This window comes from Peribacillus sp. NPDC046944 (assembly GCF_050272735.1).
Lineage (GTDB): Bacteria > Bacillota > Bacilli > Bacillales > DSM-1321 > Peribacillus.
In genome coordinates this window covers 57,672-288,357 of sequence record NZ_JBNNML010000006.1, presented here as the reverse complement: position 1 = coordinate 288,357, position 230,686 = coordinate 57,672, and the positions used below count along the sequence as shown (strand labels likewise).

Here is a 230,686-nt window from a genome sequence, read left to right as displayed (position 1 = left end):
CATTCGCCGGCTTGTCAATAAGCAACCGATTTCGGCCGCTGACAAATCGCATTTACATCATTGCTTATTGAACTTAGGTTTCACTCATAAGCAGACGGTTATACTCATTTATGCATTAGCAGCATGCTTTGGACTCGCTGCGATCATCTTCTCCTTTGCGACATTATGGGGAGCGTTGATTCTTGTAGCCGGTATCCTCGTACTCATTGAGATATTGGTCGAGAAAATCGGGCTGGTCGGTTCCGATTACCAGCCACTGTTGAAAATGCTTAATGCACGTAATATGAAAAAATAAACAAAGGCTGTTCCTGATTATTCAGGACAGCCTTTTCTTTATTTTTACGCTTTTTATAAGCTTGTGATATATGGAAGTTTAAAGGGCAGATGGGGGAGGGTGCTCTAGCTCAGCCAAATGAAAAAGGGACTCGAGGTCGAGTCCCTTTTTCATTATTCAATCTGTGATTCTGCGGCATCTGCTTGACTGCTAGTCTTTGTCGGTCCCAGGTTCATGTGGGATTTTAAAAGCAGCTTAATGTTTTCAACGGAGGTTTCATTTAATTGATAATAGTACGTTCCGTTAATGTTCGAATCGGTACCCTCAAGCTTGACCGTTTCGAGGTTAAGGCCATTATCCGTCGTCACATATTTGATGAAGCCTCTAATTTGTGAAAATTGAAGGTTCGTTGTCATGTTGTCGCCTACAGCCTCCATTACATCGGTATACTTTGATATGGCGCCAACCGTAGTTGCTTTGGAGATGATGGCTTTCAAGACTTCCTGTTGACGTTCACCACGTTGGATATCACTGTCCTGCTTACGTGTCCGGGCAAAGGCCAATGCTTCTTCACCATCGACTGTCTGTAATCCTTCTTTTAAATGAATGGCGTTCTTTTTGTCATGAGAATCCATTTCATGCATTTCATAAGGCACATCGACTTCGATGCCATCTAAAGAATCGACAACATCAATGAAGGCGTTAAAGTTCATTCTGACATAATAATCAACCGGGATATCAAACAATTCTTCCACTGTGTCCATCGTAGCTTTTGGCCCACCTGCTGCATGTGCCGCATTGATTTTCGTGGTCACGCCTTTTTCTGGGACGTACACATATGAATCACGTGGGATGCTCAAAAGCTTAATAGATTTTTGATCTTTATTGAATGTAGCCAAAATCAGGGCATCCGATCGTGAATTTCCTTGGTAGTCCCGTTCATCACTATCGTCGATTCCAATAAATAGGATAGAAAAGTTGTCTTCGAGCGGGTCTATTGCTTCATCCCGCTTCGCTGAAGCTTCAACAGGGTCGTAGGAACCATCGAAAACGTTCTGTGCTTTCGCATATAAACTAGCGGCATACGTTGTGGCGCCTAATACGAGAACCAACAGGGGGACTAGAACTAGCCAAAGTCTTTTACGTCTTTTTCTCTTTGTTTTTTTAATTTTATAAACACGTCTAGTAGTAGACATCTTTTCTTCTCCTTTTAAATAGCAGATTTAACCCGCTATTCTTCGAATCCTTCAATATATATCGTCAAGTATTACAGTTAATTTTACATGGATATCATGAATTCGTAAAATAAATATTTCTTTTTCAAGTGAAAAATAGTAAAAAAAGGAAATGACACGTCCTACAGGAGTTCCTCTTCCAGATATAGAATCTCGCCTTCTGCTATACTTCCTTGGCCATTCGTCAGCTCAGTCATCCAATTTACATACGCCTGCTTCTGTCCTTCCTCCACATAAACAAGGAGAATGACTTGATCAAGATATTGGATATCTTTCATTTGATAAATAGAGGAGCGTAGTGCATTTTCCACTTTTCCGAGCCACGTATACTCGATGCTTGTGGACATCACACGCATTAGTTTCCGAACGACCACACCTGTTGTATTGATTCCTTCTGAAGTGGCTTTGCTATAAGCGCGGATGAGGCCGCCTGCACCGAGCTTGATGCCTCCGAAATAACGGGTAACCACAACGGCCGTATCTTTGAGGTCTTTCTTCTTAAGGACTTCAAGGATGGGTACACCTGCTGTTCCGCTTGGTTCGCCGTCATCAAGTGCTTTTTGGATTTGATTTTGTTCGCCAATCATATAAGCTGAACAATTATGAGTTGCATCTTTGTGTCTTTTCTTTACTTCCTGAATAAAGGCCTGTGCTGCTTCTTCTGTTTCGACTCGGGCGACATGGGAAATGAACCGGGATTTTTCAATGACGATTTCGTGTTCCCCTCGTCCTTTTACCGTTAAATAATGAGGGAGCATGACTTTTCCACCTTCGTTCTTTCTATATAATCGATTAATTATAAATCTTAGCTTGAATTGTGGCAACGAAGTTTGACGTAAATTAAACATGTGTAAAGAAACTTTAATATAAGAAAAATTTGTACGTGTTATAATTAATTTTATTGACTGTAAATCTTTCGTAGTTGTATTTTTATGCTTAAAAGAATATCTTTATGGCTAAATCAATGCGTTTTGGACTATATTCTCGACTCTTCCTGATAGAGTTCATGCATATAAGGAATTATGCCATTTTAGTAATTTTCTGTTTCGTATAATAATTAAGGTTGTAGAATATTCAATTTTGTTTGATTAGGATAAGTTGTATGGGATAATGAGATTTCTTATCTTTACAAGTGGGCCGTTCATCCTCAATTCTGTATCAGCCCAGTGAGCTCGAAGTATGCTAAATATGTATATTTTGTGTAAATCCATTATTGAAAGTAACGTATTTTTCTTCTTTTTTTGGTACAATATGTTCATGAAGGTTTCTTCTTAAATGTTACCTGCTGTAATATAAACATTCATGAATTAGGAAAAAGAATATTTTTCCGTATACATAGTCTAAATGACAACAACATGGTTAAAGTGTGTTGATTTAAGTGGAGGGATCTTGATGTCCATACACAAGGTTGATGCTAAAGCATTGGACAAGATCTTAGAAACAATGGTAAGCACGGTTAGTGAAAGCAGGAATGAAGTCTTTGATATTGAAGAGCAATGCCGCAAAGATTTCGAATCACTGACAAAAGAGCTTGAAGATGTGAAAGTAAGAGTTGCGATAATGATAAATGACAGCGATTCACTGGATTCTAAAGCAAGATTTGCTCGAAAGAGGCTTTCTGAAGTCAGTATGCACTTCAACCATTTTTCTGAGGAACAGGTGCGCGATGCGTATGAAAGGGCTCATAAGTTGCAAGTCGATTTACAAATGAACAGGCAGCTTGAAAAAGAGCTTCGTAATAGACGGGATGAACTTGAACTCAGAATAAAAGGATTGCAACACACGATTGATAAAGCCGCACATCTTGTCTCGCAAATCTCTGTTGTACAGAATTATTTAACCCAGGACTTGAAATTTGTAGGGGAAGCCCTTCAAGAAGCTAAGCGTAAGCAAGACTTCGGCTTGAAGATCATCGAAGCCCAGGAGCAGGAGCGGAAAAAGCTTTCACGGGAAATTCATGACGGTCCGGCACAAATGCTCGCCAACGTCATGATGCGTTCGGATTTAATTGAACGTGTCCAACGGGAGAGAGGTCCTGATGAAGCACTTGTGGAAATCCGCAGCTTAAAAGTCATGGTTCGTAATGCATTATATGAGGTGCGCAGAATCATTTATGATCTTCGTCCTATGGCGCTTGATGATTTAGGACTAGTTCCTACCCTCAGAAAATATCTACAAACAACCGAAGACTATAATATCAATAGCGGCGTGCGTCTGAATTTTGTCAATATGGGCCAAGTCATAAGGCTTCCCTCCGATATGGAAGTCGCTTTGTTCCGTCTGGTTCAAGAGGCCGTGCAGAATTCATTAAAACATGCTCAGCCAAAACATATTAGTGTCAAACTATCCATTTCCAAAGAGCTAGTGACCGTCGTCATTAAAGATGATGGAAAAGGGTTCGATGCGGCCATCCAAAAAGAGGGTTCTTTCGGCTTAGTAGGAATGAGGGAAAGAGTCGAGCTTCTCGAAGGAAGCATGACGATAGACTCGCAGCCGGGGGCAGGAACGTTGGTATTGATCCAAGTCCCTTATCAATTAAAATAAACATCCAAATGCAGAGGCATTTAAATAGAAATTAGGAGGAAGAAGCCGTTGAAGACAAGTATCATCATTATCGATGACCATCAGCTTTTCCGCGAAGGCGTTAAGCGTATTTTAGATTTTGAATCATCCTTTGACGTTGTCGCCGAGGGCGATGACGGAAGCGAGGCTATGGACCTCGTAGAAGAGCACAAGCCAGATGTTGTTATCATGGATATCAACATGCCGAATATGAACGGGGTAGAAGCAACGAAGATGCTTGTACAACGTTATCCTGATACAAAGGTCATCATTTTATCGATTCATGATGATGAAAACTATGTACAGCATGCATTGAAAACAGGAGCACAAGGCTATCTGTTAAAAGAAATGGACGCAGATGCATTGATCGATGCAGTTCGTGTTGTTGCTGAAGGCGGTTCATACCTTCACCCGAAAGTGACGCACAATCTGGTCAAGGAATATCGCCGTTTGGCCGCTGAAGAAGGGGCCGATCGCGATTCCCTATATGCTGTGGAAATCAGAAGACCTCTTCACTTGTTGACTCGACGCGAGTGTGAAGTCCTTCAACTTCTAGCTGACGGAAAAAGTAACCGTGCCATCGGTGAAACTCTTTATATCAGTGAGAAAACCGTCAAGAACCATGTAAGTAACATTCTTCAGAAAATGAATGTAAATGACCGTACGCAGGCTGTTGTCATGGCTATCAAAAACGGCTGGGTCGAAGTGAAATAAATGAATTCATGATCTTGTCCGGTTCTTCCGTTACGCATCGCGTAGGGAGGACCGGATTTTTTTGTTTGACTCATCATGATAATCATAGGAAGAGAAGCTATTTAATGCAAATAAAGGCTTTTTCCTATAGAATGTTGAATAAGTATAGAGAGTAAATATGGTTAAGGATGGTACTAAACTATGAAAACGGCAGTCGTAACAGACAGCACTGCATATATACCTAAGGAAATGCGTGAACGATTACATATACATATGATGCCACTAAATGTGATTTTCTCGAATGAGGCATACCGAGAAGAAGTGGATATTACCGCAGATGAATTTTATGAAGAAGTTAAAAAGCAAGAAAAGTTGCCGACCACTTCACAGCCTCCGATTGGTTTGTTTGTCGAGAAGTTTGAAGAACTGAAGCAGAATTACGATGATGTCATTTCGATTCATCTATCGAGTGGGATAAGCGGGACGTACCAAGGGGCCATTGCAGCCGGTGACATGGTTGAAGGGATTCGGGTCCATGCCTTTGACTCCGAAATCAGCTGCATGGTCCAAGGGCTTTATGTTCTTGAAGCAGCACAGATGGCCCTTGATGACAAATCTGCAGACGAAATCATGGCGAGGCTCCGGGAAATGAAGCAGTCCGTCCGGGCCTATTTCATGGCAGATGATTTATCCCATCTGCAACGTGGCGGACGACTTAGTAGTGCTCAAGCGTTGATCGGAAGTCTCCTTCAAGTGAAGCCTCTTCTTCACTTTGTCGACAAGGTCATCGTACCGTTTGAAAAAATCCGCACGAGAAAGAAAGCGATGAAACGGATTGCGGATTTACTTGGGGAAGACGCGGCAAGCGGGCTACCGTATAGAGCGGTCATCATCCATGCCAAGCGGGAAGCGGAAGCGACAGAATGGAAAACGGAACTTGAAGCGCGGTTCCCGAATGTGGAGTTCAGCCTTGGCTATTTCGGCCCTGTCATCGGGACGCATCTGGGTGAAGGCGCAATGGGAATGGGCTGGTATAAAATCTAAAGGATGAACGTCTTTCCAGAGGAGAGGCGTTTTTTTTTGTGATTAAAAAAGGATTCACTTATAGAATGCGAGAATTCTAATCAAGAGCCATCAGTTTACAAGAAAGAAGGTAGGAATGTGAATACTCTCCCCTTTTCAAAAGAACTTCAAAAACACCTCGCTGGACGGCTGCTGTTGGCAGCGGAAATCCCCTTCCCCAAAGAACTCCTTACTGAACATCTTACAAAAGGTCATGTTTCAGAAATAAATGGTGTAAGGAGTGAGAATGGGCGCTTCGCATGCATACGCTGTGGGAACAAGGATCCTTCCTTGTTTTATACGTTTCCATGTAACGTGTGCCATCAAGATTGTACGTACTGCCGGTCCTGCATCATGATGGGGCGGGTCAGCGAATGTAGCAAATTATACAGCTGGAGTGGTCCTCCACTCACTTTCCCTATTCCGGATCAGGTTATGGGCTGGGAGGGAACACTTTCGGCAGGCCAGCAAACGGCCTCGGACTGTGTCGTTCAAACCATCCAAAAGAACGGGGAGTTCCTCGTATGGGCTGTGTGCGGTGCCGGGAAGACGGAAGTCCTGTTTGCAGGAATCAAGGCAGGCTTGCTAGCTGGGAAGTGGATTTGCATCGCGACACCCCGTACCGATGTCGTCCTTGAACTAGCGCCCCGGTTAAAAAGGGCTTTCCCGGCAATCGAGGTATCCGCCCTCTATGGCGGTAGCGAAGATCGACATAAACCATCCCCCCTTACCGTTTCCACCACCCATCAGCTTTTTCGCTTTTTCGAAGCCTTCGATGTCATCATCATTGATGAAGTTGATGCATTTCCCTACTCCATGGATAAATCGCTGCATGATGCGGTCCAGAAATCCAAAAAACCTACTTCTACCACCATCTACTTAACGGCGACACCCTCCAAACCAATGCAACTAGCTTACCAAAACGGAAAACTGCAAGCGGTGACGATTCCAGCACGTTATCACCGGCAGCCCATACCTGTACCTGAAATGAAGTGGGCTGGCAATTGGCAAAAGCAATTTCTCCAAAAAAAGATTCCTTCTGTGATCAAGAAGTGGGTAAGCGACCGCCTACAGAAAAAGACGCCTCTATTATTATTTTTTCCGAGCATACAAGTGATGGAGCAGGTGCTTCCTCTGTTTCAAGAGCTGGACCCGAAAGTGGAAGCCGTTCATTCAAAGCATCCGGAGCGAAAGGAAAGGGTGCAGGCTCTGAGAAATGGTGAGGTGCCAGGGTTGTTGACGACGACCATCTTGGAGCGTGGCGTCACGATCGAACGTCTGGAGGTGGCGGTGATTGGTGCCGAACACGAGGTGTTTTCCGAGAGTGCCCTCGTCCAGATTGCCGGACGTGTGGGCAGAAGCTCTGCTTATCCGAGGGGCAAGGTCACATTTTTTCATTATGGAAAAAGCCGGGCGATGCTAGAGAGCATTCACCATATTGAAAGGATGAATCTGGAGGCCAAGAAATGGGGGTTGCTGGATGCGTAGATGTTTATTCTGTGATGAAGAGATGAAGGACGTCCTGACATGGAGAAGTTTATTGCTGAAGGTTGAAGCGAAAGTGATCTGCGAGGTATGTGAATCAAGGCTTGAGGTGATAAGTGGCGAGACCTGTTCGATTTGCTCTCGGGAGTTGGATGAGAAGTTTCGGGTGGGGGATCGATGTTTAGATTGTGTGAGATGGGAAAAAGATGAAAAGTGGAAAGGGCATTTAACGCAGAATATCTCGCTATTTCATTATAATGAACACCTGAAAGATATCATTGCGAAGTATAAGTACCGAGGAGATTACGCATTGGCTGAAGCCTTCGTCCCTTTTTTAAGAGAAAGAATGAAGGAACTGAAATTTGATATTGTGACGGTGATTCCGCTTAGCGAGGAGCGGTTGAGGGAGCGCGGGTTCAATCAGGCACAAGCCTTAACAGATCTATTGGGTCTTGAAACAATGGAGCTCCTTACACGCCTTCATACCGAAAAGCAATCGAAAAAGTCACGTGAAGAGCGGATATCATTGCCGCAGGTCTTTCGAGTTATCGAGCTGGACGCGATACAGAACAAATCGATTGTAATCGTGGATGACATTTACACGACGGGATCTACGCTAAGGCACGCAGCCAAAGCCTTGAAACTTGCTGGCGCGGGAGATATTTTCTCCATCACGCTAGGTAGGTAAAAGTGAGTATTTTTACAAACTTCCTAAAGTATCGCTTTTTCTATTCGATATATACAGTATAAGAGTATAGTCGAGGGGGACACCCGAAATGGATTTATTCAACTGTCCAAACTGTAATTCGTTATTTGTTAAAACGAAATTCCGCGATGTTTGCGATGCTTGCTATAAAGAAGAAGAAGCGCAATTTGATAAGGTGTATGATTACATCCGGAAGAAAAGCAATCGTACGGCCTCTATGGTACAGGTGGTGGATGCCACAGGTGTCGAGGAAGAACTAATCATTAAGTTTGTGAAAACGGGAAAGTTGAGAATCGCTCAATTTCCGAACTTGAGTATTCCTTGTGAAAAATGTGGAACGCTTATTCGTAACGGGAGATTATGTGAAACATGCAGCGATTCCATTCGTTCTGGTCTAGAGACGTACGAAAGTGAAGAAAAGCGCCGCCTAGAGATTCAAGAACGCGATCAAAAGAATACATACTTTATGAAAAATCGATAAAGTGTAAATCTTAGCTTCTCTGCTGAAATTTTGTTAGAATATTCTGTATTGAGAACGGAATTCGACAAAGGATGTCGAAGGAAAGATTCCTTGAAATCATCAAATAAATCTATTCCTTGTCGATAATACTAGTATGGATAATAAACACAGCCGTGAGTCTTACTCATCGTCTGTTAAAGGAATCACAAATATGTGGATGTTGATAAGAATAGATAAAAAAAATCGACCGAAGGAGAGGATCTGGAATATGAAAATCAATAACGTCGGTGTAACGGGTATGAACCCCTATAATAATAAAATCAATAAAATGGGGAATGTCAAAGATTCCAAGGTCAACCTCTCAGACAAAGTGGAAATATCTTCAGCCGCAAAAGAGATGCAGCAATTATCACCCATTCCAGCTGCTAGACAGGCGAAGGTGGATGAACTGAAAATCCAAGTGGAAAATGGAACATATAAAATGAATGCAGAGGCAACAGCCAAGGGATTAATCGATTTCTACCGAAAATAACCCTTAATCAAACGTTTGATTAAAATGGACGGAACCGCATTCCGTCCATCATCTATGAGCAGAGGAGGCAGCGAACATGTCTGCACGACAGATCATCGACTCGCTTGAAAAATTGGTTGCCCTTCATAACAGCTTCAACCAATTAGCGCAAAGAAAAACAAACATCTTGAAAGCCGGCGACACGGAGGCTATCTCCGCCCTGCTGATTGATGAACAAAAGCATATTAAAGCGATCAGCCAAACGGATCAAGAAAGAGAAGCCGCTGTGGAAAGGTTTCTTACGGCAAATGGCGCAGCGAATCAGGAGGCTTCCATTTCCACTGTAACGAAATTCACAGATCCGATAGAAACGGTTGCGCTTGAACACTTAAAAACGGAACTGATTGAAGAGGTAGCTCAGTTGAAAGAGCAAAACAGCTTAAATCAGCAGTTAATCTATCAATCTCTTCAATTCATAAATGTCTCCCTGAATATGCTACGGCCGCAAAACCAGAATATGAACTATGGCAAGACTGCCAAAAAGGATGCGAAAAGCGGCTTGGGCATGTTTGACTCGAAAGCGTAAGATAGAGAAAATAATGGAGGTTTGAACTTATGATTTCAAGCTTTATGGGGCTCGAAACAGCAAAGCGTGGATTATCCACCTCGCAAGGTGCCTTGTATACGACAGGAAATAACGTGTCCAATGCTAACACGGTAGGCTATTCAAGGCAGCGGGTAAACTTGGAGCAAACATCCGGTTTCCCTACCGTCGGGATGAACAGCCCCCGTGTAGCGGGTCAAATTGGAACGGGTGTAGCGGCAGAAACGGTGCAACGAATCCGCGACAGCTTTTTGGATGCACAATACAGAACCCAAAGTAATAAAATCGGTTATTATGGCGCCATGAGCGAATCGCTATCGAAGATGGAAGGCATCATGAACGAACCAACCGACAGCGGCTTGGCTGCCACGATGGAGAAGTTCTGGAATTCAATCCAAGGATTAACGGCCAACGCCGAAAATTCTGGTGCCCGTGAAGTCGTGGCATCCACAGGCGTGATGGTCGCTGATACATTAAACTACTACTACAACTCGTTAACAAGCGTGAAAACGGACATTGGCAACCAAATCAATGTCAAAGCGAACGAAATCAACACAATCATTGACAGCATCGATCAACTGAACCAGCAAATCAGTAAAGTCGAGCCGCATGGCTATATTCCGAATGACCTTTACGATAAACGGGACGTGCTCGTCGACAATCTATCGCAGCTTGTCAGCATCAACGTAAAAAACGTCATTCCAAGTGATTATGGCAAAGCAAGCGACGTTGCGACAGGTTTATACAACATCGAGTTAATGAATGAAGATGGCTCAGCGTATGTACCGCCTATCAATCTAGTCAGCGTGAACAAAACGGGCATGCTTGGGACAGCCAAAGTTGCAGTGAGCTATGATGATACGTCAGGTGCAATAGATGGAGTGAAGTTTGGTTCGAAAACGATTACGGACTTCAATTTTTCTGGAGAACTGGCTGGGTTGATTGAAAGCTTCGGATATAAGAAGAGTGATGGCACAACTGGGGGCTCTTATCCTGATATGTTGCAAAAGCTCGATAACATGACGAAGGCCTTTGTGAATGAGTTTAATGCGATTCATCAAGAAGGGTTTGCTTTAGGTGCGAATGCAAAATCAGGGCTCAACTTTTTTGAAATCAGCGTTAATGGGAGTGCTGCTCAAAGTATCAAGATGAATAGTGATATTTTAAAAGATTCTTCATTAATTGCCGCTGGGAAAACAAGTGGGGCATCTGGCGATAATGAAAATGCGAAGCTATTGGCTGATTTGAAAAAGAAAGCTTTTAGTGACTATTCGACAAAGGATTTAAATTCTAAGGATTTAACAGGGAGCTTTGACACCTATTATTCCGGAATTATTGGAAACTTGGGTGTTGATTCTCAAAGTGCCCAAAAGAACCTTTCTAACTCATCAGTGCTTGCAGCGTCAGTGGATCAAAATAGAGCATCTGTTAGTTCTGTATCTTTGGATGAAGAAATGACTGACATGATCAAATTCCAGCAGGCCTATAATGCATCAGCAAGAATGGTGACGATGGTCGACGAGATGCTCGATAAAATCATTAACGGAATGGGAACTGTAGGCCGATAATAGGAGTGAATATAGATGCGTGTAACGCAATCGATGCTAACCAATAATATGTTAACCAACCTTAGCAGTAGCTATGAGAAATTGGGCAAGCTGCAGGAACAAGTCTCATCGCAAAAGAAATTCTCGAAGCCTTCTGATGATCCGGTCGCAGCGATGATGGGGATGGGATACCGGACCAACCTCAATCAAATCCAGCAGTATAAGAGTAATATCTCCGAAGCGGAAAATTGGATTGATAGTACGGATGATGCGATTACTGAAGCTGTTTCAGCTTTACAAAGGATTCGGGAGCTAACGGTACAAGGTAGTAATGGAACGTATGAAGAAAATCAGAAGAGTAATATTGCAGAAGAAGTCAAGCAATTGAAAGAACATCTTGTGAGTATCGGTGATACACAAATTGGTGGTAAGTATATTTTTAATGGACAGAATACGAATGTGAAGCCTTCTGATAGTTTAGATGCTACAACAGGGAAAATCACATACGGTTCGGAACCTATTAACCTTGAAGTGTTTTCTGGAATTTCTATTCAAATCAATACAGATGGATCCAAGGTTTTTGGAGATGCTCTTGCCAAGGATGGTAGTATTCAAAAAACAATTGATGCGCTCGAAAATAACGGTGATGTTGGTGCGATGTTGGCAGAACTTGATAAAACCATTGACAGCTTCTTAGCTACCCAGGCCCAAGTGGGTGCGAGACAGAATCGGATTGACTTAATGACCGACCGCTTAGGCCAGCAGGAGGTCTTTGCTACGGAAATCCTTTCGAAAAACGAGGATGTCGATATTGAAAAAGCCATCATGAATTTAACGACACAAGAAAGTGTTCATAGTGCTTCATTAAGTATCGGTGCAAAAATCATGCAACCGAGTTTAATGGATTTCCTTCGCTAAGCTATTCGTAACCGGATAGCTTTTTTCTATAAAGAGAGAGGAGTGTTGAAGATGCAAATGCCGCAAATTCGCATGCAGTCTACATCGATGCAAATTGGATTGAATATTGAACAACCGGTACAGCAACTGGAACAGAAGGCAGCGGATTTATCTATTGAACAGCCAAAAGCTATTTTAGAGATTCAGACAACTCCTGGGAAGCTAACGATTGATCAATCAAAGGCTAGAGAAGACATGGATTTAAAAAGCCTCTCCAAGCGAGTGGAGGAATTTGCCCAGCAGGGTTACCAAGATTGGCTGGCTGGTATGGCAAGAAGATCACAACAGGGAACGGAATTGAGGCATATTGAAAACGGAGGTAACGCAATTGCTTCTCAGGCGAAACAGAACGGCAAAGGCCCAGAGAAGCAATTCAATCTTGGTTGGATTCCTTCGAATTTCAGTGTGAAGCTAGATTATCAACCGGCCCAAGTCGACATTGATGTAAGCCCACAGAAACCAAATATTAATGTGCAAATTAATAGACCGACTCATGAATATACGCCAGGTAACACGGAAGTGGAAGTTCTACAAAAAAATTCACTGGATATAGATTTCATTAATTTATTTCCAGATGTGATAGGTGAGTGAAGACATATATGATCAGACAAACAAAATTTCATGGTGAAGTAGAAATAGCAGAGGAAGATATTTATAGATTTGACAGCGGGATTCCGGGGTTTCTGGAGGAAAAGAAGTTTTGTTTATTACCATTAGAAGAAACACCATTTTTTGTTCTCCAATCTATTGAAACAAAAGAAGTGGCATTCATCGTTACGAACCCTTTTGATACTTTTCGTGATTATGAAGTGAAGCTGCCGGATGAAGTACTTTCTACTTTAGAAATAGAAACAGAAAAAGAAGTCATAACGCTTGTTATTTTAACCATTCATGACCCTTTCAATCAAACAACTGCCAATCTTCAGGCTCCTATCATTTTAAATACTCATAAAAGAACTGGAAAGCAGTTTATCATGAATGGTAGCGGCTATATGAATAAGCATTTGCTAATTGAACCTCTAGAAGTAGAACAGGGGGAAGACTAATGCTTGTATTAACGAGGAAACCAAATGAATCGATCGTAATAGGAAATGATATTGAAATTACAGTGCTAGCAATAGAAGGAGAACAGATCAAACTTGGTATCAATGCACCAAAAAATGTGGATATTCACCGAAAAGAAGTCTACCTGTCCATTCAGCAAGAAAATAATGAAGCCACTAAAACAGAAAACAATATTCTGGAAAAAATAAACGAATATTTTAAGAAAAAACCTTAAAAGTGCTTAATATGTTTCTAAGCCTGACGATATTATATATACAACGATAGATAGTGAAATAGGCGGCCGACTTATTCACTGCTTATCGTAAAAAACCACATGGATGTGGGACCTTAAAACTCAAGGAGGAAACAAAAATGATTATCAATCACAATATCGCAGCTCTTAACACACATCGTCAGTTATCAAGTGCTTCAGGTGCTCAATCTAAATCAATGGAGAAACTTGCTTCAGGTCTTCGTATCAACCGTGCAGGTGACGATGCAGCTGGACTAGCAATCTCTGAAAAAATGCGTGGACAAATTCGCGGATTAGATCAAGCGTCTAAAAACTCACAAGATGGGATTTCTATGATTCAAACTGCTGAAGGTGCGTTAAATGAAACGCATGACATTCTTCAACGTATGCGTGAACTAGCTACTCAAGCATCCAATGATACAAATGTTGGTGTTGACCGTAATGAAATTCAAAAAGAAATAAACCAATTATCTTCTGAAATTAATCGTATTGGTAATACTACAGAGTTCAATACACAAGGTCTTTTAAAAGGTGATGGAAAATCGAATCTTAATAATACTGGTTTAACAGGTGTTACAGGAAAGTTAACAAATGGTACTGAAGCTACTAAAACCCAAGCGACTCAAACCGTAACATTATCAGCTGCGGGTGTAGCAAATGATACTGCTAGTTTCACATTAAATGGTGTAACGTTAACTGCTACTTTTAAAGCATCTGCTTCTAACGGTAGTGTTGCAGGAGATAATAAAGGTTATAATGTTACAGCAACTTCTGCAGACGTTGCATTAGACGGTACAGCAACAGCTGCCAATGGTGCAGCAGGTTTAAGAGATGCATTCCAAAAAATGATTGATGAGAATGATACTTTAAAAGGGAACTATGAAGTCACTGGAACTGGAGCAGGAATAACTATAGCAGCAGTTGCAGGTGGTCAATTCGATGGTACATCAGGTGTTATGGGTGCTTTCGCTAAAACTGGAACTGGAATGGGGACTGCGGCTGCAACCGCTGCAACTGGTACTCAAACAGCTGCAATAAAGGCAACTAAAGAAATCGATTTTACTAGCTTGGTAGGAGTAGATGCAGCAACTACTGATGCAAATATCAATTCATTAGTAGAAAAAGGTATGACTATTAATGGCAAGCAAATAGAGTTTTATAATGCTAACGATGGTGCTTATACTGGCAACGGAGTTGGAGTAAATATTAGTACTGCATTATCAGCTAGTACACCTAGTGATAAGGTTAATGAACTTGTTAAAAATATCTCTCAACAAGTTGGGGAAAATATTGATGGAGTTGAGCTTACTCAGAAAGATTCAACTACAAATGCTAAAAAATTAGTAATTAGTGCAGCTCAAGGTGGAAAAGCCGGTGAAAGTATTGAGGTAAAAGACGGTGGAGTACAAAAAGATTTCGAAGCTAACTTCCAAGTAGGAGCAAATAAAGGACAAAGTATGTCAATCTCAATCGCTGATATGCGTTCTGATGCTCTGGGAATTACAGGGAAAGCTGGTGAAGCTGGTTTTACAGCTACAAACGTCGTTACGGATGGTACAAATAACACTGCAAAAGAATCTGCACTTGATGTATCTTCACATTCTAGTGCTTCAGCAGCAATCGAAAAGATTAATAAAGCAATCGAAACAGTATCAAGCGAACGTTCTAAATTAGGTGCATTCCAAAACCGTTTAGAACACACAATCAATAACTTGAACACATCTTCTGAAAACCTAACTGCTGCGGAATCTCGTATCCGTGACGTAGATATGGCGAAAGAAATGATGAATCAAACTAAGAATTCTATTCTTTCTCAAGCTGCTCAAGCAATGCTGGCTCAAGCTAACCAACAACCTCAAGGAGTTCTACAACTTCTTCGTTAATATTAGATTTTATTTAGGAGACTCTAGTTTTGCTAGAGTCTCTTTTTAATATGAGTAATAAAGGCCGTTCTAAAGGAGGAGACAGGATGGGGCAAGAACAACAAGAACATAAAAGGTTCCTTGAACAACAGCTACGGTGGACTGAGGAGCAGGTTCATATCTTGGATGAAATGAACGTCAAACTTCATGAAATGAAAAGGATAGCTGAATATACTTTAGAACATGAGCTTACACCAATTGAAACTGAGAATTTGAATGCTAAACTGAATGTATTAAAGAATGAATTCCATTCCCTAGAAAAGCAACTGTATCCTGTTCTCCAATAGTGGAGGACTTTTCTTTTGTAGGTAATCCGAATTACATAGAAAAATAAGTATATATTATCTTATTGATATAATAATCATAAGCCCTAATTCCTTTTGTGGAATTAGGGCTATTTATATTTTTAGGAGGAGAAAAGATGATGTATTTAGACTGGTTTGTTGGAACAATGAAAAGGACATTCAATATTGAAGTCAAAAGAGAGGATATAGGCTACGAAGCCCATGATTTCTATCATGAAGAAATAGATGATTTGCTTATTCCAGCGGAAAACTTAGAAAAGCTACAGGACCCATTGCTCATTGAAACACTTTCTTCGTGGAGTTAGGGCTATTAATTAATATGAACCAATACAAAGCATCAGAAACAAAGCAATTAGAGCTACTTGAAGGGGGAGTAATTGAAGAAAAAGCCTGTAAAAAGGGTCAGTATCAATAGCTTAAGAATGGTGAAAGAGTCAATCATGCTTTATAAAAACAGACAAATATAACACCAGAAGATGGATAGCAATTGATGAGTGAATTTCTAGGTGAATCGGATCGTGAATGTCTTGTCGTTTGTTTAAATATGAAGAATCAGCAAACATAAACATCTGCTACATTGGAAGCCAAACGTAAGGGGGTGCTTCAATCCTACGATTTAGAGCAATACAGTATCTAGTCTTGTAGATTTAATTATTCAAGAGTAAAATCATATTTCCTTGTATTAGGACTGTAAAGTTCTATTGTGAAACCGATATAAAAAGTAAAGATATCTTATTGGGGGCAAAAAAAGATGTTGGAGAGTCTATCGACGAATATTCTTTCCTCGCAACTTAGAACAGCAATCTCAGAAGGAATCAGTACGTATTATCAGAGAGAAATCAATACAGTAGCATATTCAGAACAAAGTGTAGAGTCAAATGACAAGCCAACGAAAGAAAAGGTTCAGGAGGTAACTGAAAGTTTAAAAACCTTTCTAAATCCAACACATACAGCGGTACGCTTTGAATATCATGAAAAACTGAATGAGTATTATGTTAAGGTCGTTGATGACATAACGAATGAAACAATTAGAGAAATTCCTCCAAAAAAGCTTCTAGACTTTTATGCGGCAATGACAGAGTTTGTCGGGATAATGGTGGATGAAAAAATATAAGTAGGTGATGAATATGGTACGTGTCAGTGGATTAGCGAGCGGAATGGATATTGATGAAATAGTGAAAAGTATGATGCAGGCAGAACGAGTGCCTTTGGATAAATTAACGCAGAAGAAGCAATATTCTGAGTGGCAACGAGATGATTATCGGTCGGTTAATACAGCATTATCTGAGTTAGATACGCTGATTAAGGATGGAATAGGGAAACAATCTTCGTTTATTAAAAAGACAGTGACAGTTTCGAATCCTAATGCAATTAGCATTAAAAACATAAACTCAACTACAGATTTTGCCGGAACGATAGAGGTGAAAAATTTAGCCGTTGCGGCTACTATGAAAAATCACACTTCACTTTCCCTAAATTCTACAGATAAACTTATAGCTGAAGGAACAGCCGAAAAAGAAATTTATATCCAGGCAATTGATAAAAATGGGGAACTAGGCGAGAGAAAAAAGCTGACCATTACTGCTGAGGATACTCTAGATAGCCTAATATCTAAAATAAATTCTAACACTGATGTTACTGCTTTCTATGATAAGCAATCCGGTCAAATGTCATTCACGGCAAAGAATACTGGAGAAATTGCGGATAAAGCTGAAATCATATTCGCTGGAGACTTTTTCACTGAAACTTTAATGATGGATGCAGATAATAAAATTGCTAAGGACAATGAAAGAGGGACTAGTGGCATAAACGCGACCCTTACCTATAACGGGCTAGAAATCAAAAGAAGTTCAAATGTGATTAATCTTAATGGCGCTGAATTTACGTTAAAAGAAAAGACTGAAGGACCGGTCACATTCTCATCCAAAGCTGATGTGGACACCATTTTAGACACGGTAACTCAGTTCGTGAACAAATACAATGAAATCATTAAAAAAATCCAAGATAAAACTACTGAAACTAAATACCGTGATTACGCTCCTCTTACAACGGAACAAAAAAAGGAATTGTCCGAAGATGAAGTAAAGCTTTGGGAAGAGAAGGCGAAGAGTGGAACGTTGAAAAATGACTCAACATTAAAAAGTTTGCTTACAACCATGAGGTCCTCTCTTTATACTTCAGTCAGTGGTATTACAGGGAATAACACGCTTAGTAAGTTAGGGATTACTACCACAAGTAATTACTTAGAAGGTGGTAAACTAACGATTGATGAGGATAAACTGCGTGCAGCCATTTCTCAAGATCCAAATGCGATTTATAAGTTATTCATGTCTGAAGGTAACGGTACCGAGAAAAGTTCGCAAGGACTGGCACGCCGTTTACGTGCTGATATCCAATCATCCATGAAGGTGATTACAGAAAAAGCAGGTAAGGCTGGGTATGTAAATAATAATTTCACCATCGGGAAAGCAGTCAATGGATTGGATACAAGAATTTCCACATTCGAGGCAAAGTTAGTAAAACTCGAGACACGTTACTACAATCAGTTCACAGCCATGGAGAAAGCGATATCGAAAGCCAATAGTCAAAGCTCTAGTTTATCGCAATATTTTAGCTAAGTAAGAAAGGAAGAATAAAAAGAAATGGCCATAAATAATCCATACCAATCTTATCAACAAAATTCAGTGAATACAGCGTCCCCGGGAGAGCTTACACTCATGCTTTATAACGGATGTCTGAAGTTCATTCTACTTGGTAAAAAAGCCATTGAAGCGGGTAAGATCGAAGAAAAGAATACGAATATCTTAAAGGCCCAAAACATCGTTCATGAACTGATGGTGACCTTGAATATGGATGTTGCCGTATCGAAAGACTTGATGAGCCTCTATGATTATATGAATCGTCGTCTGATTGAAGCTAATTTGAAGAATGACATTGCTGCTCTAGAAGAGGTGGAGGGACTTGTTACCGAGTTCCGTAACACATGGAAGGAAGCCATTCAATTGAACCGCCAAAAACAATTCGTTCAAAGTGGTCAAGTTTGATGATGCTTCAAGATTTTCATGATGTCACCATTGAATTACTAACCGTCTTGCAGGACCAGACGATTGTCGAACGCGATGAAAGAATTGATAGAATTATGCAGTTGCTTGATCAGCGTGAAGAGCTTCTTTCGCAAATCCAGCCGCCTTTTTCTGCTGAAGAGCTACAATTGGGACGTCAATCCATGCGTCTGAATCAGCAGGTCGATCAATTGTTGTTGCTCCAAAAGCAAGAGATTCAGCGCGATATCAAGGAATTGAACCAGAAAAAGAAAACTTCAAATAAGTACACCAATCCTTATGAGAATCTTTCCACGGATGGTATGTTTTACGACAAAAAGAAATAAACCCTTACCCAAACCGTTTGAATTTCAAACGGTTTTTGTGTAAATTTTTTCTAAAATTTCTGTGAATTACGATGGCTAATTTTTTCTTTATTGGGCAGTGTTTGGTATAATAGAGCTAAGGTAGACATCAACCTTTTTCAAACCTTCCGACAATTGTTTCATAATTTCGACATATTTCAAGATGTGTTTCTAAAGGAAACCGGAGGGGTATTGTAGAATCTAACTGTATAGTCTTAATTTAAGGAGGACTCACTTTATGAATTACAACGTACGCGGTGAAAACATTGAGGTAACTCCAGCAATTCGAGAATACGTCGAAAAGAAAATTGGCAAGTTAGAAAGATATTTTAACAATACGCCAGATGCAAATGTGCAAGTGAATTTGAAAGTGAACAATAATACGTCCAAGGTCGAAGTGACGATTCCGATGCAGAATTTGGTTCTTCGCGCTGAAGAAGAGAATGCGGATATGTATGCCGCGATTGATTTGATCAATGACAAGCTAGAACGCCAAATTCGTAAACATAAAACGAAGGTCAACCGAAAATTCCGCAACAATTTATCCAATACACCAGAAGCATTCGCTTTTGCTACGGAAGTCGATGAAGTGGCGGATGAATTCGAAGATGACAGCGATATAGAAGTGGTCCGTAACAAACGCTTCGATTTGAAGCCGATGGACAGTGAAGAAGCGATTCTGCAAATGAATATGCTTGGTCACAGTTTCTTCGTTTACACGAATGCGGATACGAATACAACCAACGTCGTGTATCGCCGTAAAGATGGACGATACGGATTAATAGAACCAAGTTAAGTTAATCATGAAATGCATGGAAGCACCGTCCAGACTCTGGGCGGTGCTTTTTAGGTATTCTCCTTTTCTATTTATTTAACATCTGGTTAGGTATAAAGTATTAGTTTTGTTTTCTGAAATTCGAAATACGTTAAAGATTTAATAGGTACATTCCTTTCATAATAAGTGCTCTCAAATGAAGTAGAGTGAATTTGAATTTTCTTTAAAACGAACAAAAAGTGTTCTTTTTCGAGAAAGATAGGTTTTTATACCCATTTCTATATTACCTTAATTTGGCATATAATTGACTTAACCGTTCTTTAAAACGAACAAGTGGTTAATAAGGTGCAGAGGGGATGGGATGTTGTTTCGGAAAAATTGCCATACATGCAATAGGGCTTCGTTTAGTAGTTCGGAAATGGGGAATTGGTTTTGTCCTACCTGCGGCGAGGATTTGACCGTGCAAAAGGCCTTTGATGCACTGTCGGTGGAGCGAATTAATATGTCTCATCGCCTGAATGAAAAGAACAAGGTTTTTTATTATCTGAAAAAGCGAATGTGATTTTCATTTCATGTAAATCTATCCTTGATTTTCTCCCTATTGTTGTAATTTGTCGATAAATATTTCCTTATATTGGTTAATTGGCGACATAAACTAGCAACATATGTAGGGTGTATTCCCTATAATAAGATTGTAAACTATGTATTTAGTAATATTTATCGTGAAAAAGGCAAACTTATCGAAAGGTGAGGGCGCAAAGGCACAGGTCTAAGGCTGTAAGGAGCTACGATGGCTGGTCTGCCTGAAATACAAGGTAGTATTTTAGGAGGTTGATAAAATGATTACGACGGAAATGGATCAAGAGTGGATGACGTTGATTTTGGAGGCAAAAAGCTTAGGGTTGACGAAAGAAGAGATCCGTGATTATCTTGCACGGGAGTCATCGAAGGGGAATTGCGAAAAATGAGAAAGATGTGGAAAGCATCCCTATAAACAGTATGGAGCATGGCTGTTTATAGGGATGCTTTCGTTTGCGTAAATAGATTGATAGAGTGCTATGCTTCCTATCTATTTTTCTATTCGTTGTTCTTTTTCCATTTGTTAAACTCAATAAATTCTCGGAATTGTTGTTTTGAAACACCTGAATGCATGGCATCTTCAACGATTTTTATCCAGTCGTTATCCAGGATTTCCTTATTGGGAGCATCGTAAAGAAGGGCATCAACAGGAACATGAAGCACTGCAGAGATTTTTTCCAAAAATTGAATGGAAGGATTCGTTTGTAAGTTCCGTTCGAGCGAACTTAAGTAGGACTTGGCTACCCCGGCTTTCTCGGCTAGTTCAGTCATCGACATTTTCTTTTCTTCCCGCAGCTTTTTAACACGCTCACCGATCATCATTACCACCTCGAACTAGTTCTATTTATCCCACAGAATAAGCTTTGCTAACCCACTTACAGTGTCTTCTACTATCCAGGTTTACAAGCGAATGGCGTCAACTATCTATTAAACCCATTTATAGTAGTTGAGAGATATAGCCTTTTTTAAAGACCATCTGTGCAAACGTGGGCCTACCCATATGTATTTTAAATCTTCCCTCTATTTTAACAGTTTTTGTCCTGTTTTATCCATTGTTTTTCTCAAGAAGTGATATCTGGCCCATAGTCCTGAAAGTGACATGAAGTTGTACCTCATGAATAGAAGTGGTAAAATTAAGACTAGATTATTATCGGCAGAAGGTGTGTTCCTTCTTACTTATATGAATGAACGATATTGAATGATCATTTTCCCAATAGAGGAGCGTTAATGAATGCTTAATATATTAAATAAAGTTTTTGATCCGAATAAGCGAGAACTTAAGCGGTTAGAAAAAGTGGCTGATCAGGTCGAAGCGCTGGCGGATGAGATGGCTTCGTTATCGGACGAGCAGCTGACTGCCAAAACGGAAGAATTCAAGAAACGTTATCAAAACGGGGAAACTGTGGATGATTTGCTCGTTGAGGCATTTGCTGTCGTACGTGAAGGAGCAAAGCGGGCGCTTGGCATGTATCCTTTCCGTGTTCAGATCATGGGTGGGGCGTCCCTTCATGATGGGAATATTTCCGAAATGAAAACAGGTGAAGGGAAAACGTTGACTTCAACCATGCCCGTTTATTTAAATGCGATTACTGGAAAAGGCGTGCATGTCGTGACCGTCAATGAATACCTCGCACAACGTGATGCGACTGATATGGGTGTGTTATATAATTTCCTCGGACTGTCTGTCGGGTTGAATCTGAACAGTCATTCTAAAGAAGAAAAACAAGAAGCATACAATGCGGATATCACGTATAGCACGAATAATGAGTTAGGTTTCGATTACTTGCGTGACAATATGGTGCTATATAAAGAACAAATGGTACAGCGGCCATTGCATTATGCGGTCATCGATGAAGTCGATTCCATCTTGATTGATGAAGCGAGGACGCCATTGATCATTTCCGGTGCGGCGCAAAAATCAGCCCAGCTTTATATCCAGGCGAATGCTTTTGTGCGTACCCTGAAAAAAGATACGGATTACACGTATGATGAGAAAACCAAAGGCGTGCAATTGACTGAAGAAGGTATGAATAGGGCTGAAAGAGCGTTCAATATTGATAATTTATTCGATATCACTCATGTGACATTGAACCATCATATCAATCAGGCATTGAAAGCGCATGTTGCCATGCACTTGGATGTAGATTATGTGGTCCAAGACGGCGAGATTGTCATCGTTGACCAATTTACGGGCCGTTTAATGAAAGGTCGCCGTTACAGTGAAGGACTTCATCAGGCCATTGAAGCAAAAGAGGGACTGGAAATTCAAAATGAAAGCATGACCCTTGCTACGATTACTTTCCAGAACTATTTCAGGATGTATGAAAAACTTTCTGGTATGACGGGTACGGCCAAGACGGAAGAAGAGGAATTCCGTAACATCTATAATATGAATGTTATTGCGATTCCTACGAACCGGGATATCGTCCGGGATGACCGCCCAGATCTCATTTATGCGTCAATGGACGGGAAATTCAGAGCGGTCGTGGAAGATATTGCAGAGCGTCATGTAAAAGGACAGCCCGTGCTGGTTGGTACGGTCGCCATTGAGACTTCGGAGATCATTTCCAATTACTTGACGAAAAAAGGCATTCCTCATAACGTGTTGAATGCGAAGAACCATGAGCGTGAAGCGGAAATCATCTTGAATGCAGGGAATAAGGGAGCGGTTACAATCGCCACAAACATGGCTGGCCGTGGTACGGATATCAAGCTAGGCGAAGGTGTCAAAGACGTGGGCGGGCTTGCCGTCATCGGGACGGAACGTCATGAAAGTCGCCGGATTGATAACCAGCTGCGTGGTCGTTCTGGTCGTCAGGGAGATCCAGGGGTCACTCAGTTCTATCTATCCATGGAAGATGAATTGATGCGTCGCTTTGGTTCGGATAATATGAAGAGTATGATGGCGCGCCTTGGCATGGATGATTCCCAACCCATTCAAAGCAAAATGGTGTCAAGAGCCGTTGAATCCGCTCAGAAACGGGTTGAAGGAAATAACTTCGATTCTCGTAAACAATTGCTGCAGTATGATGATGTTCTTCGTCAGCAACGTGAAATCATATACAAACAGCGTTTCGATGTAATGGAAAGCGAAAACTTGCGTGAAATCGTTGAAACGATGATCACGGCGTCCATTCAACGTAATGTTGCAGCTTTTGCGCCGATGGGCGATGAAGAAGGCTGGAACTTGCAAGGACTTGTCGATTACTTGAACGGCAATCTATTCCAAGAGGGTGAGATTACAATCGCCGATTTGGATGGGAAAGATGAATCGGAACTGGTTGAGTTCATTCTAGGAAAAGTAAAAGAAAGTTATGATCAAAAAGAAGCCGAGCTTTCAGAAGAGCAAATGCGCGAGTTCGAAAAAGTGATCGTGCTTCGGGCGGTGGACAGCAAGTGGATGGATCATATCGACGCGATGGAACAATTGCGTCAAGGGATTCACCTACGTGCATATGGTCAAATCGATCCGCTTCGTGAATACCAATCAGAAGGCTTCGCGATGTTTGAAAGCATGATTGCTTCGATGGAAGATGAGGTCACTAAGTACATTATGAAAGCTGAAATCCGCAATAACTTGGAGCGGAAGGAAGTCATAAAAGGACAAGCGGTCAATCCGAAAGAAGACGAAGGCGGCAAAGTGAAGAAGGCGCCGGCTCGTAAGTCGGAAGATGTCGGGCGAAATGCTTTATGTCCATGTGGCAGCGGAAAAAAATATAAGAATTGTCATGGCAACTTAGCCTGAAAATAGGTGTATAATGGAGAAGAGACGGATAAGTTAAATGAACTTACCGCCTCTTTTCATGTTTCGTTTATGAAAGCGGACTGGATGCATATCGTTTTGAAGAGGTATATTTGCATGAAGCAAATCCCGATACGGGATTTTTTTTAACATACTAATGAGGTGAATAGAAATGGAAATGGCAGAAATCAGAAACGAATTAGAAAGAACAGCGCAACGATTAACGGACTTTAGGGGGTCTCTTTGACTTAGATGAAAAAGAGGCACGCATTGCACAACTAGAAAATGAGATGACGCATCCTGACTTTTGGAATGATCAACAAAAGGCTCAAGGTGTCATCAATGAAACAAACGCATTGAAAGAACAAGTCGACCAATTGGCCGAGTTGAATGATTCATATGAAAATCTCGATTTGACGTATGAACTGGTCAAAGAAGAGAATGATGAAGATCTTATGACGGAGTTAGTGGAAGAAATCACGATTCTTTCCCAAAAGATGAATGACTTTGAACTACAGCTTCTACTAAGTGAAGAGTATGATTCGAAAAATGCCATTCTGGAACTGCATCCTGGTGCAGGCGGAACAGAGTCCCAAGATTGGGGTTCCATGTTGCTACGCATGTACACTAGATGGGGCGAAAAAAGAGGATTCAAGGTGGAAACCCTTGATTACCTTCCAGGTGATGAAGCGGGAATCAAGAGTGTAACGCTCCTATTCAAAGGCCATAACGCTTATGGCTATTTGAAAGCGGAAAAAGGCGTGCACCGTCTTGTCCGGATTTCTCCTTTCGATTCATCAGGCCGCCGTCATACTTCTTTCGTATCATGCGAAGTCATGCCGGAATTCGATGAAACGATTCATATAGATATCCGTACGGAAGATTTGAAAATCGATACGTACCGGGCAAGTGGCGCCGGCGGTCAGCATATTAACACGACTGACTCAGCTGTCCGGATTACCCATTTACCAACGAATACGGTCGTAACGTGTCAAAATGAGAGATCGCAAATCAAAAACAAGGCCCAAGCGATGAATATGCTGAAAGCCAAATTATATCAACTTGAGATCGAACAGCAACAAGCCGATTTGGATGAAATCCGCGGTGAACAGAAGGAAATTGGCTGGGGAAGCCAAATCCGCTCTTACGTCTTCCACCCTTATTCCATGGTAAAGGATCACCGTACAAGTGCGGAGACCGGGAACCTTGGAGCAGTGATGGATGGGGATATCGATATGTTCATCGATGCTTATTTACGTTCTAAATTATAAGAGGTATGAATCGAACCGGATCTTATTCGGTTCGATTTTTTTTGTACAACATTTCAATTCATTAGTCCTTTACCACGTCATCTGGCTGTTATTTACAGGAAATGAACAGGGATGCTATACTACTTTCGGTTAAGACTAATTAAATAAGAAGGATTATGAGGAGACAACCAGAATGAGAAAGAGATATCGGGAGCCAAAGCACCCTTTGATACAAATTTTGATGGAATATGGTCTAGTGTTGATAGGGTCAGGCATCATCGCGATTGGGTTCAATGTATTTCTTCTACCGAACCAGGTCGCTTCAGGCGGGGTCAGCGGAATCAGCACGATTCTATATACCACGCTAGGTTGGGAACCAGCGTATGTTCAGTGGGCATTTAATATTCCTTTATTCATTGCCGGACTTATTGTACTTGGAAGGAATTTTGGTGCAAAAACGTTCATCGGAACGTTATTTTTACCGTTTGTCGTCTTCCTGACAAAGGATTGGGAACCATGGACGAACGATGCATTACTCGGGTCACTTTGTGGCGGTATCCTGGTCGGATTAGGATTGGGCATAGTCTTTCGCGGGAAGGCTTCTACCGGGGGAACGGATTTAGCGGCCCAAATCATTCATAAGTATACCAATTTGTCATTGGGGACATGTGTGGCAATCATTGACGGCCTCATCGTATTGAGCGCGGCCATTGTTTTTGATATTGAAAAAGGGCTGTATGCCTTGATCAGCTTATATGTCACAAGTAAGACCATCGACCTTATCCAAGTTGGATTCAACCGTTCCAAGATGGCATTAATTATCACGAATAATGAACCTGAAGTTAGGGATGCTATTATACATGAGCTAGACCGCGGTGTTACACGGATTTCCGGGCATGGCGGCTATACGGACGATTCCCGTCCGATTTTAATGTGTGTCATCGATCAATCTGAATTCACCAAATTGAAACAATTGGTCAAAGTCGTTGACCCTAAAGCATTCGTGATCGTCATGGATGCCTCAGAAGTACTTGGAGAGGGTTTTAAACTCGATTGAGATTGGTATAATGTTTCTGTACTGGTAGACTTAAGAAGAAGGGGGCTTGTCCAATGAAAAAGAAATGGTTAGCTTTACTATTAGGTACATCTCTTGCGCTTACTGCTTGCGGGGGGAATGACGATAATAACGCAGATAAAGAACCGGCAACGGATACTAATGAAACGACCACTGCTGGTGCCGGTGATGCAGCCAAGATTTATGAAAATAAATGTTCAAGTTGTCATGCTGTGAATCTTGAAGGCGGCGTAGGCCCAAATTTGACGGAAGTCGGTTCGCGTTTGTCGAAAGATGAAATTGAGCAAATCATCTTGAAAGGCCAAGGTGGAATGCCAAAAGGTGTCATCATTGGTGATGATGCATCAAAAGTAGCCGATTGGCTTTCCGAACATAAGTAACATTTCTACCGAAACGTCCTCCTTTAGGCTGGACGTTTCATCCATCCTCTTCATAAAATCTCCTATTATTTCCATTCATTTTTCCGTATACTAGATAGATAGTCTTACCTCACTCTTTGAAATGAAACTGTAATATTTTTATGCTTAATTTGACAAACTTTGATGTTATAATGTTCCTGTGCTTAAAACGAAATGATTCCTGTCGTTATTTAAAAAATGCTGTCGAAAAAAACGCTTTTAATAGATAAGTTAACAAGCAAATTAGGTGGTTTTAGAATGATAGAGATGATAGATGTCAAAAAGACCTATTCCAATGGCGTCATAGCCATTAATGGGTTAAATGTTAAAATACAACCAGGCGAGTTTGTTTATGTAGTGGGTCCAAGTGGTGCCGGAAAATCGACCTTCATCAAAATGATGTATCGGGAAGAAAAGCCGACAAGTGGAAATATCTTGGTTAATGGTGTCAGCCTACCAAAAATCCGCAATTCGAAAGTTCCTCTATTTCGCCGTAATATCGGGATGGTCTTCCAGGATTTTAAACTCCTTCAAACTTTCACAGTCTATGAAAATGTTGCCTTTGCAATGGAAGTCATCGAAAAAGAACCTGAAGTCATTAAAAAGAGAGTCATGGAAGTTCTCGATCTAGTTGGGATTAAGCATAAAGCCAGAATGCGTCCTGCAGAGTTATCAGGTGGAGAACAACAAAGGGTTGCGATTGCCCGTTCGATCGTCAATGACCCCAAGGTGGTTATTGCCGATGAACCTACAGGGAATCTGGATCCTGAAACATCATGGGAAATCATGAGCATATTTGAAGAAATAAACAAGCGCGGAACGACACTTATCATGGCTACGCACAATAAAGATATTGTTAATAACTTTAAACGTCGTGTAATTGCCATTGAAGGTGGAAAAATCGTTCGCGATGAACATAGAGGTGAATACGGATATGAAATTTAGAACACTCGTCCGTCACTTCCGTGAAAGCTTTAAAAACATTGGTCGTAATGGTTGGATGACGTTTGCATCAGTAAGTGCTGTAACAGTTACTCTAACATTGGTTGGCGTTTTTTTAGTGATTATGATGAATTTGAATCATATCGCGGGTAATGTCGAAAACGATGTCGAAATTCGTGCGCATATTGATAATGCAGCGAGTAAAGAGGATATACAAGCAATCAGCAAGCAGATAACGAGTATAGGTGGAATTGATAGTGTTGTCTTCTCCCCTAAGGATGAAGAGCTCACCAATTTAATTGATGATCTAGGCGATAATGGAGATGCCTTTAAACCATTTGAACAAGACAACCCTTTACGGGATGTTTATATCATTAAAACGAAAACACCTCAAGATGTGATCAAGGTAGCTAAAGAAATCGAAAGCATCAATTATATTCAAAGCGTTAAATATGGACAAGGTTATGTTGAAAACCTATTCAGTTTTGTCGAAATTGCTAGAAATATCGGGATTGTACTTATCGTAGGGTTGCTTTTCACAGCCATGTTCCTCATCTCGAATACGATTAAAATTACGATTGTGGCTAGGAAAAAAGAAATCGAGATCATGAGATTGGTAGGGGCAACAAACAACTTCATTCGTTGGCCATTCTTCTTAGAGGGACTCTGGTTAGGAATCCTTGGTTCTGTCGTGCCTATCGCCCTGATTTCAGTACTCTACTACAATCTGTTCAATTATATATCACCACAGATTACGTTTAAATTCGTAGACTTTTTACCAGCAAGTCCATTCATTTACCAAGTGTCGGCGATTCTTATCATCATGGGCGCCGTGATTGGAATATGGGGAAGCTTAATGTCCGTTAGAAAATTCTTAAAAGCATAAGCGAACAAACTTTACAATTCTTTTACACTCGAAATACGAAGAAGAAATTCATTCAAAATAGAGAGACGTTGCATGGCACGAGTTGTAACGAGATTGAAAGGGGAAATGGAACATTGAAAAAGAATATTATCGCGGTGAACGCGACAATCATGATTGGCTTGGGGAGCATTTTGGCTGCTCCTTCAGCTTTTGCTGAATCCATTTCAGACTTAGAGCAAAAGAAGGCATCTATACAGGAAAAACGTTCGGGTGTTGAAGCGGACATTTCCACTACCTCAGAAAAAATCAATAACCTCCAGAATAAACAACTGACGGCTGAGGAGCAAATCGCTGCCATTGATGCGAAAATTGCAGAATCAGCAAAGAAAATTGATGCGAAAAATGCTGAAATCACTCAAACAAAAGAAGAAATTGAAGTATTGAAAGCAGAAATTATAGTGTTGCAAGAACGTATCGCTAAGCGTAACGACGTTCTGAAGGAACGTGCCCTTTCCTTCCAGGAGTCCGGTGGAGATTTGAATTATGTGGAAGTATTGTTCGGATCATCTAGTTTTAGCGATTTAATTGACCGTGTAGGAGCTGTTGCAGCCATTGCAGAAGCCGATCGCGAGATTTTGAAACAACATGAGCTGGATAAAAAAGAGCTTGAAGAAAAACAAAAGGCCGTAGAAACGAAGCTTGCTAGTTTAGAAGTGGCTAAAGCTCAACTTTTACAAATCCAAAATCAACAAAAACAGCAGAAAGAACAAAAAGCTGCGTTAGTTAAGAAATTAAAGAAACAAACGAAAAAAGAAGAAGAAAATAAAATGGGCTTAGAGGAAGAAAAGGCGAACCTTGCTGCTCAAGAAACAGCCATCAAGTCAGCCATCGACTTAGAGAAGAATCGTCTAGCTGAATTAGAAGCAGCTCGTAAAAAAGCAGCAGCTGAAGCGAAAAAACGTGCAGAACAAGAAGCAGCAGCACAAGCAGCGCAAGCAGCTCAAGCGAAAAAACAAGCTCCTTCCCATTCTAACTCTAGTTCTAATAGCAGTTCATCCTCTTCATCATCACAAGCTCCGGCTAGTGTAAGTTCTGCACCGGCTGTATCGTCAGGAACATTTACAAGACCAAGTGCAGGTTATGTATCTTCGACAATGGGCGAGCGTTGGAACAAACAGCATGCCGGCATTGATATTGCTGCAAGCGGAACCGTGCCTGTTGTAGCGGCAGCAGACGGAGTCGTTAGCCGATCATATTTCTCCTCTTCATATGGTAATGTTGTTTTTGTTTCTCATAGAATTAATGGACAAACGTGGACAACGGTTTATGCACATTTAAGTTCAAGACAAGCTAGTGATGGTGCAGTCGTTGCCAAAGGTCAACAAATTGGGATCATGGGGAATACCGGACATTCCTATGGACAGCATTTACACTTTGAGCTTCACAAAGGGGAATGGAATTACAGCAAGTCCAATGCAGTCAATCCATTAAGCTACATACCTAACTAATACCCAATATATGAATCATAAAACAGACCAGGATCACATCCTGGTCTGTTTTTTTGCTCTGTTCAAAAGCATATTTACCTGAAACTACTCATATAGTGAAAAACATATCGAGGTAGAAAAGGGGATAAATATGGTCAAAAAATGGGTAATTCCTCTGGCAATCATGATGTCATTAGTTATTGGGGCAGCGGGGGGCATGTATTGGACAAGCACCCAGGATAAACACGAGATGAAACAGGAAAGCCAAGAGGGCATAAAAGATCAGGAGTGGGCAAAAGTGGAACAAGCTTATGGGTTGATCGTGAGCCAGTATGTTGAACAGGTAGACGGCTCAAAGCTCATCGAAGGTGCCATTCAAGGCATGCTGACAACATTGAAGGATCCATACTCGGTATATATGGACAAGGAGACAGCAAAGCAGTTCAATGAGACCTTGGATTCCTCATTTGAGGGGATTGGTACGGAAATCGGGATGGAGGACGGTAAGGTCATCATTGTCTCTCCCTACAAGGACTCCCCGGCTGAAAAGGCAGGATTAAAGCCGAAGGACCAAATCCTAAAGGTGAATGGGGAAAGTGTCGAAGGGTTGGACCTCTATGAAACTCGGTTGAAGATCCGTGGGAAAAAGGGTTCTCCAGTCAAAATGGAAATAAAACGTGCCGGTGTATCCAATCCGATCGAATTCAATATGGTTCGTGCTGAAATTCCATTGGACACGGTTTTTTCTTCGACCAAGGAAGTAGCGGGTGAGGAAATCGGGTATGTGGAGCTGACCACATTCTCGGAAAATACCGCATCGGATTTTAAAAAGCAGTTGAAGGAACTTGAGAAGAAGGGAATCGAAGGGCTGGTGATCGATGTCCGGGGGAACCCGGGCGGTCTCCTTTCAAGTGTGGAAACGATTTTAGGCGAGTTTATTACGAAAGATAAACCATATTTGAAAATAGCTGAAAGAACGGGTGAGACGCAATCCTTTTTCACCGAGCTGAAGAAAAAGAAGGACTACCCCATTGCCGTCCTGACGGATAAAGGCAGTGCCTCGGCCTCGGAGATCCTTGCCGGTGCCATGGAGGAGGCCGGGGGATACCCGCTGATTGGCGAGAAGACGTTCGGTAAAGGGACGGTTCAACAGGCAGTCCCAATGGGAGATGGTAGCAATATCAAGCTTACGCTGTACAAGTGGCTGACACCATCTGGTAACTGGATTCACAAAAAGGGAATCGAACCGACGATTGAAGTCAAGCAACCAGTGTACTTCAACGCCCATCAGTTAACCATCGAAAAGGTATTGAAGCGGGATATGACAGACGACCAAATTCAGTATGCGCAAACGATCCTAAAAGGGATCGGTTTTGAAACAGGGCGTGAGGATGGGTACTACGATTGGAATACAGAGATTGCGGTCAAGGCTTTTCAGAAGCAGTATGGGATGAAAGCGACTGGTAAGTTGGATGCTAAGACCGCAGCTAAGCTAGAAACCGTCATCTTGGAAAAAATTCAGGATGAAGATAATGATATTCAGCTACGGACGGCTTTGAATTATTTGGCGAAATAGAAGAAGGAGGCAACGCCCATAGGGGTGTTGCCTTTTTACTTGGCAGGAAAGGGGATAATTTCATTTCATCTATTAGAGCGGATACAGTTTTTTCTACATCTTAATAGGCAGAAAGCTGACATATTTGATAGAATAGGAAGTAACTGACTAGAACGATTGATACATACTTTTAATCACTTATAGGGATGGTGGAGAGAAATTGACAACGGATTGGCTTATTGATTGCTTAATAGGATTGGGAAAACTCTTCCTTCATCCATTGCTTTACGTTTCCATTGCTTATTGTTTATTCATCGGCTATCTTCGGGTTAAACGGGAGCGCCGTGATTTCAATACGAAGATTTATAGGAAAACCATGGAGCTTCGGGCTTTGCTTCTACAGGGAATCGTCACTGGGGTGATTCTGTCACTCCTCGCGCTGGTGTCTGGCCTTGTCATACCGATGGCGGCGGTGGTCATCATGGCGGCAGTCTCGGTCCTAGCCGTCTTGACCATGAAAAGGAGACTGGTATCATCTGTTTATACGTTGGGTGTCACGTTCTTTATCCTTTTCTTTCTAAATGGTAAGGATATGCCACTTCCTATTTTCACGGATGCATTTGACCAACTGAATCAATCGGTTTATCCGACACTTGTGATATTGATTGGGCTTTTGTTGATTGCGGAAGGTTTTCTTATCGTTAAGAAAGGCAGTAAAAAGGCATCACCGCAGTTAGAGGTTTCAAAGCGCGGGCAGCCGATTGGCGTTTATGTTTCGCAACGTATTTGGCTGATTCCGATGTTCGTATTGATTCCTGGAGGAGAACTGCCCGTTCTTTTTGACTGGTATCCCGTATTCTCCATTGGTGAAGTGTTCGTTTCTCCAATTGTTCTGCCATTTTTGATTGGATTTAGGCAGAAGGTTCATGGATCGCTTCCGGAACAGGCAATTAAGGCCCTAGGTAAGCAGGTAGGGACACTTGGCATATTGATTACAGTCTTGGCGGTCGTGAGCTACTGGTATCCACTATTGGCAATCATAACAGCTGTTTTAGCGATCCTTGGACGGGAATTCATCCATTATGCGCAAAAGAATTTGGACGAAAAGCAACCGTTTTACTTTTCGAAAAGCAAGCTTGGCGTCCAGATTCTAGGCGTTATCCCTGAATCGCCAGCTGACAAGATGGGATTGGTCAAGGGTGAAATCATCTCAAAGATCAATGGCGTTGTCGTCAGGGAAGAGGAAGAGCTGTACCGGGCGCTGCAAAAGAACCGGGCCTATTGTAAGCTAGAGGTAATCGGCATCAATCAGCAAATGCGCTTTGTGCAACGGGCCTTATTTGAAGGGGAGCATTATGAATTGGGCATCCTTTTTGTGGATGATCAATTGAAAGAGAGTGGCCAAGCAGGATAGAAACGGCCGGATCTTTCTGAATAGTAACTGAAACCACTTAGATGATAGATCTAGGTGGTTTCTTATATGGGTAGACGAAATGAAAAGTGAAGGTGCGAATAGGATATGACGATGAAGATGAAGAGTATTTTGACAGTATTATTATGCTTGTTCTTATATGGATGTCAACCAGGTGGGAAAGACGGGAGAAAGGAAAGTTCTGCCCCCGTTGACCTTATAGGGGAGTGGCATGGGGAAGAAATGAGTTTAGATGGAAATCGTTATACAGGATTTTACGCGTTTGACATCGAGAAAAATGGGAGATTTTCTTTGTATGATGCTGAAGCGGGGAACCCGGGCATCCAAGGAGAGATTACACAATATGATGGGGAATCTCTGAAATTGAAGACAGGGGATGAAGCAGATTTTGATGTACCTGCAGAATGGGCAGGATTAAAGCATTCCGATACTCTGTTGTATGAAATAAAAGGGGAAAAATTATATATGAGTTACAAAGATAAACAGGATAAGCATACGCTGGTTTTTTCTAAATTCAGTTATTGAACGATTTTTCACAGGAAACCCCCAAAAGGCAGGTTGCTCTGCTCATTGGGGGGGTTATTAATGAAACATTTTACGCTTCTCTTGCGGCTTCGATATCAATGGAAATGGTGATTTGATCTCCAATCAGTACCCCGCCCGTTTCCAGGGCAGCATTATAGGTTAAACCATAGTCGCTGCGTTTCACCTTGCCTTTGCCACTGAATCCTGCTTTTTCCGTACCCCATGGATCTTTTCCTTGCCCTTCGAATGTCATAACGAATGTTTCTTCTTTTGTCACTCCATGAAGTGTGACATCACCGGTTACGGCATACTCATCGTCATCCGTTTTTTTGATGTCTGTAGCTTTAAATATCAGTTCCGGGTTCTTTTCAACGTCAAAGAAGTCAGCAGAACGCAGGTGGTTATCACGGTCTGTATTACGAGTGTCAATGCTGGACAAATCGACGGTGAAATCAATTTCCGCTGTTGTTAGGTCGGTTGGGTCTGCAGAAATGTTGGCGTCAAATTTATTGAAACTTCCTTTTACTTTTGCAATCATCATGTGTTTTACAGAAAACTCTATGGCGCTGTGTGTAGGGTCGACTATCCATTTTGTTTTAGCCATTTTGTATATTCCTCCACTTCATATATCTTTAATTTGAGATAATTTAACATATTGTAATTATATGAGCTGGGGGTTCCAGAGTCAAACGTTTTTTCCTTTATTTAGAAAATGCAAAAAAACCTGTGCCGCATGTGTGCGGACACAGGTTTAAGAAAGAAACTCTTAGTTAGAACGTTCTTTTTCTTCGTGAATCGGGGCTTTACTTGGCCAGAAAGCATAGCGACCAAGCAGAGCGGTAATCGCCGGCACTAGGAATGGGCGAACGATGAATGTGTCCATCAGTACACCGAGTGCGGTAATGAGTCCGAATTGGACAAGCACTTGAATCGGCAACGTAGCGAGCACAGAGAATGTAGCTGCCAAGATGATACCGGCTGAAGTGATGACGCCACTTGTTTCGGTTACACCTTCTCTTATGGCTTGCTTGATTGGCATCGTCTTCTTCTTGCGCCATATGCTGGATACCATAAAGATGTTGTAGTCTTCTCCTAGGGCGACAAGGAATACGAATGAATACAACGGAATCGTGCCTTCAATTGCATCCACACCCATGAAGTGGTGAAGGATGATCCAGCCTAAGCCCATAGCGGCAAAGAAGGAAAGGATAACCGTTCCCATTAAGTAAGCCATGGCTGTTACGGAACGAAGGTAGGCTAACAGTAGCAATGAAATCAAGACGATGATGATTGGGAAAACCAAGAATTCATCCGCCTTAACCGTTTCGCGTTTATCGTGTTGCTCGGCTGTCTGGCCGCCAATCCATACTTTTTCATCAACGGATGAGATCTTCGCATCTTTCAGTTCTTTTTCTACGGAGCTGCGTATATCTGGAATGGCGTCGATTGCTTTTGTATCGTATGGGTTGATATTGAATTTGACTTCATAGGATTGTAAATCCTTATTGGTCTCACTCCTTACCGGTTCTGAGACACTTCCAATCAGGCTCATATCCTTCAGGGAATCCGTTAAATCGATATCCTTACCATCCGTATCGACGACGACTGTTGCCGGTGCAAGTTCACCAGGAGAGTAGGCATCGGAAATGACGGTATATCCTTCACGAGAGTTGATGTCTTCTGGGAATGAAGAGAGGATATCATAGGAATATTTTATTTGTGATGAATAGCTAGCTAATAGGCCGAAAAGAATCAGACAAGTAAGGATGACGGTCCACGGCTTGGCTGTAACGATATTCCCAATCCATTTTCCAATGCGTCCGCCTTCTTTGTGTATCTTGACGGGTTTGCCCTTTTTCTTCGCGCGTGCTTCTTCCATTTCGGGTGTACGTGGAACGATCGGGAAGAAAGAGGCCCGGCCGAAAACGGAAAGTAGTGCAGGAACGAGAGTTAAGGCAGCGATCATCATGATTAATATGGATAAGCTGAATGGTACGGCGAAACGATGATAAGCACCATATTGAGCCACGAGCAATGTTAATAGGGAGACGACGATCGTCAGACCGCTCATCGCAATGGCGCCTGAAGAATCTTTAAAGGCAGCCATCATGGCTTCTCGTTTGCTTTCGTGTCTTCTCAATTCACTACGGTAGTGGGATATCAAGAATAAACAATAATCGGTTCCCGCCCCGAATAGCAATACGGTCATAATCGAAATGGCCTGCGCATCGACTGTAATCCAGCCGTGGTCTGCCATGAATCCTAGGATAGGACTTGTGACAAGGTAAGCGAAACCGACCCCGATTAATGGAATGATCGCTAAAAGTGGTGAGCGATAAATAAGTAATAAGACGACAAGAACGAGTATAACCGTCGCCAGAAGTAATTGAATATCGGCACCGGCAAATAATCCAGTCGCATCGACGGAGATCCCGACAGGACCCGTTACACGAAGGGACAGATCTTCAGAGTCGATTTTAACCTTTGAAGGGTCCGTACCGACGCGTTCGGTTACTAACTTATTGATGCGTTCAATATTTTTTTCCAAAACGGCTGTCCCGGCACTTTCCTCAAAGAAGAGGGGCTGTACGAAAGTCGTACCATCTTCAGAAACAGAGCCCTTTAGTGCGGGCAGTGGAGCATTATGAAGAGGAGGTAAGAAGGATTGCTGTTTTAAGGGACTTTCTGTAAGCTCTTTGGAAAGGTTTTGAATCTCAGCTAAATCTGCATCAGTCAGTCCACCCTCCCGATGCCATGTAAGCAAGGCAGGTATCCCTGAGGAATTAGGGAATTCTTTTTTTATCAGTTCATCCGCTACGACAGAATCTGAGTCTGCAGGTAAATCAGTAGGAACATTTTCCGTTTTATCGTTCACTGCCGGTAACGTGAAGGTTAACAGCACTGTCGCAATAATCCAGATGGCGATGACAACCCAACGGCTGATTGTTCCGGTCATCATTTTGCTTAATCTTCCTAATATGTTCAATGAAGGCACCTCACTTTTAAAATTTTTATCATAATCCACTCTTAATTATAAAGGGGAAACATTCCTATTTGCAAAACTGGGTATGCGGTTTCTTGAATTTCTAAAAAAGCTTTGGAAGGTAAATCCCTCCAAAGCTTTTTTGATTTATTAAAATAAATTGAAGTATTTCTTCAACCCATTAAAGATACCAGTGACAGCCGTGTCTTGATAGGCGCTCGTGGCAATGAGCTTTTCTTCTTCCAAATTGGAGATGAACCCTAATTCAAGTAATATCGCAGCTTGCTTGTTATCCCGGATGACCTGGAAGTTCCCCGTTTTGGCACCACGGTCCCTCAATTTTGTTTCTTTAATGATTTCAGCTTGTACGGTTTGTGCGAGCTCTTTTTCATTGACATTCGATGCTAGATAAAATGTTTCAATGCCGTTGGCTGAGCTGGGACCAGCATTATAGTGAATGCTGATAAAGACATCGGGTTTGTTGGCCTGGCTGATTTCCACTCGCTTACTTAAAGAGGGATACGTATCGCCTGTTCGTGTCATGACGACTTTTGCACCGGCCTCCTCCAATTTGGCTTTCAACTTTTTAGCCGTGGAAAGAGTTAAATCCTTTTCCCGATTATTTTTCCCGGATGCCCCAGGGTCAGACCCGCCATGCCCCGGATCAAGGACGATCACTTTGCCTTTAAATCCATCACTCGGTTTGGTCTTCGATAGATACGTGAGGGAGGCCCACCCTACCAAACCGGATTGTGTTTCGACCTTGCCCCAATCTCCTTGTGTTTCCGTCACTATGACACTATCACTTCTATCGATGGCCCCTAGTATTTTATACGTTGCCGAAGGTCCATTGCGAATGTTCAACGAGTCGGAAATGACATAGTATTTGGTTGGCTTGGTTTTGACCAGTTCTTCTTTCATAGGTGCTTCTACTTTAGGTGGTGTGGTTGTTACTGGTTTTGTTTCTTTCGGCTTGGTTTTTGCTAGATAGGTAAGGGAAGCCCAACCTGTTTTCCCGGAAGCCGTTTTGATTCTTCCCCATTTGTCTTTCTCTTCATAAAGCGTGACAGCCTCCCCTTTTTTTAGAGTGGTGACCTTGTCAGCCTTTGAGTTACCCGATTTCCTTACGTATAGCTCGGCAGCTGTTACATAGTAAGTCGTTTCCTTAACGGCTGAAGGAGATGCAGTAGGTTTTTTCTTAGATAGATAGGTTAAGGAAGCCCATCCGGTCACGCCGGAAGCCGTCTTCACGTTTGCCCAGTTACCCGATTTTTTAATATAGGTAACGGCAGCGCCCTTATTGATCGTCGCCAGCTTCTTTGACGTGGTATTGGCAGACTTACGGACATACAATGAACTGGCTGTAACATAGTACTTGGTTGTGCTGACAGCTGCCGGTTTAGCGGTGGCTGTAGGCTTGGAACTAGATATGTATGTTTTAGAAACCCAACCGGTTTTCTTTTTGGAAGATACATAGATTTGTAGCCAATTGCCTTTGGTCGATTTAATTTCTACAACGGTTTCTTTAGGTAAGGTTGCGAGAGCCTTGCTGCTTGTATTATTTGATTTTCTTAATACTAACGAGGAAGCTGTCACATACCCTAACTCGTCCAAATACGTGGTGGAAACCCAGCCCGTTAGTTTTCCATATTTGATTTTCGACCATCCGGATTTTTGTGAAGAGATGGTCACTTCTTTTCCTTTTTTAATTAGGCCCAGAGATTTTGCCGTGGTCTTAGGCTGTTCTCTTATATGGAGGGAACTAGCTGTAACTTTGGCCGTTTTGGAAGCGGCCTGAACTTGATCGGTGGCGTGTGGATACGAGAAAATCGTCAAAAAAACCAAGGTTGCTGCAAATAAGGTGATTATTCTTCTTTTCATTAAAGCTCGCTCCTTTAAATTATGCTGAAATAATCGAATGGCTATGGTTCATCCAGAGGTTGGGTCAGAATAACCCTTGGTAAGTGAATATAAGTGCATATATACTGCGGAGATGCCTTCATTGGAGTAATCTCCATGATTTTTATCGGTATCATTGGCGATAGTGTGAAGGAGATTTATTAATAATAGTACAATATACTCACATCAATTAGTAGGTGTTTTTTGGAACTTTTTGTAGGTAATTAGAACGTAATTTACATTAATTGAAGAATTTTGAATTAATATGAGTGAAGTTTGAGGAATTGGGGATGTTAGTTGGAGTGATGGATGATATTTACAAAGGAGGAAATTTAGTGTCTGATCAACCGAAAGAGACGAATAATGAATCGGAAGAAACCTTGACCAACCGACAAGGGCACCCCATAACGAATAATCAAAGCATCCGGACTGTTGGAAACAGGGGACCAAGTACATTAGAGAACTACGACTTCCTGGAAAAGATGAGTCACTTCGATAGAGAGCGGATTCCGGAGCGGGTGGTACATGCACGAGGTGCAGGTGCACATGGATATTTTGTTCCTACAGGCAAGGCGGGAGACGAGCCGGTTTCTAAATATACGAGAGCAAAGGTCTTTCAAGAAGCGGGTAAAAAAACACCGGTCTTCGTCAGGTTTTCTTCGGTCATTCATGGGGGAACCTCCCCTGAAACATTACGTGACCCTCGTGGATTTGCCGTTAAGTTTTATACGGAAGATGGAAACTGGGATTTAGTAGGGAACAACCTCAAAATATTCTTTATCCGCGACGCCATGAAATTTCCCGATTTGATCCATGCCTTCAAACCCGACCCTGTTACAAACATTCAGGATGGCAGAAGGATTTTCGATTTCTGCTCAAGTTCTCCGGAAACCTTCCATATGATCACCTTCTTATTTTCGCCTTGGGGCATTCCGGCTAGCTACCGCATGATGCAAGGTTCCGGGGTCAATACGTATAAGTGGGTGAATCAAGAGGGGGAAGCAGTCCTGGTCAAGTACCATTGGGAACCAAAGCAAGGGATCAAAAACTTGACGCAGAAAGAAGCGAATGAGATTCAGTCGACGAATTTCAATCATGCTACACAGGATTTATATGAAGCAATCGAAAGTCGGGATTACCCAGAATGGGATTTAAATGTACAAATCATGAGTGATGATGCCCATCCTGAACTGGATTTCGATCCATTGGATGATACGAAGATTTGGCCAAAGGACCAATTCCCATGGCTACATGTCGGCACGATGGTTTTGAATAAGAACCCGGAAGATTATTTCACTGAAGTCGAGCAGGTTGCTTTTGGAACGGGAGTCCTTGTAGACGGGTTGGATTTCTCGGATGATAAGATGCTCCAAGGCCGCACATTCTCGTATTCGGATACACAACGTCATCGCGTAGGGGCAAATTATCTGCAACTGCCGATCAATGCACCGAAAAAACGGACGGCGACTAATCAAACGGGCGGCCAAATGCAGTATGAAGTGGGGAGAGGAAACCAAAGTCCTCATATCAACTACGAACCATCGACTGTAGGCGGATTGAAAGAGGCTGAGCAGACGGGTAAAGAGTATACCCCTTTTGTGGAGGGCAAACTGGTCCGTGAAACGATAGATCGCCAAAGCAACACGAAACAAGCAGGTGAAACGTATCGTGAATTCGAGGATTGGGAAAGGGACGAATTGATCTCCAATCTAGTGGATGCACTCGCACCTGCCGATCCACGCATTCAAGAGAAGATGATTGCCCTTGCTGAAGAGGCCGATAAAGATTATGGCCGTCGTTTGAAAGAAGGATTTGCGGCAGCTTCCCAACATACCGAGTCTTCCAAACCAATGGGTGGTACGGACAATCCAGAGGAAGCGGTCGAAAAAGGTCATGACGCCGATCCATATTAATAGGATGCAAAAAGTGAACTCCCTTCCTTGAAGGGGGTTTCCCTTTTGTATACCGCTTGTTCGTTTTGCAGGAAATAGATTGGCAAAAAACCAAGGAATCATTTAAACTGTAACTACTCTATTTTTCTCTTACAAAGGAGATGAAAAAATGATTAAATTTCTTTCAGCCCTTCTATTACCCGGTCTTCTAGTCATGCTATTTTCAAGGGTCACCTATAACTATATTGTAGGTCTTATACTAACGGTTGCATTGATCGCCGCTTCCGCATATAAAGGTTATACACATACGAACTTATTAATAATCATTGATGCACTATCACTGACGGTGGGTTTCTGGTTATCAAAAAGAATGATGAAACGAACAGCCAAGAGCGCCTAATTTATAGAGGTGCTTTTTTTGTCTCGATTTCTATGAAAAGGACTCTTTGACCTGCTAGGTTATAAAACGCGAAACAGAATGTTTGTTCGCTTTTCGGTGGTTTGTTTTGAGGATATTGTGGTAGAATGTGTATATATAGTTCTTTAAACGGAATAAATAGAAGGAATAAATCATATCCCTTTTTTCATATAAAACTAATTCAGTAGGAGGCCATGCTTGGTGAAGGAAACGTTTGAGTTAGTCTCAAAATATTCTCCACAGGGAGATCAGCCAGCGGCGATAGAAAAGCTTGTTGCTGGCATAAAAGAAGGAAAGAGTATGCAGACGCTGCTTGGTGCGACAGGGACAGGGAAAACATTCACTGTCTCCAATGTCATCCAACAAATCAATAAGCCTACCCTTGTCATTGCCCATAACAAAACGTTGGCAGGGCAGCTTTACAGTGAGTTCAAAGAGTTTTTCCCCAATAATGCGGTTGAGTACTTTGTCAGCTATTACGATTACTATCAGCCAGAAGCCTATGTGCCTTCCACTGATACTTTCATAGAGAAAGATGCCAGTATCAATGATGAAATCGATAAACTCCGCCACTCGGCGACATCCTCTTTGTTCGAACGGGAAGATGTCATCATCATCGCCAGTGTATCCTGTATTTATGGGTTAGGTTCCCCGGAAGAATACAGGGAGATGGTGGTATCGCTGCGTACTGGTATGGAGATAGACAGAAATGCACTGCTGCATAAACTTGTAGATATTCAATATGAGAGAAATGATATTGCCTTTCAACGTGGAACGTTCAGGGTCCGCGGAGACGTAGTTGAAATCTTCCCGGCCTCAAAAGATGAACACTGCGTTCGGGTCGAGTTTTTCGGGGACGAGATTGACCGAATTCGGGAAGTCGATGCCCTGACCGGCGAGATCACTGGTGAACGGGAACATATCGCCATCTTTCCGGCATCCCATTTCGTCACACGTGAAGAGAAACTGAATGTGGCGATTCAAAATATTGAAACGGAACTTGAAGAACGATTGGCAGAACTTCGTGAAGATGAAAAGCTTCTTGAAGCACAGCGATTGGAGCAACGGACCCGTTACGATTTGGAAATGATGCGGGAGATGGGTTTCTGTTCGGGTATCGAGAACTATTCCCGTCATTTAACCCTACGCCCCGCAGGAGCCACACCTTACACCTTGATTGACTATTTTCCGGAAGACTTCCTATTGATTGTCGACGAGTCACATGTGACCCTTTCACAGATCCGCGGCATGTTCAATGGCGATCAGGCTCGTAAGCAGGTATTGGTGGACCATGGATTCCGCCTGCCCTCTGCGAAAGATAACCGGCCACTCAGATTCGAGGAGTTTGAAAAGAAAGTCCATCAATCCATATTCGTTTCGGCAACTCCAGGACCATATGAATTGGAACATACACCGGAAATGGTCGAGCAAATTATCCGACCTACTGGATTGCTTGATCCCACCATTGAAGTGCGACCGATTGAAGGGCAGATTGATGACCTGATAGGTGAAATCCAGGAACGGGCTAAACGGGATGAACGGGTTTTAATTACGACATTGACGAAAAAGATGTCCGAGGATTTAACGGATTACCTGAAGGATATAGGAATCAAGGTTCAGTACCTTCATTCTGAGATAAAAACGTTGGAAAGAATTGAAATCATCCGGGAATTGAGGATGGGGAAATATGATGTCCTTGTCGGGATCAATCTTTTGCGGGAAGGACTGGATATCCCCGAAGTGTCCTTGGTGACCATTCTTGATGCTGATAAAGAAGGGTTCCTCCGCTCGGAACGTTCACTCATCCAAACGATGGGCCGTGCCGCCAGGAATGCAAACGGGCACGTCATCATGTATGCCGACCGGATAACGAATTCGATGGAACTGGCCATCAGTGAAACGACGCGCCGACGGGAAATTCAGGAAAAATTCAACAAAAAGCATGGAATCACACCACAGACCATCCAAAAGGATATCAGGGATTCCATCCGGGCTACACAAGTTGCTGAAGATGGGGAAGCGTATCAGGAAGATCCGGCTATCAAACTGTCTAAGCTTCCGAAAAAAGAGCGCGAAAAAGTGGTGGCAAGCATGGAAAAAGAAATGAAAGAAGCGGCAAAGGCACTGGATTTCGAACGGGCTGCCGAACTGCGTGATTTAATATTAGAGTTAAAAGCGGAAGGGTGACGAAACATGGCAATGGATAAAATTGTGATTAAGGGTGCAAGGACCAACAACCTCAAGAATATCGACGTCACGATACCGAGGGATAAGCTTGTAGTGCTAACAGGATTATCCGGTTCCGGGAAGTCGTCCTTGGCTTTTGATACGATATATGCGGAAGGACAAAGACGTTATGTCGAATCACTCTCGGCTTATGCCCGCCAATTCTTAGGGCAGGTGGATAAACCAGACGTGGATATGATTGAAGGGTTATCTCCTGCGATATCGATCGATCAGAAAACGACGAGCAAGAACCCTCGTTCCACTGTGGGAACCGTAACGGAAATTTATGATTATTTAAGATTGCTATATGCGAGGGTCGGCCGGCCGACTTGTCCGATCCATCATATCGAAATCAGTTCCCAGACGATTGAACAAATGGTTGACCGTATACTTGACTATCCGGAACGGACAAAGCTTCAAGTATTGGCACCACTCGTTTCAGGAAGAAAGGGAACACATGTGAAAGTGCTGGAAGAAGTGAAGAAACAAGGGTATGTCCGTGTGCGGATTGATGGGGAGATGTATGACCTCAGTGATGATATCACCCTTGAAAAGAATAAAAAGCATTCAATAGAAGTCATCATTGACCGGATCGTCATCAAAGAAGGAATCAGGGCAAGACTTGCAGATTCCTTGGAAAGCGCTTTGAAGCTTGGGGATGGCAAGGTCATTATAGATGTGATGGGCGAAGAAGAATTACTCTTCAGTGAGGATCATGCTTGCCCAATCTGTGGTTTTTCTGTTGGGGAGTTAGAGCCGAGGATGTTTTCTTTCAATAGTCCATTCGGGGCCTGTCCGGATTGTGATGGTTTGGGTGCAAGGCTTGAAGTGGACCGTGATCTGGTCATCCCGAATAAAGAGTTAAGTCTTCGCCAGCATGCCATAGCGCCATGGGAGCCGACGAGTTCTCAATATTACCCGCAGCTCCTTGAAGCTGTAGCGACTCATTATGACATCGATATGGATATCCCGGTCAAAGACCTTCCGGAAGAGAAACTGGAGAAAATCTTACTGGGATCTGGTAAGGATAAGATCTATTTCCGCTATAAAAATGATTTTGGAAGAGTGCAGGAAGGCCATATTCCGTTTGAAGGGGTTTTACGAAATATCGAACGGCGCTATAAGGATACGAACTCCGATTATATACGGGAGCAAATGCAGAAATACATGTCGGAGAATCCGTGTCCCACATGTAAGGGGCATCGATTGAAAAAAGAAAGCCTCGCTGTCCTCATTCAAGGTGTCCATATAAGCGAAACAACGGCTTTATCGGTTTCAGACTCCTTGCAGTTTTTCGATAACCTGGAGTTGACCGAAAAAGAAGCCGCGATTGCGAAGTTGATCTTACGGGAAATCCGCGAACGCCTTGGTTTCCTTGATAACGTCGGGTTGGATTATTTGACGTTAAGCCGGGCAGCAGGAACATTATCGGGTGGGGAAGCTCAGCGTATCCGGTTGGCTACCCAGATAGGTTCACGTCTGACGGGGGTGCTGTATATTTTAGATGAACCTTCCATCGGTCTGCATCAGCGTGATAATGACCGATTGATTGACACGCTAAAAAACATGCGTGAAATCGGCAATACGCTCATCGTGGTCGAGCATGATGAAGATACGATGCTTGCGGCAGATTATCTGATTGATGTGGGCCCGGGAGCAGGTGAACATGGTGGAGAAATCGTAGCTGCCGGCACCCCGGAAGAAGTCATGAATCATCCCCAATCATTAACGGGCCAATACCTTTCCGGAAAGAAGTTCATCCCTCTTCCGTTAGAACGCCGAAAAAACGACGGACGGTTCATTGAAATCAAAGGGGCTAAGCAAAATAACCTGAAAAACGTCAATGTTAAATTCCCACTTGGGGTGTTTACATCGGTCACTGGGGTTTCCGGTTCTGGTAAAAGTACGTTAGTGAATGAAATCCTTCATAAGTCTCTAGCGCAAAAACTGAACCGTGCCAAGGCTAGACCTGGGGAGTACCGTGAAATTAAAGGGATTGAACATTTAGATAAAGTGATTGATATTGATCAATCGCCAATTGGTAGGACACCTCGTTCTAATCCGGCCACCTATACAGGCGTGTTCGATGATATTCGTGACGTTTTTGCATCAACGAATGAAGCGAAAATCCGTGGGTATAAAAAAGGACGTTTCAGCTTTAATGTGAAGGGCGGCCGTTGTGAAGCCTGCCGTGGTGACGGAATTATTAGGATTGAAATGCATTTCCTTCCTGATGTCTATGTTCCATGTGAAGTCTGCCATGGAAAAAGGTATAACCGTGAAACACTGGAAGTGAAATATAAAGGGAAAAACATTTCTGATATCCTTGATATGACCGTCGAGGAAGGTGTCAGCTTCTTCGAAAATATCCCGAAAATCAAACGGAAAATACAAACGCTATTTGATGTGGGTCTAGGGTATATCAAGCTTGGGCAACCGGCAACCACACTTTCAGGCGGTGAAGCCCAGCGGGTGAAGCTCGCTTCCGAATTGCATCGCCGCTCCACTGGCCGTTCATTTTATATCTTGGATGAACCGACTACCGGTCTGCACGTCCATGATATCGCCAGGTTGCTTGAAGTCTTACAGCGACTTGTGGACAATGGGGATACCGTTCTCGTTATCGAGCATAATCTTGATGTCATCAAGGCATCGGACCATATCATTGATTTGGGTCCTGAAGGCGGAGATAAAGGCGGGACCATCGTAACCTACGGAACACCAGAGGACATTTGCGAAGTGCCTGAATCTTATACAGGGAAATACTTAAAGCCTGTGTTGACCCGTGATAAAATCCGGATGGAAAAATGGATCGAAGAAAAAGAACAAGAGCATGAACATGTTTAATAGCAAGCCAATTCGGCTTGCTTTTTGTAGAAATATGGCAGGTTCCTTTTAATTAATCAGTTGATTAAAATCAATTGAACTCCATTATTTCCGGGGAAATGTGTTCTTTCCCCTTTCAGAAATTGTCGCCACTCTTTGTCGATAAATGGAATTGGGATAATTATGAAACTTTTCACCTGTCTGGGCGTATGTATGTGTAAGGTACTCTAAGAAAGTGGGGATGTCTATGCAAGCGGAAAAACAGAGAATATTAGAGATGGTACAAGAAGGAAAGCTGACAGCTGTAGAAGCATTGAATCTGTTGGAGGAATTAGAAAAGGCTAGTTTGGAAAGTGATGCAAAAGAGCAGAAGTTGCAAAATGAGCTATCCACCGTTGTTGTCAATCAGAAAAGTGATGACAGTGCCCAGGATAGCTTCAAGAAGAATGTACAATCCTCTAAGGAAAAAATCTTAGGCTTCGTTGAAAGTGCATATAAAAAGATTAAAGAAACGGATTTGGATTTTAACTTTGGGAAATCAGTCGAGGTCAGTCATATTTTTCAACATGATTATGAGTACCTGGATGAAATCGATATCGATATCGCAAATGGGAAAGTGAAAATTGCAACATGGGACCAACAGGATGTACGAGTGGAATGTCTTGCTAAAGTGTATCGGGTGGAAGATATAGAAAAGGCGAGGGAGTCCTTCCTAGAGGAAGTTCACTTCGCAATCGACGCTGGGAAAATGAAGTTCAAGGTCCGTGAAAAGACGATGAAGGTCGATACGGTGTTGTATATACCGAGCAAGGCCTATGAAGACATTCAGGTTAGGCTGTTTAACGGTGCAATCACTACAGAATCCCTGACAGCAGAGAAACTTAAGGCCAAGACGGCAAATGGTGTCATCCATATCCAACAAGGGAAAGGTGAAACGTGCGAACTTGAAACGGGTAACGGAACCATCACCATTTCAGATACGAATTATGATGAGCTCGAGGCAGAAACATTAAATGGGGCAATTAATGCCGATGGGCACTTCAAGAAAATGGATGTTCAGTCCTTTAACGGGGAAATCGTCTGCAAGAATCAAGCGCAGGATTGTGAAGCAATCCATGCCAAATCGATTACTGGGAAGGTCCAGCTGATTTTGCCTCCAGGAAAGGCGATTGAAGGAGAGTTGAAGTCTAACTTAGGAAGTTTTAACGTAAGCTTAGAGGGAATGACCATCGTCGAAGAAAAAAGTGATGTGGTTCAAAAAGTGCTTAAGTTTAAAACGACTAGTTTTGATGATTCGGTCCTCCATGTATTCGCCGACACGAAAACGGCAGCCATCACGGTTTCTTAAAAGTAAAAAAAAGCGTAAGCCCGCCAGTTAGACTGACGGGCTTTGTTTATGTTTGCTTGGTAATGAAGGCATCATAACCATCTTTGGCCAACTTTTTGACAAGGGTTTCAGCTTTTTTCTTATCCGTGAAGGCTCCGATTTGGACTTTATACAGAATGGTGGAGGAGCCCTCGTTTTTAAGCTTATAATGGGCAAGGACACTTTTGGCGATGGACTCTCCGCATGTTTTCCGAAAGGCTTCCGTTTTTAAAAGGTAGGCCTCCTGTTGATTGGTCATGAACCCACATTCGATTAATAGTGCAGGGCATTTTGTTTCACGAAGAACCTGGAAGTTTGCCGTCTTCACTCCTCTGTTCTTCAATTGTGTGGCTTTTACCAAATCATGTTGGACCTTTTCGGCGAGGGAGAGCGATTCCTTCGGTTTAGAGGTATGAACATAAGTTTCAATCCCGTTTGCCTCATGCCATTTCCCTGATCCAGCGGCATTCGCATGGATGGAGAGGTATAGGTCAGCTCCGAGGGCATGGGATTTCCGGGTTCGTTCGCCAAGAGGGACGTCCCTTTCATCTTCGTGGGCGTAATAAACCGTGATGCCTTTTGATTTTTCTAGATAGTGTTTGATGAAGGCAGCCGTCTCGCGATTGAACTCATATTCCTTCATGCCATCGGGAGATCGCTTGCCGGGGGTCGTATAACCATGGCCGGCATCAAGTACGATTTTCATGTGTTATCCCTTCCTTTCGAAATCCTGTATTCTTCATTATAATCAAATGGGAAAGGGGTAAAGTAGCTTCCGGATAGGAAAAAAGAATAAATTGATCATGCGTGGTTTGGTTATTTACAGAATAATGCTAAAATGAAAAAGTATCGCTAAAAATAAACATCGCTCCAAAAAAGGAGGAAAGATATATGGCAAAAGTCCGTACAAAGGATGTAGTTGAAGCATTCGATCTTGAACTTATCAGTGGTGAAGAAGGCATCAACCGTCCAATCGTTACAAGTGACCTTTCTCGACCAGGATTAGAAATAGCTGGTTTCTTCGACTACTATCCTGCAGATCGCGTACAACTCCTGGGAATGACGGAGATGTCGTTCTTCAACCGTCTGAATGAGGCCGATCGAATTCAAAGGATGGAAGAACTATGTAGAGACTATACACCGGGAATCATCATCACTCGTGGGCAGGAAGTGCCTATCGAGTTGATTGAAGCATCGGAACGCGAGTCCGTTCCTGTCATGCGGTCCTCCATGAAGACAACGAGGTTATTCAGCCGTCTGACGAACTTTCTCGAAAGTAAATTAGCTCCCACTACAGCGATTCATGGCGTGTTAGTGGATATCTATGGATTGGGTGTACTGATTACCGGAAAAAGCGGGGTCGGTAAAAGTGAGACGGCGCTCGAACTGGTTAAACGTGGACATCGTCTTGTAGCCGATGATTGCGTCGAAATCCGCCAGGAAGATCAGGATATGCTTGTCGGGAATGCTCCGGATTTAATTGAGCACCTTCTTGAAATCCGGGGACTGGGCATCATCAATGTCATGACGTTATTTGGGGCCGGAGCTGTTCGGAGCCACAAGAAAATTTCCATCGTCATCAATCTGGAACTTTGGGAAAAGAATAAGCAATATGACCGGGTCGGTCTGGATGAAGAGACAATGAAAATCATTGATACAGAGATTACGAAAATCACCGTTCCGGTTCGTCCAGGACGAAATTTAGCTGTCATCATTGAAGTGGCCGCCATGAATTACCGGTTAAAACGCATGGGTGTTAATGCGGCGGAACAATTTTCGGATCGTTTAAATAATGCTATTGCCGATTCGGACAACGATGAATTTTAAGTAAAGTTATCAGAAAAGAGGGGAAAAAATGGAGCAAGGAATTCAACCACTAAATCCGATTGCGATTGAACTTGGTTCCATCCAGATACATTGGTATGGGCTGATTATCGGGTTTGGGGTACTACTGGGCCTTATCATTGCCTTAAGGGAATCAGAACGCCGAGGTCTGGACAAGGAACTATTTACGGATATGATCCTGTTTGCAGTGCCCATTGCGATTATATGTGCACGCATTTATTATGTTATCTTCCAATGGGATTATTATTCACAAAACCCCGGGGACATCATTAAAATATGGAATGGCGGAATTGCCATCCATGGGGCATTAATCGGTTCGGTCCTAACCGCCATCATCTTCGCAAAGGTAAAGAACGTATCATTTTGGAAGTTGGCGGATATCGCTGCTCCAAGTTTGTTGCTAGGTCAGGCCATTGGCCGTTGGGGCAATTTCATGAACCAAGAAGCGCACGGTGGGGAAGTAACCAGGGCCTTCTTGGAAAACTTACATCTTCCAGAGTTCATTATTAATCAAATGTACATAAATGGAACGTATTATCACCCGACCTTTTTATACGAATCGGTCTGGAACATAGTCGGCGTGGTCATCCTCCTATTATTGCGTAAAGTGAACTTGCGTAGGGGAGAGTTATTTTTAACATACGTTCTATGGTATTCAGTTGGTCGCTTTTTCATTGAAGGGCTGCGGACCGATAGTTTGATGCTGACGGATTCACTTCGGATTGCCCAAGTGATTTCCATTGTCTTGATCATTATTGCTGTTGCTTTCATTCTTTATAGAAGGTTCCGTGGTCATGCGGATAAACGATATTTAGATGCATAGAGAATATGTGTAAAGGGAGAGGGCATAGTGATAGTAGATTCCGTTAAGAGGGGAATTCTTTCTGGTTTAAATACTACTTGGACATTGGGGAAAATCATTTTTCCGGTTACATTGATTGTGACGGTGCTTCAGTATACACCTGTATTACCATGGATGATTGACTTAATTGCGCCACTGATGAATTTAATCGGTCTCCCTGGTGATGCGGCCATCCCGCTTGTACTAGGGAACTTCTTGAATTTATATGCGGCAATTGCAGGAATCTTGACGCTCGATCTCACGGTAAAGGAAGTCTTCATCATTGCCGTGATGTTATCCTTTTCACACAATTTATTTATCGAATCGGGGGTAGCCATGAAAACGGGCGTCAAGCTGTGGGTCATTTTGCTGGTCCGGTTTGGTCTCGCCCTAGTGTCTGCCGTCATCATCAATCTCGTTTGGCAGGGTGGAACGGAAATGGCCCAAGGTTTTGCGGTTCCGGAGACAGTCGAGATTACCGGGACGGGTGCGATTCTATTACATGGGGTCATTCAGGCTCTATACGGAATTGGACAGCTGGCGCTCATCGTGATGCCCCTTATGGTCGTTGTTCAGATTATGAAAGACTTAAAATGGCTGGAGGCCTTCTCCAAGGCACTTGCTCCTTTTATGAAAATCCTGGGGATGAAGCCAAATACATCAATGCCATTTGTGGCAGGGCTGACGCTTGGCCTTGCTTATGGAGCGGGTGTGATGATTCAGGCTGCCAAGGAAGACAATGTCTCGAAGAAGGATATGACCCTCGCGTTCATCTTTTTAGTAGCCTGCCATGCCGTTATAGAAGATACATTGATTTTTATACCACTGGGGATTCCCGTTTTGCCTTTATTACTAATCAGGCTGGTCACCGCCATTGTCCTGACGATGGTAGTCGCTTATATATGGAATCGATACAGCAGTGTACAGAGGAAGGATGCCGCATATGAACAGTAAAATAACTACACTATTATTTGACCTGGATGGAACGTTGATCAATACGAATGAATTAATCATCGCCTCCTTTACGGAAACGTTGAACCATTATTATCCCGGACAATTCAAGCGGGAGGACATTATCCCATTCATAGGCCCGACATTGGTCGATACGTTTACTTCGATAGACCCGGAACGCGCGGATGAAATGATCGCCCGCTATCGCGAACATAATTGGAAAAACCATGATATGCTGGTAACCCAATTTGATGGGGTTTTCGAGACGGTCCAAACATTGAAGCAAAGTGGCTATAAGCTAGCTGTCGTGACGACGAAAAAAAGGGATATTGTCGAAAGAGGCTTACGCTTAAGCAAACTTGACCAATTCTTTGATGTCGTAGTCACTTTGGATGAAGTGAAACACGCAAAACCAGATCCGGAGCCGCTGTTAAAAGCATTAAAGCAGCTTGACTCAATTCCAGAAGAAGCGGTGATGATTGGCGACAGCCATCATGATATTCTTGGTGGAAAAAACACCGGAACGAGAACGGCCGGTGTTGCGTGGTCCATAAAGGGCCGGGAGTTCCTGGAAAGCTTTCATCCAGATTTCATGCTGGAGAACATGTATGATTTATTGGATATAGTAGAGGCTGAGAAGTTTGAAGAGGTTAAGGGATGAGACGGACGACCCGCTTTCCAGTGAAAGGGGCCAATTCACTTTGGCATGTGTATAAAACCGTCCCGTTCTGGAAAGTCGTGAAGAATTTTATTGTGATTCAACTAGCAAGATATACACCGTTTTTAGGCATGAAAAATTGGTTGTACCGGACCTTTCTGCGAATGGAAGTGGGAAAGCATACCTCGTTCGCCTTGATGGTCATGCCGGATGTCATGTTTCCTGAAAAGATTTCAGTGGGGCGGAATACAGTCATCGGCTATAATACGACGATTCTTGCTCATGAATATTTGATCGACGAGTACCGGTTGGGAGAGGTGGTCATTGGGGACGAAGTACTGATTGGAGCTAATTCCACCATTCTTCCGGGACTGACAATCGGAAATGGGGCAATTGTTTCAGCTGGGACGCTTGTTCATAAGGATGTTCCAGAGGGAGCTTTCGTTGGTGGGAATCCGATGCAGCTGATTTATACCAAAGAAGAAATGCTGAAGCGTGAACAGCAAACTTCTTTATAAGAAAAAGGACTTGCTCAATGAGTAAGTCCTTTTAGCTGGGACAAATCCTTTTTTAGCTGATCCATAACCTCTGCCAATGATATATTCTCTTCACTAGACGTGATTTCATATGTGTTTCTTACGATTTGAAAGAACTTTTCCTGCGCCCTTTTATCGGTCACGCGCCCGTCCTCCTACTCTCTTATAATGGAGAGAGGGCTGCAAAAAGGATGCAGCCCTCTCTTTTAATTGTCCACTTCCGATTTCAGTAAATCAGCAATCAATACATATCGCTCTGGTGCACTACCAATATATGAAAAAGGATAGCAGGTTGTTACCGTTAGCGTGGCTTTGGGCTTGGGTACGATCACGGTCCGGTCATCGGCATCAACAATACGGACCTTTCTTACCTTATACGTGAACGTGCCTGCTTCTGTCTTCGTGATTAGCAAGTCCCCCTTACCAACCTCACCTAGCTTCCGGAATACAGTGTCCCGATGGCCAGATAAAACGGAATTATCCTTTTCCCCAGGCAGGACAGAACCTGCATAATGGCCGACTCCCTTTTCAAGCTCATCCTCATCTGTTCCATGAAAAATCGGTAAGGTTGCTTCGAGCTTGGGGATATACAGTTCACCCACCAGGTCGCCCATTTCTGGCCTTTTTTCATATAGTTGATCAGGAACAGGGTCCTTTTTTTCTTGGTGTAGGGTCGCCGTCGACTCCACACTATCCGGCTTGTTCCATTTATAGAGGGCATAGCCTTTTAACAGCGTATAGGCATTCGTCGTCGTAAAATAAAACCCTACAATTATGAGGCAGGAAGCTACAAGGAGCAGCCACTTTTTCTTTTCCTTGGGATTCATCTTATTTTACGAGTGTCGCTTTTCTGATCAGCCTGTAGGCAAGGGCAATCATCACTAAGCCGATTAACGCACCAAAAAGATAGTTACCGGAAGTTTTGGGCATCAAAGCACCTTTTTCCGTTTTATGTGTAGGCTTTTCTTGTTTTACATCAGCCACTTTGGTTATGACCTTCGTTGTTTGCTTAAGGTCATTTCCTGTTTCTTTCACTAAATTGGAACCAATCATTTCCCCAGTCAATTTAAAATCAAGCAAGAGGTTGCCACTTAAGTCATAGATGGAGACTAGCAAGCTAGCATTCGTTAAATCCTCTAGCTGGAATAATGATTCAAGAGAAAGAGTGGAGGTAACGCCTTCATGAGTTAAGGAAAACTTGAATTGAATCTGCAACAAGTTTTGCAATTCATCATAAATTGAAAGCATTTCAGCCACTTGTTCAGCGGAAAGTTCATCGATTGTATCAAAGTATTCCAATTGTTCCATCTTATCGGCAATCGCCATTAAGCGTGATTCGAAGGAAGGGTCCTCGACGATGGGCAACAAATGGTTCATCAGGCGGTCGAGTTCTTCTTCTGTGAGATCGACTTCGGTAAATAGACCATCCATCAAATCAAGAAGATCCTCGTCGGCATAATCCATGTCCGATTCTAACTCCATATCAATGATATCTTGAATATCGTAAATGAAGTGGAACGAATCGAGAATGGTTTCCCCTTTTTCCATTTCGCCATATTCCACTAATAAGCTCGTAACCTCTTCTTCGGTCATTTCATATTCATCCAGGAGCTCCTGTAAAGATTCTGGAGTAACGATGGGACCACAAGTATCGCGTAGCTCTTCCAATGAATCGAAATCTTTCAAAGTTAAATCATAGTAGTCCAAGTACTCTTTTAACTCGTCTTCCGTCATTCTTATTTCAGCAAGATAGGCATTCAGCTCATCTTGATTGATTTTCATTGCGGCAAACCCCTTATCCCCGCCAAACCCGAACGTAAAAATGATGACACTTGCAACAATAAACGACAAAAATCTCTTCAAAATCATTTCCCCCTAAGAAGTTAAAATACACCTAAACCACTAAAAATTATAAATCCTCCATACCAAAAGATATATAACAATAATGAAAATCGAACAAAGATAGTAGAAAAGGACCGGGAAATAGGGTCTGACCCTTCCTGTTTTTTTCCAAAACCACGCCGCTGTAAGTCTCGGGTGCTTATAAGGAGTTTGGGAAATAGGGTCTGACCCCCTTTTTTCATTGACGGGAGGTGGGGGCAGGAGTACACTAGTAATAACTTCATCTTGTTACCATATTAGCGAACTAAAGCGATTTGATAGATAATTGCGATTATTTATAGGATTATGTTAGTTTTTTTGATAGTATTTTACATGTGACCCATAGTGGGGTTTTAAGATTGGCATATAGGAAAGATATAAGTATACACATATTTAATTTATCAAGGCCCTGCATTTTAAAAGAGGGGGGTCGAATGGAAATACATACAGTACCCATTATTCCAAAAGGATGTGCAGTCGTGACTAAGCCATTTATGTTTGAGAAACCGTTAGGGATGAGAGATACATTACCGATGCTATACGAAACCAAAGTATCGGTTCGAAATAAGATGAGTGATGAGATCAAGAAGTGGGGGTATCAATTTATTGAAACACCTGCTTTGGAATATTACGAAACGATCGGGGAAGCTTCTGCCATTTTGGATCAGCAATTATTTAAACTGCTTGATGCCCAGGGACATACGCTTGTGCTTCGACCGGATATGACGGCTCCAATCGCCCGGGTGGCGGCATCGAAACTGCTTAAACAACAAATCCCACTACGTCTAGCTTATTCAGCCAATGTGTATCGCGCCCAGCAACGTGAAGGCGGGAGACCGGCTGAGTTCGAGCAAATCGGCATTGAATGTATTGGAAACAAATCAATCAGTGCGGATGCGGAAATGATCGCGTTACTTACCGATGTCCTGAAGGCTGCCGGCCTCGAGGATTTCAAAATATCCATCGGGCATATCGGATTTTTACAGGAATTTTTCTTGAGCATATTAGGGACGGAAGAAAGAGCCTCGGTTTTAAGAAAGTTGTTATATGAGAAGAACTATGTTGGTTTTCGTGAACATGTAAAATCGCTTCCGCTTTCTTCTATTGATAAACAAAGGCTCATCGAATTCATTTCCTTAAGAGGAAGTGAGGGCACTTTGTCAAAAGCAATGGCGCTGCTTGAGAATGGAAAAGGACGGGATTCACTCGATGAACTGAGGGAACTGGCTGTACAGCTGAAGGAATTCGGTGTCGATCAGTATGTGAACCTTGATTTAACGCTAGTCAGTCATATGAGTTATTACACCGGAACGCTGTTCGAAGTGTATGCAGGTCAAGTCGGGTCGCCGATCGGGAATGGTGGACGTTATGACAACTTACTTGAAAAATTCGGATGGGATGCCTCTGCCACTGGTTTTGCAATTCGTGTCGACCGCCTTGCCGAAGCACTAGGCGAACCTAGTCAGCTAATTGCGCCGGAATGCATTTTGTTCAGTCCAGAGCGCCGAGCGGAAGCCCTTGCTTTTGCGAAATCGAAACGACTGGAAGGCAAGAGAATCACGATTCAAGATATTACGGTTGTACAAAATGTCGATGCGTTTACAAGAACTTTTTCTGATGTGCATATGTTTGTAGGGAATGGGGGGAATGGACAAGATGAGTAATAGCTTTTTAACAATCGCGATGCCTAAAGGCAGAATTTTTGAAGAAGCGGCAGAGCTATTAAGGAAGGCCGGCTTTCGTCTACCTCCTGAGTTTGATGATTCCCGTAAGTTGATCATCGAAGTGGAAGAGGAAAATCTTCGGTTCATTTTAGCGAAGCCGATGGATGTCGTAACCTATGTGGAGCATGGAGTTGCGGACATGGGGATTGCGGGCAAGGATGTAATGTTAGAGGAAGAACGCGATGTTTATGAGTTGCTAGATTTGAAAATCAGTGCTTGCTACTTAGCAGTGGCCGGTCTACCAGGAACGAAAATCAGCTCGTTTGCCCCTAAAATTGCGAGTAAATACCCGAATGTGGCCTCGAGTTATTTTCGCCAACAAGGTGAGCAGGTCGAAATCATCAAATTGAATGGTTCGATTGAGTTAGCTCCATTAATTGGCTTGGCAGAGAGAATCGTGGATATCGTCTCAACAGGTCAAACATTGAAGGAAAATGGTTTGGTCGAATATGCGAAAATTGCCAATGTGACTTCAAGGTTGGTGGCGAATCCTGTCAGTTACCGAATTAAAGAAGCGAGAATTACAGAAATTGTCGATCGTTTAGCGGAAATCATAGAACAATAATACGTACGTTTATGAGGTGGAAACATGAAAATTACACGGTTTGCAGAAGGGATTTCCTTGAAGCGTTCAGTTGATGCTGGTACTGCCGATCAACGAAAAGCGGTACAGGATATCATTTATGCTGTGAGAAAAAATGGGGATGAAGCATTACATAATTTTACGGAACGTTTCGACGGCGTTCGTCTTGATGAGTTTCTAGTTACCGAACAGGAAATCGAACAGGCAACAGCGGATTTAACTGAGGAGCAGGTAGCGATCATTCAGGAAGCGGCCGATAATATCAGAATGTTTCACGAGAAACAAATTAGGAACTCCTGGATCACAACCGATGAGAATGGAACGATGCTGGGCCAGAAAATGACGCCCCTTGATGCGGTTGGGGTTTATGTTCCCGGTGGAACGGCTGCCTATCCATCATCCGTTCTGATGAATGTGATGCCTGCCAAAGCTGCGGGTGTGAAGCGAATCGTCATGGTATCTCCACCTGGGAAAGACGGGAAATTGACACCGGCCGTTTTAGCCGCTGCGAAAATTGCCGGTGTGACGGAGATTTACAAGGTCGGTGGGGCTCAAGCGATTGCGGCACTTGCTTATGGAACAGAAACGATTGTGCATGTCGATAAAATCGTCGGTCCCGGCAATATATATGTAGCATTGGCGAAACGGGAAGTATTCGGGGACGTGGCAATCGACATGATTGCAGGCCCTAGTGAAATTGCCGTCCTTGCAGATGATACGGCTGTTGCTTCGGAAGTGGCCGCGGATCTGTTATCACAGGCAGAACATGATGCTCGTGCCTGTAGTGTCCTTGTGACGACTTCAATGGTTCTTGCAACGGAAGTGGCTAAAGAAGTGGAGAAGCAGGTTGCATTACTTCCACGGCGGGAAATTGCAGAAGCTGCGATTAAGGATTACGGGCGGATTGTTGTCTGTGAGAATATGGACGAGGCCATTGGTGCCGTAAATGAGCTGGCACCAGAGCATTTGGAAATTGTGACTCGTGATGCTCTTGAAGTGATGGCGAAAATCCGCCACGCCGGGGCCATCTTTATCGGCCGTTTCAGTTCGGAACCGGTGGGGGATTATTTCGCAGGACCGAATCATGTCTTACCTACGAACGGGACGGCCCGTTTCTCTAGTCCATTAAATGTTGACGATTTCCAAAAGAAATCGAGCATCATCATGTACAGTGAAACGGCATTCCGACAAAACGCGGCGAAAATTGCAGCATTTGCCCGAATGGAAGGACTCGAAGCCCACGCACGCGCCATCGAATCCCGTGGTGTGCAGGAACTTGGGAAATAGGGTCTGACCCCTAAATAAATCATTGAAAGTATTGATATATAAGTCTTGTCAAAGAGTTTGCGAACTTGGGAAATGGGGTCTGACCCCCGATTTGAGGAGGATTAGTTATGGAGCGTTTTGCTAGTGTGGAGCGGAAGACGAATGAGACGGATATTAGTTTGAGGTTTGGTGTCGATGGGGAAGGGAATTCGTCGATTGAGACGGGTGTTCCGTTTATGACGCATATGCTTGATTTGTTCACGAAGCATGGGAAGTTCGATCTTACTGTGGATGCGAAGGGGGATACGGAGGTTGATGATCATCATACAACTGAAGATATCGGCATTTGCTTAGGGCAGACGTTATTGGAAGCCCTTGGGGACAAGCGTGGCATCAAACGTTATGGAAATGCCTTCGTACCGATGGACGAGGCTCTTGCTCAAGTGGTCATCGATTTAAGTAATCGGCCGCATCTTGAGTTCCGTGCAGAGTTCCCTTCGCAAAAGGTCGGGACATTCGATACGGAATTGGTGCATGAATTTCTTTGGAAGTTTGCGCTTGAAGCACGAATGAACCTACATGTCGTCGTTCATTATGGCCATAACACGCATCATATGATCGAGGCAATCTTTAAAGCGCTTGGGCGTGCATTGGATGAAGCTACGTCCATCGATCCGCGAGAAAAAGGGATTCCATCGACGAAAGGAATGTTGTAAATGATCGGGATCGTCGATTACGGAATGGGGAATTTATTTTCCGTCAGTAAGGGGCTCGAACGTTTGGAAGCTGATTCATTCATTTCCGACGACCCAGCCGAGCTGGCCAAAGCTACAGGCATCATCCTACCAGGCGTCGGTTCATTCAGAGATGCGATGAGTCTTTTGGAAAAACAGAAGCTTGATGAGTTCCTGAAACAATACGTCGCCGATGGTGGATTTTTACTCGGGATTTGCCTTGGCATGCAACTTCTATTTGATGAAAGTGAAGAGAATGGACCAGCAAAAGGACTTTCTCTAATTCCAGGGAAAGTCGTTCGTTTTACCGGTGTTGATGCTAACGAACAAACATATAAAGTACCACATATGGGCTGGAACCACCTTGAATTTAAACAATCTTCGCCATTAATCGACGGTCTTGCAGAAGAGCATGTGTACTTCGTCCATTCCTATTATGCGGATACCGATGAATCTTATATGATCGCTTCAGCAACCTATGATGTGGAGGTACCGGCGATCGTGGGGAAAGGCAATGTGTTCGGCATGCAGTTTCATCCGGAGAAAAGCGGGCAGATGGGCATGTCTCTCTTGAAAAATTATTTGTCGTTAGTGGAAGGGGAGGAAAAAGCATGAGCAACTTTACGATTTACCCGGCGATTGATATGCGGGGCGGCAAATGCGTCCGCTTAATCCAGGGAGACTATAATCAGGAAACGGTCTATGGAGATTCTCCCTTTGATATGGCCAAAAGCTTTGCGGACCAAGGAGCAGAGTGGATACATATGGTTGATTTGGATGGGGCCAAAGAAGGCGTGCGCATCAATGACTCATACGTGATTAAAGCGGCAAAAGAGTTGGGGGCGCGTGTCCAAATCGGCGGCGGGATTCGGACGGAGGAGGATATTGCCCATTATCTCGATAACGGTGTAGAGCGTGTCATTCTTGGCAGCACAGCCGTTTCCAATCCTGAATTCACAAAAGAAATGATTAGAAAATACGGGAAACACATCGCGATTGGAATAGATGCGAAGGATGGTAAAGTGGCCACGCATGGTTGGCTACAAACCTCTGAAACACTGGCCATCGATCTTGGGAAAATTCTTGCTGATGCCGGTGCGGAAACGTTTATCGTGACAGATATCGCGACGGACGGGATGCTTTCGGGTCCTAATGTGAAGGGGATTGTCGCGATGGCGGAAGCAACCGGTAAGAATGTGATCGCATCAGGAGGCATCAGTTCGCTTGCTGACCTTATCAAACTCCAAGAATATGAAGCCCAAGGTGTGGCAGGGGCAATTATCGGCAAGGCCATTTATACGAACCGCTTCACGGTAAAAGAAGCGCTGGAAAAGGTGCGTGGTTAAATGCTGACAAAACGGATTATCCCCTGTTTGGATGTAAAGGATGGACGCGTAGTTAAGGGGATTCAGTTTGTTTCCTTAAGAGATGCGGGGGACCCTGTCGAACTTGCGGCCTTTTACGATCAAGAAGGAGCCGATGAACTGGTCTTCCTTGATATTTCTGCTTCGCATGAAGGACGGGAAACCATTGTCGACGTCGTTCAAAGTGTGGCAGGTAGCCTTGCCATCCCCTTTACGGTTGGCGGTGGGATTAACTCACTAGCGGACATGAAGAAGATTCTACGAGCAGGCGCTGATAAAGTGTCTTTAAATACAGCCGCCGTCCTACGACCTGACTTAATCAATGAAGGTTCCGATTACTTTGGAGCGCAATGCATCGTCATTGCCATTGATGCACGATATGATGAAGCACTTGGTTCTTGGCGTGTGTATACCCATGGGGGCAGAAAACCGACAGAATGGGAAGTCATAGAGTGGGCAAAGGAAGCGGTCAGCCGTGGTGCCGGTGAAATCTTATTAACTAGCATGGATTGTGATGGCGAGAAGCAAGGGTTTAACATTGCATTAACGAAAGCGGTATCTGAAGCTGTTTCCGTTCCGGTCATTGCCTCGGGTGGTGCCGGGAATGCGGAGCATTTCCAGACTGCATTTGAAGAAGGAAAAGCGGACGCGGCATTGGCGGCTTCAATTTTCCATTATAAAGAAACATCAGTTAAAGAAGTCAAAACGTTTCTCAAACAACAAGGAGTGGTTGTACGATGAATTTCGATACTATTAAATATGATGAAAAAGGCCTTATTCCAGCGATTATCCAGGATGCTGGTACAGGAGAAGTGCTTACACTTGCTTACATGAACAAAGAATCCTTGAATCTGTCCATTGCAAAAGGGGAGACGGTATTCTATAGCCGTTCTCGCAATGAGTTATGGCATAAAGGGGAAACGAGCGGAAATACACAAAAAATAGTCGAAATGAAATATGACTGCGACCAGGATGCATTAGTCGTGAAAGTTGTACCTGCAGGGCCCGCATGCCACACTGGTGCAACTAGTTGCTTTGGCACAACGATTTATAAAGATGAAGAAGTGCAACAATCTGGACCAACGAACGTGAATTTCCTAACGGAATTGGAAGGGTTGATTGCAGAGCGAAAAGCAGAAATGCCTGAAGGATCTTATACGACCTACTTATTCGAAAAAGGCGTTGATAAAATCCTGAAAAAAGTGGGGGAAGAATCGGCTGAAGTCATCATAGCTGCCAAAAACCGTGATGCCGAAGAACTTTCGATGGAAAGTGCCGATCTCCTTTATCACTTATTCGTCCTGCTACAAGAACAGGAATTACCTTTCCAGGCCGTTCTTGATGTATTAAAAGCTAGGCATTCCGTAAAAGACGAGCCAAAATCAAAGGCCTAAGCAGGTCTATTGCCCTCCTTCTTCGGAGGGTATTTTTTTTACAAAGGCCACCCGTCAAATCGAGAAAAAGGAAGTCAAATTTCAATTTCCAGTTTCTTGAATCGTTCGGCAAAAATCCTTCCATATGGTATAATACTATAGTTAATCAACTTGTAGATGGAGGATTACATGAGTAAAGACTCTAATTATGGCCAACAGGCAAAAATTCTAACCTTTCACCCAACTGGTGAGTATTACTTCACCAAGGGTTTAAAAGCATATCATAGACATGAATTACCAAAGTCAAAAAAATACCTGGAACGTGCCTTGGAACTTGAACCCGCTGAACCGATGATTGCATGCCAATTGGCAATTACTTGTTCGGAAATCGGAGAATACAATTATTCCAATAACCTTCTAGAAAATATCTTGGATGTAATGGATCCCTTTATGTCGGAATGCCATTACTTCCTAGCCAATAATTATGCCCATTTAGGCATGTTCAAGGAAGCATACCGCCATGCGAGTGCTTACCTGGATAAAGAGGAAGACGGGGAATTCAGTGACGACGCTGAGGATCTTCTTGAACTGATCACCTTTGAGTCAGATGGTTCGGAGGAAAATCCCTTCAAGCATGATGGCCTGATTGCCAAACAGGAGAAAGCGCGTGAATATTTGGAAGCGGGCGACTTCCCTAGAGCGATTGAAGTGTTAAAAGAAACGATTGCCGAATATAAGGATTACTGGTCCGCTTACAATAACCTTGCGTTAGCCTACTTTTACCTTGGGCAGGAAGATGAGGCGTTCGCCACATTGGATGAGGTCCTGGAAAAAAGCCCAGGAAACCTGCATGCGCTATGCAATTTAGTCGTCTTTTATCATTATCAACAGGAAGATGAGAAGGTGGATGAACTTGTTTCGATGCTCGAAAAGATCCGGCCGATGCTATCGGAACATCGCTTCAAGCTCGGTGCCACTTTTGCATTAATCGGAAACTATGCATCTGCATATAAATGGTTAAATGTGCTACAAAAGCAAGGATTTGAAGGCGACGGAACGTTCTACTATTGGCTGACGATATCGGCTCATCATTTAGGACATGAACAGGCCGCCAGAAAAGCATGGAAAAAGGTCATTGAAATGAATCCAGAAAAAGAAGGTATGGAGCCATGGGGGGATATGAACGCTACCTCTGATGGGTTTGAAAATCACCTTCCTTCTATTATAAAACGGCTTGATAGTGAATTTATCGAAGAAAGATTGTTTGCTATTTTCCTATTAAAGCACTCCGTTCATAAACCGAAGCTTTTGAAAAACCAGGTTTTCGGCATGAAGCAGAATTTCACCGAATGGGAAAAGGATTATGCTGACATGGTGCAGGAACCTAATAAAGACCGCCAACTGACAGCGATTGGTTTTGCCGATCGGACGGCAGAATTGTTATATCAGCATTTTCACCCTATCCAATTAAATGAAGCAGGCCTTTATTTAATGTGGTTTTCTGTCTTCGTCGAGGCTACCCATGCGAATCAGAAGCTGAACAATCCAGCAGGTTGGGCGTCAGCTGTCGAATATGTATGGAATAAGCTGAAAAACGAAAAGATGAGTAAACAGGTCATCGCGGATAAATATTTCATATCGGTGTCCACTTTGTCGAAGTATGTAAAGCTTGTTCAAAACCTGTTAGGTTGAGCAAATATTTGGACGAAAAATTATTTGTTATATAGGATAATAGGTAGGGAACACTAACCGTAGTGAAAGTTCCATTTGTAATGGAATATGAAGGAGTGAGAATTATGTCTGAAAAAATTTATGACGTTGTGATTATCGGAGCGGGTCCTGCTGGGATGACTGCTGCTGTATATACATCACGTGCGAACCTTTCAACATTGATGCTAGAACGCGGAGTGCCAGGAGGCCAGATGGCCAATACGGAAGAAGTCGAAAACTACCCAGGATTCGACACCATTCTTGGACCTGAGCTATCCACAAAAATGTTTGACCATGCTAAAAAATTCGGTGCGGAATACGCTTATGGAGATGTTAAGGAAATCATTGATGGGGAAGAGTACAAAACCATCAAAGCAGGCTCCAAGGAATTCAAAGCACGATCTATCATCGTTTCTTCAGGTGCGGAATATAAGAAAATCGGCGTCCCGGGTGAAAAAGAGTTGGGTGGCCGCGGTGTTTCTTATTGTGCTGTCTGTGATGGGGCTTTCTTTAAAGAGAAAGAACTGTTCGTCATCGGTGGAGGAGACTCTGCTGTTGAAGAGGGCGTCTACTTGACTCGCTTCGCTTCTAAGGTGACGATCGTTCATAGACGTGACGAACTTCGTGCACAGAAAATCCTTCAAGATCGTGCGTTCGCTAATGAAAAAATCGACTTCATCTGGAATCATACATTGAAACAAATCAATGAAGAGGGCGGAAAAGTCGGTAGTGTCACACTTGTTTCAACGGCTAACGGAGAAGAAAAAGAGCTAAAGGCAGACGGAGTATTCATCTATATCGGCATGCTTCCTTTAACCAAGCCTTTTGAAAATCTGGGCATCTTGAATGCTACGGGCTACATCGAGACGAATGATGTAATGGAAACACGGGTTCCAGGCATCTTTGCAGCTGGAGACGTTCGTGAAAAAACATTGCGTCAAATCGTAACGGCTACTGGGGACGGTAGTATCGCTGCACAATCGGTTCAGCACTATGTGGAAGAATTAAAAGAAAAGTTGCAAATTAAAGCGTAACGGCTTATACAAAAATTTACACTTCGTCATTGCGTTTTAACGAGGTTGTAACATCCATGCAATAAAGATTGGGTATAGTTAGGGTAGTATTGACCCCCTTTATTATATAACGTGTTGGGCACAGAGGAATCTGTGTCTTTTTTTTTGTATGGGGGACATGGGTTATGGGTACAAAGTGATTGTGTGGTCATGAATAATCAACCAAACCAGGAAGTTTCCTTTATTGTTAGCTTATTTCAAAAATAGTATAATGATAAGATATACTACACATAGTTTAATCATAGAGGTAAGATGTAAAATACAGCTTGTTTGTACTATAAGCATTTGTAAATCGCCAGATGGATGTCTAGCGGTGATTTAAGAATTGAACGGATACTCTAAGGAAGTCAGAGGAGAAGTTTCTATAGTCGAGCATAGGCCAATTTGAGGTGAAGAACGTGCAACGTGTCACAAACTGTGTATTAGTTAAGGACAATAAGATCCTTTTATTAAAGAAACCAAGACGTGGATGGTGGGTAGCCCCAGGCGGCAAGATGGAGCCTGGTGAATCAATCCGGGATGCCTGTATTAGGGAATACCGTGAAGAGACGGGCGTTTACTTGAAAAACCCCACCATTAAAGGAATCTTCACCTTCATTATGAAGGATGGAGACAAAGTATTATCCGAATGGATGATGTTTACTTTCTTTGCTACTGATTCCGATGGCATCAATGTGGATGTGTGTGAAGAAGGCGAGCTATTTTGGCACCCTATTGAAGATGTTAAAAAACTGGACATGGCTGAAGGGGATTATCATATTCTAGATTATATGGTTCAGGGAAGCGGAGTAATCTACGGTACCTTTACCTATACACCCGAGTTTAAGTTACTTTCCTATCGACTTGATCCAGGTTAATGATTATTTATAAAAGCAATTACTACTCCAGGGGGCGAAAAGAATGAGTGATGGGCAGATGAATGATACGCAGTTGGTCGTCATAACAGGAATGTCAGGAGCAGGAAAGACGGTGGCCATTCAAAGTTTTGAAGACCTCGGTTTTTTTTGCGTCGATAATTTGCCGCCCGCTTTATTGCCAAAGTTTTTGGAGTTGATGAAAGACTCTGGAAATAAGATGAATAAAGTAGCCCTTGTCATGGATTTACGGGGGAGGGAATTTTTCGATTCCTTGTTCCTTGCCTTGGATCAATTGACGGAAACATCATGGGTCTCCCCTAGGATCCTCTTTCTTGAGGCGGATGATGAAGCTTTGGTCCGTCGATATAAAGAAACGAGAAGGACTCATCCATTAGCTCCGATGGACCGGCCGTTAGAGGGCATTAAATTGGAACGGGACCTTTTGGATGAATTAAAAGGTCGGGCGCAGTTAATTTTCAATACGTCCCAGCTGAAGCCACGCGAATTAAGGGAAAAGATTGCATCTGAGTTTTCAAAGGATAAACAGGTTGGATTTTCTGTTAATGTCATGTCTTTCGGTTTCAAACATGGCTTGCCAATTGATGCGGACCTTGTGTTTGACGTGCGTTTTCTGCCTAACCCATACTATATCGATCAAATGAGACCAAAGACTGGCCTTGATAAGGAAGTGTCCAGTTACGTTTTAAAATGGGGCGAGACTCAAAAGTTTCTAGAAAAGCTGACGGATTTGCTTGCGTTCATGCTTCCGTATTATAAACGTGAAGGAAAAGCCCAGCTTGTTATTGCGATTGGATGTACAGGTGGTCAGCACCGTTCTGTAGCTTTGACCGAATACATTTCTAATTTTTTTAAAAAGAGCTATACGGTTCATGTGTCCCATCGTGATATCGAAAAGAGTAAGGGGAAAGTAGATGCCAGATAAAGAGAAACAGCCTAGAGTAGTGATCATTGGAGGGGGAACGGGCCTTCCAGTCCTACTTAGGGGGTTGAAGAAATACCCAGTAGATATAACGGCAATCGTGACGGTTGCTGACGATGGTGGAAGCTCCGGTCGTATCCGCGAAGATATGCACATCCCCGCTCCAGGTGATATCCGTAATGTCTTGGCGGCACTCTCGGATGTAGAGCCACTTGTCGAGCAGATGTTTCAACACCGTTTTCAAAGTAAAAATGAATTGTCCGGTCATTCATTAGGGAATCTAATCCTTGCTGCCATGACTTCATTGACGGGGGACTTTGTCCATGCAATCCAGGAAATGAGTAAGTTCCTGAATGTCCGTGGCAAAGTCCTTCCTGCTGCTAACCAAAGTGTGGTCCTTCATGCTGAAATGGAAGATGGAACGATTGTAACGGGAGAGTCGAAAATCCCCTTATCAGGCAAGAAGATAAAAAGAGTATTTCTATCTCCTCAACACATAAAGCCACTCAGTGAAACGATTCAGGCAATCAAGCAGGCCGACCTGATTGTGATTGGTCCAGGTAGTTTATACACGAGCATCCTTCCTAATTTACTTGTTCCAGGTATCGGAGAAGAAATAGCCCGCTCCAAAGCTAAGAAAGTGTACATCTGCAATCTAATGACCCAAGCAGGGGAGACACTGGATTATAGCGCGAGCGACCATATAAAAGCGATATATGATCACATGGGAAATGCCTACATAGATCGCATTCTTGTCAATGCTGAAGAAATACCATCTGAAATTCAGCAACGGTATCATGCGGAGTATGCAAAACCGGTTGTGTATGATGTCGAGAGTTTAAAAAGAATGGGCCTTGAAATCATACAGGGGCACATTTTCAGCTTTGAGGGGGACGTCATTCGCCATGACACCAAAAAGGTGGCGGATTTACTATATAATATGCTGATACATGAAAGTCATATAGCTCCTTAAATATAGGTGGAGACTGTCTTTTGACTAAAAAATAGATGACCTATGTTCAATTGGGGGTGAAATGAATGTCTTTTGCTTCGGAAACAAAAAAAGAACTGACTACATTGGAAAGTAAGGATTGTTGCGTGAAAGCCGAGTTGTGTGCGCTCATCCGGATGAACGGATCCCTTTCCTTTTCGAATCGTAAGCTTGTCGTGGATATACAAACGGAAAATGCGGCGATTGCCAGAAGGATCTATACACTTTTGAAAAAGAGTTATGAGGTCCAGGTCGAACTGCTCGTTCGTAAGAAGATGAAACTCAAAAAGAATAATGTGTATATTGTCAGGATGTCAGCGGGAGGACAGCGGATCTTGACCGATTTAGAAATATTAGGAGAAGGATTTGAAATTCTCCATGACATATCCGATAATATAGTTGGGAAGAAATGCTGTAAGCGTTCGTATATAAGAGGTGCTTTCCTTGCTGGAGGTTCGGTCAATAATCCAGAGACGTCATCTTATCACCTGGAAATTTTCTCTCTTTATAAAGAACATAATGATGCCTTATGTGAATTAATGAATAAGTTTGATTTAAAGGCAAAGACGCTTGAACGAAAAAAGGGATATATCATTTATTTAAAAGAAGCCGAGAAAATTGCCGAGTTCTTAAGCATTGTTGGGGCGCACTCAGCGTTATTAAGATTTGAGGATGTACGAATTGTCCGTGATATGCGTAATTCCGTCAATAGGCTCGTAAATTGTGAAACTGCTAATTTGAATAAGACGATTGGGGCTTCACTGCGGCAAGTTGAAAATATCCATTATATCGAAGACACGGTGGGACTAAGCATTTTGCCGGATAAGTTACGGGAAATCGCGGAGCTACGGATCGCCTTTCAGGATATTACCCTAAAGGAACTGGGTGAAATGGTTTCTGGTGGGTCGATCAGCAAATCCGGCATTAATCACAGACTGCGAAAAATTGATGAAATAGCTGATAGACTCCGTGGGGGAGAAGCTTTTTCTGCGAAAAAATAATAAGGTGTAAATGGAGAGATCAAGATGGTGGAAAAACAAATAGAAGTAAAACTGAAGACAGGTTTACAAGCCCGCCCGGCGGCTCTTTTCGTTCAAGAGGCTAACCGCTTTCATTCAGATGTTTTCCTTGAAAAAGAAGGAAAAAAGGTGAATGCCAAAAGCATCATGGGTTTAATGAGCCTTGCCATTAGTTCTGGTGTATCCATCAAGCTTATTGTAGACGGTCGCGACGAACAGGATGCGATGGAAGCGTTGGTAGAATTCGTACAGCAAGAAGGATAAGAAAAATGGGATGCTCACACGGCATCCCTTTTTTTATAGAAAAAACGGACTCGAATGGAGTCCGTTCAGTTTCGTATTAAGATTCTTTCTTTTCATCAAGGTGGCTACGAGTGATGACTTTGTCAATCAAGCCATATTCAAGAGCTCTCTCAGAAGTCATGAAGTTATCACGTTCTGTATCTCTTTGAAGAACTTCAAGAGGTTGACCAGTGCGGTCGGCTAAGATTTGGTTCAATTTATCTTTCAAGTGAAGGATTCGGCGGGCAGCAATCTCGATTTCCGTTGCTTGTCCTTGTGCGCCTCCAAGTGGTTGGTGAATCATGACTTCACTGTTAGGAAGGGCAAAACGTTTTCCTTTTTCCCCAGCAGCCAATAGGAATGCACCCATTGAAGCCGCCATACCGATACATACAGTAGAGACATTAGGCTTGATATATTGCATCGTATCATAGATAGCCATACCGGAAGTGATGCTTCCACCTGGGCTGTTGATGTATAATGTGATATCTTTTTCAGGATTTTCAGCTTCTAAGAATAGTAATTGAGCGACTATTGAATTGGATACATTGTCGTCGATAGCACTTCCAAGCATGATGATCCGGTCTTTTAATAAACGGGAATAAATATCGTAGGCACGCTCCCCACGACTTGTTTGTTCGATTACTGTAGGAATTAAATTCATGTTCATTTCCTCCTTCGATTAAGAGAATCATTTAAATTCTTTATGTATGTATGATACACTTTTTGGTCAATTAAGGTCAAACAAAACAAACCCGATATTTGATTATTCGTTCGACAATTTCCTATGAATGCTCCTTTCAAATTATATTTAATTTGAATTATGCCGTTCAGGGATGAATTTCCACTTTATCCATACTACCCATATATTAAGGTTTTAAACCTGAATGCCTCTTGCAAACAAACGGTTTATATCATATAATTAAGTCTGTTGTTAACCAACTTCCCATTCTGCCCTCGTAGTGCAACGGATAGAACGCAAGCCTCCGAAGCTTGAAATGCAGGTTCGATTCCTGCCGAGGGCATTACTAAATCTTCTGCTTATGTATTAAGCAGGGGATTTTTTTATGGAAAAAAGACTCGATTCTTGTTTGAAATCCTCGATTTTTTATCTGTTCCAAGGAAACTTTGTCATTTCCAGGAAAGTAGTCGTGATGGGCTTTGCCTCAGCATAAGCTATATAAAATACGACTATACCATTCCAGAAAAAAGTAAGCGTTTCCAAATTTTTGTGTAGAATTATCTCCTAATCATGTAAAATGGAATGGGGGAGGGATGAATCGATGAGTATGAACATGAAGGCAGGTCTTTTTCAACAGCAAACATTAAAAATGGCTATGACCCAGGAATTAATGCAATCTATTACATTGTTGCAGTATTCCACACAAGAGCTTACATCCTTTTTAGAAAACAAAGTGGAGGAAAATCCTCTAATATCCCTGGAACAACCAGTTTCCGCTTTATTTCAACCTACCTATGATCGTAAAAAAGGAAAACAACATATAAAAAACACGTATGACTCGAACTATTGGATTGAACAATTGAGTGAAGACACATTTTCACTTGAACAGCATGTCATGTCACAATTAAATCACCAAAAGCTAACCGGTGAACACCAAAAGGCTATATTGTTCTTGATCCGTAACCTTGATGAAAATGGTTATTTGCGGATTCATTTGGATGATATATGTGAACCCGGTATGTCTTCTGCCGTTTTGGAAGAAAGCTTAGGAATGTTACAAGAGCTTGAGCCACATGGTCTAGGGGCAAGGAATCTGCAGGAGTGCCTCCTTCTTCAGGCAAAAGCAGAAGGGGTGAATCCACTGGCGGAGTCCATCCTTGAAAACTATTTCCTTGAGTTCGTGGAAAAGCGCTGGAAAGACTTAAGTAAGAAGATTTGTGTCTCTTTGAAGGAAATACAACAAGTGCTTGATTATGTCCAGACATTGAACCCAAGGCCCGGGTCACTCTTTTTTCAGGAAAAGCCCTCCTATATTGTACCGGATGTAGTCGTGGAAGCGATCGATGGTATCCTGCTAGTCGGAAATTCAGATGGGAATTCGCCGAATCTACATGTAGATAAAGGGTATCTGAACCAAATGAAGAGTTACAAAGATCAAGGTGTACAGCGTTTCATTCAGGACAAGTGGCAGGAGTTTCAATGGATTTCAAAAGGAATCCAACAGCGTAAGGAAACCATTCTAAAGGTCATGCAAACGATCGTCGAAAAGCAGCCTGCCTGCTTTCTTCATGGGCTGAATTATTTAAAGCCAATGACGATGAAGGAGATCGCGGACGAAATCGGTATTCATGAGTCCACCGTAAGTCGGGCTGTCAAAGGGAAATATGTTCAAACACCTTTTGGTACATTAGAAATGAGGATATTTTTCACTACGTCCTTGCAGTCGGTCGGCCATGTGGAAGATATGTCAGGCATGCAGGCGAAAAAGTATCTGCAGGCAGCCATCCAAAACGAAAATAAGCAAAAGCCGCTTTCCGATCAAGATTTGGTGACTTGGTTAAAAGAAGAGAAGGGAATCATCCTGGCACGGCGAACCGTAGCGAAGTACCGAGAGCAACTGGGCATTCCCTCTTCGTCTAAACGAAAAAGATATGATTGAAAAGGATGAGTAACGGTGGAAAAGAAGACATTCATTTTGTATAGCAGGGAACAATGCCCGCTATGTGTAAAGGCAAAACGGGTCCTGGATGAATTAAAACGGGAATCCGACCTGCATTATTCAGAAATCGATATTCATTCTGATGATGCGCTACTAGAAAAGTACGGGTTAATGATTCCAGTCATTGAGAAGGATGGAAGAATCATTCAGTACGGAAATGTTGATATATCAACGATTCGCAGCTTTTTGGAAAAATAAACTATCAAATGATTTGAAGAAACATTCCGTTCCTGCTAGAATAAAGTATGTAGCAGGAATATTTTTTTATTTTAAGTGGGACAAAAAATGACTATGTGGGACATAATATGTCCATAAAGATTTATTAGGAGTTTTAACATGCATACATTACTCGAAGTACAAAGAAAATTATTGCCCGATTTCCTTTCGGTTATGCAAAAAAGGTATGATATCCTGCGTTATATCAAAATGTTGCAACCAGTGGGAAGGCGAAGTCTGGCTGTTAGCCTTAATTTGACGGAGCGGACCCTTCGAAGTGAAATTGATTTTCTAAAAGGTCAGAACCTCATAAATATATTTAGTTCTGGCATGTTGCTTTCTGAAGAAGGGATTGAAATCCTGGAAAAATTGGAAGGAATAATGCGAGAAGTAATGGGTATAGACATTATGGAGAGGCAATTGCAGGAAATGCTACAGGTTGACGAGGTCATTATCGTCTCAGGAAACTGTGATGAATCGCCTTGGGTAAAAAAAGATTTGGGTAAAGCCTGTGCAAACCGTATGAAGCGGGAATGGAGCATGAAAAACACCATAGCGGTTACTGGCGGGTCGACAATGGCCGAAGTAGCCAATTCTTTATCACCAGATGAAGCATCGATGCAACTGACATTTGTTCCAGCCCGAGGGGGTCTTGGTGAAGCAACGCAGAACCAAGCAAACACGATTGTAGAAAAAATGGCACATAAAGCTCGCGCATCATACCGGGTATTGTATGTACCCGATCAACTGAGCGATGAGTCGTATGCTTCCTTCATGAAGGAGCCTGCCATGAAAGAGGTCATCACCAAAATTAAATCTGCAGATATGATTATCCATGGTATCGGTGATGCTTTAGCGATGGCTAAGCGAAGAAATACTACACCTGATATGTTAAAAAAGCTACATGATGGAAATGCTGTAGGTGAAGCGTTTGGTTATTATTACGATGAAGATGGAACTGTTGTCCACAAAGTCTTGACCGTCGGCATTCAATTAGAGGATCTTAGCCCAGAAAAGCGAGTGATAACTGTCGCTGGTGGAAAGACTAAAGCGAAGGCAATCCGTTCCTATATGAAAGGCGCTCCTTCATCCACGGTTTTGATTACGGATGAGGCGGCAGCAATGGAGTTAATTCAGGGATATCATACCCTTTAATAAAATATTTTCGAACTTAAGAGGAGGAATTTTTCATGACAGTAAAAGTTGGTATTAATGGTTTTGGACGTATTGGACGTAACGTATTCCGCGCAGCATTAAAAAATCCAGAGGTGGACATCGTCGCTATTAACGACTTAACGGATGCTAATATGTTGGCACACCTTCTACAATATGACTCCATTCATGGTTCTCTACAAGAGAAAGTAACAGTGGACGGGGATTACCTGGTAGTTGATGGACATAAAGTCAAAGTATTGGCGGAACGTGATCCAGCACAATTAGGTTGGGGCGAACTTGGCGTAGAAGTTGTTGTTGAATCAACAGGACGTTTTACAAAACGTGCCGATGCAGCTAAACATTTAGAAGCTGGTGCGAAGAAAGTCATCATCTCTGCTCCTGCCTCTGATGAAGATATTACAATTGTCATGGGTGTAAATGAAGAAAAATATGACGCAGCAAACCATCACGTTATTTCAAATGCATCTTGTACGACAAACTGCTTAGCTCCTTTTGCTAAAGTCCTTCAAGAACAATTTGGTATTAAACGTGGAATGATGACAACTGTTCACTCATATACAAATGACCAACAAATTCTAGATTTACCTCATAAAGATTATCGCCGTGCACGTGCAGCTGCTGAAAATATCATTCCGACAACAACAGGTGCAGCTAAAGCTGTAGCACTTGTCCTTCCTGAGTTAAAAGGGAAATTAAATGGTATGGCGATGCGTGTACCTACACCAAACGTGTCTGTAGTGGACTTAGTGGCTGAGCTTGAAAAAGACGTGACAGCTGAAGAAGTAAACGCAGCGTTCAAAAAGGCGTCAGAAGGCGAACTAAAAGGCATTCTTGAATACAGTGAACTTCCACTAGTATCTGGTGACTATAACGGAAACCCATCTTCTTCTACAATTGATGCGCTTTCTACAATGGTCATGGAAGGTAACATGGTAAAAGTATTATCTTGGTATGATAATGAAACAGGATACTCTAACCGTGTTGTAGACTTAATTGGATATCTTGCTAAAAAAGGTCTGTAATTCGCTTAAATTATGAATAGAAAAAAACCTCACGAAGGTGAGGTTTTTTTTATAACAGCATAAAAAACGCTTGTTTTTGGATAATTATCCGTTTACAGATTATAATGGAAAAGAGAAAAAGGGAGTTGGAAAGTCGTTGACTCCCTTTTTACTAATAGAGTGGAAAATATAGTAACCATATCTAAGGAGGTTCTTGGATTATGAATAAAAAGTCGATTAAAGATATTGAATTAAAAGGAAAACGCGTATTTTGCCGAGTGGACTTCAACGTTCCGATGCAGGATGGTAAGATTTCGGATGATACGAGAATCAAGGCTGCATTACCGACTATCACGTACTTAATCGAACAAGGGGCAAAAGTTATATTAGCCAGTCACCTTGGTCGTCCTAAGGGACAAGTTGTAGAAGAATTACGCTTAGCTCCCGTTGCAGAAAGATTGAGCCAGCTGATCGGCAAAGACGTACAGAGAGCTGATGAAGCATATGGAGAGGCCGTACAATCAATCATCGAAGGGTTAAAGGATGGCGAGCTTCTATTGCTGGAAAACGTACGCTTTTATCCTGGGGAAGAGAAGAATGATCCTGAATTGGCGAAGGAATTTGCTAAACTTGCGGATGTCTATGTCAATGATGCTTTCGGGGCAGCTCACCGTGCCCATGCGTCAACAGAAGGAATTGCCCACCATCTTCCAGCCGTTGCCGGATTGTTGATGGAAAAGGAACTTTCCGTTTTAGGAAAAGCATTATCCGAACCTGATCGTCCATTTACCGCAATCATCGGTGGAGCTAAAGTGAAAGATAAAATCGGCGTCATCGAAAATCTTTTAGAAAAAGTGGATCACTTGATAATTGGCGGTGGATTGGGTTATACCTTTATTAAAGCCCAAGGCCATGAAGTTGGCACGTCGTTATTGGAAGAAGATAAAATCGAACTGGCCAAGTCATTCATTGAAAGTGCGAAGGAAAAAGGCGTCAAAATGCACTTGCCGATCGATGCGGTCGTTACAGCGGAATTTTCTCCTGATGCGGAAACGGAAATTGTCGATATCGATTCAATCCCAAGTGATAAAATGAGTCTTGATATTGGACCTAAAACAAGTGAACTTTTTGCAGATGTCATTAAAGGATCTAAGCTGGTCATTTGGAACGGACCGATGGGAGTCTTTGAATTTGATAAATATGCGAATGGGACGAGAGCGGTTGCTGAAGCCTTAGCGGATGCAAAAGATACATACAGCATCGTGGGCGGCGGCGATTCAGCGGCAGCAGCGGAGAAGTTCGGTCTTGCCGAGAAGATGTCCCATATTTCAACGGGTGGCGGTGCCTCTCTAGAGTTCATGGAAGGTAAGGAATTACCAGGCGTCGTGGCTTTGAACGATAAGTAAGAATGACAATCCGAGAAAATAACAACTCTAGAAGGGATGGAGAACGAATGAGAAAACCGATTATTGCAGGTAACTGGAAAATGAATAAAACATTATCAGAAGCGACCGGGTTTTTAGAAGAAGTCAATACACTAATTCCAAAAGCGGATAAGATTGATTCGGTAGTCTGTGCTCCGGCATTATTTTTGAATCAACTTGTTCAATCAGCACAAGGAACAGATGTGAAGATTGGTGCACAAAATATGCACTATGAAGAAAATGGCGCATTCACTGGAGAAATCAGCCCGATTTCCCTTGCTGATATCGGCGTTTCCTATGTCATCCTTGGTCATTCTGAACGCCGTGAAATGTTTAATGAAACGGATGAAGCCGTGAATAAGAAAGTGCATGCCGCTTTTAAACATAACCTGACACCTATCGTTTGCTGTGGGGAAACACTTGAGCAAAGGGAAGCTGGCGAAACCAATGATTTCGTTGGAGGGCAGATTGAAAAAGGCCTTGCCGGTCTAACTGAAGATCAATTGAAACAAACGGTCATCGCCTATGAACCAATTTGGGCCATCGGAACTGGCAAGTCATCATCTGCTGAGGATGCCAATGAAGTGTGTGCCCATATCCGTTCAGTTGTGGCTGACAAGTTTTCTAAAGAAGCGGCAGAAGCGGTCCGCATTCAATATGGTGGTAGTGTGAAACCTGAAAACATCAAGGAATATATGGCTCAACCAGATATCGATGGTGCTTTGGTTGGTGGCGCAAGCTTGAAACCCGATTCATTTTTACAATTGTTGGAGGCTGGTCAATATGAGTAAATCGCCTGTCGCTCTTATCATCTTAGACGGCTTTGGATGCCGGAAAGAAGAAGAGGGAAATGCAGTTTATCATGCAAAAAAGCCTAATTTCGATCGATTTTGGGAACAATATCCTCACTCGCATTTAACTGCAAGTGGGGAAGCGGTTGGTCTACCTGCGGGTCAAATGGGGAATTCTGAAGTAGGACACTTGAATATCGGGGCAGGGCGGATCGTCTATCAAAGCTTGACGCGTGTAAATCTTGCCATTCGTGAAGGCGAATTCGCGGAAAACCCAACATTACTTGATGCCATGACCCATGCCAAGGAAAAGGGTACGGCCCTTCACTTGTTCGGTTTACTTTCAGATGGTGGCGTACACAGTCATATTGAGCATTTATATGCCCTTCTGAAGCTGGCAGCGAAAGAAGGCGTCAAAGATGTATTTGTTCATGCATTTTTGGATGGCCGAGATGTCGGACCGAAAACGGCAAAAGGGTATATTAAAGATGCCGAAGCCAAAATGAAGGAAATTGGTGTAGGACAATTCGCTACCATTTCCGGACGTTATTACTCGATGGACCGAGATAAACGATGGGAGCGCGTGGAGAAATCATACCGTTCCATGGTATACGGAGATGGACCAGCATACGGTTCGGCAATGGAGTGTGTGGATGATTCGTATGAACATGGTATTTTCGATGAGTTCGTGATTCCTTCTGTCATTACCGCTGAAGATGGTAAGCCTGTAGCGACAATACAGGACGAAGACGCCGTTATTTTCTATAACTTCCGTCCAGACCGTGCCATTCAAATATCCAATACGTTCACGAACAAGGACTTCCGTTCATTCGATCGTGGTCCGGGACATCCTGAGCACCTTCATTTTGTCTGTTTGACACATTTCTCGGAAACTGTTGACGGATATGTTGCTTTTAAGCCGACAAATCTTGATAATACAATAGGAGAAGTACTTTCTCAAAACAATCTTACACAGCTTCGTATCGCAGAAACGGAAAAATATCCACACGTGACATTTTTCATGAGCGGTGGCCGTGAAGAGAAGTTTCCTGGTGAAGAGAGGATTCTAATTAATTCTCCAAAGGTTGCTACATACGATCTACAACCTGAAATGAGTGCCTATGAAGTGACGGATGCTTTGCTGGAGCAAATTGAGGCGGACCGCTTTGATGCGATTCTCTTAAATTTTGCCAATCCGGATATGGTTGGTCACTCAGGGATGCTGGAGCCTACTATTAAAGCGATTGAAACCGTCGATGAATGCCTTGGTAAGATTGTCGACCTAATCGTCGCAAAGGGCGGTACAGCCATCATCACGGCCGATCACGGAAATGCCGATGAAGTCGTGACGCTTGAAGGGAACCCAATGACAGCACATACAACCAATCCTGTACCTGTCATTGTCACAAAAAATCAGGTAACATTAAGAACAGGTGGAATTCTAGGTGATTTGGCTCCAACGATGCTTGATTTGCTTGGAGTTGAAAAACCTGTCGAAATGACGGGTAAATCCCTATTATCTAAATAAAACAGCAATAAAAAAGGAGAGATTTAAATGCCGTATATCGAACATGTATATGCACGCGAAGTACTAGATTCACGTGGTAATCCAACAGTAGAAGTAGAAATTCAAACAGAGTCAGGATACTTTGGCCGTGCGATCGTGCCATCTGGTGCATCAACAGGAGAACACGAAGCGGTTGAACTTCGTGACGGAGATAAATCTCGTTACCTTGGCAAAGGGGTACAAAAAGCAGTTGATAACGTAAATAATATCATTGCTGAAGCAGTCATCGGCTTGGATGTAACCAATCAAGCTGGTCTTGATTTAACGATGATTGAATTAGATGGAACAGAAAATAAAGGGAACCTGGGCGCTAATGCGATTCTTGGTGTTTCCATGGCCGCTGCCCATGCTGCAGCAGAATTCTCAGGACTACCATTGTATCGCTACCTTGGAGGATTCAATGCTAAACAACTTCCGACTCCAATGATGAACATCATTAACGGTGGATCACATGCGGACAACAATGTGGACTTCCAAGAATTCATGATTCTTCCTGTCGGTGCTCCTAGCTTTAAAGAAGCCGTCCGTATGGGTGCAGAAGTATTCCATGCATTGAAATCGGTTCTTTCATCTAAAGGCTTAAATACAGCTGTTGGTGATGAAGGTGGATTTGCTCCAAACCTTGGTTCAAACCGTGAAGCCCTTCAAGTCATCATCGAAGCAATCGATAAAGCTGGTTACAAAGCTGGCGAAGACATCTATCTTGGTATGGACGTTGCTTCTTCTGAGTTCTATAACAAAGAAACAGGCAAATACGACCTTGCTGGCGAAGGACGCAATGGCGTGACTTCTGAAGAAATGGTCGCTTTCTATGAAGAGCTAGTGAATGAGTTCCCAATCCTTTCTATTGAAGATGGCTTGGACGAAAATGACTGGGATGGTCACAAGCTTCTGACGGAACGCCTTGGAACAAAGGTTCAATTGGTTGGTGACGATTTATTCGTTACGAACACGAAAAAATTGGCTGAAGGTATCGAAAAAGGTATCGGCAACTCCATCTTAATCAAAGTAAACCAAATCGGTACATTGACTGAAACGTTCGATGCCATCGAAATGGCTAAACGCGCTGGTTATACAGCAGTCGTTTCTCACCGTTCCGGTGAAACAGAGGATGCAACGATCGCTGACATCGCTGTTGCGACAAATGCAGGGCAAATCAAAACAGGTTCCATGTCCCGTACGGATCGTATTGCTAAGTACAACCAACTTCTTCGCATCGAAGACCAACTTGGTGACTTGGCTGTCTATGGTGGCTTGAAATCTTTCTATAACTTGAAGAAATAATGAAAAAAAGGCGCCGCTTCTGACGAGAAGCGGTGCCTTTTTTTTTGCTGTCACAGAATCTACATGCCTTTCCCCTTTTTCATGGTTTTCCTTATCGAGTATGGTTCCTTTTTTGACCCATTAAGAAGGAAATACAAGCAAATAGTATGAGAAAAAAGGAAAGTAAACCATATGCGGCCCCTTCAAATCCTCTGATGTGAACGAAACCAATATAAAATAGAATAAGTGCCGAAATGATGCCTAAGCCTCCTGGTAACATCTTGAGTAGACGGGGATAGTCCTTTTTACTGAACCACCACGCAAGCGATACTATGAGTATGCCAGGTATAAGGGCAACCCCTAAAGGTCCAACAATCATCATCAAACCCACTCCTCATATATTTTATAATGATTTTAGCGTAAATTTCCAATATACTACAATTTAGAAAGGATAAATACGACCGGTGCGATTAGAAAGGACTGAGTGACGATGAAAAAGCTAACTAGGAAGCTTTTCTTTAGTGGGGCTTCAATGTTGTTATCCGGAATGCTTGTAGGATGTGCTGGCAAAGAATCCGCAGTTGATTCTTCAGGAAAAGATGAAATGACAGATTCAGAAGAAGTATCCGGCATAGATGAGAGTAGAGCAACAGATGAGCTAGGGGGGGCAGATGACGAAGCGGCGAATGACATCGCTCCCTCACCGGAAAGTGATGGGAAACAAACAGGTGATAAGAAAGGGAAAGAAACACTATCCATGTACTCTACTGAACAGATTGAGTATGCTAGAATTTGGTTGCAGCTTGGCGCGAATCAGGATGTTGATGAATTGAATGTGAGGCATTTTCCGGCAGGCACTCCGCTCAATCCTAATGATGACACAAGTGCTGCCTATCCAAAAGATGTTGTTCAGTTAGCAGGTTCTCGCTTGGTGGATGGATCCGTTACGTATTCTAGCAATGGGGACGGTACGATTCATGTATATAATGTCCCTTTACGCTGGGAAGGCAGGTATCCCGCTGGTGAAAAGTTCTATACAGACCTGATTACCCAAACAAAGCGCGTGTACGTTGACCCGAGTGAGGATGAAAGAATCATAGAATTAATCCAATTGTTACGGGTTCATTAATATCCCCGTGTTGATCAAGGGAGAGCAGTGAATTACCATTGAAACTAGAGGCACTTTCTTTTGTTCCATAAACGTCTAAAGCTAGAGATGCCAGCAAGTAATGGGTTTAATCAAACGTTTGATTAAACTCAAAAAAAGGGGCGTCCACCCTCGGACACCCCCATTTGTTATTTCTTAGTACTGGCTTCTACCGGTACAGCGTTATAATATTCTTCCAATGTACTGTTGGCCTCAAATATCTCTGTAGCGACATCGACACCGACGTAGCGGATGTGCCATGGTTCATACTTGTAGCCCGTGATATCCTCTTTCCCCTCAGGATACCGGATGATGAATCCATACTCGTGGGCGTTCTTTGCAAGCCATGCAGATTCTTCTGAGTCACCAAAGCAGTCTTGGGCAGCACAGGCCCCGTCATGTGTTGTGACATCAATGGATAACCCTGTCTCATGCTCGCTTGTTCCAGGCAGGGCACTATATGTTTTAGCCTTTTCTTCGCCGTCCTGTGCGACATAGTTGCTGAAGATGGCGATCTGAGTTTGGTGCGAGCGGTAAGCGGAAACGCCGGCTAGATGCATATTGTCTTTTTCAGCCGCTTGGAACATTTTCTCTAGCGCTTTACCGGCTTCTTTTCTCATCATCCGTTTCTCGATTTTATCCTCGAAGATGAAATCGACTTTTGGATAGATTAGGTCAGTCGGTTTGTAACTTTCGGGAAGGCTGTATTGTTTATTGACCAAGACTGGTATACTTTCAGGCTCGGCTAATGTCTGAAGGCCTTCCTGGGCAGGTTTTGCCGTTGTATCGACGGCAACTTGATGTTTGACTTGCCCTGCAGAATCATCCTTCTGCGTTTCTTCTGAGGCATTCTGGGATGATTGTTCTTCTTTTTGTTCTTTCTTCTCATCCGATGAAAAATCGAACGAACATCCAGCTAGTAAGATGAAGGAAGAAAGAGCGGTTGCGGTGAATATAGGTTTTAACATACGAAAAGCTCCTTGGTATAAATAAGATTTCCAAAAAATAAGGTTCTAAGAATATTATCGGGATAAATAGTCCCTTGTTAACTCCCGCTGGTATTTATCTAGAAACAAGCCAATCCAGATGATCATCAATAAAAAAGGAAAATCATTACGGATGGCGGCTTCGACCACGGGGGTTGTCCAAAAGTGGGAAAGGAACCCGGAAGCACTGTTCATCGTAACTGTTTCAAAGCTGACAAGCGCATGTAAGGCGAGCCAGAGAATGGTAAGCGTATTCGTACCAAACCCTATGACGGCGGCTATGATACTCAATAAAAAGGCCGCTAATCCTAGTAATAAGACGCTGATGCCCGATTGGAAAAAGTCGATGCTGCTATCTGAAAGTCCATTATAAATAATAGCAGTAAAATAAATGGTTGTCGTGATATATGCAGTAAATAATAAATATCGGTTTCCATGATACTTGGCTAGAAGCAGTAGAAGTGGTGAGAGAATGATTAACAGGACACTTATTAAATTACTGCCGTTTGCCCAAAGGGAGTAACCGGCTACCGCGGAGAATAGGATGGTCAGTATATCAAGAATCCGGAGTATGGGCTTAAACATAGGAACACCTCTTTCTTCTCTTTTAAGTGAATTATCTCAAATTTTGATTCAAAAAGAAAACAATGACTATGAAGTCTAGGAATTCTTTCCATTATTCCATAACAATGATTGTGGATACCTTATGGGTGTGGTAAAGTTAAGGTAATTGTTTATTGGTTCTTCAGGAGGTGTAATTGCATGCATGCATTACTCATAACGCTTTTGGTGATTGTCAGTATCGCGCTTATCGTGACGGTATTGCTTCAATCAGGAAAAAGTGCAGGTTTATCAGGTGCGATTGCTGGCGGTGCTGAGCAGTTATTCGGAAAGCAAAAAGCACGCGGCTTAGACCTTGTTCTTCATCGGGCAACTATCGTATTAGCTGTTTTATTCTTTGCTTTAACTTTACTTGTTGCGTACTTTGATGTGTAATGGATCAAAAAATGAGTCTAGCTAAATAGCTAGGCTTTTTTCTTTGCACAATAGTTGCAGGAATAGCTATAGTTAATTTAGAAATTATAAAACAAGTAGATATGACAGTTACAGTTAAAGGAGCCTATTACATATGAAAATGAAGCTGCAAAAGCCCTTTACCTTTGAAGGTGGAAAAAGGGCGGTCTTACTTTTACATGGATTTACGGGTAATTCCGCCGATGTACGAATGCTTGGACGATATCTCGAAAAGAGAGGATATACCTGCCATGCGCCGCACTATAAAGGACATGGTGTCCCACCTGAAGAATTGGTGGAAACGGGTCCTTCTGACTGGTGGAAAGATGTGATGATGGCCTATGATTTTCTAAAAGAAAAAGGCCATACGGAAATTGCTGTTGCCGGACTGTCATTAGGAGGCGTATTTTCTCTCAAATTAGGTTACACTGTACCTATAAAGGGTATCGTATCAATGTGTGCGCCTATGTATATCAAAAGTGAAGAAGCGATGTATAAAGGAGTATTGGACTACGCTAGAGAATTTAAAAAGTACGAGGGAAAAGAACAAGATCAAATCGAAGAGGAAATGGGCCGCTTTGGTGATAAGCCCATGCGTACATTAAAAGCTCTTCAAGAATTGATAACGGATGTACGTGAGCACGTAGATCATATCTACGCACCGACTTTTGTCGTGCAGGGTCGACATGATGATGTTATCAATTCAAAAAGTGCCGATATTATTTATGAAGCTGTCGAGTCGCCCGTTAAGCAAATCAAATGGTATGAAGAGTCCGGACATGTCATCACCCTTGATAAAGAGCGTGAACAGCTGCATGAAGATGTATTAGAATTTTTAGAAAGCCTGGATTGGTCCGAATAATAAATTAATCATACCCTGAATAGGAGGGTTTTCATGGAAGATAATATTCAAGAACATATAAATAAGCTTCTGACATACATGAAAGATGAAGCATATAAGCCACTTACGGTACAAGAATTAGAAGAGGCCCTTAAAATCGAAGACTCGGCGGACTTCAAGAATTTCGTGAAGGCACTAGTTAAGATGGAAGAAAAGGGGTTGGTGGTCAGGACTAGAAGCAATCGTTATGGCCTGCCTCAAAAAATGAATCTATTCCGAGGTAAGTTAACCGGACATGCAAAGGGATTTGCCTTTGTGACGCCGGAGGATAATCCGGGAATGGATGATATTTTCATCCCGCCGAATGAAACAGGAACAGCAATGCATGGAGATATTGTCATGGTCCGGGTTTCTTCGGAAACATCTGGTTCAAGACAGGAAGGTACAGTCATCAGGATCCTTGAACGTGGGATCAAACAAGTGGTTGGTACATATTCTGAAAGCAAAAGTTTCGGATTTGTCATTCCAGATGATAAGAAAATCGCTAATGATATCTTCATCCCCCAGCATGCTTCCCATGGAGCGGTGGAAGGGCATAAAGTTGTCGTCAAGCTTACCTCTTATCCGGAAGGACGCGTCAGTGCGGAGGGGGAAGTCATTGAAATCCTCGGTCATAAAAATGATCCAGGTGTAGACATTCTATCCGTCATCCATAAATATGGCCTTCCGATGGAATTCCCTGAAGATGTGATGGAGCAGGCTAATGCCGTTTCAGATACCATCAAAGAATCCGAAATTGGAAACCGCCGGGATCTACGCAATGAAGTATTGGTTACGATTGATGGAGCAGACGCGAAGGACTTGGATGATGCTGTTGGAGTGACTAAACTTGAAAACGGCAACTATAAGCTTGGCGTACATATTGCCGATGTCAGCCATTATGTGACAGAAGGTTCACCGATTGATAAGGAAGCTCTTGAAAGAGGGACGAGCGTGTATTTGGTTGACCGGGTCATTCCTATGATCCCGCATCGTTTATCGAATGGGATTTGTTCATTGAATCCGCAGGTCGATCGCTTCACGTTATCGTGTGAAATGGAAATCACACCGGATGGGGAAGTCGTTTCACATGATATTTTCGATAGTGTCATTAAAACCACGGAACGGATGACATATGGAAATGTGAACAAGATTCTTGTCGAAAAAGACGAAGAACAAATGGAACGCTATGAATCCCTTGTTCCAATGTTTCAGAATATGGAACAATTGGCTGCCATCCTTCGTAAAAAACGGATGAATCGCGGGGCCATCGACTTTGATTTCAATGAGGCCAGAGTGATCGTTGATGAAGAAGGCCACCCGACGGATGTAGTTTTACGTGAAAGATCAGTTGCAGAGAAATTGATTGAAGAATTCATGCTTGCTGCTAATGAAACTGTTGCTGAACATTTCAACCGTCTTGATGTGCCATTCATTTACCGTATTCATGAAGATCCGAAACCGGAAAAGTTACAACGTTTCTTTGAATTCATCACGAACTTCGGATATATCGTCCGTGGATCTGCCAATGATGTACATCCAAAGGCCTTGCAGGACATCATCGAAGCCGTTGCTGGTAAGCCTGAAGAAACGGTCATCTCGACCGTCATGCTCCGTTCCATGCAACAAGCGAAATATGATCCGGAAAGCTTGGGTCACTTTGGTCTATCGGCCGAGTTTTACACTCATTTCACATCACCGATCCGCCGTTACCCAGATTTGATCGTCCACCGTTTAATTCGGACGTATTTGATTGAAGGGAAACTCGATGAAGCGACTAAAGAGAAGTGGAATGCCATTTTACCGGATATCGCAGACCATACATCGAAACGCGAACGTCGATCCGTTGACGCGGAACGCGAAACGGATGATTTAAAGAAAGCAGAATATATGCTTGATAAAATCGGAGAAGAATATACAGGGATCATCGGCTCCGTTACGAACTTCGGAATGTTTGTTGAGTTGCCGAACACCATCGAAGGGCTTGTCCATGTCAGCTTCATGACAGACGATTACTACCGCTTTGATGAGCGTCAGCTTGCAATGATCGGGGAACGGACAGGAAAAGTGTTCCGGATTGGTGATGAAATCGACATTCGGGTTTCCAACGTCAATAAAGAAGAACGGGCGATTGATTTTGAAATCATCGGCATGAAAGTAAGCCGTCCGCGTCCTTCAGGCGAGAAGAAAATCTTCAAAGCCAATTCAGGTTCTGGCGGTCGAAAGCGCAAAGGCGGAGATTCAAGAGGATCGGAACGCAAAGGCGGCCGTAGTGGTGACACTCGAAACGGTGGAACTTCCTCTGACAAAAAGCCGAAAAAGAAGAAAAAGTTCTTTGAAAATGCGCCGGCAGCGAAGCGTAAAAGAAAACCTAAAAAGAGATAAAACGGAAGAGAGGATGATCCAGTCATCCTCTCTCCGATTGGATAAAAGGGGAGAGTTAGATGCCAAAAGGCTCAGGAAAGCAATTAGCGCAAAATAAAAAAGCGTACCATGATTTTTTTATCGAACAAACATTTGAAGCGGGTATCGTATTGAAAGGGACCGAAATCAAAGCCATCCGTGCAGCACGGCTGAACTTGAAGGATGCCTTTGCCAAGATAGAAAACGGCGAAATCTACCTTTACAATATGCATATCAGCCCTTATGAACAGGGGAACCAGTTTAACCATGATCCTTTGCGGACAAGGAAGCTTCTTTTACACAAGAAGGAAATCAATAAACTGATCGGTGAAACGAAGGAAACGGGTTACACCATCGTTCCATTGAAAATGTATTTGAAAAATGGCTTCGCCAAGGTTTTAATCGGGTTGGGTAAAGGGAAGAAACAATATGACAAGCGTGATGACCTGAAGAAGAAAGAAGCAAAACGTGATATCGAACGTGCTTTCCGCGATCGTCAAAAGATGTAGGGTTACCAAGACCTTACAATTGATTTTTTGATTCAATCTGTTATAATTAAACCTGTACCGATGACAACTGAATATCAGCCAACTTGCTGACTATTCTTTTCTCGTACGCTCCATTCTTATCATGGGGACGTTACGGATTCGACAGGGATAGTTCGAGCTTAAGTTGCGAGTCGAGGGGATCGGCCTCGTTAAAACGTCAACGCCTATAACTGGCAAACAAAACAACAACCTAGCTTTCGCTGCGTAACAACAGACGTTAAGCTGTTCCTCCCTCCATGGCCCACGTGGTAGGGTAAGGGACTCACTCTAAGTGGGATACGCCGGAATCCACCGTCTGAGGATGAAGGAAGAGACCAATCAGACTAGCTGCTCTGCCGCCTGTCGATAGGCTAATGAGTTCGCGAAACGCGAATATATCGACTACACTCGTAGAAGCTTAAGTGCCGTTATGTCTGGACGTGGGTTCGACTCCCACCGTCTCCACCAATACATATATTGGTGGTTTTTTATTTTGTACTACTTAATATGATCCTTAAAATAAATTGGTTAGTAAAAAGCCCAAGCGCCATTGAGTGCTTGGGCTTTTTCGACTGCAGTATATTCAACGGTAAGCAAATAAGCATTAAATAAGTGCTGAGGATATCCATCTTCCTCAGCACTTATCAGTAGAATATACTGTTTCACTCTTTAATCCGAGGTTTAGTAGGGTCACAGTTTGGTGTATCAAGATTTGCCGATTCACTTAACTTCATTAGATAATAACATTCTTCACGTAACATATGGTCCGCCATTAACGGGGCAAATGTCCCTAATGCTTGATTACTTAGCTCCAGTTCTTCGATTTCTTGTAAAAACCCCTGAAATAATTTTATTTCTAACTGGGTGTCTGAATTGAATTTTACCAAGGCGGGAAACTCAGTTATATTCATTCTTAAATAGCCTGCCATTTCAACGGCTTTTAAGTAAAATTCCTCAAAATGCTTCGTGAATGAATCACTTTTCTCTCTTAATCTCTTTTCAACACTGTCTAAATTGGATGAAATCGTATCTGAATGACCAGCAGCATCTAATAACCATACAAGATGGTGATGTAGTTCATGATAAATAGGGGGAACTTGCCCTTCTTTTAAGTATTTTAAAATTCGTAGATATTCTTCTAATTCATTTATCATATGATTAATAAAGGTGGGGGCAAGGTGAATTTTGATTTTCCCAATAAGATGTTTTCTTAATAAATCCAATTTAAATTCCCGAAGTTTGATTGCCTCTACTTCAGCTTTTTCCGTTAATTGCATGAGATCATTGGATTTGGCATCATCCAGAAGTGTATCAAATCTCCCAATGAATATGGAAGCTTTTTCAATTTGTTCTTTTTGAACAGGTGCTAAAGCTTCATAAATAAATCTAGAATGATCACCTAAGATTTGAAGCCAAAAAGAATGTTCAAATCGCGCTGTCTTCTCAAAACCATCATTCATACTGATGTCCCCCCCTTATTAAAAAATACCCATTCAATTTTGATATATATTCATTTATGAGGGGAAGATTCTTAAATCATGTATATCCAGTTTAGGGAATGGGAAGAAACCTAGTGCTTCATTGTCATAGACAGTTAGGTGCTTTTTTGTGTGTAAGAAGGAAATTGAGACTTTAGCAGGGAATATAGGGACTTAAGTAATAATTTTGTATACGGATTCATAGTCATTGATTTAAATCGGGGGAATATAAATGGAAATTGACGTGATCGTTGTCGGAGCTGGTCTTGCAGGGTTAGTGGCCACGGCTGAGCTAGCTGATGCAGGGAAGCGGGTTCTACTTTTGGATCAAGAGCCTGAAGCGTCTATGGGTGGGCAGGCATGGTGGTCTTTTGGCGGTTTATTTCTTGTGGATTCACCTGAGCAGCGTAGGCTGGGAATCAGGGACTCCAAGGAACTTGCTTGGCAGGACTGGCTGGGGACCGCTGGTTTTGATAGGGAAGAGGACGAAGATTATTGGGGCAAGAAATGGGCGGAGGCGTATGTCGACTTCGCTGCCGGGGAAAAAAGGGAATGGTTATCTGCCCAGGGCATACGCTTTTTTCCGGTAGTCGGCTGGGCTGAGCGTGGCGGCTATCTGGCTGAAGGCCATGGCAATTCGGTTCCGCGGTTTCATATCGTATGGGGGACAGGGCCTGGTATCGTTAAACCGTTTGAAGAGAGAGTTCGCAGGGGAATGGAAAAGGGGCTTGTCGACTATCGACCCCGTCATCGGGTCAATGAATTAATGACGGAAAAGGACGCGGTAATTGGGGTGGAAGGATCGATACTCGTTCCAAGCTCGGCAGGCCGAGGTGAGGCGAGTTCCCGGGAAGTGGTCGGGAATTTTACATTTCATTCGAAGGCTGTTCTTGTCACAAGCGGTGGAATTGGTGCCAATCATGATTTGATTCGAACAAACTGGCCTGTGCGACTTGGAAAAGCACCGAAGACGATGATTTCCGGTGTACCGGAGCATGTGGACGGTAGGATGCTGGCCATTACGGAAAAAGCGGGTGGGAGGATCGTCAACCGTGACCGGATGTGGCACTATACGGAAGGAATCAAAAACTGGGACCCGGTTTGGGACAAGCATGGAATTCGCATTCTTCCAGGTCCGTCGTCGCTTTGGTTGGATGCAAAGGGACAACGATTTCCAGCACCGAATTTTCCTGGGTTCGATGCGTTGGGGACCCTTGAGGCGATCCAGAAGACCGGATACGATTATTCCTGGTTCATCTTGACGCAGAAAATCATTGAAAAGGAGTTTGCATTGTCAGGTTCTGAACAGAATCCTGATCTGACGGGGAAGAGCATTCGGAAGGTTCTATCTCGTGTACTGCCTGGAGCCCCAGCTCCCGTACAAGCTTTTATGGATAAGGGGGAGGACTTTGTCATTGCAAGTACAGTATCGGAACTGGTAGACGGGATGAATAAGATTGCAGGTGATAATTTACTGAGTGCTGAAGAGATTGAAAGGCAAATTTTAGCGAGGGACCGGGAGATGGACAACACATTTACGAAAGACCTGCAGATCACGGCCATGCGTGGGGCGCGAAGTTATATCGGTGATCGATTTGTGAGGGTGGCTTCTCCCCATAAAATTCTGGACCCCAAAAAGGGCCCGCTGATTGCTGTACGGTTACATATAGTCAGTAGAAAGACGCTGGGAGGATTGCAGACGGATTTATCTGGTCGAGTCCTTAACGCAATAGGAGAGCCAGTGCCAGGACTTTATGCAGCGGGGGAGGTATCCGGATTCGGAGGGGGCGGTGTCCATGGTTATCGCTCCATGGAAGGGACATTTCTGGGTGGATGCTTATTCTCGGGGAGACAGGCTGGACGTGCGATTGCAGAGAATATAGATTGATGGACTTGCCTGGGCGCAGGTCCTTTTTTTGTCGAAAAATCGATATATTACGCAATTGCGAAGATAAAATCCCGTTTGTGAAGATAAATATTCGAAAAGCGAAGATAAAACTCATTCGTAGGATATAAATCGAGAGTTTAAAGGAATATCACGTTCTGCCATAGAATTTATGGAGAGAATAACAAGATTGGAGTGATCAAATGATTATAAAGGAACGTAAAATCCCGCTTTCTATCCTGAAATTACAGGCTTTGTTGCGCAGGCTTCCACCAGCCCATCCGAAAATCCCCTTTATTATGAGTGAACTTAGTAAAAAGGAAGCAGGCTATAGGGGAGAGTGCGCTATCGATTTTCCTTTGAGTTTTCTTGAAACGAAGGAGTATTTCATATTCCATGATATCAGGTTACAGGATCAAACTCGTTTTTTCCAAATTGATACGTTATTACTATCCAGAAAATTCATCCTCATCATCGAAGTGAAGAATATAGCAGGTTCCCTCTATTTCGATTCCACTTTTAATCAGCTCATACGGACGAAAGACGGAAAAGAGATGGGGTTTCCAGATCCCCTGATTCAAATTGAGCGTCATGAATCACAATTGAAGAGTTGGCTTATGAAACATGGGCTGACAGAACCCCCAATTTACTCTCTGGTCGTAATTAGTAATCCTCAAACAATTATCCGCGCGAATCCTGAAAACCGAAATCTTCATTACAAAGTCATCCATCGTGATACCCTACCTTTTAAAATCCACCAAATCGAAAAATCCATCAACCAACCAAGTCTCAGTGATAAAAAATTGAAAAAAATCATCAAAATCATCAATAAGCATCATATTGAAGCGGATGCTTCCGTTCTCGAACGGGTTCAATCTTTCCATGGAGGACCTTATAAAAGGAGTCATCTGCGAGAAGTGTTTGATGTCTCCATTATTGAGGCAGCGTAGGGAATGGAGATGCTCCAGGTGTGAGCACGAGAGTAAAGACGGACATATTCGAGCGTTAAAAGATTATTATTTCCTACTTGGTCCCACGATAACGAATCGACAATTAAGGGAGTTTTTACGTATTTCATCTTCTGCTAGTGCGACGAGAATTTTGCGTTCCATGAATCTTGTCAGTGAGGGGATGAATAAGGGGAAAGTGTATAGGTTGCCTTTCGAATAGGAAAAAGAGGCTGACTCCAATTGAGCCAGCCTCTACCTATTAGGATTGATTAACTAAGTCTTCCGCTAATGATGCGAAAGTTTCACCAATGTAGGATTCTTCATCAAAAACGTTGGCGTCGTTGTTTTCTTTACGGTTCGAGAATGGGATGGTCGCGATCACTTCTGTTCCAAGACGTTTCGCAAGCATTTCTCCGCCGCCTTTTCCAAACAAGTAGTTCTTCGATCCATCTTGTTCTTCAAAGTAAGCCATGTTTTCGATTATACCGACGATTTCGTGTTTCGTATGCTTGGCCATTGCACCTGCTCTTGACGCAACAAAAGAGGCGACATTATGTGGTGTAGTTACGATGATTTCTTTACCTTGTGGAATCATGGCAGCAACATCGATCGCTACGTCACCTGTACCAGGAGGTAAGTCAAGCAACATGTAATCTAATTCTCCCCAGTGCGTGTTCACAAGGAAGTTTTTGATCCACTTGTTCAGCATTGGTCCGCGCCACATTACAGGGTTATCATCGGCTGCAAAGAAGCCCATCGACATGACTTTCACACCATGGCTCTCAACCGGGATGACAGTTTGGTCAATCATCGTCGGCTTTTGGGTGATGCCCATCATTGCAGGAACGCTGAATCCGTAAATGTCAGCATCCAGAATACCGACGCGCTTGCCTAGACGTGCTAGTGCAACCGCAAGATTGATTGTCACGGTAGATTTACCGACGCCGCCTTTACCACTTGTGATGGCAATGAACTTCACGCCTGAATCAGGAGCAAGCATCTTTGGCATACCGGTTTCGGTCGTCGCATTGCCTTTTAATACTTTCGTCAATGTTTCCCGTTCTTCTTTGGTCATTGAACCAAATTTCAAGGATACACTTAAAGCACCGATTTTTCTTAAAGAGCTCTCGATATCTTCTTGAATCTTAGCTTTTAGTGGGCATCCTTGAATGGTTAGGACTACTTCTAGTGAAACATGTCCCTCCATGATGTTAATGTTTCGAACCATATTCAGTTCAACGATACTTCTATTCAATTCCGGATCTTGAACGTGTTTTAAGGCATCTATGACGTTTTCTTTTGTTAGCATTTCATCCGTCCTTTATAGTTATTATTTTAAAAAAGACTCAAAAGAGGCTGATGCCTCTTCTAAGCCTTCATTCTATTTATTGTTTACATTCGACTTGGGGATAGTCTGTTTAAATTATTGTTACTATTTTAGTTCTTTACCCATTCCTTTTAAGAAATGGACGCCGAAACCAATTGCTCGATTAATGTCGGGGTCGTTCAATACTTTTACTAAACTCATCACACCGATTTTTTTATCGGTCTCAATGAATTTGCTACCTTCATCGATGCCGGCAAGTGCGCTGCTAAGAAGCTTTGTCACTTGGTCGGTATCAGCCTTCATCAAGGCTCCAGTTGCACCCATAAGCGTATTGATTAAGTTGGTTACGGGTTCTCTGGTTACTTGTCCAAGAGCGACTTTTGCTATTTGTTCTTTTCCTCTAAGCATAGAAGTGGCGGCATCAAGCACGCCAGAGTCGTTCAGCTCACCGAGGATGTTAAACAGACTGTTTAACACCTCTTCATTATCGGTGACTAGCATTTTTAGTTCTTCGATTTTCTGTAACTTGATATCTTCCTCTGTTATAGGATTATGGATTTCCGTGATAGGAGCTGCCATGATCTTTACCCTCCTTATTATTTATCAGTTAAGTGTACATAACCCGGACGTGCCCACTTACGTTGAACCTCAACACCATTTTGAGGATGACGTTTTTTATTACGTGGGTTAGATCCCGGCAATGGAATTTCTCCGCTTTCTTTAAGCACTTCCATACGTACCTTTGTTTGTTTATAAGCAGGTGTACTTGTACGTTGATCATATATAGGACCAGTCAGGAAGTTGATGGCTGAATCCTTGTCGACTGAATTCATCGGAAGGAATAGTTCATTTTTCTTCACTCGGTCTGTAATAAGCACTCTTAATTTGACGGCACCATATGGTGATACCAATCGAACTAATCCGCCATCACTCACTTGACGTTCCTTGGCTAACTCCGGAGAAACTTCAACGAAAATGTCAGGAACTTTAGATTGAATTCCGTTTGATTTATTCGTCATGTTTCCTTCATGGAAATGTTCAAGCATACGTCCATTATTGATATGAAGATCGAATTCTTCAGGGAATTTATGTGGTTCTACCCAGTCAGCTATAGCAAAGCGAGCTTTTTTATCAGGGAAGTTGAAGCCATCCGTATAAAGAAGCGGTGTGCTTGATCCATCATGACTTCCCCATAGGAAGCTGTTCCAGCCTTCAAGTACTTCGTAATTGGCTTGGCTGAAAATAGGTGACAGGCTTGCCATTTCATCATAGATGTCACTAGGATGAGTGTAATTCCAATTTGCACCTAAGCGGTTAGCGATTTCTTGGGTGATTTCCCAGTCCGCTCTAGAATCTCCCAAAGTAGGAAGTGCTTTATATAGACGTTGGACACGGCGCTCTGTATTCGTGAATGTTCCATCCTTTTCAAGAGAAGGAGCTCCCGGTAATACTACGTCTGCATATTGGGCTGTTCTAGAAAGGAAGATATCTTGAACAACAAAGAAGTCTAGGCTTGATAATACTTTATCCACATGGTTTGCATCAGAATCAACAAGTGCCATATCTTCACCGACAAGGTACATCGCTTTCATGTCGCCTTTTTCAATGGCTTCCAGCATTTCAATATTGTGCATACCTGGTTTGTTGTCAATTTTGACACCATATGCTTCTTCGAATTTAGCACGGGCAACATCATCCGTAACACGTTGGTATCCTGGTAGGAAGTTCGGTAGAGTTCCCATATCACAAGCACCTTGAACGTTATTATGGCCACGAAGCGGATAAGCTCCAGCCCCTGGACGACGGTAGTTACCTGTAGCCAATAGAAGGTTAGAGATGGCAGCCGACGTATCGGAAGCACCAGTGTTTTGTGTAACACCCATTCCCCAAAGAATACAAGTACCATCTGCATCGCGAATCGCTTCTGCAATTTGGATCAATGTTTCTTTTGAAATTCCTGTGTTTAACTCTGCATAATCAAGGGTATATTTTTCTAGTATCTCTTTATAATCGTCAAAGAAGTGAACATTTTCATCGATGAATTCTTGATCATGCCAGCCTTGGTCGATCATATATTTAGTAACGGCCATCAACCAAACTTGGTCAGTACCTTGTTTTGGACTGATATGGATGTCAGAACGCTCAGCCATTTCGTTTTTACGTACATCGGCAACGATCAGTTTTTGTCCGTGTAGCTTATGTGCACGTTTTACGCGTGTGGCTAGAACAGGATGTCCTTCGGCTGGATTTGCACCGACGATGATGACAAGTCCTGCTGCAGCGATATCTTTAATCGTACCAGCATCTCCACCCATACCGACTGTGCGGAATAATCCGTCTGTCGCAGGAGATTGACAATAACGAGAACAGTTGTCGACGTTATTCGTTTCGAACATTTGACGTGCTAATTTCTGAATCACATAGTTTTCTTCATTCGTGATTTTAGATGAAGAAATGAATCCTACGGAATTGCCACCGTATTGTTGTTTGATTGAACCAAGTCTTGATGCAACCAAGTCAAGGGCTTCATCCCAGCTTGATTCAACGAATCTACCATTTTTACGGATCAATGGTTTAGTGATACGTTTTTCAGAGTTTACGAAATCCCAACCAAATTTCCCTTTAACGCAAGTGGAAATCGCATTAACTGGTCCTTCATGCGTAGGTTGAACTTTAAGGATTTTGCGCCCTTTTGTCCAAACTTCGAATGAACAGCCGACACCACAGAACGTACAAACCGTTTTCGTTTTCTTCGTACGTGTATCACGCATAGCTGCTTCTATATCAGAAACAGGGAAAATTACGCTGAAATCAGGCTCGACATCTTTAACTAGGTCGATCATTGGTTCCATAATATCTTCTTTCATGGCTGTCATGAAGCCAGCCTCTCCAAGCATGGATTTCTCCATTAACGCATTACATGGACAGATAGTTACACATTGTCCGCAACCCACACATGATGAATTATTGATTTCAGTTCCTTCATCCCAAATAACACGTGGACGTTCTGCTTCCCAATCGATGGATAGCGTTTCATTAACCTGTAGATTTTGACAAACCTCTACGCATTGTCCGCAAGCGATACATTGGTTCGCATCATAGCGGTAGAATGGATGGGACATGTCCACAGCCAAATCCGGTGTAGTTTTAGGCGTAAAGTCTTGGTGCGGGATTTCCATTAATTCTACAGTGTTGTGCAGTTTACAGTTGCCGTTATTATTGTCACAAACTGTGCAATATAATAGGTGATTCTCAAGAAGACGATCCATCGCTTCATTTTGTGCTGCTTTTGCACTTGTTGAATCCAATGAGATATCCATGCTGCTATCGACTTTTGTCGAGCATGATCTAACAAGTTTCCCATTCACTTCCACGATACACGTATCGCATGTTTGAATCGGGTCTACTTCAGGAACATAACAAACCTGCGGATGGGCTATCTTATTTTCATTGATAACTTCCAAGATTGTCGATCCAGTTTTTGCTTTATAATCCAAGCCATTGATTTTAATAGTAATTGAATCGCTCATAATTTTTCCCCCTCTTATTACCAAAAAACACGAAAAAAACCACCATGATTACACCTCTGTCTCTGAACAGTGATGTAAGTCATGGTGGAAAAGTTTAAAAGCAAATCTTGCCAATATACCAATCCAAACCATTATATAAATGATGGATAAAAGATAGAAACATAACAAATCTTATTATGTGACCAACTTTCACAAAGGTATTATACCTTTAATTATAAAAAGAAACAATCAGTATGAGAAAAGTAGTTATTTTCAATAAACTTTTTTTTTTAATCTTATTGCTTTATGATAAGGAAATACTAGATGAAATATCATATGTTAGGAGCGAAATCAAGATGTCAAAAGTAATCCATGAATTCAATGATATGATTCGAAAGCTCCGAAAAGAACTATTCGGAAAAGGGCCAGAGCGTATTCATACGGTTTTTGTAGATAATATGGCTGTTTCCACGCTATATGGGAATTTGACTCCGACGGAAATATTCATTTCGAGTACGGAAGAGGGCAAAGACATGGTTCATTCAGCTAGGACAAAAATGATTCAGGATCTTTATTCAGTTGCTCCTCCAGAGGGAATGGAAGAGTTGGTCGGTGCGAACCTGGTTCATTTGTTTTCTGATATTAAAGTGAAGGAAAATATAGCCATTTCTGTGTTTGTATTTGACCAGGACATAGCAGGAAAACTAAAATCGAACTGATATCATTCTACTGTTTTATATAAAAGGCAGAAAGTTCGCGTAGATAATAAGGAGTGAAGGCATGAAGGAGATAGAGAAAAAACGGGAGATCATCCGCATTAGCAAAGGGGAAGTCCAGCAAACGGAAGACACGGTTGTGACGGAATTTCCCGTCACGGTGAAGATCAATGGGCAAGAATTCGTGACGATGGTGTGTACACCCGAGTACATCGAAGATATGGTCATCGGTTATTTAGCCTCGGAAGGGATTATCCGGAAATATGAGGAAATCAAGGAAATTTGGTTTCAGGAAAAAGAAGGATATGTTCACGTCAAAACGGATAAGCTAAATCCTTATTACCAAGAGTTTCAAAATAAACGCTATATTACTTCATGCTGTGGAGGAAGTAGACAAGGTTTCGTCTTTGTAAACGATGCCCTGACTGCCAAGAAGATGGAGAATATGACAGTAAGGCTAACGCCGGAAGATTGCTTCCGCTTAATGAAAGACCTGCAACAGTCCGCGGTGACGTTCCAGCAAACCGGCGGTGTCCATAATGCGGCATTGTGTGATGTGAATGGGCTTGTATTAAGCCGAATGGATATCGGGCGTCATAATGCATTGGATAAGATCTATGGGTATTGCTTGAAGAATGGGATATCTTTAGAAGGAAAAGCGATTGTATTCAGTGGACGCATCTCATCGGAGATACTGTTGAAGGTGGCGAAGATTGGTTGCGAATTGATTCTTTCAAAATCCGCGCCAACTGAATTGGCATTGGAGCTGGCAGAGGGATTGGGCATTACAACAGTCGGGTTTATCCGTAATGATTCCATGAATATTTATACCTGCCCTGATCGGATTCAACTAAATGAATAGAAGTTATTAGACCCGAGTGGATGGCTGATCCCTCGGGTTTTATTTTGACGTCTTTTAGCTGCAAATGAAAAATCAGTTGATAATAAAATGAAACTTGAAAGTTGTCATACCTGTTTGTAATGAATAACTAAGGGGTATATCAATTATCGTTAATACAACAAAATATGCATGATTAATGCGAGAGTTTCATTTAAAAAATACACATTATAAGTAGGGACTATTATTAAAGTGGTGATAATCGCTTTAAAATATCTCTGCTTTTTCACCTTTTTAGAGGAAATCGTACAAAATATTAGAAGATAGGAGGATTCTATGTCATTTTTAATCACTTTGCTCGGCTTATTAGTTTCCACAATAGTCGCTACAATCTTAAATGCTAAATGGCCTCGTATTCCGCTCCCGATATATCAGATAGCCATGGGGGCAGTCATTTCATTTTTACCGCTCCACTTATCATTAGACTTTCATTCTGAATTATTTATGATTTGTATTATTGCTCCCCTCCTATTTACAGAAGGAAAAAACACATCTCGGAAAGAAATGCTTGAGTTGCGTAAGCCGATTCTGTTATTGGCATTTGGGTTAGTATTCGTGACTGTTTTTGCCGGTGGCTTTTTTATCCACTGGTTAATTCCAGATATGCCTTTGGCTGTGGCTTTTGCCTTAGCAGCGACCATTACCCCAACGGATGCGGTAGCGGTACAATCCATTACAAAAGGCTTGAAATTGCCCGGAAACATGATGCCCATCCTTGAAGGAGAATCGCTTTTCAATGATGCAGCCGGAATCGTTGCTTTTAAAGTGGCTTTGGCAGCTGCATTGACGGGCGTCTTTTCTATAAAAGATGCTTCGCTTAATTTTTTATTTGTGTCTTTAGGTGGGATTATTATAGGTCTCCTTCTGGGCTATTTAATCGTTAAATTACGATTGTTCCTACGGGTTCATGGACTAGAGGAAATTCCTATGTCCATTGTTATTGAGCTGATTACACCATTTGTGATTTATATGGTTGCTGAAGAGTTCCATGTTTCTGGAATCTTAGCAGTGGTTACCGCAGGAGTCATACATGGCATTGAGCGGGATCGCCTTCAGAGTTCCACAACCAAGTTGCAAATTATATCTACGAATACATGGTCTGTATTAGGTTATCTTTTGAATGGTCTTGTATTTACTTTATTAGGATTCATGATACCGAGTGTTTATCACGAAATTGAGTCCAACTTAAATAGGGGAACTCTTTTTGGAATCAGCGTCTTGATTGTACTTTTATTATTGGTGATCCGTTTTATTTGGGTATACATTCTTCATGATACTTTCACGAAAAACAGAGTGAATCCATTGGAACAATTTATTATGTCCAGGGTTCATCCTGAAGATAATAACGTTGTGGATGTTAAGAATGTGTCAAAATCACGATATGCCCTTTTGGCATCAGTTTGTGGCATACATGGTACCATAACTTTAGCTACCGCTTTATCCATACCAACTTTAATGCCGGATGACACGACGTTCCCGATGCGTAATACAGTCTTATTTATCGCGGCCTGTGTAATTTTGCTAAGCGTCTTTTTGGCTACATTTCTTTTACCGATATTAATAAGGAAACCGACTGAATCTGAGGATGAACGTCTTACTACTGAAGAAGCTTATAAAATAGTGTTAAATAAGACAATCCAACTGCTGAGTAAAGAGGCAACCATGGATAATCAGAAAGCGATTCATCAAGTAATGGAAGATTTAAATGAACAATTGATAGATTTGGAGCGTGGAATAACGAAAAGGCCGGATAATCGGACCATACAGGATTTGATGAAGCTAGGGACCAGCAAGGAAATGGAAGTCGTTTCTAGGTTAGTTCAAAAAGGGGCTATCTCTGAAACAACTTTTGAGCTTTATAAGGTGTATGTTTCAAGAACGTTAAACTATATGCAAAAATCACCTCTGAAAAGAGCGTGGATTAATTGGAAGACCCTCTTTATCAAAAACAAGATCAATGTCAAATGGGATAAAAAGTGGGAAAACAAATTAGAGAACTCTATTAATGAAAATGCGGACCTGATTCGGGAGTTCCGTAAAGCACAAAAAGAGGCACAGAAAGAAGCGATGATGGTAATCAAACAACAAACTACTCCAGAAAACCGTCATGAAGTCATGCTGGTCATTCAAAGATATAATCATTATTTGTATCCATTCGGAACACTAAGTGAAAAAGAAGTTAATCGTTTCGAAGAGATGGTCAGTCGTTTTCAATTGAATGCGATGCAGATCGAACGTGATATCATTCAGCAAATGGTTGAAGAGGATCAAATATCCACTAGAACAGCAACGGAGCTTAGACAAAACTTGGTTTATGATGAAATGCTCATGATCCAAAGTAAGTAAAATGATGATTCCCAGTATGCGTTTCGGCCGTTCGAGGTGAATCTGCTTTTTTTCTGGATTATCAGGTAGGTTCTTGGCATTCCCTCCATTTCATGCGTAAAACAAGAAAAAAAGGAAATAATAGGGTGGTTAAATGCGACTGTAAGACGGGTATATGACAGATGTCATATGAGTTCATTGACGTTTATGACTACAGTAGGTTGAAGAATGTAACTATAATTGAAATATAGAAAAGAAAACATTCATCACTACTATATAGAAGTTGATTCATGCCATTGAATAGACGTTATTGAAACACTCCATATTTTTTACATTTTAAGGAGGAAACTATGAGTAAACACGATCAAAAGCAGTTAAGAAAAGAAGTTGCGCCTTTTGAAAAGTCGAATACGAAATCAAGCGTGAAGCAGATCATCAATACATTTCCACCATTTTTTCTACTCTGGTTCTTGGCTTACCAGAGTTTGAGCATTTCCTATTGGCTGACACTGGCATTCGCCATTCTTTCTTCAGGGTTCGTCATCAGGATTTTCATCATTTTCCATGATTGCTGTCATTCCTCTTTTTTCAAAAGCAAGAAAGCGAATAATATCCTAGGTACGATTAGTGGGATTGTCACTTTATTTCCTTATGAACAATGGAAGCACAGTCACTCGATTCACCATGCAACAAGTAGTAATCTGAACAAACGTGGCACAGGCGACATTTGGGTCATGACGGTTGATGAGTATGTTGCGGCTTCATTCTGGGGACGTCTTGCTTACCGTTTATACCGGAATCCGATTGTCATGTTTGGATTAGGACCTTTTTATCTATTCCTCGTGACCAATCGTTTGAATGTTAAGGGCGCAAGAAAAAAAGAACGGATGAATACGTATCTTACAAACGCGGCTATCGTGTTGATATACGGCCTATTATGTTTGGCAATCGGTTGGCAGGCATTCCTTATGATTCAATTACCGATCCTTTTTGTATCGGGTTCACTGGGCATCTGGTTGTTCTATGTTCAACATCAGTTCGAAGATTCTTATTTTGAAGAAGAATCTGATTGGGATTATGTGAAGGCAGCTATAGATGGAAGCTCTTATTATAAGCTTCCAAAGGTTTTACAATGGGTAACGGGTAACATCGGTTTCCACCATGTGCATCATTTAAGCCCTAGAGTGCCGAACTATAATCTGGAGAAAGTCCATGATTCGACGCTGCCCTTACAACAGGCTACGACGATCACGCTCGGCTCAAGTTTGAAATCTCTCCGTTTCCGCTTATATGATGGAGAAAATAAAACGTTTGTAAGCTTTAAAGAAATTAAGGAACGTTTGAATGCAACGAAAACTAAAGTTGAAATGACTTCTAAACGACCAAGTTTACAAGAAAAATAAATATCCCGTCAAAAAACCATTCAGTTTCGATTGAATGGTTTTTTGACAAAACTTCGTAGTATATACTAGAAGGAAAAGGAACAGAGGGACGCTATGCAAAGTTGGTATCATATTTTTCCGAAGAATACTGGATTAAGCCCGTATGTCTGGATCATTTTCTGTATTCTTCCTTTTTACTTCATTTTTAGATCATCCTCGATGTCCGAAATCATTTTCGGTATAATTATGATCATTTTATTTTTCATCTCCTACGGATTTTCGTTCGCCTCCAAGGGATGGGCCGTATATGTTTGGACAGGGATACAAATTGCCATTTCCATATCGATGACCATCTTTTTCGGTTTTATTTACTTTTCTCTTTTTCTAGCGTTCTTCGTAGGCAATGTTCAAAATAAGGTAGGCTTTTTTGTCTTATATTCGGTTCAACTATTGGCTACCATCGTGTCCGTCAATATTGGGTTCATCATGAAAGACCCCATATTCTTTTCACAGTTTCCCTTTATGCTCATTTGTATAGTGGGCGTGATTCTACTCCCGTTCAATACGTATAATCGAAATAAGCGGGATAAGCTAGAAGAACAGCTCGAAGATGCCCACAAGCAAATTTCGGAACTTGGGAAGATGGAGGAACGTCAGCGTATCGCGCGTGATTTGCATGATACATTGGGGCAGAAGCTTTCACTGATCGGATTGAAAAGTGACCTTGCTGGAAAGTTGATTGATTTGAATCCTGAGTCGGCTAAGAAAGAAATTAAGGATATACGTCAAACGGCGAGGACAGCGTTAAAAGAAGTGAGGGAAATGGTGTCGGAAATGCGTGGGGCTAAGCTTAGCGACGAAGTCATTCGGGTCAAGCAGATTTTGAAAGCTGCCCAAATAGGCTTTGAGTTGGATGGTTCTACGGATTTACGAGCAACACCCTTGTTTGTCGAAACGGTTTTGAGCATGTGCATGAAAGAAGCCGTGACCAATATCGTTAAGCATAGTAAGGCCACGCTATGTAAAATTTCCATTGAAGAATTGAAGACGGGCGTAATGATTAAAGTCGAAGATAATGGGGTGGGTCTTACTCAAACTTCGGATTTCTATAAAGGAAATGGACTTCAAGGTATGAAAGAAAGGCTGGAGTTTGTGAATGGAAGCCTGGACATAGAATCAAACAACGGGACCATCGTTTATATAAAGGTTCCGAATGCAATTAAAAATGAATAGGTGGGATTAACTTGATTCGAATCGTGATCGCTGAAGACCAGCGGATGTTACTCGGAGCGCTTGGGTCCATCCTCGACTTGGAAGAGGATATGGAGGTTGTCGGAAAGGCCAGCGATGGAGAAGAAGCCATGAATCTCATAAATCGATTGCAACCGGATATCTGTGTCACGGATATAGAGATGCCAGTGAAAACCGGACTGGATGTTGCGGAAGAGATTAAGAATAAAGGAATCCAATGTAAGGTCATCATTTTGACGACATTTGCCCGTCCCGGTTATTTTGAAAGAGCCAGAAAAGCTGAAGTGGGCGGCTATTTACTTAAAGATAGTCCAAGTGAAGAACTGGCCAATTCCATCCGTGTCATCATGGATGGAAGGCGCATCTACGCCCCAGAGCTTGTGGATATGGCCTTTGAAGAAGAGAACCCATTGACTGAACGAGAAACGCAAGTGCTTGGGCTGATAGCGGACGGAAAGAATACAAAGGAAATTGCCAACCAGCTTTTTCTTACCAATGGGACGGTCCGGAACTATATTTCGGTCATTCTCGATAAACTCGATGTCAGTAATCGTGTGGAAGCGATTGTTCGGTTCAAGGAAAAAGGCTGGTCTAAAGATTAAATAGGATGGGCCATATGGCTTATCCTATTTCTTATGAAATCAGCAACCACTACATAAAACAAATGGTTATGGTATATTGGTTTTTATTACATTAGATGAGTAAAGGGGGACGATTGGTATGGAAAAGGCAATATTTGCTGGTGGTTGTTTTTGGTGCATGGTTACACCATTCGATGAACTGCCAGGCATAGAAGGCATCATCTCCGGTTATTCAGGTGGACAGGTTGAAAACCCTACCTATGAGGAGTTGAAAACGGGGACGACGGGGCATTATGAAGTTGTTGAAATTACGTTCGACCCTCAAGTTTTTGCTTATGAGAGATTGCTTGAATTATATTGGCAGCAAATTGACCCAACCGATGATGGAGGACAATTCCATGACAGAGGAAGCCAATATCGGACGGCCATTTTCTATCATAATGAGACACAGCTCCAATTAGCTCTTGAATCCAAAGAGCGACTAAGTGCAAGCGGAAAATTCAAGAAACCGATCGTTACGGAAATCCTTCCGGCCCAAACTTTTTATCCTGCTGAGGAATATCATCAGGATTATCACAAGAAAAACGAAAAACATTATAAAGAGGACCGTGAGAAATCTGGCCGTGACGAATTTATCAGTCAGAATTGGACGGGTAAATAATTCATCTCGATTCCCAAACCTCTTGTTTCAATATGAAAGCAGCCCTCTTCTAGAAAGATGGCTGTTTTCTTTTTAATCTTTTCAATGGGAATCGTCCATTTCTCATGATATTTTCATATTTCTTCAGTACACTAAGATTTAGGTGGTGTTGAATGATGGATAAACGAATTTTGATCATAGAAGATGAAGAGAAAATCGCAAGGGTGCTGACGTTGGAGCTCAACCATGAAGGGTATCAAACCGAATCGGCTTTTACCGGAAAAACAGGACTCGAGAGGGCGGCAGCGCAAGACTGGGATTTGATTTTACTGGATGTGATGCTCCCTGAGTTAAATGGGATCGAAGTATTAAGACGATTCAGGAAAAAGAATGTTCATACGCCGGTCATCCTTCTGACGGCAAGGGATGCGGTACCGGATAAGGTGAATGGGCTTGATCATGGAGCGAATGATTATGTAACCAAGCCTTTTGAAATAGAGGAATTGCTGGCCAGGATCCGTGCGTGCTTTAGGAGCCAAACTGGCGGCGGCATTAAAGATGTAAAAGAGGATAGTCTAACGATTCACGATTTACAATTGGAACTGGGCACAAGAGATATCCTACGTGCCGGTAAGCGGATTGAGCTGACTTCCCGTGAATTTGATTTGCTGGTCTATCTTTTGCAAAATAAAAATCAGGTTCTGTCACGAGATCAGATCATCTCCCATGTATGGGGATATGATTTTTCTGGAGATACGAATGTGGTGGATGTGTATATCCGGTATTTGCGTAAAAAAATCGACTATCCTTATGATGTGCCTCTCATTCATACTTATCGCGGTGTGGGGTATAGCTTGAAGGAGCCGCTATGAAGATCCGGACAAAAATACAATGGTACTCGAGTTTGTTTTTGACCATCATGCTGGTCTTGTTAAGTGTATTCGTCCTCGTTGCTTTTCTTTGGATTTCTATCGAGCGGGAACAGGATATACTCGAAAATCAGGCAAAGCTACTAGAAGAAAACGTAAAGGTGGGAGCTCTCTTTTCCGGAGATTCAAAGGCGATTGAGCCCTATACGCCGGACGATGGGATGGTGCGGATTTTCAATTCGAACGGTTCCTTGGTAAATCGCTTTGTTGATGAAGATGGACTTGAGGAGCTAGCGGTGAAATCATTTGACGATAAGGGGTATAACTTCGCAAAAGTGGATGGTGAATACGTATTGACTTACCGATCGCCCTATCCGGAGGAAGGCGCTCCGTCGGGGATGATAGAGGTCACCCAAATACAGGATGCCCTCCTTGAACAGTTATCCATGCTGGCGCTTGTGCTCGTTGGTTCATCCTTATTTGTCATTCTCTTATCGGTTATCGCCGGGAAGTGGTTGGCAAACCTTATCCTAAAACCGATTTCCATCATGAGCCGGACCATGTCGGATATTGAGGAAAGCGGAGAATTCAAAGAGATCCCATTGCCGGAGAAATCAAAGGATGAACTTCAGGTAATGGGGGTTGCATTTAACAGGATGATCGGAAGACTTGAACGGAACTTTAATCAGCAACAGCAATTTCTTTCGGATGCCTCGCATGAACTGAAAACGCCGATAACCGTGATAGAAAGCTACGCTTCCTTATTAAAACGTTGGGGCATGAAGGATGAGGCGATTCTAGAAGAGGGAGTTGAGGCGATTCATCATGAAGCGCTCAGGATGAAGCAGCTGACGGGACATCTACTGAAGGCGGCTTCTCAAACGGAAACGTCTTCCGATATGAAGGAAGAGATCGAACTGATTTCATTTTGTGAGCAAATTGCCCAAACGTTCAGACGGACTACGGAACGGGAAGTGACTGTCAGTTCAGAGCTTTCTTCCATCCATACGGAGACGGTTTCAAGTAAGCTCGAACAGATTCTTATAATCTTATTGGACAATGCGATGAAATATAGTGATTCAGCGATTCACATTTCCATTCATGTGAAGGACGGAAGACTGTTGATAGAGGTACTGGATCAGGGTGTAGGCATTTCTGAAGAGCATCTGCCGCACGTGTTCGAGCGTTTTTACCGGGTAGATTCCTCACGGGCAAGGAAAACGGGGGGGAATGGGCTCGGTCTATCAATTGCTCGCTCCCTGGTTGAGTCTCTTGGCGGAAGATTGGCGATTCAAAGTGAAAAGGGAACGGGTACAACCGTCACGATTAGTCTTTCTCATCAAATTCTAATCTAGCATTCATGGTGGCCTCATAGAGAATGGTTATCCTTAAGGTACAACTTAAAGGAGGAATTCATTCATGAAAAAGACATGGGGCAAAATGAAAGAAAACATCAACAAAAGGAAAAAAGCGATCATAACGATATCAGGGGCAGCGGTTTTACTATTCGGTGGTGTTGCCGGAACGGCAGTGTATGCGGTCAACCAGGGAACGTTATCTGAAAAGGATGCTATCAACATGATATCTGGAGAACTTGGTGGCGAGGTTGTCCAAGTCGAAAAAGAGTGGGACGAATATCCGATCACGTATGACATGACCGTTAAAACGGAAGAAGGTTATCAGGACGTGGAAGTCGATGCGAAAGAGGGAACGGTCCTTTCTCAAGAGATGGATGATGATCAGGATGAGGACGCATTGATCCAGGAAGCTTTGAAAACGGCAAAAATCAGCCTGGAAGAAGCTGAAAAGATCGCCCTGAAGCAGGTGGAGGGTCAAATAACGGATCTAGAAGCGGATATGGAAAATGGCATCCTTGTTTATGAATTGGAAATCAAGCAAGACCAGAAGGAATACGATCTAGAAGTTGACGCGAATACAGGCAAAGTGTTAAAAGTGGATTTGGACGATTAAAAAGACCGGGCTGCCTTTCAAAAAGAAGAAGCACCTATTAGCTTAATGACTGATATAGGTTCACCCCCGTTTAAGATAAACGGGGGTGTTTTCATGTCTCGTTCATGTCTTGGAAGTATTTCCGATTATAGAGCACGGCAGGGTGATTAGGCACGAATTCAGATGCTAACTCATTATGCTTGTTAGCTTCACCGTACTTTCCAAGACGGTCATAGCACAAGCAGAGCTGGATATGAGGCAGCCATGTATAGCAACTTCGGTCAATGAAGGGGCTTTTATTTTCTGGAATGGCAACTTGTGTCGCTAAATTGTACCAGAATATGGCGCGTTCATAATCATTTTGCTGCAGATAAATAGAGCCGAGCCGGCAGCAGTTTTCTCCTCTTGGGGTATCGTATTCAAACGATTTTAAGCAACTTTGGATGGCTGGAAGCCAATCTTTGGTCTGGAGAAGGCAATCGGAAATCTTTCCACATGCTTGAATATTATCCTCGCTCCAGCCCTTGCCCTCATCGAGGAAATTTTGATACCATTCAATGGCTCTTTCGTAGTGGCCGTGGTCCTTGCACTCATTTGCAAAATAATATTTGTCACGTGGTGTGAAAGGATGTCCTGCTTCGAGTGCTTTTTCATAGATCTTCAAATTCCGGTCGCTATGGACCTTTTCCTTTTTATGAACAATCGCAATATCCGATTGAAAAATATTCCCCTTCACATCGAGGTATTCATGAACGAATCCAATCCACCGGAAGTTCTTTTCTCGTTTTACGAGCCGGTTTCGACGCGAGCTGAAGCTAGGGTTGCCATGCTCATCAAATGAGAGATGATAGAACATCATGACGGAGTCAACATAACTAGGAAGCGTTTCTTTGAGCGTTAATAACTTTTGCTTATTTTCCATTGTTAAAATGTCATCTGCGTCGAGCCATAGAATATAGTCCTTTGTCGCTTTCGAAAAAGCAAAATTCCTCGCTGCGGCAAAATCATCAATCCATTCAAAATCATACACATGATCTGTGAAAGTGGTAGCGATTTGTTTCGTCTGGTCTGCAGACCCTGTATCGATGATGATTATTTCATCTGCCACTTCACCTACGGAAGTAAGACAGGCAGCAAGCGTGTCTTCTTCATTCTTTACTATCATGCAAAGACTAATCGAGATAGCCATTTTTTCACCTCCGCTACCAGCATATTAATGACTACTCGTATGGGTGTTACGCGGTAAGGTAAAAGGGCATGGGTTTCCCCATTTATAACCTTTGAAAGGTATCCAATGAAAGAGTCATCCCCAATCTATCCACAAAACGTACAGGTTGAGCTCATATTAGAAGGGGATGTGCACAATTTTCGGCCTATAGATTCTTGAAATGTGATACAGATATTGAAATTTGTGGATAAGTGTACTGTTTTAAAAAAATTCCGACGTCATTTGGTGTGGATAACCAAGGAATGTGGATAACTGAACCGGTATCCAGGATTGTTTTCCACAATTCATCCACATCCTAACACCATTCCTTAATTGAATGGTGGATAACCGGTCTTTAATCATTCATGAACTTATTTTTGTAGTGACTTAATGTTAATAAGGGATAAATATAACGATAACTGTGATAATGAATATACAAAAAGTTGGCCATTGCTTGGCCTGCTGGATACTCATTGGCCCAGCACTCTTTTGACCCTTCACGAATGAGATAGGTTATTCCCTTCTTGATTTCAGGTGTTGGCTCTTCTGAAGTGGATATCAGGGCGTCCACTGCCCAGGCCGTATGGGTCAGAGTACTGGTACCGAGTGGAACATATTTTTCTTTTATATCGCTATAGCAAGACTCCCCCCAACCACCATCTTTATTTTGGATTTTCTTCAACCAGCCCACAGATTGCTTTATGGCAGGATGGTCTGAAGAGTGTCCGGCCGCCTTTAGTCCTGTCAAAGCAGACCAAGTCCCATAAAGATAGCAAATTCCCCAGCGTCCATACCATGATCCATCCGGTTCTTGATTATCCAATAGCCAATTGACGGCTTTTTTGCTGACTTTTTCAGGTTTCTTCATATTTGTATAGTTACCTAAGAATTCGAGTGCCCTCCCTGTTAGATCGGGGGTGGAGGGGTCCGTTAACAGGTATTTCGATCCTTCGAAAGGAACAAGGTGGAGCCATTGATGATCATTATTCCGTTCGAATGAAGGGAATCCCCCATCATCATTTTGCATGGAAATCATGAAAGCAACTCCACGTTGCCAGCTGTCCTGATTCGTTGGATTGTGCTTTAATTCATATGCCAATGCGCGCAACGAGGCACTCGTATCATCGACATCGGGGTTCATGGTATTCAAATCGGAAAATCCCCAACCGCCAGGAACAGCTTTTGGGTTATGGATCCGCCAATCGCCAAAGATATGATGCTGACGGCTAAGCAAATATTGATTAGCAGCCTTCACCGTTTGGTCTTTTGAAGATACGCCAGCTTCCTGTAAAGCATAGCTAATCAATGAGGTATTCCATACATGAGGCGTAGTGAACTGGATATGGGTATGGCCATCGATTGAACAGGCCATGCCCTTCAAGCCTTCAACAGCTTTCAGGATGACGGGGTCATCTTTTGAATAGCCGACTGATAGCAAGGCAAAAATCATGAAGAAGGTGGAGCCAAAATAATTATAGAGCGTTCCATCGGGCTCAAGGCGGTCAATCATAAAGCGCTTTGTTGTTTCAAGGGCTAGCGAATGAAGGTAATCGGGAAATCCAATCAAGGACTTAACGGCATTCTGTACGGTAGAGAAGAAGGACCGGTACTCATCAGTTCGATATTCTTCCCATACGTGTTCCTTTGATCGTTCCTCCCGGGTGTGATATAAATCTTTTAGATTAGGAGTGATGGGAGATTTGATCTGGAATTTTTTATGACCTAGAAGAAGTAGCGGAATCATGTTGACCCGTCCGAATACGGAGAGGTCATACATATTAACGGGAGAGACGGGCGGCAATAATATAACTTCTAGAGGCAACGGGAAGATGAGTGGCCATTTGTATTGGCCGGTGACGGTCAGCATCATTTTCGTTAACATTTTGGCTTTTTTGATTCCGCCATGGGCAAGGATGAATTGCTTCGCCTTTTTGATATGGGGATCTTGTTTTTTCCGGAGGCCACTATAGAGAAGCCCATAGTAAGCCTCGATGGTAACGGATAGGTTTCCGTCTTTTTCATCATGGAAGAGTTTCCACGAACCATTTTCCGTCTGTCTGCTTTCAATCCTGTTCACCAATGCCTCTATAAGCGGTTCGTCCTCTATTTGCAGTATTTTCAGTAAGATAATCATATAGGCATCCGCCGTAATCCCGGTGTCAAACGGATAATTCCACGATCCATCCGAAGACTGATCTTGCTTTAACCGGTTAACAAGACGGTTGATTTCCGTATATACATGCTCGCTCAAAGACTTTCCCCCTTTCTAGTCATCCTTTTAAATATATTCACCCACCCCTGTTCCATTCCAAAAGAAACGAAAACACGCCTGAGCACTAATGCTCAGGCGTGTTTTCGTTTCGGGTTCTCAGTCTATTTTACCGGTAAGGGTGGTTGTTTCATGTAACGGTAAATCGGAAGTTCATCGCCTTTGGCCGCAGGGATGAAATTGAAGGTCACGTAACTGTCGATGCCTTCGGGCTCAAGGGTTAGGGCAATGAAGTTGGCATCAGGCTGGGACATATTGAATACATAGCTACCTTTTGGGAAGCTTTGTTTCTTCGTATGGACGGAGGTCGTCACTTCTTTCGTTGCATGTCCATTTTCCAGTTCGTCGGAAACTTTCAAATCTGTTACTTTGTAGCTTTCAACCGGTATAGTGATGGACTTTTTAAGTGTATTCACTTGAACACCCAATCGCTCCAGTTTTTTTGCTACCTCTTTGTACTCGGAAGGGAGGATATAAGCAGTTGGACGATTTCTGACCAGTGTAGGGTAAGCGTCGGTCGAATCAAACCAATCGATGGACGTATCCACCTTTTTGGCTTTTTCCAGATCGATGACCGTTAGTTTTTGGTTCTTGATTCGTTTATTTTCACTTTTTATGACAACCTTATCATTGTCATTTGCTTTTGCGCCTTTTTTGACGACTTCACTTTCTGATTGGCGAACCACTTTTTTCACTTTGGTTGCCTGATCAGCCGTTGCTTTTATGAAGGCAGCCTGTGCTGTAGCTTGTGCATGCACACGTCGCGTGAAATCCGTCCGACCAATATTGATTCCGCGAGTTTCTATTAAATAAGACATCGTATTCTTCAAGCCTAAAGCGTTACGTCCAATCCGTGCCTCCGTGCTTCCTTCTGTGGCCGTCAGCACCCCATCTTCAGAGGTAGCGAGAGTATAGTAGTCCTTATAGGATAGCTTTTCTTTTTCCAATGTCTTAAAAACCTTCGGCAAAAGCAATTCATCGGATGCTTTTCGCAGCTGCTGCGGGATATTTAGATTCTTTGCTGAAGAGATGAGCAAATCATATGAAGCGATTGAGCCATTCTTGCCGACTTTTTTAAGCGGGGCAGGGTTGACCGTGTACTCATGTACGTCAAGAATGACCTCTGGTTCGTAAGCATTTATTGCCCGGTGGATTGTCTGGACTTCAGGATGCTCCACTTTTAAATAGTCCCGATTGGCATCCAAGTTAGTGGCTGTCGTGCGTTTAAAGTAATAGGATCCATCCGGATTCACGCGTGGGACGATGGCGATATTCACTTTATCGAGGACATTGCCAAGCTTCCCTTCTGCTAACCATTGGGCAATGACTAAGGTGGATTCCCCGGCAGCGGGTTCATTGCCATGAATTTGTCCCTGAATCCAGATCAATGGTTTCTTTGAATTCTTTTGCAGTTTTTTTGAGTCCTTACTGAAAAGAAGCATGGGAATATCGCGACCTTCTGTGGATTGACCAATGGTCTTCATTTGAATATGCTTATTTTTATGGGTGAGACCTTCGATGAATGTGTTCATTTCTTCTTGACTGGTAAAAGCAAGTCGATCTTGTTGAAAGGCAGGCGTCTTGAATGAAGTGTCAGGTACAGGAAAGAGGTAGGAGAGATTATCAGGTTGAATATAACTTGGCCCACTCCCATAGTAAGGAGTGAATTCTTCTGCTTGAGCGACGTTGCTATGGCTCGGCAATCCAGTGGCAAGGCTAAGAGAGATGACAGAAACTAAGGTAGGTACGATTTTTTTCACAGATAGTCCTCCTGGAAAAGTCATTTACCATAAATTAACATAATGTGCACAAGAAAAGTAGTCAAAGCTAACGATATGGTAAAAATGATTAATAGAACCTAAGTGTTTATGCCCATATATTATTTTAATGTGTTTTGTAACTGGCTTAAAAGGTCGTCTGTGTCGGCCCCAATAACCAATTCTCCATTAACCATGGCGTAAGGAGATTTCTTGCAAAGCGCACATTCACTTAAACATTCATATTCTTTATACTGAATCCGGGGACTCTTTAAGAATTTTCCATAGACCTCCGAAGTTTGTTCATTGAGGAAACGATCAAGATTATTTTGGCAAAATTCTATTTTGACATGTTCTTTTTTTGTGAAAAGTTTAGTTAGAAAGGTTTTCATCATATCGCTACTTTCGTTGAAGAGTAAATAGATGTTATTTCCATTTTATCATGTAGGAAGGGGGGTGCATAGGTAGAGCTGGACGAACTATCCTAAAGGATGAAAGGAATTCTCGGTAAAGAGTCATCCAGACAATTCCATTATACCCAAGTAATTAGATTTATTAAGTTGACACATAGCGGAGACATGGTAGAATGAAAAGGGAATAATGATAATGAATCTCATTATCATATTTAAGTGACAAACATCATTCTATCGTTCATTTGAAATGAATTTTCATTCAAGCATTAATACATAGTGTCAAATCAATCATATATCACTGTATATTTACTGAGATAGGAAGAGTAGGAAACGTAGATGAAGATTAGATATTTAGTTCTTATGTTAATCGTTTTATCCTTTACTTCTCTATTTATAGGTGTTAAGGATATTACGCCCTTGGATTTATTGGACTTAAGTGATGATAAAGTCCAAATTATGTTGCAAAGCCGTTTTCCTAGAATGGTAACCATTATTATAGCTGGTGTCGTCATGAGCATCAGTGGTCTTATCATGCAGCAATTGAGCAGGAACAAATTTGTATCACCTACAACTGCCGGTACGATGGATTCAGCAAGACTAGGTCTTCTTCTTGCTCTGATCATCTTCCCATCGGCAGCCCTTATAGAGAAAATGGCATTTGCCTTCATCTTCGCCTTGGCTGGTACTTTTCTATTCATGAAAATACTGGACAAAGTAAAATATAAGGATACTATTTTCATACCATTAGTGGGATTGATGTTTGGTAATATCGTTGGATCCATTTCAACTTTCTTTGCTTATAAGTATGATTTAATCCAAAGCCTCAACACTTGGATGAATGGGGATTTCTCGATGATCATGTCGGGTAGGTATGAATTGATATATGCTAGTATCCCGTTAGTCATCGTCGCATATATCTTTGCCAATAAATTCACGGTGGCAGGGATGGGGGAAGAGTTTGCCATCAATCTGGGCCTCAATTACAAATTTGTGGTCAACCTTGGATTGGTTATCGTGGCGCTTGCCTCCACGCTCGTTTTATTAACGGTAGGAACAATTCCTTTCATCGGGTTGATCGTACCTAATATTGTTTCCCTTTACCTTGGTGATAACTTGAAGAAGAGTCTTTCTCATACAGCATTGCTAGGGGCTGTTTTCCTATTAATCTGCGATATTTTGGGCCGGATCATCATTTATCCATTCGAGATTCCGATTGGCCTTGTGGTGGGAGTAATAGGAAGCGCCATATTTATCTATTTGATAATGAGGAGAAAGGCATATGAATAATAAGAATAAGATCATAATATTGGCGGTTCTTGCCGCCGTTTTAACAGCCTTTTACATCTTTTGGGACCTTGGCCCGAATTGGGATTATTCCCTTCCGAGGCGGGTCTGGAAAATTATCGCCATCATCGTAGTGGGGTGTGCGATTGCCTTCGCAACAGTGATATTCCAGACGGTCACTAATAATAAAATACTGACACCAAGCATCTTGGGATTAGATTCCATGTATATGCTCATCCAAACAGCGGTCATTTTCTTGCTTGGCTCGACGCATATCTTGATCACGAATAAAAACCTTAACTTCCTGGTAACGTTGGCCATCATGCTCATCTTTGCCAGTTTGCTTTTCAAATTCATGTTCAAGCAGAACCGGAACATTTATTTCCTACTGCTGATTGGAATCATCTTTGGAACATTATTCGGTAGTATGTCATCCTTCATGCAGGTGTTGATTGACCCGAATGAGTTCCAAATCATACAGAACAAAATGTTCGCGAGTTTCAATAATGTCAATACAGATCTTTTAATCTTGGCTATTGTACTCATGATCGCGGCTATCGCTTACTTCTTTAGATTCATGAAATATTTAGATGTCATGTCCCTTGGTAGGGATCAGGCCGTCAACTTGGGTGTGGATTATGATTACGTCACCAAACGAGTATTGATCGTTGTCACGATACTCATCTCGATTTCAACGGCCCTGATCGGTCCCATCACATTCCTCGGTTTGCTGGTTGCCAATGTCGCGTATCAATTCATCAATTCCTATCAGCATAAAATCATCCTTCCGGGTGCGATGCTGATCAGTGTCATCGCCTTGGTCGGCGGTCAGTTCATTGTTGAGAGGATCTTTACCTTCTCGACTACATTAAGTGTCATCATCAACTTTATCGGCGGTGTATATTTCATCTATCTTCTATTAAAGGAGAATAAATCATGGTAGAAGTTAAAAAATTATTCAAACGGTACAATAATAAAACGGTCGTTGAGGATGTCTCTTTGAAAATCCAAAAAGGAAAGATCACTTCTTTCATTGGACCCAATGGTGCAGGAAAAAGTACGGTCCTCTCCATGATAAGCCGGCTCATTGCCAAAGATTCAGGGGACGTCCTGATTGATGGAAAAGATATGAACAATTTCAAAAGTAACGAGCTTGCGAAGAAGATTGCCATTCTAAAGCAGGCCAACCACATTAACATTCGTTTAACCATTCGTGAACTCGTCGCTTTTGGCCGTTTTCCTTATTCACAAGGGAAACTGACGAAAGAGGATTGGGTATATGTCGATGAAGCGATTGAATATATGGAACTTGCGGATATGCAGGACAAGTTTCTAGACCAGCTTAGTGGTGGACAGCAACAACGGGCATTCATTGCCATGGTCATTGCTCAAAACACAGAATATGTGCTTCTTGACGAACCATTAAACAACTTGGACATGAAGCATTCCGTTCAAATCATGAAGGTTTTAAGAAGACTGACCGATGAATTGGGAAAAACGGTCATCATCGTCATCCATGATATTAATTTTGCTTCTTGTTACTCCGATTACATCGTTGCACTGAAGGATGGAAAGGTTGTCCATAATGGACCGACCGAACAGGTCATCAACTCCAATGTCTTAAAGGAAATATATGATATGGACATTGAAATCCAAAACATCAATGATAATAAGATTTGTGTGTACTTTACTTGAGTTAATCCGTTCATATTGATTTAAAATCACCTAGGATTCAAAGCTTGAACATACTTTAATCTCTATTTTTCAAACTGTTTCAGTAGGCAGGCGCCCAAGATATGGCTGGCTGAAAGGGTTTATAGAAGATATGGTTACAGAAGGCTAATGGTTTCAAAGGTGATTTCAAATATAAAATAACTTTCGAGGTGACTATCTAATGATGAAAAAATTATCTTTATTGCTTTTATTGGCAATGTTGGCAGTCGTAGCTGCAGCTTGTGGATCGAATGATGAAAAAGAAGAATCAAGTACAAAAAAAAATACAAGTGAAACAGCTAAAAGTGAAGAATTCACCGTTAAACACCAATTAGGCGAAACAAAAGTTAAAACGAACCCTGAAAAAGTTGTTGTATTCGATATGGGTGCCCTTGATACTCTGGATAAATTAGACGTAGAGGTAGCGGGTGTTCCTCAAGATAGCCTTCCTAAATACCTTTCTGACTACAAGGAAAGCACTGAAAATGTAGGTGGCTTGAAAGAACCTGACTTCGAAAAGATCAACGAAATGGCTCCTGACCTTATTCTGATCTCAGGTCGTCAATCAGAAGCATATGAAGAATTAAGTGAAATCGCCCCAACTGTATTCGTTGGTGTGGATACTACAAAATATATGGAATCATTTGAAGAAAACGTTACACTTTTAGGTAAGATCTTTGGTAAAGAAGACCAAGCAGCTAAAGAACTTGCAAGCGTTGAAGAAAATATTGATGCTTTGAAGGAAAAAGTTCCTGCTGATAAAAAAGGTTTAATCGTTCTTGCTAATGGTGGAAAAGTAAGTGCATATGGTCTTAACTCAAGATTCGGTATCATTCATGATGTATTCGGCGTTCCTGCTGTAGACGATAAATTAGAAGTATCAACACACGGTCAAAGCATTTCTTTCGAATATATTGCTGAAAAAAACCCGGACTACCTTTTCGTTATTGATAGAGATGCTGTAGTGGGTGATGGTGCTGCTGCGAAAGAAACTGTTGAAAATGACATTGTGAAGAACACAAACGCTTATAAAGATGGCCACATCGTTTATCTTGACCCTAACTACTGGTACTTATCAGGTGGCGGATTAGAATCCGTTAATGAAATGGTTAATGAAATCTCTGAAGGCCTTAAGTAATTCATGAATCCCGAAATGCCTGTTCCCACTTTATGTGAGAACAGGCATTTTTTTATTGGCTAACACAATCGCAGAGGTGGAAACATACCTTTAAGAAATTAACGAAACAGAGTGCGTAAAATTATTTTTCTTCCTATTATAATGCTCCTCACGGAGTGCTCATGAAAACGAGTAAGATGGTGTGTATCTTACAATAAATCGAAATGAAAAAAATCTCATGCAGGTTACAAAATTATTTTTTTATGGAGAATGAATCATTTTTGAGGACAATCCGTATATATTAAGGAATGTCTTAAGGGAAATTGGAGAACCAGGAAAGAAGGAGAATGGTGTCGATAGAAGACGATATCTTGTGGATAACATTAGCCCGCTCATAATCGTATGAGCCATCTCAAATCGTTACGAAGTGGGGGGAGGAGAAAGGGTTTTGGATCTTCATTGGGCGAAAACTACAGTTGGTTTCAAGATGTCGAATGATCGGACAAGAAAAAAAGGAATTATAGTAAAGGGATGACAAAATAAAACGATGAATTTTCCGATAATTTCCGAAAAGCTGTTTACATATTTTGTAAAGTTGTGGTCTTTTCGTAAGGAGTCGTTTATAATGGTAAAGGCTTAGGAGATTTGAAATCGGGATGGAAATATCATTCGTCGTTGCCAGGAAACATGGGTTATATTTATTGGAATATAACAGGAGCTTCCTATATATTTAAAGGTATAGGTATTGAAACTTTTTTGGATGGGGAATAATGACAGACGAGAAAAAACACGTGACATTTGAAAGTTTTGTGCATTCTTGACTATAGAAGCAAAAGAGTGCTATCATAAGGTTTGCGAATTTCCGTCTTCTGTAAGAAAGTAAAAGTTTACTATATACCACTAGTTTAATAGAGGTGAAAGCATGAAAAATTTCTTGAAAAAAGGCCAGCATTTATTTATAAATAACATACTAGGCTTTTTTGTTGTTGCTATAGTCTTGTTTTGGATAAAAACCTACATTGGTTATCGAATGGAATTCAATTTAGGCCTAGAGAATGGATTACAACAGTTCTTACTTTTCATTAACCCAGTTAGCTCAGCTATCTTGTTTTTCGGCTTGGCATTATTGGTGAGAGGTAAAAAGTCGTTCAAATGGGTTATCAGGTTAAACCTATTGATGTCCTTATGGTTATTCTTTAATATTGTGTATTACCGTTCCTTTACGGATTTCATTACACTACCAACCTTGACGCAAGTGCAAAATGCCGGAGATTTGGGACCGAGTGTTTTAGCATTATTTAAATCTTATGACGTATTTTATTTCCTAGATACGGTTCTTTTAATGGTTCTATATAAATTCAAAGACGTTAAATTGGAAAACGTTAAAGTTAAACGTCGTACAATAGCATTGGTCTACCTTACTGGACTTGTGATTTTCGCTATCAATTTGGGACTGGCTGAAAAAGACCGCCCCCAATTATTATCAAGAACATTTGATCGGAACTACATTGTTAAGTATCTTGGCATGTTCAACTATACTGTATACGATGCCGTTCAAAACACTAAAACGTACGCTCAGCGTGCAACGGCCAACAGCACGGATATTGCAGAAGTCGTCAACTATACAAAAGCGACAAGTGCAGAGCCGAATCCGGAATACTTCGGTAAAGCAAAAGGCAAGAACGTTATCTACTTGCATTTGGAATCAATGCAGAATTTCTTGATCGACTATAAGTTGAATGGAGAAGAGGTTACTCCTTTCCTAAATTCACTTGCACATAATGAGTCGGACTTCATGTATTTTGATAACTTCTTCCATCAGGTTGGTCAAGGAAAGACAGCGGATGCTGAATTCATGCTTGAGAATTCATTGTTCGGTTTACCACAGGGAGCAGCATTCACTACTCAATCGCAAAATACGTATCAAGCAGCACCGGCTATCCTAGGACAAAATGGATACACTTCCGCCGTGTTCCATGGTAACTATAAATCCTTCTGGAACCGGGATAAGATGTATAAGTCACTTGGATTCGATAATTTCTTTGATGCCGCACATTACAATATGGACAACAAAGATGAAGTGTTGAGTTATGGATTAATGGATAAGCCTTTCTTTAAAGAATCGATTCCTATGTTAGAAACGCTTCAACAGCCTTTCTATACAAAGTTCATAACTGTATCCCATCATTTCCCTTATGCCATGGACCAAGAGAAAACAACAATCGAAAAACATACAACAGGGGATGCATCGGTTGATAGTTATTTCCAGACAGCTCGCTATGCTGACGAAGCCCTTAAAGAATTCTTCGATTATCTGAAGGAATCAGGTTTGTATGATAACTCTGTCATCATCATGTATGGTGATCATTACGGTATCTCGGAAAATCATACAGATGCGATGTCAAAAGTGCTTGATAAAGAAGTGGGCACGTTTGAAAATGCTCAGCTACAACGTGTACCATTATTGATTCATGTTCCAGGTGTTGAAGGTGGGGAAATGCACCAATACGGAGGTCAAATCGATCTTCTTCCAACCATGCTTCATTTACTCGGAATAGAATCCAATGATTATGTACAATTCGGTTCAGATCTATTGTCAAAAGATCATAATGAAATTGTACCTTTCCGTAATGGAGACTTCGTATCGCCAGAAGTTACTTCTATCAAAGGAAAATACTATGACTCGAAAACTGGGGAATTGGTCGAGGAAAATGAAGACATCCTCAACTCTAAATCTAGAGTGGAGACCATGCTCAATTTATCCGACAAAGTCGTGAATGGTGACTTGCTTCGTTTCTATTCACCGAAGGGCTTTGAACCAATCGACCCAGCAGATTACGATTATACGTACAAAGAAGATGAATCGAACCAGGTTGATCCGGATAAGAAATAATGAAAGAAAGCAGGGTGGGAAGCAAATGCTTCCCACCCTGCTTTCTTTAGGTATCTTAAGACTTTGAAGTCATCATGGCAATGTACTTTTTGATTTCTTCGGGATTTCCTGCGTATTTTTCGGCACGCTGTTCATCTTTAAGTAGTTTATCTTTTGCCTTTTTTAAAATTTCCTCACCTTTAGACTGAGGGACGACGACTACTCCATCCATGTCCCCAATAACCAAGTCCCCTGGGTTTACGGTGACTCCACCACAGGAAATGGGCAAATTGGTCTCTCCCACTCCATATTTTCCACTTGAGGCAACGGTGGTGCCTTTGCTGAATACAGGAAAATCAATTTCCTTAATAGCACCGAGATCACGTATCACTCCATCAACCACGAGTGCCCCAATTTGCATCGTCTTCATCATGCCAATGACGAAGTCACCAGCAATGGCCCGGTATGTATCTCCTTTACTATCGACCACCAATATATCCCCTGGACGTGCCTCGCCGATTGCTTTTAACACGGCTGAGTTATCACCAACGGGTAATTGAACCGTATATGCCCGGCCGGCAAACCTATACCCTTCCTTTAAGGGCTTAATGCCTGAATCTACGTTGTTCATGCCCTCCATTGCATCTGAAATGGCCGTGGTAGGAATCTCTTTGAATTGTTGAATTAAATGATCCATATTCTTCATCCTCCTCATTTTAAAAAGACACCTTCATTATACATGTTATTTTAATTTTCTGATAAATATAGGTCTGAGAAGATTTCGCTAGTCGACCTGCTCACATTATTCCATTAGTAAAGCCCATCCTTATACAAGGATGGGCTTTATATATCAGTTGGAGACGAGTGATAATTGACCGTCTTCCATCTTATACACTTTATCGCAATATTGTAGCATGCGTTCATCATGGGTTACCATGATGGCTGCTTTCTTCCGTGACTTAACTTCTTTGGAGATAAGTTGGACGACTTCATGTCCTCGTTTGGAATCAAGGCTTGCAGTTGGTTCATCTGCAAGTATGATATTGGGTTGGTTCATGAAGGCTCTGGCGATGGCTGTCCGTTGGCGTTCTCCGCCTGATAACTCGTTTGGAAACTTACTCATTTTACTTCCTAGACCTAAGTCAGTGAGTAGACTTTTAGCAAATGCTTTATCTTGCTTTGTGATCTTGCCTGCCATTTTTTTCACGACAAGTAATTGGTCAAGTACCGTTAAATACGGTATGAGGTTCGATGTTTGTAAGATAAAACCGATATCGTTCAAACGGACATTGGCCAGTTCTTTCGCATTGAGGCCACCTAGATCCTTACCATTCAGGCTGACTGCACCTGCAGAAGCTTGAAGGAGGGCTCCTGCTATGGAAAGGAAGGTACTTTTACCAGAACCGGATGGGCCAATGACGGCCACAAATTCCCCTTGTTCGACGGATAAAGAAACATCTTGAAGGGCCGCTATCTTATGGCCACCCTCTTCGTAAAATTTCGATACATGTTCAAGTTGTAATCCAGTCATTATTCTGCCCTCCCAATAGCTTGCAATGGATCGATTTTCGTGATTTTACGAACTGAAATCCATGAACTTACAACGGATATGATAAGTAAAATTATGCTGTAGATAATCACTAACTTCGTATCCAGTTCAAATGGCATGCCTGCTGGTAAGATAAGTGCCGTACCATATGTTAAGAGGATACCTACGATTATACTGATAAGTGATAATAGGAACACTTGGGAAACAATCGCTTTACCAAGGAACCCATTGCTTGCTCCAATCGCTTTCATGATGCCAAATTGGTTGGATTTTTGTAGCGTTAGTACATAGAAGAATACACCTAGGACGAAAGCTGAAATCGCAAGAAGGAAGACAAGCATCATAACGATTGTCCCATTTTCTTCCACGTAACCTGGCATACCTTGAACCGCTTGGGATTTAGTAACGATATCATAACCCTTGAATTCTTTATTTATGGAATCAACGTCAATATCTTTGCCTTGAAGCATAATGGCGTTAACAGGTTCATTGACTCCATTATCGGAACCAGGAGCCGCATAGTGAATGCTCCGCCACTTATCAAGTGTTGTAAAGACGGATGTCACATGGTTGTATGTTTGATTTTCTGTAAATCCAACAATCGTAACTTTCTCTGTCGTTCCTTCCAATTCCAAGGTATCGCCAAGCTTAAAGCCTTCTTCCTTGAATGAATCATTTACGACAACATCTTTGGGACGATCTTTAGATAGAGCATGTCCTTCGATGATTTCAGGCTCCAGGAAGCTACCGGGTTCTATCGCAAGCAAGGCGATATCCGTTTTTTCCTCCGTTGCGTCAGTATCCCCTTTTAAAACAGTTGCCATTGAATGTCCCATGGGAGATACAGCTTTGACTTCCGGGAATTCCTTTAGTTCATCTGCAAGATCTCCACTAAACATGGACCGTGTCATCGAGTTTCGGGATCCTTCTTCAAAGACTACATAATCGGCATCCATATTCTTGAAGGATGCGGCACTTAATGTAGAAAGTCCATTGCCAAGTCCTGAAAGGATGAAGACTAGCCAAGATATGAGCACTAGGATGATACCTATCATCATGAATCGGAATTTTCCGTGCTTGAGTTCCTTTAGTGCAAGATACATCGTAACACCTCTTTAGTTTTATAGTGATTAGTCAGTTATGACTATTACTCCTAAAGTATAGTACCGTCTGTATTAATAGTCAAATAGAAATTCCATGCAAACAAAAAACCCCACCGAGTAGGAAGTGCACGCTACTTGGCAAGGGGTTAGACTATCATGTACTTTTCAGTTCTTTCAGCTGATCCTTGAGGGTGAGTACGGTGTTCTTGATGAATTCCGTTTCTGCTTCAAGCATGGCAATCTTATGAGCTACGGCAAAATCGACGCCATGTCCTGAACCGTGTACGGGAGTCTTTTTTAACACGGTAATCAGTTTCGCATTCTCTGTGAGCTTGTTTTCAAGAGCTGGAATGACATTTTCCAAGGGGAGGTGATCAATGAACATCAGGCCGATATCCCCGCTGAACTTTACACTTTCCGCAGAGGAGAGGTTTTGAATGAGCAGCTCGTAGAAATATTGTTTTCCCTTTTCATTAATGGAATACACTTTACGAGGTGGTCTGTTGCCTTCTTGCTCAGTGTGTACCTCAATGTAGCCTTGTTTACTTAATTTATCTAATGTTGCATAAGCGGTTGGCTTCTTCATATCTGTAATGGTACTTAAGTTTCTTTCTATGAATTCATTAATTTGGTAGCCATGTTGACTCTGGGCCATAAGTAATCCAAGTAAAATAAGTGATCGAGTATCCATAATGGGGCCCCTTTCCGATGGTATCTACTCTTATAGTAGCATGTTTTACATCAAATCTATAGCAAGAGTTGGCTTGATAAACGGATGAAGCGAAGCCCATAGTCTTTTCTGAAAAGAGACCAATGGACGAAGCGGGTCTACCGGGGATTGCATCATTCGGTGTTTCTGCCTCGCTTTGTTAATCCCAGGCTTATGAGAAATTACATGTGTACTGTTTTCTAGCGGGTATAATGGGTATAGTAGTGGAAAGAAGAGAAGAAGAAGGAGGAGGAAACGATACGTGATCATTGTATATATTAGTCTGGCCCTCTTTATTGGATCAATCATTTATTTAGCATTTTTTGCTTTTAAGACATTTAAGGATTCTAAACCAACCATTGATAATGTAAATGAAACTGTTGCGCGCATGCAGGCGAAAACAGATCAGATTAAGTCGGAGACGGATCATCTTGCGGAGACACAGCAGGAAATCACAGAAGATGTTCAATATAAAAAAGAAGCAGTTCAGTATACGGTGGATGCCGCGAAACAAACACCCCAACCATTTAAGAATATCTGGCATACCATTAAAGGCGAAAAAAGGACAATGACGAGCAGAAGAAATGGGTAAGAAACGTTTGACCCCCATTAAATCGAAATGATATAGTACAGGTAATTGAAATGTTTCTAGGGTTCCGCGGTCAAAGGCCGGACTGGACCGAGAGAGACGCGCAGAGAAAAACTCTGCGTACACGGAGGGATAAAAGCCCGGGAGGTTATGTTCGTGACCTCCCGGGCTTATTCTGTATTGGAGGAAAATAAGATGGCTTGGATTCAACTCGTTATTGCTGGGTTATTTGAAGTGGTTTGGGCTACAAGTTTGAAATATACGGAAGGCTTCACGAAATTATTTCCTTCTGTCATCACGATTGTAGGCATGATTATTAGTTTTTACTTTCTGTCCTCAGCAATAAAGACGCTACCGATGGGAACGGCGTATGCGATATGGACGGGAATTGGAGCAGTCGGCGCCGTATTGGTGGGCATCATTGCGTTTAACGAACCGAGGGATGCCATACGCCTGGTCTTCGTTGGTTGTATTGTCGTGGGGATTCTCGGGTTGAAAATCACTTCTTCTGAATAACTCCTTCCCTCCTTGCAAATAGTAAGGGAAACCATATGTGAGGAGGGAAAAGATGAAAAAATACAAAGCGTTAGTGACAAGCGTAATGGTGGCTTTATTCATTACAGGATGTTCCGCGAATGAAAATGAAGGAGCAAACGAAAACCTCGGGCTGAATCGGACCAATCAGGATAGAGATTTGAGTCAAACTGGTTATAATCCTACGACGGTGAACGATAGAACGGATACTAAAACTAACAATAATAATAATAACAACGACAACAACAACAACAACAACAACAACAACAACAACAACAACAACACTGGTCAAGGTAACAATCAGATGAGGGTAACTGAGAATATTGCTGACCGAATCGAGGAATTGAAGCAAGTAAAAAGAGCAAGAGTTATCGTGATCGATAATGATGCATATGTGGGTGCCGTACTCAGAAAAGGGGAAGACTCCCTTACCACGGAAGTAAAAAACAAAATTGAAGGTGCTGTAAGAAACAGTGATACTTCCATCCAAGATGTTCATGTATCGACCAACCCCGATTTTGTAAAGAGGATGGATCAATACATGAAAGATGTTAAAAGTGGAAAACCGGTTGAAGGGTTTACCGATGAGTTTCAGAATCTTGTACACAGGGTTTTCCCTAGTTAAACTAGCATATATCCATTCATGATCAAGGCTTGTCCGATTGATTTTCAGCTGAAGAGCTTGAAGATAAAGCGGGTGAGCCTTTTTTTAGGTGAAGAAAATATGTTATTGGTAATATTCTGAAGTTTCACTCTTTATAATAGAAAGATTATTGTATAATTATGTAAAGGTTAAGGAGGGAGTGGTAGGTATGGAAAAGACGTGGTGGAAAGAGTCGGTTGTTTATCAAGTGTACCCTCGTAGTTTTATGGATAGCAATGGAGATGGAATAGGTGACTTGAGAGGAATCTTACTCAAGCTTGATTACTTACAGGAGCTTGGTGTGGATGTAATTTGGCTTTCTCCCGTATACAAATCACCGAATGATGATAACGGGTATGATATTAGTGATTATCAGTCAATCATGACGGAATTCGGGACGATGGATGATTTTAATCGGCTTTTAAGTGCGGTCCATGAACGGGGAATGAAAATCATGATGGATCTCGTAGTGAATCATACGTCAGATGAACACCCATGGTTCCTGGCTTCCCGTTCCTCCGTGGATGACCCGAAGCGAGATTACTATATTTGGAGACCTGGTAAGGATGGAAAGGAACCGAATAATTGGGAGTCTGTCTTCAAAGGTTCGGCTTGGAAATATGATGAGGGAACGGATGAATATTATCTACACTTATTTAGCCAAAAACAGCCCGATTTGAATTGGGAGAACCCTCAACTTCGTGAGGAAATCTATAGCATGATGAAGTGGTGGCTGGATAAAGGGGTTGATGGATTCCGGATGGATGTCATTAACTTTCTATCGAAGGACCAGCGATACATGGATGGAAACATTTTGGATGGAAAACAGCACGGCGATGGAAGTCCCTATTTCCTGAATGGACCCAGAATTCATGAGTTCTTGCAGGAAGTCAATCAACGCGTCCTTTCTGATTATGATGTGATGACAGTTGGAGAAATGCCCGGTGTTTCACCAGATGACGCGGTACTCTACACAGGGGAGGATCGTGGGGAATTACATATGGTCTTCCAATTTGAACATATGGATATAGGGGGAGGACCGGAAGGAAAATGGAATAATGAAAAATGGGATCTGAGCGATTTAAAAGGGATTCTCTCAAAATGGCAATATGGGTTGGAAGAGGTAGGTTGGAACAGTTTGTACTGGAATAACCATGACCAGCCAAGAGTTGTATCAAGATTCGGAGATGATGGGGAGTATCGGGTGGAAAGTGCGAAGATGCTTGCTGCTTGTCTTCATATGTTAAAGGGGACACCCTATATCTACCAGGGGGAAGAGCTGGGAATGACCAATATCGCTTTTGAAAGCATAGAAGAGTATCGTGACATAGAAACGATGAATTCCTATGAAGAATTAGTGAATACGTATGGATGGTCAAAAGAAAAGATGATGGCTGCCATTCATGCACGTAGTCGAGATAATGCGCGAACACCCATGCAGTGGAATGATGGACGGAATGCGGGATTCACGACAGGAACTCCATGGATCGGCGTGAATGCCAACTACCCGGAAATCAATGCAGAGAAGGCCTATAATGATCATCAATCCATTTTTCATTTTTATAAAAAGCTCATTCAATTACGTAAACAACATGACATTATCGTATATGGTCGTTTTGATTTACTTTGTCCGGATGATGAACAGATTTTTGCCTATACGAGGACGCTAGGTGAGGAAAAGGTGCTTGTGCTATGCAACTTTAAGGGACAAGAAGCGACTTTGACGATACCGACGGCGTTACATTCATTAAAGGCTACCCTGTTGATCGGCAATTATGAGCAGGAGGAAAGCGACACGGTCTCCAGTGAACCGTTGCGTCCATATGAATGCCGTGTCTACCTTTTGAAATAAGAAAAGACCTGAACTTCTCTGTTGAAGAGAGATTCAGGTCCTTTTTTTTATTTCACTTTTAGATCACATTCCTCAAGGGGAATGATTTTGGATTTATGTTTAATTTTATATCCGAGCCAGAGAACGAAGAACAAAAGAAGACCAATGTAGGAAACAAACATGGAGTTCCAATCAATTCCGTCTGTGCTGAAAGCTTGATAGCCTTGTCCAAGGATGATGAAGAGGCAAAGGACAAGCGCAAAAACCGGACCGAACGGAAAGGTTCTTGAACGGTATGGGAGGTCATTTAAATCCAGACCTTGAGCGATATAAGCTTTTCGGAATCGATAGTGGGCAAGGGCAATCCCGACCCATGTGACGAAACCAGCCATGCCGGAAGCGTTCAGTAACCAAATATACACGACTCCATCCCCGAAGAAGGAAGCCAAGAAAGCAAGACATCCGACTAAAGAAGTCACGATAAGAGCATTTACAGGTACGCCTCTTTTATCAAGCTTGCCAAGGAACTTCGGTGCTTTTCCGTCACGTGCTAAATCCCATAGCATACGGGTTGAGGCATACATGCCAGAGTTACCAGCTGAAAGTACGGATGTTAAAATGACTGCGTTCATGACAGCAGCGGCAAAGGCAAGGCCTGCGCGTTCAAAAACAAGCGTAAATGGACTGACGGCAACATCTTCACTTAGTAAACGTGCATCCGTGAAAGGAATGATCATTCCTATGACAAAGATTGCTAGGATATAGAATAAGATAATGCGCCAAAAAACGGATTTGATCGCCCTAGGGATGTTTTTCTCAGGATCTTCACTTTCTCCAGCGGTTACTCCAAGCAATTCCGTTCCTTGGAAGGAGAAGCCAGCTGCCATGAAGACTCCTAGAATGGTAAAGAAGCCTCCATTAAATGGCCCATCACCCATGGTGAAATTAGAAAAACCAATCGGATCATTTCCGCCCATGATGCCAAAAATGATTAAAAAACCAGTAATTAAGAAGATAATGACGGTCACGATTTTAATCATTGCAAACCAATATTCGGCTTCGCCAAAGCCCTTAACGGACATATAGTTAATTAAGAACATGATGAGTAATGCAACGGCACTCCAAATGAATGATGGAGTATCCGGGAACCAAAATTTCATGATCAGGACAACGGCCGCCAATTCAGCTGCTATCGTGATGGCCCAGTTATACCAATAATTCCACCCAATCGCAAAACCGAAAGAGGGATCGACGAATTTGGATGCATAAACGCGGAACGAACCGGCAACTGGCATATAAGCAGCCATCTCGGCAAGGCTTGTCATTAAATAAAAAACCATGGCGCCAATTACCGCATAAGCAACTAATGCACCACCGGGGCCAGCCGTATGAATGGCACCACCACTCGCTAAAAATAGTCCGGTGCCGATTGTTCCACCTAGAGATATCATCATAAGGTGCCTAGCTTTCAGACTCCTTTTCAGTTCAGTAGGATTTGAATTTTGTTGTTGATTTTTCAATTGATGTTACACTCCTTTTTATGGGAAGGGGACGGAATATAAAAAAAACAGCAGTCGAAAAAGATCGACGGCTGTATATAGATACCCGTTTAATCCTTCCGAAGATAGCTCCCCACGTTTTATGAAAACGTGACAGTGATGTTCCTGTTCGAAAACATCGCCAGCCTAGAAATACAAGGAATATTTCTACACTTCGGCAACTTATCCTTTCAAACGGAGTCGTCAACTTTCCTGAATCTCGTCCGTGTTACTTTTATAAGCCGCAGCCTCTAACTCATCGGTAAATGAGGAAGTATTCAATTCGTACTGTTAATAACGCGAATTTTAAATGGTGACATACAGTTTGTGAGTCACTGAATGAAATTTGCTATATTAAAATTATAAAATATTCCTCTAGAGAGCGCAATGTTTATTTTTCAAGTATCTTTTTCCCTAATTAGACATGAATCAAACCATTTAGTGTTCAAATAGATAATATAGGTGAATAATAAAAACAAATAATTCTGATTATTATACACTTTTTCGCGTTATAAGGCTGAAACCTAGCTTTACATGTTTGATCGTGGCAGGATCCTCAAAAAGGTCAACAGCCATTCTCCCAATCGAATCCAAGGGTAGGGATATAGTCGAGATGTCCAGCATTTCGCTAATACTATCGTTATTGAAACCAAGGATGGCGACGTCTTCAGGTATCTTAACTCCCGCTTTTTGAGCGGAAATGATGAAGCCAGCTGCCGTATCATCGTTCGTTATAATGATGGCCTCTGGCTTATCCTGCATGGCGACCCATTCTTGAAAGGCCCTTTCTCCGTCTTTGATATAGTAACTGCCTTCAAACAGCCATTCCTCTTTACTTATAAAATGATGTTTTTTCATGCTATCTTCAAACGCCTTTATCCGAAGTGAACTATTCCTGCTCTTTTTTCGCCCAAGGCTGTAGCCTATTTTCTTATATCCCTTGTTTACCAAGTAGTCGAGGGCTGAGGAAAAGGCGGCATAATGGTCGATGCTGATCGAAGAAAATTCTGACTGCGATGTATCTTCACATAAGATAATCGGACCGTAGACATGATACTCCAAGAGCACTTTCATTTCTGAGATTCTAGAACAGACGATGATGCCATCGAGTTGCTTCATTTGTAACATTTTCAGTGCTTGGATTTCTTTCTCTCTTTCATATTGTGTTTGGAAGATGACAATATGGTAACCAAGGACATTTGCTTGTTTATTAATTCCCTGGATGATTGCTCCGTAATAGGGGTGATTGGTGTATGGAATGATGACGCCAATCAGATGAGTCTTGCCTTTCGTAAGATGGATGGCGTTGATATTTCTCGTATAGTTCAATTGCTCGATGGCCTTTAGTACACTCTTTCTCTTTTCCTCACTTACATAAGGATGGTTATTCATCACGCGAGATACGGTCGTAATCGATACACCTGCATATTCAGCGATTTTTTTTATGTTCGTCATTAGATCACCATTTTTCGTTTTTTACAGTCTACCCTATGAAACCCATTTCAGAGCAAGAGAACGAAAGCATAAAGGGGAAATGCCTTCATGCTGGGACTTGTTCTGGTATGGGTTTCATCCTTTAAGATTAATAAAAGTCTTGAAGGAGGGATGAAGATGTTAACGACTTTGCTTTGTTTGATCGTGCTTTGCGGGATTGAGTTGGGGTTAGCTTATCTAGCAGTAAAATCACAAAAATGATTTAAAGCTTTGCTTCATAATAAAAAACGGAAATCGCCCATGACCCGAGATGAAGAAGTAAGAGAATACCTAGAACAGGGGCAACAGAGAGTTTTACGCCAAAAAATAATAAGAAGAAAAAGATATAGATCCCAAAAAGGGTGAAAAACCAGCTGGTTGCCCGTGCTTTAGTTCGGATGAGGTCAAATCGTTCATCCAATCCCCGTCGCTTGGCAGCGGCACGGCGACCTCCCCTTAATCCAGCCAGCCCTCCGATGATGCCAAGGGTACTTCCTAAAAAAGCCCACCAGTTAAAATCCATTACATTTCCTCCTCCTCAAATAGAAATATATCCTCAATGGTCAAATCGAACACTTTTGCCAGTTTGTAAGCAAGCTTGATGGATGGATCGAATCTTCCGGATTCTATAGAAATAATCGTCTGCCGGGATACGCCCGTTAGTTCGGATAGCTTTTCTTGTGTAAGTTGATGAGACTTGCGCATATCCCGTAATTTGTTTTTCAACCCCTCAGGCTCCTTTCTTTAATGTAAAGCTCACTGTACGTAAAGTATACTTTACAAAAGTTGTTTTGTATATATTTTCCTGCATTAAATTTCTTCAGTCCAACATTTAAAAATTTGCACTTTTTACGAATAATTGTGTATAGTATAAAATAAGTTGTATAGAGGAAACATTCTAGCGCGTAGGACAAAATATAACGGATTTTTTTTGGCCTAAATCTTGCCCTTGGTAAACTTTTTTATATAGGGCTATAAAATGGAGGGGAATACATGAAGTTTTTGAAATGGGTTGGAAGCTTGCTTATGGCAGTGGTCATGATATCAGGATGTAGCAATGAACCATCGAATCACGTTCAAGGAAAGCTGAATGTAGTAGCTACGACGGGGATGATTGGGGACTTGGTCGAGAATATCGGCGGTGAACATGTGAAGGTCACAAGTTTAATGGGGCCGGGAGTCGACCCCCACCTATATAAGGCAACGCAGGGGGACGTGAAAACACTTGATTCAGCTGACATGATTTTTTATAACGGTGTGCACCTTGAAGGGAAAATGACGGATATCTTTGAAATGATGAGTAAGGAGAAACCGACGATTGCGGTGACGAAAGACTTTACGGGGGATCAGCTTCATAAGGTCAGTGAAACGGAACATGACCCGCATGTCTGGTTTGATGTAAAGCTTTGGATGGTGGCAGCGGAAGCCGTGAAGGAAGAGCTGATTGCAAATGACCCGGACCATGAAGCTAGTTATCTAGAAAATTATGAAGCCTATGTTATCCAGTTGAAGGAACTTGATGAATATGTCCATGAGGAGATAAATAAGATTCCGGAGAATCAGCGGGTCCTCGTCACGGCACATGATGCTTTTGGGTATTACGGCAAATCATATGGATTGGAAGTGAGAGGGCTTCAGGGGATGAATACTCTATCGGAATATGGTTCGAAGGATGTAACGGATATGCGTGAATATCTTGTGGAAAATGAAATCAAAGCCATTTTCGTGGAATCAAGCGTACCGAAAAAGGCTATCGAAGCGGTCATTCAGGGAGCTGAAAAGCAAGGCCATAGCGTGGAAATAGGCGGCGAGCTGTTCTCGGATGCAATGGGGGAAAAAGGCACGGAAGAAGGAACCTATATCGGAATGGTCCGGCATAATACCGATACGATCGTGAAGGCATTAAAATAGGAGGAAATGGGATGAATTATGCGTTGAAAGTCGAGAATCTGACGATAGCTTATCATAAAAAGCCGGTGGTCGAAGATGTTACATTCGAGGTTCCGGAAGGGAATCTGATTGGTATCATCGGTCCGAATGGGGCGGGGAAATCCACCTTGATCAAGGGGATTCTTGAATTGGTTCCAAGACTAGCCGGGAAAGTCACGATCCATGGTGCTTCTTATAAATCCATGAGGAAGAGTATCGGTTATGTACCACAGCGAGAATCGGTGGACTGGGATTTCCCGACAAATGCACTCGATGTCGTGATGATGGGCAGGTACGGGCACCTGGGCTGGTTGAAGCGTCCCGGGAAGGCTGAACGAATGAAGGCGATGGAATGTCTGGAAAAAGTAGGGATGGTTGAGTATGCTGACCGTCAGATTAGTCAGCTTTCCGGCGGGCAGCAGCAACGGATTTTCCTGGCACGGGCGTTGGCGCAGGAAGCGGACATCTATTTCATGGATGAACCATTTGTGGGCGTTGATGCCGCAACGGAAAAGGCAATCATCCAGCTATTGATGGAGCTGAAAGAAAAAGGGAAGACAGTTCTTGTAGTGCATCATGATTTGTCGACTGTGAAGGAATATTTCGATTGGACGATGTTGCTGAATAAAAAGGTGATGAAGATTGGTCCGACAGAAGAGGTCTTCATTCCTGAGTTTTTGCAGGAGACATATGGAGGACGGTTAGCGATATTATCCGATGCTGAGTCAGGCTTGCTATTGAAATGAGGTGTACACGATGAACGTTCTGGATATACTTGCGGACCCCAACACAAGATGGATATTGCTAGGCACCATGTTCCTTGGCTTAAGCAGTGGAGTCATCGGAAGTTTTGCTTACTTGAGAAAACAATCCCTATTGGGTGACACGCTCGCACATGCGGCCTTGCCTGGGATTTGCGTCGCTTTCATAGTAACAGGGGTGAAGTCGACCTCCTTCTTTCTGATCGGAGCGGCCGTCGCAGGTTTAGTGGCGGTTTTTCTGATTAGCATACTGACGAGGTACAGTAAAATCAAACAGGATGCGGCACTAGGCATCGTATTGACTTCATTCTTTGGATTGGGAATCGTATTGCTAACCCAAATCCAGCAGAGTGAATATGGAAACCAAAGCGGACTGGACACTTTTCTGTTCGGGCAAACGGCATCGATGGTGATGTCGGATGTGTATATGATGATGACCGTTTCCTTTATACTCATTTTCACTTGTACGTTATTTTTCAAGGAATTTAAGCTATTGTCCTTCGATCCTGGATTTGCCAAGGGGATGGGATTGCCGGTAGTATTCCTCGACTATTTCATCATGATGCTGATAGTGGCGGCTGTCGTCATCGGCATTCAGGCGGTAGGGGTAGTGTTGATGGCATCCTTGCTGATTACCCCAGCCGTTTCTGCCAGGTACTGGACGGAGCGCCTGCATATCATGGTCATACTCTCTGGAATTTTCGGTTTGCTGAGCGGGGTGTCCGGGACATTAATCAGCACGTCGGTCAATAACCTGCCAACAGGCCCTTTGATTGTTTTATCGGCCACGGTCTGGTTTTTCTTTTCCATGCTTTTTGCTCCTAAACGTGGAGTCATCTCCAAGACGTGGAGAAGGGTTTCGGCAAAAAAGATCTATGTACATGAACAGGAAAAAAGGAAAGGAAGCCATTCAGCATGAACGATTTTTGGATTATCTTAGTCGGGGCACTTGTAGCGAGTTCCTGCAGTGTACTGGGGTGTTTTTTAATAGTAAGGAAGATGACCTTGATTGGCGATGCAATCAGTCACTCGGTTTTACCCGGCATCGTATTGGCGTTTTTAATAACGGGGTCGCGTGATTCGATTCCCATGCTGATTGGTGCAGCAGCACTCGGTTTACTTACCGTATTCTTAATCCAGCTATTCCAAACATCCGGGGTTCAATCCGACGCAGCGATAGGCATCGTGTTCACTTCCCTATTCGCAGTAGGGATTGTATTGGTCAGTTTATATACACAGCAAATCGATTTTGATCTGGATCATGTCCTGTATGGCGAGATTGCATATACCCCATGGAATATGATGTCAATCGGTGGGGTTATGGCAGGGCCAAAGGCCGTTTGGATTGTAGGAAGTTGTTTCATGATCAATCTTCTCTTACTTTTTCTTTTCTTCAAGCAATTTAAGCTGGTTTCCTTCGATCCCGCACTTGCTGCAGCGATGGGCATACCGGTTATATTTTTTCACTATTTACTGATGGGTCTCGTTTCGCTGACAACTGTGGCGTCATTTGATAGTGTCGGTTCGATTTTGGTGGTGGGGATGCTCATTATTCCTGCGGCAACGGCCTATTTGCTTTCGGACCGATTAAGTCGGATGATTGTCGTCAGCATCGGGGTCGGGATCTTGAGCTCGGTCATTGGGTATTATTCAGCAACTTTTCTTGATGCTTCCATCTCAGGGTGCATGGTTGGTTCAGCCGCTTTCTTATTCGGCTTCGCTTTCCTTTTTTCACCGATCAACGGGGTGGCCACTAGGTTTATAAAACGAAGAAGGGCAAGGGAAACCCATTTATAGTACATTCCACTTAGAGGCTGCATGATTTTCACTTCATGTGGCCTTTTTGCCATCAAACTATCCTTAGATATAGTTGTGATTTTCTTTGTTTAAAGTATAATGAGTAAGTGTAATTTAAAGAAGCAGGAACCTTTTTAAGGGAGAGTTCATTATGGAAGAACAAAATAAATTTTCATCGCGAATAGATTTTTCTTTGGTCACGATATTATTGTTGTTATGTATTGGTAGTTGTTTGGCCATATACAGTGCGCAGACTACTGGACAATACGAAGAAAACTTCTTAATAAAACAAATATTTTGGTATGCGGTTGGAGTCGGGATTGTTCTCGGAATCATCACGCTGGATTCAGACCAGTTGAAGAAGATATCTTGGTATGCATATGGATTCGGATTATTGCTATTGTTATTATTGCTTGTCATGCCAGATTCCATTGCGCCCGTTCGTAATGGTGCGAAAAGTTGGTTCATCATTAAGCCACTGGGATCGATACAGCCCTCGGAATTCATGAAGGTTTTTCTCATTTTGGCCTTGGCGAATGTCATTTCAAATCATCATCTCAAGAATACGTTGAAAACCATCCAAACCGATCTCTGGCTCCTTGTTAAGATAGGGCTTGTGACGGGAGCTCCGTTGCTGTTGATCATGCAACAGCCGGATTTAGGTACATCGCTTGTTTTAATGTCAATCATGATCGGAATGATCTTCATTTCAGGGATATCATGGAAAATCTTGCTTCCAATCGTGACAGCGGGTATCGTTGCCGTTTCCACCATCATGTACTTCGTCCTCTGGCATCCGGAATTGCTTGAGAAAATAGGTGTGAAAACGTATCAGTTCGGCCGTATTTATTCATGGCTGGATCCTTATAACTATGCGAGTTCGGAAGGGTATCATTTGACAAAATCCTTGCTGGCCATAGGTTCAGGGCAGACCACAGGTAAGGGTATTGGGTCAAGGGAAGTATATTTACCGGAAAGTCATTCGGATTTCATCTTTAGTATCATCGGGGAAGAATTCGGCTTCATCGGTTCCAGTATCATTATCTCATTGTTCTTCTTATTGGTTTACCATATTACAAAAACCGGCATGGAAACGCGGAATAATTTCTATACATATATTTGTGTGGGCATCATCAGCATGTTAACGTTTCACGTGTTTCAAAATATCGGAATGACGGTCGGCGTATTACCGATCACCGGAATTCCGCTTCCATTCATCAGTTACGGGGGAAGCTCGCTCATGGGGAATATGATGGCCATGGGCTTGATATTCAGCATAAGGTATCATTATAAAAAGTACATGTTTTCGACGGATATATAAAAAACGCCGGCCATTCACCATGGCCGGCGTTTTTATAGTTATTGAAGCTTTGAACCGGATGGGAATTGATCTTTATATCCAGAGAACTGTTGGTAGGACTGGCCTAAACTATCGGTTTGTGCCTTTTCCAAGCCATACCATCCTTTTTCGAACATCAGGTTATAAAGTTCCCGTTGCATTTCCTGGGTTTCTTTTGAGACCGAGAAAACATCTTGAAATAAAGCTTGGTTACTCATCTCATGGAGGGCAACTGAATAAGAGTTACAGAAATACTTCTCTGTTGCAAGCATGTCATTTGTAAAATCGCGGTCATTCATTTCTGGCGTTTTGGCAATGGTTGATTCGGGATTTTGGACCTTGTTTTGATTAGGCATCAAGAAACCTCCTTTACTGGAATTGTTGTTGGTTTTGCTGTTGGTTTGGATTTAAGTGGGACAAGATGGTGTCGTAATGACGTTGATGCATCTGTCCACAGCGGGTTAAAGCGTCTATGATTTGAGGATCTTTACATTGTTTCGCGTAAAAGTGTGCTTTTTTAATCGCAATCAAGTTCCAGGAAAGCATATCGGTAAGGTACATACTATCTTTTACAGATACCATTTCGGGTGGCTGTTTCATGAAACCGGTCGTTTGTTGCTGGTTGTTCATCGAGTTTTGTTGTTCCATCATCTTACCTCCTTCATTGTGGTCTGAACGAGATTAATTTCCCCTGTTTTTAATTTTATATTCGAGAAGAGCAAGTGACTGAATATACATGAAGGATATAAGAGTCTAACCCTAACATCTATTTTTCCAAACGGGGATTTGGAGGGAACGCAGATGGAACTAATGAGGAACTTCTTTCTCTACCTATCGAAGTATAAACCATTAATTAAGGCTGCACGGAGATATGGATTGCGTTTTGGGGCAGCCCGCTTTGTTGCCGGAGAAACTTTGGTTGAAGCGACTAAGGTCATTGCAGAACTAAATCGGAAAGGGTTATCTGTGACGATAGACTATCTAGGTGAATTCATAGATCATGAGCAGGAAGCAGAAGAGATGGCAAACCAGTGCATCGATGCGATTCGAGCCATTTCCGAGCATGGTCTCGATTCCCAGTTATCCTTGAAACTGACTTCGATGGGTTTGGATATCTCGGAACATGTTGTCATGAAGAATATGAGAAGGATTTTAGAAGAAGCAAAAGCCGCCCGGGTATTCGTTACGCTAGATATGGAAGATTTTCCGCGCTGTCAGCCAACATTAGAAGTGTTCAAAAAACTAAAAGCTGAATATAATGATCTTGGTACGGTTATACAAGCATATCTTTATCGGACGGAGAAAGATCTCGACGAGTTGAATTTCCTCCATCCGAATCTTCGACTGGTTAAAGGAGCGTATAAAGAGCCAACGAACATCGCCTTCCCGGAAAAAGAGAAGGTGGATGCGAACTTCAAGAAAATCATTAAGAAGCATCTGCTAAATGGGAACTATACGGCTGTCGCCACCCACGATGATAAAATCATTGATTATACGAAAAAGTTCGTCAAGAGTCATGGCATCAGCACGGATCAGTTTGAATTTCAAATGTTATTCGGCATCCGTAATGAAAAGCAATTGGAATTAGCTGAAGAGGGTTATAAGGTTAGGGTGTATGTTCCATATGGAACGGATTGGTACGGATATTTTATGCGCCGCCTAGCGGAGAGGCCAGCCAATGTTGCCTTCGTTTTAAAGGGGATATGGAAGAGGTAGCAGAAGTAAGAGCCGGCCCGGATATGGGACGGCTACTCTACTTTGGACTCTATTTTTTAAATTGATTGTTCTGGCTGTTCACCTTATTCTTTCCATTGTTACGTTCACCGCCAGGACCCGCGTTTCCTTTCACGCTTGCGGCACTTACGGCTCCTTTGGAAGGATTATCTTTATGCTTCATGAGTATACGTCACCTCCTGTTCGTTATTTTCTTCTAAAGAGTGAAAACTAACCAGGGGTTTTACGATAAAAATATTTAATTTTTCCTGTTTAATCATTGCAGAATTTCCAAATTTATTCTATATTAGTAATAAGAATAAATATTCAAAATTTTTTTGGGACAAAAATGAATGAGCATTCATTCAATACATTGTGTAAGGGGGATATGAACTTGGTTCGACAAATACGAAAGGCTGCTGTTCTAGGGTCAGGAGTTATGGGATCAGGGATTGCTGCACACCTTGCTAACATCGGCATTCCGACTTTATTATTGGATATTGTACCTCGTGAACTCACGGAGGACGAGAAGAAAAAAGGTCTTACATTAGAAAATAAACAAGTACGTAACCGCATTAGTCAGACTGCGATTACTAAACTTCTAAAACAAAAACCAGCTCCGTTATCAGCAAAAGGCAATCTGGCCTTGATTGAAGCGGGGAACCTGGAAGATGATATAAGCCGTTTAAATGAAGTAGATTGGGTAATTGAAGTGGTCGTGGAGAGACTTGATGTGAAGCAGAGTGTGTTTGCTCAGGTTGATAAATACCGTAAATCGGGCAGCATCATTTCTTCTAATACATCAGGTATATCAATTGAGGCGATGGCCGAGGGACGTTCTGAAGATTTCCAAAAGCATTTCTTGGGAACTCACTTTTTCAACCCTCCACGCTATTTGAAACTTTTGGAAGTCATTCCTACGAAAGCCACTGCTCCTGAAGTACTTGAATATATGAAGCAATTTGGTGAAGACGTTCTTGGTAAAGGAGTGGTCGAAGCCAAAGATACACCGAATTTCATCGCCAACCGCATCGGTACGTATGGGCTGCTAGTTACCCTTCGTGAAATGCAAAAAGGCGGGTACAGCGTGGGTGAAGTGGATTCTGTAACAGGTCCATTAATTGGCAGGGCGACGAGCGCAACATTCCGTACGCTTGATGTAGTTGGTCTTGATACTTTTGCACATGTTGCGAAGAACGTATATGACCAGGTTGAAGGAGAGGAAAAGGAAGTTTTCCGCATTCCTGACTTCATGAATAAAATGCTTGAAAACGGTTGGCTTGGAAGCAAATCCGGACAAGGATTTTTCCTGAAAAAAGGCAAGGAAATCCTTGAGCTGAACCCTGAAACACTTGAATACGAACCACGGAAAAAACTGAAAACGCCTTCTATAGAAATGGCGAAACAGGCAAAAGGTCTTTCTAATAAAATGAAAGCGCTTGTTTATAGTGATGACCGTGCTGGCCTCCTGCTTTGGAATGTGTTGAATCCAGCCCTTGTGTATTCTGCACAACTGCTAGGAGACATTGCTGACGATATTGTGGCAATTGACCAGGCAATGAAATGGGGCTTCGGTTGGTCTACAGGACCTTTCGAAACGTGGGACGCAATTGGTGTCGAAAAATCAGTAGCACGCTTAGAACAAGAAGGTGTCACTGTTCCTCAATGGGTGAAGGAAATGCTGGAAAAAGGCATCACTTCATTCTATAAAGAAGAAAATGGTGTAGTTTCCTACTATCACAATGGTGAATATAAGGAACTTCTTGAGAATCCAAAGGTGATTAACCTGAAAGCGATCAAGAAGCAAAAAGGCGTAATCAAAAAAAACAGTGGTGCAAGTTTGATTGATATTGGCGACGGTGTCGTACTTCTTGAGTTCACGTCACCGAACAATGCAATTGGTCTTGATATCATGCAGATGATCAATGCGGCTGTTGATGAGGCTGAAGCAAATTATAAAGGCTTGGTCATTGGAAACCAAGGCAAAAACTTCTGTGTAGGTGCCAATATCGCCATGATGTTGATGGAAGCCCAGGATGACAATATATTCGAATTGGATATGGTGATCAGCCAATTCCAAAAAGCGATGTTGAAAATTAAATATAGTGCGGTCCCTGTTGTCGTAGCGCCATTCAATATGACGCTTGGCGGAGGTGCAGAAGTTTCCCTTCCTGCCGCACGCATTCAGGCGACTACGGAAACGTATATGGGTCTAGTGGAAGCTGGCGTTGGCTTAATACCTGGTGGTGGCGGAACCAAAGAACTTTATGTGAAAACATTGAAGAGCATGCCAAAAGGCGTCGACTTTGATTTGCAGAAGGTAGCGAATCGGGTATTTGAAACGGTTGCCATGGCTAAGGTTTCTACTTCTGCCGAAGAGGCGCGGGAAAATAATTTCCTTGGTGCTTCCGATCGAATCAGTGTGAATTCCGACCATCAGTTATATGATGCGAAGCAGTCAGTCATTTCGATGTATGACCAAGGTTACACAGCACCAACCCGCACGAAAATCCCTGTGGTTGGTGAGACCGGTTATGCCGCACTTCTTTTAGGGGCAGAAGCGATGCGTCTTTCAGGCTTCCTCTCCGAGCATGACCTAGTCATCGCTAAAGAGCTTGCGTATGTCCTGGCTGGTGGGAAACTTCCATTCGGTACAGAAGTAGATGAACAATATATCCTGGACCTAGAAAAACAAGCATTCTTAAAATTGATTTCAACACCGAAATCACAACAAAGGATGCAACACATGCTTGTTAAGGGAAAACCACTTCGTAACTAATTGATCGTCCAAAGATAGAGTCAAATAACTAAAGTTCAATAGGTTGATAGCTTAAAAATGAAGTAAGGGGGATCCTCATGAAAGAAGCAGTAATAGTAGCTGGAGCAAGGACTCCGGTAGGAAGAGCAAAAAAAGGTTCTCTTGCTAACGTTCGTCCAGATGATTTAGGGGCTCTTGTGGTAAAGGAAACGTTGAAGCGTGCTGGAAATTATGAAGGCAATATCGATGATTTGATCATCGGCTGTGCGATGCCAGAGGCAGAGCAAGGCCTGAATATGGCAAGGAATATCGGAGCATTGGCTGGCTTGCCATACACGGTGCCGGCCATTACCATCAATCGTTACTGTTCGAGTGGTTTGCAAAGCATTGCATATGGAGCGGAACGAATCATGCTCGGCCAAAGCGATACGGTCATAGCAGGTGGCGCAGAATCTATGAGTCTAGTGCCTATGATGGGCCATGTTACCCGTCCGAACGCACATCTTGCTGAAACGGCGCCTGAGTATTACATGGGTATGGGGCACACAGCCGAAGCTGTAGCGAATAAATATGGGATTTCCCGTGATGACCAAGATGCATTTGCTGTACGCAGCCATCAAAGAGCGGCGAAGGCCATTGCAGAAGGGAAATTCTCTGATGAAATCGTTCCGGTAGACGTAACTCTCCGTTCTGTAGGTCCGGATTTGAAACTGCAGGAAAAGAAATTTCAATTCACTCAAGATGAAGGCGTCCGTGAGGGGACGACAGTCGAAGTCCTTAAAAAGCTAAGACCGGCATTTTCTGTAACTGGATCCGTTACCGCAGGAAATTCATCGCAAACAAGTGATGGAGCTGCTGCCGTCATGGTGATGGAGGGAGAGAAAGCTTCCTCTTTAGGCATGAAGCCAATTGGTAAGTTCCGTTCCTTTGCGGTAGCGGGAGTTCCGCCTGAAATCATGGGGATCGGCCCAATCGCTGCGATTCCTAAAGCATTAAAACTTGCAGGGCTTGAGCTATCTGATATTGGTTTGTTTGAATTGAATGAGGCGTTCGCTTCTCAATCCATTCAAATCATCCGGGAGCTTGGCTTGAACGAAGAGATTGTCAACGTCAATGGAGGGGCCATCGCCCTTGGTCATCCACTTGGCTGTTCGGGTGCCAAATTGACCCTAAGCCTGCTTCATGAGATGAAACGCAGAAACCAACAATTCGGAGTCGTCACAATGTGTATCGGCGGCGGTATGGGTGCTGCCGGAGTATTCGAATTATTAGCATAGAACCTTTTATCCGGATGCAGGTGTAATCACTGTATCCGGCCTTCAATGAAACTTACGATAATGAAACTTACCATATAGGAGGAATTTTTATGTCCAATCCAACAACAGAAAACTTGATTAAAGGTGGAGCATTTTTAGTCGAAGATATTACGTATGATCAAGTGTTTACACCAGAGGATTATTCTGATGAGCACAAAATGATTGCCAAAACTTCTGAAGATTTCGTAGTGAACGAGGTCCTTCCGCAAGTTGAACACTTAGAAAACCATGAATTTGACCGTTCTGTAAAATTGCTGAAGCATGCTGGGGAAATTGGCTTACTAGGCGCTGACGTACCAGAAGAATATAGCGGTCTTGGCCTTGATAAAATCAGCTCTGCATTAATTACGGAAAAAATGGCACTTGCTGGCGGATTCGGAATTACGCACGGTGCGCACGTAGGAATCGGCTCTTTACCAATCGTATTATTCGGTAATGAAGAGCAAAAACAAAAATACCTTCCACTACTTGCAACAGGTGAAAAAATTGCGGCATATGCTTTAACTGAACCGAGCTCGGGATCTGATGCGTTGGGTGCGAAAGCAACGGCAAAATTGAATGCAGAAGGCACTCATTATATTTTAAATGGAGAAAAACAATGGATCACGAATGCAGGATTTGCAGATGTATTCTGTGTTTACGCAAAAATCGATGGCGAACAGTTTTCCGCTTTCATCGTAGAACGTGAATATCCTGGTGTATCTACAGGTGCCGAAGAAAAGAAAATGGGCATTAAGAGTTCTTCTACACGTACATTGATCCTTGAAGATGTAGCCGTTCCGGTTGAGAACCTTCTAGGTGTCGCGGGTAAAGGCCATGTCATTGCCTTCAATATCTTGAACATCGGACGTTATAAATTGGGTGTCGGTGCAGTAGGCGGTTCAAAACGTGCTCTTGAACTTACAGCTGCTTATACAAATCAGCGTCAGCAGTTCAAAACGAAAATTTCTGATTTCAACCTAACAAAAGAAAAATTAGCGACGATGGCTTCTAAAATCTATGCCGCGGAAAGCTCTGTTTATCGTACGGTCGGCCTTTATGACCAAAGACAAAGCAAACTGACTGATGAGCAAGTAAAAGACGGTAAATCCATGGCCGCAGCCGTTGCTGAATACGCAATCGAGTGTTCATTGAATAAATTCTTCGCTTCGGAAGTGTTGGATTATGTAACTGATGAAGGGGTTCAGCTTCATGGTGGGTATGGCTTCATGCAAGAATATGAAATTGAGAAAGCGTACCGTGATTCTCGTATTAACCGCATCTTTGAAGGGACAAATGAGATCAACCGCTTGCTCGTTCCAGGCACATTCCTGAAAAAGGCACTTAAAGGTGAACTTCCTCTTCTTCAAAAAGCACAAGGCTTACAAGAAGAGTTAATGATGATGATGCCGGAAGAGCCAGGCGATGAGCCGTTGGCACAAGAAAAAATGCTGGTTAGAAATGCTAAGAAAATTGGCATCCTGGCTGCAGGTCTTGCTGCACAAAAATTCGGTAAAAAACTTGATCAAGAACAAGAAATCCTTTCAAATATTGCTGATATCGTATCTCTTGCCTATGCTGCTGAATCAGTGGTGCTACGTACGGAAAAAGCAATCGCGACTACAGGTCTAGAAAAGAACCAACAAAAAGTGCTTTACACTGAAATCTTCGTTCAAGAAGCTTTCAATGAAATCGAGCAACATGCAAAAGAAACGTTGATTGCTGTTGAAACTGGCGATACGTTGCGCATCATGCTTTCTTCCCTTCGCAAGTTGACTAGACATAATCCAATCAATGTCATTGCGAAAAAACGTGAAGCTTCCGTCAAAGTAATCGAAAATGAAAAATATGCACTTTAATTCTTAAAGTCTTCAAGGGGATGCCCATATCGGGTATTCCCTTGATTTATTTTGTAGGTTTTTCATGGGGATGCGAATAGAGAGTCTATCGTTGTATTGCCCCAAAAAAACGGGTATTCTAAGGGAAGGTGGTGAAACGATGGGCTTAACTTTATACTGGTACCCAAAATGCGGCACATGCCGTAATGCAAAGAAGTGGCTGGATCGCCATGAGTTGCAATATGAAGCGATTCATCTCGTGGAAAATCCCCCTTCTCGGGCAGAAATTGAACAAATATATAAAAGTAGTGGACTAGAGTTGAAGAAGTTTTTCAATACGAGCGGGCAAAAATATCGCGAGCTCGGTTTAAAAGACAAACTGAAAGAAGCTTCAGAGAAAGAGATGCTCGATATATTGGCTACGGATGGCATGCTTTTGAAAAGACCAATTGTGACGGACGGTTCAAAAGTGACAGTAGGTTTCAAAGAAGAACAATTCGATCAGACCTGGAGCTAAGACTTTACAAAACATTTGGATAATTCCTTATCATAACAAAGAATCTACCTTATAATATAATAGATAAAATATAAGCTGTAATATGGAGGGAATTAATATGTCAACGCCAAAAGAACTTCGTTATACAAAAGAACATGAATGGGTCAAAACGGAAGAGGGTACAGTACGCATAGGGATTACTGCATTCGCCCAGTCTGAACTTGGGGACATCGTTTTTGTTGAACTTCCAGAGGTCGGATCTGAACTGAAAGCGAACGAGCCCTTTGGTAGTGTAGAATCCGTTAAAACGGTTTCTGAACTTTATGCTCCTATTAGCGGCAAGGTCGTTGAAATCAATGAAGAGTTAAATGACAATCCTGAATTCGTTAATGAATCTCCGTTTGAAAAAGCATGGATGATCGTCCTTGAACCATCAGACAACAGTGAAGTTGAAAAACTGATGAGTGCAAACGAATATGATAGCCTGATAAACGGGTAAGTAAGGTGAGGGGGAGGCTTTAATTAAGCCTGCTCTTTTTCAATTTGAGTGGAGACGGGGTGATGAGATGGAATGGGATGTACTCGATAAAGTGATCATGGTTGAAGGCCTTTCAGACAAGCGCAAAGTGGCATCCGTTCTGGACGAAGAAGTGGAAATCAGATGTACCAATGGCACCATTTCTTTAACGAAGTTGGATGAAATGGTGGATGAATTGATAGGCCGGGACGTTTACATCCTTTTTGACGCAGATGCGTCAGGGGAAAAGCTAAGGAAACAATTTCGTCGGGAACTGCCGGAAGCAAGGCATTTGTACATAGATAGGATGTACAAGGAAGTCGAGGATACCCCAGAACATCACATCGCTTCCGTGCTACTGACTGCAAATATGAAAGTGAAAACTAAATTTACAAGTAAAAGGATGGAAGAGTAACTGATGGAGGAATGGAAAGAAGAAGACTTTAAGCAAGCTGTTGATCAAGGGAACACTTTTAGCTTATATCTATACACACCTTTGTGTGGAACCTGCCAGGTGGCTTCAAGAATGCTTTCCATAACACTAGAGCTGTTCCCGGAAATGAAGGCTGGAAAAATGAACATGAATTATGTCCAGACATTGGCTGAACGATATGAAATTGAGAGCGTACCCTGTCTTTTGCTTTTTGAAAAAGGAAAGATGACAAAAAAAATATATGCCTTTCAGTCTGTTCCTTATTTGTATGGATTGCTGAAAGAGATAAGCTAAAAGCCGATCCTACATGGATTGGTTTTTTTGTTGAAGTCATGGGGGGAATATAGCATTCGTATTAATGATTGAATATTCTAATAACTAATTGACTACCTGCTACTAAAGTGCTATATTTTGTATGAAGTACATACGTTATAGACGCATCATACACGAGGATGGAATGTCTGCCATTTACAAAACGCGCTTATCCAAGCGACATCGTTCAATAGGGAAATCTCTATCGACCCCGGCGGGAAATTCCGACTTCTTCATATTATAAGGTTCCTTGCATATAACAAGAGATGAGGCAATATCGCTTTAATTCCTACTAAAACAATGGAAGAAGGGGAGAATATAATGACAGAAAAAAAATTCCGCTTTGAGACGTTGAGTGTGCATGGCGGTTTAAAAGTCGACGAAACGGGTGCCCGCGCCGTACCCATTTATCAAAGTAATGCTTATTTGTTCAAAGATACAGATCATGCAGCGAATCTATTTGGATTAAAAGAGAATGGTTACATCTATACGAGGCTTCACAATCCCACTGTCAGTGTCTTTGAAGAAAGAATGGCCCTGTTAGAAGGGGGAATCGGTGGATTGGCAGTTGCAAGCGGCATGGCCGCTATATCCCTTTCCATCCTTAATATCGCTGGTATGGGGGATGAAATCGTTTCTGCTTCAACACTGTACGGCGGGACCTATAATTTATTTGAAAATACACTCCCTAAATACGGAATCAAAGTGAAATTCGTCTCACCTGATGATCCGGAAAATTTCAAACGGGCAATCACTCCACGAACGAAGGCCATATTTGCCGAAACAATCGGCAACCCAAGCTTAAGGGTTCTTGATATCGAAGCAGTGGCGGAAATAGCCCACGAAGCAGGGATACCTCTTATTATCGATAACACTTTCGCAACGCCGTATCTGTGCCGACCAATTGACTTTGGGGCGGATATTGTCATCCATTCAGCTACAAAGTGGCTATTGGGTAATGGTACGACATTAGGGGGAGTCATCATCGACGGTGGTAAATTCGATTGGAATTCGCCTAATTATCCAGGCTTTACGGAACCTGACCCTAGTTACGATGGACTTGTCTATTCCGAAGCGGTAGGGCCTGCTGCCTTTATTACGAAAGCGCGTGTGCAATTGCTTCGGGATTTGGGACCGACGTTAAGTGCTCAAAGTGCATTCCAGTTCACGCTTGGCCTGGAAACGCTCCATGTCAGGATGAAGGAACACCTGTTGAATACGAGGACAGTCATTCAATACTTGGAGAACCATCCGGCAGTCTCATGGGTTTCTTATCCGGGTAACGATGATCATCCCGATAAAGCCCTTGCAGATAAATACTTGCCTAAGGGAGCCGGATCTGTGGTGACGTTTGGAATTAAGGGGGGACGTGAAGCAGGTTCCACACTCATCAATTCGGTTGAGTTATGGTCGCATGTCGCCAATGTCGGGGATGCTAAAAGCCTAATCATCCACCCAGCAAGTACAACTCACCAGCAATTGAATGATGCAGGACTGGTCAAGGCCGGTGTCAGTGCCGACCAGGTTCGCCTTTCAATCGGTATTGAAAATGTAGACGATTTACTTGAAGATCTAGAGCAAGCGATTGAAAAAGCGACGAATATCGTGTCAGTGAATTCTCAAAGAGTTTAATGGAGAAACAGGTACACCCTAGGATTTTACATTGCACTCCTTTTTTATCTGTGTTAAAATTTCAGACATAGTAAAGTGAATGTTAAGACAAAAAAGAATAGTCCATATATAGCTCTTATCAAGAGAGGTGGAGGGATGTGCCCGTTGAAACCCGGCAACCGACAAGGATTTTCCTTGGAAAGGTGCCAATTCACACAAAGCGTAGAGGCTTTGGGAGATGAGAGGAAGGCCTGCTTTTCCCTGCCTTTCTGCTCATGCAGAAGGGCTTTTTCTATTTTCTTTGAATCATAGAGGGATAGATTCATCAGGAGGCCATAAAAATAAATCGACTAAATTCATAGGCTTAATTGGATAAAGAGGTGAGCATACATGATTACATTGTCAAACGTCAGTAAACTTTTTCGAACAGGAAAAGCAAATAGCGAAACGATTCATGCCGTGAATAGTGTGAATTTAGAAATAAATAAAGGCGAGATTTTCGGAGTCATCGGATACAGTGGGGCTGGCAAGAGTACGCTCATACGTATGCTGAATGGGTTGGAACGGCCTACTGAGGGCTCCGTGAACGTTGCGGGAAATGAAGTTTCAACAATTAAAGGGTCTAAGCTTCGTAAAGCCCGTCAAGAGATTAGCATGATTTTTCAGCATTTTAATCTCTTGTGGTCAAGGACCGTTCAAGAAAATATATCCTTTCCTCTGGAAATTGCGGGCATCTCCAAGCAAGAACGCATCAAGCGCGTCAATGAACTCATTAAGTTAGTTGGATTGGAAGGAAGAGAAAAAGCGTATCCATCGCAGCTAAGTGGTGGACAGAAGCAAAGGGTGGGAATAGCGAGGGCTCTTGCCAATAACCCGAAAGTGCTTTTGTGTGATGAGGCCACGTCCGCTCTAGATCCCCAGACAACCGATTCCATCCTGGAATTGCTTGTGGATATAAATCAACGCCTTGGTTTAACCATTGTCTTGATTACACATGAGATGCATGTCATTCGGAAGATTTGCAATCGAGTGGCTGTGATGGAAAGTGGACGGGTAGTCGAACAGGGAGCTGTCCTGGAAGTATTCAGAAACCCTAAAGAACAGATGACTAAGCGTTTTGTTCAGCAGGTGACGGAACCAGAAGAGACAAAAGAAACGATGGAGCATTTGTTTGAACGGTATCCAGCAGGAAAAGTGATTCAACTGACATTCGTGGGGGATCATGCAGAAAGCCCGTTGATCACAAAATTGGTACGTAATTTTGAGTTGGATGTGAACATTGTCCAGGGGAAGATATCACAAACGAGAAGCGGCTCATATGGAACATTGTTCATCCACCTTGATGGCAGTGAAGATGAAATGCTCCGCGCAATCGAATTCATAAAAGCACAGCAGGTAGGCGTGGAGGTGATTACTCATGCTTGAAGAATTATTGCCGAATGTAGATTGGGAAGACATCATAGAAGCGACGAAAGAAACGCTGTATATGACAAGTATTTCAGTTGTAGCGACCTTTTTTATAGGGATACTATTGGGGTTGCTTCTGTTTTTAACAGGCAAGGGGAATATGTGGGAGAATCGGGGCGTTAACGGTGTGTTAAGTGCTTTCGTTAATATTTTCCGTTCGATTCCATTCCTTATCTTGATTGTATTATTAATTCCGTTCACCAAATTACTTGTCGGTAGCATGATTGGTGAGAATGCGGCATTACCAGCACTCATTATCGGTGCAGCACCGTTTTATGCGCGGATGGTCGAAATCGGCCTTCGTGAGATTGATAAAGGCGTGATTGAAGCGGCTAAATCAATGGGAGCCAAAACCAGCACCATCATTTATAAGGTCCTCCTTCCAGAATCGATGCCGGCCCTTATATCAGGCATCACGGTAACATCGATTGCATTGGTTGGATACACGGCAATGGCAGGTGTCATCGGGGCTGGTGGATTGGGTAACTTAGCCTATCTGGACGGTTATCAACGGAATCACAACGACGTTACCCTGGTAGCGACGATTGTCATATTAATTATTGTCTTCATCATACAGATTATCGGTGATGTGATTACTTCTAAATTGGATAAAAGATAAGGGGAGATGAAAAGGATGAAAAAGTTTTTAGGGTTTGCATTCGTTCTAGTTTTATCAATTGCATTGGCGGCTTGCGGAACGGATAAAGAGAAAGATACAGGTAGTGGCGATAATACGAAGAAGTTAGTGGTGGGTGCATCGAATGTACCACATGCAGAGATTCTTGAAAAAGCGATTCCTCTTCTTAAAGAAAAAGGCATTGAATTGGAAGTGGAAACATTCCAAGACTATATCTTGCCAAACAAGGCTTTGAACAATAAAGAACTGGACGCGAACTACTTCCAGCACATTCCTTATTTAGAATCTCAAATTAAGGAAAATGGATATGATTTTGTTAATGCAGGCGGCATCCATATTGAACCAATTGCTTTGTATTCACAAAAATATAAAAGCATTGATAAGCTTCCAGAAGGAGCAACAATCATTTTAAGCAGCTCTGTTGCAGACCATGGACGTGCCTTATCACTTTTAGAAAAGAATGGCCTGATTACTCTTAAAGAAGGCATTGATAAAACGACAGCTACAGTAAAAGATATTGTCGAGAATAAGAAGAACATTAAATTCGATGCAGATTATGAAGCGGCATTACTTCCGAAGATCTATGAAAGCGGCGAAGGAGATGCGGTCCTAATCAACTCTAACTATGCAATCGACGCTGGCTTGAATCCACTTAAAGATTCCATTGCAATAGAAGATTCTGAATCACCATATGTGAACGTGATCGCTGTTAATAAAGGTGACGAAGACAAAGAAGAAATCAAGACGCTTGTGGAAGTATTACATTCCAAAGAAATTCAAGATTTCATTCTTGAGGAATATGAGGGTGCAGTCGTACCTGCAAAGGAATAAAGCAACGAAAGACGACCTGGATTTCCAGGTCGTTTTTAAGTTGGGGTTTAAAGTTGAAAGCAAAGGGTATAGAATAGACGAAGAAACAAAATGATTCACAAATTTGAAAGGATGGTTCACTATCAATACTTTAGATTTAAACGTAACGAGCGAAATGGAAAAAGCTATGCAGTTATCACATGGGGTTGGGTACAGTGAATACAGCAGAAATTTAGACCTTCGTATCGAGGTTGAAAAAGTAAGAGATAGGGAACATGAGCAATGCAATAAAATGGTTCTGGAATTACAACGTAAAATCCACGGATAAGCATATATTAGAGTCTTTCAAAAATCGGTCTGTAGAGGTAAAATGAAAAGTGATCTGTTGTACGTACCGGATCCTGCTCATTACTCCTGCAGATCGATTTTTTTCATGATAAGGGCCAACCGTCTTCCCCTTGAACTTTTCGGGAATATCTTATTATGAATGGAATCCCGAATAATTAGCTTACATTAACGAAAACTAAAATAAGGGCATATTTGCAGTGAAAAGCCTTTATACGGTCGTTTTATAACAATAGGGCAGGTTTCCACTCCCTAGCGAGTAAAAACCTCCATCTATATTAGTTGATTCTAAATTGGATTTGTTATAAAATTGTAATGAGAATAAAGTGAGAATGATTTTTTGAAAACTATAGTCAAGAAAGTGATTTTCACTTTCTGTAATAAAATAGGAATTAAGTTCACGGAGGTATTATTATGTCAGGTTCAACATTAACGGTAAAAGATCTTCATGTATCAATAGAAGGCAAAGAAATTTTAAAAGGGGTTAACCTGGAAGTAAAAGGCGGAGAAATCCATGCAATCATGGGGCCGAACGGAACAGGTAAATCCACTTTATCTTCAGCAATCATGGGTCACCCTAAATATGAAGTAACAAGCGGAAGCATCAGTTTTGATGGTGAAGACGTATTGGAAATGGAAGTTGACGAACGTGCTCGTGTTGGTCTTTTCCTTGCTATGCAATATCCAAGTGAAATCAGTGGTGTTACAAATGCAGACTTCTTGCGTTCGGCTGTCAATGCACGCCGTGAAGAAGGCGACGAAGTTTCACTTATGAAATTCATCCGTCAAATGGATAAAAACATGGAATTCCTTGAAATGGATGAAGATATGGCTCAACGTTATTTGAATGAAGGATTCTCTGGCGGAGAGAAAAAACGTAATGAAATCCTTCAATTAATGATGATTCAACCAAAAATCGCCATTTTGGATGAAATTGACTCAGGTCTTGATATCGATGCACTTAAAGTCGTTTCTAAAGGAATCAATGAAATGCGTGGAGAAGACTTCGGTTGCTTGATCATCACTCACTACCAACGTCTACTAAACTACATCACACCTGATTTCGTACACGTTATGATGCAAGGTCGCGTCGTTAAATCAGGCGGTCCTGAATTAGCTGCACGACTAGAAGCAGAAGGTTATGACTGGATTAAACAAGAATTGGGCATTGAAGACGAAACTGTTGGCGAAGAAGCGTAAGTAGGAGGATTTGCAATGACTACAGAAATGAAATTATCGCTTGAAAAAGAGGACATAAGCTCTTATTCAACAAAAAATAATGAGCCATCTTGGCTATCAGACCTTCGAATCAAAGCTTTTTCAGATTTAGAAGAGCTTCCGATGCCTAGACCGGATAAAACGAAGATAGATAAATGGAATTTCACTTCATTCAAAACCCATACGGTTGAAAGTGAAGCATTTGCTTCTTTAGAAGAACTTCCAAAAGAGATTAAATCGATCATTGAAGAAAATGAAAATCTATACATTCAACGCAATAATACGCCGGCACATATTAATTTGTCAGCAGCTATAAAAGAACAAGGCGTTATCTTCACGGATATTTTCACAGCGGCTCGAGATCATGCTGAGTTAGTACAGAAGTATTTCATGAAAGATGGCGTGAAAGTGAATGAACACCGTTTAACGGCTCTGCATGCTGCATTGCTTAACGGGGGAGCATTCCTATATGTTCCGAAAAATGTAGAAATCAAGGAACCAATCCAAGCAGTATTCTTGGTGGATAATCCTGAAACTACACTGTTCAATCACGTATTGATCGTAGCGGAAGATAATAGTTCTGTAACATACGTGGAGAACTACTTCTCGGCCGTTGAGTCTAATGAAGGCATCGCTAATATCGTAACGGAAGTGTTTGCGAATGCAAATGCGAAAGTGGAATATGGCGCTGTTGACACTCTATCCAAAGGATTCACAACATATGTGAACCGTCGTGGGGTAGTTGCACGCGATGCTCGTCTTGAGTGGGCACTTGGATTGATGAACGATGGTAATACGATTTCAGATAATACAACCAATCTAATAGGTGATGGCTCTTACGGAGATACAAAATCCGTAGTGGTTGGACGCGGGGAACAAAAACAAAACTTCACGACAGCCGTTGTTCATTTCGGAAAACGCTCTGAAGGCTTCATCCTTAAGCATGGTGTTATGAAAGACAGTGCATCAACCATCTTTAATGGTATTGGTAAAATAGAGTATGGTGCAACAAAGGCCAATGCGGAACAGGAATCACGTGTATTGATGTTAAGTGAAAAGGCACGTGGAGACGCTAACCCAATCCTGTTAATCGATGAGGATGATGTTACGGCAGGACATGCTGCGTCTGTCGGCCGTGTCGATCCCCTTCAACTTTATTACTTGATGAGTCGTGGTATCGCGAAAAAAGAAGCAGAAAGACTTGTCATTCACGGATTCTTGGCCCCTGTTGTGAATCAACTTCCAATCGAAGGAGTTAGAAAACAACTAGTCGAGGTCATTGAAAGGAAAGTACAGTAATGAACCCATACGAAATTCGTAAGCTTTTTCCGATATTAGATCAAGAAGTCAATGGTCAGCCATTAGTTTATTTAGACAGCGCTGCAACATCTCAAAAACCGGCTGCTGTCATTGAAACGATTGAAAATTATTACCGCGGTTTCAACTCTAATGTTCACCGTGGTGTGCATACACTTGGAACAAAAGCTACGGATGCGTATGAAGGTGCACGTGAAAAAGTTCGTAAATTCATCAATGCATCCTCTACTGAAGAAATCATATTCACTAGAGGAACGACTACATCCTTAAATACCGTAGCGAAGAGTTACGGTGGTGCAAATATTAAAGAAGGTGACGAAATTGTCATCTCCTATATGGAACATCATAGTAATATCATTCCATGGCAGCAGCTCGCTAAAGAAAAGGGTGCTGTACTGAAATATATTCCGCTACAAGAGGATGGAACGATTTCGCTTGATGATGTGCGGGCTACCATTACGGATGCCACGAAAATCGTGTCTGTCATGCAGGTTTCCAATGTGCTTGGTGTGATTAATCCTGTTAAGGAAATCGCAAAGATCGCGCATGAACATCATGCAATCATGGTGGTGGACGGAGCGCAAAGTACACCGCATATGAAAGTGGATGTCCGTGATTTAGATTGTGATTTCTTTGCTCTTTCAGGCCATAAAATGGTCGGTCCGACTGGAATCGGCGTATTATATGGTAAAAAGGAACTTCTCGAAAAAATGGAGCCGATTGAATTTGGTGGAGAGATGATCGACTTCGTAGGTTTGTATGAATCTACTTGGAAAGAACTCCCTTGGAAATTCGAAGCCGGAACTCCAATCATCGCAGGTGCCATCGGTCTTGGTGCTGCCATTGATTTCTTGGAAGAAATCGGCATGGATCAAATCGAACAGCATGAACACAAACTTGCTGCCTATGCGATCGATAAGTTGTCTGAAGTGGAAGGCCTTACGATTTATGGCACAAAAGATCCGAAAAAACGTGCCGGTGTAGTAACCTTTAATATAGATGACGTCCATCCACATGACGTCGCTACCGTCCTAGATGCAGATGGAATCGCTGTCCGTGCCGGTCATCACTGCGCTCAGCCTTTAATGAAATGGCTGGACGTATCATCGACAGCAAGAGCAAGTTTCTATCTATATAACACGGAAGAAGAGATCGATAAGCTAGTGTCCGGGCTTGTCAAAACGAAGGAGTATTTCAGTAATGTCTTTTGATAACTTAGATACACTTTACCGTCAGGTCATCATGGATCACTATAAGAAACCCCGTAACAAGGGTATGCTTGAAGATGGAAGTTTGACCATCGATATGAATAATCCCACATGCGGCGACCGTATACGTTTAACGATGAAAATCGAAGACAATAAGGTCAGTGATGTTAAATTCGATGGCGATGGCTGTTCGATTTCAATGAGCTCGGCTTCCATGATGACTCAAGCCATCAAAGGAAAAGATATAGATACGGCTTTAGCGATGTCCAAGACTTTTTCAGAAATGATACAAGGAAAAGAGTATGATGATGAAATCGACCTTGGTGACATTGAAGCACTTCAAGGGGTCTCTAAGTTCCCTGCACGAATCAAGTGCGCGACTCTAGCCTGGAAGGCCATGGAAAAAGGTTTAAAGGAATAATTAAATTTAAATGAGCTGTTGTAGATTCAGCCATTTGAAATGGAGGAATACAAGCTATGGCTAAAAAGATGCCTGAAATTGGCGATTATAAATATGGCTTTGCGGATAAAGATATTTCCATCTTCCGTTCAAAGCGCGGCCTGACAAAAGAAATCGTGGAAGAAATTTCACGTATGAAAAGTGAACCACAATGGATGCTAGATTTCCGTTTGAAATCATTGGAGCATTTTTACAATATGCCGATGCCTCAGTGGGGCGGAGACCTAAAAAGCTTGAACTTCGACGAAATCACTTACTATGTGAAACCATCTGAGAAGTCCGAGAAATCATGGGATGAAGTGCCTGATGAAATCAAGCAAACGTTTGATAAATTAGGAATTCCTGAAGCGGAGCAAAAATATTTAGCAGGGGTTTCTGCTCAATATGAATCCGAAGTGGTTTACCACAACATGAAGGTAGAATTAGAAGACATGGGTATCGTATTTAAAGATACGGATTCCGCTCTTCGTGAAAATGAAGATATCTTCCGCGAGCATTTCGGTAAAACGATTCCGCCAACGGATAATAAATTCGCTGCCTTGAATTCAGCTGTATGGTCCGGTGGATCATTCATCTATGTACCAAAAGGCGTGAAAGTGGATACACCGCTTCAAGCATACTTCCGTATTAATTCAGAAAATATGGGTCAATTCGAACGTACGCTGATCATCGTCGATGAAGGAGCATCCGTTCATTATGTTGAAGGTTGTACAGCACCAGTTTATACAACCAATTCCCTTCATAGTGCGGTCGTGGAAATCGTCATCAAAAAAGACGCATATTGCCGTTATACGACAATTCAAAACTGGGCTAACAATGTGTTTAACTTGGTTACGAAACGTGCGGTTTGTGATGCGAATGCAACGATGGAATGGATTGATGGAAACATCGGTTCTAAATTGACGATGAAATACCCAGCCGTCATCTTAAAAGGTGAAGGCGCTCGTGGTATGACATTATCCATTGCCATTGCTGGTAAAGGTCAACATCAAGATGCAGGAGCGAAAATGATTCACCTTGCTCCTAACACTTCTTCAACAATCGTATCAAAATCGATTTCTAAACAAGGCGGGAAAGTAACTTACCGTGGTATGGTCCATTTCGGACGTAAAGCCGAGGGAGCCCGCTCAAATATCGAATGTGATACATTAATCATGGATAATCAGTCAACATCTGATACAATCCCATACAATGAAATTTTAAATGACAATATTTCTCTTGAGCATGAAGCGAAGGTTTCCAAAGTATCAGAAGAGCAATTGTTCTACTTGATGAGCCGTGGAATCTCTGAGCAAGAGGCAACAGAAATGATCGTCATGGGCTTCATTGAGCCATTCACAAAAGAGCTTCCGATGGAATATGCGGTAGAAATGAACCGCTTAATCAAGTTCGAAATGGAAGGTTCTATTGGTTAATCATCTATATATGTTTTAAACAAACGTTGTAGATGGAATAAAGTGAAGGAAACCGGGTGTGCACATGCCATTTCGGTTTTCCTTTGCCGGAAGAAGGCGAACTTAGTTCGTCTTCTTCTATTTTTTTCTGTTGATCCTCTTAAAGGGTTTAGACGATTGAAGGGAAAGTACCAATCAAGCAGGTACTTTTTTTGTCTTTAAAAGAAAGTACATATAGGTAGAGGTGGATATTGTGGATTGGCTGATTCAGAATAAAGAATGGGTTTTCGTAGGAATCGGTGTTAGCCTTGTTTTAGGGCTGACTGGGATATTCCTGAAAAAGGGGGAACCGAACTCCCAGCCGGTTTCCGGAAGTCGTTCTAAGAGTCATGGAAGGGATCATAGTGGTGCGATTAGGCATCATGATGAATAAACTGAACCGTTTTGGCTAGAATGGTTCTAAAATATTAAGTCTGAAAAAGGTCCTTATCCAAGGGCCTTTTTCATTTACTCATTATCTGCACGAAATGATAGGTTAAAAGGGAAGAATCCTTGCTGGATGTATGTGTAACAACCGGTAGATTTTGATATGATAAAGGAATAGGAAACCAGTCGTATGAGAAGCAGGAAGAGTGAATCGAGTGACAGTGCTTATACGTTTTGAAGTCAGTAGTGAAAGGGTAAAAAAAGTATAGTGTAAGTGGTTTAGGAGGGGTGAAGAGTGATATACATTGGCTTAACAGGTTGGGGGGACCATGATTCATTATCAATCGATAAAGTTCCCACTCGTGACAAGCTGAAGGTATATGGAGCGCATTTTCCAACGGTTGAGGTGGATGCATCTTTTTATGCCATTCAGCCGAGGCGGAATATAGAGAAGTGGATAGCCGAGACACCAGATTCCTTTCAATTTGTTGTAAAAGCCTATCAGGGAATGACTGGTCACCAAAGAGGTGAGATTCCTTTTGAAAGTAAAAAAGAGATGTTCACTGCATTCCGGGAATCTCTTGAAGCTTTTCAAAAGTCGGGTAAACTCGCGATGGTCCTTTTTCAGTTTCCGCCATGGTTTGATTGCAAACGGGAGAATGTTCAGTATCTCCGATGGTGTAGGGCGGAGATGGGGGATATTCCTGTGGCCATTGAGTTCAGGAACCAAAGTTGGTACCGACCGAATAGGGTCCAGCAGACACTCGAGTTCATCGAGCAAGAAGGGTGGATTCACACGGTATGTGACGAACCACAGGCAGGAGAAGGTTCCATCCCCCTTGTCCTCAAGGCTACGCATCCAGATAAAACGTTAGTACGCTTTCATGGACGCAATATCCACGGTTGGCAGAAACCAGCCTCTGGAGCAAACTGGCGGGAAGTGCGCTATTTATATCGCTATAACCAACAGGAATTAACCGACTGGGTGGAGAAACTTCGCCTATTAGAAAAGCAGAGTAAGGATGTATATGTATTGTTCAACAATAACTCTGGTGGGGACGCGGCGGATAATGCCAAACAATTTATCGATTTGCTAGGCCTTACATATGAAGGATTGGCTCCTAAGCAACTTGGTTTGTTTTAATTTGGACTATATAATGAATAAAGACTGGGTGGGCAAACTAGAAGAAGGGCTTTAGCTCACAAATCGATAAAGGCGGATTTCTTCATGATATGGGTATTATTAATTAGTGTGGGTTTATTGGCAGGTACAATCGGGGCCCTTGTAGGATTAGGGGGCGGAATCATCATAGTGCCTTCGCTCTTATTTCTAGGTAGCTCCACAGAGGTGATGGGCGCCTTGACGCCACAAGTAGCGGTTGGTGTTTCAACAGTCATCATGATTTTCACTGGATTGGCTTCCACTTTATCTTATATGAAGCATAAAGTAGTGGATTATAAGGCCGGTTTCATTTTCTTTGCTGGAAGCGCCCCAGGGGGGATCATCGGAGCTTATGTGAACAAAGTTCTCAATGTGGATGCATTTTCGCTGTACTTCGGCCTTTTTATGATAGTGATGGCCATCGTCTTATTGGTGAAAGATAGATTGCGACCGATCACCTTCAAACCGGGGACCGGAAAAATCACCAAGACTTATATAAACAAAAATGGACAGGCATCCACTTATGGATATCAGCCCTTGGTGGCCATATCCATCTCATTTGTCGTGGGGATCAGTTCCGGGTTATTTGGCATTGGCGGAGGATCACTCATGGTCCCGGTCATGATGCTGGTATTTTTCTTCCCGCCCCATGTGGCTGTGGCGACATCGATGTTCATGGTATTTTTGTCTTCCATTACGAATTCCATCACGCATATCTCTCTGGGGAATGTTCATTGGCCATATGTGATTGCCTTGATTCCAGGGGCTTGGCTTGGTGCGAAACTTGGAGCTTTTGTGAATACACGCCTGAACAGCTCAGCACTTGAGAACATGCTGAAATTGGTTCTGATCATTATTGGGCTACGTCTTATTTACCAAGGTATAACAGGATAACGAGGGGGAAAAATGATGTCAGAAATCATACATCTATATCACACCAATGATTTTCACAGTCATTTTGAAAATTGGCCTCGTATTGATAAGTTTCTTAAAGAAAGAAGACAACTTCATCAAGAAACGGGAGAGGAAGCGGTCATACTAGATATAGGAGACCATGTCGACCGCTGGCACCCATTCTCAGAAGGTACGATGGGTAAGGGGAATATTGACCTTCTGAACGAAGCGGGTTATCAATATGTAACGATCGGCAATAACGAAGGCATTACATTGCCTCATGAAGCGTTGGATACTTTGTATAATAAAGCTCATTTCAAGGTATTGGCAGCGAATATCTATTACCTGAACGATACTAGGCCCCAATGGGCGCTTCCTTACTGGATACATACCACGGAAAAAGGTACAAAGCTTGGCATGATCGGGCTGACCGCCTTTTTCCAAAAGTTTTATCGTGCATTGGATTGGCATATTGCCGATCCATTTGCGGAGTTACAAAAACAGATAGAAAAGATCAAGGAAATGGCGGATGTAGTGATCGTTCTTTCTCATCTGGGAATACATGATGACGAAAGAATGGCAGAAGACTTTCCGGAAATAGATATCATTCTTGGTGCTCACACCCATCATATTCTTCATCAAGGAAAACTCGTCAACCAAGCATTACTTTGTGGTGCGGGAAAATATGGGTTTTATATTGGTCAAGTGGAATTGACCCTTAATGACAAAAAAGAAGTAATCAAGAAGACGGCCATGCTCTACGATACCAACGACCTTCCCGAATTGGAGGGCGAGCGGAGCTGGATTGAAGAGATGAACCAAGTCGGGAGGGATGCTCTCAAACAAGTTGTCCTATCCTTACCTGAACCTTTGGAGAATGATTGGTTTAAAGTGTCGCCGCTTACGAAGATTCTAGGTGAAGCGTTACGAGAGTGGAGCGAAGCGGACTGTTCCTTTGTGAATGCTGGGCTGTTATTGGAAGGCTTGCCACAAGGTCCCGTCTCCAAAGGGGATATTCACCAAATATGTCCCCATCCGATCAATCCGTGCATCGTTGAAGTGAATGGCCGGGAATTGAAGGAAATCCTCATGCTTTCCCGAAATGAGGAGTGGCCCCATATCCAGGTGAAGGGCTTCGGATTCCGAGGAAAGATCATGGGAGTCATGCACTATGATCATATAGAATTTAAACGGACGAAAAACGGAATCATTAAAGAAATCAGCGTGAAAGGTACAAAGATTCAACCGGATCAAACCTATAAACTGGCCCTACCAGATATGTTTACGTTCGGGCACTTCTTCCCAAGCATTCAGCGCTCCAAACAAAAGGAGTACTTAATGCCAGAATTTTTACGTGATATCCTTTTATGGAAGTTGAAAAAAATGTATCCCGACAACTAGGTATATATCACGGTTTCCCCCTCTTTTTCATAATATATGAGAAAGAGGGGGCGAAACCAATTGATTAACATGATGCCAATAATGATCGATAGCAAAACATTCTTAGCCATCTCCGTCCAACTGCCCAAAACCAATTTGCTTGCCGTAGCATCCGAAAAGGGATATATCATGTGCGGAGCATTAGACGTCGGTCTTTTGAATGAAACGTTAAAGGACCGGAAAATCCTTGCAGGAAGGGCTATAGGCGTTAAAACGATAGAAGAGTTACTGGATGCACCTCTCGAAACCGTAACGTGGGAGGCTGAAGAAAAGGGTATTTACCGGGGAATGATTGGAAGGAAGGCATTAATGAAAATGATTTAATTATAAAGGCTTTCCTTTAAATAGAGGGGGCCTTATTTTTAATTGAAAAAAATAAATAGGTTTCAGGTTGAATTTCCACAAATATAGCCGATATTTTCTATAAGGAACTATTTAAAATTTTGAATCTGAAACGGAGTATTAGTATGAGGCTATCCATTACAGCGTCGCTTAATCCGGGAGAGCGGCTCGGTATGAACATCTATAATGAGCAGGGCACCATCCTTTTGAGCGAGGGGCTAACATTGACACAAAAAATGATCAATCGATTGGTTGCCCTTAATATTCCCTTTGTTTATATTCAAGATTCTAGAACGGATGACATCATGCCAAAGCCACCGATTTCTGGGGAACTAAGGCGAGAGGCCCTTCAAACGATAGAAGCCACTTTTCTGGAAATCAAAAATGGCGTCAAGGTGAATAGTGCATTTACCATCGAGAAGGCCGCGTTGAAATTCACCCATCTCGTACGAAGTATCATGGAAGAGTTGAAAAACAGCAACGAATTGCTGACTTTACTGGCTGACGTCTATACATATGATGATTATATTTTTACTCATTCCTTTAATGTGACGCTATACACACTTGCTTTAGGTATGGAATTGAGGCTAGAAAAAAAACAGTTAGAAGTTCTTGGGCTGGGCGCCATTCTACACGATGTCGGCAAGATGCTTGTACCAGTGGATATCTTGAGAAAGCCGGGTAAGCTAACCGAGGAAGAGTTTGAGCAAATTCAAAAGCATCCCGAGTATGGATTTCATTTAATTAAAAACGTATATACGGTTTCACTCATCGTCGCGAATTGCGCCTATCAACACCATGAAAGGCTGGATGGGTCTGGATATCCCCGTGGGGTCAAGGGGGACGAAATTCATTATTACGGTAAAATCATTGCGGTCGCCGATGTATTCGATGCGGTTACATCTAATCGCGTTTACCGCAAGGCGATGCTTCCCCATGAGGGCTTGGAAATCTTATATGCAGGTGCAGGGAAAAAGTTCGACAAACAGATAATCGAGGCTTTTCGCCGGGCGGTGGCCATTTATCCTAACGGATTAACTGTGGAACTGAATGATGGGAGAAAAGGAATCGTCTCTTCCCAAAACGAGGGAATAGGGGATCGACCCGTTGTACGTATCCTTGAGGAACCTAACAATAAAGTAGTGCATCCATATGAGGTGGATTTACGGACAGACCTCCATTTGCTGATAAAGGAGTGCCTGAATATACAAGAAAACAGCTTAACCTTATAAAGGGCAAGCTGTTTTTTACTTCTTATCTTCCTTCTCGTCCTTCATGATGGCAGGAGCGACCGTGCCGCTTCCGTTGCTATAATAACTTGGGACATCCCCCTGCATCAAAATGCTGCCAACCTTCACTTCCTGGCTGACTTTGGTTTCTTTTGTGAATGAGGGGATGACAATCTGGATATTGACATTGAAATCGACGGCCATTTCGTAATACACATTATTGATGCCGGCGTTTGTGAGTTTGGTTTTTAAATCCGACTGGACATTCCCGATGACGGACATTTTCACGGGAATCTTGGGTCCATAATTGGAAAGAAGGCTATTTCCGGTTACCACCCCTAAGGGGACATAATACACCACTGTTTTATATTGTTCATCATTAAGTTTGGCTGGTTCCTTTTTGTTGAAGGGATTTCCCTTTTTAATTCCGAGATTATTTTGAATATCCTTTGTGATGTTGGAACGTAATTCATTATAGATCCCAGGGTTAAAGCTGTAGGAGGGGTTGGCATCGTCATTTTTGTTGGTGACGATGATCTTTTCCATATCGACTTTAGAGATATTGTCATCAACAGCTTCGTGAATGGTCTCGGTTGCAATCCGCTTGATTTCATTTTCTGCCACTTTCATGATGACCGGTTCAATTTCCTTATCAACGTAACGAAGCGTCAGGATGCTTGATAGGATAAAAAGGATGAATGAATAAAGAAAAACCTTTCTGGTAGGAAGAGGTCCTTTTTTGCGGAACTTTTTTGGGCGGAATCTTTTTCGAAACACACTTTAGCCCCCTTTACTAATACTTATGCATAAAGTTCGGGGGTTTATGTTCGTTATATAACAAAAAGCAGCGGAGGAACCCAACGCCGCTCATCTTGTTTTTTTTGCTAAATCCTTTCGTTCCCACATTTTCAAATAAGGATAGGGATCAAAACTCCACTCGGTGATTCCATTATCTTTATACATCCCATAATGGAGATGAGGCGGGAATTTTCCGGATGTCCCGGGCGGTCCGTAACCCGTACTGCCCACACCGCCGATGACCTGACCAGGCTCGACGATTTGTCCCACCTTCAAACCTTCAGAAAAACCGCTTAAATGGGCGAAGTAATGGTACGTATTGTTTAGGTCACGTATGCCAATCCGCCACCCTCCATATTTATTCCACCCCTTCATTTCAATGATCCCATAACACGTAGAACGGACGGGAAGGCTATAGTCCGCGAATATATCCGTTCCTTCATGAATCCTTCGGCCTCCCCATCCTCGAGCACTCCCCCATGTATTTAAATACGTATAATGAGTCCGTACGGGTACAGGGAAGGCTTTTTCCTGTAAATCTAGCCTGCCATACTTTTTATAGATATGGGCGTGGCCAATGATGATGCTGACTGTCTTGTCCCTTTTATAATAATCAAATAGTCCAATCCGGATATTATCTTCATCTGTGCCGTAATACAGGAGATGCTTGGCAAAGGCATATAAACGGTCGGTGTCGTTTTCCAGTTCCGCTTTTCCGTCCCCGTTGCCATCCTGCCCCAATCCATCGAAGAAAGAGATGGAAAGCGGGTTTGAGTCGGTGAGGTTAGGATTGAGGGCCCCTCTCCACCTCGAAGGCTCCATGTGGATCCCTATCAGGCCCTTGGCCGGTTCCAAATCGTTCCGGGAAAGTCGCAGGCTATGTTCGTATTGGTCGGCTCCTGCAAGGTAATACCAAGGAATCTGCAAGGTGGCCTCCATGTTTTTATATAGTTCCATCCTCCCTTGATAGGGATCCGGGGTTTCGGCTGCCGATACTGATGGAATATGGGTATTCAAACAAAACAAACAGGCGATGAAGAAAAGTAATCCCTTTTTCAAAGAGGCAGCTCCTTTCGTAGACAATTCGTATTCATCCTTTCGTGTAGCTGGACATCGAGCTAAATGCTTTTCTTTCTGCTTCTTCTATAGTTTTACTGATTTAGCTTTAAACATGAAAAATAAATAATGGTAAACCTCCTATAACTTGTATATTTGCGTTATTATTGTTAAAGTAGGGTGTCATAATTTCTCAGAATGGAGTGACTTTCTTGTCTACTACTAATAAAGAAATTCTTCGTAAACCAGACTGGCTGAAAATTAAATTAAATACAAATGAAAATTATATGGGTCTGAAAAATATGATGAGGGAAAAAAATCTTCATACCGTTTGTGAAGAGGCAAAATGTCCGAATATACATGAATGCTGGGCGGTTAGACGGACAGCCACATTCATGATTTTAGGTGAAATTTGCACGAGGGCTTGCCGGTTTTGTGCAGTCCAGACAGGCCTTCCCAATGAATTGGATTGGGCCGAACCTGAACGTGTAGCGGATTCCGTCGTGTTAATGAATCTAAAGCATGTGGTGATTACGGCCGTGGCCCGTGATGATTTAAAGGATGGGGGCGCCGCTGTTTTTGCTGAAACAGTCCGGGCGATCCGGCGTAAGAATCCGTTTACATCCATTGAAGTCCTACCTTCTGACATGGGTGGCGAATACGACAATATTAAGATGTTGATGGATGCTAAGCCTGATATCCTGAACCATAATATCGAGACGGTAAGAAGCCTTTCCGATAAAGTACGGGCTAAAGCGAAATATGAGCGATCATTGGAGCTATTAAAAAGGGCAAAAGAATTACAGCCGGAAATACCAACAAAATCCAGTTTAATGGTAGGGCTAGGGGAGACGCGTGAAGAAATCCTTGAAACCATGGATGACCTTAGAGCACATCATGTGGATATCATGACGATCGGCCAGTATTTACAACCGACGAAAAAGCATTTAAGGGTGTTGAAATACTATACACCGGAAGAGTTTGCGGAATTAAAGGAAAGGGCTTTGGAAAAGGGGTTCAGCCATTGTGAATCCGGCCCGCTCGTCCGTTCTTCCTACCATGCAGATGAACAGGTGAATGCTGCGGCCAAGCATAAACATAGTAAAGGTGAAGAGTTACTGAAATAAAAAGGAAAGGACCGATTCTTATTCGGTCCTTTCTTCGGTTCATGCTAGTTAATCCATGGTCTTTTGACGAATGTTATCATGACGATCTCTTTTGTCATTCATCATTTCGCCATTTTCATTTTCTACATTACTCATCTTGTAGCCTTGAGGGGACTTGAGCATATTTTTGATGGTTTGTTCAATTGTATAATCCATTCCTTGACTGCCAGAACCCAGTGTGGCGAAATTCTCGATATCCTGTGCGTGTGTTTGGTCGTCACTTACATATACATGATAGTAACGGGGGACGACGCCCATGGCAGTACGTTTCACCTGGTCAGCCGTTTCAGTCCGGTTTTTTGAATCCGTATCATAAACGACTAGTACTTCCTCATCCGTGACGAGTGTAGCGACGTCATTGACATTTGGTAGCTGAACGCTTAGTGTTGAAATCATATCAGCTAGCTGTTCGCGATCGATGGAGGCCGTTTTATTGTCGATGTTTCCTCCATCAACGGTCGTTTTATTCGTACGGGTAAAGCCGAAATCGTCACGATTGGTGTCTTGATTTCGATTATCCTCGTCATAATACTTCGACGGGTTATTTACATTTTGTGGGTCACCTGCACCCCTGTCATTATTCATCAAACCGTTGCTTTGATCTTGATTGCCCGAGCAGCCCGTTAGAGCAATAATTGAGCTTAAACCTACCGTTAGGATCATTTTTTTCAACGGAAACACCCCCTTGTCTAATAGGGTGAACATATTTCTTGATTTTTCGCTTAGTAATTAATGGGGAATCAGTTATAATTTAAAGAAGGAATGCATTTTAAAGAGGTGAAACGTATGATCAACATCAATAACCTGACGTATGAAATCATTGAAGACGAAAGAGAAGGCTATAATGAAGAAGCATTTAAAGCAAGATACAGTGAGATATTAACGAAGTATGATTATATTGTCGGGGATTGGGGTTACGGTCAATTGAGACTCCGCGGTTTTTTCGACGACACTAATCAGAAAGCCACCTTTGACACGAAAATTAGCACGCTCAGTGAATATCTATATGAATACTGTAATTTTGGTTGCCCGTATTTCGTCGTAAAGAAAATCAAAAAGTAAAAAGAGCCAGAATGGATTCTGGCCTTTTTCATTTCTCTCGATCACGAGTTTCCGTATCCTTTATATGGAGGTTGAATATGTTTTTCCGGGTCATCATGGGTAGGATGAGCACCGGGATACTTCCGCTGTAGGTTTTCATGAAGCGATTTATTTTCATAATTGAATGCACTCTGATAACGTTGTCCTTCCAGCCACGGCGTGGTTTTATTCTCAACGGGAGCATCCTGATTTATGGGCGATCCGAACGGTCCCTCTGGAAACTCTTCTGGAATTAGAAAGTCCTGTTGTTTTTGCACGGTTGAAAAATCGTGGTATGTTTCCTCTTTTTTATCCAAGGCAATCCCTCCTCATGTACTCCATACATTCAGTAGGTTACCCTCTTTTAAGAAAAAACGGCGCACTTAGATGATTTCCATTAAAAAGTGGGTAAGTTCCTCCGCTTCAGCTTCTGTCAGTGAAAATGCATGTTCAAGATAGCCTTCCTCTTCCAAATCATCCGTCCCGATAATGGCAAAACGATTGCTCTGCATATTCAGCACAAGTTTTTTTCCATAAAAACGGTCGGTCATCGTAATGGCAAAATCATATCTGGATTCCTCTCCCATAAAACTAATGAACCTGGTTTTCGTATCAACTAAATCATTGTATAAATAAAAACGATCTTCCACAGTATCACACCTTTCCCCTTGCCTGCAATTGGTAGTACCATCATCATAACAAAACGGCTGCCATAGGGAAACAGACATTTTTGTCGCCTGCCAAGTTGCCGTTTCTTCAAGAAATGAGTATTTAGTATGAAGTTTCTGATGAAACGACAAAATTTTTCTGTTTTAAGCTAAAAAAATCCCTATTTATGTTAGAATATAGGAAAAATAACCCGGAATAGAGGAAGATTCTATGACATCGTTAAAGGGTAAAGGGTATATATTACTAGGAAAATGGTTCAAGGTATTTTCCTCATCAGCCAAACTTCGGTTCTACCCGCCACAGTTCGCCCTAAGAAAGCCAGTGGTTCGCGCGGTGGAAGCGGCTATTTCCCATGATTATGAAGTGGCAGTCATAGTTTTTAACGTAAAAGAATTGCTCGAACTTAAAGAAAAGGGCCAGCACGAAGAACTTCCCCAGTTCATTACCAGTTTGAAACAGGCATTTAAAAAGGTTGTAATAGATAAAGTACGGGAAGAAAACCTATTGACGATACATGACTATTATTCAGACGGCATTACTCTCTTAATGAACATAAAAGGGTCGTCGAAATCATTGATCTATATGGATGAATTAATCCGTTCCATTTCCAGGGAAGTGAAAGAAAGGTTGCTTAGTGTTAACCCTGAACAACCGGTCACTTTAAACACAGGATACATGTTCGTGGAGCATAAGCATTATTCGATTGAGGGAGCCCTTGATAAAGCGCATAGGCAAGCGGTCACCATGGCAGAAGCTGAATCACCGATGAATGAAATGCGGGAATCGATTAATCAAATTATCGAGAATGGGAATATTAACTTACTGGCACAACCCATTTTTGATGTGGCGACCAATCAAATCAAGGCATATGAAGTGCTGACCCGTGGCCCGCGTGGTACAGAGCTCGAGAACCCATTGGCGCTTTTCGCAGTGGCCAGGCAGACGGGGCGGTTATATGATTTGGAGAAAATCGTTTTGGAAAAGTCCTTCAGACAGATTTCCGAGAATGAGTCCCCCCAGAATGTGTTTATCAATTTCACCCCGGTAACGCTCAGTGATCCCCGGTTCGTAAATGAAGTAAAGGATATGCTCAAGAAATACAAAGGTGTGCATGCTAATCAGATCGTCATGGAAATTACCGAAAGAGACCCGATTTTAAATATTGAAGAATTCATTGAAAGCATTAGAGGGTTACGTGAATTGGGGTTCCGTCTAGCGGTGGATGATACGGGAGTTGGTTACTCAAGTCTCTATGCGATCATAGAAATCATGCCGGAGATCATAAAAATCGATCGATCGGTCATCGAGAATATCGATCATAATGCCGTGAAAGAAACGATGTTAAAAGGACTTTTACTGATTGCCAAGGAGACAGGATCCGTTGTCGTGGCAGAAGGAATTGAGAGTATAGGAGAAGCTATGGTATTATCAAGGAATAGGGTTGATTTGGCGCAGGGGTATTACTACGCTAGACCTTCAACTGTAGATAAAATTTCTATATCATCTTAAGAATCAGAAAGGATCTGGGAGTATGTACTTTGTAGACCGACAAAAAATCGGACGGATTTTAGAGTATCTGGAAAAACAATTGGAGCTTTTTGAAGGACAGGAAAGCTGGAACGGGAAACTTATGGAACATAGTGTCGAGAGAATCATTCAAACCTCCATTGATTCCGTATTGGATGCGGGGAATGCCATGATCGATGGTTTCATTATGCGTGACCCAGGTAGCTATGAAGATATTGTCGATATCCTGCTAGACGAAAAGGTCATTACCGAACCGATTTCCTTACAATTTAAAAAGGCATTGCCATTAAGAAAGATGCTCGTTCAGGACTTCATTGAAGTGGATCATACAGTGCTCCTAACCGTTTTCAAGGAAAACATTGAAGCATTCAAGCAATTCCCTGAGTTAATAAGGAACTATTTATTAAACGAATTGGGCCCAGTTTCAGCATTCAAAAACTAATTTGGTTAAATAGGGGGAATGTGCATGAAGGCGTATAAAGGATATTTAATTGACTTAGATGGCACAATGTACCGTGGCACCGAGCAAATAGCGGAAGCGGCCGGTTTTATAAATGAGTTAAGAAAAAGGGACATACCTTATTTATTCGTGACCAATAATTCATCCAGGACACCTGAGCAAGTGGCCCAAAAGCTGCGCAGTATCGGAATTGCGACTGACGATGCCCAGGTATTCACGACAAGCATGGCGACGGCAAACTACATTGCTGAACAAAAGGAAAATGCGTCCGTCTATGTCGTGGGTGAAGAAGGCATTACCGAGGCGTTGAGAGAAAAGGGTATGAAACTTGTTGATGAACATCCTGATTTCCTGGTCATGGGCATTGATCGTGGCGTGAATTATGAAAAGCTATCCAAAGCATGCCTTGCCGTCAGAAATGGAGCCGTTTTCATTTCGACGAATGGCGACATCGCCATACCTACTGAGCAGGGTCTTTTACCAGGGAACGGGGCGTTGACTTCCGTTGTCTCCGTTTCTACGCAGGTTCAACCGATCTTCATCGGTAAACCGGAATCAGTCATCGTCGAGCAGGCCCTTAGGGTATTGGGCGTGCCTAAAGAACAGACAATCATGGTCGGCGATAATTACGATACGGATATTTTGGCAGGGCTGAATGCTGGAATTGATACCTTACTTGTACATACGGGCGTCACGACAAAGGAACGGTTAAAGGAATACGAAAAACAACCGACTTATGTGGTGGATACCCTTGATTTATGGGAGTTTGAATAAAAAAGGATCCAGGTTTGCAGATGCAGACCTGGATCTTTTTTGTTTTAACCTACGTGCTCCCCGCTTTCCATTATGGCGTCATTCCACGTTTTCGACCCTGTGTGCGAGCCGGCTGGATGCAGCAGCGGCTATGGCACCGACGATATCATCCAAGAAGGTATGGACCTTGCCGGTGCTTTTATCGTTTAAATATTTTAGGATACCCGGTTTTTGCTTGTCGATAAATCCATAATTGGTGAAGCCAATCGACCCGTATACATTGACTATGGATAAAGCCAATATTTCATCCACGCCATATAGTCCTTCATCGATCTCAATGATGCTTTGAAGGGGTTCTTCAAGCAGTTTTTTTTCGGCTAACATATCCAGTTGGATGCCGGTAAGGATCGCATTCTGCACTTCGCGTTTCGAAATGACCCGTTCAACATTGTGGAGGCAGTCTGCCATTTGCAAGTCTTCATGGTAGCTTGATTGTAGATACATGACCAGCTCTGCGATATCCTCCACTTTCACTCCTCGTTCACCAAGCCATTTTCGAGCTGTTTGTTCAGACATTGATTGTTTTATATTAGTCATTTCATCATCCAATCTCCATAGTTATAGGATAAATTTTTCATGCGTGAATTTTCGGTATCGATAGTTATTCAGAAAAGAGCGTATTCCTCATATATATAAGTATATGATGCCCAATTTGTTTGTATCCATTTGATAAGGGAGGAAAACGCTATGATAGAAGAAATCATTTTTAATAATTACGGAATCGAGGTGGAGCGGGAGGAAGCCAATAGCCGGTTTCCTAGCTTTCGTTCCGGGCCTTTCATTTACAGCATCGTGCCATTAGAAGACAGGGAACAAGAGGAATTGGCAGAGCGCCATAGAATGGCTGAGCACATGATTGCCCTAGGAGATCGTCATGTTTCAGCGTTCGTCCTTGCCAATCACGGCAGTTTTGTTTCGGAAGCGGAGGACCAATTATTTATCCTCCTTGCCAATGAGGACTTGGAAGGGCCGAAAAATTTCAATCCGGGACGTCACATAGCAAGGTTCCACCAACGTGGAAGAGCCATAACGGAGACGATTCGATCCTGTTCACGGATTGGCCAATGGAAAGAACTTTGGGAGCAAAGAATCGATCAGCTGGAGAACATTTGGAGGGACAAATTAAAAGCCCATCCGGATAACCCATTCGAAAAAATGTTTGTAGAAACCTTTCCCTATTATATGGTACTAGGTGAGAATGCGATTCAATATTTAGTCGACACGGAAATCGATGATACACCACAACCTATCGACAGCGGTACGGTGTGTTATGAGCGGTTTTTAAATGATACCTGGAAGAACAATAAGTGGATGAAGAATCCGTTTGATTGGGTATTTGACCATGGGACACGGGATGCCGCGGAATGGGTGAGGGAGCATTATTTTCAAAATGTGCATACGCATCAACGGGGCATCACCACCTTTTTTCGTGAATATCAAGGCATTGAACCATTCTCCAGTTTCTCGGCACGCTTAATGTATTCAAGAATGCTGTTTCCCATTCATTACTTTGAGGCAGTTGAAGAGTATTTCTCAAAAGTATCAGAAGCAAGATCGAATGAATTGGAAGATAAGCTGTCCTCCATCACGAATACATCGGAGAAGTATGAGACGTTTCTCAAGCAGTTTTACGATTTGGCCGAAATTCCAGTTAACCACTTTAACCTTCCGAAGATTGATTGGATTTAAAAAAAACTGGAAGAAATATGATACCACCTCATTTACTATGTTATGATAATAATATGATTTTTTAGAATAGTTCGATAAGTGGTTTCAAAACTTGTTCAAGTGGAGAAAGGATGCATGCAATGAAACATGCAATGCTGGCTTTATTGATTGTCCTATTCGTTTTTCCAGCTGCGGTTTCTGCCAAGACAACAATCAAAACCAGCTGTGATGCGACGCAGTTCAAAATTGTACTTAAAACGACAACGGATTTGAAAGAGTCGGCATCGACGGACAGTAAAACAGTAGAGACATATCGGAAAAATAAAGAGTTATCGGTCATTGGGAAGACGCGTAATTGGTATAAGGTTTGCCATTCCAACCATACTGGTTTTATTGCCATGAAAAATGCCAGGGAAGTATTTAGCTCAGGCGAGAAGACCATCCTCAAGAAATTGGATAAGCGGAAAGATATCAGCCAACTCGTAGCCGCCACAGGCAAAACCATGGGTGGGATGAAGGTGACAATCCGAACCTATGAGAAGAAGAAGGGTGAATGGCGGCGAGCCTTAGGCGATATGAAGGGCGTTACCGGGAAGAATGGATTCACGAAGAATAAGAAAGAGGGCGACGGGAAAGCACCTGTCGGGATGTATTCTTTCGGAACGGCCTTTGGAAGCACATCCAAGCCAGATAAAGTGAAGATGGATTACCGGAAAACAACCAAGTATGATTATTGGATCGATGATCCGGCGTCCAAGGACTATAACAAGTGGGTCACGTATAAAGGAAAGAATCCGTATGAGAAATGGAAATCTTTCGAAAGGATGAACCATGAACTTTATAAATATGGAGCCGTCATCAATTATAATAGGAATCCGATCATCAAGGGAAAGGGCAGTGCAATCTTCCTTCATATATGGAGAGGGGAAAACAAGCCAACAGCGGGTTGTACAGCTACTTCCGAGAAGAATGTCCTTAGCTTGCTGAAGTGGATGGATCCCGAGAAGAATCCGCACATAATCATGGGGACGTATGATTCGTTGAACTCTGTGAAATAAATACGAGGTTCGCCCTTAAACGTCGGTTTTTCCTGTCATACCTAGCAAGGACTTCGAAAAAGAATTAAAAACTGTATATTCTAACTATTGATAATTGAACGAATAAAACATATAATGTCTACTATACAAATACAAATGTTTTCTTGGGGAAAACAGATACTTTAAGGGGGAACCAAAATGAAAGCCATCTCGATCGGATTATTGGGGCTGGGCACTGTCGGGTCCGGAGTCGTACAAATCATTGAGAGACATCAAGACAAGCTCATGCACCAAGTAGGTTGCTCAATCACCATTAAGAAGATACTGGTCAAAGATACGTCAAAGGAACGACTCGTATCGGTGGATAACAGTATGCTAACTTCCAATCCGGAGGATATTCTTTCAAACCCTGAAATCGATTTAGTTATTGAAGTGATGGGCGGAATTGAAGAAACGCGTGAATACTTAATCAAAGCCTTGAAAAATAAAAAAAATATCGTAACGGCCAATAAGGACCTGATGGCCCTGTATGGTCCGGAACTTTTGGAGTTAGCCACGGAAAACCAATGTGATTTATTCTATGAAGCAAGCGTGGCCGGGGGCATCCCGATATTGCGCGGTTTAGTTGATGGGCTATCTTCGGACCGGATCACAAAAATGATGGGGATCGTTAATGGAACGACAAATTTCATCCTAACGAAGATGAGCAAAGAAGGAAGGGCTTATGAAGACGTGCTGAAAGAAGCTCAGGAACTGGGTTTTGCCGAGTCCGATCCGACCGCGGATGTAGGTGGACTGGATGCCGCACGGAAAATGGCTATCCTATCGACTCTCGGTTTTTCCATGAATATCGGCTTGCATGATGTCGAAGTGCAGGGAATCACAGAAATAACCGAAGAGGATCTGAGATACAGCCAAAAGCTTGGCTATACCATGAAGCTGATTGGCGTAGCGACTAGAACGGGGGATAGGGTCGAAGTTAGCGTGCAGCCGACTTTGCTTCCGGAGGAACATCCACTAGCTTCTGTAAACAATGAGTATAATGCAGTGTACGTTTATGGTGAAGCAGTGGGGGAAACGATGTTTTACGGCCCTGGGGCAGGTAGCCTGCCAACAGCAACGGCTGTCGTTTCGGATATGGTAACGGTCATCAAGAATATGAGATTGGGCGTGAACGGGAGAAGTGCCGTTTCTCCTCAATACCCGAAACAATTAAAAGATCATACGGAGATTCTGGCTAAGTTCTTCATTCGACTCCATGTACAGGATGAAGTGGGTGTCCTAGCTAGGATCACGAATTTATTCGCGGAGCATGGGGTCGGTTTCGATAAGATCCTACAATTGCCGCTGGATGAAAAAGAGTCCTCGGAAATTGTATTGGTTACCCATAAAGCCCCAATGGCGGCTTTCGATCAAATTAAATACGAATTGAATGATTACAATATGGTAAAAGAAGTGAAAAGCACATACCGTGTAGAAGGAGAGGACAACAAATGAGTTGGCAAGGACTAATTAGCGAATATAGAGAATTTTTACCTGTAAATGAAGATACACCGGCATTATCCCTTTTAGAAGGAAATACACCTTTGATTAAATTGGACCGTTTATCAGAAGAGTGGGGAATTGAGCTCCATGTAAAATACGAAGGAGCCAATCCAACGGGATCATTTAAGGACCGTGGAATGGTCATGGCTGTTGCCAAAGCGATCGAGGCTGGAAGTGATACGATCATCTGTGCATCCACGGGGAATACATCAGCTGCGGCTGCTGCTTATGCGGCGCGTGCCAATATCCGTTGCATTGTTGTCATTCCAGAAGGAAAGATTGCCATGGGTAAATTGGCTCAAGCGGTTATGTATGGAGCAGAGATCATTTCGATTGAAGGCAATTTCGACCAAGCTTTAAAGATCGTCCGGTCCCTTAGCGAACATTCACCTATCACTCTAGTAAACTCAGTTAACCCATATCGGATTGAAGGTCAGAAGACGGCTGCGTTCGAAATTTGTGATGCGCTTGGATCTGCGCCTGATATTTTGGCATTGCCAGTCGGGAATGCGGGGAATATCACCGCGTACTGGAAAGGGTTTAAGGAGTACAATGAAGGAAAACAGACAGGGCTACCTGAAATGAGAGGGTTCGAAGCCGAAGGGGCAGCAGCGATTGTCCGTGATGCGGTCATTGAAAACCCTGAAACGATCGCAACCGCGATACGAATTGGTAATCCTGCCAGCTGGAAGTTTGCTGTGGAAGCGGCAAGTGAATCAAATGGTAAAATTGATGAGGTAACGGATGAGGAAATCCTTGAAGCCTATCACTTCCTGGCTAAAAAGGAAGGCGTATTTGCTGAACCGGCATCATGTGCTTCCATTGCCGGCGTGTATAAACAATTAAAAAGCGGCGAAATCAAAAAAGGAAGCAAAGTTGTGGCTGTCCTTACTGGAAATGGATTGAAGGATCCGAACGTGGCTGTCGATACAAGCACGATTCATCCGACATTACTACCAATGGATGAAAAAATCATTTTAGAACATTTACAAGGTGTGAACCAGGCATGAGTGCGGAATCGGAGATGTTTTTGATCCGTGTGCCAGCAAGTACGGCTAATCTTGGGCCCGGGTTCGATTCAATCGGTCTTGCCCTTGGATTGTACTTGGAGATACACGGATCCCTATCGAATCATTGGGAAGTCATTCCGCTTTCTGAGGAAATGTCCGTTTTCCCGAAAGATGACACGAATTACATCATTCAAATCGCAAAGAAAACGGCGGCATATTATGGGAAAGACCTGTCACCGTGCCGGATTTCCGTTTCTAGTGAAATCCCGCTTGCCAGGGGACTTGGAAGCAGTGCTTCAGCCATCGTAGCCGGGATTGAATTAGCGAATCTAGTCGCTAAACTGAACTTATCCGCTGAGGAAAAAAACAGACATGCCTCTACTTTTGAGGGACACCCGGACAATGCAGGGGCCTCTGTTCATGGTGGGTTGGTCGTCGGTATGCATACGGATGAAAAAACGGATGTTCTTTCATTTCCGATAGAAGGGGTAAACGTCATTGCCGTGATCCCTAACTTTGAATTGCTTACGGAGGATTCAAGGAATGTCCTTCCCGAAACACTTCCGTATAAAGAAGCAATAAGCGGAAGTGCGGCAGCTAATGTGCTACTTGCGGGAATCTTGACGAATAACTGGGATCTTGTCGGTCAAATGATGCAGAAAGATCGGTTTCATCAACCCTATCGCGCTGGCTTAGTGCCGCATTTAGCGGAAATCGAAGAAATTGTACGTCGGGAAGGCGGCTATGGTGCCGCTCTAAGTGGAGCAGGTCCGACCGTCCTCAGCCTAGTGTCTGGCGAAAAAACAGCACAACTGCTAAGAAGTTTGAAGGAAGCATTTCCTGACTTTCAGGTGAAAGAGCTGAGGGTCGACAATGATGGAAGCCAGACGGCGATCCTATCAGAGGAAGAGAAGAAGGAATGGAGCTTTAATAAATCATAGATGTTCATTGCAACAGTAAAAAAGCTGATTCCCTTTAAGCCGTATCAATCAAGGATTGATAGGACTGATAAAGCGGAGTCAGCTTTATTTCTATAGCAGACTAAATATATTTAGTCTGTATGTGTTGTATCTAATATGGTTGAATGCTCAACCCGTTATTAAAGGCTAATTAGAAAACTTGCTCAACTTCCACTACCCCGGGAACTTCTTCAAGAAGTGCGCGCTCAATCCCAGCTTTTAGAGTAATGGTCGAACTTGGGCAGCTTCCGCATGCTCCTAGTAATCGTAATTTTACAATTCCATCTTCTACGTCAACTAGTTCACAGTCACCGCCATCACGAAGTAGAAACGGACGAAGTTTATCTAGAACATCTTGAACTTGTGTTTCCATTTGTTGGTCAGACATTGCAATCGACTCCTTTCCTAATCATATTATAATGCGAACATAGTAAAAAATCCAACTGTAACTTTGCGGAAATTAAATCTATTCTTTTCGAATCTGTCATTAATAGGGAAAAGATTCCAAAAAGCACAGAGAAAATACATGGTGGAGGTAACAGATGATAAAGAAAAAAATTGAAATAGAGGTATATGGGGCGACGCAAATATGTGCGAGTTGTGTTAATCTTCCCTCTTCGAAGGATACATATGAATGGCTTCAAGCCGCATTGACACGAAAGTTTCCAGAGCAACCATTTTCCATTACTTATATTGATATGTTGAATCCGCCTGATGTTGATAGGCAAAAAAACATGGCGGCGAAGATGGTCGAAGAAGATTTATTTTATCCACTTGTCCTCATTGAAGATGAGATTGTGGCCGAAGGGAACGTTCACCTGAAAAAAATTGTGGAATTAATGGAGAACTACGGATATAAAGGGAAATGAAAAAACTGACCCAGGAGGAAGCTTTATAGCAGCTTTTTGAGTCAGTTCAAGAATAGGTTCATGAAATTTTAGATTAACCGTTATGGTATTTATACATCCAAAGTATTCCGGATTTCATTAGGCGTGCCACTCTTCCTGTGATAGGACGGTTAGCGACAAGTCCAAAACCTTGTTTCTTCCCAAGAGAACCTAATGTCCCTTTTAATTTTACGGGAGGGAAACTTTCAGGAAGTGGTTCATTGGCCCATTTTTTCAAGAGAACTTGAACAATCTGTTCGGCTTGAGATTCCGCTAATTGAGCACTCGGTGCATGTGGCAAACTAGCGCAGTCGCCGACTACAAAAATGCTGTCATTGGTAGGAAGGAAATGCTGTGGTGTAAGAACGGCTCTTCCTTGACGGTCTTTTTCGATATCCATGTCACGAATGATCTTGCTTGGTTGTATGCCGGCTGTCCAGACAATAACATCACTATGAACCGCTTCATCCCCATTATAAAGCAGGTTAGGTTCAACTTTAGTGATATTAGAATGATGAACGATTTCGATGGTATGTTTATCAAACCATGATTCGACAAACGTACTTAGTCTTTCTGGGAAAGCAGATAGAATATGTGGTCCACGGTCGAAAAGCTTTACGTTCAAATCAGAACGACTTTCAATTAATTCACTGGCTAACTCGACACCGCTAAGGCCTCCGCCAACGATTGATACGGTTGCACCAGCGCCCAAATTATTCAAAGCTGAATAAGTGCGACGTGATTTATCGATGGTTTGGATGCTATATGTGTGTGTATCAGCACCAGGAATATTGTGATATTTATCTTCACATCCAAGGCCGATAACTAAATCGTCGTAAGCAACGGGCTCTTGGTTCTCGATAATGACTTGTTTGTTCTCCATATCAATGGAAAGAACTTCTCCGTATACGTTCTTTAAGCGAGGGTGTTCTGGAAATGCAACACGGATGTGCTGATCAGGAATAGTACCTGCTGCTAGTGCATAATATTCGGTTTTTAAGCAGTGATAAGGATTGCGGTCGATTAGTGTGATGCTCACGTTTTCAGGAAGCTGATTAGGCAGCAATCTTTGTAACATGCGCATACCACCATACCCACCACCAAGTATGACTAAATTCTTCATATGTTTTTTCCCCTTTGTTTGATCTCTAGAAATAATGTTAAGTATTTCACTTGTGAAAATAAATTATCCTACTATAGGATTCCCCATTTGTATCCTATGGAATTATGTGAATAAATATATGCCTAATTTGTAGAATAATAAAAATATTATATGATTTCTTGTTTACATACCCCGACAAAAGTATAACGAATATAACTGTAAATCACAACCGATATCTTAAAAACGGCGTATTTTTGTGCGTATTTATTGACTGTTAATGTGAAAAGGTTTAGGATAAACTGTTAATGACAGCGAGGTGAAACGATGTATCCAATCATTGAGTTCTGTGTAAGCAATCTGGCCAGTGGGGCACAGGAAGCTTTCGAAAGATTAGAGAAGGATCCTAATTTAGATATTATTGAATATGGTTGCCTAGGATATTGTGGGAAATGTTCCAGTTCTTTGTATGCCCTTGTTAATGGTGAAGTAGTTTCTGGGGATACAACGGATGAACTTGTGAAAAATATATATAAATTTATTGATGAATATCAAATGTTTTAATCGACATAAATAAAGGAGGCAGCCGAATAACATGTTGGGCCGCCTCCTTTTTGGTGGAGGATACATTTCCTCAGGCATTTGCCGCGATACCACCCATTTCCGATTCTTCCTTGATTTCATGCCACCGGTCTCTGGCCATTTGGATAATGGACGATTCCCTGGCGTGTTTTTGCCTTTCAAGTACCATGGAAAGAAATTTAATGGCTGCCTGTGTATTTCCGATTCTTTTGGATATATCGCCGGCAAGGTATAAAATCCTGACTTCCGATACTTGCGTGCCGCTGAAGTCCCCTGATGAATAAGATGCTTCATATTCCTGAAGAGCAAGTCGTAGGAACCTATTTTCCTGCTCCTGTTTATTTTGAAATCTATACAGCCAGGCAATCCGTAAATGAATACCGGCCAGGATGATATGTTTCTCCTTTTTCAAGGAACCGCAATAACTGGCCAGTTTATAGGTTTTGATTGCATCTTCAACGGAACGTACATCACTGAAATGATGGGGATTCCATTTAGAACAGATTTTCTCTTCGATGACTTCTTTTGTGGTAGGTGGGAAATATCGTGAGAAATCTTCAGAATAGGAAAAACCGCAGTGTCGACAAACGTGAATATAATAGTAAAGGGCGTTAGCGTCCGGGTTTTCATATATAGGACAAAAATCAGTGTCATAACGGGATACTTTAATAAAGCGTGAACGTATTTTCTTAGTGGTTGATGTTTGTTTACAATGAAGACATTCTATACTTTTATCATATAGAGGCTGTAATTCTTCGATAGAGATTACCTCCTTTATAAAATCTTATAAGACTAATTACACAGGTAATTATACCCATAAATCACGATTTAATCTAGTTTTTTCATGAAATGTGGGGGGATAATGATCTGGAACATTTAATTTTTTTCAAGCTGGAAAATTGAGCAGGGGAATTTCTTTGGTATATACTATAAGTAAAGAAAGATTCTATCTCACATCTTTAGGAGAGGGAGCGGTTTATAATGAGTGAAGTTGTTCAGATTACGGAAGCAGCTGCTTTTCAGATAAAAGAAATGATGAAGCAAAACGAAGAAGAGGGATCGTTTTTAAGAGTGGCTGTAAAAGGCGGAGGCTGCAGTGGATTATCCTATGGCATGGGGTTGGAACAGGAACCTGGCGAGAAGGATGAGAAGTTGGAGCAATTTGGGATCCATATCCTTGTGGACAAAGAGGATGCCAGCATATTGAATGGAACGGTCATCGATTATAAACAAACGATGATGGGTGGAGGATTTACGATTGAAAATCCTAATGCCATCGCGTCATGCGGTTGTGGATCTTCCTTCAGGACGGCTACCGAAAAAGGTACGCCGGAGAACTGTTAATGGTTGGTTGACGGTCAGTGATCGTTAGCGTTTAGTTAATTCGATATCAACGTTTATATCTGGCGCTTCTTGACGTATGTAACGATACGTTGGGAGGCGTCTTTTTATGTCAGGATAAAAGACTTATCCAATAAACACGTAGAAGCGAGCATTCTAAAATGATAATGAAATGCTTATGTGGATTCGTCGTCTTTTGTCGATTAAAGCATAAAGTCCCTTGCTATGTTAGTATTACGTGTGTGCACGAACCGTATATATGGAAGGTTAGCAGGACACAAATAAAGTAATAAGGTTTACTTCACAAAAATAAGGTATGATATATTTATTGAATAGATTCTCTTTAAAGACAGGAAAAGTAGGTGAACATAGTGGGAAAATATCAATTGGATTACAAAGGCCAGGCAGCTGTGACAAGATATCAGGAAAAGCAGACGACTGCCAAATTTGATAAAAAGCAGCATATTGAAAATCTGCGTGCGGAGTATTTGAAAAAAAAGCAAAAACAAACAGATAAATAATATTGAAACCCTAGGAAGACTAAAATCTCCCTAGGGTTTTCTTATGGAAAAAGGGAGACACATTTTGAAGTGTCCCCCTTTTTTCCATCATTCTTATAGGGTTTTCAAGGCTTCTTTGATCGGTTGGTCACCACTATGAATTTCGAACGTTTTATTGAAGGTGTTTTTTTCGGAGATGGCTTGGGCCAATACTTTAGCGACATCAGCTCGTGGTATGGAAGTATCGACATGGTCGACTTTTGCATCTGCCTTAATTTTCCCAATCGCTTGGTCATTAGTCAATGCGACGGGACGGACGATGGTATAAGTGAGACCGCTCTCCTTTAAATGTTCATCCGCATCATGCTTGGCTTCGAGATAGTGTTGCATTCCTTCGGGACCTTGTTGGGGCTGATCGGAACCGACGGAGCTTAACATGACAAAGCGCCCGACGCCTTTTTTCTTAGCGGCATCAATCAGTTTGATTGCTCCGTTCTTATCCACAGCCGTGGTCTTATCAGGTCCTGTCTTCGGACCTGAACCAGCAGCAAATACGATGGCGTCCATGTTATCCACCGCTTTATCCACATTTCCCTCTAAATCGGCGAGGAAGGGTTGTCCGCCAAGGTCTTTTATCCCTTGTGCTTGTTCTTCTTTCCGGATCATTCCATATACCGTATCCTGTTGGGTTTTTGATAGTTCTTCGATGATTTTCTTACCAGTCGTTCCATTCGCTCCTGCTATTAAGATATTCATGAATGTAAACTCCTTTCTTTATCTTCTCTTACATTCATTACCCTTTATCGAAGAGTCCGAAAACATCTAGAACACATTGTGGATAACTGCTTTCCCGGAAGTTATCCACAAGTTAATAAAACGAATAAAAAAAACCAGCTCAATTAAGAGCCGGTCAATGAGTGATGGGATGCTAAAACATGGAAGAGCTGTGCATGGGCTGCACTTTTGCTTTTGGGTCAATGTATTGCTTCGCATGATTGACGGCAGTAGGGGCTTCGCCAAAGCCGCTGGCAATTAATTTGACTTTGCCATCGTAGGTTGCGATGTCACCAGCCGCGTAGATTCCGGGGATGTTCGTTTCCATTCTGGAGTTGACTAAGATGTTGTTTTTCTGAATATCGAGCCCCCATTCTTTGATGGGACCAAGAGAGGAGATAAAGCCGTAGTTGACGATGACTGCATCAACATCCAATGTTTCGGTTTCTTCTCCATTCGTATCCTTAAGGACGACTGTTTGAATTCGATCTTCCGTACCAATTAAATCTGCAGGTATGTAAGGGGTTTTAATTTCTACTTTAGAATTTTTTAGATTTTCGACACTATGTTCGTGAGCGCGGAATTTATCCCTTCTATGGACAATGCTCACCTTTTCAGCGATAGGCTCTAACATGAGTGCCCAGTCCACTGCGGAATCGCCGCCTCCGAAGACCACCACTTTTTTCCCTGCAAAACGGTTAAGGTCATCAATGAAATAATGAAGGTTCGTACCCTCATATTGTTTAGCATTCTCGATTTCGATGCGTCGAGGTTGGAAAGCCCCGTTTCCGGCAGTGATTATAATTGTTTTGGAATAATGTACTTCTTTATCCGTGGTTAACATGAAGACGCCATCGGCCTGTTTCTCCACTTCTTGAACGGATTGTTCCAAGACGACGGTTTGTTCGAATTTCGCCATTTGCTCTTTCAAATTATTGACTAATTCCTGAGCCAGCACTTTAGGAAAACCTGCGATATCATAGATGTATTTTTCAGGATAAAGAGCGGATAATTGTCCACCCAATTGTGGGAGGCTTTCAATGATTTTGACTGATGCCTGTCTCATACCACCATAGAATGCGGTAAATAAGCCTACAGGTCCACCACCAATGATGGTAATATCATATACTTTTTCATTTACTTCCAACGCTATCCCTCCGATATACTAGGTTTGTTGAAATTCTTTCTTCATTTTAACATAGTTGAAGTTAAAGAAGATGGATAAATTTTTTGAAAAATGAGAAAGTTCGTGCGAGCAATCAGGCATACTAATCATCGAAATGAAAAGTTACGGCATCAAGTAGACGGATTTTCCATTAATCAAGGGGAAATCGGTTTCCTTGAAAAATGAGAGGGAATGGAATAATATTCAATTATATGGAATTTGTTGGTTTGTTCGTGAACTTTAATTAGTGAAAGGCATCACATATGAATAGGATTGCCTTCTTTAATGGAAATTAAGGATATCGCATAGAAATTGAGATGGAAAGCGGGATAAAGAAAAATACTGTAAAGGTGGAAGATTACTTGAAAAAACCAACTATCGTTATTTTGGGAGCAGGTTATGGCGGTTTGATGACCGTAACCCGATTACAAAAAGCATTGGGACAAAATGAAGCGGAAATCATCTTAGTGAATAAAAATGATTATCATTATGAAACAACCTGGTTGCATGAGGCGTCTGCCGGAACCCTTCATCATGATCGTGTGCGCTATCCCATCAAGAATGTCATCAACAAAAGTAAAGTGAGGTTCGTTCAAGACTCCGTTTTAGAAATCAAGACCGAACAGAAAAAAGTCATTCTAGAAAATGGCGAAGTTTCGTATGACATCTTAGTGGTCGGGCTTGGCCCAGAATCAGAAACATTCGGCATTCCAGGATTAAAGGAATATGCCTTCTCCATTTCCAATTTAAACTCGGCCCGGAAAATACGGGATCATATCCAATTGCAATTTGCCACATATAGCTCGGAAATGGAAAAAGACGAAAATCGCTTGACCATCGTAGTCGGTGGAGCTGGGTTTACGGGCATTGAATTCCTTGGGGAGTTAGCCAATCGTGTTCCTGTGCTGTGTAAGGAATATGATATTGACCCTCAGAAAGTCCGCATGTACTGTGTAGAAGCTGCACCGGCGGTACTTCCTGGTTTCGATCCCGAATTAGTGGATTATGCCGTTTCATATCTTCAAAAAAAAGGAGTGGAATTCAAGATTGGCACGCCCATCAAGGGAGCTACCCCTGAAGGAATCATCGTGGCAATTGGTGAAGAGGAAACCGAGGAGATCAAGGCAGGGACCGTTGTGTGGGCAGCTGGAGTTCGTGGGAATTCCGTCATTGAAGCTTCGGGATTCGATGCAATGCGTGGTCGCATAAAAGTGAACCTCGATATGCGGGCACCAGGTCATGATGATATCTTCATCGTGGGTGACTGTTCATTGATCATCAATGAAGAAATAAACCGGCCATATCCCCCTACCGCACAGATTGCCATGCAGCAAGGAGAAGTCATTGCGAAGAACATTACCAAGTTGGTCCGCAACCAAACCGACCTAGATACCTTTACGTTCGAAAACAAAGGGACGGTATGTTCACTTGGTGAGCATGATGCAATCGGGGTTGTTTTTGGTAAGAAAGTGACGGGGAAAACGGCCTCGTTCATGAAGAAAATGGTGGATAACAGAGCGTTATTATTGATAGGCGGCCCTTATTTGGTTGCGAAAAAGGGTAAATTCAACATCCTGTAATTTCATAATAAAAGGTATGAGCCATTCAAGAAATTTCCGGGATGGCTTTTTTCTATTGTGTATGACTGAAAAAAAAGGTTTATAATACAAATATTGAGAGAAATGAGGAGTGAAATGATTGGAACGTTGCAAAAATGTCTGGTTGGCTGTATCGGGTCTCGTGATTTCCGATAAAGGCGAATGGCTTGTCGTTAATAAACGGTATGGAGGATTGGAAGGTCAATGGTCCCTCCCTGCCGGCTTCGTTCGAAATGATGAAACGGTGGATGAGGCAGTCATTAGAGAAGTGCTGGAGGAGACGGGGATTCATACGGAAATTGAAGGGATGGTAGGCGTCAGGAGTGGAGTCATCAAAGGGGAAATAAGTGATAATATGTTGGTGTTTTTACTTAAGCCGCTTAGTTTTGATGTATCGGCTCAAATGGACGAGCTATATGAAGCTAAGTTCTATGATCCGGAAGCCCTCATTGCGGAAGGCAAGCAGTCTGTGTTATTGAATCATCTTTTATCCTTTAAAAAAGAAAGAATGCAGACGATGCTCGACGGAGTCAATCCAGGGAATCATTTCGGATATACCTCTTATAAATTATTTATGTAAGACAATGATGCATCACAAGGGATTAATTGGTATTATGTCGTTGACGAACCAATTATGTATTCTGTAAACTAAAAGTGGTTCTTTTAAGGAGGTCTAGAAGATTATGCCATTACCGGTATTGGTCATCTCAATACTTTTATTCTTTGTATTGTTTTTCGGGATAGGCTTTTTACTTAACATGCTTTTTCGATCATCATGGATCATGGTCGTCCTTTTTCCTATCGTATTCCTTGTCATAGTGAATAAAGCCAAGTTGATTGAATATTTCAGACAACCCAGTGACACGTTTTCCGAACTTGGGACGAGCCTAGCATCCTTGCATGCGGCGGATCTGATGATTTTATCAAGTGGATTAATTGGTGCTATAGGGGCTGGAATCACGATTAAGATATTGAGGAATAAGGGGTACCAAATGTTTTAAATAGGTGGGGCTGCCATTTAGTGGTGGTCCTTTTTTTCTGTTTTTCTAGTGATATGTAGTCATTTTTGGGTCTATATGAATACTTTTCCTCATGTTAGGGAACAAATATCCTTGTGAGAGGAGTGGAATGACATACATATGAAAATCATACGGACATTATTTTTGCGGGTTGCCATCATCCTATTGTTTTTCTTGGCTATTGAATCAACCGTTCATCATGTTTTTGGAGCCGAGTCCGAAGTCCATCCTTTGGAAGAAACGATTAGGAAAAATACGGTATTCGAGCTGGAATACAAAGCCTTTCATCGTGGGCACCATAAAGCGACCTTTATAGCATCGTCCACGAAAAAAAGTGGGGGACCACCAACGATAGAAGAGGCTATAGAGCTTTCGAAGTATCCAAAACATAAGGTGTTGGCAACGGGATATACAGCAGGCTATGAATCCACCGGTAAATATCCGGATAGCCCGTCTTATGGCATTACCTATTCTGGGGTGAAGGTGAAGCGGGATATGTTTTCGACCATTGCTGCTGATCTTTCCGTGTTTCCGCTAGGTACCATCCTTTGGATCCCTGATTATGGTTTTGGGGTGGTAGCCGATAAGGGTGGGGCGATTAAAGGGAACCACCTTGACCTGTATTACGACACGGTGCAAGATGTATATGAGAAGTGGGGAAAGAAAACCCTGGAGGTCTATCTTGTACAAAAAGGAAACGGGCGTTTTTCAGAGGAACAGTTATATGAGTTGAATGAAATGAAAGTGAGGCAGGTCTTCAAACATACAATCGCCGAAAAAGCCGTCCATACAAACATGTCTTCCTTTGTGTTTTAAATACATGAATGCTCGCAAAAAAGCCGACTCAATGTAGAGCCGGCTTTTTTGCCGTTCAATCTGTAGGGATGTGGAGGTAGGCTTCGGGATGAAGCGTCCTAGCCAGTTTGGATAGTCCATCCAGCAATCTGGGGGACGGCCGGCAGAATAAGGGTTCTTCCATGATATGAATCGCATGGTTTTGGACGGCTTTCATTTCGGACCAGCCCTTCCGTTTCTTGATTAATTCAGGGTTGACCTTATGTAACGGGACGCCGACCCATGCTAAACAAATGTGGTCCGGGTCCTTTTCTAGGACTTCTTCCGATGGCACTTGAATGCTTGCCATGTGTACTTCTTCAAAGAGGTTATACCCTCCAGCCAGACGGCTGATTTCCGTTAACCAATTGACCCCGCCAGGTGAGAAAAGGGGATTGGGCCACCATTCCCAGTAGAGGGAAGGGGGATGGTCGATGCTGTCCGCTACCATCTTATATTGCCGGATGGTGGAACGGAATTTGTCCGCCTGCAACGCGGCCTTTTCCTGTACCTGAACGGCTTCCCCAAGGGTCAGTAAATCCTGGGCGATATCTTCAAGCGATTGCGGATTAAAGATGATATAAGGAATCTGTCGTTTTTTGAGTGCCTCGATGTTTTTTTCCATACCAGGTACGCTGAGGGAAGCAAGAACCAAATCAGGTTTTAATGATTCCACGAGATCGATGTTAATGGACAGATCCGGACCGACTTTAGGCAGATGCTGTATGGAGTCGGGCCAATCCGAATAGTCATCGATGGCAATCAACTGGTCTTCGATTCCGAGATATGTACAGAGTTCGGTATTACTTGGGCAAAGAGAGATTAATTTCATTTATAAGTCACCTACCCTTGAAAGATTAAAAAGTGAAGAACAAGTGCGATGAATACTCCAGTCAATGCTCCGAAAAAGACTTCAATCGGTTTATGGCCCAATAATTCCTTCAATTGCTGTTGCTTCTGCTTCTCCTCTTTCTTCTGCCAATTCTTCGCTTGTTCGACAAATAAATTGAAATCTGTGACAAGCTGATTCAGGACGGCAGCCTGTTCCCCTGCCTGCCTCCTAACACCCGTTGCATCAAACATCGTGATGATGGCAAAAAGTGTCGCAACGGCAAAGATGGGTGAGTCCATGCCCGTTTCAATCCCCACTGCTACGGTAAGTGCAGTCACGGCGGCCGAATGTGAACTTGGCATACCGCCCGTAGAGTTGATCAACGACCAATCCCATTTACGAAAGGCGATGAAATGAATCGGGACTTTAATGAATTGGGCAAAGAAGATGGCGATTAAAGCGGCAATTAAAGGGAAGTTTAAAAAAAATTCCAAAGGTTTCAGCCTTCTTTCCATTTATAAAGTAACGGTTAGCCGGAAAAATATTCATTCTTACTAATACTTTCCATCATATCCTCTTGATTCCCTGCTTATTGGAAATAAATATGATCTTTCTTATACTATTTCTCTAAAGGGCGGCTTTCTAAACTACTTCCTTACTAGGCAGGTGAAATAAAGCTAAGATTTAGAAAGAAGAGGCGATTCTTTAGAAGGTCTAGGTAGGTCGATAAAGAATATGAATAGTAATCATATGTTTTATAAGGAGGAGATAGTATTGTCTATTTCAAAAGACCCGGTTAGTTACATGGTTCGTCCTGGAAAACTGGAAGACTCCGAGGCGATTTTAGACATCCAGAAATCCGTTGTGTCAGAAGGTGAATTCCTAATCGCGTTATCCACAGAGTTCAATAAAACATCTTCCCAACAAAGCGAATGGGTTCAGAGCATATTGGATCATGAAAGAGAAACATTACTGGTAGCTGAAAGTGAGGGAGAAGTCGTTGGTTGGATAGTATTCGAAATGGCCAAAAATAGAATGCGATTGTCCCATACAGGCACCTTTGGCATGATGATAAGAAAGGGTTACAGAGAAATGGGGATTGGAAGTATGCTACTACAGGCATTATTGGATTGGGCGGAGAGCAATCCCTTCATCGAAAAAGTGAGTTTAGGCGTTTTCGCATCAAATCACGGTGCTATTTCTTTGTACAAGAAAATGGGGTTCATTGAAGAAGGTCGCAAGGTTAAAGAATTTAAAATGAGTGAAAATGAATATGTCGATGATATCCTGATGTACAAACTGGTTAAGTGAAATCGAATGGATCATCTCGTTTAAATGAATGAAGCGGGCATTTCAAATCCACTTTGTGCATTGAATTCGGAAATTTCGGGGAATTTGGTTATAATAGGAGTATTCGAATGGAGGCGTATCAGAATGTTTACAGTGAAACATACATTAAACTTAGATGTTACGGAAGAATGCCTGTTAATGGGTGTGTTTGATCGGCCGATTAAATTCACGGGGATTGGGCAGGAAGCGGATGAGAAATTATCGGGACATCTTACACAATTGGTGAAGGATGGTGATATCTCTTCCAAGAAGAAGTCCATCACTAAAATACATACTTTAGGAAAACTAGGCGTAAAGAGGCTGATTTTTGTCGGTCTAGGGAAAGAAAAAGAACTATCTTTCGAGACTTTAAGGGAAGCTTTAGGGAAGGCCCGCAAAGTGGTGGCTGAATCAAGGCTTACCACAATCAGCATCGCTTTGGACACCTTCACGACTGAACAGTTGGACGCACTGGATGCGGCGCATGCATTCTCCGAGGCATTTGAGCTGGCAGGCTATAAATTTGCCGGGTATAAACAGAAATCGAACCAGATAGAAAAAAGTTTGGAAGCCATCACGGTTTATAGTGAGTGCCAAACGGATGAAGTGGGAGCGGCCCTACATGTCGGCCGTGTGTTTGGGAAAGCGACGAATTCAGCGAGGACGCTAGTTAATACACCTGGGAACTTACTGACCTCCACGGATTTAGCGAACTATTCCATGGAATTGGGGGACCGGTATGGATTCGAGGTTGAAATCCTCGAGAAGGAAGACATGCTCAAGCTTGGAATGGGTGCTCTTCTAGCGGTCAATCAAGGATCGGTCGAACCACCGAAAATGATCACCCTCAAATATCAGGGAAAAGAAGAATGGACGGATGTAATCGGGTTGGTCGGAAAAGGAATTACCTTCGATACAGGAGGTTACTCATTAAAAACAAAGGCTGGAATCGTTGGAATGAAAACGGATATGGGCGGTGCAGCGGCCGTCTTGGGTGCGATGGAAATCATCGGGGAATTGGGCCCGGATCAAAATGTCGTTGCCGTCATTCCTTCTACCGATAACATGATCAGTGGAAATGCATTTAAACCGGATGATGTGATTACCGCCATGAGTGGTAAAACCATCGAGGTGCTGAATACGGATGCCGAGGGACGGCTTGTATTGGCGGATGCCGTGACATATGCGAAACACCATGGTGCGGAATACCTTGTTGATGTTGCCACCTTAACGGGTGGTGTTATAACGGCCTTGGGCAATGATATGACAGGTGCCATGACCAATAACGTGGAATTCTATGAACAAGTTCAAAAGGCCTCTGAGGAAGCCGGTGAGCCAATGTGGCGCCTGCCGATTACCGAAAAGGATAAAGAGCGTGTGCGTAATAGTAAGATTGCGGATTTGAATAATTCGCCGGGAGGAGCCGGGCATGCCATCATGGGTGGTGCCTTTGTCGGTGAATTTGCCGAATCGACCCCATGGGTCCATCTCGATATTGCGGGAACATCCACGACAGCGAGCGCAAATGAACTGGGTACGGCCGGGGCGACTGGAGTCATGACCCGTACCCTTGCCCTTCTTGTGGAAACATTCAATCCGGGCAAGAACTAGGATCGATGCCGAAGCCGGAAAGAGGCTTCGGTTTTTTCATATGTTGCTCCACTTCAAACTGATGATGACATGGCAATTTATCTCTCCTTTTTTCGGATAAAAATCAAAACGGATGCCATCGGGATTGTACTTGATATCTGGTTCGTTTTTAATACCTGTCTTTTTGATCATGTCGGTGACGGCAGCCGTTTTCGATTCTTGGGCGGCGGACATGAGCCGTGTCGAAAATGGTTTGGACGAGGCAATCATATCCACTACTTTTTTTGCATCATCCATTAACGATTGCGAAGATTTAGCCGATTGAATCAAGAGGTCGGGGTTTCCGGCGGAGAAAGGGCGAAGCAGCGGATCTACCTGATTGCGATAAGGCATTCCCCAATCACGGTTTCTCTGGAAAAAATCTTGGTCGAAAAAAAAATAAGGGATATCAGCCAAAGGTTTGCCTCCCTTTCCTATGTCTTTCCATAGACAGGTTTATTATATAGGTTAAAATATGAGTGGATGTAGAAGATTATGATAGTGTTTTAGAAAGCCGTTTTTCTTACTTGGAAAATAGAAAGAAGTGTACACTATTATTTGTAAAAATCCTCACTTGGTAGTATACTTAAAATACTTGCTTACCTTAAGTAAGTAGCGAGACCGTACTATATAAAACTAAAAAATAGGTGATTTTACTATGAAAATAACAAAGCAAATAAAAGACCTTTTAATAGATAAAATGAACATCCTGAAAACACCGGGTAAAGATGATCTATGCCTGGTCGGTCCCGTGAATCTCCCTGTTAAGCAAGGTGACTTTTCGGCTGTCTTCCAATGGTACACCTGGCTTCAGCTTGATGGCGAGGATAATGTTGAAGAAGCAGTGCTCGAATCGCTTTCGACTGCCAACTTGGCTTTTGGCCAGCAATCTTCGGTATTGGTGTATGGTGATTTCGAGAAAGCGGAGGATGCACTCGTCCGTATGCACAGTATCTGCCATACGGGGGATATATTCGGCAGTCAACGTTGTGATTGCGGATACCAGCTTCACCAATCGATGAGGATGATTGCCGACGCCGGAACCGGCGCCATTTTTTACCTTGCGGATCATGAGGGAAGAGGTATTGGCTTATTTACAAAATCATTGGCTTACTTGCTTCAGCAAGAAGGATTTGACACCGTTGAAGCGAACCATGCTTTGGGATTCGAAGATGATACAAGATCTTATGAAGGAGCGATCACGGTGTTGAAAGCTCTGCGTCATAAACCCGTAACGCTGATTACGAATAATCCTAAAAAGCTGGCAGCGCTTAAGGAGCATGGCTTGACGGCGAAGAATCATATCCCGCTTTGGGGTGGTTTGACTGAAACGAATAGTTTCTATCTGGATACAAAAATCAAGAAATCCGGGCATATCCCACTAGAGGATCCCACTGTAATTGTGTGAAGGGGAGCTGTGATGATGAATAATGATCAATATTACATGAAACTGGCTTTGGACCTAGCGGGCAGTGCTAAAGGGAAGACGAACCCGAACCCCATCGTCGGGGCTGTTATTGTGAAAGACGGCGTGATTGCCGGAACAGGGATTCACCGCAAAGCCGGTGAACCGCATGCCGAGGTCCATGCATTCAAAATGGCGGGAGAGTATGCCAAAGGTGGAACTTTATATGTGACGCTTGAACCTTGTTCCCATTATGGGAAAACACCACCATGTGCGAACTTGGTGAAGGAATCGGGAATTAAACGGGTCGTAGTGGCCATGGAAGATCCCAACCCGGAAGTTGCAGGGAGAGGAATCGCGCTTCTTAAAGAGGCAGGCATTGAAGTGGAAGTGGGCATTTTGGAAAAAGAAGCACGAAGGCTGAATGAACGCTTTATCCATAATATGACGACAGGGCGGCCTTTTGTCCTGTCCAAATTTGCGATGACGCTCGATGGGAAGCTGGCGACCCACACTGGACATTCGAAATGGATTACAGGGGAAGAATCCCGTCACTCGGTCCACTTGCTACGTAATGAGGTCGATGCAATTTTAGTCGGCATCGGAACGGTCCTGGCCGATAATCCATCCTTGACGACCCGGCTTCCTGAAGGCGGGGGAAAAAATCCGGTCCGCATCATTTTGGATAGTGAACTCCGCGTACCTCTAGATTCCCATGTCTTACAGGTAGAAGAAGCGAGAACGGTCATTGTCACGCATGAAAATGCCTCGTTGGAAAAAATCGCCTCCCTAAGCGAAAGAGGAGTCGAATTCATCATGGTCCCCAAAACAGAAGCAGGGTTGGATTTGGAGATCCTGATGGCCGAACTATATAAAAAGGGGATAACGGATGTCTTGCTTGAAGGCGGAAGCGAGGTAAATGCTTCATTCTTAAGGGCAGGACTCATCGATAAATATCTAATCTATGTAGCTCCTAAACTATTGGGTGGAAGAAACTCACTTACTCCTTTTTCAGGGGACGATGTAGATCAAATGGATGAAGCCTTGGATGTTTCCATCTCTCATGTTGATACGTTTGGGGAAGACATCCGCATAACGGCTTATCCAAAATAAAATAGACAACAGGTGAGAAGCATGATGGGTAAAACGGATGTTTGCATTGTTGGTTCAGGACCTGGAGGGGCGCTTTTAGCCTATTTATTGGCCAAACAGAACATTTCGGTCATCCTCCTTGAGCGAAATCAGGCAGTCGCACAGGAATTTCGAGGGGAATTCTTAAACGATGAAGGGGAGAGCATCCTTAAAAAGCTTGGCTTATTTGCGAAAGTGGAGAATCTGGGCCTGCTTAGAATGGAACAGATTGAATATTGGCAGGAGGGGCGACTGGTAAAAGAGATTTATCCGGACGCCCATCAAGATAATCTGGGCATTCATGTTCCGCAGAAGCATCTGTTGAAGGTGATCTTGGATGAAGCTGAAAAGTTAGATTCCTTCCACTTGATGCTGAACACGAGGGTGACAGATCTCGTCCAGGACAAAGAGGGGCGGTTCTGTGGAGTGAAAGCCGTTAAGGATGGGAGTGAATTCACCATTCAAAGCCGATTGATTGTCGGGGCGGATGGAAGGTTTTCAACGGTCCGGAAAAAAGCGAAAATCCCGGTTGAGGTCAAGAACCACGGCTATGATTTACTCTGGGCTAAAATACCGGCCCCTTACGGATGGAAGCCATCGATCAAGAATGCATTGGTCAATGGTTCCCAGTTGGCACTCTTCACTCAGGCGGGGGGTTTCATCCAAATCGGATGGAATATAGAACATGGTTCGTTCCCTCAGCTTCGGAAACAGCCTTTTGAACCTTTTATTGAAAAGTTGATCATGAATTTCCCAGAGTTACGGAGTGTGGTCCGTGAAAATATCCAATCCTGGCAGGACTTCATTTTATTGGACGTTCATAGTTGCTCATGTGAAACGTGGACCAAAGATGGTGTTCTGCTAGTGGGGGACGCGGCCCATACCATGACCCCCACTGGTGCTTTCGGACTCAATTGTGCCCTTGGGGACGCTGAGCTAGTGGCCCAACAAATTTATGAACACATCCTTCTGGGAGATAGCGGATTAACGGGACTCAAAAGGGCGGAGCCAAAAAGAAGAGCTTATATTGAAAAGCTACAGGCCTTGCAGGTGGACATGGAGAAATCTTTTGAATCCTTGTTTACCGCGTATGTTTAAATGGAGAGTGAAGAAGATGAGATTCGGTTTTGATATAGATGATACTTTGATTAATTTAAGGGAATATGCATTCCAGTTATATAATGAAAAGCTCAATAAAAATGTAGAGTTAACAAAATTCAAAGCCTTGAAAACCTTGGAGATTCATGAATTGTTCGAGATGAGTAAAGAAGAAGGCGGGAAAATGTGGAATAGCCTTGCCGAAGAAATCTATTATTCCTCGTGCCCGGCGTTTGAGGGGGCAGTGGAAGCATTACAGGCCCTTGAAAACGAAGGACATGAAATCTTTTATATTACGGCAAGAAAAGCCGAGCATGGTGAACGGACGAAACAATGGATGATCGAGAATGGATTCCCTGTAAAGGACGACCATTTTTATTGCGGCATGAAAGACCATGAAAAAATTGAAACGATCAAGAAATTGGAGCTGGACTATTATTTCGATGATAAACCGGCCGTTTTGGAAACGTTGGTGGGCATTCAAACGAAGGTATATGCCATCGATAATTCCTATAACCGTGAGATAGAATCCATCCCTAGACTGACAAACTGGTCGGAGCTGAAGCAGGTTATATCCAAGTAAGACAGGCATGCATATGAGATGGAGGATGACTGGAAGGTACCCGGATCATCCTCTTTTTTTCATCAATAATGAATGGTTATTCATTTATATCTGTTATAACTCACCCAGACAAGGTAGAATGGTTTTAATGATAGAATTCTAAAATGAAAGGGATGGGTCAAGATGGATATCAATGTGGAAGGTTCGTTGATTGGCGCACTTGGGATAGAAATGAAGGAATTGAGTAATGGGAAAGTCATTGCGACCATGCCCGTCGACGAACGGACAAAACAGCCATTTGGTCTATTGCATGGAGGCGCATCGGTTGCCCTGGCCGAGTCGGTTGCGAGCATCGGTGGTTTCCAGCTGGTCGACGGCACGAAACAAGCGGTCGTCGGGCTTGAAATCAACGCAAATCATGTAAGGGGTGTCCGTTCGGGCCTTGTCACTGCAGAAGGGAACATCCTTCATCATGGGAGAACGACCATGATTTGGGATGTGAAGATCCGGGATGAAGAAGGAAACCTGGTCTGCGTTTCCAGATGTACGCTGGCAGTCATCGACCTGCCAAAGTGAGAGTGAACAAAAAGGAGCTGCCGTTGGGTAAAACGGCAGCTCCTTTTTTTGCTTCATCGGCTTTTCTTCAAATCATCCTGGACACTTTGATCCCACATTTTAACGCCAGAATGGTAGGCGGAGCGGTTGATCAAATGTCCGGCTACTGGACTGGTCATGAAGATGAAGATGATGGCTAGTACGACACGGAAATCGAAATGACTGTGCTTGTAATAAAAGTATAAGAGTGTCCCAATCAGGATGAACATGATCCCGAGGGTGGAACTTTTGGATACGGCATGATTTCGTGTATAAACATCAGGCAACCGGATAATGCCGAAGGCGGATACCAAGAATAGAAAGACACCGATCAAAATAAAGCCTGCAGAAAGAATTTCAGCGATTTCGGTCATTTTCGATGATCTCCCCTTTCTCAAGGAACTTGGCGAAAGCGACCGTTCCGATAAATGACAGGATGCCGAGCAACAGGATGGCTTCTAAATAAGCATTCGTATCCATGACGATGGATGCGAGCGCCACGAGAGCGATGAGGTTGATGCCCATCGCATCCAGGGCAATGACCCGGTCAGGCACAGAAGGTCCTTTAATTAACCGGTATAGAAACCCGAGCATGGATAGTGAGACACCGAGCAAAGCGATTTTAAGTAAAAGATCGAACATTATTTGCTCACCTCCATGATTGCTTTTTCAAATGTGTATTTAATGCTGTCGACGGCTTCTTCTTTATCAGCGATATCCATCGCGTGGATATAAAGGATGCGATTGTCTTCCGAAACCTCCACAACCAGGGTGCCTGGGGTCAGCGTGATTAAATTGGATAGGACGGTAATCTCCCAATCCTTCGTAAGCACGGTCTCGTATGCGAAGATACCCGGTTTCATATCGAGCCTTGGCTTAAGTATGACCTTAAGTACGCTAATATTGGATAACAGGAGCTCCCTGGCGAAAATGAAGAACAGCCGGATGACGGCATACACTCGGTTAAGATAAAAACGGCTGGTGAAAAAATGACGGAAGATAAACAGGATGCCAAGTCCTAAAACATAGCCAATGATGAAGGTGCTTCCGTTGAATTCATTTTTCAAAAACATCCAGATGATAGCCAGGAATACATTCAGTAAAATTTGAAAGGACATCAGGCATTACTCCTTTAAAACCGCATCGATATAAATATCGGGATTCATTAATGTGTCAACGGCTTGTGAAATATAGGGGTAAACCGCTTCTGTTCCCACTCCGTATAAGACGGAAATGGCGACAAGCAGGACCGCAGGGACAAGCATTTTGTTGACCGTTGCCTTACCTAGGGTATACGCGACTTTCGGGGTTCCCCAAAAACCGTGTATGAAAATTTTCATCACAGAATATAAGACCATCAAACTTGATAGCAAGACCATTGCCAAGCCAATATAGGCTCCTTTGTCGGCTGCCCCTTGAAGGATCATCAGCTTGCCGGCAAATCCGCTGAATGGAGGGATTCCGGCCAGTGATATGGCTGCGATGAAGAAGGTCCAGGCAAGGCCAGGATATTGCTTGATCAATCCGCCCATATTCCGTAAATCATCAGAGCCACTGATCTTAATCATGATGCCCACCAATAAAAACAGTGCGGCTTTGATCAACATGTCATGAATGATGTATAAGATCGATCCGGATAAGGCTGGTTCATTCATCAACGAAATTCCGAAGATGATGACGCCGACGGCAATGATGATATTATAAATGATGATTTTTTTAACATCCCAATAGGCGATTGCACCGATGACTCCCATGATGATGGTTAAAATCGCCAGGACTTGGAGAAACATATGGGTGAAATCTTGGTCATGATGAAACATGAGTGTATAGGTCCTGAAAATGGAATAGACCCCGACTTTGGTCAGCAAGGCTCCAAATAAGGCCATCACGGGGATAGGAGGTGCATAGTAAGAACCCGGAAGCCACTGGAATAGCGGAAAAATGGCTCCCTTCAAGCCAAAGACGATCAAGAAGCCGATCGCGATGACCGATAGGATGGCAGGTTGTCCTGCCTCTGCTATCCGCTGACTCAGGTGTGCCATATTCAACGTGCCGAGCACCGAATACAGATAAGCGACCATGATGACGAAAAAGGAGGAAGAAAGAACATTGACGATGATGTACTTCAATGATTCCCTCAGCTGAATTTTCGTTCCTCCCAAGACAAGGAGTACGTAGGAGGCCATCAGCATGACTTCAAAAAAGACGAATAGGTTGAACAGGTCACCGGTAAGGAATGCCCCATTCACGCCAATCAGTAAAAATTGAAAGACAGGATAGTAATAATGGGCCTCACGTTCTTTCCCTATGGAGTAAAACGAGTAAACCAGTATCGCCAATCCAATGATATTCGTGGTCAGAACGAGTAAGGAGGCAAGCATGTCAGCGACAATCACAATACCGAAAGGCGCATCCCAGCTGCCGACTCCCAGTGTCAAGATCCCTTCATTATGAACGGAAAGGACCAAATAGATAGCAATCCCGATTCCGATGAGGGATGAAATGAAAGAAATCCCTCGTTGAAGCTTGATTTTTTTTGAAAAGAAAATAAGGATGATGCCTGTAAAAAGCGGTAATAAAACAGGCAAGAATGGTAGATTAATCATTTGTGTCGGTACCTCTCATTTCTTCCATATCGTCCGTCCCCAGTTCCTGGTAGGTCCGGTAGGCAAGTACTAATAAAAAGGAAGTGACACCGAAGCTGATGACGATCGCCGTTAAGATGAGAGCTTGTGGAAGCGGGTCAACATAAGACGTCGCCACATCCCCAAGCAATGGGACGGAACCTCCTTTTAAACCACCCATCGTTAAAATCAAAAGATGGGCCCCATGACTAAGCAACCCTGTACCGATGATGATCCGCAAAATGCTCTTGGATAGCATCAAGTAGGTTGCACACATAAATAGAATTCCTATGACAATGGCCATTAAAAGTTCCATTATTCACTCTCCCCAATCGTTTGAATAATGGTCATCGTTACACCAACAACCACGAGGTAAACGCCTAAATCAAAAAGTACCGCTGTATGAAGCGAGATGTGACCAAGGATGGGAAAATCGATATAACGGTACACATGAGTCATGAGCGGAACCCCGAACAGGAGCGAACCGGCTACAGTCAGGGCAGAGATGAATAAACCTGCACCTATCATCAGTTTATAGTCAATCGGCAAGATCTCCGCGACGGTTTTAATGTCATAGGCGAGTAAAAGAAGGACAATCGCCGCTGATGTCATCAATCCGCCGACAAACCCGCCCCCCGGTGAGTAGTGGCCGCCTAAAAAGATGGAAACGGAAAAAAGTAGGATGACAAAGGCCGCAACCTTTGTCACCGTTTGAAGAATCAAGTCATTTTGTTTCATGATTTATCTTTCCTCCCAGTCAGTCGCAATTTAATCATCGCGAAGATCCCGAGTGCTGCGATGGAAAGAACACTTATTTCAAACATCGTATCAAGTCCGCGGAAGTCAACGAGAATGACATTGACCACGTTTTTTCCTCCTGCTTCCTTATACGCATTTTCAAGGTAATAACTTGAAATGGAAGCAAATAGCTTATTGCTATGCGCTGATAAAGCAATCAATGTGACGATCACGCCAACGCCAATTGAAATCAAGGCATTATTCAACCTGAATGTCATCCGCTCTTCCTTCCTGCTTGCAAGTAATGGTAAATGGAAGAAACAGAGCAGGAAAAGCGCGACGGAGATGGTTTCAATGACAAGTTGCGTCAATGCCAAATCCGGTGCTCTAAGCAAGACGAAAAATAGGGAAATGGTATAGCCGACCGCCCCTAAGAGGATGATCGATGTTAAACGGGATTTCGCAAATAGAATGGCAATCGATCCAATCACGATGATAGCCGCCAAAACGACTTCATAGACGCCGAATGGGGCAAAGTTTCCTGTATCGAGTACAAAGGCATCTTTCCAGTAAAGGGAAAAGCCTAAGGAAAGGATGAAGAAAAGGAAAATCGAGAGCAGATAGTTTCGAATCGACCCTGTCATGAGAAACTTCATGATGGTAGATGCCGAGCGTTCCATCCCCTTTAATCCATGATCATAAAGGGAGTTCAATGAAAAACGGTCTGGCACTATCCGATAGATGCCGTTCCATTTGGATAACGTTTTGTATAAAATGATCCCTACCACAATGATTCCGATCGTCATCCATACTTCCGGCTGGAAACCATGCCAGAATGCGATATGAACATGATAATCCGGGTCTACCAAGCTTGGCTGTATACTCGCCACAGCCGGCACGATGATTGACGAAGATAGTAGATTAGGGAAAATCCCGAATACAAGGACCAAAGACGCAAGGATAATCGGTGAAATCAACATGCCAATCGGTGCTTCATGCGGTTTCTTATCCAAATGTCGAAGTTTCCCTGTAAAAGGCTTAAGAACGACAATCATGCTGTAAATGAAAGTGAAAACACTAGCAACCCAAGCCACTACCGGGAATAACACTCCCCATGTCTCCATATTGAATATATCCAGTTCCAATACATTCACCATGGCAGCCAGGAACATTTCCTTACTTAAGAACCCATTGAACGGAGGGAGCCCGGCCATGGAAAAGGCACCGATGATGGCCACCGTAAAGGTGATGGGCATCAGCTGCATCAAGCCACTAAGCTTGCGGATGTCCCTTGTACCGGTTTCGTGGTCAATAATACCTGCCACCATGAATAGACTTCCTTTGAAGGTTGCATGGTTAATCAAGTGGAAGACGGCGGCCACTGTTGCGGCCAGGTATATATTGTCTCCCAGCGTGTCATAGTGAAGGGCAGCGGCTCCGATTCCCAATAGAGACATGATCAAACCAAGCTGACTGACGGTGGAAAAGGCAAGAATCCCCTTTAAGTCCGTTTGTTTCACAGCTGAGAATGAACCCCAGAATAAGGTGACCAACCCGGCAATCGAAACGAGCCAGAACCAGACACCGGATTCCGCAAACACCGGGCTTAGACGGGCAACCAGATAAATGCCAGCCTTGACCATTGTCGCGGAATGGAGATAGGCACTGACTGGTGTCGGTGCTTCCATGGCATCAGGTAGCCAGATGTGAAATGGGAACTGTGCCGATTTAGTGAAGGCACCCAGTAAAATGAGTAGAAGAGCAGGGATGAAAAGCGGATGATCCAACAGTTCGCCGCTTTGAGCTATCAGTTCCCTTATGCTGTAGGTGTTTCCCATGATGGAAAGGAGCACGATTCCCCCAAGCATGCTTAATCCGCCAAAGACGGTGATCAGCAGGGATTTCTGAGCTCCATAACGTGAGCGTTCCCTTTCGTTCCAATACCCAATGAGTAAAAAGGATGACAAACTTGTAAATTCCCAAAATGAATAGAGAACGATTAAATTGTCGGAAAGGACCACACCAAGCATGGCGCCCATGAATAGTAAGAGAAAGACATAAAACTGGTTCAGTTTTTCTTTTTCTTTTGATAGATAAAAGATGGAATACAAAATAACGAGTGAACCAATCCCCGTTATGAGCAGAGCGAACAAAAGACCTAGCCCGTCTACATAAAAGTCAATATGTATTCCTAGTGAAGGAATCCAAGTAGCCCGTTCAGTAATGGACTCCCCTTGTTTGGTTGAAGAAATGAATCGGGAAAAATAGCTAAATAGAAGAACGGGTAGAATCAGTACAAACCAGCCAGTATGTATTCGACGTAAATACTTGTATAAAAACGGTATTAAGATGGCCAAAAGAAATGGTGATAATACCGCCCAATGAAGCAAAGACATAAACTCCCCCCTTATAAACGAAGTCATCGCCTTATTATGCATTTTTTTACACAATCCTAGACGGTAAAGTATCTTCGTTGAATGTGTTTTTTTTATATGTGTTACGTGTCATTCCTAAAAGTATAACCCAATTTTTGAGGGTTTGCATGACATAAGGAGCGAGGAATACTGATTGATATCGAGTTTTATATATAGGTAGAAAAGGAGCGTGAAACGGCTCAAAAAATATTTTCAGAGGGGTGCAAAGAGGGGAATATATGTAAAAATCCATTGTGAAATCCTTTTATATCTTGCATAATAATAGGATAAAAGATACATGGATGGAGAAAAAATGAAAAACACGTATTTACTTAGTTATTTCCCGATCATTGCGATACTACTGTTTAGTCTGTCCTTTGCGATTTATGGGGAAATGCAGGTGCTTATCTTATTCGGGAATTTAGGAATCTATCAAGGGATGTTGGAGTTCTTTTCCGAGACAGGAATTAAGCTTGCCTTGATGATTGTGTTGTTGTTGGTCATGTTCATGGTGTTTGCAGCGCTGAAGTTAATCTCGGACACGGTCATTGAGCTTTCCCTTCTATTCTTTTCCAAAGATTCGGATGGGAAAGCATTGACGAGCATCAGGATGGGGTCGGTCATTTATGTGATCGGCGGAGCTTGTTCATTGTTCAGCGTCCAATTCCTCCCGGGGCTCATTTCCATCTTCCTTATCACGAATGTCGTGGCCCTGATTTACTTTGTGTTTAAGTTAAGCTCCAGTGTGAATGTATCTGGGCTGGTCGGACTCATCTTCTTTCCCATCTTCGTATGGACCGCGTTAGTCGCCATCGTCGCTTATTCAGGATTGAAGTTGTATAACAGCGTGATTGCCAGCCTACCGATATAGCGAATACTCATCCATATACGGAGAAAAGAGCTGCCGGGAACATCCGGCAGCTCTTTTCTCATCGTGTACTTGGTTCCTTATATCAGTGCGTTGATCTTGTTTTGTATGGAAGTGGCATTCGTTGTGAACAAGATATACGTATCAGATACAGTATGAAGCACGATACGATCCGTTGTAGCATATGGCGTGCCAATTCTAATCGCACGTTTATCTTCACCCGCATATGTATCATCTTGAGTCACCTTTATGATTTCGGAAATGGGTATTTCTATTGTGGATAGTTGCCATTTAATGAGTAAATGATCCTGTGATTTTTCAATTGCGATTCCTAGCATCATAATCCCTCCGTCGTCTTATCATGACTTGCTTTTACCATTCAGCGGCTTGGCTGATTGCCTTCCATATCTCTATCTGGGGCTGTCGCGAATAGACGGCTTGCAGGTTGGCTGGCTTATCTTTCCCAACCCAGACGCCGGTTGTATAGTTTCCTGTCAGGCCGACGAACCAAATGTCTTTGGCATCATTGGTTGTGCCTGTTTTTCCCCCGATATATTCAGACGGAAAATAGGCTGAGCGTGCCGTCCCATTTGTGGTGACTTCGTGAAGAAGCTGCCGCATTTTGCTGACGGTGTCTTTATTCCACACCTTTTTCGATTGATTTTTCCATTTATAAAGAACGTTTCCTTCTTGGTCTGTGACCTTCGTGATTGCCCGTGCAGGCTGGTAGCGGCCATCATTGAATGAGGTAAAGGCATTGGTCATTTCAAGAGGGCTCATCCCGTATTCAAAACCGCCGATGGCCGAACTGATGTGGTGATCTTGGATGGACACCTTTTTGAATTGAAAGGCATTAAGATAGCTGAAGCTCTTTTCTATGCCGGTCTTTTCAAAAAGCCTGATGGCCGGCGTATTATAGGATTGTGCAAAAGCATTCCTTATAGTGACCATGCCGTAGCTCGCCCCATTGTAATTTTGTGGACAGTAGCTGTTGCTACAATAGTTTGCCCCGCTAACAAGCTGATTGATATCCGCTCCCGTTTCTTCTATATAAGGTGCATAATCCAGAAGAGGCTTTATGGTCGAACCAGGTTGCCTGTAACTTTGGTATGCCCGGTTGAAAGAATTTTTTTTATAATCCTTTCCCCCAATCAAAGAGACAAGCTGGTGCGTATGATGCTGTATAACCACTGATGCACCTTCGATATCATTGAATCCGATTTTCGATTGCATGGCCGACTTGGCCTGGGTCTGTAGATTGATATCGAGTGCCGTGTGAATGGTTACGCCAGATTTCAGAAGCTTTGTGACCTGTTCATTCAGTTTGGCTTCCGCTTGATTGCGTGTGACTTCATCCGAGCTTTTCAATGGTTTTGTCAGACCTTCCGCCGAAGCGACCAGGTTTTTCAACTCTTGATGGACATATGTCACATAATCAGGGTATAAATCGATGTTGGTGGACAAGTCCAACCTGATTTCCTTTTTAATGAGTTTATCGAATTCCTTCTGCTCCAGTTTACCTTGGACAACCATTTGTTTTAGTATCCGCTCTTGACGCTTTTTCGTGTTATCAAAGTGTTTAAGAGGGTTATAGAGTTCGGGATTATTAGGAATGGCTGCAAGAAAGGCCACTTCGGCCTTTGATAGATCCTTGATCGATTGGCTGAAGTAGAGTTGGGAAGCCGCCTCGATTCCGTAAGCCCCGTTGTTGAAGTAAATGGCATTCATATAGAGCTCGATGATTTCGGACTTGGACCGTTTCCGTTCTAGCTGGTAGGCGTAAAAGAGTTCACTTAGCTTTCGGTTATACGTCTTGTCATGGGTAAGGAAAACATTCCTGGCCAATTGCTGGGTGATGGTACTCCCGCCTTGTTTGATTGCACTCTTCTGTGAATTGACAAGCAAGGCCCTACTGATCGCGGTTATATCAATTCCCCTATGCTCATAAAATTTTTGATCTTCCGTGACAATGAACAGGTCTTCTAGAAACACGGGGATATCGTCAAGCTTCAAATAGATCCGGTTTTCTCCATTGGGAATTTCACTAATCACTTTCCCATTTGCGGCCGTCATGTAACTGGTCTGAGCCAGGTCAATCTGATCGAAGGGGATGCGTTCATCCAAGACATGATGGGGAGTTTCAGCTAAAGACCACTCCTGATAGGAAAGAAAGATGAAGATGGATAAGACAGGAACTAAGAAGAAAATCGTGATATAGCCAAGGTACGCGCGCATAGTTCAACTTCCTAACTAATATATTTTTAGTAACTTAATGGAAAAGATGTGGGTAAAAAAGAGTGGTCCTTTCGCTCCGTTTCATCCATCATAATCCAATTAAGGAAGATGATAAAGGGTTTCTTCTGAAGTTGCTTAACGCAATGGAGAAAAACTGGCTGGGTGAATGGCTCTGGCTTAATGAAAATCAAATAAAAACTTATTTCAATCTTCTGTTATAATATTCTTACGGAAAAAATAACCAAATTTAGTCGGTGGAAAGATGTCATGAATAAGGAGGGTTCGGAAAATGGTTGGACAACAGCAGTATGTATTCATTGATTTTGAATTTACAATGCCCGAAGGAAAGGCAAATCCAGTTGGTTTCTACCCGGAAATCATTGAGGTCGGTTTAATCGCAGTCGTAAACGATACAGTCCAAGAACAGTTTTCTTCCTACGTTAATCCGTCAAGGTTTCCAGAATTGACGAATCGATGCAAGAAATTCCTGAATATCACCCAAAACCAGGTGGATCGTGGAATTTCATTTGAAGAATTGGTTTCCTTTTTAGCAAAATTGGATGAGAAGCATCCAACGACCATCGTCACCTGGGGTAACATGGATATGAAGGTGCTTCGTCAGAACTGTCAAAAAGCAGGTCTGAATTTCCCTTTCACGGGGAAACAGAGCGATCTTTGCCTGGAATACAAGCGTTTCTTCGGAGATCAAAATCAAACGGGATTATGGAAAGCCGTACAGGCCTATGGAAAAGAGGGGACAGGTAAGCATCATAGGGCCCTTGATGATGCCATTACCACGTATAATATCTTTAAACTGGTGGAGAAAGACAAAAGTTATATGAAAAATCACGAACCGACGACAATCGGTGACCGCATCGATTTATCCAAAGTATTGAATCATTTAGCGTTATAAAAGCCAAATCAATTTCTATTGATTTGGCTTTTATTATATGTTATTTAAAATAATCCGCTGCTAGGTCTTCAAGCAGCTCCAAACTTTTGTTGTTCCATTCTGTTTGGCTTTCGGTTAAAGTGAGGGCCATCTTCTCAACAGATACCCGTAAGGATTCCTTATAATCTGGAATGTCCCCATCGTATACCCTCACCATATTCATCGGGACATTGGTTTGTTCCCGGAATGCCAGGGCACGTCGTTGATGAAACATGGATACTTCCGTTTGCTTCGGATTATGAAGGTCTCCCTGCATAGGATGCTTCATGACTGCCAATACTTTTACAAGATATGCAGAAGGACGGATATCGGTGATTTCCCCGATATATTTCCCTGTTTTATAAATGGCGGTTACCTTATCGCCAACCTTGAATTCATGCTCGGACATTCCTTCATCCACCTTTCTTGTTCACTCCCTACATGATACATAAGTACGATGATTTTATACAATGAATTTGTTTACTGTATCAAAGATGCATTTTTTTCCGAAGTCGTGTAAAGTGTAGAAATGAAGGTTAAAGAATGGAGATATGAGCCATTTATTTAAAAACGAAAGAGGTAATGAACCATGACAACATTTCCACAATTAACAACCGAAATAGCGGAAAATGAAAAAGCGGTGATCATGCAGACGACGCTTGGTGATATTAAAATCAAGCTGTTTCCCAAGCATGCTCCTAAAACAGTAGAAAACTTCTTAACACACGCTGAGAATGGATATTACGATGGAATCATCTTCCACCGTGTCATAAAGGATTTCATGCTACAAGGTGGAGATCCGACAGGTACAGGAATGGGTGGGGAAAGCATCTGGGGCACGAATTTTGAAGATGAATTCTCCATGGAACTGTTCAATCTGCGCGGAGCCCTTTCCATGGCGAATGCAGGTCCAGGAACGAACGGAAGCCAATTCTTCATCGTTCAGGCACAGCATGTAGACAGCAGAATGGGTGAACAAATGAAGCAAGCCGGATATCCGAAAGAAATCATCAGTGCTTATATGGAAAATGGCGGAACACCATGGTTAGACCACAAACATTCCGTATTCGGCCAAGTTATCGAGGGCATGGATGTTGTCGATACGATCGCCAATGTAGAGACGGTTGCGGGAGACAAGCCAGCTGTGGATGTAGTCATTAAAGGCATTACGATTTTATAAACGAAGGTACGTGAAGCGGGGGGCATAGGGCCTCTCGCTTTTTTAATTTCTAAGGGAGGAACTTGACTAGTGGATTGATTCAATAATTGTTATAATGAGGAAAAAGATTATTTTTCAGGAAGGATGAAATAGATGGACGTTCTATACTCCGCACTATTAGGTATGTTTCTTTATTTTCCGGAAGACAAAAGTGAATATATTCCCGCAGGCATTACCTGTGTCATCTTTTTGATTGCAGCTGGGTTTACGATGAGGGCCATCATCAGATACTCGAAGAAAGAAGAATTGAAGACGAAGAAGTTCGAGGAGGAAGTGACGAAAAGAAACCGGCATCTACAAGATGATTCCCTTTCTTGAACGGCTTTGTGCTTCTGACTACCTTGTTTTAGCAAAACAGGAAAACATGGAACAAATAAACTAGTTCCCATTTTGGCATAAGCATTTTATACTATAAGCTATAGAGAGAGAGTTTTGGGGGCGGAAAGTGTTATGCAAATCATAGCGAAGAGAATGATTGCGACAGATACGGTCAAGAGCTTCTTCATGGAACATTGGGAGACGACTCAAGTCGTCTTTTCAATCGGCATGTTCCATTATGCGGAACTCGATGGATTTGCGGTAATGGATGGGGATGAGAAAATCACGGGGATGGTCACGTATAAAGTGCTGAATCAACAATGTGAAATCATTTCCCTGAACAGTGAGCATGAGAATCAGGGCGTGGGCTCATCCTTACTTTATGTGATTGAGAATATCGCCAAGGAAAAGAATTGCCACTCCATTAAAGCCATTACCACGAATGATAATTTACAGGCTTTGAAGTTCTTTCAAAAACGTGGGTATGTCATTTCCGAGATTGTGAGGAATGCCGTGGAAGAATCAAGAAAGACAAAACCGGAAATCCCGTTTTACAGCTCCGATGGCATTCCAATACGGGATGAAATCATTCTCGAAAAACTAGTTTAAATAGGAGGAATGGATATGTTTAAGAAAATGGCAGCAGATGCTCTGGGTCTCAGTGATATAGGAAGTGTGATTAAGCCTGCTGATTATGATAAGGTCGATGCTGATGATTACATCATGCATGAAGATGACGAGAAAATTTATTTCTTGATTAAATCGAAAACGGATGAATATTGCTTCACGAACCAAGCGTTCATCCATCTCGACGGAACAAGTGCCATCAGCAAGAAACGGATGCTGACCAGATATAGCTATAGCCAGTATGAGTTTTCGCATGTGACATTAGAAACCGCTGGTACCGTCGATTTAGATGCTGAGATTAAATTCTCGATCGGTGCTAAAACCTTCTCGATTGACGTGCATAAGAAATTCATCGAGGAATTGAAGGATCTATTTAAATCACTCGTTAAAATTTCGGAAATTTGCCATGAGAATGCCTATGCCCTTCAATTTGCGCAACAAAGCGTAAATTTGGCCTCATCGACATTGAATCAAGTCCGTACAGATGGCAGCCAAATGGTGTCCAGCTTTAAGGATATCAATGCCGCTGCGTTTGACTGGTTGATGGATAGCCGCAAGAAGTACCATGTGAAAGATTTCGGGTATGTGTTCGAAAAATATATCAATAATTAATATCCACAATCCATACAAAAGCGGACACAGCGATGTGTCCGCTTTTTCGTTTAGTTATTGAGGTCATTCAAACCTGGAGCATGTTCACTAGGCATGTCCGGCATCTCTGGAACTGGAAATCCTTTAGGTGGTTCCATGACAGAAAGATTGCCGCCATTACGGCTTGGTGTCTCCCCTTGGAATACTTCGCCGATCTGGGTTTGGTCAAGCCTGAAGTTGAATTGGGCATTATGGTAGCCCAAATCTACATATTTCCGGCATTCGGGATATTTATTCAGGTCATAATTTGGGACAGGGAAGATTTTACCCCAATCCACTCCCAGTGTTTCTAAAGCCTTTGCAAACGCATTTTGATGGGCGTTGTCACGTACCATGAGGAACGCAATGGTTTCACGCAAGGTTTTATTGGAGCTCATTTCATAAATTCTCGATTTTTGGAGTACCCCCGTCGATTCAAGCATCACATTGTTTAAAAGGTTGGCAATTAAGTTTCCATGATCGTATACCCATGACCCATTCCAAGGGTTACCTCCCGCGTCTACGGGAAGGGAAGCTTTGGCACCGATGATAAAATGGTGGGGGTTCGCACCAGACTGAATCACTTCCTCAAGTGGTGCACCATTCGGACCTGAATTTCCCGGCAGGTTCCCACCTGCTTCATTAAGTAACTGATTGATTGTGGTCTGAACAAGCTCCACATGGCTCAGTTCCTCAAGGAACACCCCTCGGATTAAATCCCGATATTTTTTTTCCTTGCCGCGGAAGTTGGCGCTTTGAAACGAAAACTGCATCAATGTACGCATTTCTCCGAATTGGCCACCGAGCGCTTCTTGAAGAACTTTTGCAGCATTGGGATCGGGTTTGTCCGGTACGATCATATTAATTAGATCCTCTTTATAAAAATACAATGAGATAGCCTCCTTTAAGATTTGGTATCATTAGTTAGTTTTTGCAGGATTGTTCAATTTATTCTCGAGGGAAAAAATACCTTTATGGAATGCGCCAAAGAGAGAAATACTAGGGAAAGGTTGATTATGAAAGGGTGTTGCATATGCTATCCAATCAGCAACTAAATAGCTTCCAACAGCAACTTCAGCAAACGAAGCACCGGTTGGGAGAGCAATTAGAGGAATCTTACGCACTTGGCTTAAGAAAGAACGTACGAAATTGGACAGGGGAACTATCCGTGTATGATAACCATCCGGCGGATCAAGGAACGGAATTATTCGAACGCGAAAAAGATTTGGCACTTGGGGAGCATTATCGTGATGAAATCAGGGATATCGATCGAGCGCTTAAGGCCATTGATGAAGGGAATTATGGAAAATGCGAGGTTTGTTCGAAGGAGATTCCGCTTGAAAGGCTGAATATTGTCCCGACCACGACTTTTTGTGTGGAGCATAGCCCATCTCAAGAGACTTCCCATAATCGTCCGGTCGAAGAGGAGGTGCTTGGTCCAAGCTTCGCCACATATGATTGCGATGGGACGAGCTCTGTCGGATATGATGCGGAAGATAGCTGGCAAGACGTAGCTAGATATGGTACATCGGAGACGCCTTCCGACTTTGCCTATCCACCAAGTGATTATGAGGATACGTATATCGATTCGTCTGAAAATGTAGGATTCGTCGAGAACTATGAGAATATAGCCGGTGTGGATCTATATGGGGAAAACTTAACGGTTTATCATAACGTCCAATACCAGGAAATAGAAGATGATTTAATAGAAGAGGATACTCAGACTCCCTTTGGAGATTTGCCGCGTTATGAAAAAGATCCGTATGTCGAGGAAGAAAACCAATAGCCAAAAGCAAAGAACCAGGCAATTCGCCTGGTTCTTTGTCTGTTTTATGAAAAAGCCAGTTTGAGACGAGTTAATCCATCTTGCAGCAGGCTGCGTGAACAGCCGATATTCATCCGGACAAATCCTTCTCCGCCTGCACCATATTTTGTTCCAGGCTCTAAGGCGATCTTTCCTTTATGGATCAGTCGTTCTTGTATTTCCTTATCGGAAAGACCGAGTTCGCGACAGTCAATCCATAGGAGGTAAGAGGCATCAGGATGCATGACGCGAAGGGAAGGAATTTCAGTAGAAATGAACGCCTCGGCCACTTTAACATTTTCTTCAATATACTCAATCAAATCGGTGAGCCAACTAAGCCCATCCCGGTAGGAGGCTTCCATGGCCGTTAAGGCAAAAATATTCAAACCGTGAAAGGCCTGTCTTGTTTGGGCATTCTGCAGTTTGACCTGGAGCTCTTTATTGCTGGTAATCAAGAAAGAGGCCTGGAGACCAGCGATATTGAACGTTTTGCTTGGTGCCATTAACGTGACCGTGATATCGGCTAACTTGTCCGCCAATGAAGCGATAGGATGATGCATGGCTGTTGAGTGAAAGAGGTCTGCGTGGATCTCATCGCTGACAATGGTGACATGATGGGCCAAGCAAAGTTCCCCGATGCGCAATAACTCCTCCTTTGTCCAAATGCGACCGCCAGGATTATGAGGACTGCAAAGGAGGAATAGCTTAACGCCGGTCTTCAACTTTTCCTCAAAATCTTCAAAGTCGATGGCAAATCCGTTAGCTTCCAAGAGAAGGGGACTATTGACCACTTCCCGTCCATTGTTTTTAATCATGTCGAAGAAAGGGGTATAGACAGGAGATTGCACCAGAATCTTATCCCCAGGTTCCGTAAAGGCCTGAATGGTGGAACCGATGGCTGAAACGACGCCAGAACTGAATGTGATCATGTCTTTTGTGATGGACCATTGATGCCGGTCTTTCACCCATTTTTGAATCTCGCCGTACACCGACTCTGAAGGGACGGTATATCCGAAGACCGGATGATTCGCTCGTTCGATTAACGCTTTTTGAATAGGTTCAGGAGAAGGGAAATCCATATCGGCCACCCACATAGGCAGGATGTCTTCCCTGCCATATAATGATGTAAGGGCCATTTTGTCCCACTTTACAGAACCGGTATGTTCCCTACTGATGTGTTCATCAAAAATAGATCTGTTCAATATATTCACCGCCAAATCATTTTTTATCATGCCCTGTTAACGTCTTAACGAAAAGATACTTGTTATGATACTATGATAACATGTTCTTTCCGAAATTATGGAGCAGGTGATTATAATGGATACACAACAAATGAATATAGCGTTTGTGGCTACTTTGCAAGAATGGGATCCGTATGGGATTGGCGGGGAACTATATGAACCGGAGATTGCCGACACGGTAGTGGCCTTACGCGATATAGATGACCTTCAGGAACTGGCGGAAAAAATCAAGTCCATCTACGAATTTGCATTTGATGAACCCGTCCAGTTGGAACGGTGTCTACAGGTTGCACAAAAACTGCTGATCATCAAAAATGATGCCAGCTGCTCGATTTAAAGAAAAGGGATGACTCCGAATTCGGGTCATCCCTCTTTATATGGTTTCGTCTATTCGTCTAAAAACTCCTTGATTAACTGATACACTTCTTCGGGTTTCTCCTCAGGAAGTAAATGGCCCGTGTTTTCCATGACAATGAGCTTGGAATTGGGGAGGTCTTCATGTAGTCTTCTTCCAATGTCGAGCGGAACCACTCGATCATACCGCCCCCAAACAAGCAGGCAGGGCGTATCGATTGAATGAAGTTGTTCGGATGATAAATCGCTTTCCTTATCACGTAACATCCTTCCTAAGGCACGAAATATATCATGCTTCTTCATGAAAGGATCGAGATAGCCCTGGCGCATTTCATCGTCGATCATCGTCTGATTATGGACGACATTCCTTAGATTCTTTTCGATGCCGGACCTTTGGAGATATCCCTTTACCCCAAATGAAAAGAAAGGGAAGTAGCTGAGCATCTTCATCTTTCTCGGGAAGCTTGGCTCGTACCCGGATCCGGCAAGAAGGACGGCGCGCTCGACCAGGCCAGGATAAGCTTTGATGAGTTGCAAGGAAACCTGTCCACCCATGGAATGCGCAATGATGCTGAACTTCTTGATGTTCTTTTCTTCCAAAAGCTGTACGACGGAACCTGCGATGTTCCGGAAAGAGTATGTATAGCGATTAGTTTTCCCACTTTGACCGAATGGAGGCAAGTCTATCGAGATGACATTATAGTCTTTCGTTAAATGGGGTATCAGTTTCCGGAAGCTAAAGCTTGATGATAAAAACCCATGGATTAATACCAGGGTGGGGAAAGAGTCATGAACATGAATGTGTTCATAATACATATCGATATCCCCGATCTGCTCAATGTCTTTCTTTACGTAACTTTCCATATTCGTGTTCTCCTCTACCATTCCTAAGCAAAATAAGAAGCTACTGCTGTTGCTTATCTTCCTTAGTTTTAAATAATTTCCTCTTTATCCTGTTACATAACAATACCAGAAATTATCCCCATTAAAAAATACAATTACTATAACAGATATTACGTGAACTTTGGTATAATAGTGTAAGTTTATCCTGACAGAATAGAACTTATTAATTTAATCGTGTCATACATGCCTTTAAACAAGGCTTTAAAAGGAAATTGATCGGGCTTTCTGCCAGCCAAACCATCATGTCTACATTTATGAATTCTAATAGGGAGGTTTTCCAATGCATTTGAATGAAGGGGAATTGGAAGTCTTAAGAATCATTGAAAATAACAGCCGGATCGATCAGAAGGATTTGGCTAAAATGACCGAGTTATCTGAAGCGGACATTGAAGCAATGTTGAAGAAATTGGAAGATATGCGTGTGATTGTACGTTACTTGACCGTGATTAACTGGGCAAAAGTAGATGAATATCACGGTGTGACAGCCATGATCGATGTTAAAGTAACCCCAAAACGCGGAGTTGGTTTCGATGAAGTCGCCAAACGTATATATCGATTCAAAGAAGTGGAGTCCGTTTATTTGATGTCCGGTGCGTATGACCTTTCCGTCATCGTGGAAGGTCGTTCAATGAATGAAGTGGCAAGGTTTGTATCGGAAAAACTTTCGACGCTCGATTCTGTCATTTCCACGACAACTCACTTTATTATGAAGAAATATAAGCATGATGGGACAATTTTTGAACAAACAGAAGAAGACAGAAGGATAGTGGTATCACCATGATTAAAACGAGTTTCGTGTCAAAAACGGTTTCAGAGCTAAAACCATCGGGTATCCGTCGATTTTTCGACTTGGCTGCCAATCTAGAAGGAGTCGTTTCACTTGGAGTGGGAGAACCGGACTTCGTTACATCCTGGGCAGTCCGGGAAGCGGCAATCAACTCATTGGAAGAAGGATACACCTCTTATACAGCTAATGCCGGCTTGATGGAATTGAGGCAGGAAATCAGTGGATATATGAAAAAGCAGTTTGAGGTTTCGTATGATCCCGAGAATCAAATCATTGTTACGGTGGGTGCAAGTCAGGCCCTCGACATTGCCCTTAGGACAATCTTGAATCCTGGTGAGGAAGTCATCGTCGTCGAACCTTGTTTCGTTGCCTATGCACCATTGGTAACGATGGCAGGAGGGGTGCCGGTCACTGTCCAAACTTCCAGGGAGCATGACTTTAAGTTAATGCCGGAGCAACTCGAAGCGGTCATCACACCAAGGACGAAGGCAATCTTGATTTGTTCGCCGAATAACCCGACTGGAACTCAGTTAGAGAAATCGGAGTTGGCAGCACTTGCTGAAATCATCAAAAAGCATGATTTATTAGTCCTTTCCGATGAGATTTATGCGGAGCTTGCATATGATGAGAAATATACGTCATTTGCCGCCATCGACGGCATGCTTGAGCGTACGATCGTCATCAACGGGTTCTCTAAAGCGTTTGCGATGACTGGATGGCGTCTTGGATTTGTATGTGCGCCTCCGGAAATTTCCGCAGCGATGCTCAAAGTCCATCAATACGCGATGATGTGCGCTCCGACCATGGCACAGTTTGCAGCATTGGAAGCTTTGAAGAATGGAATGCAAGATGTGGAAGATATGCGCCGCAGCTACAGAGGAAGACGCAACTATATCGTAAAGTCATTTAACGAAATCGGTCTGGACTGCCATAATCCAGGCGGAGCTTTTTATGCCTTCCCATCCATTGAGAAAACGGGCATGACTTCCATGGAGTTCGCAGAAAAACTGCTTACTGAAGAACTTGTGGCCGTGGTACCGGGAGATGTTTTCGGGGAAAGTGGTGAGGGGCATATCCGTTGTTCTTATGCTTCTTCCATGGAACAGCTTCAGGAAGCCATTAAAAGAATGGATCGGTTCATGCAAAAATATAGCAAGTACTAAAACCCCATACGCAAAAAAATAGGGATTCGCCGTAATATACGGCGAATCCCTATCCATAGGGGGAATTAGAAAAAAGAGTTAATCTTAATGGATTAACATAGAAAGTGTTAATCATAGTATATCCAGTTTATAGAAAATAATACGCCTGATATGGATATTTTTACAATTTAGTTTGTGTGTTATATAAATGATGCATGATATTTAAAATTTGTTCTTCACTGAAATCTTTCGCGGTACGGAGGATGAGCTTAGCCTGTTTGAGTCCAATTTCCTGAATGAGTTCTTCCATTTCTTCATCCAAACCTGAAGCATTCGCAACGGGGCCATTTTGGATTAGCTCTGAGGCAGGGATATCAAGAACGGTGGAAAGCCGTAAAATGGTCTGGGTATCAGGCGTGACTTCCCCTGATTCATACATTTCAATTTTTTTGGTGCCCATACGTAGTTTCAAAGCCAGTTCTTGTTGAGTGAGATTATGATCTTCCCGGTATTGCCGAATATTCTTTGCGATATTTGACATGTCAATCACTCCTTTTTCAGGAAATAGTAGTAATAAGGTCATTTTACCATATTTTAACTTGTTCACAGTGGGAATGATATGGATATTTTGTGAAAAGAAAACGCCGTATCGATTACCGATGCGGCGTTTTGAATGAAGAAACATTACTTGTCAAATAGACCGATTGAACTCAAAAAGACGACGAGTATCGCTACCGGAACGATATAGCGAATGAGAAAGTACCAAAGTTTAAAGAAAGAGAATCCTGGGCTTGCCCCCATTTCGAACTCATTCTGAACTTGGAGCCTTTTCATCTGATAGCCAATGAAAAGAGAAATGAATAAGGCTCCGATAGGCAAGGCGATGTTGCTTGTCACATAATCAGCGAGGTCGAAGAAGGTCAAGTTGAAAATCTTCACATCAGAGAGTACGCCAAATGATAATGCGCTTGGAATCCCGATCACGAAAACAACAAGGCCGGCTATCCATGAAGATTTCCGGCGCTTCCGAGCATCGCCCTTTATCATGGATGCTACGATGATTTCCAGAATGGAGAACGCTGAAGTAAGCGTAGCGAATAATAATAATACGAAGAAAATCGCCATGAAAATGCCACCGAAGGTAATTTCATTAAAGACCGCAGGCAACACGACGAAGACGAGTCCTGGTCCACTTGAAGGATCGAAACCAAGGGCAAATACGGCCGGGAAAATGACCAAGCCCGCCAATAAGGAAATGAAAATATTCAACCCGACTACGGATAATGCCGATTTTGTAATATCATCATTCTTACTTAAGTACGAAGCATAGGTGACCATCACGGAAATACCTACACTCAATGCAAAGAAGGATTGTCCTAGCGCTAATAAAATCGTCTGCTCCGTCAAGGAGGAGAAATCCGGTTTCAAAAAGAAACGGACACCTTCCATCGCACCTTCAAGTGTCATGGAACGAACGAGAAGGACAAGAAAAAGGACGAACAGGGAAGGCATCATGTACTTATTGGCCTTTTCAATCCCTTTGGATACGCCACCTTGAACGACCCAAATCGTCAAGACCATGAAAAGAAGCTGCGCAATGACCGTTTCATAAGGACTGCTGATAACGGTATTGAAAAGGCCACTGTATTCCGATTGGGTTAAATTTGATAGGGACCCGGTAAAGCTTCTCCATAAATAGGAAAGGATCCAGCCACCAACAACACTATAGAAGGAAAGTAAAATGATGGATGCTAGAACTCCGCCATATCCTAGTAACACCCAGGGTTTACCTGGTGAAATGTGCTTGTAGGCCCGAATGGCATCTTTTTGTGCATTCCGGCCGATGGTGAATTCGGCAATAAGTAAGGGTGTGCCGATCATGAGGGTGAAAATCACGAAAAAAAGGAAAAAAGCGCCGCCTCCATTTGTCCCTGTCATATATGGAAACTTCCAGATGGCACCCAAACCAATAGCGGACCCAGCCGCTGCTAGAATGAATCCGATTTTGGAAGACCATTGCTCTTGTTTTGCCATGGTGAAAAACTCCTTTAGAGGTATAGAAATACGTGAATGTAGAGATAAACATTTTCTCATCTTACTACGATTAATCTCAATTTGGTAGTTTTTTGTTATGCTAATTTTTTGAAAAATTAATGATCGAAAAAATGGGGACAAAGAATTAAATGAAAACTTTTAGGATAAGTTATAAATAATAGCCATATATCGAAATGGACACTCAATTACAAAATTTTTACGTTTTAGCGGAAAAAGTATGGTATACTTAACTTTGATTATTTCCAGCTCTGTGATATAATTTTGTATTGCGTGAAAAGCCGAAAAAATATATATAAAATAGGAGTGTTACCATGTCTGAAAAATTCGAAATTGGTGCAGTAGTTACTGGTAAGGTAACTGGTATTCAACCTTACGGTGCATTTGTTGCTTTAGATGATTCAACTCAAGGATTAGTTCATATTTCTGAAATCACTCACGGGTTCGTAAAAGATATTAACGAACATTTAAAAGTGGGCGATGAAGTGAAAGTTAAAGTACTTTCAATCGATTCAAAAGCTGGAAAAATCGGCTTATCAATCCGCGCAACAGAAGAAGCTCCTGAGCGTACTGAAGCTCCTAAGAAAGCTCCAAAAAAACGCCAAGCATCTGTTAAAGCAACATCACACATCGAGTCTACTGAAGGATTCAACTCTTTAAAAGATAAACTTCAAGCGTGGATCGATCAATCTGAACGCGAAGACTTAATCAAAAAATAATTTTTTTAACCGGATGGTCATAGGACCATCCGGTTTTTTTATTATTCTTCAATAATTGATAAAGCCGGGACATGTTTCATGGACCGGCTTTATTTTATACATATTTTCTTTTAGCGATTCATTGAGTTGGTTTTGTTTCAGTTTCACGAGACGTTTGGGGACTTGGCTTGAAGAGAAGACCAAGATTGATAAGCCCGGCGATTCCCACTAAGCCATAAACGATGCGAGCCAAAGCAGCATCTTGTCCGCCGAATATCGCTGCGACTAGATCGAACTGAAAAAATCCAATTAGTCCCCAGTTGATGGCTCCGATGATTGTTAAAACAAGGGCCGTTTTTTGTAATCCACTCATTGTATAGCCTCCTTTTTTATAAGCATCTTTCTTTACTTATCATGCTTTTTGAAGATAATTATATACACCCCAGAAAAAACTTCTAAACGGATATTTTGTATTTATATGGAATGTTCGTCATAATGAAGGGATAAAATATCCATTGCTGCAGTGGCATGGGGCCGCTGAAAAAAGGCAATGCAAAAGGAGATTATATATATTGGAAAATTACACGTATAAGAATCCTACTAAGATCATCTTTGGTAGAAACCAATTGAAAAGCATAAAAGAGGAAATTCCTGCCTACGGAAAGAGAGTGCTGCTCGTCTACGGTGGCGGAAGCATCAAGAAAAACGGGCTGTATGATAAAGTGATGGCGGAATTGAAAGAAATCCAGGTGGAAGTATATGAACTAGCAGGAGTTGAACCAAACCCAAGGATCACGACTGTCCGTAAAGGTGTGGAGTTGTGTAAGGAACATCAAATCGACTTCGTGCTAGCGGTAGGCGGCGGAAGTGTTATCGATGCAACAAAAGGCATCGTTGCGGGTGCGAAGTATGAAGGAGACGCTTGGGATCTTGTCACCAAAAAGGCTCCCGTCAAAGAAGCCCTTCCTTTTGGGACAATCCTTACGATTGCTGCCACCGGTTCTGAAGCGAATTCGGGTTCGGTCATTACGAATTGGGAAACGAAAGAGAAATACGGATGGGGAAGTCCTTTGTTATTTCCTAAATTCTCGGTCCTTGATCCTGAAAATACTTTTTCACTTCCAAAAAATCAAACCGTCTATGGCATGGTCGATATGATGTCACATGTTTTCGAAACGTATTTCCATCAAGAAACGCATGCTCCGCTTCAGGACCGCTTTTGTGAATCACTTCTGGTGACGGTCATGGAAACGGCTCCAAAGTTATTGGAAGATCTCGAGGATTATGAAAATCGTGCTACGATTTTGTATGCGGGCAATGTGGCGTTAAATGGTTCACTGGGAGTAGGATATCTTGGCGATTGGGCCACTCATAATATTGAACATGCCGTCTCTGCGGTCTATGATATTCCCCATGCGGGAGGCCTGGCAATATTATTCCCTAATTGGATGAAACATGTGCTCCATGAAAATGTCGAGCGGTTCAAACAAGTTGCCGTCCGTGTCTTTCAGGTCGACCCAGAGGGCAAATCCAGTGAAGAGGTTGCGCTTGAGGGAATTGAACGCCTTCAGTCATTCTGGAGCAGCTTAGGGGCCCCGTCGCGTCTTGCAGATTACGATATCGACGATTCACAACTTGAAGTCATTGCCGATAAAGCGATGAGCAATGGAGAATTCGGTCGGTTTAAAGTATTGAATCGCGAAGATGTCCTTGCGATTCTACGTGCTTCATTATAAGAACCTTACGATATGCTCCCACTATTCGATAGTGGGAGTTTTTCTAAAAGACTTAGCGATTTCTTGATTCTGCTAAATACATCAGATAAAGTAAAAGAGTAACCAAAGAATAAAGGAGGAATTGGCATGTCCCATCTACATTTCGATTATTCAAAAGCTCTACCGTTTTTCGGAAAGCACGAAATGACCTATTTACAGGATGCTGTAAAAGTGGCACATCATTCTCTACACGAACAGACCGGTGCGGGCAATGAATTTCTGGGCTGGGTTGATTTACCGAAGGATTATGATAAAGAAGAGTTCTCCAGGATCAAGAAAGCTGCCGCCAAAATAAAAGAAGATTCGGACGTCCTGTTGGTCATCGGAATCGGTGGTTCGTATTTAGGAGCACGTGCAGCCATCGAAATGCTGCAACATAGTTTCTATAACCTTTTACCTTCTGATAAAAGAAACACTCCGCAAATCATATTCGTTGGTAACAATATAAGTTCTACATATATGCAAGATGTCATGGACGTATTGGTCGACAAGGACTTTTCAATCAATGTGATTTCCAAATCGGGCACAACGACGGAGCCTGCCCTTGCGTTCCGGATTTTCCGTAAGCTTCTCGAGCAAAAGTATGGTCCAGAAGCAGCGAAAGGCCGTATCTTCGCGACTACCGATAAAGAAAAGGGCGCATTAAAGACAGTGGCCACGGAAGAGGGATTTGAAACGTTCGTCATTCCGGATGATGTCGGTGGAAGGTATTCTGTACTTACTGCAGTGGGCTTGCTTCCGATTGCTGTAAGTGGTGCGGATATAGATCAAGTGATGGAAGGGGCGGAGAGCGCTAGAGCGGACTTCAGTTCATCGGAGCTTTCCGAGAACCAGGCTTATCAATACGCGGCCGTCCGTAACGTCCTTTATAATAAGGGGAAAACCATTGAAATGTTGATCAACTATGAACCTGGTCTGCAATATTTCTCTGAGTGGTGGAAGCAGTTGTTCGGCGAAAGTGAAGGGAAGGACCAGAAAGGGATTTTCCCGGCAGCCGCCAACTTCTCTACGGACCTGCATTCGATGGGGCAGTATGTACAGGAAGGGCGACGCGACCTTTTCGAAACGGTCATCAAAGTGGAAGAGGCACGTCATGAAATCTCGATTGAAGCGGCAGAAAATGATTTAGATGGTTTGAATTATCTGGCTGGTGAAACCGTACAATTCGTCAATAACAAGGCATTTGAAGGTACCTTATTGGCTCATACGGATGGCGGTGTTCCTAACCTGATTGTTTCCGTACCAAAACTGGATGCCTTCACATTCGGCTACCTTGTTTATTTCTTCGAGAAGGCTTGCGCGATGAGCGGCTATCTGTTGGGGGTCAATCCGTTTGATCAGCCTGGGGTCGAAGCCTACAAGGTGAATATGTTTGCCCTGCTAGGAAAACCAGGGTATGAAGAGAAAAAGGCGGAACTCGAACAGCGTTTATAAAATAAAGTGAAGAAGGCATCATGCTGGACTAGATTGTCCACGCATGATGCCTTTTTTTATCGGATTAAGAAAAAGTTGAGAAAAAAGGTTGATAATGCTATGTAATCCGATACCTAGAAAAGAGGGACTGTGCATGCAACTATCTTCGACAACGAATAGTTACGCTGGAACGATAAGTACCCCTTCAACTACGGGAAATCAAAACGCTATGAAGGATCTGGAAAAACAGAAAACAGAGCAGCAGGCAGATATCCAGGAAGCCTATCAATCAGAAGGTACAGCCGAATCCAATTTGCTTTTTACCCAATCGAAAGAGGATAGTGATCAATAGGGGTTATTTTAAGACTTTTGGGTAAGCTAATTATTAAAATTAGCAAAAGAGGTTTTTAACATGATTGAAATATCTTCTAAGTTGGAAGGGAAAACTTTTGGATTATTCGATTTGGAAACGAAGCTTAAACCAGAAGGGTATATGATCGGTGGTGGTTGGGATTATGACCACGGCACCTTCGATTTTAAAATGGACGACAAAGATGGCTATCAGTTTTTGCGTGTTCCCTTCAAAGCTGTGGATGGGTCACTTGATACGGACGGGGCCATGGTTGAAATCATGACGCCGTATTTATTATCTCATAAGTATGAAGATGGCATCGACCGCGAGGGAAATATCGGGAATCTCTCCGCTTCATTTAATCAATTTGCCGAGCCGGAAGACCCCGATGCTGAATTTCCTCAGGAATATATTGCGTATGGGAAATCTCTCGTTCGGGACCTTGAAAAAATCTTATTGGATTAACGATCGATGATGAGCAAGATATCATTTTGATGGATGATTGCATCTGCAGGAGGCTTGATACGTGTCTCGCCTCCTGAAATGATGCCAACCAAGAGAATATCCTTATCTAATAATGTAATCCCCAATTGTTTGAATGTTTGCCCGTTCCAATCGAATTGGACAGGCATCTGTTCAATCTTCAAACCATTTACCGTGGCCGGATTCTCTTCTTCCCGCTTTTCGATTCCTCTCCATAAACATTCCTGCATATAATCACTCGCAAACTTATTCGTTTCGATAATGGCATCTGCTCCCGCACGTAATGCATTTTCCTTCTGTTCCTGCGTTAAAATTTCAACAAGACAATATACATGAGGGTTCAGTCCTTTTATAGCCAGTAAAGCCAACACGGTGAACATGTCGGTCTGCAGTTCGTTTTGTTGGAGATCGGCAGTGATGAGGACCCGTGCCGCCTGTTTAATATTGGCCTGTTGCAAAACGGAATCCAAACTGGCTTTCCCTTGGACAAAATGTATATTCGTCCGTGGCAAAGGGTGCTTGGTCAATGTGTCGTCAATCAAGACAATAGATTGGTTATGCATGCGTTCATGAATGTTCTTGATGATTCGTTTTGAACGTCCATTCCAGCCGATGATAATAAAGTGACCGGTGCCGCTAAACTCCTTTCTTCCGGAAAGGAATTGTTGGTCGCTTGAGATGGACATTTTGGCGATGTAGGCAAAATAAGAAGTGATGAGCCCGACACCCGATAAGATGAGAAGCATCCCGAGGATTCTCCCAAACTTCGTAAGTGGGGTGAAATCCCCATATCCAACGGTCGATATCGTGACGATTGCCCACCAAATCCCCTCGAATATGGAAGGGAAATTATCAGGCTCGACTAGATGAATCAGCCAACCGAATACAAGTAAAAATAGGATGATGGTCAAAAATAGTTTGAGTAAACGTGGAGACCTTTTAAAAGTGTTGCTGAACGGATTGATTCGGATCATGTTATCCCCCCTACGACAGTCCTTTTAGTATGGACAAAATGGACTGAACTCATAAGGAGTTAACGGATATATATAGAAGTTCTAGTAAGAACATGAGATCAAATACATGATAAAAACCTTCCGTGACCTGACGGAAGGTTTTTATCATGTGGAGTCACGTATCCAGAAAAGGACTTCATGCTCAATACTTGATGATATGCGAGGACCACATGGTTTATGCAAAAAAATATGAAAATCCCTCAGACCCGTCGTCGGACATTGAAGTTCTCACTGATGAGCAACCAGTTTTGCGGGAAGGCAAGGCCTAGCTTCCAGTAACTCATTCCTCTAAGGTTCAATTCTTTGATCAAATCGAATTTTGCTTGAATGGACCGGGCATCTTCAAACCAGACCTCATGCTCCTTCCCATCTGCATCCGTGTAATTGAAATGGGGCGCCTGCGCTTTCTCATCGTATTCTATGGATACATTGTTCGCGGCAGCAATCTGGATGGCCTGCTGAGGGCTAATCGCTTTGGCGATGGAGCCCTGGACAAAAGGCAATGTCCAATCATATCCATATAGGTTCTGGCCCATCAGAATCTTATTGGCCGGCATTTCGGTGATGGCATATTCCAGTACGTCCCGAACCGGTCCTATCGGGGATACCGCCTGTGCTGGACCGCCGCTGTATCCCCATTCGTACGTCATGATGATCACGAAGTCGACAATTTCACCATGTGCCTTATAGTCATGTGCCTCATACCAGCCACCTTTTTGCTCTGCACTGGTTTTCGGTGCAAGTGCCGTCGAGATGAACCAACCTTCTTTTTTGAAACGATCCCTTGCTTTACGTAAGAATTGGTTATAGGCATTTTTATCGGACGGGCGGAGAAACTCAAAGTCAAAGTGAATATCCCTGAATCCATATTTCTTGGCTGTGGTCACAATGTTGTTTAGGAACTTATTCTGCACGGAGGTGTTCGTCAGGATGATCCGACCAAGTTCATCACTGAATTGATCGTTTTCCTGATTGGTGATGACCATCATGAGGACATTCTTGTTTTCTTTTGCAATGGTGGGAAAGTTATTGAGCAACGGTTCCTTTAAGGTGCCATCTCGCAGTGCCTGAAAGCTGAATGGCGCTAAGTATGTCAAATAAGGCGCGGCTTCCTGAGCAGCTGTTTCAAGGGCAGGAGCGACTGTTGTACCACGGGGCTCGACATAGCCGTTGAATTCAGCAGTTCGTTTTTTTCGGGCAGGAATATATAGGCGGTACCCCACGGATAAGGAGTCCTGATCGGAAATGCCATTGATCCTCGCTAACTCTTGATAGGGTACATCCACTTTTTGAGCAATCGAAAATAAAGTGTCACCAGGCTGGACAAAATAATAGCTGCCGACGATTGGAATGACAATGGCCTGCCCGATGACAAGATTATTTGGGTTAGGAATTTTATTTGATTCAACGAGCCGGTCAACGCTCACGCTATATGTTTGGGCGATGCCAAATAACGTTTGGCCAGGCCTAACCACATGAATTTGCACGTCTTTTCCCCCTTACTGAAAGTTTCCTAACAGTTTATGAGCATAGGAAGAAATTCATGATAGCGAGCGAAGAAGTTATCTTCATAAAGTTACGATTATTCAATAAATTGGAAAACATAATTGGAGGGGGAGATGTAAATAAATATATATAAGGAGGTGAGAAACACATGGCAAACAACAATAGCAGCAATCAACTAGTAGTAGCTGGTGCAGAACAAGCTCTAGAGCAAATGAAGTATGAAATTGCTTCTGAATTCGGTGTAAACCTTGGTGCAGACACAACATCACGTGCTAATGGATCAGTTGGTGGAGAAATTACAAAACGTTTAGTGCAAATGGCTGAACAACAATTAGGCGGATCGACTCGTTAATAACTGAATAAACATGGATTGAAAGAGGAGGGGAATGTTCCCCTTCTCTTTCACATTTTATTTAGCTGACATGCCTTTCAGAGTCGTGATGGCTTTCTCAGGAAAATCGGTCATGATGACATCGACTCCCCATTTGACTAGCCGCTCGATATCTTCTGGTTTATTGGCCACCCAAGGGCGGACTTTGTATCCAAGTTTCTTCGCAGTGGCATGAATGGATGGGGTCAGGCTATTTTTGTCAGGATGAAAGCCAGCTTCTTTTTTCTCGGCTAAAATTTCCTCGACGTTTGCTGGCAATCCCTCGAATAATAAAGCCCGCTCCAATTCCGGGGCCAGCGTCTTTACGTTTTCAATCGATTGATGATTGAAAGAAGAAAGAATCACTCGATTTTCCATGTGATGCTGCCGGATTAAACCCACAACTTTTTTTTCGATGCCTTCGTAAGGGAGCTTATCTGTTTTAAGCTCAATATTCATCCACAATGTATGTTCCTTCGCCCATTCGAAAATTTCACCTAAGAATGGAATCTTCTCACCATGGAATTCCTCGGAAAATTTACTTCCCGCATCCGCTGATTTTAACTCTTCTGCGGAGAAATCCTTTACATACCCGGAAAGAGTGGTCGTCCGGTCAAGTGTTTCATCATGGATGATTACCAATTCCCCATCCGAACTGAGGTGGACATCGAACTCGATGCCATCCGCCCCGACTCGTAGGGCTTCTTTGAATGCAATCATCGTATTTTCAGGATGCGTTCCTTTGGATCCACGGTGGGCATAGATTTGGGTGTTTTTCACATGCATCACTCCTTTTTCTGAAAAGAAGAACCTTGAATCTATGATACATGTATCTCTTCTTTCTTTCAGCAATGATTAATAGACAATATTTTAAACAACGAGTAAAATACAATGGTATTTCCATTTACAAGCGGAGAAATAATGAGGTGAAAACAATGAATATATGGGAAATTTTTGTGGCCGTTATCCTTGGCCTTGTGGAAGGCCTGACGGAGTTTGCACCAGTATCTTCTACGGGGCATATGATCATAGTGGATGATCTATGGCTGAAATCTACCGAAATATTTGGTAGTGAAGTAGCGAATGCATTCAAGGTCGTCATTCAGCTGGGATCGATACTGGCTGTTGTTGTGCTCTTTTGGGGGCGGTTCATGGACTTGCTCGGATTACGAAAGATGAAGAACCCCTCTGCCGTGGCAGGGAAAAAGTTGAATTTGCTTCAAATCATCGTAGGGTTGCTGCCTGCGGCCGTATTAGGTTTATTGTTCGAAGATTATATTGATGACCATTTATTCACTGTAAAGACGGTAATCGTCGGATTATTCCTCGGTGCTTTGCTGATGATTGCAGCGGATAGGTTCCGACCGAAATTGACAGCCGAAACGGTTGATCAAATTACTTATAAACAAGCCTTAGGTGTCGGGTTGATACAATGTCTAGCCCTTTGGCCAGGCTTCTCCCGTTCGGGTTCCACCATATCAGGCGGCGTACTGCTGGGGATGAGTTACCGTGCAGCTTCCGATTTCACGTTTATCATGGCTGTGCCTATCATGGCAGGAGCCAGTTTGCTGAAAATCGTAAAATACTGGGAGTACTTTACGCCTGACGTGTTACCATTCTTTATCGCAGGGTTTATCAGTGCCTTCATATTTGCGTTATTCTGCATACGTTTCTTCCTATTATTGATTAATAAAGTGAAGTTGACGCCATTTGCTATTTATCGTATGGTCTTAGCCATTATCCTGTTATTTATTGTTTGGTAAGAAGCAGGGTTTAACAAAATGAAAAGAAAAAGGCAGAAATGTTGCGACATCAACATTTCTGCCTTTTTTCGTATAAAGGATAGAGCTTCATTAAAGAGTGAGGCTTAGCGAGCACAAAAGAATGTTAATGTTATATTCATATTGGATTAAATCTCTATATAAGGATAAAGATATGAATCTGATAGACCTTACGTGCATCATTCGATTCACATTGTGACGATAAATGAAATAAAATGAAATAATGAAGGTGGAATCACCAAATACGAATGATTACACTTTTGAATAACTATATAATTCGTTTTAAATCCTTTTAAAACATAATAAATTCAATTAAAGAAAAAATAATTCGGATTTTAAGAAGAAAAAGGAAAACATTAATTTATTATGAAAACGGATACAATATAGAGGTAACAACATCTAAAATAGTAAATTGACTATTTAGATTATTCGATAAACTATTCTTGTATATTTTTCGTGGTATAATTTTTCTGAGAAAATAGAAGGTGTGTACACGGAAGGAGGACATTATGTGAATGATCAATTGAAAAAAACGATTGGCTTTTGGGTTGGAACATCTATAGTAGTGGGTACAGTCATAGGCTCTGGTATTTTCATGAAGCCGGGAGTGGTACTTGAGTTAAGTGGTAATTCAACAATGTCCTTATTGGCTTGGCTGATTGGTGGCTTGATTACGCTGGCAAGTGGATTGACAATCGCCGAAGTGAGTACACGAATTCCTAAAACGGGCGGTTTATATGCGTATTTAGAAGAAGTGTATGGAAAGTTGTGGGGCTTTCTTTGCGGTTGGGTTCAAACGCTAGTTTATGGACCTGCAGTAATGGGCGCACTTTGTTTATACTTTGGAGCGTTGGTGGCCGGTTTATTTAATATATCCATGGATTATACAATGGGTATTGGAATAATCACGATTGTCTTTTTGACGGCCATGAACTTGTTGGGGACGAAATATGGCGGGTTGATTCAAACCGTTTCAACGGTTGCCAAATTGATTCCAATCGTCTTCATAGCTGTGTTCGGTATGGCTCAAGGTGAGATGCCCGTTTTCAACATGGATGTTGAAACGACGGTGAAGGTGAGTATGGCAGGGGCCATTCTTGCTACACTTTGGGCGTATGATGGCTGGATCAATGTCGGCTTTATGGCTGGTGAGATGAAGAATCCACAGAAGACATTACCTCGGGCCATCATCACGGGGATAGTCGTGGTCATGGTTGCCTATTTAGCTGTAAACCTGGCCATGCTACACGTTCTGGGCCCTGATGGAATCATTGCGAATGGAACGAATTCTGCTAATGTTGCAGCCACCGTTCTTTTTGGTGAGCTAGGCGGAAAATTAATTGCAATCGGAATCTTGATTTCAATCTTCGGTTGCCTGAACGGCAAGCTTCTAACCTTCCCAAGGATTACACTTGCGATGGCTGAGGATAAGATGGTTCCTGGTCATAAACAGATAAGGAAGATATCACCTAGATTCAGGACACCTGTCAATGCCACAATTCTACAAGTGGTCATTGCGATCATCATGATGATTGTGACAGATCCGGATAAGCTATCGAATATGGCGATATTCTCTGTCTTTTCTTTTTATGGGCTAGCCTTCTTTGCAGTCTTCATTCTACGTAAAAAAGATCCGGATGCAAAAACGTATAAAGTGCCGCTTTATCCGTTCATCCCTATCCTGGCAATTATCGGTGCGGTATACATAGTGCTTAGCACATTAATCGATACACCGATGGATGCCCTCTACTCCATAATTATTTTGATAATCGGCTTACCTGTATATTGGCTGATGGTCAAGAGTGAGCGGAAGGATAGACAAGTTCATTAACGATTTTCCATCCCTTCACGGTATCTGTGAAGGGACTTTTTTATGCCTGGCATTCCCATGGGCCTGCTCCTTATTCGTAAAATAGACAATTGAGTTCAGACGTATTAACATAAGAAATAAGGAATTGAAAGGTCTGAGCAGAATTGAATTATATTGAACCTGCGGGTAAATCATTTCGGAAAACGATTTTGGCTTTATTTCTTGGAAGCTTTGTAACATTTGCAGATTTATATAGTACGCAACCGGTCATACCGGTTTTTGCGAAGCAGTTTGGGGTTTCTCCACCAATGGCAAGTCTTACGTTGTCTTTTGCAACCGGGACGCTCTCCATATGCCTATTGCTGGTTTCTTTTTTTTCGGAAAGCATTGATCGAAAGAAGATAATGGGTGTAGCCTTGACCATGTCTGCTTTGCTGTCGATCAGTGTCAGTTTCGTCCAGGATGATATCTACCTGTTGATTGCCATCCGGGCGGTTCAAGGGGCAGTCCTTGCAGGGTTCCCGGCAATCGCCATGGCTTATATCAATGAAGAGTTCCATCCGAAAAGCCTGGGGTATGTGATGGGCATCTACGTTAGTGGGTCGTCTATTGGAGGGCTGGCAGGGAGATTGATTGTCGGGGTGTTGACGGATCACTACTCATGGAATGTAGCGATTGGAAGTCTTGGCGTTTTAAGCTTACTTATCAGCTTGTTCTTTTGGTGGATGCTGCCTTCCTCTCAGCATGTCACGCACACGAACATGTCTGTGAAGAGAATGATAGAATCCTTACGACATAACATGAAGAATCCACAATTATTATGGCTATTTGGCATGGCTTTCTTATTAATGGGTTCCTTTGTCACCGTTTATAACTTCGTGGGGATTCCCTTGATGGAACCGCCTTACCAATTATCTCAAACACTGATCGGTTTCATTTTCCTTATCTATCTCGTCGGGACCTTCAGCTCGACTTGGATGGGGAAGCTCGCTGACCGCTATAGCCGGGGATACGTGTTACTAACTGGGATACTGATCATGCTAGCAGGGGCCCTCCTGACCTTGGCAGTTCCTCTATCGATGAAAATATTGGGATTGGCTCTTTTCACCTTTGGTTTTTTTGGGGCCCATTCGATTGCGAGTGGCTGGGTCGGAAGGTTGGCGGATAAAAACGAGAAGGCCCAAGCCTCGGCTCTGTACCTTTTCTTCTATTATGGAGGATCCAGTATAGTGGGGGCCACGGGCGGTATATTCTTAATCCGGTTCGGCTGGGGAGGAGTCATTTCCGTTGTATCCATCTTGATCATTTTGGCGGCCATTTGTATATGGATGGTGAAAAAGGTAAAATAAAAGAGGAAAACAAAGTCTCTTTTCTATCATATTTACTAGGTTTCTGAATATAATCTATTGAAAAAGGATAGTAAGTAATAGATTGATAAAAAGAAGGGGTAATAGATAGAGTGAAACGAAAAACAGTAATCCTAGGTGGTTTAATAGCCGTTTTAATCATATTATTGGTTGTGTATTTAACAGGTCCAGGTCGGTTGGACAAAGTGGTGATCGTCGAGAAGTACTACCCTCATTTTTCCGATGGCAAGGCGATTGGCTTTAAGACGAATGAAGTCATTAACGTGAGCAAAACAGAAGAGGGTTCGAATTGCGCAATGAAATTCGATAACGGAAAGATATTGGAAATAGATTGTGACCGGTATTTATCCTATAAAGTAGATGAAACGGTCTATATCTCTTCGGACGGTGATGAAGTCAAGACTATCCAAAGGAAAAGATAGCCCGTTCTTAAATAAGTGAATAGAAGAATTGAAAGCTGATTTTGTCCTTGTTAAGCAAAATCAGCTTTTTTATTTGTGATAGATAAGTACTATTTAAGGATAAATGTGGAAATTATAATAGGGAAATAGTATGATAATTCTGTGAACATTTTAAAAAATTTAAAATCATAGGAGTGGATACTAATGAGACTAATTCAATATATCATTCGGACGAGCTTGGTTGTGGTACCAGGTACCTTCATGATTGGGCTGTTCGTTTGTCTAGCAAATGGTATTTCGGGAATGCCCATGCTATGGAATCTGGTCTTCATTACAATTTGCGGTGTGGTGGTCGGAATTATTTCCTCCGTGATCAACCATCGAAGGTTCATTCGTCCGATTGGATTGATTAATCGTTATCTAGAGAAAATTGCGGACGGTGACCTTAAACAAAGGATAAGTGAAGATCAGTTAGGTTCCTTGAAAACGATTGCACTTCATATTAACCACACTGTGGAATCTTGGAGTGACGTATTGAAAAAGGTTCAGGATGCATCGAAGAATATGAATGCCTATTCCAATGAATTGGCGGAAGGAGCGCATCAGACAAGCAGCGCGACGGAAGAAATCTCCTGCTCGATAGAAGATGTCGCACAAGGAGCCAGAAACCAGGCAAAGGGAGTGAACGAGACTACTGATGTGATTTATCAGATGTCATCCAGCCTTTCAAGGGTAACAATCGGGGCGGAGAAGGTATCTGGCTCCATCCATAAGTCCTTGGAGAAAGCGAATGCAGGAAAAAACTCAATCGAACAGGCGGGCCAACAAATGGAGTCCATTTATTCGAATGTGAATGAATTGGCAAGGGTCGTCAATGGATTGGGGGAACGTTCCGTCGAGATAGGGAAAATAGTTGAAGTGATTACAGGGATAGCTGCTCAGACGAATCTATTGGCCTTGAATGCTTCCATAGAGGCGGCACGGGCTGGTGATCAAGGAAAAGGGTTTGCCGTGGTGGCCAATGAAGTGAGGAACCTTGCAGAGCAATCAAGCCATGCAACTCAGCAAATCAGTGAAATCATCAACCATATCCAAAAAGAAACAAAGCAGGTGGCCGAGCAAATGGGGTCTGTCAATCGCGAGGTAAGCGAAGGAATCAACGTGATGACCGGAGCTGGAGATACATTTATAGAAATTCACCACTCCATAAACGATCTTTCTGATCAAGTGGGGCAAGTGGGGGAGACGATTGAAAAAATGGAAGCGGGAACGAGGATGGCTGTACAGTCGATGGAGATGATATCCACTGCAGCGGCGGGTTCAGAGGCGGCGACACTAAATGTCTTGACGGCTACGGGGGAACAATCCGCCGCAATAGAAGAAATCAGCGCCTTTGCTGAACACCTGCGGAAATTAGCCGGAGAAATGGATGAAATCATCCATACTTTCAAAATTTAAGCACCTTATCGTAAATGAAGACCCAGACCTTTTTGGTCTGGGTTTTCATTTGCCTTTTTCATCTCCATTTTCTTTTTTGTCTTTCTTATTACGACGAAGTACATCTAAGATTCTCCGGCTATTATTTTTACTATTGATCAGTTCAACTAAATCACTCATATTTTCTGCTTCAAAGTCTTGTTGTTCTTTTTTCATTAGGAATCCCTCCTCCAAGTTATCGTAATACCCTTATTTTAATAAAATGAAACTTCTTTTATCCTATTGGTAATATAAGGTTTTTATATCGCTTTTAAATAAAAATTTGCTAAAATTAAAAAAAGGCTTGATATTTAAATCAAGAGCTGAATGGAGGCTGTTGCCGTTTTGGAGGAAGAATTGGTATTGATTGGAGAAAAAATCGAAAAATTCAAATATATATTGGTCCAACATCTCGAACTTTTCGAAGAAGATTCGCCATATGATTTGGAAACCAGCAAGGTGATTCGGGCACAAATCATTCAAATCCATGCTGATGCCTTGATCCATGGAAAAGCCCAGGCGATGGAAAGCATGAGTGAAATCGGGATGAGAGTTGGGAATCGAATTGTGGAGATGGGCGTTTCGTTAGATAAAATCATTGGGGAGATTCAGCTGGCGCGTAACCTTTTCTGGAGCTTCATTGAAGAGGAAGTCAGCAATCGACACTATTCTATCGAAGTCTTGTTGAAAGCTAGTTCAATCATTGATGCCGTATTGGACGAGTTCCTCTATTGCATGAGTGTGAGTTTTGTGAACTATTATAAGAAAATTGCCAAATCGGCAAACGAGTCTTTAAAGAAAGTAAAAGAAAATCAAGAAGTCATGGAGGAGTTGGCGACGCCAATCGTCCAAACCATGTTAAGCGATGTGTTGCTCGTACCGTTAATCGGACGTATCGACGAATGGCGAATGGGGTCCTTGCAGTCGACGGTCCTGCAAAAGTGTAACGATTCCCATGCTGAAGTAATGATTTTGGATTTCTCCGGCATCACTTATACGCAGGATGATAACATGTTTTCCCTACTCGACCAGTTGGTTGGCGCGTTAGCATTGATGGGTACAGAAACGATGTTTGTCGGGTTTACACCGGCCGTAGTCAGGCAAATTATCAAGCTTGATTTCTCCCACCAAGTTAAATCTTTCTTATCCTTCGCCCAAGCTATGGAGTATATCGTTAAACAGAGAGGAATTACAATCCAGTATTCGAATTGAAGGAATCCTTATGAATGAGGTTCCTTTTTTTTATAGCATGTAGAGGGATGATGTTTTTGACCAAAAGTGACCGGTATTTCTTTACTTTGAAGAATCATGATAAAATCAAAAGAAACGCATAAGAAACAGGTGCCTGCTATCTTCAATCGTATATATGGAAAACATGACTTACATAGACGAAAGGTTGATGAATGAATAGTGGCTTTCAAACAAAAAAACACGCTCGATCCACAAGTAAAATGGTTCAGTGTGGGAATCATGACGGATAACGGCCTCGAATATGAAGAGTATGAGGCGCTATCAAAGCGTATCCTTGATTCAGTCGATAATGTAGGAGCCATATCGGACCTGGTCAGGGTCGAATGGGATAAAGCAAAATTGATTACCTTAAACGAACGATTCAATCATCCGGTTCTTTCGGATCCTTGCTTTATCATTAATGAAGTGATTCCGGAAGATATTGAAAGGGAAAAGAGGCTTTTGCAGGAAAAACATAAGTGGAAAAGATACTTGAATCTAATTTCCCGATATGACTACCTCGAAGCGGAGACGAAAGCCGTCCATGATTTTGATAAGTCCCTTTTGTATACGGATGAAGTGGAAAAGGTGATTGAATATCTTAACCTTAACGCTTAAATGAAACGCATCGGTTCATCGATGCGTTTCATTTGCATTCAAAAGGAATTTTTCCTTAATCGTACATAGGAAAAAGGAGAGGTATATATCCAATCCTTTCAGAATAAGTAGAAAAATATTGAAGGATTGGTAGGGAAGTCGGATATGAAAGCGAATACTTTAAAGTAGAAAGAGAGAGTTATTAGAAAAGGGAGATGAAACAATGGAAGCAGTCCTACCTCAGTCAAAGCCAAAACCAAAAAGAAAATGGAAAAGACGTGTCCTTTGGGTTTTTGTATCGCTGCTCTTGCTTATAGTGATAGCCGTGATTGCGGCAAATGTATTCTTATCAAGGTCGCTTCCTGAAACGAAGGGGGATTTATTATTGCCCGGTCTTTTGAAACCGGTTACAGTGATTCGTGATTCGAGTGGGGTTCCACATATTACGGCTGATAATGAACATGATCTGTATTTGGCTCAAGGGTATATTCAGGCGCAGGACCGTTTGTTTCAGATGGACCTAAGCAGGCGTCAGGCATCCGGGGAATTAAGTGAAGTGATTGGTGAGAAGACCGTGAAAAATGATAAATACTTTCGAACGCTTGGGTTAAGGCGGGCTGCCGAATCTTCTTACGCTGGCTACTCAAGTGAGGGGAAAGCAGCATTGGATGTATTCGCTGAAGGTGTGAATCTCTATATCGACGAATTGAAGGATAATGGAAAATGGCCGGTCGAGTTCACTTTGCTTGGCTATGAGCCGAAACCCTGGACACCTGTGGATTCATTGACGATTGGGAAGTATATGGCGTTTGATCTAGGCGGGAACTGGGAAGATCAGGCTTTCAGACAGTACTTACTCCAAACGTTCCCAAAGGAAAAGGCCTATGACTTATTCCCGGATTATCCAAAGGATGCACCTTATATCATCGGCAAGGAAGAGCTGGACATTGAGAAGAGCTTTGCTGGTGCCGTCATACCTTATGAATTCAATGGCAGTAATAACTGGGTGGTCTCCGGTGAAAAGACGGATACGGGAAAGCCGCTTTTAGCCGACGATCCCCATCTTGGACTCGCCACTCCCTCGGTTTGGTACCAAATGCATCTGAAGGCACCGACCGTCAATGTGAGTGGGGTCATTTTTGCAGGAATTCCTGGCATCATATTGGGTCATAACGAAAACGTTGCCTGGGGTGTGACGAATACGGGTCCGGATGTTCAGGATCTGTATATTGAGAAGAGGAACCCAAAGAACGAGAATGAATTTGCTTATAAGGAGAAATGGGAAAAGGCCAAAATAATCGATGAACCGATCAAGGTGAAAGACGGTAAGATGATTGATTACCAGGTGACCATTACACGTCATGGCCCGGTCGTTTCTGAATTCGCCGGTAAAAGCGGGAAAGATACGGTCCTGGCATTAAGGTGGACGGCACTAGATCCGTCAGCAGAACTGGAAGCGGTTTTGAATATGAATAAGGCAAAGAATTGGAATGAATTCGAAAAGGCGCTTTTGAAATTCGAAACGCCTGCACAGAATTTCGTTTTCGCCTCCAACGATGGGACGATTGCGTATAAGGCGAACGGGAAGATTCCAATCCGTAAAAAAGGGGATAGCATGTTGCCGGTGCCAGGGTGGACGGATGAATATGAATGGAAAAGCTATATTCCTTTCGATGAACTGCCAAAAACTATCAATCCAAAGGAGGGATTCATCTCGACCGCGAATAACAAGGTCATTTCAGATGATTATCCGTACCACATCAGTAATAACTGGGCGCAGCCCTATCGTCAGATGAGGATTCAGGAGTTCTTGGAAGCGAATAAGAAACTGACTGCAGGGGATATGCAAAGTCTGCAGATGGATCAGGTGAATTTGCAGGCGAGAGAATTTGTCCCGCAATTTTTAACGATCTTAAACGGGCCATCTGGAAAGCAGGAAAAAAAGGCATTAGAAATTCTACAAAAATGGAATCAAATAGATTCTGCAGATGCCGCTGCACCAATGATCTTCAATGTATGGATGAAAAAAATCGGGGATGTCCTGCTGACGGATGAGATTCCAGAGGAAACCCTTAAGCTTTTTAATGGAAGGAAATCGGCGATTGATGAATTGCTGCGGGAGGCCCTGAGCGGAAAGCCAGGTCCATGGATCGAGGAAGCAGGGGGACTTGAGCAGGTATTGGCGACATCATTACAAGAAACATTGAAAGAATTGGAGAAAACGCAAGGAAGTGACCTAACTGATTGGGAGTGGGGAGAGTACCACCAAGTCCGCTTCGACCATCCGCTTTCAAGCGTTTCCCCATTGAACTATTTGTTTAACGGGGAAGGAGGGATTCCCGTTGGAGGGAGCAGTGTCACTGTCCAGGCCGCTGCATTTCTTGACGACGGTACCGTCAATCATGGCGGGTCCTGGAGGTTTGTCATGGATCTTTCCGATATGAATCAAGCTTATCACCTCGTCGGTCCTGGGCAATCCGGACATGTCAAAAGTAAATGGTATCATGACCAGCTCGAAGATTGGGCGGAAGGGACGTATCACAAAACCAGGCTAGATAAACCAAAAGGCGATACGCTGACATTGAAGCCTGAATAGGAGAAGGGACCTCACTTTCTAAAAAGTGAGGTCCTTTTTGTCCTTGAAAAAGGCTTGGACGGAAAGCCACCTAAAAAAAGAGCCCCAAGCCCAGCAAGAGCTGAACTTGGCACTCCTTACCGTTTCTGTTTGTTCAAGAATTCTGTCAGGAATTCCTCGAAGTTGGGAGCTTCGATGGCTGCAATTTTTTCATAGGATTCTATGATTTTGAGCTTTATCTCTTGTTCCAGGTCTTTTCTGTCCTGATGGTGTGTATTCTTTAAGGACTTTTTTATTTTGGGGTCTAAAG

At 42.6% G+C, this 230,686-nt stretch carries 239 protein-coding genes, 1 tRNA gene, 1 other RNA gene and 4 riboswitches (2 of these 245 only partly in view); of the genes, 173 read left to right on the top strand and 68 right to left on the bottom strand.

Annotation, left to right across the window (positions count from 1 at the left end; all coding sequences use genetic code 11):
- Positions 1-295: the 3' portion of a glycosyltransferase family 4 protein gene (locus tag ACQKIC_RS13665; RefSeq protein WP_427591464.1), read on the top strand. Its footprint begins 758 nt before the window's first position; only the last 295 of its 1,053 coding nucleotides appear in the window; its start codon lies off the left edge, out of view; its stop codon occupies positions 293-295.
- A gap of 152 nt (positions 296-447) precedes the next feature.
- On the opposite strand, the gene ACQKIC_RS13660 is transcribed toward ACQKIC_RS13665, so the two are convergent.
- Together ACQKIC_RS13660 and ACQKIC_RS13655 are read right to left on the bottom strand one after the other, a co-directional pair.
- Positions 448-1,470 carry an LCP family protein gene (locus tag ACQKIC_RS13660; RefSeq protein WP_402954662.1) on the bottom strand — a complete coding sequence of 341 codons (1,023 nt, stop codon included), beginning with the start codon at positions 1,468-1,470 and terminating at the stop codon, positions 448-450.
- A gap of 161 nt (positions 1,471-1,631) precedes the next feature.
- Entirely contained in the window at positions 1,632-2,267 is a 636-nt protein-coding gene (locus ACQKIC_RS13655) for a YigZ family protein (protein WP_402954659.1), read from the bottom strand.
- Between the two features lie 634 nt (positions 2,268-2,901).
- Here ACQKIC_RS13655 and ACQKIC_RS13650 point away from each other — a divergent pair.
- The 22 genes from ACQKIC_RS13650 to ACQKIC_RS13545 all read left to right on the top strand — a co-directional run bounded on the left by ACQKIC_RS13650 (position 2,902) and on the right by ACQKIC_RS13545 (position 20,769).
- Positions 2,902-4,053, top strand: a complete 1,152-nt coding sequence (locus ACQKIC_RS13650; RefSeq protein ID WP_402954656.1) for a sensor histidine kinase — start codon at positions 2,902-2,904, stop codon at positions 4,051-4,053.
- 48 nt (positions 4,054-4,101) lie between these two features.
- A complete protein-coding gene (locus tag ACQKIC_RS13645) occupies positions 4,102-4,785 on the top strand; it encodes a response regulator (protein ID WP_402870571.1) in 684 nt (227 codons plus the stop codon).
- Between the two features lie 180 nt (positions 4,786-4,965).
- Positions 4,966-5,808: a DegV family protein gene (locus tag ACQKIC_RS13640; protein ID WP_427591461.1), complete on the top strand. Its 843-nt coding sequence runs from the start codon at positions 4,966-4,968 to the stop codon at positions 5,806-5,808.
- Between the two features lie 117 nt (positions 5,809-5,925).
- Positions 5,926-7,314 (top strand): DEAD/DEAH box helicase, encoded by a 1,389-nt coding sequence (locus ACQKIC_RS13635; RefSeq protein WP_427591460.1) that lies wholly within the window; start codon positions 5,926-5,928, stop codon positions 7,312-7,314.
- Positions 7,307-7,999 carry a ComF family protein gene (locus ACQKIC_RS13630; protein ID WP_427591459.1) on the top strand — a complete coding sequence of 231 codons (693 nt, stop codon included), beginning with the start codon at positions 7,307-7,309 and terminating at the stop codon, positions 7,997-7,999. Before ACQKIC_RS13635 ends, ACQKIC_RS13630 begins: the two co-directional genes overlap by 8 nt.
- An 88-nt stretch (positions 8,000-8,087) precedes the next feature.
- Positions 8,088-8,498 carry a TIGR03826 family flagellar region protein gene (locus ACQKIC_RS13625; RefSeq protein WP_427591458.1) on the top strand — a complete coding sequence of 137 codons (411 nt, stop codon included), beginning with the start codon at positions 8,088-8,090 and terminating at the stop codon, positions 8,496-8,498.
- 247 nt (positions 8,499-8,745) lie between these two features.
- Entirely contained in the window at positions 8,746-9,009 is a 264-nt protein-coding gene (flgM, locus tag ACQKIC_RS13620) for a flagellar biosynthesis anti-sigma factor FlgM (RefSeq protein ID WP_427591456.1), read from the top strand.
- A 76-nt stretch (positions 9,010-9,085) separates the two neighbouring features.
- Positions 9,086-9,574, top strand: a complete 489-nt coding sequence (locus ACQKIC_RS13615) for a flagellar protein FlgN (protein WP_427591455.1) — start codon at positions 9,086-9,088, stop codon at positions 9,572-9,574.
- A 29-nt stretch (positions 9,575-9,603) separates the two neighbouring features.
- Complete coding sequence (gene flgK, locus ACQKIC_RS13610; protein ID WP_427591454.1) at positions 9,604-11,160, top strand: flagellar hook-associated protein FlgK; 1,557 nt, start codon at positions 9,604-9,606, stop codon at positions 11,158-11,160.
- Positions 11,161-11,175: 15 nt separating this feature from the next.
- Positions 11,176-12,057, top strand: coding sequence for a flagellar hook-associated protein FlgL (gene flgL, locus ACQKIC_RS13605; RefSeq protein ID WP_427591453.1), 882 nt, complete (start codon positions 11,176-11,178; stop codon positions 12,055-12,057).
- Positions 12,058-12,108: 51 nt separating this feature from the next.
- Positions 12,109-12,687, top strand: coding sequence for a DUF6470 family protein (locus ACQKIC_RS13600; RefSeq protein WP_427591452.1), 579 nt, complete (start codon positions 12,109-12,111; stop codon positions 12,685-12,687).
- An 8-nt stretch (positions 12,688-12,695) separates the two neighbouring features.
- On the top strand, positions 12,696-13,142 hold the full coding sequence (gene fliW / locus ACQKIC_RS13595) for a flagellar assembly protein FliW (RefSeq protein ID WP_427591451.1): 447 nt from the start codon (positions 12,696-12,698) through the stop codon (positions 13,140-13,142).
- On the top strand, positions 13,142-13,375 hold the full coding sequence (gene csrA, locus ACQKIC_RS13590; protein ID WP_427591450.1) for a carbon storage regulator CsrA: 234 nt from the start codon (positions 13,142-13,144) through the stop codon (positions 13,373-13,375). Before fliW ends, csrA begins: the two co-directional genes overlap by 1 nt.
- 137 nt (positions 13,376-13,512) lie before the next feature.
- Positions 13,513-15,276: a flagellin gene (locus tag ACQKIC_RS13585; RefSeq protein ID WP_427591449.1), complete on the top strand. Its 1,764-nt coding sequence runs from the start codon at positions 13,513-13,515 to the stop codon at positions 15,274-15,276.
- Positions 15,277-15,362: 86 nt separating this feature from the next.
- Complete coding sequence (locus tag ACQKIC_RS13580) at positions 15,363-15,602, top strand: hypothetical protein (RefSeq protein WP_427591448.1); 240 nt, start codon at positions 15,363-15,365, stop codon at positions 15,600-15,602.
- Between the two features lie 134 nt (positions 15,603-15,736).
- Entirely contained in the window at positions 15,737-15,925 is a 189-nt protein-coding gene (locus tag ACQKIC_RS13575; RefSeq protein ID WP_427591447.1) for a hypothetical protein, read from the top strand.
- Positions 15,926-16,371: 446 nt separating this feature from the next.
- Complete coding sequence (gene flaG, locus ACQKIC_RS13570; RefSeq protein WP_427591445.1) at positions 16,372-16,734, top strand: flagellar protein FlaG; 363 nt, start codon at positions 16,372-16,374, stop codon at positions 16,732-16,734.
- Between the two features lie 7 nt (positions 16,735-16,741).
- Complete coding sequence (locus ACQKIC_RS13565) at positions 16,742-18,238, top strand: flagellar hook-associated protein 2 (RefSeq protein WP_427668657.1); 1,497 nt, start codon at positions 16,742-16,744, stop codon at positions 18,236-18,238.
- 24 nt (positions 18,239-18,262) lie between these two features.
- Complete coding sequence (fliS, locus tag ACQKIC_RS13560) at positions 18,263-18,664, top strand: flagellar export chaperone FliS (protein WP_402954611.1); 402 nt, start codon at positions 18,263-18,265, stop codon at positions 18,662-18,664.
- Positions 18,661-19,008: a flagellar protein FliT gene (locus ACQKIC_RS13555; RefSeq protein ID WP_427668655.1), complete on the top strand. Its 348-nt coding sequence runs from the start codon at positions 18,661-18,663 to the stop codon at positions 19,006-19,008. The genes fliS and ACQKIC_RS13555 overlap by 4 nt, the downstream gene beginning before the upstream one ends.
- A gap of 256 nt (positions 19,009-19,264) precedes the next feature.
- Positions 19,265-19,822 carry a ribosome hibernation-promoting factor, HPF/YfiA family gene (gene hpf / locus ACQKIC_RS13550; RefSeq protein ID WP_402870618.1) on the top strand — a complete coding sequence of 186 codons (558 nt, stop codon included), beginning with the start codon at positions 19,265-19,267 and terminating at the stop codon, positions 19,820-19,822.
- Positions 19,823-20,521: 699 nt separating this feature from the next.
- Positions 20,522-20,608, top strand: a riboswitch (cyclic di-GMP riboswitch).
- Positions 20,609-20,640: 32 nt separating this feature from the next.
- Positions 20,641-20,769 (top strand): anti-repressor SinI family protein, encoded by a 129-nt coding sequence (locus tag ACQKIC_RS13545; RefSeq protein WP_402991245.1) that lies wholly within the window; start codon positions 20,641-20,643, stop codon positions 20,767-20,769.
- Between the two features lie 109 nt (positions 20,770-20,878).
- On the opposite strand, the gene ACQKIC_RS13540 is transcribed toward ACQKIC_RS13545, so the two are convergent.
- Complete coding sequence (locus ACQKIC_RS13540; protein ID WP_402954602.1) at positions 20,879-21,199, bottom strand: helix-turn-helix domain-containing protein; 321 nt, start codon at positions 21,197-21,199, stop codon at positions 20,879-20,881.
- Between the two features lie 412 nt (positions 21,200-21,611).
- On the opposite strand from ACQKIC_RS13540, the gene secA reads away from it, so the two are divergent.
- The 10 genes from secA to ACQKIC_RS13490 all read left to right on the top strand — a co-directional run bounded on the left by secA (position 21,612) and on the right by ACQKIC_RS13490 (position 33,651).
- The gene (gene secA, locus ACQKIC_RS13535; protein ID WP_427591441.1) at positions 21,612-24,125 is read left to right on the top strand and encodes a preprotein translocase subunit SecA; all 2,514 of its coding nucleotides are present in this window, start codon (positions 21,612-21,614) and stop codon (positions 24,123-24,125) included.
- Positions 24,126-24,294: 169 nt separating this feature from the next.
- A protein-coding gene (prfB, locus tag ACQKIC_RS13530; protein ID WP_402870630.1) for a peptide chain release factor 2 occupies positions 24,295-25,393 on the top strand; the annotation gives its coding sequence in 2 pieces (ribosomal slippage) (positions 24,295-24,366 and positions 24,368-25,393; 1,098 coding nt in all).
- 172 nt (positions 25,394-25,565) lie between these two features.
- Entirely contained in the window at positions 25,566-26,429 is an 864-nt protein-coding gene (locus ACQKIC_RS13525) for a YitT family protein (RefSeq protein WP_402954594.1), read from the top strand.
- 53 nt (positions 26,430-26,482) lie between these two features.
- Positions 26,483-26,827 (top strand): cytochrome c551, encoded by a 345-nt coding sequence (cccB, locus tag ACQKIC_RS13520; protein WP_402870636.1) that lies wholly within the window; start codon positions 26,483-26,485, stop codon positions 26,825-26,827.
- Between the two features lie 276 nt (positions 26,828-27,103).
- Positions 27,104-27,790, top strand: coding sequence for a cell division ATP-binding protein FtsE (gene ftsE, locus ACQKIC_RS13515; protein WP_402870638.1), 687 nt, complete (start codon positions 27,104-27,106; stop codon positions 27,788-27,790).
- A complete protein-coding gene (gene ftsX / locus ACQKIC_RS13510) occupies positions 27,780-28,673 on the top strand; it encodes a permease-like cell division protein FtsX (protein ID WP_402870641.1) in 894 nt (297 codons plus the stop codon). The genes ftsE and ftsX overlap by 11 nt, the downstream gene beginning before the upstream one ends.
- Before the next feature lie 113 nt (positions 28,674-28,786).
- Positions 28,787-30,160, top strand: coding sequence for a murein hydrolase activator EnvC family protein (locus ACQKIC_RS13505; protein ID WP_427591439.1), 1,374 nt, complete (start codon positions 28,787-28,789; stop codon positions 30,158-30,160).
- Between the two features lie 130 nt (positions 30,161-30,290).
- The gene (locus ACQKIC_RS13500; protein WP_427591438.1) at positions 30,291-31,715 is read left to right on the top strand and encodes a S41 family peptidase; all 1,425 of its coding nucleotides are present in this window, start codon (positions 30,291-30,293) and stop codon (positions 31,713-31,715) included.
- 199 nt (positions 31,716-31,914) lie between these two features.
- On the top strand, positions 31,915-33,108 hold the full coding sequence (locus tag ACQKIC_RS13495; protein ID WP_427591437.1) for a PDZ domain-containing protein: 1,194 nt from the start codon (positions 31,915-31,917) through the stop codon (positions 33,106-33,108).
- Positions 33,109-33,237: 129 nt separating this feature from the next.
- Positions 33,238-33,651: a hypothetical protein gene (locus ACQKIC_RS13490; RefSeq protein ID WP_427668653.1), complete on the top strand. Its 414-nt coding sequence runs from the start codon at positions 33,238-33,240 to the stop codon at positions 33,649-33,651.
- A 70-nt stretch (positions 33,652-33,721) separates the two neighbouring features.
- Here the strand turns inward: ACQKIC_RS13490 and ACQKIC_RS13485 are convergent, their stop codons facing one another.
- The 3 genes from ACQKIC_RS13485 to ACQKIC_RS13475 all read right to left on the bottom strand — a co-directional run bounded on the left by ACQKIC_RS13485 (position 33,722) and on the right by ACQKIC_RS13475 (position 38,515).
- The gene (locus ACQKIC_RS13485; RefSeq protein ID WP_402954577.1) at positions 33,722-34,255 is read right to left on the bottom strand and encodes a YceI family protein; all 534 of its coding nucleotides are present in this window, start codon (positions 34,253-34,255) and stop codon (positions 33,722-33,724) included.
- 162 nt (positions 34,256-34,417) lie between these two features.
- On the bottom strand, positions 34,418-36,610 hold the full coding sequence (locus ACQKIC_RS13480) for an MMPL family transporter (RefSeq protein WP_427591435.1): 2,193 nt from the start codon (positions 36,608-36,610) through the stop codon (positions 34,418-34,420).
- Positions 36,611-36,784: 174 nt separating this feature from the next.
- The gene (locus tag ACQKIC_RS13475; RefSeq protein ID WP_427591434.1) at positions 36,785-38,515 is read right to left on the bottom strand and encodes an SH3 domain-containing protein; all 1,731 of its coding nucleotides are present in this window, start codon (positions 38,513-38,515) and stop codon (positions 36,785-36,787) included.
- Positions 38,516-38,868: 353 nt separating this feature from the next.
- Between ACQKIC_RS13475 and ACQKIC_RS13470 the strand changes: the two genes are divergently transcribed.
- From ACQKIC_RS13470 to ACQKIC_RS13450, 5 genes are all read left to right on the top strand, one after another.
- Positions 38,869-40,446 (top strand): catalase, encoded by a 1,578-nt coding sequence (locus tag ACQKIC_RS13470; protein ID WP_427591433.1) that lies wholly within the window; start codon positions 38,869-38,871, stop codon positions 40,444-40,446.
- Positions 40,447-40,594: 148 nt separating this feature from the next.
- Positions 40,595-40,825 carry a DUF2198 family protein gene (locus tag ACQKIC_RS13465; protein ID WP_402870665.1) on the top strand — a complete coding sequence of 77 codons (231 nt, stop codon included), beginning with the start codon at positions 40,595-40,597 and terminating at the stop codon, positions 40,823-40,825.
- 219 nt (positions 40,826-41,044) lie between these two features.
- Positions 41,045-43,030, top strand: a complete 1,986-nt coding sequence (gene uvrB / locus ACQKIC_RS13460; protein WP_402870668.1) for an excinuclease ABC subunit UvrB — start codon at positions 41,045-41,047, stop codon at positions 43,028-43,030.
- A gap of 6 nt (positions 43,031-43,036) precedes the next feature.
- The gene (gene uvrA, locus ACQKIC_RS13455) at positions 43,037-45,916 is read left to right on the top strand and encodes an excinuclease ABC subunit UvrA (protein WP_403079587.1); all 2,880 of its coding nucleotides are present in this window, start codon (positions 43,037-43,039) and stop codon (positions 45,914-45,916) included.
- A gap of 226 nt (positions 45,917-46,142) precedes the next feature.
- On the top strand, positions 46,143-47,243 hold the full coding sequence (locus ACQKIC_RS13450) for a DUF4097 family beta strand repeat-containing protein (protein ID WP_427591432.1): 1,101 nt from the start codon (positions 46,143-46,145) through the stop codon (positions 47,241-47,243).
- A gap of 46 nt (positions 47,244-47,289) precedes the next feature.
- Here ACQKIC_RS13450 and ACQKIC_RS13445 read toward each other — a convergent pair whose 3' ends face one another.
- Positions 47,290-47,967 (bottom strand): N-acetylmuramoyl-L-alanine amidase, encoded by a 678-nt coding sequence (locus ACQKIC_RS13445; RefSeq protein ID WP_427591431.1) that lies wholly within the window; start codon positions 47,965-47,967, stop codon positions 47,290-47,292.
- 185 nt (positions 47,968-48,152) lie between these two features.
- Here ACQKIC_RS13445 and hprK point away from each other — a divergent pair, with 185 nt between their 5' ends.
- The 5 genes from hprK to ACQKIC_RS13420 are packed head-to-tail and all read left to right on the top strand — an operon-like array spanning position 48,153 to position 52,074.
- Positions 48,153-49,088 (top strand): HPr(Ser) kinase/phosphatase, encoded by a 936-nt coding sequence (gene hprK, locus ACQKIC_RS13440; RefSeq protein ID WP_402870680.1) that lies wholly within the window; start codon positions 48,153-48,155, stop codon positions 49,086-49,088.
- A gap of 28 nt (positions 49,089-49,116) precedes the next feature.
- Positions 49,117-49,929, top strand: coding sequence for a prolipoprotein diacylglyceryl transferase (gene lgt, locus ACQKIC_RS13435; RefSeq protein WP_402870683.1), 813 nt, complete (start codon positions 49,117-49,119; stop codon positions 49,927-49,929).
- Between the two features lie 27 nt (positions 49,930-49,956).
- A complete protein-coding gene (locus ACQKIC_RS13430) occupies positions 49,957-50,901 on the top strand; it encodes a nucleoside recognition domain-containing protein (RefSeq protein WP_403079582.1) in 945 nt (314 codons plus the stop codon).
- Positions 50,891-51,559: a pyrophosphatase PpaX gene (gene ppaX, locus ACQKIC_RS13425; protein ID WP_427591429.1), complete on the top strand. Its 669-nt coding sequence runs from the start codon at positions 50,891-50,893 to the stop codon at positions 51,557-51,559. Before ACQKIC_RS13430 ends, ppaX begins: the two co-directional genes overlap by 11 nt.
- The gene (locus ACQKIC_RS13420) at positions 51,556-52,074 is read left to right on the top strand and encodes an acyltransferase (RefSeq protein WP_402954544.1); all 519 of its coding nucleotides are present in this window, start codon (positions 51,556-51,558) and stop codon (positions 52,072-52,074) included. Before ppaX ends, ACQKIC_RS13420 begins: the two co-directional genes overlap by 4 nt.
- A 14-nt stretch (positions 52,075-52,088) precedes the next feature.
- On the opposite strand, the gene ACQKIC_RS13415 is transcribed toward ACQKIC_RS13420, so the two are convergent.
- The 3 genes from ACQKIC_RS13415 to ACQKIC_RS13405 form a co-directional block, all read right to left on the bottom strand.
- Positions 52,089-52,235 (bottom strand): hypothetical protein, encoded by a 147-nt coding sequence (locus tag ACQKIC_RS13415; RefSeq protein WP_402870694.1) that lies wholly within the window; start codon positions 52,233-52,235, stop codon positions 52,089-52,091.
- A 63-nt stretch (positions 52,236-52,298) separates the two neighbouring features.
- Entirely contained in the window at positions 52,299-52,919 is a 621-nt protein-coding gene (locus tag ACQKIC_RS13410; RefSeq protein WP_427591428.1) for a class D sortase, read from the bottom strand.
- 1 nt (position 52,920) lies between these two features.
- Positions 52,921-53,955 (bottom strand): processed acidic surface protein, encoded by a 1,035-nt coding sequence (locus ACQKIC_RS13405; RefSeq protein ID WP_427591427.1) that lies wholly within the window; start codon positions 53,953-53,955, stop codon positions 52,921-52,923.
- 452 nt (positions 53,956-54,407) lie between these two features.
- On the opposite strand from ACQKIC_RS13405, the gene ACQKIC_RS13400 reads away from it, so the two are divergent.
- From ACQKIC_RS13400 to ACQKIC_RS13330, 15 genes are all read left to right on the top strand, one after another.
- Entirely contained in the window at positions 54,408-55,637 is a 1,230-nt protein-coding gene (locus tag ACQKIC_RS13400) for an ATP phosphoribosyltransferase regulatory subunit (RefSeq protein ID WP_427591426.1), read from the top strand.
- Positions 55,630-56,262, top strand: coding sequence for an ATP phosphoribosyltransferase (gene hisG / locus ACQKIC_RS13395; RefSeq protein WP_427591425.1), 633 nt, complete (start codon positions 55,630-55,632; stop codon positions 56,260-56,262). The genes ACQKIC_RS13400 and hisG overlap by 8 nt, the downstream gene beginning before the upstream one ends.
- 24 nt (positions 56,263-56,286) lie before the next feature.
- Entirely contained in the window at positions 56,287-57,567 is a 1,281-nt protein-coding gene (hisD, locus tag ACQKIC_RS13390; protein ID WP_427591423.1) for a histidinol dehydrogenase, read from the top strand.
- A 107-nt stretch (positions 57,568-57,674) separates the two neighbouring features.
- Positions 57,675-58,262, top strand: a complete 588-nt coding sequence (gene hisB / locus ACQKIC_RS13385; protein ID WP_402870712.1) for an imidazoleglycerol-phosphate dehydratase HisB — start codon at positions 57,675-57,677, stop codon at positions 58,260-58,262.
- Positions 58,263-58,895 carry an imidazole glycerol phosphate synthase subunit HisH gene (hisH, locus tag ACQKIC_RS13380; protein WP_402870715.1) on the top strand — a complete coding sequence of 211 codons (633 nt, stop codon included), beginning with the start codon at positions 58,263-58,265 and terminating at the stop codon, positions 58,893-58,895.
- Positions 58,892-59,626 (top strand): 1-(5-phosphoribosyl)-5-[(5-phosphoribosylamino)methylideneamino]imidazole-4-carboxamide isomerase, encoded by a 735-nt coding sequence (gene hisA / locus ACQKIC_RS13375; protein ID WP_402870718.1) that lies wholly within the window; start codon positions 58,892-58,894, stop codon positions 59,624-59,626. The genes hisH and hisA overlap by 4 nt, the downstream gene beginning before the upstream one ends.
- Complete coding sequence (hisF, locus tag ACQKIC_RS13370; protein ID WP_402870721.1) at positions 59,627-60,385, top strand: imidazole glycerol phosphate synthase subunit HisF; 759 nt, start codon at positions 59,627-59,629, stop codon at positions 60,383-60,385.
- Positions 60,382-61,038, top strand: coding sequence for a bifunctional phosphoribosyl-AMP cyclohydrolase/phosphoribosyl-ATP diphosphatase HisIE (gene hisIE / locus ACQKIC_RS13365; protein ID WP_402870724.1), 657 nt, complete (start codon positions 60,382-60,384; stop codon positions 61,036-61,038). Before hisF ends, hisIE begins: the two co-directional genes overlap by 4 nt.
- Positions 61,039-61,206: 168 nt before the next feature.
- Entirely contained in the window at positions 61,207-62,709 is a 1,503-nt protein-coding gene (locus tag ACQKIC_RS13360; RefSeq protein ID WP_402954514.1) for a tetratricopeptide repeat protein, read from the top strand.
- A 101-nt stretch (positions 62,710-62,810) separates the two neighbouring features.
- The gene (trxB, locus tag ACQKIC_RS13355; RefSeq protein WP_402871328.1) at positions 62,811-63,761 is read left to right on the top strand and encodes a thioredoxin-disulfide reductase; all 951 of its coding nucleotides are present in this window, start codon (positions 62,811-62,813) and stop codon (positions 63,759-63,761) included.
- 437 nt (positions 63,762-64,198) lie between these two features.
- Positions 64,199-64,657 carry an 8-oxo-dGTP diphosphatase gene (locus ACQKIC_RS13350; RefSeq protein WP_402871330.1) on the top strand — a complete coding sequence of 153 codons (459 nt, stop codon included), beginning with the start codon at positions 64,199-64,201 and terminating at the stop codon, positions 64,655-64,657.
- Positions 64,658-64,700: 43 nt separating this feature from the next.
- Positions 64,701-65,600: an RNase adapter RapZ gene (gene rapZ, locus ACQKIC_RS13345; RefSeq protein ID WP_402991305.1), complete on the top strand. Its 900-nt coding sequence runs from the start codon at positions 64,701-64,703 to the stop codon at positions 65,598-65,600.
- The gene (locus ACQKIC_RS13340) at positions 65,590-66,570 is read left to right on the top strand and encodes a gluconeogenesis factor YvcK family protein (protein ID WP_402954508.1); all 981 of its coding nucleotides are present in this window, start codon (positions 65,590-65,592) and stop codon (positions 66,568-66,570) included. Before rapZ ends, ACQKIC_RS13340 begins: the two co-directional genes overlap by 11 nt.
- A gap of 65 nt (positions 66,571-66,635) precedes the next feature.
- Complete coding sequence (gene whiA, locus ACQKIC_RS13335) at positions 66,636-67,589, top strand: DNA-binding protein WhiA (RefSeq protein ID WP_402870734.1); 954 nt, start codon at positions 66,636-66,638, stop codon at positions 67,587-67,589.
- 24 nt (positions 67,590-67,613) lie between these two features.
- Positions 67,614-67,871 carry an HPr family phosphocarrier protein gene (locus ACQKIC_RS13330; protein WP_402870738.1) on the top strand — a complete coding sequence of 86 codons (258 nt, stop codon included), beginning with the start codon at positions 67,614-67,616 and terminating at the stop codon, positions 67,869-67,871.
- A 76-nt stretch (positions 67,872-67,947) separates the two neighbouring features.
- Here the strand turns inward: ACQKIC_RS13330 and clpP are convergent, their stop codons facing one another.
- Complete coding sequence (gene clpP / locus ACQKIC_RS13325; protein WP_402870740.1) at positions 67,948-68,553, bottom strand: ATP-dependent Clp endopeptidase proteolytic subunit ClpP; 606 nt, start codon at positions 68,551-68,553, stop codon at positions 67,948-67,950.
- Positions 68,554-68,842: 289 nt separating this feature from the next.
- Here clpP and ACQKIC_RS13320 point away from each other — a divergent pair.
- The 9 genes from ACQKIC_RS13320 to eno all read left to right on the top strand — a co-directional run bounded on the left by ACQKIC_RS13320 (position 68,843) and on the right by eno (position 78,029).
- A tRNA-Arg gene (locus tag ACQKIC_RS13320) sits at positions 68,843-68,914 on the top strand.
- 258 nt (positions 68,915-69,172) lie between these two features.
- The gene (rpoN, locus tag ACQKIC_RS13315; RefSeq protein WP_402870743.1) at positions 69,173-70,510 is read left to right on the top strand and encodes an RNA polymerase factor sigma-54; all 1,338 of its coding nucleotides are present in this window, start codon (positions 69,173-69,175) and stop codon (positions 70,508-70,510) included.
- 15 nt (positions 70,511-70,525) lie between these two features.
- On the top strand, positions 70,526-70,768 hold the full coding sequence (locus tag ACQKIC_RS13310; RefSeq protein ID WP_402870745.1) for a glutaredoxin family protein: 243 nt from the start codon (positions 70,526-70,528) through the stop codon (positions 70,766-70,768).
- 138 nt (positions 70,769-70,906) lie between these two features.
- Positions 70,907-71,941, top strand: a complete 1,035-nt coding sequence (locus tag ACQKIC_RS13305) for a sugar-binding transcriptional regulator (protein ID WP_402870748.1) — start codon at positions 70,907-70,909, stop codon at positions 71,939-71,941.
- Between the two features lie 35 nt (positions 71,942-71,976).
- Positions 71,977-72,984, top strand: coding sequence for a type I glyceraldehyde-3-phosphate dehydrogenase (gene gap / locus ACQKIC_RS13300; RefSeq protein ID WP_402870751.1), 1,008 nt, complete (start codon positions 71,977-71,979; stop codon positions 72,982-72,984).
- Positions 72,985-73,184: 200 nt separating this feature from the next.
- A complete protein-coding gene (locus ACQKIC_RS13295) occupies positions 73,185-74,369 on the top strand; it encodes a phosphoglycerate kinase (RefSeq protein ID WP_427591422.1) in 1,185 nt (394 codons plus the stop codon).
- A gap of 47 nt (positions 74,370-74,416) precedes the next feature.
- Positions 74,417-75,178: a triose-phosphate isomerase gene (gene tpiA / locus ACQKIC_RS13290; RefSeq protein WP_402954493.1), complete on the top strand. Its 762-nt coding sequence runs from the start codon at positions 74,417-74,419 to the stop codon at positions 75,176-75,178.
- On the top strand, positions 75,171-76,706 hold the full coding sequence (gpmI, locus tag ACQKIC_RS13285; RefSeq protein WP_402954490.1) for a 2,3-bisphosphoglycerate-independent phosphoglycerate mutase: 1,536 nt from the start codon (positions 75,171-75,173) through the stop codon (positions 76,704-76,706). The genes tpiA and gpmI overlap by 8 nt, the downstream gene beginning before the upstream one ends.
- 27 nt (positions 76,707-76,733) lie before the next feature.
- The gene (eno, locus tag ACQKIC_RS13280; RefSeq protein ID WP_402870762.1) at positions 76,734-78,029 is read left to right on the top strand and encodes a phosphopyruvate hydratase; all 1,296 of its coding nucleotides are present in this window, start codon (positions 76,734-76,736) and stop codon (positions 78,027-78,029) included.
- A 91-nt stretch (positions 78,030-78,120) separates the two neighbouring features.
- Here eno and ACQKIC_RS13275 read toward each other — a convergent pair whose 3' ends face one another.
- Positions 78,121-78,390, bottom strand: coding sequence for a YesK family protein (locus ACQKIC_RS13275; protein WP_427591421.1), 270 nt, complete (start codon positions 78,388-78,390; stop codon positions 78,121-78,123).
- 108 nt (positions 78,391-78,498) lie between these two features.
- Between ACQKIC_RS13275 and ACQKIC_RS13270 the strand changes: the two genes are divergently transcribed.
- Positions 78,499-79,137, top strand: a complete 639-nt coding sequence (locus tag ACQKIC_RS13270; RefSeq protein ID WP_427591420.1) for a hypothetical protein — start codon at positions 78,499-78,501, stop codon at positions 79,135-79,137.
- A 167-nt stretch (positions 79,138-79,304) separates the two neighbouring features.
- Here the strand turns inward: ACQKIC_RS13270 and ACQKIC_RS13265 are convergent, their stop codons facing one another.
- Together ACQKIC_RS13265 and ACQKIC_RS13260 are read right to left on the bottom strand one after the other, a co-directional pair.
- The gene (locus tag ACQKIC_RS13265; RefSeq protein WP_402954484.1) at positions 79,305-80,123 is read right to left on the bottom strand and encodes a M15 family metallopeptidase; all 819 of its coding nucleotides are present in this window, start codon (positions 80,121-80,123) and stop codon (positions 79,305-79,307) included.
- Between the two features lie 54 nt (positions 80,124-80,177).
- Positions 80,178-80,726 (bottom strand): hypothetical protein, encoded by a 549-nt coding sequence (locus tag ACQKIC_RS13260; protein WP_402954481.1) that lies wholly within the window; start codon positions 80,724-80,726, stop codon positions 80,178-80,180.
- Between the two features lie 177 nt (positions 80,727-80,903).
- On the opposite strand from ACQKIC_RS13260, the gene secG reads away from it, so the two are divergent.
- The 5 genes from secG (at position 80,904) to ssrA (ending at position 85,433) form a co-directional block, all read left to right on the top strand.
- The gene (gene secG, locus ACQKIC_RS13255) at positions 80,904-81,137 is read left to right on the top strand and encodes a preprotein translocase subunit SecG (RefSeq protein WP_402870772.1); all 234 of its coding nucleotides are present in this window, start codon (positions 80,904-80,906) and stop codon (positions 81,135-81,137) included.
- Between the two features lie 133 nt (positions 81,138-81,270).
- Positions 81,271-82,017, top strand: a complete 747-nt coding sequence (locus ACQKIC_RS13250) for an alpha/beta hydrolase (protein ID WP_427591419.1) — start codon at positions 81,271-81,273, stop codon at positions 82,015-82,017.
- 33 nt (positions 82,018-82,050) lie between these two features.
- The gene (rnr, locus tag ACQKIC_RS13245; protein WP_427591418.1) at positions 82,051-84,420 is read left to right on the top strand and encodes a ribonuclease R; all 2,370 of its coding nucleotides are present in this window, start codon (positions 82,051-82,053) and stop codon (positions 84,418-84,420) included.
- 59 nt (positions 84,421-84,479) lie between these two features.
- A complete protein-coding gene (smpB, locus tag ACQKIC_RS13240; RefSeq protein ID WP_402870780.1) occupies positions 84,480-84,947 on the top strand; it encodes an SsrA-binding protein SmpB in 468 nt (155 codons plus the stop codon).
- A 123-nt stretch (positions 84,948-85,070) separates the two neighbouring features.
- Positions 85,071-85,433, top strand: a transfer-messenger RNA (tmRNA) gene (gene ssrA, locus ACQKIC_RS13235).
- 194 nt (positions 85,434-85,627) lie between these two features.
- Here ssrA and ACQKIC_RS13230 read toward each other — a convergent pair.
- Positions 85,628-86,425 (bottom strand): DUF2935 domain-containing protein, encoded by a 798-nt coding sequence (locus ACQKIC_RS13230; protein ID WP_427591417.1) that lies wholly within the window; start codon positions 86,423-86,425, stop codon positions 85,628-85,630.
- A gap of 250 nt (positions 86,426-86,675) precedes the next feature.
- Here ACQKIC_RS13230 and ACQKIC_RS13225 point away from each other — a divergent pair, with 250 nt between their 5' ends.
- A complete protein-coding gene (locus ACQKIC_RS13225) occupies positions 86,676-88,331 on the top strand; it encodes an FAD-binding dehydrogenase (protein ID WP_427591416.1) in 1,656 nt (551 codons plus the stop codon).
- Between the two features lie 200 nt (positions 88,332-88,531).
- Positions 88,532-89,278 carry a nuclease-related domain-containing protein gene (locus tag ACQKIC_RS13220; protein ID WP_427591415.1) on the top strand — a complete coding sequence of 249 codons (747 nt, stop codon included), beginning with the start codon at positions 88,532-88,534 and terminating at the stop codon, positions 89,276-89,278.
- Positions 89,279-89,537: 259 nt separating this feature from the next.
- Here the strand turns inward: ACQKIC_RS13220 and ACQKIC_RS13215 are convergent, their stop codons facing one another.
- The 3 genes from ACQKIC_RS13215 to fdhF all read right to left on the bottom strand — a co-directional run bounded on the left by ACQKIC_RS13215 (position 89,538) and on the right by fdhF (position 94,135).
- Positions 89,538-90,587 carry an Mrp/NBP35 family ATP-binding protein gene (locus ACQKIC_RS13215; protein WP_402954463.1) on the bottom strand — a complete coding sequence of 350 codons (1,050 nt, stop codon included), beginning with the start codon at positions 90,585-90,587 and terminating at the stop codon, positions 89,538-89,540.
- Positions 90,588-90,710: 123 nt separating this feature from the next.
- A complete protein-coding gene (locus ACQKIC_RS13210; RefSeq protein ID WP_402870812.1) occupies positions 90,711-91,184 on the bottom strand; it encodes a DUF1641 domain-containing protein in 474 nt (157 codons plus the stop codon).
- Positions 91,185-91,201: 17 nt separating this feature from the next.
- Positions 91,202-94,135: a formate dehydrogenase subunit alpha gene (fdhF, locus tag ACQKIC_RS13205; protein WP_402870815.1), complete on the bottom strand. Its 2,934-nt coding sequence runs from the start codon at positions 94,133-94,135 to the stop codon at positions 91,202-91,204.
- 335 nt (positions 94,136-94,470) lie between these two features.
- Between fdhF and ACQKIC_RS13200 the strand changes: the two genes are divergently transcribed.
- The 10 genes from ACQKIC_RS13200 (at position 94,471) to ACQKIC_RS13155 (ending at position 104,747) form a co-directional block, all read left to right on the top strand.
- Entirely contained in the window at positions 94,471-94,833 is a 363-nt protein-coding gene (locus tag ACQKIC_RS13200) for a DUF2294 domain-containing protein (protein WP_402870818.1), read from the top strand.
- Positions 94,834-94,894: 61 nt separating this feature from the next.
- On the top strand, positions 94,895-95,692 hold the full coding sequence (fdhD, locus tag ACQKIC_RS13195; RefSeq protein WP_402870822.1) for a formate dehydrogenase accessory sulfurtransferase FdhD: 798 nt from the start codon (positions 94,895-94,897) through the stop codon (positions 95,690-95,692).
- A gap of 312 nt (positions 95,693-96,004) precedes the next feature.
- A complete protein-coding gene (locus ACQKIC_RS13190; protein ID WP_427591414.1) occupies positions 96,005-98,074 on the top strand; it encodes a Na+/H+ antiporter in 2,070 nt (689 codons plus the stop codon).
- A 329-nt stretch (positions 98,075-98,403) separates the two neighbouring features.
- Positions 98,404-99,456, top strand: a complete 1,053-nt coding sequence (locus ACQKIC_RS13185) for a fatty acid desaturase (RefSeq protein WP_402870829.1) — start codon at positions 98,404-98,406, stop codon at positions 99,454-99,456.
- A 93-nt stretch (positions 99,457-99,549) separates the two neighbouring features.
- Entirely contained in the window at positions 99,550-100,668 is a 1,119-nt protein-coding gene (locus tag ACQKIC_RS13180) for a sensor histidine kinase (protein WP_403123891.1), read from the top strand.
- Between the two features lie 11 nt (positions 100,669-100,679).
- Positions 100,680-101,288, top strand: coding sequence for a response regulator (locus tag ACQKIC_RS13175; protein ID WP_402870835.1), 609 nt, complete (start codon positions 100,680-100,682; stop codon positions 101,286-101,288).
- Between the two features lie 118 nt (positions 101,289-101,406).
- On the top strand, positions 101,407-101,928 hold the full coding sequence (gene msrA / locus ACQKIC_RS13170) for a peptide-methionine (S)-S-oxide reductase MsrA (protein ID WP_427591413.1): 522 nt from the start codon (positions 101,407-101,409) through the stop codon (positions 101,926-101,928).
- A gap of 155 nt (positions 101,929-102,083) precedes the next feature.
- Positions 102,084-102,779, top strand: coding sequence for a response regulator transcription factor (locus ACQKIC_RS13165; protein ID WP_427591507.1), 696 nt, complete (start codon positions 102,084-102,086; stop codon positions 102,777-102,779).
- The gene (locus ACQKIC_RS13160) at positions 102,776-104,131 is read left to right on the top strand and encodes a sensor histidine kinase (RefSeq protein WP_427591412.1); all 1,356 of its coding nucleotides are present in this window, start codon (positions 102,776-102,778) and stop codon (positions 104,129-104,131) included. The genes ACQKIC_RS13165 and ACQKIC_RS13160 overlap by 4 nt, the downstream gene beginning before the upstream one ends.
- Before the next feature lie 64 nt (positions 104,132-104,195).
- Positions 104,196-104,747 carry a PepSY domain-containing protein gene (locus ACQKIC_RS13155; protein ID WP_427591411.1) on the top strand — a complete coding sequence of 184 codons (552 nt, stop codon included), beginning with the start codon at positions 104,196-104,198 and terminating at the stop codon, positions 104,745-104,747.
- Positions 104,748-104,838: 91 nt separating this feature from the next.
- On the opposite strand, the gene ACQKIC_RS13150 is transcribed toward ACQKIC_RS13155, so the two are convergent.
- The 4 genes from ACQKIC_RS13150 to ACQKIC_RS13135 all read right to left on the bottom strand — a co-directional run bounded on the left by ACQKIC_RS13150 (position 104,839) and on the right by ACQKIC_RS13135 (position 110,351).
- A complete protein-coding gene (locus ACQKIC_RS13150; protein ID WP_427591410.1) occupies positions 104,839-105,915 on the bottom strand; it encodes a tetratricopeptide repeat-containing glycosyltransferase family 2 protein in 1,077 nt (358 codons plus the stop codon).
- 373 nt (positions 105,916-106,288) lie between these two features.
- Positions 106,289-108,184 carry a squalene--hopene cyclase gene (gene shc / locus ACQKIC_RS13145; protein WP_402870851.1) on the bottom strand — a complete coding sequence of 632 codons (1,896 nt, stop codon included), beginning with the start codon at positions 108,182-108,184 and terminating at the stop codon, positions 106,289-106,291.
- Positions 108,185-108,306: 122 nt separating this feature from the next.
- Positions 108,307-109,962 (bottom strand): M14 family metallopeptidase, encoded by a 1,656-nt coding sequence (locus ACQKIC_RS13140; RefSeq protein WP_402990049.1) that lies wholly within the window; start codon positions 109,960-109,962, stop codon positions 108,307-108,309.
- Positions 109,963-110,081: 119 nt separating this feature from the next.
- Positions 110,082-110,351, bottom strand: coding sequence for a DUF1450 domain-containing protein (locus ACQKIC_RS13135; RefSeq protein WP_403124269.1), 270 nt, complete (start codon positions 110,349-110,351; stop codon positions 110,082-110,084).
- A 357-nt stretch (positions 110,352-110,708) separates the two neighbouring features.
- Here ACQKIC_RS13135 and ACQKIC_RS13130 point away from each other — a divergent pair, with 357 nt between their 5' ends.
- From ACQKIC_RS13130 to ACQKIC_RS13110, 5 genes are all read left to right on the top strand, one after another.
- On the top strand, positions 110,709-111,659 hold the full coding sequence (locus ACQKIC_RS13130; RefSeq protein ID WP_402870859.1) for an ABC transporter permease: 951 nt from the start codon (positions 110,709-110,711) through the stop codon (positions 111,657-111,659).
- Positions 111,652-112,599 (top strand): iron chelate uptake ABC transporter family permease subunit, encoded by a 948-nt coding sequence (locus tag ACQKIC_RS13125; RefSeq protein WP_402954427.1) that lies wholly within the window; start codon positions 111,652-111,654, stop codon positions 112,597-112,599. The genes ACQKIC_RS13130 and ACQKIC_RS13125 overlap by 8 nt, the downstream gene beginning before the upstream one ends.
- Positions 112,593-113,351 carry an ABC transporter ATP-binding protein gene (locus ACQKIC_RS13120; RefSeq protein WP_402870864.1) on the top strand — a complete coding sequence of 253 codons (759 nt, stop codon included), beginning with the start codon at positions 112,593-112,595 and terminating at the stop codon, positions 113,349-113,351. The genes ACQKIC_RS13125 and ACQKIC_RS13120 overlap by 7 nt, the downstream gene beginning before the upstream one ends.
- 202 nt (positions 113,352-113,553) lie before the next feature.
- The gene (locus tag ACQKIC_RS13115; protein ID WP_402990083.1) at positions 113,554-114,507 is read left to right on the top strand and encodes a siderophore ABC transporter substrate-binding protein; all 954 of its coding nucleotides are present in this window, start codon (positions 113,554-113,556) and stop codon (positions 114,505-114,507) included.
- Between the two features lie 901 nt (positions 114,508-115,408).
- Positions 115,409-117,379 (top strand): LTA synthase family protein, encoded by a 1,971-nt coding sequence (locus ACQKIC_RS13110; RefSeq protein ID WP_427591409.1) that lies wholly within the window; start codon positions 115,409-115,411, stop codon positions 117,377-117,379.
- Positions 117,380-117,434: 55 nt separating this feature from the next.
- On the opposite strand, the gene ACQKIC_RS13105 is transcribed toward ACQKIC_RS13110, so the two are convergent.
- The 4 genes from ACQKIC_RS13105 to ACQKIC_RS13090 all read right to left on the bottom strand — a co-directional run bounded on the left by ACQKIC_RS13105 (position 117,435) and on the right by ACQKIC_RS13090 (position 120,701).
- Positions 117,435-118,055 carry an RraA family protein gene (locus ACQKIC_RS13105; protein ID WP_427591408.1) on the bottom strand — a complete coding sequence of 207 codons (621 nt, stop codon included), beginning with the start codon at positions 118,053-118,055 and terminating at the stop codon, positions 117,435-117,437.
- A gap of 153 nt (positions 118,056-118,208) precedes the next feature.
- On the bottom strand, positions 118,209-118,889 hold the full coding sequence (locus ACQKIC_RS13100; protein ID WP_427591407.1) for an ABC transporter ATP-binding protein: 681 nt from the start codon (positions 118,887-118,889) through the stop codon (positions 118,209-118,211).
- Positions 118,889-120,010, bottom strand: a complete 1,122-nt coding sequence (locus ACQKIC_RS13095; RefSeq protein WP_402870875.1) for an ABC transporter permease — start codon at positions 120,008-120,010, stop codon at positions 118,889-118,891. The genes ACQKIC_RS13100 and ACQKIC_RS13095 overlap by 1 nt, the downstream gene beginning before the upstream one ends.
- 154 nt (positions 120,011-120,164) lie before the next feature.
- Positions 120,165-120,701, bottom strand: coding sequence for a PadR family transcriptional regulator (locus ACQKIC_RS13090; RefSeq protein ID WP_402870878.1), 537 nt, complete (start codon positions 120,699-120,701; stop codon positions 120,165-120,167).
- A gap of 280 nt (positions 120,702-120,981) precedes the next feature.
- On the opposite strand from ACQKIC_RS13090, the gene ACQKIC_RS13085 reads away from it, so the two are divergent.
- The 4 genes from ACQKIC_RS13085 to ACQKIC_RS13070 all read left to right on the top strand — a co-directional run bounded on the left by ACQKIC_RS13085 (position 120,982) and on the right by ACQKIC_RS13070 (position 124,337).
- The gene (locus ACQKIC_RS13085; RefSeq protein ID WP_402870881.1) at positions 120,982-121,311 is read left to right on the top strand and encodes a DUF948 domain-containing protein; all 330 of its coding nucleotides are present in this window, start codon (positions 120,982-120,984) and stop codon (positions 121,309-121,311) included.
- A gap of 45 nt (positions 121,312-121,356) precedes the next feature.
- A riboswitch (guanidine-I (ykkC/yxkD leader) is annotated at positions 121,357-121,457 on the top strand.
- Positions 121,458-121,503: 46 nt separating this feature from the next.
- Positions 121,504-121,824, top strand: coding sequence for a quaternary ammonium compound efflux SMR transporter SugE (sugE, locus tag ACQKIC_RS13080; protein ID WP_402870883.1), 321 nt, complete (start codon positions 121,504-121,506; stop codon positions 121,822-121,824).
- Between the two features lie 73 nt (positions 121,825-121,897).
- Complete coding sequence (locus tag ACQKIC_RS13075; RefSeq protein ID WP_427668650.1) at positions 121,898-122,467, top strand: YhcN/YlaJ family sporulation lipoprotein; 570 nt, start codon at positions 121,898-121,900, stop codon at positions 122,465-122,467.
- Positions 122,468-122,654: 187 nt separating this feature from the next.
- Positions 122,655-124,337, top strand: a complete 1,683-nt coding sequence (locus ACQKIC_RS13070) for a glycoside hydrolase family 13 protein (protein ID WP_427591405.1) — start codon at positions 122,655-122,657, stop codon at positions 124,335-124,337.
- Between the two features lie 47 nt (positions 124,338-124,384).
- Here ACQKIC_RS13070 and ACQKIC_RS13065 read toward each other — a convergent pair whose 3' ends face one another.
- On the bottom strand, positions 124,385-125,836 hold the full coding sequence (locus ACQKIC_RS13065) for an amino acid permease (RefSeq protein ID WP_402870890.1): 1,452 nt from the start codon (positions 125,834-125,836) through the stop codon (positions 124,385-124,387).
- A gap of 97 nt (positions 125,837-125,933) precedes the next feature.
- A riboswitch (Lysine riboswitch) is annotated at positions 125,934-126,116 on the bottom strand.
- A 230-nt stretch (positions 126,117-126,346) separates the two neighbouring features.
- Entirely contained in the window at positions 126,347-127,309 is a 963-nt protein-coding gene (locus ACQKIC_RS13060) for a LacI family DNA-binding transcriptional regulator (RefSeq protein ID WP_402954415.1), read from the bottom strand.
- 87 nt (positions 127,310-127,396) lie between these two features.
- Here ACQKIC_RS13060 and ACQKIC_RS13055 point away from each other — a divergent pair, with 87 nt between their 5' ends.
- Positions 127,397-127,549 carry a hypothetical protein gene (locus ACQKIC_RS13055; protein WP_402954412.1) on the top strand — a complete coding sequence of 51 codons (153 nt, stop codon included), beginning with the start codon at positions 127,397-127,399 and terminating at the stop codon, positions 127,547-127,549.
- Between the two features lies 1 nt (position 127,550).
- On the opposite strand, the gene ACQKIC_RS13050 is transcribed toward ACQKIC_RS13055, so the two are convergent.
- Both ACQKIC_RS13050 and ACQKIC_RS13045 read right to left on the bottom strand, forming a co-directional pair.
- Entirely contained in the window at positions 127,551-127,850 is a 300-nt protein-coding gene (locus ACQKIC_RS13050; RefSeq protein ID WP_402870897.1) for a hypothetical protein, read from the bottom strand.
- Positions 127,850-128,053, bottom strand: a complete 204-nt coding sequence (locus ACQKIC_RS13045) for a helix-turn-helix transcriptional regulator (protein ID WP_402954408.1) — start codon at positions 128,051-128,053, stop codon at positions 127,850-127,852. The genes ACQKIC_RS13050 and ACQKIC_RS13045 overlap by 1 nt, the downstream gene beginning before the upstream one ends.
- A gap of 267 nt (positions 128,054-128,320) precedes the next feature.
- Here ACQKIC_RS13045 and ACQKIC_RS13040 point away from each other — a divergent pair, with 267 nt between their 5' ends.
- From ACQKIC_RS13040 to rodA, 5 genes are all read left to right on the top strand, one after another.
- Positions 128,321-129,238 carry a metal ABC transporter solute-binding protein, Zn/Mn family gene (locus ACQKIC_RS13040; protein ID WP_402870902.1) on the top strand — a complete coding sequence of 306 codons (918 nt, stop codon included), beginning with the start codon at positions 128,321-128,323 and terminating at the stop codon, positions 129,236-129,238.
- A gap of 11 nt (positions 129,239-129,249) precedes the next feature.
- On the top strand, positions 129,250-130,002 hold the full coding sequence (locus tag ACQKIC_RS13035) for a metal ABC transporter ATP-binding protein (RefSeq protein ID WP_402870903.1): 753 nt from the start codon (positions 129,250-129,252) through the stop codon (positions 130,000-130,002).
- A gap of 10 nt (positions 130,003-130,012) precedes the next feature.
- Positions 130,013-130,936, top strand: coding sequence for a metal ABC transporter permease (locus tag ACQKIC_RS13030; RefSeq protein WP_402954403.1), 924 nt, complete (start codon positions 130,013-130,015; stop codon positions 130,934-130,936).
- A complete protein-coding gene (locus tag ACQKIC_RS13025) occupies positions 130,933-131,814 on the top strand; it encodes a metal ABC transporter permease (RefSeq protein WP_402990040.1) in 882 nt (293 codons plus the stop codon). The genes ACQKIC_RS13030 and ACQKIC_RS13025 overlap by 4 nt, the downstream gene beginning before the upstream one ends.
- A 151-nt stretch (positions 131,815-131,965) precedes the next feature.
- Positions 131,966-133,135, top strand: a complete 1,170-nt coding sequence (rodA, locus tag ACQKIC_RS13020) for a rod shape-determining protein RodA (RefSeq protein WP_402990037.1) — start codon at positions 131,966-131,968, stop codon at positions 133,133-133,135.
- A gap of 38 nt (positions 133,136-133,173) precedes the next feature.
- Here the strand turns inward: rodA and ACQKIC_RS13015 are convergent, their stop codons facing one another.
- Both ACQKIC_RS13015 and ACQKIC_RS13010 read right to left on the bottom strand, forming a co-directional pair.
- On the bottom strand, positions 133,174-133,509 hold the full coding sequence (locus ACQKIC_RS13015) for a spore coat protein (RefSeq protein WP_402990034.1): 336 nt from the start codon (positions 133,507-133,509) through the stop codon (positions 133,174-133,176).
- Positions 133,510-133,522: 13 nt separating this feature from the next.
- Positions 133,523-133,801, bottom strand: coding sequence for a hypothetical protein (locus ACQKIC_RS13010; protein WP_402870913.1), 279 nt, complete (start codon positions 133,799-133,801; stop codon positions 133,523-133,525).
- 153 nt (positions 133,802-133,954) lie between these two features.
- Here ACQKIC_RS13010 and ACQKIC_RS13005 point away from each other — a divergent pair, with 153 nt between their 5' ends.
- Positions 133,955-134,869: a proline dehydrogenase family protein gene (locus ACQKIC_RS13005; RefSeq protein ID WP_427591404.1), complete on the top strand. Its 915-nt coding sequence runs from the start codon at positions 133,955-133,957 to the stop codon at positions 134,867-134,869.
- Between the two features lie 49 nt (positions 134,870-134,918).
- Here the strand turns inward: ACQKIC_RS13005 and ACQKIC_RS13000 are convergent, their stop codons facing one another.
- The gene (locus ACQKIC_RS13000; RefSeq protein ID WP_402870919.1) at positions 134,919-135,050 is read right to left on the bottom strand and encodes a YuzL family protein; all 132 of its coding nucleotides are present in this window, start codon (positions 135,048-135,050) and stop codon (positions 134,919-134,921) included.
- Positions 135,051-135,260: 210 nt separating this feature from the next.
- Here ACQKIC_RS13000 and ACQKIC_RS12995 point away from each other — a divergent pair, with 210 nt between their 5' ends.
- From ACQKIC_RS12995 to ACQKIC_RS12885, 23 genes are all read left to right on the top strand, one after another.
- Positions 135,261-137,645: a 3-hydroxyacyl-CoA dehydrogenase/enoyl-CoA hydratase family protein gene (locus ACQKIC_RS12995; protein ID WP_402990025.1), complete on the top strand. Its 2,385-nt coding sequence runs from the start codon at positions 135,261-135,263 to the stop codon at positions 137,643-137,645.
- Between the two features lie 77 nt (positions 137,646-137,722).
- The gene (locus ACQKIC_RS12990; RefSeq protein WP_402870923.1) at positions 137,723-138,901 is read left to right on the top strand and encodes an acetyl-CoA C-acetyltransferase; all 1,179 of its coding nucleotides are present in this window, start codon (positions 137,723-137,725) and stop codon (positions 138,899-138,901) included.
- A gap of 89 nt (positions 138,902-138,990) precedes the next feature.
- A complete protein-coding gene (locus ACQKIC_RS12985; RefSeq protein ID WP_402870926.1) occupies positions 138,991-140,778 on the top strand; it encodes an acyl-CoA dehydrogenase family protein in 1,788 nt (595 codons plus the stop codon).
- A gap of 139 nt (positions 140,779-140,917) precedes the next feature.
- Positions 140,918-141,274, top strand: a complete 357-nt coding sequence (locus tag ACQKIC_RS12980) for an arsenate reductase family protein (RefSeq protein WP_402870929.1) — start codon at positions 140,918-140,920, stop codon at positions 141,272-141,274.
- Between the two features lie 97 nt (positions 141,275-141,371).
- A complete protein-coding gene (gene gcvH, locus ACQKIC_RS12975; protein WP_427591403.1) occupies positions 141,372-141,752 on the top strand; it encodes a glycine cleavage system protein GcvH in 381 nt (126 codons plus the stop codon).
- 67 nt (positions 141,753-141,819) lie between these two features.
- On the top strand, positions 141,820-142,185 hold the full coding sequence (locus ACQKIC_RS12970; protein ID WP_427591402.1) for a toprim domain-containing protein: 366 nt from the start codon (positions 141,820-141,822) through the stop codon (positions 142,183-142,185).
- A gap of 3 nt (positions 142,186-142,188) precedes the next feature.
- Positions 142,189-142,497 carry a thioredoxin family protein gene (locus tag ACQKIC_RS12965; protein ID WP_402870937.1) on the top strand — a complete coding sequence of 103 codons (309 nt, stop codon included), beginning with the start codon at positions 142,189-142,191 and terminating at the stop codon, positions 142,495-142,497.
- 339 nt (positions 142,498-142,836) lie between these two features.
- Positions 142,837-144,147, top strand: coding sequence for an O-acetylhomoserine aminocarboxypropyltransferase/cysteine synthase family protein (locus ACQKIC_RS12960; RefSeq protein ID WP_402954385.1), 1,311 nt, complete (start codon positions 142,837-142,839; stop codon positions 144,145-144,147).
- A gap of 112 nt (positions 144,148-144,259) precedes the next feature.
- Positions 144,260-144,371: riboswitch (SAM riboswitch) on the top strand.
- Between the two features lie 145 nt (positions 144,372-144,516).
- Positions 144,517-145,551, top strand: a complete 1,035-nt coding sequence (locus tag ACQKIC_RS12955; RefSeq protein WP_402954382.1) for a methionine ABC transporter ATP-binding protein — start codon at positions 144,517-144,519, stop codon at positions 145,549-145,551.
- Positions 145,544-146,212, top strand: coding sequence for a methionine ABC transporter permease (locus ACQKIC_RS12950; RefSeq protein WP_402870946.1), 669 nt, complete (start codon positions 145,544-145,546; stop codon positions 146,210-146,212). The genes ACQKIC_RS12955 and ACQKIC_RS12950 overlap by 8 nt, the downstream gene beginning before the upstream one ends.
- Positions 146,213-146,227: 15 nt before the next feature.
- A complete protein-coding gene (locus ACQKIC_RS12945; protein WP_402990016.1) occupies positions 146,228-147,061 on the top strand; it encodes a MetQ/NlpA family ABC transporter substrate-binding protein in 834 nt (277 codons plus the stop codon).
- A 103-nt stretch (positions 147,062-147,164) separates the two neighbouring features.
- A complete protein-coding gene (locus tag ACQKIC_RS12940; RefSeq protein ID WP_402870951.1) occupies positions 147,165-147,368 on the top strand; it encodes a hypothetical protein in 204 nt (67 codons plus the stop codon).
- Positions 147,369-147,799: 431 nt separating this feature from the next.
- Positions 147,800-148,585, top strand: a complete 786-nt coding sequence (gene sufC, locus ACQKIC_RS12935) for a Fe-S cluster assembly ATPase SufC (protein ID WP_402870953.1) — start codon at positions 147,800-147,802, stop codon at positions 148,583-148,585.
- Between the two features lie 15 nt (positions 148,586-148,600).
- The gene (sufD, locus tag ACQKIC_RS12930) at positions 148,601-149,902 is read left to right on the top strand and encodes a Fe-S cluster assembly protein SufD (RefSeq protein WP_402870955.1); all 1,302 of its coding nucleotides are present in this window, start codon (positions 148,601-148,603) and stop codon (positions 149,900-149,902) included.
- A complete protein-coding gene (locus ACQKIC_RS12925; RefSeq protein WP_402954373.1) occupies positions 149,902-151,131 on the top strand; it encodes a cysteine desulfurase in 1,230 nt (409 codons plus the stop codon). The genes sufD and ACQKIC_RS12925 overlap by 1 nt, the downstream gene beginning before the upstream one ends.
- The gene (gene sufU / locus ACQKIC_RS12920; protein WP_402870960.1) at positions 151,121-151,549 is read left to right on the top strand and encodes a Fe-S cluster assembly sulfur transfer protein SufU; all 429 of its coding nucleotides are present in this window, start codon (positions 151,121-151,123) and stop codon (positions 151,547-151,549) included. The genes ACQKIC_RS12925 and sufU overlap by 11 nt, the downstream gene beginning before the upstream one ends.
- Before the next feature lie 56 nt (positions 151,550-151,605).
- Entirely contained in the window at positions 151,606-153,003 is a 1,398-nt protein-coding gene (gene sufB, locus ACQKIC_RS12915; protein WP_402870963.1) for a Fe-S cluster assembly protein SufB, read from the top strand.
- A 232-nt stretch (positions 153,004-153,235) separates the two neighbouring features.
- Complete coding sequence (locus ACQKIC_RS12910) at positions 153,236-153,415, top strand: hypothetical protein (RefSeq protein ID WP_402870965.1); 180 nt, start codon at positions 153,236-153,238, stop codon at positions 153,413-153,415.
- A gap of 288 nt (positions 153,416-153,703) precedes the next feature.
- Positions 153,704-154,552, top strand: a complete 849-nt coding sequence (locus ACQKIC_RS12905) for a DUF72 domain-containing protein (protein ID WP_402870967.1) — start codon at positions 153,704-153,706, stop codon at positions 154,550-154,552.
- Between the two features lie 84 nt (positions 154,553-154,636).
- Positions 154,637-155,464 (top strand): sulfite exporter TauE/SafE family protein, encoded by an 828-nt coding sequence (locus tag ACQKIC_RS12900; protein ID WP_402870970.1) that lies wholly within the window; start codon positions 154,637-154,639, stop codon positions 155,462-155,464.
- Between the two features lie 15 nt (positions 155,465-155,479).
- Positions 155,480-156,865, top strand: a complete 1,386-nt coding sequence (locus ACQKIC_RS12895) for a bifunctional metallophosphatase/5'-nucleotidase (RefSeq protein ID WP_427591401.1) — start codon at positions 155,480-155,482, stop codon at positions 156,863-156,865.
- A gap of 60 nt (positions 156,866-156,925) precedes the next feature.
- Positions 156,926-157,228, top strand: coding sequence for a YunC family protein (locus ACQKIC_RS12890; protein WP_402870974.1), 303 nt, complete (start codon positions 156,926-156,928; stop codon positions 157,226-157,228).
- A 143-nt stretch (positions 157,229-157,371) separates the two neighbouring features.
- Entirely contained in the window at positions 157,372-158,478 is a 1,107-nt protein-coding gene (locus ACQKIC_RS12885) for an HD-GYP domain-containing protein (RefSeq protein WP_427591400.1), read from the top strand.
- A gap of 15 nt (positions 158,479-158,493) precedes the next feature.
- Here ACQKIC_RS12885 and yunB read toward each other — a convergent pair whose 3' ends face one another.
- A complete protein-coding gene (gene yunB, locus ACQKIC_RS12880) occupies positions 158,494-159,252 on the bottom strand; it encodes a sporulation protein YunB (RefSeq protein ID WP_402954355.1) in 759 nt (252 codons plus the stop codon).
- 90 nt (positions 159,253-159,342) lie between these two features.
- Complete coding sequence (locus tag ACQKIC_RS12875; protein WP_402955114.1) at positions 159,343-160,308, bottom strand: M23 family metallopeptidase; 966 nt, start codon at positions 160,306-160,308, stop codon at positions 159,343-159,345.
- A 233-nt stretch (positions 160,309-160,541) separates the two neighbouring features.
- On the opposite strand from ACQKIC_RS12875, the gene lipA reads away from it, so the two are divergent.
- Positions 160,542-161,456: a lipoyl synthase gene (gene lipA, locus ACQKIC_RS12870; protein ID WP_402870983.1), complete on the top strand. Its 915-nt coding sequence runs from the start codon at positions 160,542-160,544 to the stop codon at positions 161,454-161,456.
- A 48-nt stretch (positions 161,457-161,504) separates the two neighbouring features.
- Here lipA and ACQKIC_RS12865 read toward each other — a convergent pair whose 3' ends face one another.
- Positions 161,505-162,158, bottom strand: coding sequence for a YhcN/YlaJ family sporulation lipoprotein (locus tag ACQKIC_RS12865; protein WP_427591506.1), 654 nt, complete (start codon positions 162,156-162,158; stop codon positions 161,505-161,507).
- A 123-nt stretch (positions 162,159-162,281) separates the two neighbouring features.
- Between ACQKIC_RS12865 and ACQKIC_RS12860 the strand changes: the two genes are divergently transcribed.
- Positions 162,282-162,557: a YutD family protein gene (locus ACQKIC_RS12860; RefSeq protein WP_230159383.1), complete on the top strand. Its 276-nt coding sequence runs from the start codon at positions 162,282-162,284 to the stop codon at positions 162,555-162,557.
- Between the two features lie 41 nt (positions 162,558-162,598).
- Here the strand turns inward: ACQKIC_RS12860 and ACQKIC_RS12855 are convergent, their stop codons facing one another.
- On the bottom strand, positions 162,599-162,892 hold the full coding sequence (locus ACQKIC_RS12855; RefSeq protein WP_402870984.1) for a cytosolic protein: 294 nt from the start codon (positions 162,890-162,892) through the stop codon (positions 162,599-162,601).
- Positions 162,893-162,958: 66 nt separating this feature from the next.
- The gene (locus ACQKIC_RS12850; RefSeq protein WP_427591399.1) at positions 162,959-163,225 is read right to left on the bottom strand and encodes a DUF3055 domain-containing protein; all 267 of its coding nucleotides are present in this window, start codon (positions 163,223-163,225) and stop codon (positions 162,959-162,961) included.
- A gap of 229 nt (positions 163,226-163,454) precedes the next feature.
- Here ACQKIC_RS12850 and ACQKIC_RS12845 point away from each other — a divergent pair, with 229 nt between their 5' ends.
- The 3 genes from ACQKIC_RS12845 to ACQKIC_RS12835 are packed head-to-tail and all read left to right on the top strand — an operon-like array spanning position 163,455 to position 166,005.
- The gene (locus ACQKIC_RS12845) at positions 163,455-164,753 is read left to right on the top strand and encodes an EAL domain-containing protein (protein WP_403123835.1); all 1,299 of its coding nucleotides are present in this window, start codon (positions 163,455-163,457) and stop codon (positions 164,751-164,753) included.
- A gap of 22 nt (positions 164,754-164,775) precedes the next feature.
- A complete protein-coding gene (locus tag ACQKIC_RS12840; RefSeq protein ID WP_402870987.1) occupies positions 164,776-165,213 on the top strand; it encodes a DUF86 domain-containing protein in 438 nt (145 codons plus the stop codon).
- 24 nt (positions 165,214-165,237) lie between these two features.
- Positions 165,238-166,005 (top strand): TIGR01457 family HAD-type hydrolase, encoded by a 768-nt coding sequence (locus ACQKIC_RS12835; RefSeq protein WP_402870989.1) that lies wholly within the window; start codon positions 165,238-165,240, stop codon positions 166,003-166,005.
- Positions 166,006-166,083: 78 nt separating this feature from the next.
- Here the strand turns inward: ACQKIC_RS12835 and ACQKIC_RS12830 are convergent, their stop codons facing one another.
- Positions 166,084-166,581 (bottom strand): phosphatidylglycerophosphatase A family protein, encoded by a 498-nt coding sequence (locus tag ACQKIC_RS12830; RefSeq protein WP_402870991.1) that lies wholly within the window; start codon positions 166,579-166,581, stop codon positions 166,084-166,086.
- A gap of 150 nt (positions 166,582-166,731) precedes the next feature.
- Here ACQKIC_RS12830 and yutH point away from each other — a divergent pair, with 150 nt between their 5' ends.
- From yutH to thrB, 5 genes are all read left to right on the top strand, one after another.
- Complete coding sequence (gene yutH, locus ACQKIC_RS12825) at positions 166,732-167,733, top strand: spore coat putative kinase YutH (RefSeq protein WP_427591398.1); 1,002 nt, start codon at positions 166,732-166,734, stop codon at positions 167,731-167,733.
- A gap of 119 nt (positions 167,734-167,852) precedes the next feature.
- Positions 167,853-168,770 (top strand): L,D-transpeptidase family protein, encoded by a 918-nt coding sequence (locus ACQKIC_RS12820; RefSeq protein ID WP_402870997.1) that lies wholly within the window; start codon positions 167,853-167,855, stop codon positions 168,768-168,770.
- A gap of 177 nt (positions 168,771-168,947) precedes the next feature.
- Positions 168,948-170,246: a homoserine dehydrogenase gene (locus ACQKIC_RS12815; protein WP_402871000.1), complete on the top strand. Its 1,299-nt coding sequence runs from the start codon at positions 168,948-168,950 to the stop codon at positions 170,244-170,246.
- The gene (gene thrC, locus ACQKIC_RS12810; RefSeq protein ID WP_402871001.1) at positions 170,243-171,304 is read left to right on the top strand and encodes a threonine synthase; all 1,062 of its coding nucleotides are present in this window, start codon (positions 170,243-170,245) and stop codon (positions 171,302-171,304) included. Before ACQKIC_RS12815 ends, thrC begins: the two co-directional genes overlap by 4 nt.
- A complete protein-coding gene (thrB, locus tag ACQKIC_RS12805) occupies positions 171,301-172,245 on the top strand; it encodes a homoserine kinase (RefSeq protein ID WP_402871003.1) in 945 nt (314 codons plus the stop codon). Before thrC ends, thrB begins: the two co-directional genes overlap by 4 nt.
- 169 nt (positions 172,246-172,414) lie before the next feature.
- Here the strand turns inward: thrB and ACQKIC_RS12800 are convergent, their stop codons facing one another.
- Positions 172,415-172,651 (bottom strand): NifU family protein, encoded by a 237-nt coding sequence (locus ACQKIC_RS12800; protein WP_402871006.1) that lies wholly within the window; start codon positions 172,649-172,651, stop codon positions 172,415-172,417.
- 154 nt (positions 172,652-172,805) lie between these two features.
- On the opposite strand from ACQKIC_RS12800, the gene ACQKIC_RS12795 reads away from it, so the two are divergent.
- A complete protein-coding gene (locus ACQKIC_RS12795; RefSeq protein ID WP_402954337.1) occupies positions 172,806-173,132 on the top strand; it encodes a YuzD family protein in 327 nt (108 codons plus the stop codon).
- A 73-nt stretch (positions 173,133-173,205) separates the two neighbouring features.
- On the opposite strand, the gene ACQKIC_RS12790 is transcribed toward ACQKIC_RS12795, so the two are convergent.
- Entirely contained in the window at positions 173,206-174,273 is a 1,068-nt protein-coding gene (locus tag ACQKIC_RS12790; RefSeq protein WP_402871012.1) for an NAD(P)/FAD-dependent oxidoreductase, read from the bottom strand.
- Positions 174,274-174,576: 303 nt separating this feature from the next.
- Here ACQKIC_RS12790 and ACQKIC_RS12785 point away from each other — a divergent pair, with 303 nt between their 5' ends.
- Entirely contained in the window at positions 174,577-174,813 is a 237-nt protein-coding gene (locus ACQKIC_RS12785; RefSeq protein WP_402871015.1) for a YuzB family protein, read from the top strand.
- A 70-nt stretch (positions 174,814-174,883) separates the two neighbouring features.
- On the opposite strand, the gene ACQKIC_RS12780 is transcribed toward ACQKIC_RS12785, so the two are convergent.
- Positions 174,884-175,591: a DUF2225 domain-containing protein gene (locus ACQKIC_RS12780; protein ID WP_427591504.1), complete on the bottom strand. Its 708-nt coding sequence runs from the start codon at positions 175,589-175,591 to the stop codon at positions 174,884-174,886.
- Positions 175,592-175,812: 221 nt separating this feature from the next.
- Here ACQKIC_RS12780 and ACQKIC_RS12775 point away from each other — a divergent pair, with 221 nt between their 5' ends.
- Together ACQKIC_RS12775 and ACQKIC_RS12770 are read left to right on the top strand one after the other, a co-directional pair.
- Complete coding sequence (locus ACQKIC_RS12775) at positions 175,813-176,175, top strand: HesB/IscA family protein (RefSeq protein WP_402871018.1); 363 nt, start codon at positions 175,813-175,815, stop codon at positions 176,173-176,175.
- A gap of 383 nt (positions 176,176-176,558) precedes the next feature.
- Positions 176,559-176,693 (top strand): hypothetical protein, encoded by a 135-nt coding sequence (locus tag ACQKIC_RS12770; RefSeq protein ID WP_427650501.1) that lies wholly within the window; start codon positions 176,559-176,561, stop codon positions 176,691-176,693.
- A 93-nt stretch (positions 176,694-176,786) separates the two neighbouring features.
- Here ACQKIC_RS12770 and ACQKIC_RS12765 read toward each other — a convergent pair whose 3' ends face one another.
- Positions 176,787-177,428, bottom strand: coding sequence for an SDR family oxidoreductase (locus tag ACQKIC_RS12765; protein WP_427591396.1), 642 nt, complete (start codon positions 177,426-177,428; stop codon positions 176,787-176,789).
- Positions 177,429-177,600: 172 nt separating this feature from the next.
- Positions 177,601-178,593, bottom strand: coding sequence for an NAD(P)/FAD-dependent oxidoreductase (locus ACQKIC_RS12760; protein ID WP_402871026.1), 993 nt, complete (start codon positions 178,591-178,593; stop codon positions 177,601-177,603).
- Between the two features lie 380 nt (positions 178,594-178,973).
- On the opposite strand from ACQKIC_RS12760, the gene ACQKIC_RS12755 reads away from it, so the two are divergent.
- The 4 genes from ACQKIC_RS12755 to ACQKIC_RS12740 all read left to right on the top strand — a co-directional run bounded on the left by ACQKIC_RS12755 (position 178,974) and on the right by ACQKIC_RS12740 (position 182,044).
- Positions 178,974-180,191, top strand: a complete 1,218-nt coding sequence (locus tag ACQKIC_RS12755) for an NAD(P)/FAD-dependent oxidoreductase (RefSeq protein WP_402871029.1) — start codon at positions 178,974-178,976, stop codon at positions 180,189-180,191.
- A 118-nt stretch (positions 180,192-180,309) separates the two neighbouring features.
- Positions 180,310-180,789, top strand: a complete 480-nt coding sequence (locus ACQKIC_RS12750; protein ID WP_402871032.1) for an NUDIX domain-containing protein — start codon at positions 180,310-180,312, stop codon at positions 180,787-180,789.
- Positions 180,790-180,892: 103 nt separating this feature from the next.
- A complete protein-coding gene (locus ACQKIC_RS12745) occupies positions 180,893-181,210 on the top strand; it encodes a YuiB family protein (RefSeq protein WP_402871034.1) in 318 nt (105 codons plus the stop codon).
- A gap of 138 nt (positions 181,211-181,348) precedes the next feature.
- A complete protein-coding gene (locus ACQKIC_RS12740; protein ID WP_427591395.1) occupies positions 181,349-182,044 on the top strand; it encodes a 3D domain-containing protein in 696 nt (231 codons plus the stop codon).
- A 55-nt stretch (positions 182,045-182,099) separates the two neighbouring features.
- On the opposite strand, the gene ACQKIC_RS12735 is transcribed toward ACQKIC_RS12740, so the two are convergent.
- A complete protein-coding gene (locus ACQKIC_RS12735) occupies positions 182,100-182,894 on the bottom strand; it encodes a cobalamin-binding protein (protein WP_427591394.1) in 795 nt (264 codons plus the stop codon).
- Positions 182,895-182,905: 11 nt separating this feature from the next.
- Positions 182,906-183,388 (bottom strand): divergent PAP2 family protein, encoded by a 483-nt coding sequence (locus ACQKIC_RS12730; RefSeq protein ID WP_402871041.1) that lies wholly within the window; start codon positions 183,386-183,388, stop codon positions 182,906-182,908.
- Between the two features lie 280 nt (positions 183,389-183,668).
- On the opposite strand from ACQKIC_RS12730, the gene ACQKIC_RS12725 reads away from it, so the two are divergent.
- Both ACQKIC_RS12725 and ACQKIC_RS12720 read left to right on the top strand, forming a co-directional pair.
- Positions 183,669-184,205, top strand: a complete 537-nt coding sequence (locus ACQKIC_RS12725) for a GNAT family N-acetyltransferase (RefSeq protein ID WP_402989993.1) — start codon at positions 183,669-183,671, stop codon at positions 184,203-184,205.
- 123 nt (positions 184,206-184,328) lie between these two features.
- Positions 184,329-185,834, top strand: a complete 1,506-nt coding sequence (locus ACQKIC_RS12720) for a leucyl aminopeptidase (RefSeq protein WP_427591393.1) — start codon at positions 184,329-184,331, stop codon at positions 185,832-185,834.
- Between the two features lie 36 nt (positions 185,835-185,870).
- On the opposite strand, the gene ACQKIC_RS12715 is transcribed toward ACQKIC_RS12720, so the two are convergent.
- Entirely contained in the window at positions 185,871-186,269 is a 399-nt protein-coding gene (locus ACQKIC_RS12715) for a hypothetical protein (RefSeq protein WP_402871049.1), read from the bottom strand.
- A gap of 241 nt (positions 186,270-186,510) precedes the next feature.
- On the opposite strand from ACQKIC_RS12715, the gene ACQKIC_RS12710 reads away from it, so the two are divergent.
- The 5 genes from ACQKIC_RS12710 (at position 186,511) to ACQKIC_RS12690 (ending at position 190,624) form a co-directional block, all read left to right on the top strand.
- Positions 186,511-187,260, top strand: coding sequence for a GTP cyclohydrolase II (locus ACQKIC_RS12710; protein WP_402954312.1), 750 nt, complete (start codon positions 186,511-186,513; stop codon positions 187,258-187,260).
- A gap of 15 nt (positions 187,261-187,275) precedes the next feature.
- Positions 187,276-188,370, top strand: a complete 1,095-nt coding sequence (gene ribD, locus ACQKIC_RS12705) for a bifunctional diaminohydroxyphosphoribosylaminopyrimidine deaminase/5-amino-6-(5-phosphoribosylamino)uracil reductase RibD (RefSeq protein WP_402989990.1) — start codon at positions 187,276-187,278, stop codon at positions 188,368-188,370.
- A gap of 21 nt (positions 188,371-188,391) precedes the next feature.
- Positions 188,392-189,486 carry an FAD-dependent monooxygenase gene (locus tag ACQKIC_RS12700; protein WP_402989987.1) on the top strand — a complete coding sequence of 365 codons (1,095 nt, stop codon included), beginning with the start codon at positions 188,392-188,394 and terminating at the stop codon, positions 189,484-189,486.
- Positions 189,487-189,502: 16 nt separating this feature from the next.
- Positions 189,503-190,069, top strand: a complete 567-nt coding sequence (locus ACQKIC_RS12695; RefSeq protein ID WP_402954306.1) for a 5' nucleotidase, NT5C type — start codon at positions 189,503-189,505, stop codon at positions 190,067-190,069.
- Between the two features lie 162 nt (positions 190,070-190,231).
- Positions 190,232-190,624: a hotdog fold thioesterase gene (locus tag ACQKIC_RS12690; protein WP_402871057.1), complete on the top strand. Its 393-nt coding sequence runs from the start codon at positions 190,232-190,234 to the stop codon at positions 190,622-190,624.
- A gap of 53 nt (positions 190,625-190,677) precedes the next feature.
- Here ACQKIC_RS12690 and mnhG read toward each other — a convergent pair whose 3' ends face one another.
- From mnhG to ACQKIC_RS12655, 7 genes are read right to left on the bottom strand one after another with little or no spacing between them, the layout of a single operon-like run.
- Positions 190,678-191,016: a monovalent cation/H(+) antiporter subunit G gene (gene mnhG, locus ACQKIC_RS12685; protein ID WP_402954303.1), complete on the bottom strand. Its 339-nt coding sequence runs from the start codon at positions 191,014-191,016 to the stop codon at positions 190,678-190,680.
- Positions 191,000-191,236, bottom strand: a complete 237-nt coding sequence (locus tag ACQKIC_RS12680) for a Na(+)/H(+) antiporter subunit F1 (RefSeq protein WP_402871344.1) — start codon at positions 191,234-191,236, stop codon at positions 191,000-191,002. Before ACQKIC_RS12680 ends, mnhG begins: the two co-directional genes overlap by 17 nt.
- A 47-nt stretch (positions 191,237-191,283) precedes the next feature.
- A complete protein-coding gene (locus tag ACQKIC_RS12675) occupies positions 191,284-191,760 on the bottom strand; it encodes a Na+/H+ antiporter subunit E (protein ID WP_402871061.1) in 477 nt (158 codons plus the stop codon).
- A gap of 6 nt (positions 191,761-191,766) precedes the next feature.
- Positions 191,767-193,248 (bottom strand): Na+/H+ antiporter subunit D, encoded by a 1,482-nt coding sequence (locus ACQKIC_RS12670; protein WP_427591392.1) that lies wholly within the window; start codon positions 193,246-193,248, stop codon positions 191,767-191,769.
- Complete coding sequence (locus ACQKIC_RS12665) at positions 193,241-193,582, bottom strand: Na(+)/H(+) antiporter subunit C (RefSeq protein ID WP_402871066.1); 342 nt, start codon at positions 193,580-193,582, stop codon at positions 193,241-193,243. Before ACQKIC_RS12665 ends, ACQKIC_RS12670 begins: the two co-directional genes overlap by 8 nt.
- Positions 193,582-194,004 carry a Na(+)/H(+) antiporter subunit B gene (locus tag ACQKIC_RS12660; protein ID WP_402871069.1) on the bottom strand — a complete coding sequence of 141 codons (423 nt, stop codon included), beginning with the start codon at positions 194,002-194,004 and terminating at the stop codon, positions 193,582-193,584. The genes ACQKIC_RS12665 and ACQKIC_RS12660 overlap by 1 nt, the downstream gene beginning before the upstream one ends.
- Positions 194,001-196,400 (bottom strand): Na+/H+ antiporter subunit A, encoded by a 2,400-nt coding sequence (locus ACQKIC_RS12655; RefSeq protein ID WP_427591391.1) that lies wholly within the window; start codon positions 196,398-196,400, stop codon positions 194,001-194,003. Before ACQKIC_RS12655 ends, ACQKIC_RS12660 begins: the two co-directional genes overlap by 4 nt.
- A gap of 316 nt (positions 196,401-196,716) precedes the next feature.
- On the opposite strand from ACQKIC_RS12655, the gene ACQKIC_RS12650 reads away from it, so the two are divergent.
- Positions 196,717-197,289, top strand: coding sequence for a DUF5366 family protein (locus ACQKIC_RS12650; RefSeq protein ID WP_402871073.1), 573 nt, complete (start codon positions 196,717-196,719; stop codon positions 197,287-197,289).
- A gap of 77 nt (positions 197,290-197,366) precedes the next feature.
- On the opposite strand, the gene ACQKIC_RS12645 is transcribed toward ACQKIC_RS12650, so the two are convergent.
- Together ACQKIC_RS12645 and ACQKIC_RS12640 are read right to left on the bottom strand one after the other, a co-directional pair.
- Entirely contained in the window at positions 197,367-197,624 is a 258-nt protein-coding gene (locus ACQKIC_RS12645; protein WP_402989979.1) for a hypothetical protein, read from the bottom strand.
- A 34-nt stretch (positions 197,625-197,658) separates the two neighbouring features.
- Complete coding sequence (locus tag ACQKIC_RS12640; protein WP_403125149.1) at positions 197,659-199,521, bottom strand: transglycosylase domain-containing protein; 1,863 nt, start codon at positions 199,519-199,521, stop codon at positions 197,659-197,661.
- A gap of 289 nt (positions 199,522-199,810) precedes the next feature.
- Here ACQKIC_RS12640 and kapD point away from each other — a divergent pair, with 289 nt between their 5' ends.
- Positions 199,811-200,434: a 3'-5' exonuclease KapD gene (kapD, locus tag ACQKIC_RS12635; RefSeq protein ID WP_427591390.1), complete on the top strand. Its 624-nt coding sequence runs from the start codon at positions 199,811-199,813 to the stop codon at positions 200,432-200,434.
- Positions 200,435-200,474: 40 nt separating this feature from the next.
- Here kapD and ACQKIC_RS12630 read toward each other — a convergent pair whose 3' ends face one another.
- On the bottom strand, positions 200,475-200,861 hold the full coding sequence (locus ACQKIC_RS12630) for a kinase-associated lipoprotein B (RefSeq protein WP_407408505.1): 387 nt from the start codon (positions 200,859-200,861) through the stop codon (positions 200,475-200,477).
- Positions 200,862-201,041: 180 nt separating this feature from the next.
- Here ACQKIC_RS12630 and ACQKIC_RS12625 point away from each other — a divergent pair, with 180 nt between their 5' ends.
- The 4 genes from ACQKIC_RS12625 to ACQKIC_RS12610 all read left to right on the top strand — a co-directional run bounded on the left by ACQKIC_RS12625 (position 201,042) and on the right by ACQKIC_RS12610 (position 203,228).
- A complete protein-coding gene (locus ACQKIC_RS12625; RefSeq protein WP_427591389.1) occupies positions 201,042-201,632 on the top strand; it encodes a peptidylprolyl isomerase in 591 nt (196 codons plus the stop codon).
- A gap of 132 nt (positions 201,633-201,764) precedes the next feature.
- On the top strand, positions 201,765-201,989 hold the full coding sequence (locus ACQKIC_RS12620; RefSeq protein ID WP_402871085.1) for a hypothetical protein: 225 nt from the start codon (positions 201,765-201,767) through the stop codon (positions 201,987-201,989).
- A gap of 132 nt (positions 201,990-202,121) precedes the next feature.
- Positions 202,122-202,598 carry a GNAT family N-acetyltransferase gene (locus ACQKIC_RS12615; RefSeq protein ID WP_402871088.1) on the top strand — a complete coding sequence of 159 codons (477 nt, stop codon included), beginning with the start codon at positions 202,122-202,124 and terminating at the stop codon, positions 202,596-202,598.
- 15 nt (positions 202,599-202,613) lie between these two features.
- Complete coding sequence (locus ACQKIC_RS12610) at positions 202,614-203,228, top strand: PH domain-containing protein (RefSeq protein WP_402954285.1); 615 nt, start codon at positions 202,614-202,616, stop codon at positions 203,226-203,228.
- A gap of 50 nt (positions 203,229-203,278) precedes the next feature.
- Here the strand turns inward: ACQKIC_RS12610 and ACQKIC_RS12605 are convergent, their stop codons facing one another.
- Complete coding sequence (locus ACQKIC_RS12605; protein WP_427591388.1) at positions 203,279-204,136, bottom strand: manganese catalase family protein; 858 nt, start codon at positions 204,134-204,136, stop codon at positions 203,279-203,281.
- A gap of 143 nt (positions 204,137-204,279) precedes the next feature.
- Between ACQKIC_RS12605 and ACQKIC_RS12600 the strand changes: the two genes are divergently transcribed.
- Positions 204,280-205,032: a TraR/DksA C4-type zinc finger protein gene (locus tag ACQKIC_RS12600; protein ID WP_402989960.1), complete on the top strand. Its 753-nt coding sequence runs from the start codon at positions 204,280-204,282 to the stop codon at positions 205,030-205,032.
- A 44-nt stretch (positions 205,033-205,076) separates the two neighbouring features.
- Here ACQKIC_RS12600 and ACQKIC_RS12595 read toward each other — a convergent pair whose 3' ends face one another.
- Positions 205,077-206,282 carry a MalY/PatB family protein gene (locus ACQKIC_RS12595; protein ID WP_427591387.1) on the bottom strand — a complete coding sequence of 402 codons (1,206 nt, stop codon included), beginning with the start codon at positions 206,280-206,282 and terminating at the stop codon, positions 205,077-205,079.
- A 100-nt stretch (positions 206,283-206,382) separates the two neighbouring features.
- On the opposite strand from ACQKIC_RS12595, the gene ACQKIC_RS12590 reads away from it, so the two are divergent.
- Entirely contained in the window at positions 206,383-206,628 is a 246-nt protein-coding gene (locus ACQKIC_RS12590) for a DUF1871 family protein (RefSeq protein WP_427650458.1), read from the top strand.
- A gap of 50 nt (positions 206,629-206,678) precedes the next feature.
- Here the strand turns inward: ACQKIC_RS12590 and ACQKIC_RS12585 are convergent, their stop codons facing one another.
- On the bottom strand, positions 206,679-207,509 hold the full coding sequence (locus tag ACQKIC_RS12585; RefSeq protein ID WP_402871103.1) for an alpha/beta fold hydrolase: 831 nt from the start codon (positions 207,507-207,509) through the stop codon (positions 206,679-206,681).
- A gap of 319 nt (positions 207,510-207,828) precedes the next feature.
- On the opposite strand from ACQKIC_RS12585, the gene ACQKIC_RS12580 reads away from it, so the two are divergent.
- Together ACQKIC_RS12580 and ACQKIC_RS12575 are read left to right on the top strand one after the other, a co-directional pair.
- The gene (locus tag ACQKIC_RS12580; RefSeq protein WP_427591386.1) at positions 207,829-208,329 is read left to right on the top strand and encodes an Lrp/AsnC family transcriptional regulator; all 501 of its coding nucleotides are present in this window, start codon (positions 207,829-207,831) and stop codon (positions 208,327-208,329) included.
- A complete protein-coding gene (locus tag ACQKIC_RS12575; RefSeq protein ID WP_402954273.1) occupies positions 208,326-209,498 on the top strand; it encodes an aminotransferase in 1,173 nt (390 codons plus the stop codon). Before ACQKIC_RS12580 ends, ACQKIC_RS12575 begins: the two co-directional genes overlap by 4 nt.
- Before the next feature lie 160 nt (positions 209,499-209,658).
- On the opposite strand, the gene ACQKIC_RS12570 is transcribed toward ACQKIC_RS12575, so the two are convergent.
- Both ACQKIC_RS12570 and ACQKIC_RS12565 read right to left on the bottom strand, forming a co-directional pair.
- A complete protein-coding gene (locus tag ACQKIC_RS12570; RefSeq protein ID WP_402954270.1) occupies positions 209,659-210,018 on the bottom strand; it encodes a helix-turn-helix domain-containing protein in 360 nt (119 codons plus the stop codon).
- Positions 210,019-210,161: 143 nt separating this feature from the next.
- Positions 210,162-211,511, bottom strand: a complete 1,350-nt coding sequence (locus ACQKIC_RS12565) for a sodium-dependent transporter (RefSeq protein WP_402989949.1) — start codon at positions 211,509-211,511, stop codon at positions 210,162-210,164.
- A 332-nt stretch (positions 211,512-211,843) separates the two neighbouring features.
- Here ACQKIC_RS12565 and yugI point away from each other — a divergent pair, with 332 nt between their 5' ends.
- On the top strand, positions 211,844-212,248 hold the full coding sequence (gene yugI / locus ACQKIC_RS12560) for a S1 domain-containing post-transcriptional regulator GSP13 (protein ID WP_402871118.1): 405 nt from the start codon (positions 211,844-211,846) through the stop codon (positions 212,246-212,248).
- Between the two features lie 118 nt (positions 212,249-212,366).
- Here yugI and ACQKIC_RS12555 read toward each other — a convergent pair whose 3' ends face one another.
- On the bottom strand, positions 212,367-212,600 hold the full coding sequence (locus ACQKIC_RS12555; RefSeq protein ID WP_402871121.1) for a DUF378 domain-containing protein: 234 nt from the start codon (positions 212,598-212,600) through the stop codon (positions 212,367-212,369).
- Between the two features lie 199 nt (positions 212,601-212,799).
- Between ACQKIC_RS12555 and ACQKIC_RS12550 the strand changes: the two genes are divergently transcribed.
- The 4 genes from ACQKIC_RS12550 to ACQKIC_RS12535 all read left to right on the top strand — a co-directional run bounded on the left by ACQKIC_RS12550 (position 212,800) and on the right by ACQKIC_RS12535 (position 216,232).
- The gene (locus ACQKIC_RS12550; RefSeq protein WP_402871123.1) at positions 212,800-213,963 is read left to right on the top strand and encodes an iron-containing alcohol dehydrogenase; all 1,164 of its coding nucleotides are present in this window, start codon (positions 212,800-212,802) and stop codon (positions 213,961-213,963) included.
- A 126-nt stretch (positions 213,964-214,089) separates the two neighbouring features.
- Positions 214,090-215,436, top strand: a complete 1,347-nt coding sequence (locus ACQKIC_RS12545) for a glucose-6-phosphate isomerase (protein WP_402989946.1) — start codon at positions 214,090-214,092, stop codon at positions 215,434-215,436.
- Positions 215,437-215,569: 133 nt separating this feature from the next.
- A complete protein-coding gene (locus ACQKIC_RS12540) occupies positions 215,570-215,767 on the top strand; it encodes a hypothetical protein (protein WP_402954258.1) in 198 nt (65 codons plus the stop codon).
- A gap of 60 nt (positions 215,768-215,827) precedes the next feature.
- Complete coding sequence (locus ACQKIC_RS12535; protein WP_402871129.1) at positions 215,828-216,232, top strand: YugN-like family protein; 405 nt, start codon at positions 215,828-215,830, stop codon at positions 216,230-216,232.
- On the opposite strand, the gene ACQKIC_RS12530 is transcribed toward ACQKIC_RS12535, so the two are convergent.
- Together ACQKIC_RS12530 and ACQKIC_RS12525 are read right to left on the bottom strand one after the other, a co-directional pair.
- The gene (locus ACQKIC_RS12530; RefSeq protein ID WP_427591385.1) at positions 216,229-217,224 is read right to left on the bottom strand and encodes a potassium channel family protein; all 996 of its coding nucleotides are present in this window, start codon (positions 217,222-217,224) and stop codon (positions 216,229-216,231) included. The two genes, ACQKIC_RS12535 and ACQKIC_RS12530, sit on opposite strands and share 4 nt — an antisense overlap.
- 239 nt (positions 217,225-217,463) lie before the next feature.
- Positions 217,464-218,750, bottom strand: a complete 1,287-nt coding sequence (locus ACQKIC_RS12525) for a glycosyl hydrolase family 18 protein (RefSeq protein WP_402989940.1) — start codon at positions 218,748-218,750, stop codon at positions 217,464-217,466.
- A 167-nt stretch (positions 218,751-218,917) separates the two neighbouring features.
- Between ACQKIC_RS12525 and ACQKIC_RS12520 the strand changes: the two genes are divergently transcribed.
- Positions 218,918-219,121, top strand: a complete 204-nt coding sequence (locus ACQKIC_RS12520) for a small, acid-soluble spore protein, alpha/beta type (protein WP_402871137.1) — start codon at positions 218,918-218,920, stop codon at positions 219,119-219,121.
- A gap of 57 nt (positions 219,122-219,178) precedes the next feature.
- On the opposite strand, the gene ACQKIC_RS12515 is transcribed toward ACQKIC_RS12520, so the two are convergent.
- Complete coding sequence (locus ACQKIC_RS12515) at positions 219,179-219,919, bottom strand: glycerophosphodiester phosphodiesterase (protein ID WP_427591384.1); 741 nt, start codon at positions 219,917-219,919, stop codon at positions 219,179-219,181.
- Positions 219,920-220,074: 155 nt separating this feature from the next.
- Between ACQKIC_RS12515 and ACQKIC_RS12510 the strand changes: the two genes are divergently transcribed.
- The 5 genes from ACQKIC_RS12510 to ACQKIC_RS12490 all read left to right on the top strand — a co-directional run bounded on the left by ACQKIC_RS12510 (position 220,075) and on the right by ACQKIC_RS12490 (position 225,956).
- On the top strand, positions 220,075-220,902 hold the full coding sequence (locus ACQKIC_RS12510; RefSeq protein ID WP_402871142.1) for an undecaprenyl-diphosphate phosphatase: 828 nt from the start codon (positions 220,075-220,077) through the stop codon (positions 220,900-220,902).
- A 529-nt stretch (positions 220,903-221,431) separates the two neighbouring features.
- On the top strand, positions 221,432-222,751 hold the full coding sequence (locus ACQKIC_RS12505; protein ID WP_402871145.1) for an APC family permease: 1,320 nt from the start codon (positions 221,432-221,434) through the stop codon (positions 222,749-222,751).
- A gap of 143 nt (positions 222,752-222,894) precedes the next feature.
- On the top strand, positions 222,895-224,079 hold the full coding sequence (locus ACQKIC_RS12500) for an MFS transporter (protein ID WP_427591383.1): 1,185 nt from the start codon (positions 222,895-222,897) through the stop codon (positions 224,077-224,079).
- Between the two features lie 110 nt (positions 224,080-224,189).
- On the top strand, positions 224,190-224,519 hold the full coding sequence (locus tag ACQKIC_RS12495) for a hypothetical protein (RefSeq protein WP_402871149.1): 330 nt from the start codon (positions 224,190-224,192) through the stop codon (positions 224,517-224,519).
- 183 nt (positions 224,520-224,702) lie between these two features.
- A complete protein-coding gene (locus ACQKIC_RS12490) occupies positions 224,703-225,956 on the top strand; it encodes a methyl-accepting chemotaxis protein (RefSeq protein ID WP_427591382.1) in 1,254 nt (417 codons plus the stop codon).
- 45 nt (positions 225,957-226,001) lie between these two features.
- On the opposite strand, the gene ACQKIC_RS12485 is transcribed toward ACQKIC_RS12490, so the two are convergent.
- Positions 226,002-226,151 carry a hypothetical protein gene (locus tag ACQKIC_RS12485; RefSeq protein ID WP_427591381.1) on the bottom strand — a complete coding sequence of 50 codons (150 nt, stop codon included), beginning with the start codon at positions 226,149-226,151 and terminating at the stop codon, positions 226,002-226,004.
- A 168-nt stretch (positions 226,152-226,319) separates the two neighbouring features.
- Between ACQKIC_RS12485 and ACQKIC_RS12480 the strand changes: the two genes are divergently transcribed.
- From ACQKIC_RS12480 to ACQKIC_RS12470, 3 genes are all read left to right on the top strand, one after another.
- Positions 226,320-227,186 carry an STAS domain-containing protein gene (locus ACQKIC_RS12480; protein WP_402871157.1) on the top strand — a complete coding sequence of 289 codons (867 nt, stop codon included), beginning with the start codon at positions 226,320-226,322 and terminating at the stop codon, positions 227,184-227,186.
- Between the two features lie 198 nt (positions 227,187-227,384).
- On the top strand, positions 227,385-227,822 hold the full coding sequence (locus ACQKIC_RS12475) for a hypothetical protein (protein WP_407406913.1): 438 nt from the start codon (positions 227,385-227,387) through the stop codon (positions 227,820-227,822).
- A 202-nt stretch (positions 227,823-228,024) separates the two neighbouring features.
- Positions 228,025-230,397: a penicillin acylase family protein gene (locus tag ACQKIC_RS12470; RefSeq protein WP_427591380.1), complete on the top strand. Its 2,373-nt coding sequence runs from the start codon at positions 228,025-228,027 to the stop codon at positions 230,395-230,397.
- A 116-nt stretch (positions 230,398-230,513) separates the two neighbouring features.
- On the opposite strand, the gene ACQKIC_RS12465 is transcribed toward ACQKIC_RS12470, so the two are convergent.
- On the bottom strand, positions 230,514-230,686 hold the 3' portion of the coding sequence (locus ACQKIC_RS12465; protein ID WP_402871166.1) for a hypothetical protein. It continues 46 nt past the right edge of the window; the window shows 173 of its 219 coding nt (coding positions 47-219); its start codon lies beyond the right edge, outside the window; it ends in the stop codon at positions 230,514-230,516.

Excerpts from the sequence above, each read along its gene's own strand:
- ACQKIC_RS13615 (WP_427591455.1), top strand. The coding sequence starts at position 9,086 with ATGTCTGCACGACAGATCATCGACTCGCTTGAAAAATTGGTTGCCCTT.
- ftsE (WP_402870638.1), top strand. The coding sequence starts at position 27,104 with ATGATAGAGATGATAGATGTCAAAAAGACCTATTCCAATGGCGTCATA.
- ACQKIC_RS13135 (WP_403124269.1), bottom strand. The coding sequence starts at position 110,351 with ATGAAAACCTTTCTAACTAAACTTTTCACAAAAAAAGAACATGTCAAA.
- ACQKIC_RS13155 (WP_427591411.1), top strand. The coding sequence starts at position 104,196 with ATGAAAAAGACATGGGGCAAAATGAAAGAAAACATCAACAAAAGGAAA.
- mnhG (WP_402954303.1), bottom strand. The coding sequence starts at position 191,016 with ATGACCGAAATCGCTGAAATTCTTTCTGCAGGCTTTATTTTGATCGGT.
- ACQKIC_RS13600 (WP_427591452.1), top strand. The coding sequence starts at position 12,109 with ATGCAAATGCCGCAAATTCGCATGCAGTCTACATCGATGCAAATTGGA.
- ACQKIC_RS13305 (WP_402870748.1), top strand. The coding sequence starts at position 70,907 with ATGCATACATTACTCGAAGTACAAAGAAAATTATTGCCCGATTTCCTT.
- fliS (WP_402954611.1), top strand. The coding sequence starts at position 18,263 with ATGGCCATAAATAATCCATACCAATCTTATCAACAAAATTCAGTGAAT.
- ACQKIC_RS13580 (WP_427591448.1), top strand. The coding sequence starts at position 15,363 with ATGGGGCAAGAACAACAAGAACATAAAAGGTTCCTTGAACAACAGCTA.
- ACQKIC_RS12980 (WP_402870929.1), top strand. The coding sequence starts at position 140,918 with ATGGGCTTAACTTTATACTGGTACCCAAAATGCGGCACATGCCGTAAT.
- lgt (WP_402870683.1), top strand. The coding sequence starts at position 49,117 with ATGGAGCAAGGAATTCAACCACTAAATCCGATTGCGATTGAACTTGGT.
- ACQKIC_RS13585 (WP_427591449.1), top strand. The coding sequence starts at position 13,513 with ATGATTATCAATCACAATATCGCAGCTCTTAACACACATCGTCAGTTA.
- flgK (WP_427591454.1), top strand. The coding sequence starts at position 9,604 with ATGATTTCAAGCTTTATGGGGCTCGAAACAGCAAAGCGTGGATTATCC.
- kapD (WP_427591390.1), top strand. The coding sequence starts at position 199,811 with ATGGTTGGACAACAGCAGTATGTATTCATTGATTTTGAATTTACAATG.
- ACQKIC_RS13035 (WP_402870903.1), top strand. The coding sequence starts at position 129,250 with ATGAATTATGCGTTGAAAGTCGAGAATCTGACGATAGCTTATCATAAA.
- ACQKIC_RS12530 (WP_427591385.1), bottom strand. The coding sequence starts at position 217,224 with ATGATCCGAATCAATCCGTTCAGCAACACTTTTAAAAGGTCTCCACGT.
- gcvH (WP_427591403.1), top strand. The coding sequence starts at position 141,372 with ATGTCAACGCCAAAAGAACTTCGTTATACAAAAGAACATGAATGGGTC.
- ACQKIC_RS13480 (WP_427591435.1), bottom strand. The coding sequence starts at position 36,610 with ATGATGACCGGAACAATCAGCCGTTGGGTTGTCATCGCCATCTGGATT.
- ACQKIC_RS13115 (WP_402990083.1), top strand. The coding sequence starts at position 113,554 with ATGAAAAAATTATCTTTATTGCTTTTATTGGCAATGTTGGCAGTCGTA.
- ACQKIC_RS12610 (WP_402954285.1), top strand. The coding sequence starts at position 202,614 with ATGTTTAAGAAAATGGCAGCAGATGCTCTGGGTCTCAGTGATATAGGA.
- ACQKIC_RS13090 (WP_402870878.1), bottom strand. The coding sequence starts at position 120,701 with ATGGATACTCGATCACTTATTTTACTTGGATTACTTATGGCCCAGAGT.
- ACQKIC_RS12840 (WP_402870987.1), top strand. The coding sequence starts at position 164,776 with ATGTACTTTGTAGACCGACAAAAAATCGGACGGATTTTAGAGTATCTG.
- eno (WP_402870762.1), top strand. The coding sequence starts at position 76,734 with ATGCCGTATATCGAACATGTATATGCACGCGAAGTACTAGATTCACGT.
- ACQKIC_RS12510 (WP_402871142.1), top strand. The coding sequence starts at position 220,075 with ATGAATATATGGGAAATTTTTGTGGCCGTTATCCTTGGCCTTGTGGAA.
- ACQKIC_RS12925 (WP_402954373.1), top strand. The coding sequence starts at position 149,902 with ATGAACCCATACGAAATTCGTAAGCTTTTTCCGATATTAGATCAAGAA.
- ACQKIC_RS12700 (WP_402989987.1), top strand. The coding sequence starts at position 188,392 with ATGATGGGTAAAACGGATGTTTGCATTGTTGGTTCAGGACCTGGAGGG.
- ACQKIC_RS12955 (WP_402954382.1), top strand. The coding sequence starts at position 144,517 with ATGATTACATTGTCAAACGTCAGTAAACTTTTTCGAACAGGAAAAGCA.
- ACQKIC_RS12965 (WP_402870937.1), top strand. The coding sequence starts at position 142,189 with ATGGAGGAATGGAAAGAAGAAGACTTTAAGCAAGCTGTTGATCAAGGG.
- ACQKIC_RS12900 (WP_402870970.1), top strand. The coding sequence starts at position 154,637 with ATGATATGGGTATTATTAATTAGTGTGGGTTTATTGGCAGGTACAATC.
- ACQKIC_RS13015 (WP_402990034.1), bottom strand. The coding sequence starts at position 133,509 with ATGCCTAATCAAAACAAGGTCCAAAATCCCGAATCAACCATTGCCAAA.
- smpB (WP_402870780.1), top strand. The coding sequence starts at position 84,480 with ATGCCAAAAGGCTCAGGAAAGCAATTAGCGCAAAATAAAAAAGCGTAC.
- rapZ (WP_402991305.1), top strand. The coding sequence starts at position 64,701 with ATGAGTGATGGGCAGATGAATGATACGCAGTTGGTCGTCATAACAGGA.
- ACQKIC_RS12740 (WP_427591395.1), top strand. The coding sequence starts at position 181,349 with ATGAAAATCATACGGACATTATTTTTGCGGGTTGCCATCATCCTATTG.
- ACQKIC_RS12670 (WP_427591392.1), bottom strand. The coding sequence starts at position 193,248 with ATGATTAATCTACCATTCTTGCCTGTTTTATTACCGCTTTTTACAGGC.
- ACQKIC_RS13260 (WP_402954481.1), bottom strand. The coding sequence starts at position 80,726 with ATGTTTAAGCCCATACTCCGGATTCTTGATATACTGACCATCCTATTC.
- ppaX (WP_427591429.1), top strand. The coding sequence starts at position 50,891 with ATGAACAGTAAAATAACTACACTATTATTTGACCTGGATGGAACGTTG.
- ACQKIC_RS13565 (WP_427668657.1), top strand. The coding sequence starts at position 16,742 with ATGAATATGGTACGTGTCAGTGGATTAGCGAGCGGAATGGATATTGAT.
- flgM (WP_427591456.1), top strand. The coding sequence starts at position 8,746 with ATGAAAATCAATAACGTCGGTGTAACGGGTATGAACCCCTATAATAAT.
- ACQKIC_RS12960 (WP_402954385.1), top strand. The coding sequence starts at position 142,837 with ATGACAGAAAAAAAATTCCGCTTTGAGACGTTGAGTGTGCATGGCGGT.
- ACQKIC_RS13125 (WP_402954427.1), top strand. The coding sequence starts at position 111,652 with ATGAATAATAAGAATAAGATCATAATATTGGCGGTTCTTGCCGCCGTT.
- ACQKIC_RS12885 (WP_427591400.1), top strand. The coding sequence starts at position 157,372 with ATGAGGCTATCCATTACAGCGTCGCTTAATCCGGGAGAGCGGCTCGGT.
- ACQKIC_RS13060 (WP_402954415.1), bottom strand. The coding sequence starts at position 127,309 with ATGACGAACATAAAAAAAATCGCTGAATATGCAGGTGTATCGATTACG.
- ACQKIC_RS13295 (WP_427591422.1), top strand. The coding sequence starts at position 73,185 with ATGAATAAAAAGTCGATTAAAGATATTGAATTAAAAGGAAAACGCGTA.
- clpP (WP_402870740.1), bottom strand. The coding sequence starts at position 68,553 with ATGAATTTAATTCCTACAGTAATCGAACAAACAAGTCGTGGGGAGCGT.
- csrA (WP_427591450.1), top strand. The coding sequence starts at position 13,142 with ATGCTTGTATTAACGAGGAAACCAAATGAATCGATCGTAATAGGAAAT.
- ACQKIC_RS12490 (WP_427591382.1), top strand. The coding sequence starts at position 224,703 with ATGAGACTAATTCAATATATCATTCGGACGAGCTTGGTTGTGGTACCA.
- ACQKIC_RS13525 (WP_402954594.1), top strand. The coding sequence starts at position 25,566 with ATGAGAAAGAGATATCGGGAGCCAAAGCACCCTTTGATACAAATTTTG.
- sufB (WP_402870963.1), top strand. The coding sequence starts at position 151,606 with ATGGCTAAAAAGATGCCTGAAATTGGCGATTATAAATATGGCTTTGCG.
- ACQKIC_RS13265 (WP_402954484.1), bottom strand. The coding sequence starts at position 80,123 with ATGTTAAAACCTATATTCACCGCAACCGCTCTTTCTTCCTTCATCTTA.
- ACQKIC_RS13055 (WP_402954412.1), top strand. The coding sequence starts at position 127,397 with ATGCTGGGACTTGTTCTGGTATGGGTTTCATCCTTTAAGATTAATAAA.
- ACQKIC_RS13050 (WP_402870897.1), bottom strand. The coding sequence starts at position 127,850 with ATGGATTTTAACTGGTGGGCTTTTTTAGGAAGTACCCTTGGCATCATC.
- ribD (WP_402989990.1), top strand. The coding sequence starts at position 187,276 with ATGAATAATGATCAATATTACATGAAACTGGCTTTGGACCTAGCGGGC.
- ACQKIC_RS13025 (WP_402990040.1), top strand. The coding sequence starts at position 130,933 with ATGAACGATTTTTGGATTATCTTAGTCGGGGCACTTGTAGCGAGTTCC.
- yutH (WP_427591398.1), top strand. The coding sequence starts at position 166,732 with ATGATAGAAGAAATCATTTTTAATAATTACGGAATCGAGGTGGAGCGG.
- ACQKIC_RS13410 (WP_427591428.1), bottom strand. The coding sequence starts at position 52,919 with ATGAATCCCAAGGAAAAGAAAAAGTGGCTGCTCCTTGTAGCTTCCTGC.
- whiA (WP_402870734.1), top strand. The coding sequence starts at position 66,636 with ATGTCTTTTGCTTCGGAAACAAAAAAAGAACTGACTACATTGGAAAGT.
- rodA (WP_402990037.1), top strand. The coding sequence starts at position 131,966 with ATGGAAGAACAAAATAAATTTTCATCGCGAATAGATTTTTCTTTGGTC.
- ACQKIC_RS12710 (WP_402954312.1), top strand. The coding sequence starts at position 186,511 with ATGAAAATAACAAAGCAAATAAAAGACCTTTTAATAGATAAAATGAAC.
- ACQKIC_RS13000 (WP_402870919.1), bottom strand. The coding sequence starts at position 135,050 with ATGAAGCATAAAGATAATCCTTCCAAAGGAGCCGTAAGTGCCGCAAGC.
- ACQKIC_RS12590 (WP_427650458.1), top strand. The coding sequence starts at position 206,383 with ATGAATATAGCGTTTGTGGCTACTTTGCAAGAATGGGATCCGTATGGG.
- flaG (WP_427591445.1), top strand. The coding sequence starts at position 16,372 with ATGTTGGAGAGTCTATCGACGAATATTCTTTCCTCGCAACTTAGAACA.
- uvrA (WP_403079587.1), top strand. The coding sequence starts at position 43,037 with ATGGCAATGGATAAAATTGTGATTAAGGGTGCAAGGACCAACAACCTC.
- ACQKIC_RS12665 (WP_402871066.1), bottom strand. The coding sequence starts at position 193,582 with ATGGAACTTTTAATGGCCATTGTCATAGGAATTCTATTTATGTGTGCA.
- ACQKIC_RS13420 (WP_402954544.1), top strand. The coding sequence starts at position 51,556 with ATGAGACGGACGACCCGCTTTCCAGTGAAAGGGGCCAATTCACTTTGG.
- sufU (WP_402870960.1), top strand. The coding sequence starts at position 151,121 with ATGTCTTTTGATAACTTAGATACACTTTACCGTCAGGTCATCATGGAT.
- ACQKIC_RS12790 (WP_402871012.1), bottom strand. The coding sequence starts at position 174,273 with ATGAAGAATTTAGTCATACTTGGTGGTGGGTATGGTGGTATGCGCATG.
- ACQKIC_RS13475 (WP_427591434.1), bottom strand. The coding sequence starts at position 38,515 with ATGAAAAGAAGAATAATCACCTTATTTGCAGCAACCTTGGTTTTTTTG.
- ACQKIC_RS12985 (WP_402870926.1), top strand. The coding sequence starts at position 138,991 with ATGTCCAATCCAACAACAGAAAACTTGATTAAAGGTGGAGCATTTTTA.
- ACQKIC_RS12895 (WP_427591401.1), top strand. The coding sequence starts at position 155,480 with ATGTCAGAAATCATACATCTATATCACACCAATGATTTTCACAGTCAT.
- flgL (WP_427591453.1), top strand. The coding sequence starts at position 11,176 with ATGCGTGTAACGCAATCGATGCTAACCAATAATATGTTAACCAACCTT.
- ACQKIC_RS12765 (WP_427591396.1), bottom strand. The coding sequence starts at position 177,428 with ATGAATATCTTAATAGCAGGAGCGAATGGAACGACTGGTAAGAAAATC.
- ACQKIC_RS12990 (WP_402870923.1), top strand. The coding sequence starts at position 137,723 with ATGAAAGAAGCAGTAATAGTAGCTGGAGCAAGGACTCCGGTAGGAAGA.
- ACQKIC_RS13340 (WP_402954508.1), top strand. The coding sequence starts at position 65,590 with ATGCCAGATAAAGAGAAACAGCCTAGAGTAGTGATCATTGGAGGGGGA.
- sufC (WP_402870953.1), top strand. The coding sequence starts at position 147,800 with ATGTCAGGTTCAACATTAACGGTAAAAGATCTTCATGTATCAATAGAA.
- hisB (WP_402870712.1), top strand. The coding sequence starts at position 57,675 with ATGGAGCGTTTTGCTAGTGTGGAGCGGAAGACGAATGAGACGGATATT.
- ACQKIC_RS13150 (WP_427591410.1), bottom strand. The coding sequence starts at position 105,915 with ATGGCTATCTCGATTAGTCTTTGCATGATAGTAAAGAATGAAGAAGAC.
- ACQKIC_RS12625 (WP_427591389.1), top strand. The coding sequence starts at position 201,042 with ATGACAACATTTCCACAATTAACAACCGAAATAGCGGAAAATGAAAAA.
- ACQKIC_RS12830 (WP_402870991.1), bottom strand. The coding sequence starts at position 166,581 with ATGACTAATATAAAACAATCAATGTCTGAACAAACAGCTCGAAAATGG.
- ACQKIC_RS12655 (WP_427591391.1), bottom strand. The coding sequence starts at position 196,400 with ATGTCTTTGCTTCATTGGGCGGTATTATCACCATTTCTTTTGGCCATC.
- ACQKIC_RS12865 (WP_427591506.1), bottom strand. The coding sequence starts at position 162,158 with ATGATCCTAACGGTAGGTTTAAGCTCAATTATTGCTCTAACGGGCTGC.
- ACQKIC_RS12735 (WP_427591394.1), bottom strand. The coding sequence starts at position 182,894 with ATGAAATTAATCTCTCTTTGCCCAAGTAATACCGAACTCTGTACATAT.
- ACQKIC_RS13185 (WP_402870829.1), top strand. The coding sequence starts at position 98,404 with ATGAGTAAACACGATCAAAAGCAGTTAAGAAAAGAAGTTGCGCCTTTT.
- hisA (WP_402870718.1), top strand. The coding sequence starts at position 58,892 with ATGAGCAACTTTACGATTTACCCGGCGATTGATATGCGGGGCGGCAAA.
- ACQKIC_RS12470 (WP_427591380.1), top strand. The coding sequence starts at position 228,025 with ATGGAAGCAGTCCTACCTCAGTCAAAGCCAAAACCAAAAAGAAAATGG.
- ACQKIC_RS13120 (WP_402870864.1), top strand. The coding sequence starts at position 112,593 with ATGGTAGAAGTTAAAAAATTATTCAAACGGTACAATAATAAAACGGTC.
- ACQKIC_RS13010 (WP_402870913.1), bottom strand. The coding sequence starts at position 133,801 with ATGGAACAACAAAACTCGATGAACAACCAGCAACAAACGACCGGTTTC.
- hisH (WP_402870715.1), top strand. The coding sequence starts at position 58,263 with ATGATCGGGATCGTCGATTACGGAATGGGGAATTTATTTTCCGTCAGT.
- ACQKIC_RS12690 (WP_402871057.1), top strand. The coding sequence starts at position 190,232 with ATGGATATCAATGTGGAAGGTTCGTTGATTGGCGCACTTGGGATAGAA.
- ACQKIC_RS12570 (WP_402954270.1), bottom strand. The coding sequence starts at position 210,018 with ATGTCAAATATCGCAAAGAATATTCGGCAATACCGGGAAGATCATAAT.
- ACQKIC_RS12535 (WP_402871129.1), top strand. The coding sequence starts at position 215,828 with ATGATTGAAATATCTTCTAAGTTGGAAGGGAAAACTTTTGGATTATTC.
- ACQKIC_RS12620 (WP_402871085.1), top strand. The coding sequence starts at position 201,765 with ATGGACGTTCTATACTCCGCACTATTAGGTATGTTTCTTTATTTTCCG.
- rpoN (WP_402870743.1), top strand. The coding sequence starts at position 69,173 with ATGAGTATGAACATGAAGGCAGGTCTTTTTCAACAGCAAACATTAAAA.
- fdhD (WP_402870822.1), top strand. The coding sequence starts at position 94,895 with ATGAAGGAGATAGAGAAAAAACGGGAGATCATCCGCATTAGCAAAGGG.
- ACQKIC_RS13500 (WP_427591438.1), top strand. The coding sequence starts at position 30,291 with ATGGTCAAAAAATGGGTAATTCCTCTGGCAATCATGATGTCATTAGTT.
- ACQKIC_RS13030 (WP_402954403.1), top strand. The coding sequence starts at position 130,013 with ATGAACGTTCTGGATATACTTGCGGACCCCAACACAAGATGGATATTG.
- ACQKIC_RS12795 (WP_402954337.1), top strand. The coding sequence starts at position 172,806 with ATGATAAAGAAAAAAATTGAAATAGAGGTATATGGGGCGACGCAAATA.
- ACQKIC_RS13160 (WP_427591412.1), top strand. The coding sequence starts at position 102,776 with ATGAAGATCCGGACAAAAATACAATGGTACTCGAGTTTGTTTTTGACC.
- ACQKIC_RS12575 (WP_402954273.1), top strand. The coding sequence starts at position 208,326 with ATGATTAAAACGAGTTTCGTGTCAAAAACGGTTTCAGAGCTAAAACCA.
- ACQKIC_RS13130 (WP_402870859.1), top strand. The coding sequence starts at position 110,709 with ATGAAGATTAGATATTTAGTTCTTATGTTAATCGTTTTATCCTTTACT.
- ACQKIC_RS13465 (WP_402870665.1), top strand. The coding sequence starts at position 40,595 with ATGATTAAATTTCTTTCAGCCCTTCTATTACCCGGTCTTCTAGTCATG.
- ACQKIC_RS12485 (WP_427591381.1), bottom strand. The coding sequence starts at position 226,151 with ATGAAAAAAGAACAACAAGACTTTGAAGCAGAAAATATGAGTGATTTA.
- ACQKIC_RS12785 (WP_402871015.1), top strand. The coding sequence starts at position 174,577 with ATGTATCCAATCATTGAGTTCTGTGTAAGCAATCTGGCCAGTGGGGCA.
- secA (WP_427591441.1), top strand. The coding sequence starts at position 21,612 with ATGCTTAATATATTAAATAAAGTTTTTGATCCGAATAAGCGAGAACTT.
- ACQKIC_RS13650 (WP_402954656.1), top strand. The coding sequence starts at position 2,902 with ATGTCCATACACAAGGTTGATGCTAAAGCATTGGACAAGATCTTAGAA.
- ACQKIC_RS12545 (WP_402989946.1), top strand. The coding sequence starts at position 214,090 with ATGTCCCATCTACATTTCGATTATTCAAAAGCTCTACCGTTTTTCGGA.
- ACQKIC_RS12645 (WP_402989979.1), bottom strand. The coding sequence starts at position 197,624 with ATGCTAGGAATCGCAATTGAAAAATCACAGGATCATTTACTCATTAAA.
- ACQKIC_RS13230 (WP_427591417.1), bottom strand. The coding sequence starts at position 86,425 with ATGAATGATGGTTTTGAGAAGACAGCGCGATTTGAACATTCTTTTTGG.
- ACQKIC_RS13040 (WP_402870902.1), top strand. The coding sequence starts at position 128,321 with ATGAAGTTTTTGAAATGGGTTGGAAGCTTGCTTATGGCAGTGGTCATG.
- ACQKIC_RS13095 (WP_402870875.1), bottom strand. The coding sequence starts at position 120,010 with ATGTATCTTGCACTAAAGGAACTCAAGCACGGAAAATTCCGATTCATG.
- ACQKIC_RS12630 (WP_407408505.1), bottom strand. The coding sequence starts at position 200,861 with ATGTCCGAGCATGAATTCAAGGTTGGCGATAAGGTAACCGCCATTTAT.
- ACQKIC_RS12580 (WP_427591386.1), top strand. The coding sequence starts at position 207,829 with ATGCATTTGAATGAAGGGGAATTGGAAGTCTTAAGAATCATTGAAAAT.
- ACQKIC_RS12695 (WP_402954306.1), top strand. The coding sequence starts at position 189,503 with ATGAGATTCGGTTTTGATATAGATGATACTTTGATTAATTTAAGGGAA.
- ACQKIC_RS12745 (WP_402871034.1), top strand. The coding sequence starts at position 180,893 with ATGCCATTACCGGTATTGGTCATCTCAATACTTTTATTCTTTGTATTG.
- sufD (WP_402870955.1), top strand. The coding sequence starts at position 148,601 with ATGACTACAGAAATGAAATTATCGCTTGAAAAAGAGGACATAAGCTCT.
- ACQKIC_RS12845 (WP_403123835.1), top strand. The coding sequence starts at position 163,455 with ATGACATCGTTAAAGGGTAAAGGGTATATATTACTAGGAAAATGGTTC.
- ACQKIC_RS13360 (WP_402954514.1), top strand. The coding sequence starts at position 61,207 with ATGAGTAAAGACTCTAATTATGGCCAACAGGCAAAAATTCTAACCTTT.
- ACQKIC_RS12945 (WP_402990016.1), top strand. The coding sequence starts at position 146,228 with ATGAAAAAGTTTTTAGGGTTTGCATTCGTTCTAGTTTTATCAATTGCA.
- ACQKIC_RS12565 (WP_402989949.1), bottom strand. The coding sequence starts at position 211,511 with ATGGCAAAACAAGAGCAATGGTCTTCCAAAATCGGATTCATTCTAGCA.
- hpf (WP_402870618.1), top strand. The coding sequence starts at position 19,265 with ATGAATTACAACGTACGCGGTGAAAACATTGAGGTAACTCCAGCAATT.
- ACQKIC_RS12595 (WP_427591387.1), bottom strand. The coding sequence starts at position 206,282 with ATGATAAAAAATGATTTGGCGGTGAATATATTGAACAGATCTATTTTT.
- ACQKIC_RS13250 (WP_427591419.1), top strand. The coding sequence starts at position 81,271 with ATGAAAATGAAGCTGCAAAAGCCCTTTACCTTTGAAGGTGGAAAAAGG.
- ACQKIC_RS13485 (WP_402954577.1), bottom strand. The coding sequence starts at position 34,255 with ATGGCTAAAACAAAATGGATAGTCGACCCTACACACAGCGCCATAGAG.
- ACQKIC_RS13100 (WP_427591407.1), bottom strand. The coding sequence starts at position 118,889 with ATGACTGGATTACAACTTGAACATGTATCGAAATTTTACGAAGAGGGT.
- tpiA (WP_402954493.1), top strand. The coding sequence starts at position 74,417 with ATGAGAAAACCGATTATTGCAGGTAACTGGAAAATGAATAAAACATTA.
- ftsX (WP_402870641.1), top strand. The coding sequence starts at position 27,780 with ATGAAATTTAGAACACTCGTCCGTCACTTCCGTGAAAGCTTTAAAAAC.
- ACQKIC_RS13180 (WP_403123891.1), top strand. The coding sequence starts at position 99,550 with ATGCAAAGTTGGTATCATATTTTTCCGAAGAATACTGGATTAAGCCCG.
- ACQKIC_RS13225 (WP_427591416.1), top strand. The coding sequence starts at position 86,676 with ATGGAAATTGACGTGATCGTTGTCGGAGCTGGTCTTGCAGGGTTAGTG.
- ACQKIC_RS12585 (WP_402871103.1), bottom strand. The coding sequence starts at position 207,509 with ATGGAAAGTTACGTAAAGAAAGACATTGAGCAGATCGGGGATATCGAT.
- ACQKIC_RS12600 (WP_402989960.1), top strand. The coding sequence starts at position 204,280 with ATGCTATCCAATCAGCAACTAAATAGCTTCCAACAGCAACTTCAGCAA.
- hisG (WP_427591425.1), top strand. The coding sequence starts at position 55,630 with ATGAGTAATAGCTTTTTAACAATCGCGATGCCTAAAGGCAGAATTTTT.
- ACQKIC_RS13270 (WP_427591420.1), top strand. The coding sequence starts at position 78,499 with ATGAAAAAGCTAACTAGGAAGCTTTTCTTTAGTGGGGCTTCAATGTTG.
- ACQKIC_RS12650 (WP_402871073.1), top strand. The coding sequence starts at position 196,717 with ATGGATGGAGAAAAAATGAAAAACACGTATTTACTTAGTTATTTCCCG.
- thrC (WP_402871001.1), top strand. The coding sequence starts at position 170,243 with ATGAGTTGGCAAGGACTAATTAGCGAATATAGAGAATTTTTACCTGTA.
- sugE (WP_402870883.1), top strand. The coding sequence starts at position 121,504 with ATGGCTTGGATTCAACTCGTTATTGCTGGGTTATTTGAAGTGGTTTGG.
- ACQKIC_RS12615 (WP_402871088.1), top strand. The coding sequence starts at position 202,122 with ATGCAAATCATAGCGAAGAGAATGATTGCGACAGATACGGTCAAGAGC.
- ACQKIC_RS13200 (WP_402870818.1), top strand. The coding sequence starts at position 94,471 with ATGTCAAAAGTAATCCATGAATTCAATGATATGATTCGAAAGCTCCGA.
- yugI (WP_402871118.1), top strand. The coding sequence starts at position 211,844 with ATGTCTGAAAAATTCGAAATTGGTGCAGTAGTTACTGGTAAGGTAACT.
- ACQKIC_RS13545 (WP_402991245.1), top strand. The coding sequence starts at position 20,641 with ATGATTACGACGGAAATGGATCAAGAGTGGATGACGTTGATTTTGGAG.
- hprK (WP_402870680.1), top strand. The coding sequence starts at position 48,153 with ATGGCAAAAGTCCGTACAAAGGATGTAGTTGAAGCATTCGATCTTGAA.
- ACQKIC_RS12555 (WP_402871121.1), bottom strand. The coding sequence starts at position 212,600 with ATGAGTGGATTACAAAAAACGGCCCTTGTTTTAACAATCATCGGAGCC.
- ACQKIC_RS13640 (WP_427591461.1), top strand. The coding sequence starts at position 4,966 with ATGAAAACGGCAGTCGTAACAGACAGCACTGCATATATACCTAAGGAA.
- ACQKIC_RS12950 (WP_402870946.1), top strand. The coding sequence starts at position 145,544 with ATGCTTGAAGAATTATTGCCGAATGTAGATTGGGAAGACATCATAGAA.
- ACQKIC_RS12835 (WP_402870989.1), top strand. The coding sequence starts at position 165,238 with ATGAAGGCGTATAAAGGATATTTAATTGACTTAGATGGCACAATGTAC.
- gpmI (WP_402954490.1), top strand. The coding sequence starts at position 75,171 with ATGAGTAAATCGCCTGTCGCTCTTATCATCTTAGACGGCTTTGGATGC.
- gap (WP_402870751.1), top strand. The coding sequence starts at position 71,977 with ATGACAGTAAAAGTTGGTATTAATGGTTTTGGACGTATTGGACGTAAC.
- ACQKIC_RS13110 (WP_427591409.1), top strand. The coding sequence starts at position 115,409 with ATGAAAAATTTCTTGAAAAAAGGCCAGCATTTATTTATAAATAACATA.
- ACQKIC_RS12680 (WP_402871344.1), bottom strand. The coding sequence starts at position 191,236 with ATGCTCGGGTTTCTATACCGGTTAATTAAAGGACCTTCTGTGCCTGAC.
- ACQKIC_RS13655 (WP_402954659.1), bottom strand. The coding sequence starts at position 2,267 with ATGCTCCCTCATTATTTAACGGTAAAAGGACGAGGGGAACACGAAATC.
- ACQKIC_RS13630 (WP_427591459.1), top strand. The coding sequence starts at position 7,307 with ATGCGTAGATGTTTATTCTGTGATGAAGAGATGAAGGACGTCCTGACA.
- secG (WP_402870772.1), top strand. The coding sequence starts at position 80,904 with ATGCATGCATTACTCATAACGCTTTTGGTGATTGTCAGTATCGCGCTT.
- ACQKIC_RS13450 (WP_427591432.1), top strand. The coding sequence starts at position 46,143 with ATGCAAGCGGAAAAACAGAGAATATTAGAGATGGTACAAGAAGGAAAG.
- hisD (WP_427591423.1), top strand. The coding sequence starts at position 56,287 with ATGAAAATTACACGGTTTGCAGAAGGGATTTCCTTGAAGCGTTCAGTT.
- ACQKIC_RS12815 (WP_402871000.1), top strand. The coding sequence starts at position 168,948 with ATGAAAGCCATCTCGATCGGATTATTGGGGCTGGGCACTGTCGGGTCC.
- thrB (WP_402871003.1), top strand. The coding sequence starts at position 171,301 with ATGAGTGCGGAATCGGAGATGTTTTTGATCCGTGTGCCAGCAAGTACG.
- ACQKIC_RS13660 (WP_402954662.1), bottom strand. The coding sequence starts at position 1,470 with ATGTCTACTACTAGACGTGTTTATAAAATTAAAAAAACAAAGAGAAAA.
- ACQKIC_RS12820 (WP_402870997.1), top strand. The coding sequence starts at position 167,853 with ATGAAACATGCAATGCTGGCTTTATTGATTGTCCTATTCGTTTTTCCA.
- ACQKIC_RS12775 (WP_402871018.1), top strand. The coding sequence starts at position 175,813 with ATGAGTGAAGTTGTTCAGATTACGGAAGCAGCTGCTTTTCAGATAAAA.
- ACQKIC_RS12675 (WP_402871061.1), bottom strand. The coding sequence starts at position 191,760 with ATGTCCTTTCAAATTTTACTGAATGTATTCCTGGCTATCATCTGGATG.
- cccB (WP_402870636.1), top strand. The coding sequence starts at position 26,483 with ATGAAAAAGAAATGGTTAGCTTTACTATTAGGTACATCTCTTGCGCTT.
- ACQKIC_RS12970 (WP_427591402.1), top strand. The coding sequence starts at position 141,820 with ATGGAATGGGATGTACTCGATAAAGTGATCATGGTTGAAGGCCTTTCA.
- ACQKIC_RS13190 (WP_427591414.1), top strand. The coding sequence starts at position 96,005 with ATGTCATTTTTAATCACTTTGCTCGGCTTATTAGTTTCCACAATAGTC.
- ACQKIC_RS13070 (WP_427591405.1), top strand. The coding sequence starts at position 122,655 with ATGGAAAAGACGTGGTGGAAAGAGTCGGTTGTTTATCAAGTGTACCCT.
- ACQKIC_RS13445 (WP_427591431.1), bottom strand. The coding sequence starts at position 47,967 with ATGAAAATCGTACTTGATGCCGGCCATGGTTATACGACCCCCGGCAAG.
- ACQKIC_RS12660 (WP_402871069.1), bottom strand. The coding sequence starts at position 194,004 with ATGAAACAAAATGACTTGATTCTTCAAACGGTGACAAAGGTTGCGGCC.
- ACQKIC_RS13540 (WP_402954602.1), bottom strand. The coding sequence starts at position 21,199 with ATGATCGGTGAGCGTGTTAAAAAGCTGCGGGAAGAAAAGAAAATGTCG.
- ACQKIC_RS12800 (WP_402871006.1), bottom strand. The coding sequence starts at position 172,651 with ATGTCTGACCAACAAATGGAAACACAAGTTCAAGATGTTCTAGATAAA.
- ACQKIC_RS13210 (WP_402870812.1), bottom strand. The coding sequence starts at position 91,184 with ATGGCAGCTCCTATCACGGAAATCCATAATCCTATAACAGAGGAAGAT.
- ACQKIC_RS13105 (WP_427591408.1), bottom strand. The coding sequence starts at position 118,055 with ATGGATCATTTAATTCAACAATTCAAAGAGATTCCTACCACGGCCATT.
- ACQKIC_RS12720 (WP_427591393.1), top strand. The coding sequence starts at position 184,329 with ATGTTTACAGTGAAACATACATTAAACTTAGATGTTACGGAAGAATGC.
- hisF (WP_402870721.1), top strand. The coding sequence starts at position 59,627 with ATGCTGACAAAACGGATTATCCCCTGTTTGGATGTAAAGGATGGACGC.
- rnr (WP_427591418.1), top strand. The coding sequence starts at position 82,051 with ATGGAAGATAATATTCAAGAACATATAAATAAGCTTCTGACATACATG.
- ACQKIC_RS12640 (WP_403125149.1), bottom strand. The coding sequence starts at position 199,521 with ATGCGCGCGTACCTTGGCTATATCACGATTTTCTTCTTAGTTCCTGTC.
- hisIE (WP_402870724.1), top strand. The coding sequence starts at position 60,382 with ATGAATTTCGATACTATTAAATATGATGAAAAAGGCCTTATTCCAGCG.
- ACQKIC_RS13625 (WP_427591458.1), top strand. The coding sequence starts at position 8,088 with ATGGATTTATTCAACTGTCCAAACTGTAATTCGTTATTTGTTAAAACG.
- ACQKIC_RS12860 (WP_230159383.1), top strand. The coding sequence starts at position 162,282 with ATGATCAACATCAATAACCTGACGTATGAAATCATTGAAGACGAAAGA.
- ACQKIC_RS13220 (WP_427591415.1), top strand. The coding sequence starts at position 88,532 with ATGATTATAAAGGAACGTAAAATCCCGCTTTCTATCCTGAAATTACAG.
- fliW (WP_427591451.1), top strand. The coding sequence starts at position 12,696 with ATGATCAGACAAACAAAATTTCATGGTGAAGTAGAAATAGCAGAGGAA.
- msrA (WP_427591413.1), top strand. The coding sequence starts at position 101,407 with ATGGAAAAGGCAATATTTGCTGGTGGTTGTTTTTGGTGCATGGTTACA.
- ACQKIC_RS13330 (WP_402870738.1), top strand. The coding sequence starts at position 67,614 with ATGGTGGAAAAACAAATAGAAGTAAAACTGAAGACAGGTTTACAAGCC.
- ACQKIC_RS12520 (WP_402871137.1), top strand. The coding sequence starts at position 218,918 with ATGGCAAACAACAATAGCAGCAATCAACTAGTAGTAGCTGGTGCAGAA.
- fdhF (WP_402870815.1), bottom strand. The coding sequence starts at position 94,135 with ATGAGCGATTCAATTACTATTAAAATCAATGGCTTGGATTATAAAGCA.
- ACQKIC_RS13275 (WP_427591421.1), bottom strand. The coding sequence starts at position 78,390 with ATGATGATTGTTGGACCTTTAGGGGTTGCCCTTATACCTGGCATACTC.
- ACQKIC_RS13575 (WP_427591447.1), top strand. The coding sequence starts at position 15,737 with ATGATGTATTTAGACTGGTTTGTTGGAACAATGAAAAGGACATTCAAT.
- ACQKIC_RS13005 (WP_427591404.1), top strand. The coding sequence starts at position 133,955 with ATGGAACTAATGAGGAACTTCTTTCTCTACCTATCGAAGTATAAACCA.
- ACQKIC_RS13400 (WP_427591426.1), top strand. The coding sequence starts at position 54,408 with ATGGAAATACATACAGTACCCATTATTCCAAAAGGATGTGCAGTCGTG.
- ACQKIC_RS13215 (WP_402954463.1), bottom strand. The coding sequence starts at position 90,587 with ATGCTAACAAAAGAAAACGTCATAGATGCCTTAAAACACGTTCAAGAT.
- ACQKIC_RS13165 (WP_427591507.1), top strand. The coding sequence starts at position 102,084 with ATGGATAAACGAATTTTGATCATAGAAGATGAAGAGAAAATCGCAAGG.
- ACQKIC_RS12540 (WP_402954258.1), top strand. The coding sequence starts at position 215,570 with ATGCAACTATCTTCGACAACGAATAGTTACGCTGGAACGATAAGTACC.